The sequence below is a fragment of the Sorangium sp. So ce385 genome, from assembly GCF_051474135.1.
GTDB classification, from domain to species: domain Bacteria; phylum Myxococcota_A; class Polyangia; order Polyangiales; family Polyangiaceae; genus Sorangium; species Sorangium cellulosum_D.
In genome coordinates, this window is record NZ_CP150337.1 from 13,532,016 (window position 1) to 13,762,701 (window position 230,686).

Consider the following 230,686-nt stretch of genomic DNA (forward strand, 5'->3'; position numbering starts at 1 on the left):
CGGGGCTCGAGCGGATCGCCGAGCGGCTCAAGGCGCAGGACGAGGCGCTCGCCGCGGCGCAGCGCGCGCTCCGCGGCGCGGACACGGCCGAGGGGCGGATCGACGCGCTCCGCCGGCTCGTCGTGATCTACCGGGGCCGCCCGGACGAGCGCGCCGCCTACGAGGAGGCGCTCGTGGGGCTCGCGCGGGCGCTCCCGACCGACCGCGGCTGCCTCCTGGCGCTCGATCGGGTGAGCCGGCGGACCGGGGGCGGCGCCGCGCTCGACGCCCTGCTGCGCGCGCGGCTGGCCGAGGCGGCGCGGCCGCCGGAGGGCGACGGCGCGCGCTCCGTGAGGTCCGAGGCGATCCGCGCGTCCGCGCTGACGCGGGTCGAGCTGGTGCGCGCGCGGCTCCTCCTGTCGGCGATCGCCCGGCGGCAGGGCCAGGACGCCCGCGCGCTCGACGAGGTGTCGCCGCTGCTCGGCGAGGCGCCGGGGCACCGCGGCGCCGCCAGCGCCGCGCTCGTGCTGGCCACGCGGGCCGGGCGCCTGCGGGAGCGCGCCGACGCGATCGTGCAGCTCGCCGCGCCGGTCTGGCCGGCGCTGCGCGCGGTGCTGCTCGCGGTCGCGGCGGCGCTCTACGAGCGGGTGCGCGCCGCGCCGCTCGCGCGCGAGGTCGCGGTGCTCGCCTGCGAGGCCGATCCGTCGAGCACGCGCGCCGTCGCCACGCTCGCGTCGATCCTCACGGCGGAGCTCTCCGCCGCCGCCGAGGCGGGCGAGGCGCTCCCGTTCGAGGTCGATCGCGCGGTCGCCGCCGCGATCGAGCGCTCCATCACCACGGTGTTCCCGCGCGGCGCGCTCTGCGACGGCCTCGCGAGGGCGCTGGAGGCGCTGGGAGAGCTGCCGCTCGCGCTCGCGTGGACCCAGCGGTGGCTCGCGCTCCGGCCCGGGTCCCCCCACGCGACCACGGAGCTCATCCGCCGCGCCGCGGTCGCCGGCGACGCGGCCCGGCTCTCGGACGCGCTCGCGTGGATCCTGGCGCAGCCGAAGCCGCTCGGCGAGATGGCGGCCCCGCTGGCGAGCGCGCTGCACGCGCTCTACGACCTCGATCCCGAGCGCGGCACGGCGCTCGCGCGCCGATCGCTCGACGTCTTCGGCCCGCAGAACCCGCTCCTGCGCGAGCGGCTCTTGGAGCTCGCGCGCCGCGCCGGCGATCCGCACCTCGCCGTGACCGTGCTCGAGCGGTGGCTGGCCGTGGAGATCACGGCGTCGCACGCCACGGAGCTCATGTTCATGCTCGCCGACTGTCGCCTGGACGGCGGCGACCCCGACGGGGCGGCGCAGGAGCTCGCGCGCGCCGCCGCCACGGAGGCCGACCCCCAGGAGGTCCTCGCGCGGGTCCAGCGCATCGAAACATCGCCGCTCGGCAAGGGGCTGAGCTCCGACGGCGCCATCGCGCTGGCCGACGCGAAGGCCCGGGCGTTCACCGCGCAGGGCGCCGACGCCGCGGAGGAGGCGGCGGCCGCGTGGCGCGAGCTCGGGAGCCTGCTCTGGGACCTGGCGGAGGATCATCGCGGCGCCGAGGCCGCCTTCTTCCGGGCGAGCGAGATCGCGCCGAGCGGCGGGACCGAGCGCTACGCGCGCGACATGTGCGAGTTCGCGGGCGTCGAGGCCGCGATCGACGCGATCGTCGCCCGGGCCGCCGAGGCGCGGGGCGACGGGGGAGCGCAGCCCGCCGCGGAGGAGAGCAGGTGGTCGGGCGACGTCGGACCCGAGCGGCGCCGGCGCGCCAGCCTGCTGATCGAGGCCGCCAACCTCGCGCACGAGCACGGCTTGCCCGAGCGGGCGCTCGCCGCGGCGGCGAGCGCGATCGAGCTGGATCCGCTCCGCGCCGACGCCGTCGCGCTCGTCGAGAAGTCGGCGGACGCCGACGGCGGCGTCGCCGTCCTCGACAAGACCTACCGGCTGCTCGCCGACGCGGCCCTGGGCTGCTACGGCCGCCGCGCCGCCCATTACCGCGCCGCGCGGCAGCTGGAGCGGCGCGGCGCCTTCGAGCTCGCGCTCTCGCACGCCGTGGCCTGCTTCGAGGCGGTGCCCACCGAGGGCACCTCGTACGTGCTGCTCGCGCGGCTCGCCGAGCACGCCGGCGAGCCCGCGGAGGCCGTGCGCGCGCTCGAGCGGGTGGCGGCGACCGCCGATCCGGCGTCCCGCAACGCCTGGCTGAAGCGCGCCGCGGCCCTCACCGGCCGCACGGAGGAGGGCCTCCGGCTGCGCCTCGACATCCTGCTCCGCGCGATGGTCGTGCGCCCGGATCCGGCGATCGTCGAGGACGTGGGCGCGGCGATCCGCGACCTCGTCGCGTTCACCGGGCAGCCGGAGGTCGAGGCCATCCGCTTCGACCGCGCGGTCAAGGCCAGCATCGCGAAGCTCGAGGGCCCCGACGGGGCCCGCGCGGGGCTCGCGATGGCGCGCATCGCCGTCGAGGTCCTCGACGCGCCCGCGCTCGCGCTCGCCGCGATCGAGCGCGCGATGCTCGCCGACGGCGACGTCGACGAGTTCCAGACGCTGCTCGACATCGTCGGCCAGCTCGCCCGGCAGACCGAGCCGGCGTCGCACCTCATCGCGGCCGTGTACGCCGCCGCGATGAGGCCGCACTCGAGCGTCGGCCCCGGCCTGCTCAGGTGGGCGAGCAAGCTCGCGGGCGCGCTGAACGTGCCGCCGGTCGCGGCGGCGCTGCTCGTGGAGGCGGCGCGCCGCGCGCCCGAGGACGACGTGCTCGCCTACGAGGCGGAGGCGGCGGTCGAGGCCAGCGGCGACGAGGCGCTGAAGCGCTCTCTGGACGACGCCCTGCCGGTCGCGCGGCGCCTCGAGGCGCTGCTGCACCTCGCCGACAAGCACGAGCGCGAGGGCCAGCGCGCCGAGGCCATCGTCGCCCTCGAGCGGGCGCTCGCCGGCGGCCAGCTCCAGGGCGAGGCGCGCGCCGGGATCGTCGCCCAGCTGCGGCGGCTGTACGCGGCCGAGGGGCGCGGCGGCGATCTCGAGGCGCTCCTCCAGGCCGAGCTCTCGCGCGTGGACGTGACGGGCGCCGCTCGCCTCGAGATGACGCGCGAGCTCGCCGGCATCCTCGCCGAGGGCGGCGATCTCCACGGCGCGCTGGAGCTCCTCCTCGAGGCCGCGCAGAAGACCCCGTTCGACAAGGCGCACCTCGACGAGCTCATCCGGCTCGCCCGGCGCGGCGACGATCGCCGGCAGCTCTTCGACGTGCTCACGCGCCTCCAGGGCGCCGCTTCCAGCGACGAGGAGCGGCTGCTCGTGCTGCGCGAGCTCGCGCCGCTCGCCCAGGAGCTCGGCGATCGCGGCACCGCGGTGGCGCTCTACGAGGCGATCGCCCGGCTGGACGTCACCGACCTGCACGCCCTCGAGGTCGTCGAGCAGGACGCGAGCGATCGCGGCGATCACGCCGCCGTCGCCGCCCTGCTCGCGCGCCGCATCGAGGCGGCCCCGCTGCCGGACACGCGGCGGGCGCTGCGGCTCCGGCGCGCTGCCCTGCTCGAGCAGCGCCTCGGCCTCCTCGACGAGGCGTGCGCCGAGCTCGAGGCCCTGCTCGCGGCGTCGCCGGACGACGTGAGCGCGCTCCGGTTCCTCGCGGACATCTATGAGCGGCTCGGGACGCCGCTCCGCGCCGCCCCGCTCTGGTGCAGGCTGGGCGATCTCGCGACGACCACCGACGAGCGGGCCGAGTACAACCTCCGCGCGTGCAGCAGCTACCTCGGCGGCGGGGACGTCGAGTCCGCGAAGGACACCCTGGAGAGCGTCGCGCGCATCGCGCCGCGCGAGGCCGTGATCGAGCTCCGCGTCGAGATCGCCCGCCGGGAGGGCGACGGCCACGCGCTCGCCGCGGCGCTCGATCAGCTCGCCAGCGCGTCGCGCGACGCCCCCGAGCGGCGCGCGCAGCTGCTCGTCGAGGCGGCGCGCGCCACCTCGATGCTCGGCGACGACGCCACGGCCCTCGAGCGCGCTCGCCGCGCCGTGAAGCTCGCCCCGGACTCGCCCGACGCCGTCCTCGAGGCGCGCCGCATCGAGTATCGCCTGCGCGGGACCGGGACGCCGCGCGACGCGCAGGCCGCGGTCGAGGAGCTCGGCCGCATCGCGCCGCGCCTGCGCCCGGCGCACGTCGATCTGCACGCGTTTCTCCTGGCCGAGACGCTCGACGTCATCCAGGGCCACGGCGCGGGCATGCGCGAGCTGACCCGGCGCCACGCCGAGGTCGGCCCGAGCACGCTGGTCGCGCTCGGCATGGCGGAGCGCCTCGCGCTGAAGCGGAACTTCTCCGCCGCCCTCCCGCTGTTCGAGCGCGCGCTCGGCGGCGATCTCCAGGGCATGCGCGCGCGGGGCCGCGTCGCGCTCGCCGCCGCCGAGACCGCGCAGAACGCCGGCGAGCTCGAGACGGCGGCGCGCCTGCTCGAGGAGGCCGCGGCGGAGCCGGAGACGCGCGCGCTGGCGCTGCGGCGCCAGCTGGAGCTCACGGCTTCGCGGGGCGAGCCCGAGGCCGCCCGCAAGGCCCTCGAGGAGCTCGTCGCGCAGAGCTCGGGGATCGACCGGGCGCGCGCGCTGATGCAGCTCGCGCGCCTGCACGCGTCGAGCGATCCGGAGCGCGCGGCGCAGATCCTCGCGCAGGCCACGGTGCTGGCGGGCTCGGATCGCTCGCTCGGGTTGAAGATCGCCGAGCTGAACGCCGAGCTGGCCAGCGAGCGGGCGACCTTGCCGCCCGAGGAAGTGCCGCACGCCGGACCGGCCCGGGTCATCGTCACGGAGCCTGCCCCGGCGGCGCCCGAGGCGCAGCCCGGCGGCCCATCCCCGTCGGCCGGCGGCGCCGCGCCCGCGAGCAGCCGCGCGCCGGCGAGCGGCGTCGCGCCGGCGAGCAGCCGCGCGCCGTCGAGCGGCGTCGCGCCCGCGAGCAGCCGCGCGCCGGCGAGCGGCGCCGCGCCGGCGAGCAGCCGCGCGCCGGCGAGCGGCGCCGCGCCGGCGAGCAGCCGCGCGCCGTCGAGCGGCGTCGCGCCGGCGAGCAGCCGCGCGCCGGCGAGCGGCGCCGCGCCGGCTTCCGGCAATCCGAACATCGATCTGGTCGAGCTCAACGACCCGCTCGACGAGTCGCTGATCGCCGCCGACGCATCGCGGGCCAGCTCCCCCGCGCTGTCGGACGACGACCTGCTCGAGGGGCCCGCGGCCGTCCCGCCCGCGGGGGCGTCGCCCTCCGGCGTCGCGGCGGGCAACGTCGCGCGCAGCGGCGCCGCCTCGGGCCGCGCCGGCGCCGGCGCGCAGCACGCCTCGCCGCCGGTCTCCGCCCCGGCGTCGCTCCAGCCGCCCTCCTCCGCGACGCGGCTCCTCACCACGTGGCCGCCGTCCGCGGCCGAGAGCTTCGAGGAGGCCGCGCTCTTCCGCGAGCTCGCCGCCGGCTCGTACGAGGCGGGCGAGCGGCTCATGAAGAGCTTCGCCCCGCGCGACGATCGCTCGCGCGAGGCGCTGGCGGTCCGCCGGATGCAGGCCCACCTGCGGCTCGGCGATCGGGGCGCCCTCGAGCGCCTCCAGGCGGCCGCGGTCGCCGACAAGAACATGACCTACGCCCGCGCCATCGAGCACGTGCTGCGCGCCTTCGAGGGCGACGAGCCGTCCGACCGGCGCGGCGAGGGCGCCGTCCTGCCCCCGCTCCTCGCCGCGCAGCGCGACGCGCCGGAGCTCGTGAGCGCCCTGCTCTTCCGCGACCTGGAGTCTCCGGTCAACGAGGCGCTCGCGCTCGTCTGGGAGACCGGCCTCTACCGCCGCGACGCGGCCCAGTCCGGGCTCGTCGCCTCCGAGCGGGTCCAGCCGACCTCGCCGACCGTGCTCGGGGAGCTCTACGGCGCCGTGGCCGGCCACCTGGGTCTCCTGCGCACCGCGCTCTTCCACCAGCGCGCGCCGTCGCCTCCTCCGCCGTCGCCCGAGGGCCAGGTCGTCCGGGTCAACCCGCCGGCCGTGCTCCTGCGGGGCGAGATCCGCGAGGACAGCCCCGAGCTGCGCTACCTGCTCGGCGCTCACCTGGCCGGCGCCATGCCCGACTACGTCCTCGTGAACACCAGCACCGAGGACGAGCTCCGCACGCTCCTCTCCGCGATCGTCGCCGCCTTCGGCCCGCTGGAGGCGACCGCGCACAGCACGCGCGGCAACCCGGCCGTGGTGCGGCTGGAGCAGAACCTCTGGCAGCTCATCCCTCCGCGCGCCGAGCGCCGCCTCCGCGAGATCTGCGACAGCGCCAGCAAGATGACCTACGAGGCGGCCGTCAAGACGACCCGCACCGCGATGCGCCGCGCCGGCCTCTTCGCCGCGGGCAACCTCGCCACCGCGGTGCGCGCGACCATCAAGGAGCGCGGCCTGGAGCTCGCCGTCCCGCTCTCCCAGCCCGAGGGGCTCGCCGCCGCGTGCGCGGCGCACCCGGAGCTCGCCGATCTCGTACGCCTCGCGACGCGGATGGAGTACGCCGAAGCGCGATGGCAGCCCGGTACGGTGCCCTCACTCCGGCGGGTCGACACGGGCAGCTCGCGCTTTCGCGCTGGCACGTAGGCGTCGATGCAGCCGCCGCGCTGCCGCTTTCGACGACATGTCCTCCGCGCCCGCCCGCGCGCCCCGCGGCGCCGGCACCGCCCCTGTTGCACCCCGCCCATCCGAGGTCTCCCGTGTGCACGCCCACGCTTCACCCCGCTGCGACGTTTGCGGCCTGGTCACCTCGGTGCGTCTGTCTCAACGCGACAGCGCTGTCACAGCCTCGCCGCCCGTTGCGCGCCGCCCAGCGGCCAGGATGCACGCCGCGCGCTGCTCCGTCGAAGGCACGTACGGCGCGCGCGCCTCGCGCTGCCCGGAACGCCGGCGGCGCGTTGGCACGAACATCGCCTTCTCTTTCCAGCGTGATTTTTCCCTGCGCCTGCTCGGATGCGGACCCGTTCGGGCCGCGCGCGTTCCTCTCCTCGGCTCGGCGGCTTCCGGTCGCCAGCGTCCTTTCGGCGCCGCCGCGCGCCCCCACAGCCCCCACAACGCCGCGACGGCGCGCGCGCTGCGCCGAGCGCGCCGCGCTCTCGGCGAGGAGGGCGCCGTGAGCCCGCGACCCGCCGTGCGCGCCCTGCTGTTCGCCTGCCTGCCGGCCTCGGTGGCGTGCAGCATCCCCCTCGAGGCCTCGGATGCCGGCCCCACGAACGCCTGCGACCGGTCGGTCGAGTGTGGCCCGGGGGCGACCTGCGCGGAGGTCGACGGGCACCGCGCGTGCGTCTCGACCAGCGCGCACCTCGACGGGCTCCTCCTGGAGATCCGGCCGCGCGTCTCGCGCGAGGTGAGCGCGGAGGTCTCTCATCTCCTCGACCTCGACGCCGGCAGCAGCTTCCCTCCGGACGATGCCGGCGGGCAGGTGCATTCCCTCGATCTCAGGGTCCCCCCGCCCGCACGCGTCGACGTCACGTTGCGCCTCGGCGGGTCCTACTGCGGCGACCTCGCGCTCACGGGCGGGGACTTCCCGGTGAGGGCCGAGTTCCGGCGCATCGCGCCCCTGCTGGGCTTGCCCGCCCAGAGCTACGCGGCGGTCTCGGAGCCGAACGGCTCCGATGGCCACCGGTTCCGGCTCGCGATCCCCCCCGGGAGCTATCACCTCTACCTGGTGCCGCAGCCGGACAGCCGCTGCCCCGACGACCTCCCCCCGCCGATCTTCCTGCCGAACCAGCTGGTGCCCGAGCAGTGGACGCTCGGCATCAACGCCGAGGCTCCCGCCGTGCTTCAAGGCAGCCTGCAGGTGCCGGCGGGCTTGAGCGTCGACGGGTGGAAGCTCGACGTCGTCGACCCCCTGACCGGCAGCGTCATCTCGCAGGTCGGCGTCCTCGAGCAAGGCGAGCCCAGCCCGCCGGGGACCGTGGCGCGGGTCGAGTTCGGCGTGAAGTTCTTCTGGACCGACAGGGAGAAGAGCCAGAAGAGCCCGCTCATCCGGCTGCGGCCCAAGGACGGCGAGCCGCGCCCCACGGTCTACTGGGAGCTCGCCGCGATCGCGCTCCACGGGTCCACGGCGAACCTGACCCTCTCGCTGCTCCAGCTCGACGCGGCGGCGCGCCGCGTGGAGGGCCGGACGCTCGACGCGAAGGGCCACCCGGTGCTCTCCACCGTCCGCATCCAGAGCGCGAACATCGACCGTGCCCCGACCGCCGCCTACAAGCTGGACACCGAGACCGACGCGAGCGGCCTCTTCCGGGCCGACCTCCCGCCCGGCGAGTACGTCGTCTTCGCGCAGCCGATCAGCGACACCACCAAGGCGAGGGCCAGGCAGTCGCTCAGGTTCGCCGCCGGCGACGACTGCTACTGCGGCCAGTCGATCCTCATCCCGGAGGCCGGGACGCTGCGCGGCCGCGTCCAGGGGCCCACGGGCGAGCTGATGGACGGCGCGAGCGTTGTCGCGGTCCCCTCTCTCGGCGAGGTCACGAACTACCTCAACCAGGTGCTCAACCCGGCGTCGCCGCTGCCCCGGCAGGCGTCCGGGGTTCTGCGCAACGGCGCGTTCTCCATCGGCGCCGACCCCGGGGAGTTCGACTTCTCGGTCCGGCCGACGCCGGGCTCCGCCTACCCGTGGCTCGTGCGGCCGCGCCTGGTGGTCCCTCCGACCGACGCCGCGGTCGTCGACCTGGAGCTCGCCATGTCGTACCCGGCCGTGCTCCAGGGCATGGTCCGCGACGCGTCGGGCGACCGGCTCGGCGACGCCGCGGTCGTGGCCTGGCTGCCGGTCGAGTGGAAGACCGCGCAGGGGACGGTCACGGGGGTCATCCAGATCGGCGAGACCCGGTCGGAGCCCGACGGCTCCTACGTCCTGCCGCTCCCCCCATCGACGACCCGGTGAAGTCGGAGCGAAAAAGGGCGGTACCAGCTCAGCGCAGAGCGAGATAGGCTAGCGCCCGTGGCGCAGCCGACGCGCGGTGGGACATCGGAGCCTTCAACAGAGGATGGCCTGACCCTCGCGCCACCTCTGCGCGGCGAACCGGGGCAGCGTACCGAGGAGGAGCGCGCGAGCGCGTCCCTGCCGTCGGCGCAGGATCTCGCCGTCGCGCTGCACGAGGTCTCCAACGCGCTGACGGTGATCGTGGGCTGCATCGAGCGGGCCCAGGCCGATCGCGGCGCTGAGCTGAGCCGCGCGCTCGGCGTCGCCGTGTCGCGGGCGCGCGACGCCCGCCGCCTGATCCGGCGGGCGATCGGCGCGGACGCCGAGGGGCGTCCGGCCGGCGACGCCGAGGTCGCGTCGACGCCGCTGGGCGAGCCGACGCGGCTGCTCGCCGATGTCATCGACGACGCGGTGACCGGGCTCGAGCCCGAGGCGCGCCGCTCGTCGATCGCGCTCCGCGCCGAGATCGATCCCGACGTCGCGCGGGCGTGCGTGAGCAACGGCGCCGCGGTGGTGCAGATCTTGACGAACCTCTTGCTCAACGCGGTCGCGCTCTCGCCGCGCGGCTCTGCCGTGCGCGTGGATGCCCGGTTGGACGGCGCGGCGGTGATCGTCGGGGTGGCGGATCAGGGGCCTGGGGTGCCGCCGTCGCGCCGCGCGACGCTGCTGAGCTCCGGCGTGTCGACGCGTCCTGGCGGGGCGGGCATCGGCCTGCGCCACTCTGCGGCGCTGGCGAGCTCCGCGGGCGGCGCGCTCGCGCTCGTCCCCTCGGACGAGGGCGCCCGCTTCGAGCTGCGCTGGCCGATCGAGGGCTCCGCGCCCGCGCATGCGGGCGGCTCGCCCGGCGACGGCGGGGAGGCAGGGGAGGCGGAGGCCGGCGAGGGGGAAGCCGACGAGGCGCCGCCTGCGCCGCGCAGCATGACGTCGCCGCTCCCCGGGGCGGTCCTCGAGGGCGTGAGGATCCTGGTGGTCGAGGACGACGACGCGGTGGTGGATCTGCTCGACACGGCGCTCACGGCGCGCGGGGCGAGCATCGTCAGCGTGCAGAGCGCGGTGGAGCTCCCGGGCGCGCTCGCGTCCGGCCCGTTCCAGGCGGCGCTGCTCGACATCTCGCCGATCGCGCAGGATGTCCTCGGCACCGTCTCCGCCGTGCGCAGCGCCAACCCCGACGCGCGGCTCGTGGTGATGTCCGGCAGCGCGATCGCGGCGCCCCTCCCGGCGAACTCCGGGGTGTCGTGGGTGCGCAAGCCGTTCGAGATCCGCGAGATCGTCGAGGCGCTCGTCCGCTGACGGGAGCGGCGGCGCGGCGTCTGGAGATGCGGCGCGGGGCTCGCGCGGCGCTTCGTGGGGTAAGGGCGTCCTCCAGGTGCTGCTCCTGGTCGGCCGGCGCGGTTGCGTCCCGGCCGCGTGGCGCCTCAGCGGACGATCGGCCGAGGCCGCGCGGCCGCTACGCCGGCCAGAGCAGCCTGGGCGCCGCGCCGGCCGTGTGACGACTTCGAGAGGATTAGCTTGACTTCCCTGGCCAGCTGGGTAGGTTCCGTCCCGCGACCCACTCGCGAAGGTGGCGGAATTGGCAGACGCACTAGCTTGAGGTGCTAGCGGGTAACACCGTGGGGGTTCAAGTCCCCCCCTTCGCACTTGTAGTATGTTCCCGCATGTTTCCCTTGGCCTTTCGAGTACTTAGCTGAAGCATTCCCTTCAGCTCGTGTGCAGTACCAGCGCCGTCGTTTTTTACCTCAACCGGCCGGCGTTGGTTCCTGGAACGTTTGTGATCTCAACGGCTTGATTCAGCTCTGCTGAACGGCTGTTTGTGCCTACGCAAACGCACAGCGATGCACACGGGCTGCACACGCCCTCGGGTGAGTAAAGCCCCGGGAGCGTGCGACAAGACCAGCGCTTGTTTGTGGCGGATGTCAAGCGGATTCCGCGCGCCGCTCACGGCTGGGTGCCCGCGGGTTCAGTAGAGGCTCCCTGACCGATCGCGGGTGCGGCCTCGAGCTCCGCGTTTCGCCTGCTCAGAACGAGAGCGTCTCGACGTGCGGCACGCTTCGGCGATGCGCTGACAGCGCTCGTGCGGCGCGTTCAGCCCTCGACGGCGTCGCCGTGGTTGCAGGATCAGCCGCAGCACCGCCCGTCGAGCCGCCGCAGGACGCACCGGCTCGGCTCGCCTCAACCGGAGCGCCTCGGCTTCGTCATGCTCGCGGCTCGGGCGAGGCTGCTCGGCCGCGATGCACAGCTCGACGATCCTGCCCTCCGTTCTGACTGGTGACCGCCTGCACGCCGAAAACGCTGATGGCGCCCACGTCATGAGCAGGCCGCACCTTCAGGCGCGCGCGCCGTCTGGCGCGAAGACGGCAGGGCATCGCAGGCGCGTGCTCGTTCTTCGGGTTCACCGTCGTTCGCGGCACCCTGCGGACGGAGCGCTGATCGCATTCCGATATGCCGCGTCGATTTCTCACTAATTCGTCCGTTGCGACCTCTCTCTGTTAGTTTCCGCGTCATGTCGATCACCCCGCCGGATCCGCACTTCGTCGCGCGGTGGCTCTCTGAGACGTGGGCGGCGTGCGAGGTGTGGTGGCTGTCCGAGACGTGGCGGCTACCGGAGCTCATCGGCGTGGTCTCCGGGCTCGTGGCGTCTTGGCCAGCGATGCGGCGCCGAGTAGCCTCCTCAGGTCATGTCGATCACCCCGCCGGATCCTCATCGCGCTCTGAAGGCTCTCCGCGCGCTGCTCGCTGAAGTCGACGCCCTCCTCAAGACGACCCCTGACGCCGAGCTCCTCGCGGCGACGCGTGAAAAGCTGGCTGGTGCAGAGGCCGACCTGACGCGGTTCGTCGCTCAGAAGCAGGCATGATCGCCGCGCTGTACGCGCTGGCCTTCGTCGCTGCTGCCCTGGCGGTAGTTCTTGCCCGACGCAGCCCAGAGCACCGGCCGGTCGCTGTCTTCCTGATCCTCTCTCTCGCCTCGGACGTCGTTCGCAACCTGCTGATCACCTGGGTTCTTCGACCGGCGCGCGCCGCGCTCGGCGCTGCGCCGTTCACCGGCTGGGTGCGTGTCGCAGCCGACGTTGACGGCGCGCTCTTCGTCGCGTGGCGCGCCGGCATCGCTGCCCTCGCGGTGTGGATGTTCGCCCGGCGGCGGCCGTGGGGCGTCCTCGCCGCCTACGCGGCTGCGGTCGCGTTCATGGTCGCGACCTACCCGCGCGGCGCGGACTTGCGCCGCTTCTACCTCGCGACGGAGCTCGCTTCGCTCTGCGTCTCGCTCGGGTGCTTCCTTATCTGGCTAAGGTCTGACCGCAAGACAACGGTTCCCACCGTCTGCACGGGGGTGATCGTCGCGATCGAGCTCGCGTTTGTGACCGGAGGCCCCTACCGGGCCGACATCTTCACCGGCTGGATCAGCGCGCAGAACATGCTCGTGGTGCTCTACCTGGCGCTGATCGTCGTTCAGGGGGTGGCCATATGGCGGCCGTCGACGTCGCAGTAGCGCTCTGGCATCTCGTCTTCCTCGCGATCGCGATCGCCTACAAGAGGCACCGCGAGTTCGGCGCGCAGCGCATCCCGGTCGCCGAGCTCACCGCGTTGGTGCACCTGGTGCGGCGGCTCATCGCCAGGAGCCTCCGAGCCACGCGGGCAACGCGCGCGGACGTCGACGATCTCACCCAAGACGTGATGCTCGCTGCTTGGGAGGCCAGCGAGGAGGGCCGGTACCGGCCCGATCCCGAGGTCACAGGAATGGCCCCGCTGGAGCGCTGGGTGAGGAGGCTCGTCTACCACCGCGTCGATCACCACCTCAGGTCGGCGCGCCACCGTCGAGAGGAGCTCGCCGCCGAGGTGCCGGATGTTGAGCACGAGGCGCCCAACGCCGAGCGGACCATCGAGGCCGAGCAGAGGCGGCGTGCCGTGGTGGACGCTCTGCTGGAGATGCGCGACGTCGAGGGCGCCGCCGTCGTCATCGCACACGACATCCACGAGATCCCGATGGCAGATCTCGCGGAGCAGTACAACGTGCCGCTCAGCACGCTTTACAAGCTGCGCTCAGCTGCGCTCGTGGTGCTGGCGAAGACGGTACGCCAGCGTGACGGCTGAGCCGGCCGAGCACGCCGCGCGCGGTTCGACCGTCTACGCCTTCTGAGGGCGCTGCCGTCTCGGCGCCTTGGCCTGGGTCGTCGCAGCCTTCCGCGTCTTCCGCCGCTTCTTCTGCGGCTGCACTCGCACCCTCGCGTTGAATCGCGACGCCGCGCGGAGCACCCGGTCGAGCCTCTTCGGCGGGATCAACGCCTCGAACATCAGCCGCACCTTGACCGGATCCATCGGTCACCTCGTGCGGCGCGCCGCCGCGCGTGGCTTGCGCTTCGCGCGCACGGGCTTGGCCCTCGTCCGGAGGAGGCGGTTCAGGTCCCGCACCTGCTTTGCCAGCGCAGTTTCGGCGCTGCTCGGCCGGCAGATGTACGTCGGGGCTTGCGCCCGTGCGCCCCGCCGCCCGCGCTTCGGGGCCGCGGTGGCCTTCCGAGCGGCAGGGCGTCCCCTCGCCGGCTTGGACGTCTGCTTCGCGGCCGTGCGTGCCGTCTTCGCGCGGCTCTTCCTCGCCTTCGGTGTCGCACGTTCCTCGCTCTCCCGCTCGCGCGGAGCTTTCTCGACGGCCCCACGCCGCTTGGCCTTCTGCATGACTCGCTCCCTCTTCTTCGGTGTGGCGGCGGTTGCCTCGACGCGCGTCGCGCTGGTCCTCTGCGGCGCTCTCGGCCTCCCGAGAGGCCTCCGCCCGACAAGGACCAGCCCGCCGCCGTCGCCGCCGTGCATTCCGGCGGGCAGGCGCGGCGGCCCCGGAGGGCCCGGAGGCAGCCGCAGGGGTTCGGTGGTCGGGAGCTCCTCGCTCGACTCGGCCTCGACGACGATCGTGCGAGGGCGGCTGCCCTTGCCCTTCTTGCGGCGCTTCGCCGGCTTCCCCTCGACGCCGAACATCGGCAGCGGTTGCTGTTTCGCCATCGCTCCCTCCTCACCCGACCCCTTCGAACCACGGCCGCACGAGCGCGCCCCACACCTTCGGCGCGAGCTCGGTCGCGTGCGCCGCGTGCCCGAAGCGGGCCCCGTAGTCGAAGAGGTGCACCCCGCCGCCCCTCCACCCGCGGTCGGGCGCCGGTAGGCTCGCGAACGCGCCGACCTCCGGGATCACGTGGCCCCCGAGCTCTCGCGCGATCGCGGCGAGCGTCTGCGCCCCGGTGGGGTGGTGCTTGTTCGGGGCGCTGCTCGCCGTCGCCACGAAGAGCCGCCCGCCGCCGAGCGACTCCATCGCGTAGTCCACGAAGGAGCGGATCGGCGCTGCCCGGCCCTGCGCCTGGTCGGCCCATTCGGTGGTGTACGTCGCGTCGGCGAGCACCACGCCCGCGAGCTCTGCCCGATCGCGCGGGTCGGTGAGCACGCGCCTGACGATGTGCCCGCCCGCCGAGAACGCCGCGAGCACGAGCGGACCCGCCGGCAGCCGAAGCGCGCGGCGGAGACCCGGCAGGCGCCGGCCGTCGCCGTCGAGGTAGCTGTCCGCGATCTGGCTGCACGAGGGCGAGCCGTCGCCGGTGCAGGGCAGATGCACGACGGGCACCCCCGCGAGCTCGGCGCCCGTGACCTGGGTGCGCGAGACAGGCCCGACCCACACGACAGCGACGGGTCGCGGCTTGAGCGCCGCCGAGCTCGTGCGTCGGCTCGGCGCATGCTCGGCCGGCGCGCCCTGGCCTCGGCGCGACGCGATGACGGTGCCGACGACGCCCGCGCCGAAGGCGACCGCCCCGACCGCGATCCCGAGCCGGTTGCGTGCGAGGTGGTACGCGGTCTCAGGAGACGCGCCGAACGCTCTGAAGCGACGCGCCCACGTCTCGATCGCGCGCCCTTCGCGCGTCATGCGAGGCGGGGGAAGCGGTGCGAAGCGCGTCACCGCGGCCTCCGCTTCTGCCGCGTCGCCTCGGTCAGCCTGTGCACGCCGTAGAGGGCGAGCCCGCCCGCCGCGACTCCGGCGCCAAGCTGCACGCCCCGCGGCAGGCCCTTGAACATGCGCACCGCACCTTGCGCGAGCTCGGGCACGGTGTTCGCGCCGATCACCGAGGCCGGCAGGCCCGCGGCCGTCGCCGCACGGTCGATCACGGCGGCCACCTTGAGCGGCCCGGTTGCGTCCTCTGCGTCAGGGGCACGCACCTGCGGCCCGCCGCCCGCGTAGCCCTTCTCCCGCGCGTAGCTCTCGGCGACGTGGAGATCGGCCGACATCGCCGAGAGCGCTGACACGTCCTCGTCGCCGGCCTCCCACTTCGCCGAGAACTGGCGCCAGGCGTCGAGCTGCCGGCGGACGTTCGGGAGCTTGTCCCCCACGCCCCAGGCGATCAGCGCGTCCCAGCGCCGCCGGAGCTCGACATACGAGTCCTTCGCCTCTTGCGAGACGAACCACGCCCCGACGTGCTCATTCATCGGCTTCCCCCGTTCCGATGGGCTTCACCACGAGGGCCCGACCCTGGTCATCGAACTGGATCGTCGTGTTCTTGAGCTGGTCGCCGAACATGCGCCGGAAGAACCGGCCCGGTGCTTCGCGGAGCTCCTTCCGGAGCCCCACGAAGCTCGCCAGGATCAGCACGTTCCCCGCGACGCTGGTCACGAAGAGCACGCGCCACATCAACTCGATTGCGTTCATCTGAGCACCTCCACGAGCCACGGCGGCAGCGCGCCGCCGAGAAGCAGATCCGAGCCCTGTGCGAGCTCCTGCAGAAGGTCGATCGCTCTGCCGTCCCGCATCGCTTCGCGGTGCACCGGTGCCCAGAGCTGCGACCAGTCCTTGTGCGCGTCGTCGTGCGCGAGCCCTGGCGGCTGCCACACGCCGCCGTCCTCGCGCCGCAGGCCATAGCTCACCGCCTGCCGCTCTCTGATGCCCGGTTCGAGGATCCACTCGTTCCAGGGGCCATCGAGCAGGGCCGACGACTTCGGCCCGATGCGCCGCGACCATTCGCGCGCCTGCGCGTCGAGCGTCGGGTAGCGGCTGAGCAGCACCGGCGATCCCGGTACGCCGAGCGGTGCGAGCACGACCCGGCGCGCCGCCGCTCTCCAGCGTGCGTCGCAGAGCGGGCGCGTCGGCGGGAGGTAGTGCGAGATGCGGCAGAGCTCGAGCACCTCCCCGAACGCGACCGGCAGCCGCACCCCGCGCACGCTGAGCGCATCGGTCGCCACGCGGAGCCGGTACGGGCCGACGTCGAGCTCCGACCAGTACACGTTGTCGACCAGGCCGTCCTTCCACCCTTGCACGACGTCAGGGAGGGGAAGGGGACCCGGCGCGCCGGCGACCGCGGCGCTCGCGTCCGGCAGCGCCCAGGGGCGCTCATCACGCCGCGCGCTGGCGTGGATCGATACGTGGAGATGTCGCGTGTGGGGGTTCGTTCCGTCGTAGGAACGCCAGGCGCCACCCTGGATCGCGCGGTTCGCGATGCGCTTGTTCCAGATGACGTACGTGACGCGCGGGTCAGCGAGAAGCAGATGGGCCAGCGCGTCGAGGTCGGGACCGCGCTCCGGGTCGTGCGTCACGTCGAGCGCGTTGCCCTCGTTGTGGTCGCTCTTGCGCGCCTGGTGCGCGGCGTCGCCTAGAAGGCCGTCGCTGGCGCGGTTCCGACCGGGCCAGCGCTCGTTCAGCTGCCGCAGGAGCAGCCGCACTGCGGGCGCCACCTGGGCGGGCGGTGCGGCCTGCTGGACCGGCACGACGGAGGGCGCCGCGGGCGACGCGGCGGGCCGTGACGGCTGCGCCGCGGGCGCCGGGGCCTCGTCGACGACGCGCCCCGCGATCGTGACCCACCGGCCCCGGGCGCGCGCCTCGACCTGGTGGACGACGCGCTCCACGTCGGCCCAGGTAAAGTGCCCCTTCTTCTCCGGATCGAACGCAGGGTTCGCCGCGTAGACGTCTCCCTTCGTGCGCTTCCCGCCCGGCACCAGGGGTTCCTTGCTGTCCCGCTCCGCGATGCGCGCATCGAGCGGCAGGGCTGCGAGCGCGGGGAGGAAGTTCCGTTTGTAGAGGTCGAAGGCGGTCCAGGAGGGAGAGCGTCCCTGGAACCGGCCGAAGAAAGGGCGCACGAGCTCGCGGATCTGCCGCTCGGCGCTCCAGGCGCGCACGGCCCAGACCCGCTCCGCGCTGTCGAGCCCCGGCAGGCCCGCCCCTGTTGTCACCTGGATCAGGCCCCCGCGCGGCGTGCCCTTGGCCGAGCGCGGCGCGCTCGCGTCCCAGCCGCTCTCCAGCTCGATGACCGTCGCGATCGCCGCCGGGGATAGGCCGAGCTCGGCGGCCACCTCGACCAGCGCACGGCGTACGGCGGGCGTCGCGCTCACCAGCCCCGGGTAGGCCGGCGCGACCGGCCTGTCCTCGTCGCCCGTGTCGGCGGGCGAGGAGGCACCGAACGCTCGGCGCGCCCGGTGCCGCACGTACGCGAGGCCGGCCGGCAGCGCCGCCGTCGCGGCGTATCCGAGGCCGGCAAGGACCGTCAGCGGTTCCACAGCGCCCGCACCCGCGTGAAGAGCTCGCGCGCCCGGGGCGCCACCTCGCGAACGAAGCGGCCGACGTCCGAGACCAGCGCTGCGGCCTCCGGGTCGATGTGAACGGACGGGAAGCCCCCGCAGAAGGTGCCGGACGTCTCGGGCGCTTCCGGCGCTGCTGCTTCGGGCGCGCGGGCGCGTTCCTCGGCAGCCTTCCCCTTGCGCCCCTCCCTGGTCGTCTGCGGCTCGCGGGCGTCCGGCTCGCCTCGGGGCGTCTCCGCCTCACGGGGGGGCTCCCGGGGCTCGCTGCTCGCTCGGGGCTTGTTGACCGTCTCCACTGCGCCGCAGTTGGCGCAGACGCGGTGCCCGTTCGTGTACGTTTGCGGTCCGCTGCATGCAGTGCAGATCATGGGATCACCTTCCTTGGGTCGTGTCTCTCTCAAGCGTCATGAAGCAAGGCGCGTCTCAAAGCATCGTTCCGGACTGCCAGTATCCTTGGGCGTTTATGGTTGACTGGGGCGCGAGGCCGACGGGGTAGATCACGTTCGGCGTGAGGTCGTAATCGCCCACCCTGAGCTCGCCGGTCACCAGCCGAAACCGCGTCGTGAACGGCGGAAAGCGCGCTGCCTGGGGCTTCTCGTAAAAGTGGGTCAACCAGAAAGCTTGCGGCTCCGTCCACGCTCCGGATTCGTCCTCCGCTGACCAGACCTCGACCTCCCACCTGCCCGCTCCCCCCTTCAGGAAGAGGTCCCCGCCGGTGCGAAGGTAGTAGGCGCCGCAGTCGCTCCAGAGCTCGACGCGTGCTGAGGGCGCCGCCTTCGGCTCGACCGCCAGCGTGCCAGTGCGCGGCAAGACCCAGCGGCAGTGCAGCGCGAGCCCCTCGCCGTTGTAGGCGTCCCCTCGGTCGATCTTCAGCGCGCGCACCCAGACGCGCACGGGAGCGCACCACGAAGCCACGAACAGCGGTTTGTCGTTCCGCGCGGCGTTCTCGATGAGGATCGAGCTCATGGCTTCACCGGACCGTGCACGTTCCCGGGCAGCCGACACGCTCGGCGATGCCCTCCACGTCTTCGGCCCACCCCTCCAAGTCGAAGAGGCTGAAATCGTCGTCGATCTCTTCCTCTTCGCCTGCTGCCCGTGCGCGGCGTCGAGGAGCGCGCTCCGGCGCCGGTGCGGTTTCCTGGGGAGTCGCCTGGACGGGCGCAGCTGGCGGCGGAGCTGCGCCCGGGCGCGTGTCCTCCAGCGGTAGGCGGTAGTTGAGCTTCCGCAGCGCCACCGCCGCCGCGAGCAGCCGGGCGCGATCCGCGGGCGCAGGGTCCTTGGCGGCGGGGACCGCGAGCCGACGCCGGACGGCGCGCTGCACGTTCGGGTCGGGGCTCGTCAGGGCGGCGAGCGCCGCGTGCGCCTTGGCCTGCTCCGAGGCGCGCGGCGCTGCTTTCGCGGCCTGCTGCGCCGCTGCATGGACCGCGGTCGCGTCGCTTCGCTTCGGATCCTTGGGGTGAGGGCGCTTGGCTTTCTTCGCCGCCTTCTCGGCTTCTCCGACCGCCGTTGCGACGGCCCCCGTAGCGACCGCCACGCCAGCCCCCGCGGCGGGGGTCGCGACCGCGCCGACGACGACTGAGGCGACGGTTCCAACCGCGCGCACCACGTCGTCCCAGAAGCCGACGTCTTCGGCGTCCTCTGGGGCCGCAGGGCGCTCGGGCTCCGCGAGCTCGGCGGAGTCGCCGCTCTCCGTGCCCGCCACGGCGTTGCCGCCCTGCTCGGCGGCTGCGAGCTCGGCGACCGCCGCCCGGCGCAGCTCCTCCGCCGCGTCAGGCGGCAGCGTCGCCGACACCCGCTCGACCTCCGCGAGCACCTCTCGGCGGACAGCCTCCTGCTCGCTCGCTGCGAGGTCGGAGAGGGACACGTCAGCCTTGCGCAGGGCCAGGCGCGCGGCGTCACCTCGTCGGCCCGCAGCGCGACGCAGCGCCGCCTTCAGGCGCTCCGCAGCGGGCGGTCGGATCTGGGCACGTGCGGCGCCCTCGTACGCCTCCGGCGGGGGCTTCGGCATGCCGCCCGTCACGCTCGGATCGTCGATGTGGCCCGCATCGTCGATGAGGAAGACGTGAAAGCCGCGGCCGTTGGGAACGCGCACGCAGCCGACCCACCGTCCGCGATGCCCGCCGGCTGCGCGCGTGAGGCCGTCGCAGTCGTCTCCGCCCTTGTGCTGCACCTCCTCGGGCGAGGCGAAGAAATCGCCGCCCTGGTCGGGCACGTACCGGAGGCCCTTGAGCGGCACCTTGACCCCGCGGCGGATGTCCGCGCGGACGAGCGACGCGAGGACATCCGCGATGGCCTGAGGATCGCGGGGAATCGAGACGGTAGGGCGGATGCCTGTGGCCTTGCGGACCGCTTCCAGCTTGACGGCTTCGTCGGCCTCGCGGCGCGCCCTTTTCACAACGTCTCCCATCGAGGCGAAGGCTCCGACCTCGCCGCCATGCTCCGACGCTCCCCCGCTCACGTGGTCCAGCTGGGGAGCGGCGTCCTCCTCGTGCCAGTCGTCTTGCAACATCGCTCATGCCCTCCGTCTCGGCCCTTCGCGGTCGCCGCGCCCTCGCCCCCTCACTTGAACAGCTTGAAACGCGGCCGCGCCTTCGGCGCGAGGGATCGCCGGCGCTTCGCGGCGGAGAGCAGCTCACGCGTGAGCCCCCGGAAGTCGAGCTCTCCCACCCCAGGCAGGAAGATCCGGCCCGTGGAGCACTGCCGCTCGAAGTAGAGGAGCGTGATCCCGTAGAACGGCACCTGCGTTTCGGGGGGGCCGTCGAGGTAGATCGAGCACGTGAACTCGGTGTCGTCGCCGAACGACTTGCCGATCAACGAGGCGAGCGGCGTGTCCTTGGTGATGAGCTCCGTCCGGAACTGGGTGAGCGAGATGTCCTGCGGGTAGGCCTTCGCTCGGTCGTCGCTGAAGCCGAGCGAGCCGCCCACGATGCAGAAGCGCTGGGCGCAGTCCACCGGATCCGTGCGGACGCCGAAGAAGGTCATCGTCTTCGTGAACTTGAAGTTCGAGCCTTGCAGCGCGCCGTTGATGCGCGGCTTGAGCTCGTAGACCTGCCCTCCGACGCACGGCGTGCCCCTCGCCGTGGCGTAGAGCGTGACGGAGCTGTTCGGGCGCTGCTCCGCCGCAACGAGCTTTGTGGCACCGACGGTCGCGTAAGCCTTCTCCAGCGCAGCCATGGACTTGGCGATCTTTCGCGCGACGGCCTTCGCGTCCTCCCTGCTCATCCCCGAAGCCTTGCGCGCGATGTACGCGCCCACCTCGTCCTCGTCGCCCACGAGGAGCCCCTCGACGTCGTCGTCCTCCTCGTCGTCGAGCACCTCCGCGATGCCCTCCACCGCGTCGTCGAACCTCACCCCGATCGCCTCATACGTCTCTTCAAGGTCCCTGTCTCTCATGACACCTCTCCGAGGCCCGCGGCCCAGTCCAGCACCGCGAACCAGTCTTCGTTGCCCACGCGCGCCTGGATGCGCGCGCACAAATCCTCGTCGTCGAAGACCTTTTGCAGCGCCCGCTTCAGGGGCTGGATCTTCGGGTCTTCTGCGCCTCCTGGGAGCATCGCCACGACGCGCTGGAGCGGCACGCCGAGGAGCTTGTAGAGCTCCGTCTCGCGCGCGTTCGCGTTCTTGAGCCGCTCGATCGCGATCTCCTTCTGACCCTGCACGATCGCCAGGCTCGCGCTCGTCTCGGCTGCCTTGGTCAGGAGCTCGTTGGCCTTGCGCTGGTCGTCGTAGAGCTCCGCGATCCGCCTGTCGCGGTCCTTGATCGTCTCCTCGCGCGCCTGGATCGTCCGTTCCAGAGAGTCGATCTGCGAGCGCGCGTCTGCCGCGCCCCGGCTGTAAGCCGCCGCGAGCTCCGAGGCGAGCTGGTGGACGTCGATCGTCACCACCTGCTGGGTGACGACGGACGACGAGCCGGCGCGCGGCTTGCCGCTCACGCCGTGCCCTTCTTGGGATTCGCGGCCCGCTCCTCCGCCCGGCGGCGCTCGGTCTCGGCCTTGTGCTTCAGGCCGAGCGCCCGTCCCGCGTTCGCGCTGATGGCGTTCGTCGAGCCGATGAGCGCCGAGCGGCACAGGCCGCGCAGCGTCGGGTTGGCGTCGCCCGCGAGCAGCGCGCCCAGGCCGCTGACCGCGGCCGTCGCGACCTTCACCGTGTCGCCGTCGTTGTGCCGCGCGTCGGCGTAGGAGACGCCCGACGCGATGGCGTTGGTCAGCGGGACCTCGACGACGAGGGGCATCGCCTCGTTCGCTTGGGCGTCCTCGAGGGCGACGACCAGATCAGCCTTGGACGCGCTCGCCAGCGCCGCGTCCATGGGAAGCGCGAGAGTACCAGCCACGGGAAACCTCCTTCGTTCGAGCCGAGCTCGTTCGCAGGAGGCTTAGCGCGCTGGCGAGGCGCTCCCGGCGGTTCGTACTCTGAAGGGGACGTACTCTGATTCAGAGTACGTATGCGATGTGTGACGGTTTCCCGTGGAGATCCCGTGTGGTAGTGTTGGGGCTGCTTATGAAGGCTCGCCGAGACAAATCGTACTCTGAGGCCGTCGCGTGGCTCCGGTCCGATCCGCGGGTGCGCGCCCCCATCAGCCGCTCCCGGAGGAGCGACTTCCGCCGCATCGCCGCGCTGGGGGACACGTGGGGGGGCACGCTCGACGCGCTCGGTGCCCCGTACTACGTGGTGCGATGGGTCGCCGGTCCTGGGACGCGCGACGTCGAGGAGCGCGAGCGCCGGTACCGCTCGGCGTGCGACGCGCTGCGGCGGGAGGTTCCGTGGAGCTGGGCCGCGTGGCTCCGGCTTCAGTCCACGGGCCGACCTGTCCGGCCCGCCGCCACGCGGCCCCTTCTGAGATCGCTGTCGATGGCGCCTGTGCGGGACGTTGCGGGCCGCTGACCGCGCTAGCCGGTCTTGTCTTGACCCCCTGCGGGCTGACGCGGAAGACCGCGTGTTGCAACGCGCCTCTGTGCCACCCCGAGAGCGTCGGCCAGTCCTGCGCGCAGCCGCTCGAGCTCGTCAGCGGTAACGGTCAGTTCACCTAGTAGGTACCGAGCCGGGAACCGGAGCGTCGACAGCCGCCCTAGGAGCGAATGAATGTCTCGCATGTGGAGAAACGCCGAGCCGATTCGCTGGATGTCCTTGTGGTTTGCTCGGCCGCTTCCAATCTGCTTCATGAGCAGCAGCTCTGCCTTCGCCACGAGCTCAGCAGAGCTGTGCGCGTTATCAATAAACGCTCGAGTATGACCAGCAGCGTAGGCGGCGTCGGCGATAGCGAAGAACTCGCCTGCCGCGTCCACATGGGAACGAGCCGCCTTCTTCTGATAGCGAAAATCAAATGAGTAAATCCAACTCGTTTGCACCAGAATGGCCGTAAAATGTGCGAACTCAGCCTCGTCCTCGGGACTGAGTTCGACGGACCGGATCCGGGTGATATCGTCGATTATCACGGTCTCACCAGGGCTCGCTTGACCGCGCGCTAGCATCATGAGCCTAGCTCGTACCTCGCCGTTGAGGTGCACAAGCGGCTCTCGAGACGTTGCATCACCCCACAATATTTGGAATGCGCCGAGCTCAAACGGGCTCGCAAGAGAGCCACTCAGGAGGCGCCGCTCGATCTCTGGACGCACAAACATCTCAAACACCTGGGTCAGTGTGCGTTGTCTAGCCTCCCCGTCTGCCGCGTCTTGTGCCTCCATACGGTACTCCTTGTAGCAATGTGTCTCCGTCGCGCGATCCAGCTTGCACTATGGGGCGAACCGTTTAGCTCGGTTCGTGTTACTTGACCATGGCGGCGATCTCTTGCTCGTTCAATTCAACGACCTTTTTTGCGACCTGTTCGGCTTGGGACGCCATTCCTTCATCCAGGTACATGAGACGGCGACGACAGAGCTCGATTAGCTCCTGGTATGTCGTGGCTCGATAGTGATATCTGACGGGCGAAGACACAGCGAGCTCCGTTGCGCAGGGCATCCGCGGATGAAAACGCGTTCCAATCAACCACACGTTGGCGTGCCCGCCACCGCGATAGTGGAGAAATTTCGAGGCATCGTTTGTTGCTTGATTCTGCTGGTCGAGTCCTAAAGGCTGATCTGGACCTTTGAGCTCGACGAACAGGTATCGCATGTCTGATACCGCTGCTCCGTCCGCCGACGACAGCATGTTTCCTAACACGAAGAAAAAGTCCGGCCGTGTCGTTGCGTCTGTGTTTGTGGCATGAATTCCAAATACTTCTCGCAACGTCGTTAGTATCTGCCGATTGCTGCGAAAAGAGTGAAAGTCATCGGAGATGATCCATGGGTTGTTTGCCAAAATCTTGTGAATGGCGGACTCGTTGTAGGAGTCATCCGCGGTGACCTTGGCCAACTCATCTAACGCCTTGACCCTCTCCTTCACGACGGTCGATGTTATGACCACTTGCCGAAGCGTCCAACGACCGTCCCCACCTAAAATGGACGCCAGCGTGTCCACCGTGGCGTCGTCTGCCTCCTCGACTGCCTGAACGACTACCGCCAGATTGTTCACCCTCATCGATCTGGTGACAAACCTGGCGATGACTCGCTCGGCTCTTGTGTTGACTTCGGTGTCGCCGGCTGTCTTGGCTCGACTGACTAAGATCCGTCTCGCAGCGGCCTTCTGCTCGTCGTTAAGGCGCTCATAGTGTTTCTTTGCGATGGAATCACGCAACCAGTTATCGACTCGCTTCTGGAGATGGTCTTCAACCCCCTTCTCGACGATTTTTTCCAGTCGCTTCCCGAGCCATTCCTCCACTGCCTTGTACGAATTCGTAAGCGTCCACGCGCCTGTTCCAATGGTCGATTCGTCCTCCGGCTCGACCGATATCCGACCGACCAGCTTTTTGGTGAGAGTTCTCGTATCGCCGCGGTATCCCTTGTGTTCGACACCAAACAGGGATGGCCCGTGAACAGTCTGTCCGCGGTGATATATGACTATGCCTGGCGTCTTTATTGGCTGATGTGTTAGCCATATCGCGCCTGTCACAGAGCCGAACCCTGGTATCTCTTCGTCGATGATCTCGTCGATGCGCTGTGCGTGGTCCTGAGGGGTGAATGGGACGTCGTTTATGTGAATCGTGACGTCGCTCTGTTGTCCAAAATGGCGAAGCAGCACGTTCGCGATGGAGCGTTCAGTTGGGAGTGGTTCGTTCTGGAATAGGCCAAGTAGGGCGATCCGCGTTCCACGTTCGCTGGGATCGCAGGCCTCCGTTAGGACGTCGACCGCAACGTCGTTGTCGCTGGCCTCGCGAATTGCTTCCTCAGTGTACTTGAACGTGGAGTGTTCGCCGCGTGCCCACGTTTCGACTACTACTTCGTTCGCGACAACGAGCGCCGCAAATTTGCCCGTCCCGCGTCGTCCGTTGACGGTGCGCCCGTTTGGGCTCCTGTAGCCATCCGCTGAAATCTTATCTCTCCCTGTTGCGCAGTACTTTGTCTCGACGTCTTCGCGCGTCATGCCGTGGCCGTCGTCACGAACTTCGAACTCGCGTCTGTCGGCCTCCGGCAGATCTTTTCGAGGACACCTGATCCAGATGTTTCGGGCGTCTGCATCGTAAGCGTTTTTAATCAACTCAACGACGACATCTTCCCATCCCCTGAAGATGCTTTTGACGGTTGCTAGTACATGGCCGTGCGTCTTCCAGCGTACTGCTTGCTGGCGTCTAGACTTCATCCCGTCCTCCACTTCCTGCAAGTGATTGGTCATGCCGGCCTGTCCGCTGGCTCTCGACGTACTGGTGCCCATCGTACCCTGAGGAGCTTCGAGCGGTCCACCTCGGCACAGGGCCTCGGCGGGAACCGACGCGCACCCATCGCGCCTGACTTGACTTCGCTAGCACCCGGCTGATGCGCGCATCGGCATCGTTTCCTGCTGGCACCTGGTGCGCCGTTTCTCGTGCTCAGAGCGTCGGTGCTGCGGACCTGGCGGCACGTCGCGGGGGGGAGGGCGCCGATCCTCGACGGCGACTCCCGGGCTGCTCAGCACAAGCGGCGGTTTTACTGGGCGGAGGGTGAGCATCGACGCTCCCTTTCCAAGGGCGTGGTTAAGGCGAGCGGTTGCTCGCTGGATCCCGCGAGCGAGTCAGGTCGGCGCGCCGCGCGCGCTGCGCCGCCCGCTGGAGCCGCACGTCGACCGGAGCCTGTCGTGCGCGCTGTGCTCCGCTACGAGCCGCAGCCGACCACCTATCTCCGCGATGCCCTCCACCGCGTCGTCGGACCTCATCCCGATCGCCTCGTACGTCTCTGGGCGCCGGCCGAGGTACGCCTGCCGCTCCTCCTCGCGGTGCTCCCGCTTCTCCTCGTCCGCTCTGCGCTGGATCTCCGCTTCGTCCAGAGGCGCGATGCCCACGGCGTCGGCCGCGGTCTTCACCGATCGGACGCGGGGCGCGACGATCACCGACAACCCCTCCAGCGTTCGCCGATCGCGATGGCGCGTCGTAAGCGCCCGGCCAAGGGCATCGTGACGGTCCGAGCGGCGCCGGTTAGCTGTCCCCATCGCGAAGGAGGAAGCGATGGCGACGAGGGCGGAGTGGGCCGAGCGGGTGGAGCGATGGGAGCGGAGCGGGCTGAGCGCCGAGAAGTTCGCGCGGCGTGAGGGATACAAGCCGAAGCAGCTGTACTGGTGGCGCTGGAAGCTACGGACTGATGGGCCTCCGCAGCCCTCGCCGTCGTCGTTGACCGAAGCACCGAGCTTCCTGCCGGTCCACGTTGTGACCGACGCATCGCCCGTCGCGCCGGAGCCGATCGAGATCGCGCTGCCCAATGGGCGGGTGGTGCGGGTCCGGCCGGGCTTCGACCCCGCCACGCTCGAGCGCGTCCTGGCGCTCGCCGCCGAGGAGACGTCGTGCTGACGCTGCCGCCGTCGGTGCGGGTCTACGTGGCGGCTGAGCCGACCGACTTGCGGAAGAGCTTTGATGGGCTGTCGGTCCTGGTCGCTCAGCGCTTCGGAGCTGATCCGCTTTGCGGGCACCTGTTCGTGTTCAGGAATCGACGAGGTGACCAGGTGCGCGTGCTGTTCTGGGACCGCACTGGGTACGCCATCTTTGCCAAGAAACTCGCCCGCGGCCGGTTCCACCTCGCCCGCGACCTGCCCAAGGGCGCGACCCACGTCGAGGTCGAGGCGGCCGAGCTGGCACTGATGCTCGAGGGGCTCGACCTGTCCCAGGCCGTACGGCGCAAGCGCTGGAGACCCGGCGTGAGAAAGATCGACGCGTCGAAGCAAAGCTTGAGGGATGCGCGCGGGCTCGATATCCAGCGCGCCCCGTGACCCTTCCTCGGCAGTCCCAGGCAGCGCTCCCCGCCGATCTGGCGGATGTGCGACGTAAGCTCGAGCAGCTCGCGGCTGAGCAGCGCGTCCCTGAGCTCATCGAGCTGGTGCTCGGTCTTCTCATCCAGCTGCGCGACAAGAACACGGCGCTGTCGGCGAAGCTCGCGAGCGCGCTGCGCGAGCTGTACGGCCGCAAGAGCCAGAAGCTCTCCACCGAGCAGCTGATGCTGCTGTTCGGCGAGCTCGGGGCCGAGGCGCCGCAGGGGACAGCTGATCCTTCGCCCTCGCCACAACCAGGACAGGGGGTTGTGCCGCAACCTTCTGAGCCGCCGAAGCCGCCGCGAGGACGGGGCGGGCGCGCTCCGCTGCCCGCACACCTGCCGCGCGAAACGCGCGTTGTGCCCGTCCCCGAAGAGGAGCGGACGTGCCCGCAGTGCGGCGCGGAAAAGAAGTGCATCGGTCATCGGACGAGCGAGGTGCTCGAGTTTGTCCCAGCACAGTTCCGGGTCATCGAGGAGCAGAGGGAGAAGCTCGCGTGTCCGCGCTGCCCCGAGCAGGGCGTGACGACGGCGGACAGCGAGAAGGTGATGGATCGCGGACGCCCGGGGCCAGGGCTGCTCGCCAGCATCATCGTCGAGAAGTTCGAGGACTCGATGCCGCTGTACCGGCAGGCGCAGCAGTACGCTCGCTTCGGCGTGTCGCTCTCCCCGTCGACACTGGGAGACTGGTCGGCCTTCGCGCTCGACGTGCTCGCTCCCGTGGCCGAGAGGATCGAGGAGCGTGTGCTGGGCTCGTGCTACCTGCGCGCCGACGATACGGGGATGCGCGTGCTGGATCGGGATCATCCGGCGGGGGTCAAGCGAGGTCATATCTGGGCCTTCGTCGGAGCGGACCTCGTAGCATTCCTGTATGCGCCGGACTGGAGGGCGAAGCATCCAGCAGAGCTGCTGCAGAGCTTCACCGGCTACCTCCAGGGCGACGGCTACGCGGGCTACGGCGCGATGCTCCGTGGAGACGACCGCGGCGAGGCCATCGTGCCCGAAGAGCGCCGGCTCGGCTGCGGGATGCACATCCGCGCGAAGTTCGAGAAGGCAGCGAAGGGAGGCGACGCGCGAGCCGCGGTGGCGCTCTCGTACTTCAAGGCTATCTACCGCATCGAGGCGGCCTGCAAAGACGAGGCATTGTCCGCTGAGGCGCGTTGGACGCGCAGGCAAGAGCTGTCGCTCGCCCTCGTCGACGAGCTCTACCAGTGGGTTCACGAGCTGCATCTCGGGCTCGTGCCCGGCACGCCGCTGTACGTCGCAACTCAGTACGCCATCAACCAGGAGGCCGCGTGGCGGCGCTGCTTCACCGAAGGCCGTTTCGAGATTGATAACGGTGAGGTCGAGCGGCAGCTGAGGCGTGTCGCGCTCGGAAGAAAGAACTACTTATTCGCGGGCTCCGACAAGGGTGCTCAGCGCCTGGCCATCGGCTATACGATCTTCGGCTCGTGTCGGATGCACGGAGCCAACCCACTCGCCTGGGCGACGGACGTGATCGGCAGGTTGCAGGCGGGCTGGCCGCGCAAACGGCTCGACGAACTGCTGCCCGACGCGTGGGCGAGCTCGGCGCGCACTGCTCCGACCGCTGGCGACCCCGACGCGACCTGAACAGAACAACGCGTACCTCGTGGCGACGCGGGCGGTGGCCGCCTTGGCGGGCACCGTTCCAGGCCCGCCCGGGGCCGTGGGCCGACGCGGCCCCGCGTCCAGTCTCGTCGACCCTGACGAGCGCCGCAATGGGCCGCGCCCATGGCGATGGTCGGCCGGTTACGGCGCGTCCGCTCCTGTACCGCGCGCACGTCGCCCGTCGAAGCGAGGACCGCGGCGAGCTCCAGAGCGTCGCGAACGTGCGCCGCAAGCTGTACGTCACCCAGCGCTTCGCGTCTGGCAGGCCGGTAGCACGCAGGATCCAGGCTGCGTGTCAAGGGGTTTGTTGCGCCACCACATTCTTCGGACGATGTCAACTCATTGGACGCTTTGGACGGAGCGGCGGGGTCGGGCACGATCGTGAAGGGCAGCCGTGATCGTGCTTGCCGCTGAGCGCATCCGGCGGCCGGACTGCCCACCCCCTTGCCACTGCTTTGGCCGCAGGGCGAGCGGGCGGCGATCCCGCAGGCGGACCCTTGCGCGCGAGCAATGGCGAGTTACCTTCGCGTGCCCCAGCTACAGCTGGTCTGAAAAGGATGGAAACCATGGAAAGAATGATAATTGTTACGTTTGATCTGAAGACGGCGGACAAGGGAGACTACGACCGTGCATACGAGGTTCTCAGGAGCGCTGGTCTGCACCCAGTTTCCCCTGAAAAACAGCTGGATCTACCGCGGACGACCGTGATGGGCATGATCGATACGAACGCGTCCGCGGAGCTTGTCCGCGACGCTCTCTGGAAGGCCCTCGAGAATGCGGGATTAACGCCGTCCAGAATGCTGAGCGGCTTTTTAGATGGCTGGGGAGTCAAGGCGACGGTCGAATAGAGACCCCGGCTAGACCTGTCCTCAGTGCACGGGCCGCCCGACGCGGGCGCAGCGGTTTCCGAACGTCCCCTTCGTGACGCTTCGTCGCCTCACGAACGGGGTGTCTGCTGCTCGGCTCTCGGAGTTAGTCCCGCCGGAACAGGGGCCGACCGGCTACATCGATCCGAAGGTCCGTTCAGGGCGAGCGGTCACTGGCCGGACCTTCCAACGGAACCACGTCTGCACGCAGCGCGCGCTGCGCCGCGCGCTGGAGCCGCACATCAACGGGAGTCCTTCCGCGCGCACCCCGTTCCTTGGCGATGCGGCGCAGCTGCGCGCGCCCGTGCTCGGCCTTCACGCAGCCGCAGCTGACGACCTTCCCCGCGCGCAGATCACCGCCCGCGACCTCGATCGGTGCCCTGCCGCAGTCGCACTGGGCTCGGTAGAACGCCCGCCCGCCGCGGTTCTCGACCCGCTCCAGGATCACGAGCCGCCCGTAGCGTGGCTCGACCTCGGCCGCTCTTGACGGCAGCCGGCGCGTTCCCTTCGTGGATGGCTCGGCGTTGTCGCTGTTGAGCAGCGGTGCGGGAGCGGCTTGTCGCCGCGCGTAGCGCTCCTCCACCGTCTGCTCGTGGCGTTTCACCCACTTCGCCCACGCGGCGAGCGTACCGAGCCGAGCGCGCCGGCCGGCCGTCTTGCAAGCCGCGAGCTCTACGGGGCTCGGCGGCCTGCCGCAGCCGCGCAGCTTCGCCGCGTACGCGCGCCGGTACGCCCGGTCCGCGGCTTCGGAGACCTCGCGCGGACGCTCGCCAGGCCGGCCGGCCGCAACCCATCGCACGAACCACTTGGCGAAATCGGTCGGCCGCCGGCCGAGGTACGCCTGTCGCTCTTCCTCGCGCTGCTCGAGCTTCCTCTCGTCCTCGGCCCGCTGGATCGCTGCCTCGTCCAGCTGAGGTACGATGCCCCAGGAGTCCGTCGGCGGCCGCGGCACGATGCCCCATGGATCCGTCGCCGGTTCTGGCGCCTCTGGCTGCGACGTGGGCAGCTCCACCACGGCGAGCTCGGCAGGTAGCGGGACAGCACCGATTCCTGGCGGCGCCACGCCGCGCCCGAGGCGATGAAAGTAGCCCTCCAGCGTCCGGCGGTCGCGATGCCGCGTGCGTTCCTGCACCGCGCGCACGTCGCCCGTCGAGGCGAGCACCGCGGCGAGCTCCAGCGTCGCGAACGTGTGCCGCAAGCTGTGCGTCACCCAGCGCTCGGGATCGGGCAGTCCGGCCGCGCGCACGACGGCGCGGATCTCCCGCTCCGGATCGATGGCCTGCCCGTGGCTCCGCCAGTCCCCCGGACGCTTGCCCCACGCGGCCGGGAACACCGGGCCGTCGGGCCGATACCAGCCGCGCGCCCGTAGCTGCTCTCGTTGCTGGCGAAGCGCCCACACCGCGACCGGGTGCAGCTCCTGGGGCTTGTCGGCGTTGTCGTCTCCGTCGCGATGCTTCGGTGGTGTCAGGGGTCGCGTCCACGTGGGGTTCGCGAGGCGCCACCCGTCGATCGCCTGGTGCCGCACCCTCAGGATCACGCGGGTCCCGAGCACCGGGATCTCGCCGTCGAGGTTGTCGAAGTCGTCCCAGCCGAGCCCCGCGAGCTCGCCTTGCCGAAGGCCGGAGAGCGCTGCAACGAGTACGCGGTACGCGAGATCCGCGAATCCTCGGGAGGCTCGCGTTCTCGCGTCGCGCGCGGCGGCAGCGCGCACGAGCAGGAGGAGCTCGGTGGTCGATCGGCATGCCTCGCGCTCCGGCCCTTTGCCTCCGCCCCTCGGAGACCACTTGCCCCATGGCAGCGCCGCGAGCCGCTTGTTCCCGATCGCGCGGTTGAACGCCGCTTTCAGCAAATCGAAGACGTTCTTGATGGTCTTCGCCGCCAGCGGGCGCACCTCGCCGCGTCGGCGGACGCGGTGGGTGAGCATCCAGTCTTCCCACTGCCGCATCCGGTCCTCCGTGAGGTGCGCCGCGGCGCAGCCGTCGAAGTACGGCATCAGGTAGCGCCGCCAGTACCCCTTCGCCTTCGGCCCCCACCGCGGGCTGAGCGCGGAGACGTGCGACTCCCACGCCTTCTGCACCGTGAGCAGACCCTCAACGGCCGCCTGTGCCCTCTGCACGAGCTCCTCGTGCGAGATGAGCCCGAGCTTTGCGTCCTCAATCTGCTTCCGAATGAGCTCGATCCGAGTGAGCACCTCCCCAGGCGTCTTGCCCCTGATCCACTTCCGTTTCCCGTCGCGCGGGTCGGTGATCTGTCGTCCATACAGCTCGGGCCCAAGCCTTCTCACGTCCACGTAGACACCCCGCCTCGGCTTGCCGCGCGTGGAGACGGGGCGCGCGGGATGTCCTCGCGTCGCCATTGTGACCGCCCGTCTTACACGAAGTGCGTAAAACTTTTTCCACTCGCGAGCGCCAAATTGTTGCTTCACCAACCATTGTCAGGCACGCCAACCGCACACGCGGCAATGCACGCCGCCGCCGTACGTGAGCACCTCGCGCAGGCCGCACGCGCGGCACACGCGGAGCTCGGTCCCACACCCCGTGCACGTCGCGATCAGCTCTTCGAGCACCGCGAGCCCGGGGCCGCAGTGCGGGCAGCGCACCGCGATGCGCCGCACGACGTCAGCTCGAGGCGCTGCTTGCGTCTGCGGTGCCGTGCCCGTCAGCGCAGCGCGGTAGCGCTCGAGGTGCACCGCGCAGAGCCCGAGCGGGTTGAATCCCGCAGCGGGCACGTTGGGGCACGGAGGCATGCCGTTGCCGCACGAGCGCTCGGCGCGCGGCACGCCAAGCGCGGCGAGCACCCCGCGAGCACCGGCGGCCGTGATGCGCCTCCGGTCTGCGCGTTCCCCGGCCGGCTCGGGAGCTCCACCAGGTGATCGCCTCGCGCGATCGGCGGCGCTCATGACGGCCCTCCGCTACGGCAGGCGTCGCAGGAGACCACCGCGCGCCAGAGCGGCGACACGGCGCGGATCCCTGGTCCCACGATCTCGCCGCAGCGGGTGCGCGCCGCGCCGCTCTCGGCGACGTGGACCACGCCGCGTGCGTGGAGAGCACCCGTCCTCCACGCGTCGGCGCACGCGGGGCAGGTGACTTCGGTCGCCCACTGCACATCGACCGCCACGCCGCGGCCGAGCTCGGGCTCGAGCCGGCCGCAGCGCGTCCACGCCAGCTCGCCGGGCACGACCAGGTGCACGGCGACGAGCCCGCGGCCGCGCGCGAGCAGCCGGTTGACCCACGAGACGTGGGAGCCGATCAACACGGCAAGCTCCGCGGCCGTCCAGCGCAGCGGGTCCGCCAGGTGCACCGCGCGAAGCACGGCCGCTCGCGCAGCTACCGCGGCAGCCCCGCTCGCACCGAAGGCCTGCGCGAGCGGTAGCGATCCCGCGACGCGCGTCGCCCGATCGAGGAGCCCGTACCGTTCGAGCTCCTCGATCACCTTGTCGGCGGGCTTCATCGACGCCCCCGGTCAGCAACGGGAGCGGCCGGCCGTTCGTCGCAGGTCGGCCCGAGCTGACGTGCGACCTCGTCGAACGCGCAACGATGGACAACGCCGCCCCGCGGACGCGCGCGGCGCGTCCGCTCCATCCTCGCCTCGGCCATGTCACCCTCCGAACGACAGTCCGAGCTGCCCTGCGCGCGGCGGCGCCGCGCACCCCTCGCACTGCACGCCGCGCGACCACGCCGGGGCCGCAAGCGCCATGTCCGGTTCGATGGCGCGTCCGCATCGCGTCACGCCGGCCCTGTCCTCGACGTGGTACGTGCGCCGCGGAGCCGGCGCGTTGCGCGCTGAAGCGGCGATGCACGCGGGGCAGTTCACGTCATCGATCCAGCGTGCGGGCGCCGTCGCGTGCACCTCCACGTCCCCCGAGAGCCGTCCGCACCACGTCCAGACGCCATCGTCCGAGCGGTGCACGAGGATTTCGCGCTCCGTCTCGCGGTCGGCGGTGTTCATGCGCGCACCTCGCTCGGATACAGGTAGCGCTCAGCGTCCGCGTGCCGCTGCTCCATCGAGCGCGGCGCGTGCCGCACGTAGAGGGACAGCCACGCGTTCACGGCGCGCGCCCTGCTCGTCTCCGTCGGCTCGCCCTGACGGAGCGCGAGCACGGCGCCGGCGAGCTCGCCCATGGGCGCCGTCTCCGCGGAGACGCCCTCGATCCCGAGCTCGGCCGCGCTGCGGCGGAGCGTCGTCTCGACGATGGCGTTCATCGGGCCACCTCCGCGTCACGCTCCGACGTGCACCCCGTCGAGCAGGTCTCGCCGGGAGGCGCGCCGCAGGCTGGGCACCGCTCCGCGTCCTCCCACGGGTATGCGTCGTTCAGATCGGGCGCCGACGTCACCTGCCCGTCGACGCGCCCGCGCTCGCGCTCTCTCGCCGCGTCGTCGTCCGGCGGATCCACCGGCAGCACGGCGCACGCGTCCGCCTCGGCGGCGAACGGGTAGCGCCCGAGCTCGTGCAGCGCGACCGCGAGCGTCCATCGCCGCGCCGCTTCGTGGTGGCCCATCTCCACCGCGCCGCTCACGTCGGGCGCCGCCCCCGTCTGCTCCGCGAGCGCGAGCCACGCGTGCGCTCTCACCGCGGCCTCGAAGGCGAGCGTCACGTGGATGCGCGCCCCGCCGACGCGCGCCTCCAGCAGATCCGCGATCGCGCTCGCCGCGATCGCGACCGCTTGCGCGCCCGTGCGGCGCGCCTCCCACCGGAGGAGCTCGGCGTCGGCGTCCTCGAGCGGCCACCCCGGCGGCGCCCCTTGGACCCTCTCTATAAGGAGGCGCGTGTACCGGAAGTCCCGGAGGACCACCGGCGCGCCGTCGTTGGTCCCCGCCCCCTCCGTCGCCCCGACGACGGCCCCGAGGAGCGCGCCGAGCCGGAGAACGTCCGTTCCTGTGCGGGAAACGGCGTAGATGTAGAGCCATGTCAGTATGAGTCGGAGCGCCACCTCGGCCGACGCACCGCCCCGGAGCGCTGCGTCAACCGGTCCGCCATCGGCGGCCTCTGCACACGCTCGGCACACCTCTTCCCGTAAAGTCGGGATAGTGATACGATTCCGAGATGTTACGAGCAGGGTGCGACAAGTCCCCCCCTTCGCACTGTCTCTCTCTCTCTCTCGACGCATCGTTCTCCGATCCTTGTGCGCACCTGGCTGAGCGGATTCCCATCAGCTGGTGTGCAGTGCCAGCGGCGGCCCATCCTGGGTCGCAGGGGCCGCGCGGTGTTGGAGATCGCGTCTGAAGCTCGACGGCCTTCCCTGACACCGCGCTGCTGAGCGCTCGTCTGTGCCCAGCGCGACGCACGCGAGCTGCACCCGCCGTGGGGGAGGGGAGCTGTGGGCGCGTGCGACAGGACCAGAACGCCTGTTCTGGGCGGACGTCATGCGAGTGCGCGCGGGGCATGCGCGAGAGAGCGAGCTTGGGAGCGCTTCAGGGCTCCTCCGCTCGGGTGCCCCGACGTGTCGTCTCGGCTGCCCTGGCTCGGTCCGGTCGTGTTCGGCGTCTTCTTGCGATTGCCGAGGAGCGTCGGCAGCCATATCGCTCGCCGCAAACTCGCAGAGACCTCGCCGCGGGCCGCGATGCATCGGAGATGGGGTGCAGCTTGCGCGCGAGGGCCTCGACTTGTTGGCTGATCTCGGCGTCGACGACGAGTTCGCCACGGTCGATTTAGCCATCTCCGCCGATAATTCATGGCGCTCGAACGGAATGGCTTCACGGGAGCGGCGGCGCGCGGTGGATACGACGGACGCTTGACCGCCGCGCCACGACAGGGTGCTATGCGCGACACATGAAACGACGCCGCGCTGGGCAAGCCAGCACGGCGGCAACTTCCCTCGATGGCGCGACGTGAGCCACGCGTATGTGCATCCGCCGAGAATGCTTGTCGCAGGCCCAGATCACGCCGTCGTGCTTCGTGGCGCTATCGTTTCTTGCCGCGAGCCTGGCTGTCGCCGAGCCAAGCCGTGCCGACCCACCTCGGCTCGGCGAGGGTGAGCCTCCGGCGAGGGCGGAGGGCAAGCCCAGCATCGATGTCCAGGCGCTGATCCGCGTGGGAGACGTCGCCCGCAACCAGGGAAAATGGGAGCAGGCAGAAGAGGCCTATTACCTCGCGTACAAGCTCGGCGCAGGCGGCAGGGCTCGCTGCGAATGGGGAATGGCGCTGCTCGCCCTCCGGCGGCACGTCGACGCCGCGATGGCCATCGATAGATGCCTGGAGGATCCCGGGGCGGGAACCGCCGCGCAGCGGCGCCGTTACACGGACGGCCTCGAGAGAGCCCGGCGCGAGGTGGGCCAGATCGACTTCGACCTGAGCCATCCGGGCGCGCTGGTGACGATCGGCGGGGAGGTCCGGAGCAGGGACGCGTCGAAGTCCGGCTATACGTACGTCGAGCCCGGTACGCACATGATCAAGGCCACGCTCCCCGGCTTCCTCGACGCCGAGCAAACCGTCCAGGTGGAGAAGGGGAAGGCGATCAAGGTCGCGCTCCGGTTCGTCGAGAAGCCGAAGGCGGCCCCGGCGCCCGCGCGGGTCTCGACCCGGCCCGCGACCCCCAAGAAGGCCGTGGCCAGGCCCCCGCTCGCGCCGCCGGCCCAACCGGCTCCGCCCGGGCCGTTCGATGGAATGGCGGGCGCGCAGCGGCTCTGCGGGATCGGCGTGACCGCGCTCGGCCTCACGGGAGGTCTCGTCGCCTCGGTTCTCGCGGCGCAGTACGCCGAGGAGGCGGAGCGGCGCGCCGCGCGGCTCCTGCGGAACAACGGCAACAGCCGCTCGATCTGCGCATCGCCGTCGCCCGAGAACGCCCTGGCGTGCGCTGAGATCAACGATTTGTACGATGCGCACGAGGTGGGCCGGGACGTCGCGACGGGCTTCTTCATCGGCGCGGGCGTCGTCGCCGCCGCGACGGTCGGCTCGTTCATCTTCTATGGCATCGAGCGGCGCCGGCCGCCTGTGCGTGTGGTGCCGATGATCGCCGGCGATCAGGCCGGCGTGTCGGTCAACGGGGTGTGGTGAGGTGACTGCGATGCCGCGCTCCATCCAGCGCACGCGTTCGGCGCGCTCTGCCTTCGCGGAGGCCGTGGTCCTGATGCTGACTTCCTGCGCCTTCGGCGCCGGGTGCGCGGAGGTGCCCTGCGGGCCTCGCCTGCGCTGTGAGCCGCCGGCCGAGGAGGAGCTGCCCGACAAGGAACCGCCTTGTCCCGACGAACCCCAGGGGGGCCTCGTTGCGACGGACGAGTGCGGCGTCTTCGTCAGCTCGAGCCTTGGCCACGATCGGAAACGGGGGACGCGTGAAGCTCCCGTCAAGACGATCGCCAGGGCCATCGAGCTGCTGGCCCAGGAGCCCCAGAGGCGTCCGAGGGTGCATGCCTGTGCCGAACGTTTCTCCGAGGCCGTGCGCGTCCGCGGGACCCTGGAGATCTGGGGTGGGTTCGAGTGCGATCGGGGGTGGCGCCATGGTGGCGGAGAGAGCAACACCGTGATCGAGCCCGGGCCGAACGAAATCCCGCTCACGTTCGAAGCCGATGCCACGGCAAAGGTCTTCGATCTGGAGGCACGGGCGGCGCCGGCCACGACGCCGGGCGGCTCCTCGATCGCGGCGATCGTGCTGGAAGGCGCTGTGATCACCCTGCACCGCGGCCAGCTGGTCGCGGGCGATGGCGCGCGGGGCCGCGACGGTGCGCCTGGCGCTCCGAAGAACGAGCCGGCCGGGGCGGGGCGCCACGGACGGTTCGGGCAGGACGCGTGTACCGGCGACGTCGTGCCCGGCGGTGACCAGGTGGTGCAGACCGGCTGCGAGCTAGGGGACTCGATCGGCGGGCGAGGCGGGGATGGAACGGTCGATCACGGAGCGCCTGGCGGCGACGGGGAGCTGATACCGATCCCGAACCCCAGCGGCTTCGGCCTTGCTGGCCAAGGGGGCACCAGCACCGACGATTGCTTGAACGGACGCACCGGCGCGAATGGGCCCGACGGCGCGCACGGGTTGGGCGGGCGCGGCCTGGGCATCTTCGACGCGCGCGGCCTCTACTTCGGGGTGAGCGGCGGCGACGGCGGCGACGCGTTCCCCGGGCAGGGGGGCGGCGGTGGGGGCGGCACGCGGGCCGGCGCGATGTTCTGCGGCACCGCGCGCAAGGCCGGCGGCGCGGGCGGCGGCTCCGGCGGCTCGGGAGGCTGCGGCGGGCGCGGCGGGCGCGGCGGTGGCCATGGGGGCGCGAGCATCGGCCTCGTCATCCTCAACGCGCGCCTGGACCTTCACGGCACCAGGATCGAAGCCGCGCGCGGCGGCGACGGCGGCCATGGCGGCGTCTTCCAGATCGGCGGGGCGCCCGGGCTCGGAGCGCCTGGCGGGCAGGGCTTCGGCGGCTCGCCTTTCGGGTGCTCCGGCGGCGATGGCGGCAAAGGGGGCAATGGCGGGCACGGAGGCGGAGGGCAGGGCGGGCCCTCGATCGCCGTCGCCGTGGCAGGAGCCTCGCTCCCGGTGGTGATGGAGGCTGAGCTCAAGGCGGGAACGGGTGGCAAGGGCGGGCTTGGGGCGAATCCAAGTGTCGCTGGGTCCGCCGGCGACGATGGGCTGGTCATCGACGTGGCCGGCTTTCCACAGTGAGCCGAGGAGGAACGGATGCAGCGGTCGAAGCTCGTTGGAATCGCGATGGTCGCGCTCGCGGCGGTCTCCTGCGGCGACGACGCGGGCGATCACCCCCCGCTCCCCGTGGACGTCGCCGAGCTGCTCGCGCGAGCCGGGCACAGCAGGAACGATCACAGGTTGGCTTCGGGCCTCTGGGAGCGTGGTCTCCTGTGCAAGGACGACCTCTGGCTTCCCGAGGTCTACTGGCCGCCGCTCGGGCCGCCGCGGCTCGAGCACATCGTGTTCGTCGCATGGGACATGCCCGCTGGCACGCTCAGAGGCTGGGAACTCGTGCGGAGCGAGTCGGATCGCCGCTACTGGTCCGTGGCGCTATCCGCCGAGGAGGTGGGCTTCGGTTGCGAAGAGCGCTACACGACGAGCTTCTTCTTGCTGGCCAGCTGGCCGGACAACAACATCTCTCGAGCCATCGGCCTCGAGCGAGCCGATCAACTTGCGCTCCAGGACGACATTTTCTCTGATGACGCTGTGCTGGTCAACTACGATACCTTGATCGACGTCGAGAGGGCGAGCGTGCCGGTGCCGGACACGGCGACCTATTACCTGCAGAACCTGTTCACGGGCGCCACATTCACCATCGACGTTCCTACCGAGGGCGACGGTTCTCCGGATTATGTGACTCAGCTCGAGGTCGATTACGGCGAGCTCGGCCTCGGCGCGATGACCGATGTGGCGACCGGCGTGGTGTACAAGCGCGAGGGCGTGGAGCTGACGAACCATTGCCTCACCGTGAGGGACACGACGCTTCCGTAGCGCGCGGTACGCCAGGGTTCCTGGACGGGCGCGCCAGGGTTCCTGGACGGCATGCCTCGGTTCCTGGACGGCATGCCTCGGTTCCTGGACGGCATGCCTCGGTTCCTGGACGGCATGCCTCGGTTCCTGGACGGCATGCCTCGGTTCCTGGACGGCATGCCTCGGTTCCTGGACGGCATGCCTGCTGTGCTGCTCGCGTTCTCGCACCGAAACGAGACGCGGCGCTGAGCACCCGATCGAGCGTGTTCGGCGGGGTATGCGCACCCCTCGACGTATCCGCACCTCGATCGAATCCATCGCGCACGCCGAGCGGCACGCCCGCGCGCGACCCCTGCTTCATGCGCATCCACGTCCCCATCGCTCCAAGAATGCGCCGCAGGTCCCGCCTCTGCTTTGCCAGCACGACCCCGACGCCGCCCCGTCCGCAGCGGCAGATCGCTCCCCGCGCTCAGCCTGGCCCGCGCCCTCCTTGACGCTCGCCCCATCCTCCTCCACCCTCGCATTGGATGTCCCGCGTCCGGCGACCCCACCGTACCCGCAGCGCGATCCTTCGCTGGATCTGCGCCGCGCTCTCGGTGTTCCTCGTCGTCGGCCTCCTCGCTCAGGGACACACCCTCCAGGCGCTCGGCGTGGCGATCGCGTGCGAGCACCCGATGCTCGAGCCGTCGTCCTCCCAGGACGAGCTCGAGCCGTCGTCCTCCCATGGCGAGAAGGACGCGGCGCCGGACGGCTCGCACCACGACTGTCCGCCCAGCTGCAGCGACTGCGCATGTGGCCGCATCCCCATGACGCTGTCCCTCCAGGTGGTGCTCCCGTACATCCTCCTCGAGGCCTACGAGATCCCCGCATCGTCGCCGCCGGCCATGCCAGGGCGTTCCCCCTCCTGCCGCCTCGAACGGCCACCCCGACACGCGCGCGCTTGAGGCGCCCGCGTCAGGCATCGCATCCACGAGCACGGCCGCCGGCCTCCGGCGCGTGAGCGCCCCCGCGCCACGCCGCCACGGGCTCGGCCCCCTCGCGCGCTCCTGACCGGACTCAACCGCGGTTCTTCGCGCGAGCGCTCCACGCGCTCGAGGGCTGCCCGTCCATGCTTTGCTCCTGCGTGCGTCGTCCGTTCGTCGCTTCCTCGATTGCCCTTGGTCTCCTGCTGTCCCTGCTGCTCGCGCCCGCGGCCGTCCTCGCCGCGGAGCCGCCCCTCGGCCGCGCCCGCGTCGCCGACCTCGCCCGCGCGGCGCCGGGCGCGCGCGTGGCCACGGCAGAGGCCGGCGTCGCCCGCGCGGCGACCTCGGCAGCCGGCGTGCTCTCGCTCGAGAACCCGGTGCTCACCGGGATGGGCGGCGTCCGGCTCAACCCCGACGGAAGCAAGCCGGCGGCCGCTACGGCGTCCCTCGAGTGGCCGATCGAGCTCGGCGGCCAGCGAGGCGAGCGCGTCGCCGCGGCCAACGCCGAGCAGCGCGCCGCCGAGATCCGCGCCGAAGATGGCCGGCGCCGCGTCCTGCTCGCCGCCCTGCTCCAGCACGCCCTCGTGCTCCGCGACGAGCGCCAGGTACAGCTCGCCCGCGCGCGCGTCGCCCTCGCAGAGCGGCTCCACGCCGCGGCGGAGCGGCAGCGCAAGGCGGGCGAGGTGCCGGAGGTCGACGTCGCCCTGGCGCTGCTCCAGAAAGGGCGCGACGTCGCCGCCGCAAAGGCGGCGGAAGGCACGCGCGACGCCGACAAGGCCGCGCTCCTCGCCCTGCTCGGCCTCCGATCGCCGGGCGCGCAGGCCCTCCCGGTGGAGGGACCCCTCGTGCCTGCCGGCGAGCCGCCGCCGCTCGCGTCGATCCTCGGCGAGGTGGAGCGGCGCCCCGACGTCGGCGCCGCCGAGGCCTCGGTCGACGCCGCCCGCGCCAAGGCCGAGCGAGAGCGCGCGGCCGGGTGGCCGACCGTCAACGTCATCGCCCAGGTCGAGCGCGACGACGGCGCGAACATCGGCATGCTCGGCCTCGCGGTCCCGCTGCCGATCCTCAACGCCAACCGGGCCGGCGCCGCGACGGCCGCCGCCGAGATCGACGTCGCCCGGGCGCACGCCGACGCCGCGCGGGCCGGCGCCGTGGGCCAGGTCCAACAGCTCTACGCGCGCTACCGGGCGACGAAGGAGGCCCTCCAGGCCCTCGCGCCGACGGCCGCCCTCATGGAGCAGGCCGCCGCGATCTCGGCGCGCGGGTACGAGCTCGGCGAGAAGGACCTCGCGAGCGTGCTGCTGGTGCGCCGCGAGGTGATCGAGGCCGAGGCGGCGCTGCTCGAGGCCGAGCACGCCCACGCGGCGGCCAAGATCGAGCTCTTCGTCGCCGCGGGGAGGGCCCTCCGATGAGCGCCCCCCAGCGGAAGATCGAGCTCTCGCCGAAGGCGATCGCCGCGACCCTCGCCGCGGTGCTGGCGCTCCTCGTCGGGGCCGTCGCCCTCACCGTGCTCATCGAGCATCGACGCCACGGGCACGACCGCGAGGCCGGCCATGGCGAGCACGACGGGCACCGCCACGGCGAAGGCGAGCGAGGGCATGCCCACGGCGACGAGCACGGGCACGACGAGGGCAAGGACCACGCGCACGGCGACGACAAAGACCACGCGCACGGCGACGACAAGGGCCACGCGCACGGCGAAGACAAGGACCACGCGCACGGCGACGACGAGGAAGCGCACGCCCACGCCGGCGGCAGGCTCGAGCTCTCGCCCGCGATGCTCCAGAACGCCGGGCTGGAGATCCTCACCGCCGGACCGGGCAAGGTCGCGGCGACCGTCACGCTCCCCGGCGAGGTGGCGCTCAACGCGGAGGCCATCGCGCACGTCACCCCGCGGGTGCCCGGCACCGCGCGGGAGGTGAAGAAGCAGCTCGGCGACACCGTGAAGCGCGGCGAGGTGCTCGCCGTGCTCGACAGCCGCGAGCTGGCCGAGCTCCAGCGCGAGCTCCTCGCGGCCAAGGAGCGCCTCGACCTCGCCGAGGCGAGCTTCACGCGCCACGAGGCGCTCTGGAAGGAGCGCATCTCGGCCGAAAAGGAGTACCTCGCGGCCAAGCAGGCGGTCGCCGAGGCGCGGATCGAGCACCGGAGCGCCGCCCAGAAGCTCAGCGCCGCCGCAGGCGCCGGCGCGGCCAAGGGCAGCGGATACGCGCTGGTCGCCCCGATGGACGGCACCATCATCGAGAAGCACATCGCCATCGGCGAGGTCCTCAAGGAGGACACCCAGGTCTTCGTCATCGCCGACCTGTCCACCATCTGGGTCAACGTCACCGTCTACGCCAAGGACCTCAGCCGCGTGCAGGTCGGCCAGACGGCCTGGGTCAAGGCCGAGGGCATCGACCAGGTCGCGCGAGGCTCGGTGGCGTACCTCGGGCAGGTCGTCGACGAGCAGAACCGCTCCGCCGTGGCCCGCGTCGTCCTCCAGAGCCCCGGCGCCGCGTGGCGCCCCGGGCTCTTCGCGACCGCCGACATCGCCGTCGAGGAGGCGGCCGCGCCCGTCGTCGTCTCGGACGAGGCCCTCCAGCGGGTCGAGGGCAAGGAGGTCGTCTTCGTCGAGGAGGGCGGCGGCTTCGAGGCCCGCGCGGTGAAGGTCGGGCGCCGGGGCACGAGCGCGCCGGGGATCGGGGCCGAGGGCGCCGACGCGCAGCCCGGCGCTCAGGGCGCCGAGCCGCAGCGCGGCGCGGCCGTCGTCGAGATCCTGGCGGGGGTCGCCGCCGGCGAGCGCTACGTCGGCAAGAACAGCTTCATCCTCAAGGCGGAGCTCGGCAAGTCCGAAGCCGGCCACCAGCACTGAGGAGCGCGGCGACCCATGCTCACGTTGCTCTCGCGGCTCCTCTCGTTCTCGGTGCGCCACCGCTTCCTCGTCGTCGCCCTGACGATCGCGGTCGGCGCGCTCGGGGCCTACAACTTCACGCGCCTGCCCATCGACGCGGTCCCGGACATCACCAACGTCCAGGTGCAGATCAACACCTCGGTCAAGGCGCTCTCCCCCGTCGAGGTCGAGCGTCAGGTCACGTTCCCCATCGAGTGGGCCATGGGCGGGCTCCCGGGCGTCCAGCAGGTGCGCTCGCTCTCGCGCTACGGCCTCTCCCAGGTGACGGTGATCTTCGACGACGGCACCGACATCTACTGGGCGAGGCAGCTCGTGGCCGAGCGTCTCGGCGCCGCCAAGGAGAGCCTGCCGCCCGGGCTCGGCGAGCCGCAGCTCGGCCCCATCGCCACCGGCCTCGGCGAGATCTACATGTGGACGCTCGAGGCCGCGCCGGACGCCCGGCGGCCCGACGGCCAGCCGTACGATCTGACCGATCTGCGCACGATCCAGGACTGGATCGTGCGGCCCCAGATCCGGACGGTGCCCGGCGTCACCGAGGTCAACTCGATCGGCGGCCACGAGCGGCTCTACCAGGTCTCGCCGGACCCGGCGAAGCTCGTCGGCTACGGGCTCTCGTTCCGCGACGTGCTCGAGGCGCTCGCCCGCAACAACGCCAACGCGGGCGGCGGGTACATCGAGCACAAAGGCGAGCAGTACCTGGTCCGCGCCACGGGCCTCGTGCAGAGCGAGGAGGACATCCGGGGCATCATCGTCGGCAACCACGGCGAGGTGCCGATCCGCATCGAGGACGTGGCCGAGGTCGGCGTCGGCCGGGAGCTGCGCACGGGCGCCGCGACCGAGGACGGCGCGGAGGCGGTCATCGGCACGGCCATCATGCTCGTCGGGGAGAACGGCCGCGCCGTGTCCAGGCGCGTGGACGAGCAGATCAAGGCGGTCAACAAGTCGCTGCCCGAGGGCGTCACGGTCAAGACCGTCTACGACCGCACCTACCTCGTCGACGCCACCCTGAGCACCGTGCGGAACAGCCTGCTCGAGGGGGCCGCGCTGGTCGTCGTCGTGCTCTTCCTCCTGCTCGGCAACCTCCGGGCCGCGCTGATCGCCGCGCTCGCCATCCCGTTCTCGATGCTGATCGCCGTCACCGGCATGGTCGAGGGCAAGATCAGCGGCAACCTGATGAGCCTCGGCGCCATCGATTTCGGCCTCATCGTCGACGGCTCGGTGATCATCGTCGAGAACTGCGTGCGGCGCTTCGCCGAGGAGCAGCGCCGGCTCGGCCGCGCGCTCACCCGGGAAGAGCGGCTCGACCTCGCCTACGACGCGTCGCAGGAGGTCCGGCAGGCGACGATCTTCGGTGAGCTGATCATCGCCATCGTCTACCTGCCCATCCTCACGCTCACGGGCATCGAGGGGAAGATGTTCCGGCCCATGGCGCAGACCGTCGTCCTGGCGCTCGCGGGGGCGACGATCCTGTCGATGACGTTCGTCCCGGCGCTCGTCGCGCTGTTCCTCACGGGCAGGGTGTCGGAGAAGGAGAACTTCCTCTTCCGCCGGGCGATGAGCGCCTACGGCCGGGCGCTCGCCTGGGCGCTGTCCCACAGGCCGCTCGTCGTCGCCGCCGCCGGCGTCGTCCTCGTCGCCTCCGGCCTTGCCGCCGCGGGGCTCGGTCGCGAGTTCGCGCCCAAGCTGAGCGAGGGGGCGCTCGCGCTCCAGCCCGCGCGCATCCCCTCGATCAGCCTCACGACCAGCGTGGCGATGCAGGCCAAGCTCGAGCGCCTGCTCAAGGAGCGCTTCCCGGACGAGATCGAGCACGTCTTCGCCCGCACCGGCACGGCCGAGGTCGCGACCGATCCGATGGGCCCGAACGTCTCCGACACCTACCTGATGCTGAGGCCGCGGAGCGCCTGGAAGAAGGCGTCCACGCAGGAGGAGCTCGCCGAGGCGATCGAGGAGGCGATCCGGGAGCTGCCGGGGCAAAATTACGAGTTCAGCCAGCCGATCGAGCTCCGGTTCAACGAGCTCATCAGCGGCGTGCGGAGCGACGTCGCGGTCAAGGTCTTCGGCGACGACCTCGGCGTCATGCTCGAGCAGGCGAACAAGATCGGCGCGCTCCTGCGGGCGACGCCGGGCGCCGCCGACGTGAAGGTGGAGCAGGTCACGGGCCTGCCGGTGCTGACCATCGACGTGGATCGGCGCATGGTCGCCCGCTACGGGCTCAACGTCGCCGACGTGCAGGAGGTCGTCGAGGCCGCGATCGGCGGCGTGAGCGCCGGCGAGGTCTTCGAGGGCGACAAGCGCTTCGACCTCGTGCTGCGGCTCCCCGACGCCATCCGCCGCGACGTCGCGGCCCTCGAGCGGCTCCCGATCCCGCTCCGGGGCGCGCAGGAGCACGCGGCCGGGCCGAGCGGCCCGACCGTGGCCGCGGCGGCTCGGCCGCCCGACCGCGCGGCGTTCGTGCCGCTCGGCGCGGTGGCCGACCTCCGCCTGGAAGACGGCCCGAACCAGGTCAGCCGGGAGAGCGGCAAGCGCCGCGTCGTCGTCCAGTGCAACGTGCGCGGGCGCGACCTCGGCGGCTTCGTCGCCGACGCCGAGGAGCGGATCGACGCCGCGATCAAGCTCCCGCCGGGCTACTGGATGTCCTGGGGCGGCCAGTTCGAGAACATGCTCGCCGCCCAGCGGCGCCTCTCCGTCGTGGTCCCGCTGGCGCTCGGGCTGATCTTCGCCCTGCTCTTCCTCTCCGTCGGGACGCTCGGGAACGCCGCCCTGATCTTCACCGGCGTCCCGCTCGCGCTGACCGGCGGCATCTTCGCGCTGTGGGGCCGCGGGCTCCCGATCTCGATCTCGGCGGCCGTGGGCTTCATCGCGCTCTCCGGGGTCGCCGTGCTGAACGGGCTCGTGATGGTGACGTTCATCGAGAACCTGCAGCAGCGCGGCGAGGGGCTCGACGACGCCGTGCTCCACGGCTCGATCGCGCGGCTCCGCCCCGTGCTCATGACGGCGCTCGTCGCGGCGCTCGGCTTCGTCCCGATGGCGCTCGCCACCGGCACCGGCGCCGAGGTGCAGCGCCCGCTCGCGACGGTCGTCATCGGCGGGATCCTCTCCTCCACCACGCTCACGCTGCTCGTCCTGCCGGTCCTCTACCGGCTGACGCACCGCGAGGAAGCGCCCGCCGCCCGCGAAGCGCCGGAGGATCCCGGAGCGAGCTCAGCCGCTTGAGGGCATCGCGCCCGTCGCGCGGCGACGGGCGCTCAGCTCGCCAGCGGCAGCGAGAAGTGGATCGTCGTCCCGTGGCCCGGGGTGCTCTCGACGGCCACGGTCCCGTGGTGCGCCTCGATGATGCCGCGCGCGATGTACAGGCCGAGCCCCGCGCCGGTGCGCGACTCCTGCGCGGCCTTCCAGTAGCGGTCGAAGAGGTGCGGCTGGTGCTCGGGCGGGATGCCCGGGCCCGTGTCGGCCACGGAGAAGCGCGCGAGACCGGCGATCCGGCAGAGCGACACGCTCACGACGCCGCCCTTCGGCGTGAACTTCAGCGCGTTGCCGAGCAGGTTCGAGAACACCTGCAGCACGCGATCCCGGTCGGCGAGGACCTCCAGGCCCGCGTCGAGCGGCCCCTGCGTCACCCGGCAGCCCTTGGCCTCGGCGAGCGACGCGGCGGCCTCGAGCGCCTCGCGCACGAGCGCCCCGCCGCGCTCCACCCGCGGCGACACCACGAGCCGCCCCGCCTCGATGCGCGACGCGTCGAGCAGGTCCTCGATGAGCCGCGTCATGCGCTGGATCCCGCGGTCCATCCGGTCGACGAGCTGGACGGCGTCGTCCTCCTCGCCGTCCTTCCGCTGGAGCAGATCGCTCCGCAGGAGCGACGCCGTGATCGCGATCGTGTTGAGCGGGTTCCGGAGGTCGTGCGACACGATCGCCAGGAGGTCGTCCCGGGCGCGCGTCGCGGCCTGCGCCTCGTTGTAGAGCCGCGCGTTCTCGAGGGCGACGGACGCCGACTGCGCGAGCTGCGTGAGCAGCACCTCGTCGCTCTCGACGAACGGCCCGTCGCGCCGGTCGAGCAGCAGGATGCTCCCGATGCTCTGGCCGTCCCGGCCGCGCAGCGGCGCCGCGACGAGCGAGCGCGGGTGCAGCTCCGAAGGCGCGCGCGACAGCACGTCGGCGCACGTGGGATCGCCCGCGATCTCGTCGCCCGTCAGCCGGACGCTCGTGCTCCTCCGCTCGATGAGGCCGAACGCGACCTCGCGGATGCTGTCGCGATCCTCCCGCGCGGCGTACTCCTCGGACAGCGAGATGCCGGTCATCGACCGCTGCGCCACGCCCCGCGCGGCCAGCCGCGCGACCGCCACGTTCGCGTCGAGCAGCGCGCGCGCCTCGTCGGTGGTGCGCTGGATGAGCTCGTTCAGCGAGAGCGACCGGTGGATGCGCAGCGTCGCCTCGGTGAGCTGCGCGAGCTGGTTCGCGTGGCGCGAGAGCGCGCGGCGCGCCTCGTCCTCGCGGCGCTCCGCCTCGTGCAGCCGGAGCACGTAGCGCAGGCTCTGCACCAGCCGCTCGGGCGTCAGCAGGTTCTTCGGCACGTAGTCCGCCGCCCCCCGCTTCATCAGATCGACCGCCAGCGACTCGTCGCCCTGCCCGGTCAGCATGATGAACGGCGCCGTGAGCTTCGCCTTGCGCGCCGCCTCGATCACCGTGAGCCCGTCGCCCCCGGGCAGGTAGAAATCGAGCAGCACGCAGTCGATCTGCTGCTCGTACAGCACCGCGAGCGCCGAATCGACGGAATCGGCCTCCCTGATCTCGGCGTCGACGCGGCCGCTGCGCAGCGCGCGCAGGATCGCGATCCGATCGACCGTGTCGTCGTCGACGACGAGAAGACGAACCGACCTGTGGCTCAAGGCATCTCCACGAGCGTCCAGTACCGGTTCAGTGCCGTCATCAGCTCCACGAAGCTCATGAAAGTCACGGGCTTGAGCAGGTAGCCGGCGACGTTCAGGTCGTACGCGTCCACCTTGTCTCGATCGTCGTTCGAGGTGGTCAGCACGACGACAGGCGTCGCCCTCAGCGAGGCGTCGGACCGGAGCTCCCGCAGAAACTCGATGCCGTTCATCCTGGGCATATTCAGGTCCAGCAGGACGAGGCGCCGGTCCCTGGGCACCTGGCTGCCGCGCAGCAGATCGAGCCCCTCGACGCCATCACCCGCGACCCAGAGCGGGTTCGTGATCTTGCCCCTATCGAACGCCCTGCGGACGTTCATCACGTCGACGGTGTCGTCCTCTACCAGGATAATATTCAGGATTTTACCGTCCATCCTCGTCCTCGCTGAGGGCAAAACGCTGGCCCGTCGATAGCATACGAGAGCAACGCTGCACGTGGGCAGGGCGATGGCGGCGGAGCTGGAGGCCGGCTCACTCGTTTCCGGATCACGGAGACACCGCAACCGGCCTGCTTCGCGCGGCTGAAGTTAACGTGAGCCCGCGGCGCCGGGAAGAGGCGATCGGTGGCAAGGTAAGCCCGGGTGCCCCACGACGGCCGCCCGCGCCAAGCCGGTGCGCTCGCCCTCGCCGCGTCCGCGCTCGAGGCCCACGGTCGCCGCGCCGGGGCGCGGGGCGCGGCCCTCGGGGGCTACGGCCAGCTGCCGCGGTTGCCCGCGCGGCCGACGAGGTGCGCCACCGCCGTCACCAGGCTGTTCGGCTCGATGGGCTTGGCCAGGTGCATCTGGAAGCCGGCGGCGATCGCCTGGCGGCGGTCCTCCACGCGCGTGTACGCGGTGAGCGCGAGCGCCGGGATCCCGCTCGCCGGGACCTCGGCCCCCATCGCGCGCAGCCGCCGCATCATCGCGTAGCCGTCCTCGCCCGGCATGCCGATGTCGCTCACGAGCACGTCGAACTCGCCCGCGCGGAGCGCCTCGAGCGCCGCGCCGGCCGAGGCCGCCTCGCTCACCGTGGCGCCGGCGCGCCCGAAGATGATGCCGAGCAGCTCGCGCGCGTCGGTCTCGTCGTCCACCACGAGCACCCGGATGCCCTCGAGCAAGCGGCGCGCGGCGCCCTTCGGCGCGTCGCTGCTCCGGCGCTGCGGCGACGGCGGCGCCGAGTGCGGCTCGGCGCGGATCGGCAGCCGCACCCGGAAGCGCGCGCCCTTGCCCTCGCCGTCGCTCTCCGCGTTCACGGTGCCGCCTTGCGCCTCCGCCAGGTGCCGCACGATGGCCAGGCCGAGGCCGAGGCCCCCGTGCGCCCGGGTCATCCCGCCGTCCGCCTGCCGGAACCGCTCGAACAGGTACGGCAGGAAGCTCTTCGGGATCCCCTCGCCGTTGTCCTCCACCTCGACCTCGAGCATGGTTTCGACGCGCCGGGCGAAGGCCCGCACCTGCCCGCCCGAGGGCGTGAACTTCACGGCGTTCGTGAGCAGGTTCCACACGATCTGCTGGAGCCGATCGGCGTCGCCGAGGAAGATGCCCACGTCCTCGACGACCCACGCGTTGACCGTGACGCCCTTCGCCAGCGCCGCCGGGCGCACGAGATCGAGCGCCGCGGAGAGCACCTGCCGCACGTCGACCGGATCGGAGCGGAGCTGCAGCTTGCCCGCGATGATCGTCGAGGCGTCGAGCACGTCCTCGATGAGCTGCGACTGCGCCTTCGCGTTGCGCTCGATCGTGGAGAGCCCCCGCTCGAGCGACTCGGCGTCCACCTCGCCCGTCCGGAGGATCCGCGCCCAGCCCAGGATCGACTGGAGCGGCGTCCTGAGCTCGTGCGACACCGTCGCGAGGAACTCGTCCTTGAGCTTGTTCAGCTGCTCGGCGTGCAGGCGCGCCCGCTGCTCCTGCTCGAGGAGCTGGGCGCGCTCGTCCTCGGAGCGCTTCTGCTCGGTGATGTCGTGGAACGAGATGCCGACCCCGTCGCCCAGCGCGACCGCGATGGCGCGGAACGTCTGCGGCGCGCCGTCGTGCGCGCTGGAGAGCTCGACCCGGGCGGCCTCGCCGGCCTCGACGACCTTCGCGTACGTGTCGAAGGCGCTCGCGAGCGAGCTGCCCGGCATCTCCACGAGCAGCCGCTTGCCCTCGAGATCCTTGCCGCGGCCGCCGACGAGCGGCCCGGTGGCCGGGTTCACGTAGACCCACTCGAAATCGGCGATGGCCCCGGACGCGTCGCGCACGCTGCGCAGGATCATGAACCCGTCGGGCGACGCCTCCTGCACCGTGCGGAACCTCGCCTCGCTCGCGCGCAGCGCCTGCTCGATCGCCTTCCGCTCGGTGATGTCCGTCGCCGTGCAGGTGATGCCGACGATCTCGCCCGCGTCGTCGGCCAGCGGCTCGATCGAGATGTCGAGGTGCTGCGTGCGCCCGCCCGAGTGCAGGGCGATCTCGCGCCGCTGGCCGACCCCGCTGGAGAGCACCTCGCGCTTCACCCGGTCGAGCGCCCTCGCGGCGTCCGGGTCCTCCAGCACCTCCGCGTCGGTCTTCCCGAGCACCTCGCGCTCCGACTTGCCGAAGGCGTTGTGCATCCACGTGTAGCGGAGGTCCCGGTCCTGGTTGAACACCATGACCGGCGACCCGCGGAGCGCCTTGCGGAAGCGCTCCTCGTTCACGCGGAGCGCCTGCTCCGCGCGCAGGCGCTGGGCCACGCTCTGCTGGAGCTCGAGCGCGAGGCGCTCCGCCTTGCGGCGCGCGCCGATCTGCTCGGTCACCTCGAACGCCGTCACCATGACGCCCTCGACGGCGCCGCTCACGTCGTGGATCGGCTTGCACAGGACGTTGTAGAGCCGCTCCACGAGCTCCCCGGTCCAGTGCATGATCCGCACCGGGAGCTCGTTCGCCACGCTCGGCTTGCCGCTCGCCATGACGGCCTCGAGCTGCGCGTGCAGCGGCTGCCCGCGGAGCTCCGGGACGGCGTCGACGAGCGCCCTGCCGAGCAGACCGTCGCGGCCGACCATCTGGCAGAACATCGGGTTGGCGAGATCGAACACCAGCCCCTCGCCCTTGAGGAGGCAGATCGGCGCCGGCGCCTGGGCGAGCAGCGAGCCGCTCCTGCCCCGCTCGAGCTCGGTGCGCTTGCGCTCGGTCTCCAGCGCGGCCAGCTGGAGCCGGGTGTGCTCGCTGACCGCCTTGGCGATCCCCGCGTCCACGCGCTCGGAGAGCGCCTCGAGGTCGCTCAGGCTCGGCGTGATCCCCGCCTCGTGGAGCTCGCGGAGGATGGAGCGCCGGAGGACGCTGTACTCGCGGACCATCACGTCGAGGTCGAACCCGTTCTCCCAGCGCGCCTCGCCGTGCTCGCGCGCGGCCTCGTCGCTGCCGTGCGTGGGAGCGCCCTTCTCCAGGCTGGCGGCCACCTCGTCGAGGAAGGTCGGTAACGAGTTGATGATCAGCGGCTTCGGCATGTCTCGCGCCACCGAGCTTCGCCTGCGCAGCTCGCCGACGAACCGCTCGATGATGGCCTCGCGGCGGGTCCTGATGAGCGTGGAGAGCGGGGTCGTCATGATCGGGTCGTTCGCGGCGTCGGCGCCGTCCCGGCAGCCATCGCCGTCAGGGGCCCGGGCAGCGAGCGGGGAGCGGCCCGGGACGACCTGGGCCGCGGGTGGCGTCGAGCACGACATATTCGGCGAGCTTGCCGAGCGCCACAAGGCGCCCCGCCAGCGCAGCCCGCGCGGCGTCGGGTCGGCGACCGCCCCCTTCACGGGACAGCCGTCTGTCGTCCTCCGCCGAGGTCGCCCTCGACACGGGTGTTGAGCCGAGCTCGCCTTCCCTCGCGCGCGCACAGGCCCAGGCGCGGGCAAGCGCTGTGCCGAGCTCGGACGGCCGGTGTTCGCGGCGATGTGCGGCGCACGACGTCACGAACGAGACAATTTGCCGCAGCGCCTGCGTCCGCCCGGGCGGTGCGACCGCCGGTGAAGCGGGCTGTGGGGCGCCGGGAGGATCAACCGTCTTGATCGACACGCGGGTCAACATGGGACGTCGCGGCACGGCGGCTGCAACAACGCTGGTTCGAGACGCTGGAACACCAATTCACCCGATCAGGAGGTTATCATGCTCAGTTGGAGTGTTGCGTTCTTTATCGTCGCCATCATCGCCGCCATCTTCGGCTTCGGCGGCATCGCCGCGAGCGCCGCCTCGGTGGCGAAGCTGCTCTTCGTGATCTTTCTCGTCCTGGCGGTGGTCTCCCTCGCGTTCGGCCGCCGCGTCCGGGTCTGACGCCCTGCACGCTGCCCTCGAGCGCCGCGTGGGCTCCTGTCTCACACGAGCCCACGCGGCCCGTCGAGCCCGGCGCCCGCGCCCACCCGCCGCGCGCGTGCCCTCTCCTCCTCTCTCCTGCGAACCCCCCAACTCCATGCCTTCGTTTGCCGCGCACTCCAGCGCTGCGCACACGCCGTCCGCGCGGCGTGATGACGCGATGCGTTGTGGCTTGTCGCGCTTTGTGCCCGCGATGCCTGCTTGCACGTGCCTGGCGGCCACGATCGGGGCGATATGTCTCGCCGGGCCGGGCGGTCTCCGCGGTTCTGCGTGGCACGCCCGTCGCAATGACGGGTGGAGGAACCCATCCAGCACGCCGAGAGGAACGATCCCGGGCAGCTTCGATGGGGCTTTTCGCGTCGTGCCGGGCTCTCGCCCGGGCGCAAGGTCGGGCCAAGCGGCAGACCGGAGGAGATCATCATGCTGACCGTCCGTACATTCCTTCCTATCGCCATCGTCATGAGCGTCGTCGCGGGCTGCGAGTCCCCCACAGACGCGCAAGCCAAGGCCGAGCGCGCGCAGCGCGAGGCGGAGCAGAAGGCGGCGGAGGTCGCCACCGAGCTCGACAAGAAGGTCGCCGAGATCGACCAGCGGGCCGAGAAGGAGACCGACAACGCGCTCCGGGAGGCCGCGGAGAAGCTCAACAACGCTGCCCTGGAGGCCCAGGAAAAGACCGTGGAGGCCCAGGCGGAGCTCCTGAAGGCGCGCGATGACGTGCGCGCCTCCGCGACGCGCAAGGTCGAGGACCTCGAAAAGGACGTCGCCGAGCTCCGCGCCAAGGCCGAGAAGAAGCTGTCCAAGGCCGAGGTCGACAGGATGGTGAAGGACCTCCAGGACAAGTCGGAGGCGGTCCGCAGGAGCCTGCGCGACCTTGACGCGGCCACGAGCACGAACCTCGAACAAGTGAAGAAGGGCGTCGACCAGCGCGTGGAAGAGCTGGATCGCGCCATCCAGGAGGCGAGGCGGCGCGTCTGACGCGCCCCGCGGCCCTGCCCAGCAAGCTCGACAAGAGGAGGACACGATGGAGAACCAGAAGGCTCAGCAGCCCCAGTCGGCGGACATCGAAGGCGAGGGCAACCACACGGCCGATCGGCGCTACCGCGAGGGCGTGCAGAGGTCGGTGAAGGACGGCAAGATCGAGCAGCACGCGGAGGAGGCGGCCGAGGCGCTGGACGGCCCCGAAGGCGACGCGCTGCGCGAAGCCCAGGAGGCGACCCGGCGCGGTCGACCGAGCTGACCCGGCGAGCGTGCGATGATCCGCGAGCTCCGCTGCAAATCCTGCGGTCGCCGGTACATCTTCGTATCGACGGCGGCCACGCCCTGCCGGGCCTGCGGCTCGGCCCTCGAAGAGATGGAGCTCGAGCGCGGCGTCTACGAGCTCGCCTCGGACGCCGCGCCGAGCGCCGCCCCGCCGGAGCCGAAGGCCGCGGCGGACAAGATGGTCCCCGAGGATCTCGGCTACGGAGAGTCGCACGGCTACGGGCCCGGGCACGGCGGCCCGACCGGCCCCGGCGACGCGCCGGCGCCCACCCCGTGAGCCCACCGGCCCTCATCCCCCTGGCGATCCACGAGGGCCCCGGGCTCCACGGCTCGGGGCGCGGCATGCGGCGATGGCCGCCGGAGACGTCTCCGGTCGCCGCGGCCGCCGCCGTATGCCGTGCCCCGAGGCGCCGACTCCGGGCCAGCGCCCCGAGAGCACCGATCAGCTCGAGACGCCCGAGAATGAAGAGATTGGAACCACAGAGGCACAGAGGACACAGAGGGATGGAGAAGAGATTCCGAGCTCTCTCTTCTCTCTTCCTCTGTGTCCTCTGTGCCTCTGTGGTTCGTTTTCTCGGGGTTTCACCCCGTTCGGCCTCGTAGGCCATGGCCGGTCGACACGCGCGCAGGCCCTGGCAGCTCGAGTCGAGCGCCGGTGACCGCCTGGGCAATGAACGAGCGTTGAGGAGGAGGAGCGCGGCGGGAGGGCCGCCGCCGTCAGGCCGCCGTGGCGGTGCGCGCCGGCGCGTGGCTCTGGCCGTGGGAGCGGCGGGAATGGGCGATGAGCGCGTCGAACAGCTCCAGCATCTGCTGGCCCAGCCGCTCGTTCGCCTCCTCGCTCAGCTCCGCCTCGATCCGCGGCAAGAGCTCCCGCTCCTCCTCGTCGGCGTGGTGCATGACGAGCTCCCTCAGGGTGGATAGCCTGGCCCTGAAGCTCGGGTCCTCTGGCGCCGTGTTGACGACGCGCCGGATCTCGAACCGCGCGACCGTGTGCTCCTCGCAGGCCCCGCCGATGAGATCCGGCTCGATCGCGAGCAGCTCCGGGAAGAGCACCACCTGCTCGGCGAGCATGTGGGCGAGCAGGTGCTTCGTGAGCTCGTCCGTCACCCGCCGGACATCGCCGACGCCCGAGGCCGCCAGATCGAACAGCCTCTCGGCTTCGCGGTGCTGCCCCTTCAAGAGCTGTGTCGCTTTCATGCATTCTCCTCCCGGACACCGAACGGTGCGTGTTGTCGATGGACGTGAAACAGGGATCTTGTCGCCCTCGCGCCAGGGCCTTTCAGGCAGCGGCGGCGGCCGAGAGGTGCGCGAGGCCGCGCAGCGGCTCGCCCCTCGGGCCCTCGAGCGAGAAGGTGACGGCGCCGCTCCTGCCGATCAGCTCGCGCATCGTCAGCGACAGGCCCGCCAGCTCGCGGGCCGCAGGGGCCAGCGGGTCCGAGCCGGGGCAGAGCACGACGCGCCTCACGCCAGGGAGCGCGCCGAGCACGGCGCGCACGAGCGAGGACCGGACCATGAGCTTGTTCGCGGACGACGCCGCGACGAACACGGCCGTGCTCACCTCGCCGAGGAGCCGGAGCTTCTCCTGCAAGCGCGACTGGAACGTCGAAGCATGCTCGCTCGGCAGCTGAATCACCGTGTGGATGTCGCGCGTCCGGGTGCTCAGCCAGGCGGCGCACTCGGTCCAGGGCGCGCCGGGCTCAGCAATCAACAGGCACGTCTCCTCTCGACGCTCGCCCATCCGCCCCCTCTTCTTCATGGGGCATATTCAAGCAACTCTCGTGCCGAGTCGTCTTATTCCGGACGTGAGCATGTCCGGGGCGCCAGATGTGATCTGAGATGTGGAATTTCGCCTCTCGCCGCCAACTCGGACGGACTCGACAGATCGAGCGAGGTCGAGTGCTCAGGCCGACGCCGGCCGCCGCAGGATCGCGAAAAACGAAGCGCAAATCGCGCAATCTCGATCCGCGGACGGAGACGCATCGCAACAAACCGCGAATTCCCTGCTCTCCTCGAATGCTTGTTGTGGGATCGCTCGACTGCGGTCCTTCGCCGCGGGCCGGGCTGGTCCTGCCGATCGCCATGCTCGGCCGCTCGCCGGCGCGCCGCTCGCCAGCGCGCCGCGCGCCCGCGGGCCGCGCTCGAGCGCGACGCCGGCGCGCCTCGGCCTCGCGCGGACCGCCGAGGCCTGCGCTGAATCCACGCGGCACCAGACGCTTTTCTCGTGGCCGCGGCCGCCGCGAGGCGGCGCTCCCGGGGCGCCGCCTCCCGCCACCGCGCATGGGCGAGGCGCGCGACATGCATCACCGGACGACGTGCTGCCGACCTGTGGAAATCCAGGGAGCTGGTAACGCCATCCGGCGATGGCGCCGGAGAGCGCGGCCACATCTCGGGGGGCGCCTCGGTCGAGGAGGGGGCGCGTCGACGCCGTACCATGGGCCGCTGCCGGCATGGTTGAGGCAGGAAAGCCCACCTGTGGCGAAACGTCACGTTGAAGAATGTCGGAGATGAGCGAGCTGGGCTTGATGGCGCGGTGTCTCCGTGGCACGTTCCCTGCAACTGCAGGCAGCGGTCGACCTAGTGAGCTGCCGGGGAAGGACACGCGATGAGCGGCAGGATACTCGTCGTCGATGACGACGAAGCGACGTGCGATCTGGTCGAAGCCCTCCTCAAGAGGCAGGAATTCTCCGTGGCGGCGCGCACCTCCGCGAAGAGCGCGCTGGAGCTCGTGAGCGAGGACGACTTCGACGTCGTGTTGACCGACGTCGGCATGAGCGAGATGAGCGGCCTCGAGCTGTGCGAGCGCATCCTCGGCGCCCGGCCCGACATGCTCGTCATCGTCATGACGGCGCTCGGGAGCATGGAGACGGCGATCTCCGCGATGCGCGCCGGAGCGTTCGACTTCGTCACGAAGCCGCTCGACTCGAACCTCCTCGGCCTGACGGTCTCGCGCGCCGTCCAGCACCGGCGCCTCCGGTCCGAGGTGAAGCGCCTGCGTGAGGCGGCCCACGACGTCCAGCAGACCAAGGGCCTCGTCGGGCGCAGCCCCGCGATGAAGCGCGTCTACGACCTCATCGGGCGCGTCGCGCGCAGCGACGCCTCGGTGCTCGTGCACGGCGAGACCGGCACCGGCAAGGAGCTCATCGCGCGGGCGATCCACGAGGCCAGCGGCCGCCCCGGCCCCTTCGTCGCCGTCAACTGCGCCGCGGTGCCCCAGGCGCTCCTCGAGAGCGAGCTCTTCGGCCACGCGCGCGGCGCCTTCACCGACGCGAAGACCCAGCGCACCGGCCTGTTCCTGGAGGCGAGCGGCGGCACCATCTTCCTCGACGAGATCGGCGAGATGCCGCTCGAGGTCCAGCCGAAGCTGCTCCGCGCGCTCCAGGAGCGGAAGGTGCGGCCGGTCGGCTCGAACGCCGAGATCCCCTTCGACGCGCGCATCGTGACCGCGACGAACCGCGACCTCGAGACCGAGGTGTACGAGAAGCGGTTCCGCGAGGACCTCTACTACCGCGTCAACGTCGTGAAGATCGACCTGCCACCCCTGCGCGAGCGCGGGACCGACGTGCTCCACCTCGCGATGCACTTCCTCGAGAAGTTCTCGTCCAGGAGCGGCAAGGGCGTGCTCTCGCTCTCGACGGCGGCCGCGGAGAAGCTCACCGCCTACAACTGGCCGGGCAACGTGCGCGAGCTCGAGAACAGCATCGAGCGCGCCGTGGCCCTCGCGCGCTTCGAGCAGATCACGGTCGAGGATCTGCCCGAGAAGGTCCAGGCCTACCGGCCCGACCGCTTCGTCGTCGCCGTCGACGAGCCGGCCGAGATCATGACGATGGACGAGCTCGAGAAGCGCTACATCAAGCGCGTGCTCGCGCTCGTCGGCGGCAACAAGTCGCGCGCGGCCCAGATGCTGGGGTTCGACCGGCGCACGCTGTACCGCAAGCTGGAGCGTTACGGGGAGCAGGATGGCTCGGGCGGGGACGAAGGCCCAGACAAGGACAAGGCGGCCTCTTCGCCGGGATCGGCGAGCTCTGCGCTCAGCTGAGCTGAGATGAGGCGCGAGGTAAGGCGGAAGGAATGACGGAAAAGGCGCTCCCCGAGTCGGTCTACAAGCTGTTCGCCCGCACGGGGCACGACGTCCGAGGGCCGGCGGGCGTCGTGGCGGGCGCCCTCGACGAGCTCGAGCGCGCCCTCGGCGGCGAGACGACCGCTCGGAACGCGGCGTTCTTCACGATGGCGCGCCGGGGCGTGCGCCGCCTCCTGCGCCTCGCCGACCGCTACACCGCCGCCTCGGAGCTGTCGCGGCAGGTGGACGCCCCGGTGCAGTCGCTCGACCTCGAGCCGCTCGTGCGCCAGGCCGTCTCGGAGGCTTCGTTCGTCTACGGCAGGCGCCAGGTCACGGTGGCGCTCGACCTCGCGCCGCTGCGCGGCTTCGCGCACTCGTCGTCGATGACCGCGGCGCTGGCGGACGCGCTCATGCTCGCCCTGCGCGCCGCCCGCGCGCGGGTCACCGTCGAGCTCGCGGCCCACGGCGACAAGGCGCGGGTGGTGCTCACGAGCGACGCGGACACGACCTCGGTGGAGGAGCTCTTCGAGACGGCGCTCTCCCCGGAGGCGGACCCGCTCGACGAGGGCGCGCTGCCCGTCCGCGTCATCGACGGCGTGCTGAGGGCGCACGGCGGCACGGCGCGGGTCGAGCGCGTGGGCGCGGAGACGCGCATCACCTTGGAGTGGCCGCTGAACGAGGCGGATCGTAAGGTGGGCGCGCGATGAGCGAGGAGCTGCCGCAGGTCCTGGTCCTGGACGACGATGACGACACCGCGGCGCTGCTCGGCATGGCGCTCCGCCGCCGGGGCTTCCGCGTGGTCGTGGCGCGGTCGTGCGAGGAGGGGCGCGCGACGCTCGCCGAGCGCCCGATCGACGCCCTGGTGACCGACGTGTCGCTCCCGGACGGCAGCGGCCTGGAGCTCGTGGCGTCGCTCGAGAACAAGCCGCGCGCGCTCGTCGTGGTGAGCGGCTTCGGCAGCGACGACGACCGCGAGAAGAGCCGGGCGTCCGGCGCGCACGTGCACCTCGTCAAGCCGGTCGACGTGGCCCGGCTCGTGTCGACGCTCAACGAGCTGCTCGGGCGGCCGGGCTGAGCCGCCCGGCTCACTTGTCGACGGACGCGTAGAACGAGACGCCCCGCCGGTTCTCGTCGAGGCGCAGCGGGTGCTGCAGCGCCGGCAGCGCCCGCTGGGCGCAGTCGAGGCGCTCGCAGGTCCGGCACGTGACGCCGACCGGGACGGCCGCGCCGATGTTGTCGAGGTCGATCCCGTCGGCGTAGACGAGCTCGCGGGCGTAGCGGACGTCGCACCCCATGCCGATCGACTGCACCGTGTGGGGGACGTGGTAGCCGCCGCGGTCGCTGCGCACGGTGCGCGCGATGCAGAAGTAGACCGCGCCGTCGGGCATCTGCGAGAGCTGGATCCGGATCATGCCGGGCGTCATCAGGGCGGCGTGCACGTTCCAGCGAGGGCAGGCGCCGCTGAACCGCGCGAAGCGGATGCCGGAGCCGCTGAAGCGCTTCGAGATGTTGCCCGCGATGTCGATGCGGACCATGTGCATCGGCACCCCCTCGGCGCCGGGGCGGCGCAGCGTCGTCAGCCGGTGGCACACCTGCTCGAAGCTCGTGCCGAAGCGGTGCGCGAGGAGCTCGATGTCGTAGCGCTCGGCGCGCGCCGCCTCCAAAAACGGCTGGTACGGCATGAGGATCGCGGCGGCGAAGTAGTTGGCCAGCGCGACGCGCGCGAGCGCGCGGGACTCGGGGGTGGTGAGGTTCTCGTCGCGCAGGATGCGGTCGATGGCGGCCGACTGCGTGAGCAGCCCGAGCTGGTGCGCGAGCTGGAACCGGCGGCTCCGGGGCGGCAGCACCTCGGAGATGCTGAGCACGCGCCGCTCGGGATCGTAGCGCCGCATCGCCTGGCGCTCGTCCGCGACGCGCACGATGCGCACCTCGATGCCGCGCGTCGCGTGGAGGTACCGGACGAGGCCGCGGTAGACGTCGTCCGCGTCGAGCTCCGCCTCGCGCCAGAGCGCCTCGGCGCCGTCCTCGAGCTCCGGGAAGTGGTTCATCCGGCGCTGGATCAGGTCGCTTACCTCCTCCGACGGCAGGCGCGAGTTGTCGACCGCGACGAACCCGTCCCCCGCCAGCCGCTCTCCCAGCGTGTCCAGCGACTCGCGGGTCGTCGCGTACGTGCGGTAGAGCGTGAGCACCGCGCGCGCCACGTTCGGTGAGGTCGCGACGAGCTCGCGCAGATCCGCGTTCGTGAGCCCGTGGCTCTCGAAGATGGGATCGCCGAACACCTCGTGGAGATCGGCTGTCAGCCGGACGTCCTCTTCCGACGCGAAGTTCTGGAGATCGAGCTGGAATATCTGGGCGAGCCGGATGAGCAGCGGCGCGGTCAACGGACGCCGGTTGTTTTCTATCAAGTTCAGGTAGCTCGCCGAGACACCGAGGCGCTCCGCCAGGTCGACCTGCGTCATGTGCTCGCGGCGCCGGAGCGCACGGACTTTGGCGCCGAGTAGAGGTGCATCGGCCATGGGGACCCTCCCGAACGTAGCTGAACTTACTGAACCCACGTGTAGGTGAACCGCACCACCGTAGAAATTTACAATAGTTTACACGTTAACTGCCTGTAAAGGCCTTTCGTCGACATCGTTATCCGCCTGCATTTCAAAGCGAAGTTGACGCTGAAACCTCGTCGACAAACATAGTTACGTTGTAACGACGCGCAGCGTTGCAGGAGATGTGGATGAGCCAGAATCATGCGACCTCGAACCTGAGCCTGCTCGCTCCCCGCGTTGCGGGCGACGAGTCTGTCCTCACGCCAGAGGCCCTTCGCTTCCTCGCGAATCTCGGACGTAAGTTCGCTGACCGGGTTCCGGCCCTGCTCGAGCGGCGGCGCGCGGTGCAGGCGCGGCTCGACGCGGGCGAGCGGTTCGATTTCCTCCGGGAGACGCGCGACGTGCGCGCGGGGGACTGGACCGTGGCGCCGCTGCCCGAGGACCTGCTCGACCGGCGGGTGGAGATCACCGGGCCCGTCGATCCCAAGATGATCATCAATGCCTTGAACTCCGGCGCGAGCGTGTTCATGGCGGACTTCGAGGACGCCACCTCGCCGACGTGGAAGAACCTCATCGAGGGGCAGGCGGCGCTGCGGCTCGCAACGCGGCGCGAGCTCCGTTACGAGGATCCGGCCACGGGCAAGCGCTACGCCCTCGGCGACCGGCTCGCGACGCTGATCGTGCGCCCGCGCGGCTGGCACCTCTTGGAGAAGCACGTCGAGCTCGACGGGAAGCCGCTGCCGGGCGGGCTCTTCGATTTCGGCCTGTTCTTCTTCCACAACGCGCGTGAGCTCGTCCGCCGCGGCACCGGGCCTTACTTCTACCTGCCGAAGATGGAGAGTCATCTGGAGGCGCGCCTCTGGAACGACGTGTTCCTCTTCGCGCAGGAGGCGCTCGGCCTGCCCGCGGGCACGATCAAGGCCACGGTCCTCATCGAGACGCTGCCCGCGGCGTTCGAGATGGACGAGATCCTCTACGAGCTCCGCCAGCACTCGGCCGGGCTCAACTGCGGCCGTTGGGACTACATCTTCAGCTTCATCAAGAAGCTCCGGAACGACCCGACCTGCGTGATGCCGGACCGCTCGCAGGTGACGATGGAGCAGCACTTCCTGCGCTCGTACACCCAGCTGCTCGTGAAGACCTGCCACCGCCGCGGCGTGCACGCGATGGGCGGCATGGCGGCGCAGATCCCGATCAAGAGCGACCCCGAGGCGAACCGCGCGGCGCTCGAGAAGGTGCGCGCCGACAAGCTGCGCGAGGTGAAGGACGGACACGACGGCACCTGGGTCGCCCACCCGGGGCTCGTGCCGCTCGCCCGCGAGGTGTTCGACGCGCACATGCCCGCGGCGAACCAGATCGAGCGGAAGCGCGAGGACGTCCGCGTGGAGGCGGCCGACCTCCTGCGCGTGCCGCCGGGCGCGCGCACCGAGGCTGGCCTGCGGCACAACATCCGCGTCGGCATCCAATACCTCGAGGCGTGGATCAGCGGCCTCGGCTGCGTCCCGCTCTACAACCTGATGGAGGACGCGGCCACCGCGGAGATCTCGCGCACCCAGGTATGGCAGTGGATCCGCCACAAGGCGACGCTGGACGACGGCCAGCCGCTCACGGTGGAGCGCTTCCGCGCGGCGGTCGACGGCGAGATGGCCGCCCTGCGCGGCGCGCTCGGCGAGGCGCGCTTCGACGGCGGCCGCTTCGCCGACGCGCGCCAGCTCTTCGAGCGGCTCTCCGTCGGGGAGACCTTCGAGGAGTTCCTCACGCTGCCCGCTTACGAGCTCTTGATCTCGCGCGCCGGAGGCCAGGGCGCGTGACGCTCGGCCACCTCGTTTCGACATCGACACAGCGGCAGCTGCCGCCTGCAACCCCAACGCACTAGGAGCCCAGTCATGTCCGCTGCTTTCCCGCTCAATACGCCGATCTCCGCCGATTCCCTGCACGCGACGCCGAGCGACGTCGCCCCCGGCCGATGGAGCGGCGTCGTGCGCCCGTACTCGGAGGCCGACGTCGCGCGCCTCCGCGGCACCGTCCGTATCGACTACACCCTCGCCTCCCTCGGGGCCAAGCGGCTCTGGAACCTGATGCACAGCGAGCCCTACGTGGCGGCGCTCGGCGCGCTCACCGGCAACCAGGCGATGCAGCAGGTCCGGGCCGGGCTCAAGGCCATCTACCTGAGCGGCTGGCAGGTGGCGGCGGACAACAACGAGGCCGGGACGATGTACCCCGACCAGAGCCTGTATCCGGCCAACAGCGTCCCGACGCTCGTGCGGCGCATCAACCAGGCGCTCCTCCGCGCCGACCAGATCGAGACCGCCGAGGGCAAGTCGGGGCGCTACTGGCTCGCCCCCATCATGGCCGACGCCGAGGCCGGCTTCGGCGGGCCGCTGAACGCCTTCGAGCTCATGAAGGCCATGATCGAGGCCGGCGCCGCGGGCGTGCACTTCGAGGACCAGCTGGCGTCCGAGAAGAAGTGCGGGCACATGGGCGGCAAGGTCCTCGTCCCGACCAGCCAGTTCATCCGCACCCTCGTCGCCGCCCGCCTCGCCAGCGACGTCATGGGCGTGCCGACCGTCCTCGTCGCGCGCACCGACGCCGACAGCGCCAAGCTCATCACCTCGGACATCGACCCGCGCGACAAGCCGTTCATCCCCGGCGAGCGCACGCCCGAGGGCTTCTACGTGCTGAAGGGCGGCCTCGAGGCGGCCATCGCGCGCGGGCTCGCCTACGCGCCCTACGCCGACCTCGTCTGGTGCGAGACCTCGACGCCGGACCTCGACCAGGCGCGGCGCTTCGCGGAGGGGATCCACAAGCAGTTCCCGGGCAAGCTGCTCGCCTACAACTGCTCTCCTTCGTTCAACTGGAAGAAGCACCTCGACGACGCGACCATCGCGCGGTTCCAGCGCGAGCTCGGCGCGATGGGGTACAAGTTCCAGTTCGTCACCCTCGCCGGGTTCCACGCGCTCAACCACAGCATGTTCGAGCTCGCCAGGCAGTACCAGCGCCGCGGCATGTCCGCGTACTCCGAGCTCCAGCAGGCCGAGTTCGCCGGCGAGCAGTTCGGCTACAGCGCCACGCGCCACCAGCGCGAGGTCGGGACGGGCTACTTCGACGAGGTCGCCCAGGTGATCTCGGGCGGCGCGGCGTCCACGCTGGCCCTGCACGAGTCCACCGAGGCCGCCCAGTTCTGACCGCCCGCGCGGGCGCGCGCCGCTCCGCCGCGCACGCCCGCGCGTCGTCCACGCTGCCGCCGGACCGCTCTCCGCCCGCCGCGCCCGCCCCGAGGAGCGGGCGTCCGCGGCGGGAGCGGCCGCGCGGCGCCCTCTTCCACGGTGGTCCAGGGGGGGCCGTTCGAGTAGGCTCCGCTCGGGCGGCGGCGCCCGGCTGCGCCCGGCCGCGTCGCCCGAGCCGAGGTGAAAGACAGCTGTGACAACGCAGAGCCCCCGACCGAGCGACGCTGACAGCGGCGGCGCCGCGTCCAATTTCATCCGCAACATCATCGCCGAAGACCTCGCCGCAGGGAGGCACACGCGGGTCGTGACCCGGTTCCCGCCCGAGCCGAACGGCTATCTGCACATCGGACATGCGAAGTCGATCCTGCTCAATTTCGGGCTGGCGTCCGACTTCGGCGGCGTGTGCCACATGCGGTTCGACGACACGAACCCGGCGGCCGAGGACCTGGAGTACGTCGAGTCCATCCAGCGGGACGTCCGCTGGCTCGGCGGCGACTGGGGCGACAAGCTCTTCTTCGCGTCGGACTACTTCGAGCGGCTGTACGCGTTCGCGGTGGAGCTCATCCAGAAGGGCAAGGCGTACGTGTGCAGCCTGAGCGAGGCGGAGACCCGCGAGATGCGCGGCACCGTCACCGAGCCCGGGCGGGAGAGCCCCTACAGGAACAGGTCCGTCCAGGAGAACCTCGATCTGTTCGCGCGCATGCGAGCAGGGGAGTTCCCGGAGGGCGCGCACGTGCTCCGGGCCAAGATCGACATGGCCGCTGCCAACATGAAGATGCGGGATCCGCCGATCTACCGCATCAAGCGCGCGCGCCATTACCGGACGGGCGACGCCTGGTGCATCTACCCGCTGTACGATTTCGCGCACAGCCTCTCCGACGCGATCGAGGGGATCACCCACTCGATCTGCACGCTGGAGTTCGAGAACAACCGGGAGCTCTACGACTGGATCATCGAGAGCCTGGACGTCCCGTCCCGCCCCCGGCAGTACGAGTTCGCGCGGCTCAACCTGAACTACACGGTGATGAGCAAGCGCAAGCTGCTCGGGCTCGTGAAGGGCGGCCACGTGAAGGGCTGGGACGACCCGCGCATGCCCACCATCGCCGGCCTCCGGCGGCGCGGCGTGACGCCCGAGGCCATCCGCGCCTTCTGCGAGGAGATCGGCGTCGCCAAGACGAACAGCATGGTGGACATCGCGAAGTTCGAGTCGTGCGTCCGCGACGACCTGAACCTCCGCGCCCCGCGCGTGATGGCCGTGCTGCGCCCGCTCCGCGTCGTCCTCGAGAACTACCCCGAGGGGCAGGTGGAGCAGATCGACGCGCCCTACTGGCCCGACGACGTGCCGAAGCAGGGCTCCCGCAAGGTCCCCCTCTCGCGGGTGCTCTACATCGAGCGCGACGACTTCCTCGAGGACCCGCCCAAGAAATGGTTCCGGCTCGCGCCCGGGCAGCAGGTGCGGCTCCGCTACGCCGGGTTCATCACCTGTCGAGAGGTGGTGAAAGATCCGACCACAGGAGAGGTGGTGGAGCTCCGGTGCACCTACGATCACCCCACGAGCAGCGGTGAGGCGCCCGACGGCCGCAAGCCGAAGGGGACGCTGCACTGGGTCTCGGCGGCCCACGCGATCTCCGCGGAGGTCCGGCTCTACGACCGGCTGTTCGCGGTCGAGCGCCCCGACGCGGTCGACGAGGGGCGGGATTTCCTGGAGAACTTGAACCCTGGTTCGCTGGTCACCCTGACCGGATGCCGGGTGGAACCGAGCCTGTCCAGCGTGGAGCGGGGCAGCCATGTCCAGTTCGAGCGCCAGGGGTTCTTCTTCGTGGATCCGGTCGACTCCGCGCCCGGCGCGCCGGTGTTCAACCGCACCGTGGCGCTCAAGGACTCGTGGGCGAAGCTGGCCGGCGAGAAGCCCGCTCCGGCCGCGGCGCCCGAGAGCGCGGCCGCGAAGGCGCCGCCGCCCCGGCCGAAGGTCGAGCGCGCCACCGTGGAGGAGCGGCTCGCGCGGCTCGAGCCGGCCCGCGCCGACAAGGCCAGAAACCTCATCGAAACACGCGGGATCCCCGGCGACGACGCCGTCGTCCTGGCCGAGGACGACGGCCTCCTGCGGCTGTTCGAGGAGGCGGTGGCGGTCCACGACAACCCGAGGAGCGCCGCCAACTGGGTCATCCACTCGATCTCGCGCGAGCTCAGGGACAGGAAGACAGGCGACCTGCCCTTCTCAGGTGCGCAGCTCGGCGAGCTCCTCGCGCTGATCGATGATGGGACGATTTCGACGAAGATAGCAAAAGACGTCCTCGCTGAGATAATGCAGCGGGGCGGTAGCCCGCGGGCGATCGTCGAGCAGAGGGGGCTCCGGCAGGTGGCCGACGAGGGCGCGCTGGAGCGCATCGTCGACCAGATCATCGCCGGGCACCCCGGCGAGGTCTCGCGCTTCCGCGCGGGCAATACGAAGCTGATCGGGTTCTTCGTCGGTCAGGTCATGAAGGCCTCCGGCGGCAAAGCGAACCCCGACCTGGTCAATGCGCTGCTGACCAGGAAGCTGGCGTAACTCTCCCACCCACACGCTGCTTCGCTTCCCCCCTGCTCAGGGTGCGCGGGAGTGCTGCGCTCTGCGTTGCCCCGCGCCCGGCACCTGACTACGTGATGCGTGTCATGGCAGTGTGGAGAAACATGTCCCGCAAAATGTCTATAAAAAAATTGAATTTATGAGCGGCAGTGGTGTAGATGAAATTAGGACTATGGAATCTGCACGCCAATTCGCTCTCATCGTCTGCGTGGCGGTGTCGACCTCGCAGGCCGCTTGTATCGCGTCTACCGAGCTCGATGGCCTCGACGGCGAGGATGAGGTGGTGGCGGAGGTGCAGCAGGAGGTCGTGGTCTACAACGCGCTGACCCGCAACGCGCTGACCCGCAATGCGCTGACCCGCAACGCGCTGACCCGCAACGCGCTGACCCGCAACGCGCTGACCCGCAACGCCCTGATGGGCAATTCGCTCACCAGCGAGGCGCTCCGTGACCCCGAGTCGCGAGAGCTCCTCAGCTTCATCGTGAGCTGCGCTCTGCCGGAGGACGAGAAGATTACGGTCGAGGTCGACCGCCGCTCCTACACCTTCGTCGGGGAGCTCGGGCTCGCGGCCGAGTGGGGCCGGAGGAACGGCTCGTGTGGTGAAAAGTGCCAGGAGTGGGTGTCGGCCTGCCTGCTCTCCCGCGTCAACTACCTGGGCGAGCACGTGACGATCTCGCTCCGCGGCAAGAACGAGGCGCTCTCGTCCACGAGGAAGGAGCGCGACAAGTACGAGGCGCCGGAGGCGACCTACTACGGCAACGTCTTCCTGGAGAACCAGCGCCGCTTCGCCTGCCTCGCGCCCGGGGAGAGGTCGATCCCCCGCGTCTGCGGCCCCGACATCGACGACTGCGTGGTCGACGTTGTGGGCGATTGTGAGGACGTGTGCGACGGCCCGCGGCACGACGGCAGCTACACGGACTGCCGCGACCGGGAGCCGCTCATCGAGCTCCCGTGCGGGACCCGCATCTTTCCGCGCGGCACCGACAGCTACAAGGCCTCGGTGAGCGTCTTCCTCGAGTAGCATCGAGCAGCGTGGAGTCCGGGGCCGTCCTCGCGAGCCGATTCGTCGTCGAGCAGCAGGTTGCGGCCGGGGGGATGGGGACGGTCTACCGCGCGCACGATCGCCTCGACGCGCGCCACGTCGCCCTCAAGCTCCTGCACAGCCGCGAGGCCTTCGACGTCGAGCGCTTCGAGCGCGAGTCGCAGATCCTCGCCGAGCTGAGCCACCCCGGGATCGTGCGGTACGTCGCTCACGGCCGGACGGGCGCCGGGGACCACTACCTCGCCATGGAGTGGCTCGAGGGCGAGGACCTGGCGGCGTGCCTCGCGCGCCGGCAGCTCTCGCTCGCCGAGAGCCTCGCGGTGCTGCGCAGGACGGCGGACGCGCTCGCCTTCGCGCACTCGCGCGGGATCATCCACCGCGACGTCAAGCCGAGCAACATCTTCCTCGTCGCCGGCGACGTCGGTCAGCTCAAGCTCGTCGACTTCGGGATCGCGCGGCCCGACGGAGAGTCGCGGCGGCTCACCTACACCGGCGGGATCCTCGGGACGCCGGGGTACATCGCGCCCGAGCAGATCGAGAGCGGGAGCTCCCTCGACGCGCGCGCGGACGTGTTCTCGCTGGCGTGCGTGTTCTACGAGTGCATCGCGGGCCGCCCGGCCTTCGAGGGGGCGCACGTCATGGCCGCGCTCGCCAAGCTCCTGTTCCAGCAGACGCCCCGGCTGCGCGACGTCCGCGCGGACGTGCCGGAGCCGCTGGAGCAGCTCATCGACCGGATGATGGCGAAGGACCCCGTGGAGCGGCCGCGCGACTGCGGCGACGTCGGGGCGCAGCTCGCGCAGATGGCGGAGGCGCTCGACGCCTGGGCGACGCCGCGGCCCGCCACGCTGGCGTCGCCGCGCGACGCGACCATGCGCTCGGCGCGGCCCCCGGGCTTCCTCACGCGCAGCGAGCAGCGGCTCGTGTCGCTCGTGCTCGCCGGCGAGCCGGACGACGTCGAGATGAGCGTGGCGGCGGCCGGCGGCGTCCCGAGCGCCTCGGACGTCTCGAGCGTGCTGCAGGAGATCTCGAACGAGGGCCCGGGCTCCGCGGTGCCTCGCTCGGAGGTGCGGGCCGCGGTGGAGCCGTACGGCGCCCACATCACCGAGATCTCGCGCGGGTCGCTCATCGCGATCCTCGCCGGCGCCGGGAGCGCCGTGGACCGGGCGGAGCGGGCGGCGCGGTGCGCGCTCGCGCTGCGCGCGCGGTTCCCGGGCATCCCGCTCGCCGTCGCGACGGGGCGCGGGGTGTCGTCGGCGAAGCTCATCGAGGGCGACGTGATCGACCGGGGCGTGCGCGCGCTGCGGGCGGCGCAGGGCGGCGTCGTCCGGCTCGACGACGTGACCGCCAGCGTCGTCGGCGGCCGGCTCAAGGTGGACGTGGACGAGAAGGGGCCGTTCCTCGAGAGCGAGACGGCGGCCGACGAGAGCACCCCCGTCCTGCTCGGCAAGCCGAGCCTCTGGGTCGGCCGCAGCCGCGAGCTGTCCATGCTGGAGGGCGTGTTCTCCGGCTGCGTGAGCGAGTCGCTGGCGAGCGCGGTGCTGGTGATCGGCCCGGCCGGCGCCGGCAAGTCGCGGCTCCGCCTGGAGTTCCTGACCCGGGTGCGGCGCCAGTTCGGGACGGTGGAGATCCTCGCCGGCCGGGCCGAGTCGGTGGCCGCGGGGTCGCCGTTCGGCCTCATCGCGGACGCGATCCGCAAGTCGGCGGGGATGCGCGAGGGCGAGCCGGTGGAGTCCCGGCGGCGCAAGCTGAAGCGGAGGCTCGGGCGCCACCTGAGCGGCGACGCGCTGAACCGGGTCGCGGCGTTCCTGGGCGAGCTCACGCGGACGCCGTTCCCCGACGGCGAGACGAGCGGGCTGCGCGCGGCGCGCGAGAACGCGATGCTGATGGCCGACGCGACGCGCGCGGCGTGGGAGGACTGGCTCGCCGCCGAGTGCGCGGCGCAGCCGGTGCTGCTCGTGCTCGAGGACCTGCAGTGGGGCGATCCGGCGACCGTGCGCCTCATCGACCAGACGCTGCGGAACCTCCGGGATCTGCCGCTCATGCTGCTCGCGCTGGCCCGGCCCGAGGTCAGCAAGCAGTTCCCCGGCCTGTGGACGGATCGCGAGGTGCAGACGATCAAGCTCGGGCCGCTGCCCGCCAAGGCGAGCGAGCGGATGGTGCGCAGCGCCCTCGGCGAGGAGACGCCCGCCGAGATCGTGGCCCGGGTGGTGGAGCGGGCCGACGGCAACCCGTTCTACCTGGAGGAGCTCATCCGCGCGGTCGCGGACGGCAAGGGGGACGTGCTGCCCGACTCGGTGCTGGGCACGGTCGAGGCGCGGCTCGACGCCGAGGGGCACGAGGCGAAGCGGGTGCTGCGGGCGGCGAGCATCTTCGGCGATCGCTTCTCGAAGCTCGCGGTGGCGGCGCTGCTCGGCGGCGCCTCGCGCGTGAAGGAGACCGAGACGTGGCTCGACGCGCTGTCGGCGCGCGAGCTCATCGCGCCGGCCCAGACGCCGGGGTGGCTCATCCCGACCGACTACGTCTTCCGCCACGCGATCGTGCGCGAGGCCGCGTACGCGATGCTGACGGAGTCGGACCGCGCCCTCGGCCACAAGCTGGCCGGCGAGTGGCTCGAGCGGAGCGGGCACACCGACGCGATGGCGATGGCGGAGCACTTCCGGCTCGGCGGCGAGCCGGCGCGCGCGGTGAAGTGGTACCGGCGGGCCGCGGAGCAGGCGCTGGAGGCGAACGATCTCGCGAGCGCGCTCGCGCGCGCCGAGATGGGCGTCCGGTGCGGGGCGGCCGACGAGGAGCTCGGGCGGCTGCGGCTCGTGGAGGCCGAGATCAGCGTGTGGCAGCAGGAGACGGCGCTCGCCGTGCAGCGCGGCACCGAGGCGGCGAGCCTCGTCCGGATCGGCAGCTCGGCGTGGTTCCGCGCCATCGGGCAGGTGATCATCGCGGAGGGGAAGCTCGGTCATTTCGATCGGGTCGAGGCGTGGGCGACGCGGGTGGCCGAGTCGGCGGGCGCGACGAGCGCCCGGATCATGTGCCTGTGCGAGGGCGCGACGTTCCTGGTCTTCGGCGGCCGCTACGCGGCGGCCGACCGGCTGATCGAGATGCTCGACGCGGTCGCGAGCGAGCCCGCCGGGCTCGAGCCGCAGGCGGCGGGGCTCTACCAGCAGGCGCGCGCGTGCCGGGCGCAGACGAAGGGCGACACCGGGGCGGCGCTGAGCGGGCTCACGGCGGCGCTCGCGGCGTTCGAGCTGGCCGGCGATCGCCGGAACGCCTGCGCGGTGCGCGCGAACCTGGGCTTTTTGTACGGCGAGCTCGGCGATTTCGAGGTGGCCGAGTCGGCGCTCCGCACGGCGCTCGCGGCGGCGCAGCGCATGGGCCTCGACGACCTGGAGACGGCGGCGCTCCAGAACCTCGGCTACGTCATCGCCCACCTCGGGCAGCTGGAGGAGGCGAAGCTCCTCGAGCAGCGCGCGGCCGCGGCGTTCCAGCAGCAGGGCGACCGGCGGATGGAGGGCGTGACGCTGACGTACCTGGCGAAGATCCTGCTGCTCTCGGGCGACCCGGCGGGCGCCGAGCGCGAGGCCCGCGCCGCGGTCGAGGCGCTGACGGTGGTGCCGCCGCTGCGCGCCGCCGCGGTCGCGGTGCTCTCGCGCGCGCTGCTCGCGCAAGGCCGGAAGGACGAGGCGCTGCCGGCCGCGCGCGAGGCGTTCGCGCAGCTGGAGGAGGCGGGCTCGCTCGAGGAGGGCGAGTCGCTGGTGCGGCTCGCCTACGCCGAGGCGCTGGCCGCCGCCGGGGCCGAGCGGGAGGCGGCGGCGGCGCTCGCCGCCGCGCGCGAGCACCTGCTCAGCCGCGCGGAGAAGATCAGCGATCCGAGCTTCCGCGAGCGCTTCTTGACGTGCGTGCCCGACAACGCGAGGACGCTGGCGCTCGCCGGGTGACGGGTCAGGGGGCCTCGCCCCCGGCCGCGCGCAGCTCGGCGGGCGCGCCGGCGGGCTCGCGCCGCTCGCCGTCCCCGTCCGCCTGCGGGCTCGTCCGGGAGCTCAGGAGGCGGAGGGCCTCGCGGTAGCCGTCGACGGTCCCGACCTCGACGTACGCGTGGCCGGCGGGGACGCCGAGCGCCACGCCCCCGCGGGCGATGTACTCGTTGACGAGGGGGCCGATGTGCTCGTCGCGCCGGCTCCGCTCGCACCAGAGGTCGTAGAGCTCCTGGAGCACGGCGCCGGTCAGCTTGAAGGCGCCCCAGATCCAGCGCGACGCGGCGTCGTGGCGCCTCGCCTGGATCTCGACGACGCGCCCATGGCCGTCGGTGACGACGGCCTCGAAGCGCCCCGGGCGGTCGAACGGGAAGAGGAGGAACGAGAGCGTCTGAGCCATGAGCGCGGACAGCCCGTCTTCGGGGAACCAGAGCGCGTCCGGGAGGCCGACGAACACGAGATCGTCGGGCGCGATGAGCGGGAGCGCGCGGAAGACCGCGTCGCAGAGGCCAGCCGGACGCGGCTGGACGGCGTACGACAGGCTCGCTCGCCCGATGGCGGCGCCGTAGTACTCGAGGAGCTCCGACCTGCCTGGCGAGACGACGAAGCAGATCCGGGTCGCGCCGGCGCGCAGCATGCGCTCGACGAGGTGCTCGCTCGCGGCGCGGGGCTGCTCGGCGCCCTGCTCCAGCCGGCTGCCGATGGGGAGGAGCTCTCTCGAGAAGGCGAGCGGCTGAATCCGGGTCTCCCGGCCGGCAGCCGGGATGATCCCCCACACGGTGGCCTGTCGCCCTCTCACGCTCGCACCCCCGTCGAGAGCCGCTCGCCGCTCGGCGCGGCGGAGCGACGGTGAGGGGCGGCGCAGCGCGGGATCACGGGCGCGCCGCGCTCGAGATCGCGGCGCCGTCGCTTCGATGAAGCAATGTAGTCCATGTCGAGGAAATCACGTTCACGTCCGGCATTGACGCGCGCGGCGCGGTGAGCAGCGTGACATACGTTGTGCTGCGCGGGGGCGGCGCGGCGGCGCCCCACGGTGAGCGCGGGAGCGAGACCCCGCGGCGGCGAGGTGAGCTCACTGCCATGAAACGAGCGTATGCCGAGCTCCAGGTTGACCATCTTCGATGCTCGCTCCGGCGAGCGCGAGCGACGCCCGCTTGTGCTATTTTGTTCAACGAATTCGAACGTTTATGCGATCGTCGCGCCATCGAGACGCCGCTCGCCCGCGCGGCCTGTGCGGCGCCGCGTGAATCGATGACGGGCGCCGATGCGCCGCGCGTGTGAATCGGAGTTCAACATCGTACCTGCGACCCTCGAGATCAAGTCGAGCGCGAGACCCGCTTTGTCAAGCTGAGCCCGGATCGCGGCTATCGATTCGTGATGGACTCATGACATGTCAAGCCGATCGCGATCCATCCCTGTCAAGCCGGCGCGGGGCGCGCGCGGCGCGCGCTCGCTCGAGCGAGTGGCAATCGCCTCCGGATTGACGCCCTCACAAAGCGCGATCCCGGACAGGAAAGATGGCAGTCTCTACAGTGAATGCCCGAGAGGGCATCAGGCATGGACGTAGCGAGCGCTGGTGTAACGGCCCGCGTCAGGTTTCTGTCACGACGGCAGGCGACGACCCCGCGCGGGTGATCCCATGGAGCACATCGACCGCCGAGGTGCGCTCACGCGGGCAGTGTCGGACGATCCACGGCGGGCTCTGCGGCTTCGCGCTCGGCGATGGCGGCGGCGTGGCGGCGCAGCCGGTCGGCCATCACGTTCGGGATGCGCTCCGCGGCCAGGAGCGCGGCCGAGAGCGCGCGCCGCGCGGCGGCGAGGCGGCCGCGGCGCAGCGCGGTGACCGCGCGGATCTCGAGCACCTCGATGTGCTCCTGGCCGACCGAGCTCTGCGCCGAGCGCTCCACGAGCGCGTCCCACGCGGCGTCGCTCCCGTCCCGCGTCGCCAGGTCGATCATCGCGCAGAGCACCTCCTCCGAGGGGACCATCAGCGCGTCGACGCGCCCCTCGGCGCGCGCCTGCTCCTGCATCTCGCGCATCCGCTCGAACAGCGCGCGGGCCTCGGCCTGCTCGCCGCAATAGAAGAGGAAGCGCGTCTTGAGGAGCAGGGCGACCGGCCGGCACATCCCGCAGAAACGGTGCTGCTCGATCTCGAGCGCGCGCTCGATGTGCGGCTTCGCCGCCGCGAGGTCGTCCATGAGGTAGAGGTACTCGCCGAGGTTGTACTCGCCGATCCGCTCGAGCCCGCTCTGGCCGAGCTCGCGCGCGAGCGAGAGCACCCGCTCGAGGTCGGCGATCATCCGGGCCTTGTCGCCGCGGCACGCCCAGAGGAGCGCGCGGTTGTTCGTCACCGAGCCGAGGTGCAGCGTGTCGTGGTGCGCCTCGCAGAGCGCGATCGCCTGGCCGAGCGCCTCCTCGGCGTCGTCGAGGCGGCCGAGCCCCTGGAGGACGAAGCCGAGCATGAGCAGCGAGATGACCCGCGTCTCGTAGCCGTCCGCCCCGAGCGAGGCGGAGTCGGCCGCCGCCCGCTCGAGCGCGGCGGCCGCCTCCTCCTCCCGGCTGAAGCGGTGGAGCGAGCGCCCGACGCCGAGCGCGAGGCGCGCGGCGAGCGCCGGCGACAGCGCGAGCCCCTCGGCGAGCGCGCGCGCCTCCTCGACGCGCTCCTCGGAGCTCTTGAACTCGTCCATCCAGTCGAGCGCCGTGGCCTCGTCGAGGAGGATGTCGATCTGCGCCGGGACGTCGCCCCGCGCGCGCGCGATGGTCCGCGCGCTGGCGAAGTCGGCGAGCGCGTCGTGGTAGCGGCCGAGGCGGTAGCGCATGAGGCCGCGGCCCCGGTGCGCCGCCGCGCGGTCGGGGCGCGCGCGGGCCGGCGCGCCGGGCGCGTGGCCCCGCGGAGCCCCGCCGCTCGGGGCCGTCGGCTCGATCGGCTGCTCCAGCGCGCGGCTGTAGAACGACTCCGCGTCGAGGTAGGCGTGCCGGGCGCGCGCGCGCTCGGCCAGGGTGAGGTAGGCGGCCTCGGCGACCTCCCCGAGCCCCGCCTGGGCCGCGTGGTACGCGAACGGGAGCAGGCGCGCGTCCTTGAGGTGGGGCGCGTCGCGCTCGCCCTCCTCTTCGTCGGCGGCGTCGCGGTGCAGCTTGAAGGCCGCGAGGTGGACGCGCCGGCCGAGCGCCTCGGGCGCGCCGCGGGCCACCGCCTCGCGGACCAGCGCGTGGCGGAAGCCGATGCGGCCTCGGCGATCCTGGACGAGCAGGCCCGCGGCGAGCAGCCGCTTCAAGGCCACCTCGGCGTCGAGCGGGAGGTCGTCCGCCTCGCCGTGCTCGTCGAGCCGCTTCAGCACGCCGGCCACCTCGGCGACGGCGACGTCGGGGCCGAGGAGCGCGATGAGGCGCGCGTGCGCCTGCAGCGCGGGCGGCAGCGCGTCGATCTCGCCGAGCGCGAGCCAGTCGAGGAGCGGCATGTCCGGCAGACGATCGAGCTCGTCGGTGGCGAGGTACCAGGCGTCGCCCCGCGGGTGCCGGCGCACGATGCCCTCGCGCTTGAGGCCGCGCACGAGCTCGATGAGCAGGAGCGGGACGCCCTGCGCGCGCTCGACGAGGTGCGCGAGCGCGGGCTCGGGCACGTCCTCCGCGGGCAGGAGCAGCCGCCGGCAGAGGGCGATCGCGCTCTCGCGGTCGAGCGCCTCGAGGCGGTAGGTCTCGCGGCGCGCGGCGCGCTCGCCCCAGTCGGGGCGCGCGCTCTCGAAGCTCGGCCGGCCGAAGGCGCAGATGAAGAGCGGCGCCTGCGCCTCGGCGAGCGCCGCGTACTCGAGCGCGGCGAGCGCCGCGTCGTCGGCCGCGTGGGCGTCGTCGAGCACCACGAAGAGCGGCGTCCTCCGCGAGCGCCGGCGGAGCGCCTCGCCGGCCGCCACGGTGAGCGCGGCGCGGAGCGCGCCGGGCGCCGCGGAGAGCGCGCGCAGCTCCGGGTAGCGCTCCTCCGCGAGCGCGCCGTCGCTGATCCAGCCGAGGGCGAGCGCCACGGCGGCCCCGAGCCGCTCCTGCGCGGCGCCGAGGCGGCGCCGGAGCAGCTCGCTGCCGCCGTCGGCGGGCGGGGACGACGGCAGCGCGAGCGCCTGCTGGAGGATCTCCCGGACGACGCGGTCGGCCCCGCCGGCCACCGGCTCGCCGGTGCGGAGCTCGATCACCTCGGCGCGGCCGTCGATCTCGCGCAGCCGCTGCACGAGGGCGCCCGCGAGGCGGCTCTTGCCGTGGCCGGCCACGCCGATGACGCTGGCGATCGTGGGCGTCGCGTTCGCCGCGGCGTCGCGCGCGCCCGCGACGAGCGCGTCGAGGACGTCGTTCCGGCCGAAGAGCGGCTGGGAGCCGGTGTCGAACGCGGTGTCGGCGTCGGGCCGGGCGGAGGTCGGCCCGGACCGAACGGAGGACGGCCCCGGCGGGGGGAGGGAGTCGCCCGGGGGCTGCGAGCCGCCGTCGCCCAGCGCCTCCACGGCGGCCGGCGACAGGGTGAGCCCCGGGGGGCGGTCCGGCGCGAAGCGATCCTCCCGGTGGAAGAGCGGGCTCAGGAACCGCCGCGAGCCGTCGGGCCGCGGCTGGACGGACACGGACGCGAGGTCGAGCAGCCCGCGGGCGAGGACGCGCTGCTGCTCGAGCTCCCGGCCGGCGTGCATCGCGCGGCGCAGCGGGCTCGCGCCGTCCGCGTGGTCGAAGACGGCGACGAAGCGGCTGCCGGCGGCGTGCGCGAGCTCGCCGCCGAGCGCGCCGAGCCTCCGCTGGAGGGCCACGACGTCGAGCTCGGCCTCGAAGAAGAGCAGCGCGACCGCGCGCCGCTCGACGCGGCGGGCGCTCGGCGGCGGCTCCGTGGTGAGGCGCCGGAGGCGCGAGGGGCGGCGCTCCTGGGCGCGCTCGAAGGCCTCCAGGGCGGCGGCGAGCGCCGCGGCGGTCTCGAAGCGCTGGTTCCTGTCCTTGGCGAGGCACTGGAGCACGATCTCCTCGAGCGACCCCGAGATCGGCGCGATCGACGAGGGGCGCGGGGGACGGCGGCTCAGGTGATCCTGCCGCACCAGGGCGGGAGGGCCCCAGAACGGCGGTTTGCCGGTGAGGAGCTCGAACAGCACGACGCCGAGCGCATACACGTCCGCGCGCACGTCGATGTCGCCGTGACCGTCGCACTGCTCGGGCGCCATGTACTCGGCGGTGCCGGGCGCCTCGCTCTCGGCGGTGATGCGGAGCGACGGGTCGCGGTGCCCCGCCGCGAGGCCGAGATCGATGATGGTGGCGCGGTGCGCGCCGTCCCGGGCGCCGGCGGACGGCGGCGCGCAGGGCTGGATGAAGATGTTCTCGGGCTTGATGTCGCGGTGCACGTAGCCGCGCGCGTGCACCGCCTCGAGCGCCCGGAGCGCGGCGCGGACGAGGGAGCACGCCGCGCGCGCCGGCACCGGGCCGGCGACGCCGGAGGCGACCATGCGGTCGGCGAGCGTCGGGCCGTCGAGGTAATCCATGACGAAGTACGGCAGCCCGGAGGGGAGCTGACCGCACGCGTGGACGGCGGGCACGTGGGGCGGGCCGATGTCGTGGAGGGCCCGCATCTCCTCGACGAGGCGGACGCCGGCGTCGGGCCGGCCTTCGCGCGCGACCTTGATCGCCACGGTCGGACCGCCGCCCTCCGGCTCGGCCGCGAACACGGCCCCGAACCCGCCCGCGCCGGCGAGGCGGACGTCGCGGTAGCCCGCGATGCTGGGCGGCGGCGCCTCGCGGGGCCAGCCGGTGCTGGCGTCGTCCGCGCCGCTCGGGGCGCCGGGCTCCGGGCCGGCTTGCCGCAGCACCGGGCCGTGCTGCGGGCACCCGGGGTCGGCGCGCGCGACCCGCCTGCCGCATTCCCTGCACCGCGCGGCCAGCCCACGAGCGTGGGCGCCGCGTCCGTCTCGACGAACATCGGGCATGGGGGCCTCAGGGCAGGAACGTCGTAATCACCGCGGATGACGACTCGCCTCGATCGTTGGTGCAGCTCGGGCGATAGCCGCTGGCGGCGTGGAGCGGGGCGCACACGAGATCGCATGAGCCCACGATGTGAATGTTCGGGCATTCCCGGACGCCGCCCTCCGGGTCGGGGAGCCCCGTAGCGCAGTCCCTGCTGTGGACGCGCGAGCTCTCGGCGTTGGACGCGTTGTAGCAGGCATAGAAGCGGGGGGCGCTCGTGAACAGGTCGCCCCAGAACGCGCCCTCCTCCCTCGGAAAGGACGCGATCTCGCTCCGGTCCGGGTACCTGAGGGCCTGATGCGTCCCGCGCGACGAGATCATCACCGAGACGCCAGCCCGGTTTGCGCGCGAGGCCACGCAGGCCGAGACCCACTGCCTCCGGGAGGTGCTCAGCGGCTCGTCGCTCCAGCTCGGGGCGAGCCCGAGGTGCCCCCAGTAGACCTCGTCGTGCGGCTCGTCGAGCTCGTCGCGCCACGAGAAGCGGAGCGACTGCGACGGGCCGAGCGCGCAGCTGACAATGTATTGAAGGAGCTGCCTGGACATCGCGCCGAGCTCCCCTGGGTCGGTGATGGCGGAGAAGGCGGTCGGCGCCAGGCTGCTCCCCTCGAGTCTGTTCGGGGCGAGCGCGTTCGGGGCGAGCGCGTTCGGGTTGAGGGCGTTCGGGTTGAGGGCGTTCGGATTGAGGGCGTTGTGATTGCGGAGCGCACTTGAGGCTGCTTCGACCGACCCCGACTCCACCGAAAATCCGTCGCTGCCACCGCAGCCGGGCAATGCGACCAACAAAAGCGTGCGCAGGTACCGCGCGTGGATTCGCCCGTTCATCAGTTCCCTCCCCCGTTCCGCTAGCAGATGGAATAGGCTACCGTCGGGATAACGATGGATTTACTGTACCACCAGGTGAAGCGACGTGTAGCGACAACACGATCGTCACGTGCTGGGAAAAACGTCGCTCGGGTGAGCCCTTAGTCGTATCGGGGGGGTTATGACATTGGATGGGTTGGCGACGCGCGATAACGAGACGAGGGCATTTTCCCTAGAGGAGAGGTCGTTCTCTCGAGGAGAGCTCCCGTGCGGCGCGCGCGCGGGCAATTACAGTGTTGTGGCGCCCATCGCCCGGGGCGGATGTGGTGCTGTGTACGAGGCGAGACATCTCCAGACGGGCGCGCGTGTGGCGATGAAGGTGCTGCACGGGACGCTCGCCGCCTCGCCGAAGATGGTGAAGCGCTTCCTGCGCGAGATCGAGGTGGTGAGGCTGCTCAACCACCCTGGCATCGTCGACATTCATGACGCTGGCGAGCTCCCGGACGGCCGGCCGTTTTACGTGATGGAGCACCTCGACGGGCTGACGCTCGACGTGCTCCTCCGGCAGGAGGGGAGGCTCTCGCCGGAACAGGCGCTCGAGCTGCTCGAGCCGGTCTGTTCGGCGCTCGACGCGGCGCACGCCGCCGGCATCATTCACCGCGACGTGAAGGGCAGCAACATCTTCGTCTCGCGGGGCGTACCGCGCGCGGTCAAGCTCCTCGATTTCGGGATCGCCAAGCTGATGGAGCCCGAGGAGGGGGCGAGCGGCTTCACCACGGCGGGGAGGGCGCCAGGCACGCTCACGATCATGGCGCCCGAGCAGATCCTCGGCGGGCCCCTCGACGCGCGCGTCGACGTGTACGCGCTCGGCGTCCTGCTGCACCGGCTCCTCACGGGCAAGCTCCCGTTCTACTCGCCGGACGCGGCCGAGCTGCTCCGGCAGCACCTGGAGGAGCCGCCGCCGCGCCCGAGCCGGCGGACCCCGCTGCCGCCCGCGCTCGACGCGATCGTCCTGCGCTGCCTGGAGAAGCAGCCGGAGCACCGCTACCCGTCGGTGAAGAGCTTCCTCTGCGCGCTCCGCGAGGCCGTGGGCGAGCCGACGTCGGGGCGGAGCAGCACGCCGGAGCTCGAGGCGGACGCGGTCGCGGTGTACCTCGACCTGCGGCTGCGCACCGACGCCGACGATCTCGACGACGCGCTCGCCGAGGAGCTCGGCGTCGTGCTGGACCTCGCGGAGGAGCGCCTCCGCGACGCCGGGCTCACGCTGGTGTCGGTGACCGGCAGCGAGATCCTCGCCGTGCGCCTGCTCTCCTGCGACGCCGGCGAGGCGCTGCGGGAGCGGGCGGCGGTGATCGCGATCGCCGCCGCGCTGCACGAGGAGATCGCGCAGAGGAGCCGCCCGGACGCGCGCGTGCACCCGAACCTGTGCCTGCACGCCGGGCGGGTCGTGGTGCGCTGGATGCCCCACCCGGAGATCATCGGCGGCGACCTGGCGCGGGTCGGCGCGTGGGCGCCGGCCGAGCCCGTGCACGGGCTCTGCGCGACCGAGGAGGCGATCCGGGGAGTCGACGGACTCGAGCTCTCGGCCGGGCCGGGCCGCCTCGCGCTGATCGGAGAGCCCTCGGCGCAGTGCTCCTCGCCGGCGCCGACCTTGCGCAGCCGCGCGGTCTGAGGCGCTGGGGCGCGCGGCCCTCGCCGCCCGCCGCGCTACGCCCGCCGCCCTGCGTCCGAAGCTCGGCTTCCGCCGAGGTGCGATGTCAGGGAAGCGACGGGCGCGCGCTCGGCGTGGGCCCCCTGGCAGACTCGGGATCTCCCGGAGTCGATATGACGACGCAAAAACGATCGAGAGGCGATTGCCGCTCGACGATAGATGCCATTATAAAGGCGGCCCGCGGGTTGCTCGACCTCGCGTCCGCGCATCGCCGCTCCGGAAAGCTCTCATGTCCATGCGCCTCCAGCAAGCTATCCAGACCCTCCTCGATTCCGCCCCTCTCCTCCGCGACGCATCGAGCAGCGGCAACGTCCGGGTGCTCGCGTCGCTGCTCGGGCCAGCCTTTCGCGGCTTCGTCCAGCGGCGCGGCAAGGGCGTGGGCTCGACCGATATCTCGGTTGGATACGAGGCCAGCTTTAACTGGAGTTACGGGCGGGACGACCCAGACATGGCGAGGCTCTACCATCTGGCCAAGACGTCCCAGTGGAACGCGACGACCGACCTCGACTGGTCTCGCGACGTCGATTGGCTCGATCCGGCGATGCCGCTCTTGCCCGACAGCTGGATGCCGCCGTCCAAGCTGCCGATCTGGGGGAGGCTCTCGGAGCGGGAGCGGGCGGCGCAGCGCCACGGCCTCCTCTCCTGGATGCTGAGCCAGTTCCTGCACGGCGAGCAGGGCGCCCTGTTCGCGGCGTCGCAGGTCACCGAGTGTGTGCCCTCGCTCGACGCGAAGCTCTACGGGAGCACGCAGGTCGCCGACGAGGGGCGCCACGTGGAGGTGTTCCACGCCTACCTCACGCAGAAGCTGGAGAAGCTCTACGAGATCAACGACAACCTGTATGTCGTCATCGACGCGATCATGAGCGACGGCCGGTGGGACATGAAGTTCCTGGGCATGCAGATCATGATCGAGGGCCTCGCGCTCGGCGCGTTCAGCTCGATTCGACAGGTGACGAGCGAGCCGCTGCTCAAGGACGTCCTCCGGTCGGTGATCACCGACGAGGCGCGCCACGTGCATTATGGGGTCCTCGCGCTGACCAGGTTCTACCGCGAGGGCATAGGCGAGCGGGCGCGGAGGGAGCGGGAGGACTGGGCCTTCGAGCTGTCGCTGCTGCTCCGCAACCGGTTCTTGGCGCACGAGTTCTATGACGAGTTCTATGCCCACCGCATGACGCGGTGCGAGTGGGACAAGCTCATGCTCGAGAGCGACCTGATGGGGTTCTTCCGCCGGACGATGTTCAAGCGGATCGTGCCGAACCTGAAGCGGATCGGCCTGCTCTCCGGGCGGATCCGGCCGCGCTACGCCTCGATCGGGCTGCTCGAGTACGAGCACGGGCGGTCGGCCAGCGAGCTGACGGCCAAGGAGCTGCTCGACGACGCGTGAGGCCGCGGCGATCGAGGCGCGGCGGGGGCGGGGCGGGCGCCCGCGCCGGCCTCCGGGAGGCGGTCAGCAGGTGGCCCCGATGCAGGCCGCGACCTCGACGGCGCACTCCTCCTGGACGCACTCGAAGTCGCCGTTGCAGACGGGGAGCAGCGGGAGGGCGCACGTCATGACCTGATCGACGAAGAACTGGACGTCGGCGCAGCCCCGCGACACGCAGCTCGAGACGCACGCCAGGCTGAAGGCGGGGGGCGACTGCTCGAAATCGATGCACCGGGAGGCGCAGGTGATCACCTCCAGGCAGTCCGCGGGCTCGCACGCGCCGCAGTCCGCCGGACAGTTGGAGCACGTCTCGAAGCTCTCGCAGACGCCGTTCGGGCACACCGAGCACACGCCGCAGTCACGCTGGCACGACGCGCACGTCTCCGTCCCCGAGCAGGCGCCGTCGCCGCAGGAGGCGCAGGCGCCGCAGTCCGCGGGGCACGAGAAGCAGCTCTCGAGCCCGACGTTGCACACCCCGTTGCCGCAGGAGGCGCAGGCGCCGCAGTCGGGGGCGCACGAGGAGCAGTCCTCCGGCGCCGCGCAGAGGCCGTCGCCGCAGCCCGCGCACACGCCGCAGTCGGCCGGGCACGTGAGGCACGTGTCGGCGCCGCCGCACGCGCCGTCGCCGCAGCTGGGACACGGGCCGCAGTCGTTCGGACAGCTCGCGCACGACTCGCTCGCCTCGTCGCAGGCGCCGTCGCCGCAGCTCGGGCAGAGGCCGCAGTCCGAGGCGCAGTTGCCGCAGTTCTCGGGGGCGGCGCAGGCGCCGTCGCCGCACGCCCCGCAGACGCCGCAGTCGCTCGAGCAGCTCGCGCACGACTCGGCGCCGTCGCAGGCGCCGTCGCCGCACCCCTGGCAGAGGCCGCAGTCCGGGGCGCAGCTCCCGCAGTCCTCCGCGCCGTCGCAGACGCCGTCGCCGCACGCCGCCGAGGGCCAGCCGCCGGGCGGGCCGGGATCCTCCCACGCCTCGGTGCGGCCGCAGCCCGCCCCGAGCCCGGCCCCCGCGGCGGCGACGAGCGCCGACCAGGCGAGCGCGCGCGCGGAGAAGAAGAGGGCAGGGCGATGCCGCCCGGACCGCAGCAGGAAGCTCAGCCGGCTAGTGGTACCCATACGATCGGCCCCATGCGAGAGCGGGTTGTAAGGTGGCGCGGGAGCGGCCCGCGGTCCGCGGCTGCGCCGCGCTGAGCCGCCCGCCGACGGCGTGCGGACGGAACATACCTGGAGAGCGCCCACGCGATGGGGGCAAAGCACGGGCGCGCCGCGTTCCGCCGCGCGGTCGGGGCGACGGCGATGGGCGGCGAGCTGCTGGGCTCGGCGTCGCGGTCGGATGGGCGGGGGCGGAGCCGCGCGGCACGAGCCGCACAAAATGAAAGAGGGCGGCACCTCCGGAGAGGCGTCGCCCAAAGCGCTCCGCAGCGCGCGCTTCACGAAGGAAGCGACGCGCCGCGCAGAGGGCTCACTGCTTGGGGGCCTCGGCCGGGGGGTTCGCGGCCGCCGGGTCGGCCGGAGCCGAGGGGGCCGACTCCGGCGTCGCCGCGGGCGCCGTCTCCGTCGAGGCGGGGGCCGCCTCGGTCGACGCCGGGGCCGCCGACGGGTCGCTCGCGGCCGGGGCGCTGCCGCCGCAGGCAACGGCGAGGGACGAGACCGACACGGCGACGAGCGCAAGAACGAGCTTGTTCATGGGAATCCTCCGAAAAAAGAGGGCGGCGAGGCCACCCCCAACCAGCAGAACGTAGGAGCCGCAGTTCAAATCCGGCGGCCACCCACCCAGACGCCGCAGGGGGACAGAACGGCTCACAGTTTTTTCGATGAGCCGCCCGGGCCCCACCAGGCGTCTAGAAAACTGTGGGAGGCTCGGGGCTCTCCTGACGCTGCCCCGGACAGGAGACCGGGGCGCGGCGCGCCGCCTCGGCCCAGGGGCCGCTTCCCGCACGGCGTCTCGAACACCCAGGCTGCTCCTTTTCAGGTACACGAACCCATGGCTCTGAGACCTCAGCGAGGGCGCCTGCGCCTTGTCGAACCGGTCGTCCCGGCCGCCTCGGCCGCGGAGGCTCAGGCGGACGTGGGCGAGGCCGGCCCCGCCTTCGCCCCGGAGGAGCGCGGCCGGAGCGATGTCCGGCCCGGGGGCGCGCGCGCCGGGAATGCCGCGGACAGGCGGGGCGCCGTCGCGGGCGCGCCGGCGGAGCGGGGGGGAGGCCTTACGGAGCTGCCGGACGCGCAGCTCGTGGTGCTCGGCGCGCGCGGGGACGTGGGCGCGCTCGAGCAGCTCTACCGGCGGCACGCGGCCTTCGCCATCCACCTCGCGACGCGCATCGAGGGCTCGGCGCGCGACGTGGAGGACATCGTGCACGACGCGTTCCTCCGCGCCTTCGAGCGCCTCGGCGACCTCGTGGACCCGGCCGCCTTCCGCGCCTGGCTCGGCTCGATCGTCGTCCACAAGGTCCGCTCGCGGATGCGGCGCACGCGGCTGCTCGGGATGCTCGGGATGGGCAAGTCGAGCGAGCCGGTCGATCTCGACGCGCTCGCGAGCCCGGCCGCCTCTCCCCACGCGCGCGCGCAGATCGCGCAGATCTACGCCCTGCTCCAGACGCTGCCGGCCGACGACCGGATCGCGTGGATCCTCCGCTCGGTGGAGGGGCACGATCTCGAGACGGTCGCGCAGATGACCGACTGCTCGCTGGCCACGGTCAAGCGGCGGATTTCACGGGCGCAACACTTCCTCGACGGTCATTTTGTGGATCCAACCAACAGCGAGGCGTCATCATGAGCCGGCGAGGGCTACCCCGGATCGCACCGGCAGATCTGCGCGACCACGCGACCGAAGAGCGGATCGCGCGCGTCTGGGACCGCATCGAGCACGACCTCGCGGCGCGCGAGCCGTCGTCGCCGCGCCGGGCGGGCGTGGCCGCGATGCTCGCGGCGGCGGCGCTCTCGGCGTTCGCCAGCGGCCTGTGGCTCGGCAAGACGATCTGGAGCGAGGAGCAGGCCGCGCCGCCCACCGCCGTGGCGCCGACCGACGACGCGCCGCCGCTGGTCGACGTGTTCGCCGCGGGCTCGCGGGGGCGCACCTTCCAGCTGCCGGGCGGCGGGACGATCTCGCTCGAGGCGGGCACCACCGTCGAGGTCGAGCAGGCCGACGGCGGCGCGCTGACGCTCCGGCTCGTGCAGGGCGAGGCGTGGCTCGACACCGTGAGCGGGACGCGCACGGCGGCGCTCTCGATCGTGGCCGGCGAGGCCCGGCTCGCGGCGGCGGCGGGCAGCGTGCTGCGCGTGAGGCACAACGTCGACGACATCGACGTCAACGTCGCGAACGGGTCGGTCAAGCTCACGTCGCCGGCCGGCTCGCGGGAGCTCGGGCGCGGAGACGCCGAGGAGGGCGTGCCGATCCGGCAGCCCACGGCGGTGGTGGCGCCGCCGGAGGAGCCCCGGCGCGCCCGCGTGGCGTCGCTGCCGCGCTCGAGCGCGGAGGTGGCGCCCGTCGCGCCGCCGCCCGACGCGCCGGCGGCGGGGGCGCCGGCCGCCGCGCCCGACTGGCGCGCGCGGTACAACGCGGGCAACGTCGCCGAGGCGCTGCAGAGCCTGAAGCAGCAGAGCGGCGGCATCGACGGCGCCATCGCCTCCGCGAAGACGGCGCGGGAGCTGATGGACCTCAGCGATCTCCTGCGCGCGAAGGGCGGCGATCTCTCCGCGGCGATGCGCGCCTTCGCGCGCGTCGTCGAGAGCTTCCCGACCGACGCGTACGCGCCGATCGCGGCCTACAAGCTCGGCGACCTCTACGCCAGCATGGGCGATCAGGCGCAGGCGGCGAAGTATCTGGACCAGGCGCGCTCGCTGTCGCCCGAGGGCAACCTCGCGGAGGACTCGTTCTGCAAGCGCATCCGCACCGAGCTCGTCGCCGGGCGCAAGGACGAGGCCTCGCAGATGGCCAAGGAGTACGTGGCCAAGTACCCGGACGGCCGGTGCGAGGACGTCCAGCGGCTCGTCTCGGGCGACGCGGCGGCCGAGGAGGGCGAGGAGGAGGCCGCGCCGCCCCAGCCTCCGCCCGCCCCCGACGCCAGCCCCGCGCCGTGATCCGCGCGCGCCGGTCCCGGGGCGGCGCCCGGCGGCCCCGGCTCTCCGACCGACAGGCTTGACATCCCGCAACGGCTCTGCGCTTGCTTGGTGCGCCGGAGAACCGCTTAGGATGACCACCGCCGTCCGCACCAGCTCCCTCCCCGCTCGCAAGGACGTTCTGGCTCTCCCGTCGTGGAAGCTGGTGTTGCCGAGAGGCGGCTACGTCTCCTCGATGGAGGCGTTCACCACGGCGATGGGCCTCCCGGGGTTCTCGCTGCTCGACCTCGGCACGCTGGCCGGCGGCAAGGACGCGCACCGCCTCCTCGGGCTGCGGTACCTGATCGCCAACGGCGAGGTGTGGAGAGAGCACTTCGGCTGGCAGCGCGCGCTGGAGGCGGCGCTGCGCCGGGAGCTCCTCGGCGACGAGCGGGTGAAGGAGCTCCTGTCGGCGGCGGAGGGCCTCCTGTCGCGGATCCGGGAGGCGCGCGCGTCGATCACACCCGAGGACCGCGGCGGGTTCGCCCGGTACCTGGAGGGCGGGCTGCTCCGGGCGCTGAAGCGCCGCGATTTCGAGGAGGAGCGCTTCCTCAAGTTCCTGATCCTGGAGCAGGACGAGCCCTCGCTCCGCGATCAGGCGACGGAGTTCCTGCGCTCCCGGGCCGGAGAGCTCCAGCGGGACGACGCGCAGGTGCTGGATCTCCTCTACGCCGCCGTGCACCGGCTGGACAGCTACCCCGCCACGACGGTGAGCGCGGGCCAGCTCAAGTACATCCTGGTGGCGGACAAGGGCGAGATGGGCGTGCGGGCGACGCGCGAGGCGATCGCGCTCGGCAAGGTCCCCGTGGTCCTCTACAGCCTGAAGGACGACGACAACGCGCTGCAGGTGCGGATCGCGCGGGAGGGCGGCGGGTTCGCGGTGGGCCTCGAGGGGAGCTTCCGCGAGAGCTACGCGAACTACGTCCAGATCGCGGACAAGGTGAGGGCCGAGTTCGAGCGGCGCTTCGGGGACGACTGGGAAGAGGAGCTCTCGCGCGCGGGCCTCTACCCCGGGTACGGCCCGCTCGCGGAGAACGCCGCGGCGATACGGCACTTCCGCCAGAAGAACATCGTCTTCATCGGTCCGATGCAGGACGTCGTGGAGAACGCCGGCGACAAGCGGAAATTCCGCCTGATGGCCCAGGAGTTCGACGCGACGGCGGTGACGCCGGGCCTCGTCATCGACAGCGACGATCCCGACGAGATCCAGCGGACCATCGTGGAGACGCACGCCGCCGGGCGCTTCACCTTCCCGGGGCGCCTCAAGGCCGCGAACGGCGGCGGCGGGCGCGGGCAGGCGGTCATCCCGACCGCGGAGCAGGTGCCCCAGGCCATCCAGAAGGTCCTCGGCGAGATCAAGGCGTACAACTGGCAGCCGGGCGTGATGTTCGAGCAGAACATCCCGGAGACGATCCACCTGGAGGTGCAGGTGCTGCGGGATCGCTACGGCAACACGCGGCATTTCGGCATGCGCGACTGCAGCGAGCAGCGCGCCAGCCAGAAGATCCAGGAAGAGGCGCCGCCGGCCCTGCTCCGGCGGTACCCCGGCCTGGAGGAGCGGATCTGCGGGCTCGCCGTGCAGATCGCGGAGCGCGTGGGCTACGTGGGCGCGGGGACCGTGGAGCTGATGTTCAAGGACGGGAAGTTCTACTTCCTGGAGATGAACACGCGCATCCAGGTGGAGCACCCCGTCAGCGAGGAGAGCTACGCCATCAAGCGGAAGCGGGGCCGCGTCCCCGTCAACCTCGTCGCGTGGCAGATGCGCATCGCGGACGGGCAGGCCATCGACTTCGAGCAAGAGCATGTGGTGCAGACGCACTGCAGCCGCGAGTTCCGCATCAACGCGGAGAGCTGGAATCCGGATCTCAGAGACTCGCGGGACGGCGGGAAGGGGCTGTTCCTGCCGAACGCCGGCATCTTCGACCGCATCGCGCTCCCCGACGTCGCCGCGATCCGCGAGGCGCTCGAGGACAAGGGCCTCACCGATCTGAAGATCCGGTTCGACTGCGGCTTCGAGGCCGGGGACGTCCTGGTCAACAAGGACCCTACGTTCGGCAAGCTCATCGTCTCGGTGAGCAGCAAGGACCCGGACAAGGCCTATGAGCTCTTGCGGCTCGCGTCCCTCGAGGTGCTGAAGAAGATGAAGATCGAGGGGCGGCAGGTGCGCCCCGACGGGACGCCGATCGCGGGCTCGCCGTTCAAGACGAACCTCCAGGATCACGTGCGCATCCTGAAGCTGCCGCTGTTCAAGCGCCATTCGAGCTACGACGATCGAGGCCGCCACGTGAACTGGGTGGTGGCCGCGTTCCGCGAAGAGGCGTAGCCCGGGGAGGTCGCCGCGATCGGGCGGTGGGGGGCGTCGCGAGGAGATGGCGGCCAGTCCGATCCGGAAGCGCTGAAGCATCCAGCCGGTGGACCACCGTGCGCGGTGGGGCCCGGAGGCTCGGCGCGAGACACGACGCGACGAGAGCGCTGGCAGCGAAATATTACGAGCACGCGCGGTCGCCCTCGCTCGACGGTGGCGCCGCGGTGGTGTCGTCCGGCAACCGCGGCCCGGGTGAGGCGGTCGCGGTCGACAAGAAAGAGGCAATTCAGACCGCAACGGGGTATGTGGCCAAGTACCCCGATGGCCGGTGCGAGGATGCCCAGCGGATCATCTCCGGCGCGGACGCGGCCGCGGCGGGAGGGCCTCCGCCGCCTGCCCCCGGCGCGCGTCCCGCGCCGGGATCCGCTCGCGCGCGCCCTCGTCGCGCTCGTCCTGCTGCCGGGCTCCGCCGCCCCCGCCGCGGCGGCCGAGCCGCGGGCGTTCGTGGCGAGCAGCGGCTCCGCCCCTGCGCCGAGCGCGCCGCAGCTGCCCGCCGCGGCCGCGCCCATCGAGGTGCGCGTCGCGCTGTCGCGCGGCGCGGCGGAGGAGGTCTCGAGCGTCCGCGTGCGGCGCCTGCTCGAGATCGAGCTCCCGGACGGCGCCGCGCTCGCCGCCGAGCCGGTCGGCCCGCTCGGCGACCGCGTGGCGAGCGTGTGGGTCGACCGGCCCACCGCCGCCCGCCTCGAGATCCAGGTGCGCCTCGACGGCCGCGCGGTCGTGCGGCGGCAGATCGCCGTCTCCGGCCTCACCTCGGACGTCGCCGCGCGCCTCGTCGCGATCGCCGCCTCCGAGATGATCCTCGCCGAGATGCGCCGCGCGCGCGCCCCGCGGCGGCCGCCACCGCCGCGGCGCCCCACCCCGGACGAGGTCGAGCTCGCCTCGCGCGATCTCGACGCGCTGTCCGTCACGGCCGGACCTTACGCGGCGGTCGTCTCGGGCGGGCCGCACGTGCTCGGCGGCGCCGGCCTGACGCTCGGCTTGCGGCGCCTGCGGCTCACCGAGTCGCTGTTCGCCCGCCTGCTGGCCGCCCCGTCCGGCGGCGAGACGCTGCGCTGGCTCGAGGGCGGCCTCTCGGGCGACTACCGCTTCTGGCTCGCCGCCTCGTGGCGCCTGTCGATCGGCGCCGCCGCCTCGGTCGCCTCGGTCCGGCTGCCGGCCGCCGCTTCCGTCGACGGCATCGCGGGCGAGCGCGATACCTGGTCCGCCCGCGCCGGCCTCGGGCTCGGCGTGGAGACCCGGCTGGGCGGCCCCCTGTGGCTCGGGCTCACGCTGGACCCCGGGGTGGTGCTCCGGCCGGCGCCGTACGAGGCTGAAGGCGGCGCCGCGGGCGCCGTCGAGGGGGTCTGGCTGGGGGTCGGCCTGTCGCTCGCCGCGGAGCGGCGCGCCTCGCCGCCGCGGTGAGGAGAGGGGCGCGCTGCCCCGCGGCGGTGAGCAGAGGGGCGCGGCGCCGCGGCGGCGAGAGCCGCAGGCGCGCTGCCCCGCGGCGGTGAGGAGAGATGCGCGCCTCGCCGCCGCGGCGCCGCGCCGCCCGCGGGCGCGGATCCGCGGTATCGTGCTCGTCGATGGATGACGAGATCCTCGAGCAGCTGCGCGAGCGCTATGCGTCAGGGAACCTGATCGTCTTCGCGGGCGCGGGCGTGTCGGCCGCGGCGGGCATGCCGACCTGGAAGCAGCTCGCCGAGCGGCTGCGCGACCGCGCGCGGAGGAAGGGCGCCGACCCCGCGGTGGTCGACGAGATCCAGCAGTACATCGCCTCGAACCAGCTCATCAACGCGCTCTCCGCCGCGAAGCTCGCGCTCGGGCCCCAGGACTTCAACTGGACGGTCGACAAGGAGCTCGACGACACCGGCCGCGAGGTGCCCGAGGTGGCGCAGGCGATCGCCGCGCTCAAGCCGAAGCTCAAGGCGGTGCTCACCACCAACATCGACCGCTTCCTGGAGCGCGCGTTCCAGGGCGAGTGGCGCATGGTCGACCGGCCGACGGCCGACATCGCCATGGACAGGCGCTTCATCCTGAAGCTGCACGGCACGCTGCGCGCGTGGGACACCTGGGTGTTCTCGCGCGACCAGTACGACCGGGCGATGTTCGGCTCGCCGCTCCTGCAGGACGCGTTCGGCGCCCTCTACCGCACGCACTCCATCCTGTTCGTGGGCTTCGGCCTCGCCGACGACAACATCGACCAGACGCTCGCCCGCGTGCGCGCCCTCGCGGGCGGCCAGCCGCCCATGCACTTCGCGCTGCTCCCGAAGGGCGTGCCCCCGTTCCGCCGCCGGCTGCTCGAGGAATCGGGCATCCGGCTCATCGTCTACGAGAACCAGGCCGGCGATCACGCCGAGGTCGCGCAGACCCTCCTCGGCCTGGAGCCGGCCGCCGCGCCGGCGCAGCCGCCGCCGCCGCGCGTCGCGACGCCCGCGGCGGCGCCGCAGCCGGCGTCGAGCGCGCACCCGACCGCGGTCCCGCCGGCGAACACGCACCCCGCCAAGGCGCGGCCGGTGCGCGTCTTCTTCTCCTACGCGTCGCGCGACGAGGAGCTGCTCGCGCGCCTCGAGGCGCACGTGAGCCCGCTCAAGCGCGAGGGGCTGATCGCGCCGTGGCACAGCGGGAAGATCGGCGCGGGCGAGGACCTGGAGCGCGCGATCGGCGAGCAGCTCGAGGCGGCCGATCTGATCCTGCTGCTCGTGAGCGCGAGCTACCTCGCGTCCGAGCAGGGCGACGCGCAGGTGACGCGCGCCATGGAGCGCCGCGCCGCCGGGCAGGCCGCGGTCGTGCCGATCCTGCTCCGCCCCTGCGACTGGGAGACGACGCGCTTCGCCGAGCTCCAGGCGGTGCCGCGGGACAAGAAGCCCGTGACCAAGTGGTCCGACGAGGACGAGGCGTTCCTCCAGGTGGCGCGGGAGATCCGCGCGGTGGTGACGAAGCTGCGCGCGTCGTTCCGGTGAGCCCGGGCGCCCTCGCCCGGGCGGCGGCTCGGCCGCGGAGCGCGCGTATTCCGCACTCTTCCGCCTCCTCGCCTCGTGAGGGATTGCCGCGGCACGCGCCCGGGCGAGGCGGGCCGGGCGGCCTCGCCCGCCCGAGCTCTCGGGGTTTTCTCGGGCTCTTCTGAGCCTCTGGCCTTGCCGCGCTGCGGCCCGCGGCGGGCGCGGACGCACGTCGCGACGCGCATGCCGCTTGCTTGGCCCACGGGCCTGACCACGCGAACGAGCGGAGAGGTGGCCATCGTGAGCCCATTGCACAGAGAGCGGATGGTGACGGCGCGCGAGAGCAGCCAGCCCGAGGCGCGGATCGCGGACGAGGAGCCCCCGCCGGAGTCGCGCCGGCAACCGGCCGTCTACACGGCGTGCGGCGGACCTACCGGAGAGCCCTGGCCGGAGCGCTCGCCCGTGCTCACGCCGGAGGAGGCGCGCGAGCTGTCCGAGCGCTGGAGCGCGATCCAGGCGGGCTTCATCGAGGCGCCGCGCCTGTCGGTCGAGCAGGCCGACGCGCTCCTGGCCGAGGTGATCCAGCGGGTCGCGCAGAGCTTCCGCGAGGAGCGCGGCGAGCTGCAACGCCTGCTCGACGGAGCGCCCGGGCAGCCGGAGGCGTCGACGGAGGAGCTCCGGCTCGCCCTGCGCAGGTACAGGTCGCTGCTCGGGCGCCTGCTCGCGTTCTAGCGTTCCAGCGCCCCGCGGGCGGGGCGTCCAGGGCCGCGAGGGCGTGCGACCGGGGCGTGCGCGCCGCGCGACGTCGACGAGCGGCGCCCTGTAGCGGGGGCTCATCGCTTCTGGCATGGTCGCCGCCATGCTCGTCCGCAGTGCTCTCCCCTCGGTTCGACGCGGCCCGCAGCGCGAAGCAGGCCGCCCGCGCGGCGTCGCGCTCCGTCGCCGCGCGCCGGCGCTGCTCGGCGCCGCGCTCGCGCTGCTGCTCGGGTGCTCCGGCGCCGCGCAGGCCCCCGCCGCGCGGCCGGCGCGCGTCGTGAAGACGCCGCCCGCGCAGCCGAAGGCGCCGGAGGGGCCGCCGCTCCTGCCGGCCCAGGTGGTCGCGGAGCTCGAGGACGAGGACGCGACGCCCTACTTCGCCCGGCGCGGCGACGAGGCGCTCCTGCTCTACGCGGCGGGCGGCAGGTGGAGGACCCGCGTCATCGGCGCGGACGGCGCGCCGCGGGGGGACGTCGTCGACGCCGGGCCGGCCGCCGCCGACGTGCCCGTCGCCGCGCTCCGCGCCGGGCCGCAGGGCTACATCGCCGCGTGGATCGAGCAGATCGGGGGGAGCCGCGCGGTGCGCGCGCTCGCGCTCGACCCGGCCGGCAAGCCGGTCGCCCCGGCGAGCCTCGTCGCGCAGACGGCCGAGGAGATCACGTGGCTCGACGTGCTCCCGAACGCGAAGGGGGCGCTCGTGTTGTGGGAGATGCCGCGCGAGGACCGCGTGGACGTGGTCATGACCGTCCTCTCGCAGGACAAGGGCGCCGCGATCAAGCCGACGGCGCCCGCGTCGGTCGCGCGCGAGGCGCTCGGGTGGAACGCGGTCGCCACCGAGCGCGGCGCGGCGGTCGCCCTCGTGCTCCCGCCGGCCGCGCCGCCGCCCAGGGCCCAGGGCAAGGCCGCGCGCAAGGCGGACGCGGAGGACGCCGCCGAGGCCGCGAAGCTCGGCTCCGTCTCGCTCCTGGAGATCGACGCGGCCGGGAAGGTCTCGGCGCCGGTGGCCGTCAGCCCCGAGCCGACCGCGCAGATCGATCTCGAGATCGCCGAGGTCGGCGGGCGCTACCTGCTCACCTGGACCGACGAGCGGGACATCGACAGCGCCGTGTACCTCGCGGCGGCCGAGCCGGGCGGCAAGGTGGTCGTCGCGCCGCGGCAGGCGACGCCGCCGTCCGGCGAGCAGGCGCTCGTATCGCTCGTCGCGCCGCCCGCCGGGGCAGGCGGGCGGGCGCTGCTCGCGTGGGAGGACGTCTTGCGCCCCCGCGGCGGCGACGGCGGCGCGGAGGCCGGCGGGTCGGGGCGCCTCATCCACCTCGCGTCGGTCGGACCGGACGGCGCGCTCGGCGCGGAGCGGGCGGCGCTCGTCTTCAGCGCCAGCGGGCCGCCGGACCTCACGGCCGACGGCGACGGCTTCGCCGCGGTGACGCTCGCGCCGGCGACGCTCAAGGCCGCCCGCGACGCGGCGGCCGCGCCGCCGATCTGGCCGACGTTCGTGCGCTTCGGCCCGGACCTCTCGGTGCGGGCGGCGGAGCCGGTGCGCGCCGCGCCGTTCGCGGCGACGGGCGGCGTGCCGTACCTCGTGCGCGGGCTGAGCTGCCACAAGGGCGCGTGCGCGACGCTCGCGAGCGCGGCGGCCGGGGCCGGCGCGCAGCAGGGCGGCGCGCAGCAGGGCGGCGCGCAGCAGGGCGGCGCGCAGCAGGGCGGCGCGCAGCAGGGCGGCGCGCAGCAGGGCGGCGCGGCCAAGGCGGCGGGCGCGCGGGCGCCGCTCGCGCTCGTGTCGCTGCCATTGCGGGAGAGCGCGTGGCGCGCGCCCGCGTTCCGGGAGGACCGGGATCCGCCGCCGCGCGCGACCGCGGTGCGCGCGCTCGCCGAGGGCGACCCGCTCGCCAAGGTGGCGGCCGCCGAGCTCGACGGCGGCGCGGCGCTCGCGGCGTGGGTCACGTACTTCGTGGAGGGGGCGTCCGACGGCGCGCCCCGCGGGCAGGACCTGTCGGCGACGCTGGCGGTGCGCGCCGCGTCGCCTGGCGGCCTCGGCAAGCTGAACGTCCTCTCGCAGAAGGCGTCGTCGCTCGGCGGCGTCGCCATCGCGACGGCGCCGCCCGCCCCGGCCGATCCGAAGGGCAAGGGCGGCGCGGCGCAGGCCGAGAGCGTGATCGCGTGGGTCGCGCGCGAGCGGGGCGAGACGCAGGTCTACGTGACCAAGGTCGACGCGACCGGCGCGAAGATCGCGCAGAAGAAGCTCACCACGGCGCCGCGGAAGAAGCAGGGCGGCGCCGCGAGCGAGGCGTCCGACGTGGCGATCGCCTACGACGGCGCGGGCGGCTTCATCGTCGCGTGGGTCGACACGCGCGACGGCAACGCCGAGGTGTACGCGGCGCGGGTGGACCGCGCGCTGAACCGGACGGCGCCGGACCGGCGCATCACGAGCGCGCCGCTCGACGCGGCCGAGGTGCAGATCGCGGTGCGCGGCCAGGAGGCGTGGCTCGTCTGGTCGGACGCGCGGCCGGCGGGCGACGCGGCCGCGGCCGGCGCGGCGGGCGGCGAGGCGACCGGAGACGTGTTCTTCGCGCGGCTCGACGCGAAGACGCTGCAGCGGATCGGCGACGAGACGCGGCTCCACGCGTCGCCCGAGCACTCGCGCAGCCCGGTGCTCGCGCCGCACGAGGGCGGGGTCGTCGTCGGCTGGGTCGACGAGCCTGCAGGCGACGGCGCGGCCTCCGGCGGGGGCGCTGCGGCCGGCGGGGGCGCTGCGGCCGGCGGGGGCGCTGCGGCCGGCGGGGGCGCGGCCGGCGGGGCGGGCGGGCGCGCGCGGCTCGTGCGGCTCGACAACGGCGGCGCGGTGCAGGGCCCGCCGGTGACGATCGAGGGGCCGGACGGCGCCTCGGTGTCGTCGATCGCGCTCGCGTGCGACAAGGCCTGCCGCGGCGTGCTCGCGTCGGCGCCGGGGGACTCGGTGGCGCTGAGCGCCTTCACGCTGGCGCCTGGCGAGGCGGCGGCGCCGCCCCTGAAGCCGCTGGCGTGGCTGACGGGCAGCGCGTCGCGGGACGTATCACCGGCGCTCGCGGGGCGGTCCGGCGCGTCGCTGTTCTTTGCGGACGACGCGGTGAGCGGCTCGGGGCGCGTCCGGTGGATGACGATCGCATGGCCGTGAGCGGCGCGGGTCGGGCTCGCCCGGGGCGCGCTGCGCCGGCGCGCGCGGGCGCGCTCCTCTTGGGGGCGCTGGCCTCGGCGCTCGGCTGCCCCGGGCCGCCGGAGGTGCCGGCTTCGCCGACGCGCCGGCCGGCCGGCGCGGCGGTCCTGCCGGCCTGCAAGGGCGCCGGCTGCTCGCAGGCCGGGGCGCTGCTCGAGGCGGCGCGGGCGTTCAGCGACGTGCGGCACGACTACCTGCTCGACACCTCGAGCGCGATGGTGCCGGGCCGCGGGCTGTCGCGGAGCGCGGCGGGGGTGTTCTCGCCGGTCGGCGTCGCCTGCGCCCAGCCGAAGGCGGCGGCGCCTGCGCCGGCGGTCGCGGGCGCGCCGGCGGTCGCGGGCGCGCCGGCGGTCGCGGGCGCGACCGCCTCCGCGGCGGCGCCGGGCGCGCCCGCGCCTGGCGAGGGCGAGCGCGCGATCGACTTCCGCTACGTGGGCATCGCCGTCGACTCGGTCCTCGTCGGCGCCGACGTCGACTTGCCGGCGTACTTCAGCGCCGGCGGGACGCTCGACAAGCGCCGGCTGCGGCTGGTCGCGATGGCGCTTGTCGCGGACGAGGACCCGCAGTTCTTCGACCCGACCGAGAGCGTCGTGCCGGCGCCGGGCGGCGGCTGCGCCTGCGGTCGCGCGACGCACTTCATCGGGGCGGTGAAGCGCGGCGCGATGGTCGCCTACGAGACGGACGTGACCGCCGGCGAGGCGCACGGCACGGCGATCGGCCTGTTCAAGGCCCGGATCGAGGCGGGGGACCGCCGCGTCACGATGACCTCGGTCGGGGAGCTCGCCATCGAGGGCGTCGAGGGCGCGCCGGTGGCGGGCGCGAAGGGCGGCGGGCAGGCGTTCGGCGCGCTGCGCCTCGAGGTGAAGAAGGCGGTGCCGCTGGCGTACGCGATCTACCCGGTGGCGGACGTGTGCCGTTTCTCGCTCGCCGAGCCGGAGATCACGCCGCAGCCGGTCGATCTCGGCGTGGTGCCGTACGGCGCCACCGGGACGGCGCAGGCGCTGATCACGAACCGGGCGCAGGTCGACATCCGGGTGACGCACGGCGAGCGCACGGTCGAGGTACCCGCGCACGGGAGCGCGGAGCTCACGTTCTCGTGGGCGCCGGAGGGCGCGACGGCCGGCTGCGAGCGGCAGACGCGGCGCGACACGTTCATCGTGCAGCCCAAGGACGCGGCCTCCCCGGTGGTGCCGCGCGAGCGCGCGGTCGTGGTGCCGCTCCAGGTCACGACCGGGATGCCGACCTTCTCGAAGCACGAGCCGATCGCGACCGAGACCGGGCGGTCGCCGGATTATGGGCGGGCGAGCGTCGACTGGACGTGCCCGGCCGGCTACGTGGTGGAGCAGTGCGAGCCGCAGATGTCGAGCTGCCTGTCGTCGACGGGGAGCTGCAACGCGGAAGGCTACCGGCTGACGGCCGAGGCGACCGCGGACGGGCGCGGGTGCGCGTTCCGGTGCACGGGGCCGAGCTCCTCGATCTGGGGCGACCACGGGTGCGCCTACACAGCGGCGATGGTGTGCCGGCTGGGGTGCAAGTAGGGGCGGGAAGCGAGCGGCGCTGGTTCCTCAGGTGCGCCGGGCTCGGCCGGAGGTGGTGGAGGACGTCGCGGGAAGTGCTTGGGGCTTCACCGGAGGTGGTGGAGGACGTCGCGGGAAGTGCTTGGGGCTTCACCGGAGGTGGTGGAGGACGTCGCGGGAAGTGGCTGAGGCTTCACCGGAGGTGGTGGAGGACGTCGCGGGAAGTGGCTGAGGCTTCACCGGAGGTGGTGGAGGACATCGCGGGAACTGCCCGGGGCTTCACCGGCGGTGGTGGAGGACGTCGCGGGAAGTGCCTGGGGCTTCACCGGCGGTGGTGGAGGACGTCGCGGGAAGTGCCTGGGGCTTCACCGGCGGTGGTGATGAGCATTCCGGGGGAGGCCGCGTTGCTGCGGATCGTGCTCAGGACATCAGGAGGACACGCATGTCGTTGACATCCACGTCGCGCAGATTCGGTCGCGCCACGGCCGCCATCCTCTTCATCGGGCTGGCTTCGTGCCGGCCCGGAGGCACCAAGGCGTGCACGGAAGCCGCTTGCAGCGACCACCTCGAAATCCAGTTCGAGCCCGAGCTGGCCGCGACCGGTCGCTATCATTTCCTGATCGATCTGGACGGCGTGACGCGGCGCTGCGCTGCATCCCTGCCCAGCTCCGGCCGGCAGGAGATCATGGACGAGTGCAGCGTCCGTCAGGGGAACGGCTCCCTGGCGGCCGTCACGGTCTACGGCGTGCGACCGAAGGTGGTCGCTCTCCGCGTGGTGCGTGACCAGGTGGTCCTCATCGATACCCGCGTGGCGCCGTTCTATGACGTCGAACGGCCCAATGGTCCGGATTGCCCGCCCGAGTGCTCGGTAGCTCGTGTCACGGTGGCTATCAAAGAGCCGGCTCCGGGCGTCCAGCGATGACCAGGAGCCGGGCGACGGGCGGGGCTCGCGGCCGCAGCCGCCGCCATGCTCGGCTGCGCTGAAGCCGCAGGCTCCCGCGTCGACGACGTACCCGCGTCACCTGGCGTGTCGCTGTGGCAAACTGCCTCGCTGTCGCGGCCCGCGCGGCATGGCCTGTGGCCTGCAAGTGCTATATTTCTGCCATCCATGCCCGACAAGCTCGACATCGCCCGGGCCCTCCGCGAGATGGCCATGCTCCTCCAGATCAAGGGAGAGAACCCCTACCGCGCGCGCGCCTACGAGACGGGCGCCGAGGCCCTGGAGGAGCTCACGGACGATCTCGGCGAGCTCGTCCAGGCCAAGCGCCTGACCGAGCTCCGCGGTATCGGCGCGGCGCTCGCGGGCCAGATCGCCGAGCTCTACAAGACCGGGCGCTCCGAGCAGCTCGAGAAGCTCCGCGCCGAGCTGCCCCCCGGCGTCCTCGAGCTGTCTCAGGTGCCGGGGATGAGCCTCAAGCGGATCAAGGCGCTCCACGACGCGCTCGGCATCGGCAGCGTGGAGGAGCTCAAGAGGGCCTGTCTCACCGGAAAGGTCCGCGCCGTGAAGGGCTTCGGCGCGAAGACCGAGTCGAGCCTCCTCGAGGGCATCCACCGCTACGAGACGCGCGACGAGCGCATCCTCCTCGTGGACGCGCTCGAGCTCGCCGAGCCGCTCCTCGCCCACGTGCGCGGGTGCGAGGCCACCGAGCAGGCCGACCTCGCGGGTGCGATCCGGCGCTGGGAAGAGACGGTGGCCGACGTCGACGTCGTGGCCGCGGCCGACGACGCCGCGCAGGTGGTCGACTGGTTCGCCCGCTTCCCGCGCGTCGCCGAGGTCGAGGCGCGCGACGACGCGCGGTGCACGGTGCGGTTCTCGGGCGGCCTCCGGGGCGAGCTCCTCTGCGTGCCGCCCCGGTACTACGCCGCCGCGCTCCACCACAGGACCGGAGCGCCCGCGTACCTCTCGGCGCTCGGCGCGCTCGCGCGCGAGCTCGGGCTCACCCTCGACGAGCGAGGCCTCCTCCGGGGCAACAAACGCCTCTCCGCCAAGACGGAGGAAGATCTCTACCGGCACCTCGGCCTCCCGTACATCGCGCCCGAGCTCCGCGAGGGCGCCGAGGACATCGTCGCTGCCGCCGCGCGCGACGGCCGCGACGGCGAGCTCATCGAGGAGGGTGATATCCAGGGGATGGTGCACTGCCACACGGTGTACTCCGACGGCAAGAACACGATCGAGGAGATGGCCCTGGAGGCCGAGGCGATGGGGATGAAATACCTCACCATCACCGATCACTCGCCCGCCGCCCACTACGCGGGCGGCGTCGGCCTCGACCGGCTCAAGCAGCAATGGGACGAGATCGACCGCGTGCAGGAGCGCGTGCGCGTGAAGCTCCTCCGGGGCACCGAGTCCGATATCCTGGAGTCGGGCAAGCTCGATTATCCGGACGCGATCCTCGAGCAGTTCGACGTGATCATCGCGAGCATCCACTCGCGCATGAAGATGGACGCGGACCAGATGACGCGCAGGCTGGTGAGCGCCATGAAGGAGCCGGTCTTCAAGATCTGGGGGCACGCGCTCGGCCGGCTCATCCAGCGGCGCGAGCCGTTCGCGTGCCACGTCGAGGAGGTGCTCGACGCCGTGGCCGAGTCGAGGGCCGCCGTCGAGGTGAACGGAGACCCGTATCGCCTCGACATGGAGCCCCGGTGGATCAAGGAGGCGCGCAAGCGCGGTATCCGCTTCGTGATCTCGACGGACGCCCACTCGACGAACGCGCTCCACAACCTGCGCTTCGGCGTGGGGACCGCGCGGCGCGGCGGCCTCCGCCGGGGCGAGGTGCTGAACGCGCTCGGCCCGGCCGCGTTCAAGAAGGCCGTGCGGCCCGCCGCCTGACGCGCGACACGGGCGGCTCGGGGCCGAGCGCGACCCCCATGCCGACGCCGCGGCTGACGCCCGGGACGCGCGCCGCGATCGCTGGCAGCGGTCGATCGATGAGAAGCACTCTTTCCTTTGTCGCGGGATGCGCTCCGCCGCGCGCCACGCGATGGGCGCGCCACAAAGGACAATCCATCATAGCGGACCTTTGTCCGTTTTCCCAGGCTGCGCGCGTTGACGCGCGCGTCATCGCCACCTGCGCGCCGAGCACCTCGACAGACGGTGCGCGCCGTGTGACCGTTGAGCGGTCATGACGCCGATGCCGATCCCTCCGCCCGCCGAGAACATCGTCTCTCTCATCGGCCGCACCCCGATGATCCAGGTCACTCAGCTCGACACCGGCCCGTGCGAGCTCTTTCTCAAGATGGAGAGCCAGAACCCCGGCGGCAGCATCAAGGATCGCATCGGCCTGTCGATGATCGAGGCGGCCGAGCGCGCCGGGCAGCTCGGCGGCGATCGGCGGCACCTGGTCGAGGCGACGGCGGGCAACACGGGCCTCGGCCTCGCGCTCGTGGCGGCGCGGAAGGGCTACCGGCTGACGCTCGTCATCCCCGACAAGATGAGCCAGGAGAAGGTCTTTCACCTGAAGGCGCTCGGCGCGCAGGTGGTGATGACGCGCTCCGACGTCGAGAAGGGCCACCCGAGCTACTACCAGGACCTCGCGGCCCGCATCGCGCGCGAAGAGGGCGCCTTCTACGTGAACCAGTTCGAGAACCCCGCCAACGCGCTCGCGCACGAGACCGGGACCGGCCCGGAGATCGACGCGCAGCTCGATCGCCGGATCGACGCGATGGTGTGCGGCGTCGGCTCGGGCGGCACCATGACCGGGCTCTCGCGCTACTTCGCGGCGGCGCAGCCGCGCTGCGAGATGGTGCTCGCCGACCCGGAGGGCTCGGTGCTCGCGGGCTACGTCAAGACCGGCAACCTCGGCAAGGCGGGCTCCTGGCTCGTCGAGGGCATCGGCGAGGACTTCCTCCCCCCGATCCTCGACCTCTCCCGGGTCAAGCACGCGTACACCATCTCCGACCGAGAGAGCCTGGAGACGGCCCGGCTGCTCCTCTCCAAGACGGGCATCCTCGCCGGCTCGTCGTCGGGGACGCTCCTCGCGGCGGCGCTGCGCTACTGCCGCGAGCAGTCGTCGCCCAAGCGCGTCTGCACGCTCGTGTGCGACAGCGGCAACAAGTACCTGTCGAAGATGTACAACGATTTCTGGATGGCCGATCAGGGCTTCACGGACCGCGAGCCGACAGGCGACCTGCGGGACGTGATCACGCGCCGCCACGCCGACAGGGCCGTGGTCACGGTGCAGCGGACGGACGCGCTCCTGGTCGCCTATGCGCGGATGAAGCTCTACGACGTGTCGCAGCTCCCGGTCCTGGAGGACGGCAAGATCGTCGGCCTGGTGGACGAGTCGGACCTCCTCCTCGCCGCCGTCGACGACGTGTCGCGCTTCCGGCAGCCGGTGGAGACGGCGATGACGACGCGGCTCCGGACGGTGGACGTGCGGACGCCGATTCGGGATCTCCTCCCGATGTTCGACGCGGGGCTCGTGCCGATCGTGACCGACGGCGACGAGTTCGTCGGGCTCGTCACCCGCATCGATCTGCTCAACCACCTGCGACGCCGGGTGAAGCTGCACGAGGTCTGAGCCGGCCGAGGGCGCGCCGGTGCGCCTTGTGGCGGGCGCTGGCTCGTGGTGACATGTGCGCCATGCACAAGGCGCACGGAACGGGCGTGGTCGGCTTCCTTCAAGCGGGTGCCAGGGGGGCGGCGGCGTACGCGCTGGGCCCCGCGGCGCTCGCCCTCTCGGCGTGCGCGTCGGCCGCGGGGTCGCCGCCCGCCGCGGCGCCGCCGCCCGCGGCGCACGCGGGCGGGGAGGCGCCGTCGTCCGCGGCGCAGGCCGCGCCCGCGGCGCTCGACATCGCCACGGCGCGGGTGGTCGACCTGACGCACCCGATCACGCCGCAGATGCCGCTGTTCCCCGGCAACAAGCCCTATGCGTCGGAGACGCTCAGCACCGTCGAGAAGGATGCGTATTACTCCAGCCGGTTCTCGATGGACGAGCACGCGGGCACGCACGTGGACGCGCCGGCGCACTTCAAGTCCGGGGCGCCGACCGTCGAGCAGATCGCGCCGGAGCAGCTCGTGGGGCCGGCGGCGGTCGTGGACGTGACGGCGAAGGTCGCGGCGAGCCCCGACCATCAGGTCACCGTGGACGATCTCCGCGGCTGGGAGGCGCGGCACGGGGCGCTCGGCGCGAAGCACATCGTGCTGATCCGGACCGGGTGGGGGGCGCGCTGGTCCGATCCGGTGAAGTACCTGAACCAGGACACGAAGGGCGTGATGCACTTTCCCGGGGTCTCCGTGGAGGCGAGCCGTTATCTGCGCGAGCGCGGCGTGCGGTGCGTGGGTATCGACACGCTGTCGACCGATCCGGGGCCGAGCCAGACGTTCGAGCAGCACAAGGCGTTCCTCGGCGCGGGCGGCTACCACATCGAGAACCTCGCCAACCTGGAGCAGCTCCCCGAGGCCGGGGCGGTCGTGGTGGTCGCGCCGCTCCCGCTCGCGCGCGGCAGCGGGGCGCCGGCCCGGGTGCTGGCGCTGGTGCCGCCGGGGTCCGGGGGCCAGGGGAAGTAGGGTGTCGACGGCCCGAGCCGCCTGCCGTCGGGGGGGCCTCGAGGCACTCTAAGGAAGGAAGACGGTGATCACCCGCGTGGTCGCGTCCGGGCTGCCGGTGAGGTTGTTGACGCAGCTCGGGTAGTACATCCCGCGCACGTTGAGCGGCAGGCAGTAGCTGTCGCACGATCCGAGGATCCGGATCGTCCCGCATTCCTGGACGGCTCCGCTGGCGTCGAGGTGACCGGCAGCGCACTCTCGGGCCAGCGACCGCGCGTGGCCACGGTTGGCCGCGTTGTAGCAAGCATTCAGATAAGGAGAGGGGGCGAAGAGATTGCCCCAGAACGCGCCTTCCATTCGCGTGTAGATCGTGAGCTCGGGGGAGTCGGTCTTGTCGATGGCCGGGTGGCTGGCCCGCGAGGAGATCGTCACGGAGACGCCGTACCAGTTCGTCCGCGACGCGAGGCACGCCGAGATCCACTGCTGGTCGATCTGGCCGAGCGGCTTGTCGACCCAGCTCGGCACGAGGCCGATGAGCCCCCAGTACACCTCATGACGAACCGTGCCCGCGCCGTCGGTCCACGAGAAGCGGAACGACTGCGCGGGGGTGAGCGCACAGCCGACCACATAGCTGAGGAGCTGGCGCGACAGGTCGCCCGCCGCGCCCGGATCCTGGATCGCGCTCAGGGCCGCTGGGCTGAGGGCGCTGGGGCTCAGGGCGCCGAGGCTCAACGCGTTGGGGCTGAGCGCGTTCGGATTGAGCGCGTTCGGATTGAGCGCGTTGGGGTTGAGCGCATTGAGGTACTCAAGCTCATTAGGGGCAACTCCTACGAGCCCCTCCTCCTCTTCCTGGTCCGTGACGCAGGACACGAGAAACACGAGCGCCAGCGCTGCGAAATCAGCGGTGCTGATCCGGTACATAGTCGTCCCCCCCCCCCGGGTTCGTCCCTTCGCGGTCTCGTCGAAGGTCGCATTCTTTCTACCGGTGAATAGCCATCGATGTCCAGTGCTCAATAGAGCATCTGTGTAAAATTATTGAATCGATGATCGCGAGTCTGCTCTGTCCGGAGCGTGGAGGGCGAGCGCGAGGCTGTGTGTCGGGCCGAGCGCCGCCGCTCATCGCGCTTCGCCTCCGCTCGAGGGAAGCGAGCAAAGGGCGATTGATGATCGAAATCTCACAATCGATGAAGGCCTGACAGAACGAGGGCGAGAGGCCTGTGTGCCGCTGACATGCGCTGTGCGGCGGCGTGCGCGCTCATGACCGGTCGGCAGCGGCACGCGATAGCAAGGTTCCGACGGAAGGGCGGAGAGGGGAGATGCGGCGCAGGGAGCGGTCGCGAGGACGCGCGCCGGGCGCCTCGAGTCGAGCTCACCTCGTGCGGCTCGTGGGCGCAGCGAGCGCGACGGGGCGTCGGCGCGCTCGTTGCTCGGCGGCCGCCGAGCCATGTCGACGAGCACCGAAGGGACCCAGGGATACGACGTGATCATCGTCGGCGGAGGGCCGGCCGGCCTCAGCGCGGCGCTCATCCTGGGCCGGTGCCGGAGGCGCGTCCTCGTGTGCGACTCGGGGCGGTACCGAAACGACGCGGCGCTCGCGATGCACGGCTTCCTGTCGCGCGACGGCATCGCGCCGTCCGAGCTCAGGCGGCTGGGGCGCGAGCAGCTCGCGCCCTACGGCGTCGAGATCCGGGACGTGGCCGTCGCCGACGTCCGCCGCGACGCCAAGCGGTTCGAGGTGACGCTGGAGGGCGGCGAGCGCCTGCGCTGCCGCAAGCTGCTGCTCGCCACGGGGCTCGTCGACCGGCTGCCGGATCTCCCGGGCCTTCCCGCCATGTACGGAACGAGCGTGCACCACTGCCCCTACTGCGACGGCTGGGAAGCGCGCGATCAGCCGATAGGCGTCTACGGACAGGGCTGTACGGGGGTCGCGCTGGCCTTGAACATGAAGACGTGGAGCGATGATGTGATCCTGTTCACGGACGGTCCAGCGTCGCTGTCCAGGTCCGACGCGGCGCGGCTCGCGCGGCACGGGATCGGCGTGCGCGAGGAGCGGATCGCCCGGCTCGAGGGCCGGGACGGGAGGCTCGAGCGCATCGTGCTCGAGGACGGCAGGGCCGTGGAGCGGCGCTCCCTCTTCCTGAAGACGAAGCAGGAGCAGGGGTCGGAGCTGGCCAGGAAGCTCCGCTGCAAGGTGACCGAGGAGCGCGGCGTGGAGACGGCGGCCAAGCACGAGGAGACGACCTGCGAAGGCGTCTTCGTCGCCGGGGACGCGTCGAAGGACGTGCTGCTCGCCATCATGGCCGCCGCCGAGGGCGCCGACGCGGCGTTCGGGGTCAACTGCGCCCTGCAGGAGGAGGATCTCCTCTGATCGGCAGCCCTCAATCGCCGCGGCCGCCCGGGCCGCGGCCGCGGCCGGGGTGCCCCGGCCCGTGCGGCGGCGGGCCGGGACGCCGCCGCCGCTCCGCCTCGAACTCCTCGTAGCGCGTGAGCTGATCGGGCGTGAGCACGCTCTTCACGCGGGCGTCGGTGCGGTCGCGGAGGGCGTCGAGCCCGGGGCGGCACTCGGAGAGGAGCCGGTCCCGCTCGGCCTCGGCGTCGGCCAGGGTGGCGCGGAGCTCGCGCACCTGGCGGTCCGTGAGGTCGAGGTGGCGGCGCATCGCCCGGAGGCGGAACTGGGCGCGCGCCTCGGCCGGAGGACCCCGGAACGTGGCCTCGAGGTCGCGCAGGGCCATGCTGCGGCCGAGCGCCGCGCCGGCGACGCCGCCGAAGAGGAAGACGGCGGCGAGCACGGCCAGGGGCTTCCAGCGCGCAGGGGCGGCGGGCCGAGGCGCGGGGGGCGGGGGCGCGGGAGCGGAGGAGGACGGCGTCATTCGATCGCCTCGATGGCCTCCACGGAGGCCATGATCGCGCTGTCGACGTCGCGCTGCGTCTGCAGGAAGAAGAGGACGCTCGCGGCCGCCGCGAGGGCGGTGACGACGATGGCGGCGCGACCGGAGCGGACGATGCCGTCGGCCATCGCGGGCCGCGCGGGCCGCGGCGCGGACGTCGCGGCGCGGACGACGGCCTCGGTGAAGGCGGCGTCCGGCGCGAGATCGGCGGTCGCGGCCGCGATGCGGGCCAGCGGGTCGTCGGCCGCCGCGGCGGCGCGCAGCACGGCCTCGGTGAAGCGGTCGTCGGCGTCGAGGCGAGCGGTCGCGGCCGCGAGGCGCGCGAGCTCCCGATCGAGCTCGGTCCGGTCGTCGTCGCGGTCAGGCATGCGGCGCCTCCTCCTCGGTCCGTCGCGCGCGGAGCGCCGCGCGGGCGCGCACCAAACGTTGCTCGACGGCGCCCTCGGAGCAACCGAGCGCGGCCGCCGCCTCCTTCGCGGGCAGCCCCTCGACGGCGACGAGGACGAGCGCGGCGCGCTCCTGCGGCGGCAGCGCGGCGAGCAGGGCGTCGAGCTCGCGCAGCGCGACGCGCGCCTCGGCGGACACGAGGCCGTCGAAGCGCGGCTCGGCCTGCGCCCCGCGCGCCTCGCGCGGGGCGTCGCGGCGGCGCCGGAGGGCGTCGATGCAGGCGTTCGTCACGATGCGGTACAGCCAGGTCTCCACCTTCGATCTCCCGTCGTAGCGCCCTTCGCGCAGGGCGCGGTAGGCGTCGACGAACGCCTCCTGCAAGGCGTCCTCGGCCTCGGCGAGGTCGCCGACGAGGCGCGCGGCGAGGCGGTACATCGGCGCGCGCGTGTGCTCGACGATCTGCCGGAAGGCCGCGTCGTCGCCCCCGGCGACGCGCGCTGCGACGAGCCTCAGGTCGACGATCACGTGCCCCCGCGATTCTGCGCCCATCGCTCCGCGCGCGCCATCGGGACCGGCGCTCAGCGGCGCTCGAGGTCGCGTTCCCCGCCGCGCTCGCCGCGGAACGGGCCGCGCTCGGGCCTGCCCGCGGCCGGCCCCTGCTCGAGGCGGTCGGCGAGCGCGTTGCGCTGCGCCTCGTCGAGGACCGGGACGATCGCGGCCAGCGCGTCGATCATGCGGTCGAGGTGACCCCGCGGGCCCACCTTCGCGTCGGCGGCCGGCAGGAGCGCGCTCGCGTCGAAGCGATCGGCGGCGAACGCCTCGAGCCGCGCGCGCATCTCGGCGCGCTTCGCCTCGTGCTTCGCCTCGTGATCCGCGGGCCGCGCGCTCCTGTCGGCGTCGCTCGGCCGCATGCCCTCGAGGGCCTTCTCGATCTGCGCGCGCTGATCGTCGCGCAGGTCGAGCCCGTGGAGGAGGTGGCCCAGCGGCCCGCCCTTCATGCCCGGCCCGCCCTTCATGCCCGGCCCGCCCTTCATGCCCGGCCCGCCCATCCCGCCGCGCTCGCCGTCCGGGCCGCGGTGGTGCCGGCCGTCCCGCTCGCCGCGCGGGCCCATCGCGCCGCGCTCGTCCATCTTCGCGGCGATCGCGTCGACGAGCTGCCGGCGCTGCTCCTGGGTGAGCGTGGCGTGCAGCGTGCTCAGCGCCCCGGCGACGCGCGCGCGGCGCTCCTCGTCCGCGCGGCCGGCGTCGGGCAGCTTCGCCGCGATCGCCGCCCGATCGATCTTGCCCGCGCGCACGCCCTCGGCGAGCGCCGCGAAGGCGACCCCGTGCTTCGGGCGCGCCGGCGCGCCGTCGCGCAGGCCCTCGAGGGCGCCCTCGATCGTCGCCTGCTGCGCGTCGGACAGGTCGAGCTCGTGGAGCGCGGCGCGCAGGAGGTGCTCCGGGCCGCCGCGGTGCCCGCCGAAGCCCTTCCGATGGCCGGCGACCTCATCGTGGCGGCCGCCCCTCGACGGCCCCTGGGCGAGCGCCGCCGCGGCGGCCTCCTCGCTCGGCGACGTGTCGCTCTGGCCGGTCTCCGCGGTGCAACCGGACGCACCGACGAGCGCGCCGACGAGCGGCAAGATCCCACCAAGCCTCCACCAACGAGACTGCATCATGGACTCTTCTCCTGGGTCGCCCGCATCGTGCCGAGCGGGTCGTTCGTCCCTGGGACGCCGCCGGGCAGGGGCTCCCTACGGAGGTCCGCTTTTTTTGGAGGCGAGCCCGGCAGCCAGCCCGGCGCCCGCCGACGCGGGCCCGCGCGGCCTGGCCTCACCGCACGCTGGCGATCAGGTAGATGCGCGTCCCTTGCGGCGTGGAGACCTCGGCCTCGTCGCCCTCCGACAGGCCCAGCAGGGACGCGCCGAGCGGGCTCGTCGTGGCGAGGGTCTGCACCTCGACCCCCTCGAACTGCATGCGCTCACCGCCGCCGGCCGGCAGCAGGAAATAGAGCGCGCGCCGCTTCCCGCTCTCCAGCTCGACGAGCGCCGAGCTCTCGATGCGGGCGCCGGGGCCGAAGTCGCGCACCGCGCAGGCGCCGAGCTTCGCGAGCGCCTGCTCGAGCTGATGCACGCGCTCGCTGTGGCCCCGCGCCACGTACGACGCCTCGGTGGCGCGCATGTCCTTGTCGCCCTCGGCGCGGTTCTCCTCGTGGGTCGCCGCGCTCGCGGCGTCGCGCGCCCGCTCGGTCGAGCGCTCGAGCTCGCGGGCGAGCTGGTCCTTGAGGGCCGCGAGCAACGCGCGCTTGTCGATGGCCGGAGGCATGGACGGCCGACACCCTACCAGACCGGATCGCGGCGGTCACTCCGCTGTCAGCCAGGAGCGCTGCTCGAGACGGCGGCGGGCTGGCGCGCTCGGGAGGCGGGGCCGATCGCCGCGGCCAGCGAGGCGAGCGCGACGAGCTCGTTGCGGCTCATCTGCTTGGCCATCCGCCTCCCCATGAGGCGCATCGAGACGATGAGGATCAGGTAGATGACGACGACGCGCAGCAGGAGCTCGATCGCGAAGCTCCACGGCGTCTGGCCGCGCAGCATCCGCTCGAGATCGAAGATGCGGATCTCTTCAGGCTTCATCGCGCTTGCTCCGCCGCGTCTCACCCCAGAGCGCACCTGAGGCGGATTGCCTCAGCGACGATCGAGGAGCGGCTCGGCGCCCTCGTCGCCCGGCGGCTGCCCGCGAAGCGGCCCGCGGGGCGCGCCGGGTTGCCCTCGGGTGAGCGCGATGTCCCCGGTGTCGGTGATCGACCCGGCGAGCGGGAGATCGATGCCGAGGTGAGCGTAGAAGTGACGCCCGCGCACGGTGTTCCCACCGCGCTCGCGCCGGGCGAGCACATCGACCTTCGGGCCGACCTTCCCGGAGGAGCCGCGCTCGACGGCCGCCGAGAACGACAGAAGGCGACCGAGGACCGCCGAGCGACATCGAGGCGCTCCTTGCGGATCTGCAATGCAGGCCTCTTTGGTGGAGCAGAGTTGAAATCACGCGCTCCTTGCAGATGTGCAATCCATGAGCGCTGGCTGCAGACGCGCTTATCGTTCGCGTGAATCGAGTGTTTCAAAACGGTGAACAACCCCGTGAGCAACATCGGCCAGGAGCAGCCCGGAGCAGCCCGAAGCAACGGGCGCTCCTTTCGCGACCAGGCACCCACGCGATGACGATCGCGCGTGAGCTCAGGAATTCCTTTACCGAGTAGGGTCGGTGGTGTAGATTCCTAATCTGCCCACGCCGCTGCTCCGAGACGGAGTGCATCGGCACGAGGGCGCGAGGCCGCGGTGTCACCGTGAGACCTCGCTCTGGCGAGCGATCCGAGCGGCATGCGGGACATGACGCGAGGGCTCCCGTGATCGCTCGCCAGGCCGGCGTTCCATCCCTGTACGAGCACACAAGAGGAGTATCGTGAGCCTGAATGCCCAGGAGCGGCTGCGCGTGCTCGTCGTCGACGACGAGCAGAGGATGCTGGACAGCATCGCGGCGATCCTCTCCGACGACGTCGACGTCACGACCTGCGGGTCCGCCCACCGGGCGCTCGAGCTGCTGCACACAGGCCAGTTCCACGTGGTCTGCTCCGATTACAAGATGCCGGGGATGAACGGCGAAGAGCTCCTCAAGCGGGTCGCAAGCCTGCCGCTCTACACGAGCTGCCTGCTGATCACCGGCGCCGAGGAGTACATCCGCTCCAGCGAGGGCGGCCGCCACTACGTCATCCTCAAGCCGTTCGATCCCGCCCGGACCACCCGGATCGTCCTGGAGCTCGCGCGCCTCGCCAGCACGAGGCGGTCGGTCGACGCCCTCGCGGGCTCGTCGTCCACGCCGCGCGAGACCGTCGCGCCCCCCTCGCTGCGGAGCGCGCCGTCGCACAGGTCGCCGGAGACCCGCGACGCGCCGGAGTCTTCCCAGCGCGCCAGGGTGAGCTCGTACCCGCCCCCGTCCTCCCGCACGTCGATCTCCCTCGGCGGAGCGCGGCTCGTGGACGCCGGGCTCCCGGCCCGAACCCTCAAGTGACGGCCCGCCGCGGCGTGCACGGCGCCGAGGGGGCCGACGGAGGTGGCGCCCCGCGATGATGAGCCGAGATCCGCTCGGCGCGGCGGAGCAGCTCGCGACGGCCGAGGAGATCGTTGCGGCGATGCGCCACGACCTGCGCAACTGCTTCGGGACGATCCGCAACGCGGCGTTCTTCCTCAAGCGCAAGATCGCCCGGGAGCAGGCCTTCCACGACGATCCGCGGGTGGAGCAGTTCCTCCACGTCATCGACGAGGAGGCGATCGCGGCGAGCGCGCTCGTCGACGGCGTCACCGACGCGGGGCCGCACCTCCGGCGCAAGCCGGTGCGCGCGAGCGCCCTCGAGTGCGTCCGCCTGGCCGCGGCGTGCGCGCGCATCGCCGAGCCGGGGGTCCGCGTCGATCTCGACGCGGTGGACGGCGTGGTCGAGCTCGAGCCGGCCGAGCTGGCCGTGGCGGTGCGGTGCCTCGTGGAGAACGCGGCGGAGTCGATGCCCGGCGGCGGGGTGGTCGCGCTGCGCGGGCGCGTGGTCGGCGCGCGCTACCGCGTCGAGGTCAGCGACGCCGGGGCCGGCGTGCCCGAGGCGGAGCGCGAGGCGATCACGCGCCCGTTCTACACCACCAAGCCCGGCCGCCTCGGCCTCGGGCTCAACATCGCCGCGCGCGTGGCGCGCCGCTACTTCGGGACGCTCACCCTCGCCGGCGCCGCGCCCTGCGGCACGCGGGCCTGCATCGAGCTGCCCCTCGCGGCCACGACCGAGCCGCCGCCCGCCGGCCCCGTGGAGCCGCCGCCGTGACGGCGGCCGCGCCGGAGGCGCCGCGATGAGCATCCGCGCGTCGCTCGCCTTGATCTTCGCCGTGGCCGCGGCGGTCGTCCTGCTCGCCGCCGGCGCGCTCTACGTGACGTCCGGCCGGCTCTCGCTCCTCCAGCGGCGCTCCGAGCTGTCGTACGAGCAGCTCACCCGCCACATCACGCTCGCCAACCACGCCGGCCGCTACATGCGGGAGGCGGCGGAGATCTCCCTCGGCGGCGGCGACACCGAGGAGCTCCGCCACCTGACCGAGGTCGTCGCGCGGGACCTCGCCGCGGTGGAGGCGCTCGAGCGGGCGTGGGTCGCGGACCCGCGCCTCCGCGACGAGCCGGGCGAGGCGCAGGAAGAGGACGAGCGCTTGCGAAAGATGCGCGCGAGCCTCGCGACGATCGCCGGGGACGTGGGCGAGGTGACCCGCATGGCGAGCGGCGGGGAGCGGCTCGCCGCCCACCGGCGGTTCGTGGAGCGCCCCGAGGCCGAGTACGAGCGCGGCTTCTTGCCCCACATCGACGCGGCCATCCTCGACGCGCGGCGCGACGTCGCGCGGAACGCCGCCGCGGCGGGCCGCGAGAGCGCGCGGATCCGGATCGCCAGCGTCGCCTCGATGACGGCGGCGCTCGTGCTCCTCGTCGTGCTCCTCGGCGGGCTCCTGCGCGCGATGGCGCGGGGGTTCAGCGCGCTCGCCGAGTGCTCGCGGCGCATCGCCGGCGGCGACCTCGACTACCGCGTGCCCGACCTCGGAAAGCACGAGTTCGGGCGCATCGGCGCCGCGCTCCGCCACATGGCCGAGAGCCTGCGCGAGGCCCAGGAGTCGCGGCTGCGCGTCGAGCGGCTCGCCGCCATCGGCCAGCTCGCGGCGAGCGTCGGCCACGAGCTCCGCAACCCGCTCGGCGCCATCCGGAACGCGGCGTACTACCTCAAGAAGCGCCTCGCCGGCACCGAGCTCGGCGCCGACCCGCGCGTCGCCCAGTTCCTCGGCCTCATGGAGAAGGAGCTGCTCTCGTGCACCCGGATCATCGGCGATCTCCTGGACTTCGCGCGGGAGCGCCGGCTCTGCCGCTCCGCGTGCCCCCTCGCGCCCCTCGTCGACGACGCGATGTCGGTCGTCGAGGCGCCCGCGCACGTGCGCCTCGTGAACCAGGTGCCGGCCGCGCTGCCCGTGCCGAGCCTCGACAAGGACCAGTTCCGTCAGGTGCTCGTCAACCTGATCCAGAACGCGGCCGAGGCGATCCCGGCCGGGCGCGAGGGCCGCGTGGTCGCGTCTGCGCGGGTGTGCGACGGCGCGCTGGTCCTGACGGTGGAGGACGACGGGGCGGGGATCGAGAGAGAGCACCTCGCGAAGATCTTCGAGCCGCTCTTCAGCACGAAGCTGAAGGGGACGGGCCTCGGCCTCGCCATCACCGCCGGCATCATCCGGATGCACGGCGGCACGATCGGGGTGGAGAGCGCGCCCGGCGCAGGGACGACGTTCATCATCCGGCTGCCGCTCGCGGCGGCGCCGGAGGTACACTCGGCGCAGCCCGCGTGAGCGGGGAAGGGACAGCCGTCGATGGAAGCGACCAGGCGGGTGCTCGTGGTGGACGACGAAGAGGGGATGCGCGCCACCGTCGCCGCGAACCTCGAGCTCGAAGGGTACGACGTCGTCGAGGCGCGCGACGGCGCGCACGCCCTCGAGCTCGTGCGGCAGCAGCGCTTCGCGCTCGTGCTGACCGACGTGAAGATGCCCGGGCTCAACGGGGTCGAGACGTTCCGGGAGCTCCGGCGCATCCAGCCGGATCTCACGGTGGTGCTGATGACCGCGTTCGCGATCGAGCAGCTCATCGAGGAGGGCATCGGCGAGGGGGTGTACGCGGTCATCTACAAGCCGTTCTCGATGGATCACCTCATGCGGATCGTCGCGCGGGCGCTCGGGTCGCGCGGCGTGCTCGTGGTGGACGACCTCCCCGCCGTGGCGGAGTCGATCGTGGCGGGGCTCAACGCGGCGGGGCTGCGCGCCGAGGCCGTGTACGACGGGCAGACGGCGATCCAGCGCGCGCGCGACGAGGCGGTCGACGTGTGCGTGCTCGACCTGCTCATGCCGTCCCTGGACGGGATGAAGACGTACGAGCAGCTCCGGCGGATGAGCAGGCCGATCACGGTGATCGCGATGACCGGCCACGCGGCGCCGGAGCTGATCCACGCGTTCACGAGCCGGGGCGGGTACGCCTGCCTGCACAAGCCGTTCGGCGTGCGCGAGCTGATGCACACGATCGCGCGCGCCAGGAGCGATCCGGGGACGTGCTGAGGGTTGAGGGGGGTCGTATGCGCGGCGTGACGGTGTTGCTCGTGGACGACGACGCGTCGTCGCGGATGGTGCTCGCGACGCTGCTCGAGGACGAGGGCTTCCAGGTCGACCTGGCCGGCTCGTTCGCCGAGGCCGGCCGGATGCTCGCGGCGGAGGGCGCGGCGTACGATCTCGCGCTGCTCGATCAGAACCTCGGCGACGGCCGCGGCACCGACCTCCTGCCGGCGCTGCGGGCGCGCCTGCCGGCCGTGAAAGCGGTGCTGCTCAGCGGCAGCGGCGGCGACGACCTCGGCGGGGCGCCGCCGCCCGACGCGGTGCTCTCCAAGGGGATCGGCTTCCCGGAGCTGCTCGAGCGGCTCCGGCACCTCGTCGGCTGACGCCTCGGGCGCGCGGCTTATCGCGCTTCGGGCGCCTGCACGTCGCGGGGGTGGAGCGGGGCGGCCCCGGTCTCGGCGCAATCGCAGACCTGGCAGCCGTTCCGGTCGGTCACGCAGCGGGGTTCCAGGCCCGGGCACAGGGGGCGATACTCGGTCGGGCAGGTGCCCTTCGCGGCCGCCGAGCTCGACACCGTGGTCGCGGGGGACACCGCCGGGCACGGCGAGAAGCCGTGGTTGCACGCGTGGCCGCACCCGAGGGCGCCGCCGGCGGCGAGCGCGGCGAGCGCGGCGAGCAGCACGAGCAGCATGTCGGAGCGGACGGCGCGCGCCGTGACGCAGCGCCGCGCGGGGGCGGGCTTGAGGCGGCCCTCGCCGGGCGGGGCGGCGTCGCGCGGGCCGGCGAGCCGCTCCCGCTCCGATCGGGCCGGAGGGCGCGCCTCGGCGCCGGTCAGCGAGAGGTCGTCCAGCGCGCCTGCCTGTGCGTGTTTGATCCTAAGCATGATCGGCCCATTCCCTTGAAGCGTGGAGGCTCCGCGAGCCCGCAACCTTTCATGCTATGGGGGGCCGGCCTCGCTGGCAAGCAGGCTCATTTTTCCGTTCGTAGCACCGCCTGCGGCGCCGGACGCGCGGTGCGATGGCCGATGTAAGCGGACCTGGGAGCACCGCGGGGGCGGCTCCGAGCCCCAGTCCTCCAGCCTCAATCGCCGGAATTGCAGGCCTCACGCCCGGGTGGGTTGATAAAACGGGTGTCCGGGCACGTTGAGGTTCAGGAAGGTGATCTTCTCGCTGAGCCAGTGATCCCGCCGGGCGGCGTCGCCGCGCTCCTCGTGATAGCGCGCGAGCAGGTCGTAGCTCGACAGGGAGCCCAGGTCGTGATCGTGAAACGCCTTCCGGAACAGGTCCTCTGCGGCGCCCTGGCGTCCGTCGCCCGCCAGCGCGTCGGCGGCGCGGCAGAGCTCCGCGAAGCGCTCCTCCGTGAGCCTCGGCTTGTCCCGCAGCGCGTCCGGATGAAGGAGCTCCCTGGAGACGAGCTCCTCCAGCGTTCCGTTCATGTAGCAGTCGAGGATCAGGTGGATCCGGTCCTCGGAGCCGCGGTTGCAGGCGCCATGGCGCGTGTGGTGAGGAGACAGCTTCCAGAGAAACCCGCTCTTCATGTGGACCGAGCGCGAGGGCAGGACGATGACCGCGTCCGGGTTCGTCTTCAGGGGGACGTGGAGCCGCAGCCGGGGAACGCGGCTCAGGTTGTGAGCCCCGTAATCGGTGTGCTCCCACAGGAACGCTCCGGGATCGAGCCGCAGCAGCCTGACCCACATCAGCTCGAGGCCTGACCCCTCGACGAAGGCGCGGACCCGGGGCAACCGCGGGACGACCTCGGTGGGGACGGGCGCGCAGTCGGCGAGGTCGTTCTCCTGCGAGTCTCCGCTCGCGTTGTAGAGCGCGGCCGTCTTCCACCCGCCCGACTGATACCGCGAGTAGTTCTCGGTCCACGGGATGTCGGCGCGCGCGACGTCTTCGAGCATGCCGGCGACCACGTCGCGGGGGATCTCTCTGAGCTGGGACGTGTACTTCAGCATGAGGCCTCCATTCGGCGGCGCCCGGCGCGAGGGGGATGGCGGGCGGGTCATGCCCATCGACGTCGATGGGCCGGCCGCGGCGCGCGCGGCGGCGGTCGGGCTTGATCCCGGGCGTGCCCCCTGGTACTACTAAGGTAACTTAGTTGCAAATGAAATTTAGTATACGTAGAGCGGCGCCGGCGATCGCCGCCGCGCTGGCGCTCTCCTCGCCGCGGCATGCGCGGGCCGAGGCGCCCATGCGCCTGCCGGGGCTCGCGGGGCCCGTCGTGCTCGACGGCCTCGTCGACGAGGCCGCGTGGCGGGCGGTGGCCCCGGTGCCGGCTGTCGTCTACGAGCCGGTCTTCGGGGGCGCGCCGTCGCAGCGCACGGAGATCCGCGTCGCGCACGACGGCGGCCACCTGTACCTCGCGGCGCGGCTACGCGACACCGAGCCGGCGGAGGTGAGGGCGAGCTCGCTGTACCGAGATGAATACGCCGGCGACGACACGGTGGGCCTCATCGTCGACCCGTTCAACGACGACGCTACGGCGCTCTGGTTTTACACGATGCCGACCGGCGCGCGGGTGGACGGGACGGTCTCGTCCGACATGGCCTCTGGCGAGCCGGACTGGAGCTGGAACGGCCGCTGGGAGGCGGCGGCGCAGCGGACGAGCGACGGGTGGTCCGCGGAGATGCGCATTCCCTTCTCGACGCTCGGCTTCGAGAGCGACACAGGGAGCGTGAGGATGGGCCTGTCGGTCTATCGCTGGCTGGCGCGGCAGAGCGAGCGGCACGTCTGGCCACCCGTCCCGCCCAGGTGGCCGCGGGCCTACGCGAAGCCCTCCAAGCTGAGGGACGTCGCGCTCACGGGCGTGGCCTCGCGGCGCGCGCTGACCGTCACGCCCTACGTGCTCCTCGGCTACTCGGTCCGGAGCCCTCCCGAGGCCGAGCGCCAGCGCGGCCTGGACGAGGAGTCGGCCGCATACAGCGCGGGCGCGGACGCCAAGTACGGCGTCACCAGCAACCTGACGCTCGACGTCACCGTCAACACCGACTTTGCGCAGGTCGAGGCCGACGACGAGCAGATCAACCTGACCCGGTTTCCCCTCTTCTACCCCGAGAAGCGGCAGTTCTTCCTCGAGCGCGCCGGGATCTTCGACTTCGCGCTCTCGGGAGACGGCCGGCTGTTCCATAGCCGGCGCATCGGGCTCGCCGACGGCGAGCCGGTCGCGATCCTCGGCGGGGCGCGCCTCGCCGGGCGCGCCGGGCGGTGGGAGATCGGCGCGCTCGACCTCCAGACGGCCGAAAGCGGCGCGCTGCCGTCCGAGAACTTCGGCGTGCTCCGGCTGCGGCGCCAGCTCGACGATCCGCTCTCGAGCGTCGGCGGCATGCTGACGAGCCGGATCGGGCTCGACGGCCGCTACAATGTCGCTTACGGGGCCGACGGCATCATCCACGTCGTCGGGGACGAGTTCCTGAGGCTCACGTGGGCGCAGAGCCTGCAATCCCTGCGTTCAGCGCGGCCGGACGACGCGGAGCCGGCGCGCTGGCTGAACAGCGGCCGGGCGCTCTTGGCCTGGGAGCGCCGGCGCGCGGCGGGGCTCAGCTACCGCGCCGAGATCGGGTGGGCCGGCGAGGCCTTCGACCCCGGCGTCGGCTTCGAGCCCTACCAGGGGTACCGGTCGGCCGATCTCTCCGCCACGCAAGAGTGGCTGTTCGACGCTGGCACCCCCGTGCGCGCGGCTTGGCTCGGCGCGGAGGGCCAGGCCTTCCAGCGAAGCCGCGACGGCGTCTTGGAGGCGGCGGAGGCCAGCCCCTTCGTGGGGCTCACCTTCGCGAGCGGAGACGAGCTCGATCTGGTGAGCCGACACCGGCGCGAGGAGGTGCCGGAGCCGCTCGTGCTCGACGGCGGGATCGAGGTGCCCGTGGGCCGCTACGCCTTCCACCGGGCCGGCGCAGAGTTCACCATGCCCGACGGCCGCAGGCTGCGCTGCGGCGCGTCCATCGAGGCGGGCGGGTTCTATGACGGCTACAGCCTCTCCGCCTCGCTGAGCCCGTCGTGGAACCCGTCGCCCCACCTCGGCCTGGGCGGGGAGTACCGGTTCGACGCGATCCGCTTTCCAGACCGGGGCGCCTCGCTCGACGCGCACATCGCGCGGCTGCGCCTCCGGCTCGGGTTCGATATCCACGCCTCCCTGAGCGCCTTCCTTCAGTACAGCAGCCTCACCGAGCGCACGAGCATCAACGTGCGCCTGCGCCACCACATCCGCGAGGGCACCGACCTGTGGATCGTCTACGACGAGCGCCTCGGCAACGCGGCGGCGGCCCACGAGCGCGCGCTCCTGCTCAAGTACACGCACGCGATCGCGCGCTGAACCCGAGACCGTGGTCACGGGAGCCACCTGCATGCGCCGTGATCAGGAGGCGCCCGAGCCGCGAGAGGTACATGCAAACGAGTTGCATTTTCGTGAGACCCGTTGTAGATGGCGGTCGAGGAGAGGACAGGTGATCATCTCGGCAGCTTCTCCCATGGCGGCCTCCCCGGCCTCGATCACCCTGGCCGAGGCCGCCCGGGAGCTCGTGGAGGCGGGTCGATTCCTGAGCCTGCGCGACGCCGTGCCGGCCACGAGCGGCAATCTCTCGCGCCGGCTCGACGCGCGCACGGCGGCGATCACGCGCTCCGGTGTGGACAAGGGCGAGCTGACCGACGCCGATGTCCTGGTGGCGAACGTCCACGAGCCGCCGCCGGCGGGCTCCTCGGCGGAGACGCCGCTGCACCTCCATCTTTACCGCGAGCGCCCCGGGGTGGCCGCCGTGCTGCACACCCACTCGATCGTCAGCGCGCTCCTGTCCTCGCTGCGCGAGGCCGAGGGGGAAATCCCGCTGCGCGGCTTCGAGCTGCTCAAGGCGCTCGGCGACACACGCACCCACGAGACCACCGTCCTCGTGCCCATCTTTCCCAACGACCAGGACGTCCCGCGGCTCGCCGCGCGCGTGTCCGCGGAGCTGGCCCGTCGCCCGGAGGCGGTGGGCTACCTCATCGCGGGTCACGGGCTGTATGCCTGGGGCCGCTCCATGCGCGAGGCGCGCCGCCACACGGTGGCGCTGGAACACCTGCTCACCTACGAGCTCGAGAAGATGAGGTTGCGCCGATGAGCCATCTGACCATCTATCCTGACGATCAGCCGGGTACGCCGTCGGGCGTGTACACCGATATCGACGACATCCGTCGCGAGCTCGGCGCGGTCGGCGTCCGCTTCGAGCGCGTGGACGCGTCCATTCCGCTGCCGGACGGCGCCGGCCAGGACGAGGTGCTCGCGGCCTACCGCCACGTGGTGGAGGCCGAGCGCGCGGCGCACGGTTACGAGATCGTCGACGTGGTGCGCATGAAGCCGGACGCGCCGAACGCGGGAGAGGCGCGGAAGAAGTTCCTCTCCGAGCACACGCACGCCGAGGACGAGTCCCGCATCCTCGTGGAAGGCAGCGGCTGCTTCTACCTGCACGCCTGGCAGCAGGTGCTCCAGATCGTGTGCACGCGCGGCGATCTCATCAGCGTGCCGGCCGGGATGCGGCACTGGTTCGATATGGGACCCCGGCCGCTGTTCGCGGCCATCCGCTTCTTCGAGCGGCCGGAGGGCTGGGTGGGCGACTTCACCGGCAGCTCCATCGCGGACCTGTTCCCCAGGTACGCGCCGTGAGCGGGACGCGGGCGGCCGTCACGCCGCGGCCCATGGCCTCGCGTCAGCGACGCGCGCTGTCCGGCCGGGGGCTGCGGCCATGAAGGTCCTCGGCAAGGCCATGCGCTCCATCTGGGTCGAGGCCGACGGCTGGTCCGTCGGCGTCATCGACCAGACCCAGCTGCCGCACCGCTTCGCGACGGCGCGGCTGGCGACTGCGGACGACGCCGCGCGCGCGATCCGGAGCATGCTGGTGCGCGGGGCGCCCCTCATCGGCGCCACGGCCGCTTACGGGATGTGCCTTGCGCTGTGGCAGGATGCGTCGGACGGGGCGCTGGAGCGAGCGTACGCCCTCCTCGGCAGCGCGCGCCCCACGGCCGTGAACCTGCGCTGGGCGCTCGACGAGGTGCGGCGCGCGGTGGCGCCGCTGCCGCCGCCCGAGCGCGCGGCCGCCGCCTACCGGCGCGCGGCGGCGCTGTGCGAAGAGGATGTCGCCATCAACCGCGCCATCGGCGAGTGCGGGTTAGCGCTCCTCCAGGAGGCCTGGGCGCGCAGAGGGCGCGAGGGGCGCGTCAACGTGCTCACCCACTGCAATGCGGGGTGGCTGGCCACCGTGGATTGGGGCACGGCGCTCGCGCCCATCTACATGGCGCACGACGCGGGCATCCCCGTTCACGTCTGGGTGGACGAGACGCGACCGCGCAACCAGGGCGCCGGCCTCACCGCGTGGGAGCTGGGCCAGCACGGCGTGCCGCACACCGTCATCGCCGACAACGCGGGGGGCCACCTCATGCAGCATGGCCTTGTGGACCTGTGCATCGTGGGCACGGACCGCACGACGGCGCGCGGCGACGTGGCGAACAAGATCGGCACCTACCTCAAGGCGCTCGCGGCCAAGGACAACGGCGTGCCCTTCTATGTGGCGCTCCCGTCGCCCACCATCGACTGGGCCCTTCAGGACGGCGTGCGCGAGATCCCCATCGAGCAGCGCGACGGCGCGGAGCTCTGCGACGTGACCGGGCGGCTGCCGTCCGGCGAGCTCGCGACGGTGCGGATCACCCCGCCGGGGAGCCCGGCGGCCAACCACGCCTTCGACGTGACGCCCGCGCGGCTGGTCACGGCCCTCATCACCGAGCGCGGGGTGTGCGAGGCCTCGCCGGACGGGCTGCGATCGCTCTTCCCGAAGCGGGCGCAAGCGGGCGCCTGACGGCCGGGCGGGGCCTGCGCGGCGGGCCCCTCAGACCCGGCGCAGCCTCTCCGCCGCGCGCTCCAGCGTCTCATCCCGCTTGGCGAAGCAGAACCGCAGGACGGGCCCGGGCTCCACGCCGGAGAGGAACGGGGAGATGGGAATCGAGGCGACGCCGTGCTCGCGGATGAGGCGCAGCGCGAAATCGGCGTCTCGCTCGGCCGTGATCGCCGAATAATCGACCAGCTGGAAATACGTGCCCTCGCACGGCAGCGGGCGGAACCGCGAGCCCTCGATGAGCCGCAGGAAGAGATCCCGCTTCGCCTGGTAGAAGGCCGCGAGATCGGCGGCGAGCGGGTCGCGCGTCACGACCTCGGCATACGCGTGCTGGATGGCGGCGTTCACCGCGAAGGTCACGAACTGGTGCACCCGCTGGATCTCGGCCGAGAGCGCCTGCGGCGCCGCGCAATAGCCCACCTTCCAGCCGGTCGTGTGGTACGTCTTGCCGAAGGAGCTGATGACGACGGAGCGATCCGAGAGCTCCGGATACCGCGCGAGGCTCTCGTGCCGGCGCCCGTCGAAGAGGATGTGCTCGTACACCTCGTCGCCGACCACGAGGACGTCCCGCCCGTCCACGACCTTCGCGAGCTCGCGCATGTCGTCGGCCGACAGCGCCGTCCCGGTCGGGTTGTGCGGCGAGTTGATGACCAGGAGCCGCGTGCGCGGCGTGAGCGCGCGCCGGACCTCGTCCCAGTCGACGCGGTACTCCGGAAAACGGAGCGTGACGAACACGGGGGTTCCGCCGTTCAGCTGCACGGCCGGCGCGTACGAGTCGTAACAGGGCTGGAAGAGGATGACCTCGTCCCCGGGCCGGACGAACGCGGTGATCGTGCTGAAGATGCCCTCGGTCGCGCCCGAGGTGACCGTGATCTCGGTCGCCGGATCGTAGCGGCGACCATAGAGCCGCTCGATCTTCATCGCCAGCGCCTCGCGCAGGGCCAGCACGCCCTGCATGGGGGCATACTGGTTGTGGCCGGCGCGCATGTGCCGGGCCACCGCCTCGACGAGCTCCGGCGCGCAGTCGAAATCCGGGAAGCCCTGCGACAGGTTGATGGCGCCGTGCTCGTTCGCGAGGCGCGTCATCACCGTGAAGATGCTGACGCCGGTCGACGGCAGCTTCGAGGGGAGCAGGGGCGTGGTCATGGCGGGTTCCTCGGCCGGGTTTCGACAGGCCGGGACCTTAGCATGCGGCCGCCTCAGCCGGCGCTCCGGTCGTGCCCAGGCCGCTCGGCGATGATCACCGAGTTGATCACCTCGTCGTGCGGGTGGATCTCCAGGAGCGGATCGAACGGAGCCATCCCGTGGATGTCGACCTCGGGGTATAGGAGCGTGCGCAGGCGCTGCGAGCTGCGGACGAGCAGCAGCGCGCCCGGGCGCATGGCCCCGTGCAGGTGGCGGAGCAGGCGGCTCTTCTCGCGCCGGTTCATGCCGACGAGCGCGGCCAGGAACACGCAGTCGAACTCCGAGAGATCGGAGCAGGACAGGGCGTCGGCGCAGACGAACTCGAGCCTCTCCGACAGACCGAGCCGCCGCGCGAGCGCGCGGGCGACCTCGCACGCCTCCTCGTCGACGTCGATGTTGCTGACCGGGAGGCCGTAGCGCTCCGCGAGCAGGATCGAGGTGAAGGGGAGCGGGCCGGAGCCGATGAACAGCACGCGCCGCGGCAGCTCGTCGCGCACGCCGCGCAGGCTGGAGAGCTCGAGCCGGGTCAGCTTCTCGTAATTGAGGGCGTAGGGGAAGCTCCGGAGCTCGGCCGCCGGGTCGTCCGCGGCGGCGATGCGGCGCGCCCAGTGGCGCTCCAGCTCGAACTCGCCGCGCGAGCAGACGCGCCACAGGCCCTCGCGGATCGCGCTCACGTCCGGGTCGCCGAGCACCTCGTCGACCTCGCCGCGCGACCGGGACATGGAGATGCTCACGAGCTCGCTGAACAGGTGGTTCACGCGCTGGCTCGGCTCGAGGGAGCCCATGGTCGCGAGCTCCTGGTAGATGCGGTGGATGCGTGTCGAAAGCGAAGGTGTGGTGATCGTGTCCATGACGCCCTCGGTTCAGCGGAGCCGCTCGTCAGGGGCGGTGTGCCAGGGGAGCGCCGCGGTGCTCCCGTCGTACGCCGCCGGCAGGAGCCCGCGGAGCCGCGCGGCGGCGTCGTCGGGCCAGTGCGCCGGCACGTAGGGCATCCGCTCGTCGAGCCCCGTCCGGAGCGTGAAGCGGGCGCGGACGCACTCGGGGAGGTCGCGGCAGGCCGGGATGTACCAGAGGCTCAGCGCGGTGCGATCCTCATCGCTGTCGTTCGCGTGCGTGGCGTGGAGGAGGCGCACGTCGATGACGACCAGATCGCCGGCGTCGACCGGGAGCGAGACCTCGTCGGGATAGCTGTGGAAGGCGGGAGAGCTCGGATCCCGCATGCGCTCCAGATCCGGGATGCTGGCGTCGCGCAGGGACTCGTGGAGGGGGTGGCGCCGCCTGTGGCTGCCCGGGATGACGCGGAGACAGCCGTTGTGGCGCGTCGTGTCGACGAGGTAGTAAATGAAGATCAGCTCGTGCGGCTCCGGCTCGTACGCGAGCGGGTGATTCCAGGTGGTGCAGTCCTGGTGCCAGAAGGTCCGCGGCGTCCTCGGCAGCTTGTTGAAGACGATGCCGTGCTCGTAATACGGCTCGTCGAACCCGAGGCGGCGGAGCGCGGCGAGCGCCCGCGGGTGCCCGATGAGGTCGACGAACCCCGGCTCTTGCAGGAGATCGAACAGGCTGCCGATGGCGACGTGCTTCTCCTGGTACTCCCTCGCCTGCTGGGGCGCGAGGATCCGCCGCGCGAGCGCGCGGTAGCGGAGGACCTCGTCGCGGTCGAGCACGCCGGGGAACACGGTGTATCCGTCCGAGAGGAGGCGCGCCCGCTCCGTTCTCGCTGGCGCTGTATCCGGGGGAGGGCTCGCGATCGGCTCATCCATCACATCCATAAGGGCTCCCTTCTCAAGCAACGTGTCCCCTCCAGGCTCGGCCCCGCGATCGACCGGCGGCACGGAGCGCGGAGCCGGGGGGCAGAGAGGCATGGCGGGTGATCGGGCGCGAGCTCGCCGGGCGCTCCGTGTGCCCGTGAGGCCGGGCCCGGGCCGCCGCGCGACGCCGGAGATCGCTGCGCCCCAAGCGGGACCGACCTGCCGGCCGACCCGTCACCGCCGGCAGGTCCCTTATGTGTCGCGAGCAACCAAAAGTCAATTGCAAATGGATTGCGAATACTTGGACGGCGCTCGCCGGGGGCGCGGGCGAGCGAGATGAGGTTGAAACCGAGTTGCAGCGGGCGGCGCGGCGGTGCGTCCGATCTACGATTTTCCGGCCGCGATGCGCCTCGGATCAGGGGGCGCGCGACGGGGCGAGGTGCGGCGCCTGGCGCCGGAGGATGCCCTCGGCCGTGTACAGGCGGGAGAACAGGTTGCGCGTGGCGGGGTCCGGGTCCTCCCAGAGCCGCCTCAGGGCTCGCTGATCGATGAGGCCGGTGCCGCTCAGCACGCAGCCCGGCTCGAAGAGGATGGCTGCCCTCTCCAGGAACGGCCTCGAGAACCACATCTCCGCGGGGATGGGGAAGCCTTGTTTCTTTCGCGACGCGATGACCGGAGGAACGAGATCCGCGAGGGCCTGCTTGTAGATTCCCTTCTCGTGGCCGTCGAGCTGCTTCAGCTTGCTCTGGAAGGAGAAGGCGCTGCGGACGAGCCCGGTGCTCGCGAGGGGCGAGCGGGCCTCGACGCTGTGGCGCATGCTGATGAGATCCATCTGCCGGAACTCGTAGACGACGAGCCGGCCGTGGAAGTGAAGGAGCTGCACGGCCTGCAGCCCGTCGAGCGGCCAGTCGCGGTAGAGCGAGAGGATCTCGCGGTATTTGGCGGTCGTCAGCCGCGCGGCGTCGTGGTGGGGCATGAGCTGCCCGAGGTCGGCCGCCCCGCACCAGCGGAAGGCCGCGTCGTAGCGCTCGGCGAGATCGGAGAGGGGCACGTCCGCCATCGCCCGGCCGTAGGAGTAACCGTCGAAGATCTCGTCAGGCCCGCTCCCGGAGAAGATGACGCGCGCCTCGCGCCCGGCCTCCTCGAAGAGCCGGATGAGGCACGGCGCCTCCTGGGAGCCCAGCGGCTCGCCGGCGATGGCGATCCACCGGTCGAGGTAAGCGCAGTAATCGGTGTCCGACAGCGTGATCTCGGTGTGCTTCGCGGAGAGCTCCCGGGCCAGCGCTCTCGAGTAGGCGAACTCGTCGAAGACGCTGGCGCTCCGCGGGAGGAGCTGACCCGTCGGCCGGAAGCCGATCGAGAAGGTCCTCATCTCGAGGCCCGCCCGGCGCGCCGCCGCGAGCACGGCCGTGGAGTCGATCCCGCCGCTCAGCAAAAGCCCGTAGGGGACCTCGAGATCGAACGTCCTGCGGCAGCCGTCGACCACGGCCTCCTCGATCTCCTGCCGGATCGCGGGGACGTCCGTCCTCGAGAGGTCGCCGCGCGGGATCCTGTAGAAGCGCCCCGTCTCCTGCCGCTCCGGCGTCCTGGCGAGCCAGGTGCCGGACTCGAGCTTGCGGATCTGCCGGATGTGCGTCCCGCTGCCGAGGATGAAGCGGTGGGCGGTGAACTCCGCGAGGCCGTCGAGATCCCAGTCCTTCCTCCGGTAAGGATCCTTGATGAGCGGATCGATCTCCGAGGCGAAGACCAGGGCGTCGTCGTCTTCCCACAGATAGACGGTCTTCTGCCCGGTGGGGTCGCAGGCGATGAGGCCCGTCTGCGTCGCGCGGTCGAAGAGGGCGAAGGCGAACATGCCCTCGAGCTGCTCCAGGCAGGCGAGCCCCCAGGCCTCGTACGCCGCGAGGATGACCTCGGTGTCCGAGGCGGTCCTGAACGGGAAGCCCGACAGCCGCCCTCGCAGGTCGCAGTGGTTGTAGATCTCGCCGTTATAGACGATGGCGAGGCGCCCATCGATCGAGGTGAGCGGCATGTCCGCGCCCGGGTTTCCGGCGTCGGTGATGCGCAGCCGGTTGCTGCCGAGGAGCGCCCAGCTCGCGCACTGCAGGGCGCCCCGCGCGTCCGGCCCGCGGTGGTGCATCGCCTCGAGGAGCGAGGCCATCTCGTCGTGCTGCGCGGCCGCGATGGGACGCTTCTTGTTGAAGATGCCGGCGATGGAACACATCGAGCACTCTCCTTGGGGTGAGGGACGGCGGCCCGCCGGGGGGGGGGCGGGCGTCAGGCGGCGACGGGCTCTCGAGCGCGCGCCGGGAACGCCTGCGGCACGAGCCTCGGGAGCGCCAGCTGGAGATAGAGAGAGCGGGTCAGGCTGAACAGGAGGAAGGCCATCCAGAGCCCGTGGTTGCCCCAGCGGGTCGAGAAGGCGAGCCACGCGGCGAAGAAGACCACGGTGGCGGCGAGCAGCGAGTTGCGGACGGGGCCAGCGCGGGTCGCGCCCGTGAAGACGCACTCGAGGATCATGCTCCAGAAGATCGCGAGCGGGAACAGGACCATCCAGACGTAGTAGCGGCCCGTCGTCTGCACGATGGACTCCACCGGGGTGAACAGCCCGAGGATCGCCGGCTGCGCGGCGATGCACCCGAGGCTGATGGCCAGCGCGGACATCGCGGCCGTCCAGAACGAGAGCCGCAGCGTGTCGTGGAAGCGCCGCCGGGACTGCGCCCCGATCGCCTGGCCGGCGAGCATGCCCGCGGTGTTGCCGAGCCCGCCCAGCGCGCTGGAGATGACGATCTGCATGTGCATGAGGATCGCGTTGACGGCGAGGACCTCGGGGCCGAGGAGCGCGCTCTGGCGGGTGATCCAGCCGAAGACGCCGAGCAGGCAGGTGGTGCGCACCAGCACGTCGCCGTTCACCCGCCACATCCGGGTGATGGCGTGGAGATCGGCGAAGTCCCGCCATCGGAGATGGACGCCGCGCAGGTGGCCTCTCTGCCAGATCACGAGGAAGCCGACGAGGACCTTGCTCACCTCGGCCAGCACGGTGGCCCAGGCGACGCCGCTCACCCCGAGGCCGAGCACCTTGACGAAGGTGACGGTCAGGAGGAGGTTGAGGAGGTCCATCCCGACAGCGAGGAGCATGGCCCACCGCACCTCGGCCATGCCGATGAGCCAGCCGGCGACCACGTAGCCCATCAGCACCGCAGGCGCCCCCCAGATGCGCGCCTCGTAGTAGGTCGCCGCGTGGGACTCGACCGCTCCGTGGGCCCCCATCAGATCGAGCCCGGCGGCCTCCAGCGGGGACTTCAGCAGCAGAAAGACGCAGCCGACCAGCCCGGCGAAGACCAGCGGGCGAAACAGCTGCAAGGCCGCCTCGCGGCGGTCCTCGGCACCGCGCGCCTGGGCGGCGAAGCCGCTCGTGCTGGTCCGGAAGAAGCCGAGGAGCCAGTAGAGCGTGTTGAAGATCTGGCTGCCCACGGCGACTCCCCCCATCGTCGCCGCGTCGCCGAAATGCCCCATGACGGCGGTGTCGGTGGCGTTCATGATCGGCCCCGACAGCCCCGCGAGGGTCAGCGGAAGCGCGAGCCTCCAGTACGACCCGAAGCTCAAGGGCGGCTGGCCGGGCTCGGTTCGGTGCTGGGCCATCGGTCGAATCCTCGTCAGCGCTCGTCCAGCGTGAAGGAGAGGAGGTGGGTCAGGATCCTGTCGTAGGGAGAAGGCCAGGTCTTCCGTCTCAAGATCTCGAGCTTGAAGCCCCGCCGCAGGGCGTGCGCCACGATGCCCCGGAGGTCGCTCGCGTTGGACAGCACGGTGACGACCCTGCCGCCCGGCGCGAGCAGCTCCCGCGAGGCGATCTCGTCGAAGAAGCGGACCATGATGGCCGAGCCCGAGAAGTTCACGCGGGTGAGGTCGGGATCGTCCGAGCGGAGCGGGTTGGCGGGCGGGTTGAAGACGATCACGTCGGCGCGCTCGCCGCGCGGCAGCGCGGAGAAGAGATCCGAGACGAGGAAGCGATGCCGATCGGGGTCGCGCGGCCCCGTGTGCCGCTCGAAGCTCGCGAGGCTCGACGCGACGCTCGCTTCGTGGATATCCATCGCATGGATCTCCCGGGCGCCGCGCTGTCGCGCGAGCACGGGCTCGACGCCAGCCCCGCACCCCATCACGATGACCGAGGCGCCCCGCGTCTCGACGAGCCCGTCGTGGAGGGCGTCGAAGATCACCTCGCTCGTCCCGCCCGGCACGAGGACGCCGGGCGGGACCGCGAACTCGTGCCCGCGGTAGGCGTAGTCGCCCCCCGCGACCTTGGTGCCCCGGTTGACCCGCTCGATCTCCTCGGCGGGGAGCGTGGGCGGCAGCGAGAGATAGAGGGCCCTCTGCGGCTCGCCGAGCGCGGCGAGCTCGCCAGGGGTGAAGAGCAGACCGTCGATGTCGTCGATTCGCGGCGTTCGATCACCCATGGCTCACGTCTCCCGCGCATCGCTGTTGCGCGTCAGCAGCCCGTAGCGGCGACTCGGGGGCTCCTCGCCGGCGGCCGGCTGGACCGATCTCCGCCTCGCGGCGGCCGCCTCTTCCCGCGCCGGGGTCGCGTCGATGCGGCGGACGGCCCGCGGGAGCAGGACGCCGAGCAGCGCGAGCATGCCGAGGAGCCCCGCGAGCGCGGCGAGGTGCACCGGCTGCCCGGCGCCCGGGAAGCGGTGGCGCGGGACGGCGTCGATGTCGAACGCCGCGAGGCCCTTGTAGTTGAAAATGAGCGGATAAAAGTAGTGCTTCAGCTGCTCGTGGTAGGCGGCGATGCTGTCCCGGAAGGCGAGCTCCGTGGCCATGTCCGTGCCCGCCATCCGGTCGAGCAGGAGCTGAAGCGCGAGGGGCGGCAAGGCGAGCGCGGCCCGCTCGGTCCAGCGCTCCCGGCGCGCGAGGGCCCCGTGGTACGCCTCGACCTCCCGGGCGACGTGCGCGTCGCCCATCTCGTGCATGGCGTAATACCAGGGCCAGGAGAACCGGTCCTCGGGCACCGGGGTCCCGGCCCACTCGGGGCGCCGCGCGAAGAACGGATCGAGCGTGGCGCGCTTCGGCCGGTCCCAGCCGGCGTTCATCTCCTGGCGCTGCGCGAGCGTGAGCTCGACGCCGCCGCGGGCGGGAGAGGCCGTGAGGATCGCGAGGTTGACGAGCGCGGGCAGGAGGACGCAGAAGGCCATCCAGGCGCCCACGAGCGCGATGGCGTTCCACGCGGACGAGCGGCGCAGCGAGGCCACGAGGAACACGAGGACGAACCAGAGCGCGATGTACGCGAGCGAGGCGAGCGCGAAGGCGCCGGCGCGCGCGTCGAGCGGGAGGCCGAGCCAGGCGGCGGCGAAGGCGAACAGGGCGAGCGCGACGGCGGAGACCAGCGCGGCGCGCAGCCCGAGCCGGACGGCGAGCAGGCGCGACAGGCGCGTCGGCTGGGAGCAGACGAGCGCCTCGGTGCCGAGGTCGTCGTCGCGCGAGCGGACATCGTAGCTCACGCCGATGATGAACAGCGGGACGAGGAAGATGAGGACGAACCCGTAGTCGAAGCTGCCGGCGAGCTGCTTGAGCGGGTTGGCGATGTCCGTCTGGTAGAGCTGGGGCACGAGGCCGATGAAGCGCAGGTGCCGGCTGTAGGGGTGCACGTCGCGCAGCCCGGTCGACAGCGCCGTCCATTCGTTCGGCGGGTGCGCGATCGGCATCGCGAGGTAATAGAGGACGAGGCCGAGGTCGTCGTTCGGCGCGTGGGTCGTGCGGAGATAGCGCTCCTCGTCCCGGAGCGCGGGCTCGAGCGCCGCGATGACCTCGCGCTCGGCGGCCACGCGGGCCGCGCCGTCCACGATGGCGGCGGCGCCGGCCGCGAGCAGGAGGGCGGCGGTGACGAGGAGCACCCGCGCGCGGAGGAGCTGGCGGAGCTCGAGGCGGGCCCATGCGAGGAAGGGGCTCATGTCGCCTCTCCGTTGCGGCGGGTGAAGAGCGCGACGCCGAGCGAGAGCGCCGCCGCCCAGGCGAGCACGGCGAGGCCCGCGGGCGCGACGCGCGACAGCGCCCAGACGGCGGCAGGCCGCCTGTGCTCGAACGCGGAGAACTCGCCCCACTCGGCCCGATCGACCCGCTGCGCCTTGTCGTTGTGCCAGCGGATCTTGGTGGTGTGCAGGTGGTTCAGGTGCTGGATGAAGGCGTAGCGGTGCGCCTCGGCCTGCTGCTCGAAGTCGACGAGGTGGTGGGCGTCGGTGCCCGCGAGCCCCATCGAGAACGACCGGATCGCGAGCAGCGGCGTGAACAGGCCCGCCCGGAGCGCGAGCCCGTCCTGGGCGCGGTGCGCGTCGAACAGGCGCGTATAATAGTGATTGAACAGCTCGGTGGTGATCCGCTCCCCCTCGCGCATCACGATGCCTCCGTAGTTCACCGGGAGGTCCTCGACCCGCGCGGCGCCGTGCTCGGCGAGGGTGCGGCGCTGCAGCTCCTGGAAATGGGGGTTATTGGGATCGTGGCTGTCGCCGACGTCGCGGATGGCGCGCGCGAGGTCGAGCTCGACCTGGGCCCGCGAGGGCGTCGGGTGGAGGCGGCTCGCGGCCTGGGTGGCGAGCCGCGGCACGACGATCCAGAGCGCGACCCAGAGGCCGAGCAGCGTGAGGAGGGCGGCCTGCGCGCGGCGGTGGAAGGACGAGACGAGCACGCCGAGCGCCGCGCAGGCGACCAGATAGACGGCGTAGCCGCCCGCGAGGAGGGCGGCGCGCAGGAGCGTGTCCCCGGAGGCGTCGAGGACGCCTGTGAGCAGTGCGCCCGCGAACGCGAGCGCGAGGAGCGGCGCGAGCCACAGCGCGACGGCGAGCAGCGCCCCGAGGGCCTTGCCCGCGATGAGGACGCGCGCGGTGACGCCCTGCGAGATCGCGAGGGCCCAGGTGCCTGCCTCGCGCTCGCCGGCGACGCTGGCGAAGGTCATGCAGAAGAGGAGCAGCGGGAGCAGCGCCTGGAGGACGAAGGCGGCGCTCGGGGTCCCGAAGCGCGCGAGCTCGCTCGACTGCGCGGCCTCGCTGAAGCTCAGGGCGTTGCGCTGGTGCGGCTCGAGGAAGATGGATGTGCCGGCGAAGGACTCGAGCCCGGGATCGAAGAAGCCGAGCGGGCTCGGGGGGCGGAAGGCGAATGACCCGTAATGGGCGGCGCGGTGCGGGTGGCGGTCGGGCTGCTCGACCCACTGGCGGTGGACGAGCTCCTGGAGGGCGGCGCGCTGGCGAGCCTCGGCGGTGTGGCGCGCGGCCTCGAGCAGGAACGCCGCGACGAGGAGCGCCGCGACGAGCGCGGCGGCGACGCGGAAGGTGCGGTTGCGGAAAGCGCGGATCGCCTCGTGCCGCGCCGCTGTGAAGAGGGCTCTCATGCGCTGACTCCCTGAGGTCTCGTCGGACCGCGGCAGCGTCAGAAGGTCAAGGTGCCAGTCACGTACGCCGAGCGACCGTTGCCCGGGTTGTGCTGGGCCCCTACGGCGCCGAAGTCCTTGTACCAGATGGACGTGTCGTACGACCGGTCGAGCAGGTTGTTCACCTCGGCGCCGACCGAGAGGGCCTCGGTGACGTCGTAGGCCGCGCTCGCGTTGATGACGACGTAGTCGCCGACCTTCCGCGCGCCGTGCTCCTCGGTGAAGTTCTCCTTGTTCAGATAGTAATCGCCCTGCGCGTAGCAGAAGAGCGAGACGAGCAGATCCTGCACGGGGTGGAGGTCGATTCCCCCCTTGGCGCTGAAGCTCGGGACGTGGTTGAGCTCTTTGCCCTCGTTCGCGGCGAGCGCGGGCCCGGGCTCGACCTGCTCGGAGAGGGTGCGGCTGAACGCGCCCCACACCGAGAGGAAATCGAACGGCCGCAGCGTGAGCTCGACGTCGAAGCCGCGCCGCAGCGTCTCGCCGACGTTCTCGACGTCGCCGGAGCCGTCGCCCTTGTCCCGCACCTCGCCGCTCGCGCGCTGCTCCCAGTACGCGAGGTGGCTCGTGACCCACGGGAAGACGCTCGATCGATAGCCGACCTCCCAGCCGTCGTTGATCGACGGGGCGAGCGGCGTGCCCTGAACGGCATAGGCGCCTTTGCCCGTGCCGATCTGGAACGTGCGCCCGTAATTCGCGTAGAGGCTCTGCCCCTTGACGGGCGTGACCATGACGCTCGCCTTCGGCTGCCAGATGAAGCCGTAGTCGTTGAGGTCGACATCGATTATGCGTGCGTCCTCGCCCTCGGGCTGCTCGAGGAAGCTGCCGGCGCCGGCCAGGCGATCGGCCCGCAGCGCGGCGACGAGCCTGATCGGCTTGATCGGGGTCGCGCTCGCCTGCACGTAGGAGCCGACGGCGTGGAGGGCGAAGTCCTCGTCGCGGAACGCGGGGCCTTGCCGCTTTCGCTCGACCGTGGGGATGCGCTGGTATCGGCTGTCCTGGAGCTGGTAGTCGACCCCCCACTCGACGGTGAGGCCGAGCGCCCGGGGGTCGCGCGCGCGGTACGTGAGCACCGAGATCGCGCCGTACTGCCGGTCGTCCTCGACCCGGAGCTGCTGGTCGAGGTCGGGATCGAACTTCACCCACCGGTCCCGCAGGAACGCCTGCCCATAGCCCTTCAGCTGCCACGACAGGCCCGCGGCGAGCTCGTGATCCAGGTGGACGCTCGCGTGGAGGGTCGTCTGCCGGCCGCCGTCGGTCGCGGAGTGGGCGGGCGACGTCGTGGGGCGCAAACGCGCGTCGTCGCCGGACAGGTAGCCGGGGGCGTCGGCGTCGAGGAGCATGCCGCGCAGGATGAGCCCGACCCGGAGCTCCCTGGACGGCTCGTAAAACCACTTGGCCGAGCCGGCGACCCGGTCGGTCCTCGCGTGATCGCGGTAGCTGTCCGAGCCGCGGTAGCCGGCGAAGTAGGTCTGGCTCAGCGCGTCGCGCTCGGTCGCGACGAGCACCTGGGGCTCGACGGTCCAGAAGCTCCCGGCGAGGAGCCGGGCGATGCGCTCGTTCCCCGTCTTGCGGGTGACGACGTTGATGTTGCCAGCGACGTTGTTCAGCCCGTAGCGCGGGTCGTTCGTGCCCTTGACGACCTCCATCCGCTCGATCTCGAGCGGGAAGACGGCCTTCATGTCGGGGAGGCCGACGTGGTGGTTGCTGGGGATGCCGTCGATGAGGAGCTTCGTGTGGGCGACGTCGCCCTGCGTGTTGAAGCCGCGGAGCCCGATGTCGGCGTTGATGATGCCCTGGTTGAAGGACTCGATATAAACCGCCGGCACGCGCCGGAGCAGCTCGAGCGGCTCGGCCGCGCTCTGCTCCTGGATCTGCTCGCCGCCGAGGATGTCGACCGAGGCCACGACGTCGGCGCTGTCGAGCGGGCCGATCCGCTGGCCGACGACGACGACCTCCTCGCCGAGGGCGGGGGGCGCCTCGGGGGCCGCGGTGTCGAGGGCGCCTTCCGGCGGCGCCGCGCCTTCGGGGGGCGCCGCCGCGGCGGCGGGGGTCGCGAGCAGCGCGGCGAGCGCGGCGGCGAGGCCGGAGGTGCGCGCGCGCGGGGTCATGACAGGGCCTCGGGCGCGCGAGCGGCGGCGCCGCCGCTGCGCGGGGCGAGCGGGGGAGCCGCGTCGCCGGGAGGGTCGAAGTGCCGGCGGTACAGCGCGAGGACATCGGCCTCGGACATGCCGGCGGCGCCCGTGACCTCGACGAGCCGGCCGGCCTTCATGACGCCGATCCGATGCGCGATGCTCGCGACGGCGCCGAGGTCGTGGGTCACCATCAGCACGGCGGCGCCGCGGTCGCCCTCGCGCCGGATCGCGGCGCAGAGCTCGCGGACGGCGCCGGGATCCAGCCCGGAGGTCGGCTCGTCGAGGAGCAGGGCGCCGGCGCCCTTCGCCTGCGAGAGCGCGAGGACGACCTTCTGCCGCATGCCCTTCGAGTAGCCGCTCGCCGGGCGGTGCACGGCGCCCTCGGGCAGCCCGGCCGCGGTGAGCAGCCGCGAGAGCTCCGCGGAAGAGGGCACGCGCGCCCGCGACAGGCCGAGGAAATACGCGAGGTTCTCGCAGCCGGTGAGGTGCGGATAGAGCCGCACCTGCTCCGGGACGTAGGCGATCTGCCGCCGCGCCGCGATGGGGTCGGGCTCCACGTGGGTGGAGCCCACGTAGGCGGCGCCGGAGGACGGCCTGATGAAGCCGAGGAAGAGGCTCAGCGTGGTGGTCTTGCCCGCCCCGTTGGGGCCGAGGAGGCAAAACACCTCTCCGGCCGGGACCTCGAGATCGAGCGCGTCGAGCGCGGGGACGCCCCCGTAGGACTTCGAAAGCTTGTTCGCCGTAAGCATGGCAGGTCCGCCGGGGCGACCGCCGCCGGCGGCGCACGCTATGCGATCGGTCTAACTGAAAGTCAATTGCAAATGTGATGCATCTACATCCTGGTGGCGCATCGGCCGCGAGGCGTGCGCTCGGGAGGGCGCGGGCGCGCGAGGGGCGCAGCCGCTGCGCCCGGGTCGAGGAGGGGGTCAGCGCGAGCGTCGGGGCGCTCGCCGCGCGGGGAGGGGCGGCGGCGGTCCGCCGGGCCGGTGCATCCGTCCAGGTCCGCGCGTCTGGACCTCGAGGGCGCGGTATGGGACAGTGCGCCGGGCAAGATGGCGAAAGAGGAGCGGACGAAGAAGGTCTCCCCGCGCTCGAAGCCGGCGCCGCCAGCGACCGGCATCAGCGCCATCGCGGTCGAGGGGTACAAATCGCTGAGGCGGCGGACGGAGATCGAGATACGGCCGTTGACGCTCCTCGCCGGCGCCAACAGCTCTGGCAAGTCGAGCGTGATGCAGGCGCCGCTCCTGCTCAAGCAGACCCTCGAGACGCCCTACGATCCGGGCGCGCTCCTGCTCGACGGGCCGCATGTCCGGTTCACGGCCGCGGAGCAGCTGCTCTCGCGGAGCGGGAAGAGGCGCCTCGGCGACAGCTTCGCGGTCACCGTCGCGGTGAGCGGGGGAGCCGAGGTGACGTTGCATTTCAAACGGCAGGCGGGAATGGGGTTCGACCTCGTGGAGATGTCCTCGGCGCGGCCGGGCGAGCCGCCCGTCACGGTGCGGGCCGGAGCGTCTCGCAGCGAGATCCTCCGTTCCCTCCCTGGAGGCGGCAGCGAGAAGGCGACTGACGCGATGTTTCAAAGCATCGCTGTCGTTCGCGATCGTTGCTTTCTCCACGTCCGAGGCGAGGCAGAGCGCTGGGGGAACATGGTGGCAACGTTTGTGAGTCCACCGCCGTCGATAGCCACGGAGCTCCTGGGCGTCATTCACGTACCTGCGCTTCGCGGCAATCCGACGCGCACCTACAAGACATCGGCCGTGGGCGGCGCCTTTCCCGGCACATTCGAGCCCTACGTAGCCAGCATCGTTCATCACTGGCAGGCCACCAAAGATATCCGTCAAAAGCAGCTCGGAGCGACGCTCGAGAAGCTCGGGCTGACGTGGAAGGTCGAGACCGCGCGCGTCGACGACACGCAGGTCGAGCTGCGCGTCGGGCGGCTCCGTCGCGGCGGGCGCGGCGGAGCGCGGGACCTGGTCAGCATCGCCGACGTGGGCTTCGGGCTGTCGCAGTGTCTCCCCGTGATCGTGGCGCTCCTGGCCGCGCGCCCCGGCCAGCTCGTCTACCTCGAGGAGCCGGAGATCCACCTGCACCCGCGGGCGCAGGTCGCGCTCGCGCAGATCCTGGCGGAGGCCGCGAACCGCGGCGTGCGCGTCGTCGCGGAGACGCACAGCTCTCTCTTGCTGCTCGGCGTGCAGTCGCTCGTCGCCGAAGGGGCGCTCTCTCCCGATCGTGTGGCGCTCCACTGGTTCTCCCAGACCGAGGATGGCGACACCGAGGTCCGGAGCGCCGGCCTCGACGATGCCGGCGCGTTCGGCGACTGGCCCGAAGACTTCGACGAGGTTGCGCTCGCCGCCCAAAGTCGGTACCTGGACGCCGCCGAAGCGCGGATGGCCAGGCGCTGATGCGCGCGAAGACGTCCCGGCGCCTCGTCATCGATGCCTCGGTGGCCCGCGCGGCGGGCGGCGAGGGCGCGACCTACCCGCTGTCCAAGCATTGCCGCGATGCCCTGAGGACGGTGCTCGACGTTTGTCACCGGGCGGTGATGCCCCCAGCGATCCGCGAGGAGTGGAACAAGCACCAGTCGGTGTTCGCGAGCCAGTGGCGGGTCGCCATGGTCGCTCGCAAGAAGCTGATCCTGGAGGACACTCCGCCGGATCCCTCGTTGCGCGGGGAGATCGAGGCCGCCTCGTCGAGCGAGCCGGGGCGTGAGGCGATGCTGAAGGACGTCCACCTGGTCGAGGCGGCGCAGGCCTCCGATCGGACGATCCTCTCCCTGGACGACGCGGCCCGAGGCCTGTTCGCCGGCGCCTCGGGGCGGGTCCGTGCGCTCCGGACGATCGTGTGGGTCAACCCGGGGAGCGAGGGCGACCGCGCCCGGGCCTGGCTGGACGGCGGCGCTCCGCCCGAGGTCGCCTACCGGCTCCGCCCCGGCGCCCCGCGCGCGTGATACGGTGCCCGCCGCCGGCGCCCGGGGGGAGCGACGCCTCGCTCGCCTCCGCGCGCGGCAGACAGGGGGACACGTGCGGTTGAAGGACAAGATCGCGCTCATCACCGGGGCGAGCAGGGGAATCGGGAGGGCCAGCGCGCTCGCGCTGGGCCGCGAGGGGGCCGTCGTGGTCGGCGTGGCGCGCACCGCGGCGGACCTGTCGGCGCTCGAGCGGGAGCTCGGCGCCGCGGGCGGGCGCGGGCTCATGATCGAGGCCGACGTCACCCGCGCCGCCTCCGTGGCCGCGTGCGTGGAGCGGGCGATCCGCGAGCTCGGGCGGATCGACATCCTCGTCAACAACGCGGGCATCGGCGGCTACCGGCCGTTCCTCGAGTGGTCCGAGGAGGACTATGACCGCATCATGGCGACCAACATGAAGGGGACGTGGCTGTTCTGCCGCGAGGTCATCCCCCACATGCGCCGCCAGGGCGGCGGCCACATCATCAACGTCGCCAGCGTCGCCGGCCTGCAGGGGTATCCCAACGAGGCCATCTACTGCGCGTCCAAGTTCGCGCAGGTCGGCCTGACGCAGGCGCTCGACCGCGAGTTCTGGCAGGAGAACATCAAGGTGAGCGCCGTCTGCCCGGGCGGCGTCGAGACCCACTTCGCCCTCGGCGACGGGCGCACCGCGGGCTCGGAGCGCATGCAGGGCTTCTCCACCGCGGAGGACGTCGCCGAGGCCGTGGTGCTCGCCGCGCTGCCGCGCGACCGCTCGCGCATCGTGCAGATCGTGATGCGGCCCATGAACGAGGCCACGTAGCGCCGCCCGCCAGGAGTCCGGCCACGGAGGGCCGGGCTCCTGCGCCGCCGCGCGGCGGCTCCGCGCGGGCGGCGGCCGGTGGCGCCGGAGAGGTGACGAAGCAGGGATCGTGATCGAGGCCGGCGCGATGGCGCGGCGATCGATGCATCACGCGGATGAGCGCACGGCGCTCACCAGCGCCGCCGTGTCCCAGTAGAACGGCCTCAGCTCGATCACCTTTCCGTCGCGCAGCCTCCAGTACTCGGCCACCTTCGTCTCGAACTCCCTGTCGCTGCCCTTGAGCCCGAGCTTCAAGCGCAACATCACGATCACCTGGTCCCCGTCGGCGACCATGCCGTCCACCTCGACGTGGAAGGTGCGGACGCTCTCGAAGACCCTGGTGATCAGCCTGCGAAAGCCCTCGGGACCACGGTAGGTCCCCCCGTAGGGGAGGGACTCGGCCTCCTCGATCACGAGATCGGGATCCATGAACGAGAGCACCGTCTCGAAATCACCAGCCTTGCCCGCGTCATAGATCGACTGAATCACCTGCTGGTTGGTCAGCGTCATCGTCATCTCCTGGTGAGCGCCCCGACCGCACGGGAGCGCGGTAACCCTCGCAGCCGAAGCTTACGCCATCCAGGGGGATCTGTTGAAAACCTCTCGAACCGTCCACGAGCCCCGCGCCACCTCCCGGATCAGCCGCTGAGCCGGCACACGGCCCTGGATCGCTGCTGCGCTGGAGCTCGAGTCTGGATCACCTCGCCGGCGTCATCGATCCCGGCGCAGGTCCGGGGAGCTCAGGTGGCGGCTCGACGGCGGCGACGGCTTGGTCCCGGACACGATGTATCCGACGCTGCCGCCGGCGCTCGCGTACGTCTTCTGGGCGATCGCCTCCGCGTTGCTGCGGACGGCGGCCATCGCCGCCGCCCAGCAGGCCTCGAAATCGCGCTCCTCGCCGCCGCCGGCGAGGAAATAGCGATGCGTGTCGGCGCGGCTCCAGATCCAGAAGTCGCGCCGGGCGAAGTCGGAGATCTCCTCCACGGCCGCGCGCTGCTCCGCGGACGCATAGGGCGGCAGGACCGCGCTCGCCTTGTCGTTGAGATAGACCTGGATATCGATGAGACCGTGCCTGGCGAAGAGCTCGGGGACGAGCTCGCCCATCGAGTTGTTCCCTTCGCCGAGGGCCGCCTTGCCCCGCTCGCACAGGAGCTGGAAGCGAACGAGGGTGAGGGTCTGCTCCACCGGCGCCCGCAGCGCGGCCGCGTCGAGCAGGGCGCCGGCCAGGTTGTTCGGCTCGGCCGCGGCCACGAGCCCGCCCGGCCTCGCGACGCGGACCATCTCGGCGATCATCGCGCCCGGATCCGCGGCGTGGATCAGCACCGTCTGGCACGTCACGAGATCGAACGTGTCGGCCTCGAACGGCAGCCGCTCGGCGACCGCGACCTGATAGCGAAACCGCTCCGCCTCCCCGCGCGCCGTCGCGCGCTCGGCGGCCTTCTCGACCCAGACGGAATCGCGGTCTACGCCGGTGATGCGGGCCGCCCTGGGCAGAACGCCGCCGAGCACGCGGCCCCAGTGCCCGACGCCGCACCCGACGTCGAGCACCTCGCGCACGCGGCTCAGGCCCCAGCGCCGCGCCAGGAGCTCGACGTAGTCGCGATTCCACCAGCCGTCGCGCGTGTCGCCGAAGTACTCGGCCGAATGCGAGGGGTTACCGGAGAACTCATTTCCCATGACAGCGCACCTTGGTCGGGCCTCACGAGCAGCGGAGTCCAACGTATCTCCTCCGGTGCGCTCGCGGCAACTCGTGGCCGGCGGGACCCCGCGCGTTCGGCGGCGCGCGGGAGGGCGGGCGTCTCGACGCCGTCACAGGGACTCGAGGTAGGCGACGAGGGCGCGCCGATCCTCGGCGGACAGGTGGGCGGTGTGTCCCATGGAGCCGTCGACCCCCTGGAGCAGCGCGAGCAGCGTCGGGTAGCGGCCGTCGTGGTAGTACGGCGCGGACCTGCCGACGAAGCGCAGCGAGGGGGTTTCGAAGGCGCGCACGGCGTCGAAGCGGGTCGCGCTCCGCACGTCGTGGCGCGCGCCGTCGGTGGTCAGCTCGTCGCCCAGATGGCAGCTCGAGCAGCCCGCCTCGCGGGCGTGGAACAGCGCCTCGCCGCGCGCGGCGAGGGCGGCGCGCGCGCCGGCCGCGATGGCGCCTGCCCCCGCTGCGCCGGCCGGCGGCGGCGCCACGAGCGCGGCGCGCTCCTCGGCCGTGAGATCCGCCGCGCCGCCGGGCGGCTCCATCGCGCGGAGGTAGGCGAAGATCGCGTCGCGCTCGCCCGCGGTCAGCCCGGCGCCTCCGAGCCGCGACAAGGTCCGGGCGAAGTGGCCCTCCAGGTCCTTCTTGTCCCCCAACCACCCGTACGGCGCGGTGCCGACGAGCCGCCCCATCAGCATCGGCGTCTGGCGCGGGCCCTCGGGCGTCGACCACGTGAGCGCGTCGTCGCGGCCGTCGGGGTGGCAGCTCGCGCAGGCGCGCCCGTCGAACGCGATGCGCCGCCCGCCGGCCGCGTGAAAGAGCCGCTGGCCTTCCGCGCGCTGCTCGTCGAGGCGCGACGCGCGGGGCAGGACCACGACCGGCAGCTCGCCCGAGAGCTCCTTGCTGGGGGCGCTGATCACGGCCGACGCCGGGGCGCGGACGGCGGGCAGGATCGTCAGCTCGCCGTCGAACCGGGTGAAGACCACGGCGCGCCCGCGCGCGCCGTCGACGGCGATGGCGGTGGGCCCGAAGCCCACGCGGGCGCGGTAGAGCTCGCGATCCCGCACCGACCCGGGCGCGCCCGGCTGGCCGGGGATCGCGGCGCGGGCGTCGTAGGCGATCACCTCGTCGCGGCCGAGGCAGGCGACGAGCAAGACCTCCTCGGCGGGCGCGATCGCGGCCGCGCGCGGGAGCTGGCAGCCCTGGGTCCCGAGGTGGGTCGACACCGGCGGGACGTCCGCGCGCTCGCCCGCCGCGTCGACGACCGCGATGTGATGGATCACGGTCTGGGCGCGCGCGGCCCCGTAGCCGCCGCCGCTCGCCTCGCGCCCCGGGTCCACGAGCGCGATGGGCGCGAACACCGCGCCGCTCGCCGCGCGCGCCAGCGCGAAGCCCTGCGAGCCGCGTCGCTCTGCGCGCACCGGCGCGGGCGCGTCGGACGGCAGGAGGCCCTCCAGCCCGGGGGGCGCGCTCCGAGCCGCCCCGCTCGGCATGAGACGCGGAGCCGTGGGTTTCTTCCCAACGACGGCCCGACGGCGCCATTCCACGCCGTCGGTCGAGAGCTCCCGCGCCGCGGTCGGGGCGCCGCCGTCGCCGAGCGCCACGGCGCTGATGCGCCCGCCCACCGCGTGGGCGACGAGCGCGCGCCGGCCGTCGGCCGACGCGACGACCGCGGTGGGATCCCGCGCGAGCGGGAGCTCGCCGAGGCGCCGGAGGTCGGCGGTTGCGAAGCTGGTGAGCGCGGGCTCCCACCGGCTCGCCACGAGCAGGGTCGCGCGGTCCGGCGTCATCGCGAGCCCCACCGGCTCGCGCGCCACGGGCACGAGGCAGCGGCGCGCGAGCGGGGCGGCGGCGCCGGTCGGCTCGAGCACCTCGAGCAGGCCGCGATCGCGCAGCGAGGCGACGACGCGGCCGTCGCCCAGCACGATCACCTGGGCGGGCTGGCCCGCGAGCGGGGTGCGCGCGAGGGCGGCGCGGGCGCGAGCGGCTCCAGGTCCTCCTGCTTGAGCGCCTGGCCGGTCACGTCGATAGCCAGGACATCGACGACCTCGCCCTCCGCGTCGACCACATCGACCACGATATCGTATCTGGTCCAGTTTCGGATCTTCAGAAAACCGCCTGCGTACACCGCCTCGCCTTCGGATACGCGAACGCGCAAGGTCAGGTCGGCCGGCGTTTCAGGACTGGCGCCGTCAAGGACTCGGTAGTGCGCCAGAGAGAGCTGCTGCTCCAGCCCTCTGGCTGCCGAACCGTCCATCCAGCGCTCGTCGCCGACGACTGCGACGCTCAGATCTCGAGCCGCCTGTGGAGCCGACGCGGGTGGCAGCTCGTGATGGCACCCGGCGATTGGGCAGAGAATGCAGAGCAGGACCAGCACCATCCCGTAGGTCTGGGGCCTCATCCGAGCAGCAAGCGTTCGGATATCCATCCACATCACAGTTTATATTTCCTCCCAGTTTTAACGTACTTGAACGCGTGCGCAAAATCTACCGCTTATCGGCGCGCACTGCGCAAGCGCCCGGGGCGACGAGCCTGAGCGAGAGAGGCGAGTCCTGCTTCTGACCTACACCGGGTATGCCGGCAGACGTTCTGCGACGAGACGCGACAGCTGACGACTAGGACGCGCCGCCCCGCAGGCTGGCTGTGGAGTGGAGGCGGCCCCTTCGATGCGTGGGTGACCAGTGGGGGGACGGCGCCTGCTGCTCGGCATGCGGTAAGGGTCCGCGAAGGCCACCGCCCGGCCGCCGTGAGTCTTGCTACCGGCGCATGCCCGTTGAGCCCTCCGGTCCCGGCGGAAGGCCGAGACGCCGACCGATCGCGAAGTGGACGACACGGGCCGCGTCCTCATCGCCGAGGGCGACGGCACGGCTCAGGGTGCCGGCGAACGAGGCGACCACGGCGGGCCGAGCCGACGGGTCGGCTGGTGCGAGCTCTCCAAGCTCAAGCGTCGCCGGTTGGGCCCGGGTTGGCTCGATGCGCCCCTCGGAACGGCGCCCTTCAAGCGCTCCATGGGCGCGCATGGGCTCGCGCGCGGTGGAGCGCTTCATGTGCTCGCATGTGCTCCATGTGCCCGCATATGCTCCCATGCCGTCGAGCGCTCCACGCGCTCCCACGCGGTCGAACGCTCGCCGGGTCAACTCCCGGTTGACACTGTGTACTGCCGCGCGTGACGGCCCCGGGCGCACCGCTGGTTCCAGGACGCGTGGCTGCGCGTTCCTGGCGAAATCATCCAACGATATCGGATATCTGCTGTCTCCGCGGGCGCCCTCGCGTGTGGACCGCGCCTTGCTAGAAGCATCCTGTGACGAGCGAAGCGCACAGCTCCTCCGGACCGGGGGCGCTCGCGAGGCGCCGTCAGATCTTCAACTTACTTGGACAAAGGATTGGAACGATGAACCTTCGATCGACGTTCGCTCGTCATGTGCTGCTCGCCCTCGGCGCCGCCGGGATCGTCGCGACCGGCTGCCTATCGGAAGAGGAGGCCCTGCTGGAGATGGGCACCGTGGAGGGCGCGGCGAGCACCGCGCGGCTGGAGGGCGAGTCGCAGTCGTGGTCCACCTCGTCGGGGGACGGGATCGACGCGAGCTCGAGCTCCGTGCGGCTCAAGGCGAACGCCAGCGGCGACTACTTCCAGTTTTCGAAATCGGTGGCCGCGGGTGAGTACAAGGTCGTGGTTCGGTATGCCCAGCGGAACATCTACGGCAATTACCGGCTCGATCTGAACGGCTCCTCCGCGGGGAACCTCGACGGCTATTCCTCCTCGTCGAGCGACAGCTGGAAGACGGTGACGCTCGGCACGAGGAGCCTCTCGGGCAACGTCGCGTTCAAGCTGGTCTCCACCGGCAAGAGCTCCAGCGCGACGGACTACGATATCAAGATCGATTACATCGAGCTCGTGCCGACGGGCAGCAGCGGCACCGGCGGGAGCGGCGGCAGCGGAGGCAGCGGTTCGAGCAGCAGCAGCAGCTCGACGTCGAGCTCCTCCTCGAGCGGCGCGGGCGGGAGCGGCGGCAGCACCACGACCGGGAGCGGCGGGGTTGTGGACTCGACGATCGTCGTGAGATCCGGCCAGGTCTACGACGGCGGCGGCAAGCGGTTCATCGCCGGCAGCGCGCTCGGCGACGGCAGCCAGTCCGAGAGCCAGAAGCCGGTGTTCAAGCTGGAGGACGGCGCGGTGCTGAGGAACGTGGTCCTCGGCGCGCCGGCGGCCGACGGCATCCACACCTACGGGAACGTCACGCTGGAGAACATCGTCTGGGAGGACATCGGCGAGGACGCCCTCACCGTCAAGGCCTCCGGCACCGTCGTGCTCAACGGCGGCTCGGCCGTGAACGGCGAAGACAAGGTGTTCCAGATCAACGCGGCCAGCACCTTCCGGGTCTCGAACTTCCGGGCGTCCAACGCGGGCAAGTTCATCCGGCAGAACGGCGGCACCACGTTCAAGGTCGACGTCGTCATCGACGGTTGCGACATCTCCCACATGGATGAGGCCATCTTCAGGACGGACAGCAGCACCAGCACCGTCACCATGAAGAACACGCGGTACAGCGACATCGGCGACGCGCTGTTCATCGGCCTGTCGTCGTCCCGGATCACGACGTCGAACAACACCGAGTACTGACGCCCCCTCCCCAGCGTGCTCGACGCGCCCCCCTCAGGCGTGCGGCGCTATCGCGCGCGCTGCTCGCCTGCGTCTATCGCGCGCGCTGCTCGCCTGCGTGGAGACCGCGCAGCACGATCGAGAGCCCACCGAAGAACTCCTGGTCCGGCGGCACGCGCCGCGCGTCGCGGGCCGTCGCCGAGAGGAACGGGTAGTCCTCCTCGGAGAGCGCCGCCAGCTGCACCGTACCGGCGCCCGAGAGCGGCCCGAGGTGCTCGGCCTGGAGCGCGCCGATGACGTAGCTGATCAGGCTGCGAAAGGCGATGACCCGCTCCGCCCCGGCGAAACCCGCCTCGGTCAGCACCCCGAGCACCGCCTCGCCGAACCGGCGCACCCCCTCGGAGCTGTGCCGATGCGTCAGCATCAGCGGGATCACCGACGGATGCGCGCGCACCGCGTCGCGCACGCGCGCGACGAGGAGCGTCACCCGCTGCGTCCACGCGGCGCGCGCCGGCACCTCGACGTCGACGGCGCCGAGCACCAGGTCGACCACCAGCCGCTCGAGCTGCTCGCGGTCGCTCACGTACCGGTAAAGCGCCATCGTGCTCATCCCCAGCTCCCCGGCGACCGCGCGCATCGAGAGCGCCGCGAGCCCCTCACGGTCGATGACCGCGAGCGCGGCGGCGGCGATGCCTGGCTGAGAAAGCGAGCGAGGTCGGGGCATGACCTTGACAGCGTACATCCTACGCGTATGTTGGGTAAGTATACACCGTACGCCTACGGACCGCCGACGAGACGAGAGACGAGGCGCGTGCGGGAGGAGGGAAGGCTCCATGTCCGAGCGGTTGAAGCCCGGCGCCGTCGTCGCCGGTCGGGATCTCGTGAGCGTCACCGGCTCGCCCGTCCGCGTCCCGGATCCGGCGCGGCTGACGCACCTGCAGTTCCGGCGCTTCGCCGGCTGCCCTGTCTGCAACCTGCACCTGCGCTCCTTCGCGCGCCGCCACGGCGAGGTCACCGCCGCGGGCGTCGTCGAGGTGGCCTTGTTTCATTCGCCCGCCGACGAGCTGCGCGCGCACGTGGCCGACCTGCCGTTCGCGGTCGTCGCCGACCCGGACAAGCGGCTGTACGGCGAGTTCGGCGTCGAGTCCGCGCCCCGCGCGCTCCTGGATCCGCGGGCCTACTGGCCGATCCTCAGGGCGATCGCGGCGAGCCTGCCCGCGGTCCTGGCGCGGCGGCGGCCAGCCCCCTCGCGCGATCCGATCGGCGGCCGGCTCGGCCTGCCGGCCGATCTGCTGATCGCGAGCGACGGGCGGGTGCTCGCCGCGAAGTACGGCGAGCACGTCGACGATCAGTGGTCGGTCGACGAGCTCGTGGCCCTGGCGCGCGCGGAGCGGAGCCGCGGGAACTCGATGTGACCCGCGCGCGCCGTGCGACGCTGCGGGTCATGAGGTCACGAAAAAATTGCGCGTCAGGGCGGGCTCGCCGAGCCCTGCACCCATGCGACGTGTGACGCCAGGGACCAGCGTGCGCGCTCCTGCGAACGCCGGAGACCCTGGGCGCGACCGCCGCGCCGACCCCCAATACCCACATCCGAATCGACATGAGCGCGAGGAGAACCTCTCAACGATCTCCCACCTTCCGCCGCGCTCCAGGAGCGGGGCGGGCACCACCCGGGTTGACCGCGCCTCATAGCGATGGATCTGGCGCCCGCGCGCTATCAAATGGTATCACCGTCTCTCGGCTCGCTTGCCGCTAGGCTCGACCGTTCCAGCACCAAGGTATTCACGGGTGTCTCCTACCTGTTCGCACCTGGTGTCTCGACGGCGATCGGCGCTCGTCTCGATTGGCGCTCGGTTGTTCCCCCATCGCGAGAGGCTTGCGGAGGCGCGCCGGGAATCGCCACGTCTGGCCGTCTTGCAAGGAACCGATGGACAACAGGCTCGCCTCGCTCTCGTCGACGACGCTGCTGAACGGCACGCCCACGCCGATGGCGCTGCTCTCCGGCACGGGGGAGGTGATCGCCTGCAGCCCCGCCTGGGAGCAGCGCGTCGGCCCTCCCGGGCTGCTCCTCGAGCGCGTCCATGAGGGCGATCGCGGCGAGCTGTCGGCGCGGATGGCGGCCGCGCGCGCCGCCGCGGGCAGCACCTCCGCGACGGCGCGCCTCGTGGACGCCCGCGGCAAGGTCACGCCGATGCACTGGACCCTGTGGCGCGCCGACGACACGGCGCTCTGGGCCGCCGTGAAGCCCGATCGCGAGGTGTGGGAGACGCAGGCGCGCATCCTCGTCGACGTGTTCCAGACCATGGACGCGGTGATCTGGGCCTCCGACAAGGCGGGCATCCTCCAGGTCTCCGATGGCAACGGGCTCGCGCACTTCGGGATCAAGCCTGGCCAGATCGTCGGAATGAGCATGCGCGATCTCTACGGCGAGGGCTCGCAGGTCCTCGAGCTGTGCAGGCGCGTGCTCGCCGGCGAGACGATCCGCACGGACACCGTGGCCGACGGCGTGCACTGGATCGTGCACTACGCGCCCCACCGCGGCGACGACGGCGAGGTCGACGGCGTCCAGACGTTCGGTATCAACCTGGCCGACCACGTGACCCTCGCCGCGCAGGCGGAGCTGCTCCGCACGTGCATCGACAGCATGCCCATCATCATCTGGGCGTTCGACAAGGACGGCATCTGCATGGTGGCGCAGGGCGGCGCGCTCGCGCAGGTCGACGCCGTGGAGCGAAACGGCGTCGGCAAGCACATGGTCGAGCTCTGCGGCAGCTCGCCCGACGTGCGCGAGGCGTTCCAGCGCGCCCTCTCCGGGGAGATCGCGCACACCGAGCAGGTCCGGCAGGACAGGATCTGGCGGACCAGGTTCGTCCCGCAGAAGGACGTCCTCGGCGAGATCATCGGCGTCGGCGCCATCAGCGAGGATGTCACGCAGCAGCGCCGCGTCGAGCAGCAGCTGCGGGAGCAGCTGCGGCTCACCCAGCAACAGCAGGAGTCGATCGCGCGGCTGTCGAGCCCGATCATCGAGGTCTGGCAGGACGTGCTCATCGTCCCCTTGATCGGCGTGGTCGACGCCGATCGCGCGGCGATGGTGATGGAGTCGCTGCTCGCGGCCGTCGTGGAGCGGCAGGCGGCCTTCGCCGTCCTCGACCTCACCGGGCTCGATGCGGTCGACACGACCACGGCGCAGCACCTCATCAAGATCACGAACGGGCTCACGCTGCTCGGCTGCCGGGCCGTGGTCACCGGGATCCGGCCGCCGGTCGCGCAGACGATGGTCGGCCTCGGCTTCGATCTCTCGCAGGTATGCACGCTGCGCAGCCTGAAGGAGGCGCTCCGCTGGTGCATGAGCGAGGCGCGCCGCGGGTCGAGCGAGGCGCGCTTCGGTTCGGGCGCGGCGCGCCTTGGGCCGGGCGCGGCGCGGCGCGGCTGAGGCCCCGCGCCGCGCCGGTCGGGTCGCGCGCGCGGTGAGGCGCGCGCCGCCCGCTCACCCGGGGCTCGATGGATCCGCCGGATCCGTGCCGGCGTCGCGCTCGTCGCCGTCGCGGATGCCGTCGCCGTCGCGATCGACGCCGCACCGCGGGCCCGAGCCGGGCGGCATGCACGTGTACGTCACGCGATGCCCGGTGAGCACCGAGAACCAGCGCAGGCCGACGTCGCTGACCGGCGGGGCCGCGCTCCGATCCGTGGTGAACTGGCCACCTCCGGCGTAGAGCAGGCCGACCTCCTCCAGGAGGAACGGGACCTTCGCCACGAGGTCGCACTCCCCGGCGTCGGCGCGATCGACGAGCAGGTCGACGCGCGGCCAGGCCGCCGCCGCGTTGTGCGCGCCGAGCGTGACCTGCTGGCCGACGATCGGCGCGAGGTTCGTGTCGAACGCGAGCATGAACTCCACCGCTTGCCGGCGCAGGACCTCCCCGGAGGGGCCGAGCGGGAAGCCGTTCGGCGAGAACACGCTCTCCTCGAACCCGATCGCCTGGTGGAACCGGAAGAGCGTGTCCATCACGCCATCGTGCATGAACCCGAAGCCGCGGATCTGGTCGCCCATGAAGCCGTTGTCCCCCGGGTGGAAGAGGCTCGGGACCGCGGCCATGCCGAACATACCGACCTTCTGGTACAGGTTGCGCAGGTGGGGGTTCTTGAAGCTCTGGCCGTTCTCCTGTCCGATGCTCGAGCCGTCGGACCCGAAGAAACCGGGGAACGGCTCGCCGGCGGCGGCGTTCCCGTCGGGGTCCAGCGTGTGGCACGTCGCGCACGAGAACGTGCCGTCGCCGCCCTCGCGGACGAAGTGATCGCGCCCGGCCTGCTGATCGGGGGTGAGGGAGTTGTCGAGGTTCCGGATCGGGTTCGGCGGATACGTGAGCTGGAGGATGAAGTCGGTGAACGCCTCCATGTCCTCGTCCGCGATGGGCGCGTGCCGGCCGAGCAGGTTCGTGAATCCGGTCTGGAACTGCTTGAAGGCCGCGCGCTCGTCGAACGCCCCGCTGTCCGGCTGCGCCGTGGGCTCGTCGTTGCCGCCCGTGCGGTCGCCGCGCCAGTGCATCGGACCGTGGTTGGCCATCCCGCGCAGGCTCTGGGTCGTCATCGGCCCCTTCATGGGCTTCAGCGAGGTGTCGGCGGGGAACGGCGGGTTGATGCTCGTGAACGGCCCGGGGTTGAGCTGCGTGGTCCCGTCGGGGTTGCCGAGGTCCCAGGCGATGCTGTCGAGATCGCCGAAGACGTGGCAGCTCGCGCACGACGAGTCGCCGTGGCTCGACGAGAGGCGCGCGTCATGGAGGAACACCCGCCCGCGGACCACGCTCTCCGGCTCGGGGTTGTGGAGCGGGAGGTGCGCGAGCTCGGCGCGCGTGGCCGTGTCGACGATCGAGATGGAGTTGTCGAAGCGCGTGAGCACGTACAGCCGGCCGCGCGGCTGATCGAGCGCGAGCCCGCTCGGCCCGCCGCCCGTGACCTGGATCTGGCTCGCGAGGCTCGGCGTGAAGGTGTCGCTCTCCAGCTGGGCGGTGTCGAACACGCCGACCTTGCTCGACCCGAACGCGGCCACGTAGAGCTTCGCGCCGTCGCTGGTCACCGCCATGTCGACCGGCGTGGCCAGGCTCTTCTCGCTCTCCGCGTTGGGCACGGGGGCGCAGCACGTCGAGTAATCGATGTGCTTGTTCAGGTGGCGCGGCAGGGCGGAGCCGCCGCCGAGCACGGTGATCCGGCTCTCGTGCAGGTGCCCTCGGACGCTCGAGCCGGCGAAGATGCCCGGGCCCTCGAAGCGCTCGAGGTTGAACGCCTCGGTGTTGGAGACATAGACCTTTCCGTTCGCCGGGTTGACGACCATGTTGTAGAGGATGGTGCCCACGCCGGTGAAGTAGCCGGCGCTGCCGGGGCGCTGCTGCGGGGGCGTCGCCATGGCGTCGATGACGAAGACGTCCTTGTCCGGCAGCGAGAACATGACCTCGTCGTCCCAGGTGCGGCCCGCGATATCGACCCAGTGGTCGCCGTCGTGGCGGACGATGAGCGACGTCGACGGCTGCGGCTCGCCGAGGAAGTTGGTGAGCGGCGGCGGCAGCCCGCCGCCCTCCTCCACGAGCACGCGGTGCACGGCGGTGGTGCGGTTGCCGGTGTGGAAGCCCGCGGCGTACACCGAGGCCCCGTCCGGGCTGACCGCGAGCGCCCGCGGGGTGTCGGTGAAGAAGGTGAGGATCGAGAGGGGCGAGCCGCCGAGCGAGGCGTCGTTCACGACCGTGCCGGCGTCGAACACCCAGACGTCCGCGCGGCCGACCCCGGGCGTCGTCAGCTGCGGATCGAACGGCGCGTTCTGGCCGCGGTGGGCCGTGGTGATGAACGCGCGCGAGCGCCCGGGGCCCGCGAAGACGATGTCGCGCGGCTCGTCGCCGACGAGGAGGGTGCGCACGACGCGCGGACGCCACGGAAACGACACGTCGACGACGCTGACGCTGTCCGAGAGGTGATTGACGACCCACACCTCGTGGTCGCTGCGCGCGGCGACGGCGACGGGCTCGAGGCCCACGCTGACGGACGAGAGGTGGGAGAGGCCGCCCGAGGTGACGCGAAAGATCTCCAGGCGATTGTCGGGCGTATTGGCCGCGAGGAGCAGGGTGCGGTCGGGCGAGAGCGCGAGCGGCCTGACCTGGCCGCTCTCGAAGAGCGTATAGGACGGCGCAGCCTCCGCCTGGCCCCCGGCCACGAGGCCCGCGAAAGCGGCGGCGGTGACCAGCAGGGAACTGGGAGAGCGTGCATGACGATGTAGGCGCATCATGACCTCCTTGCGGGGTTAAGAACGGGATATCCCCTCAGGATAGAACCGCACGGCGGCGTTCCGGAATCAAGTGTTTCGTGCATTTGTCGATGCGCGCGGCCCCGCATTCGTTCGGTGTTGGTGTCGGTGTTGGTTCCGGTTCCGGAGCGGCACTTTTTTGGATCGGCGCATGCATTGCCCGAATGGCGGTGAGCACCCATTGCGGGGGCGCTCACGTCGCGCACGCCGGAGCGCCCACGCACCGCCGGCTCGCGCCGGGCGGCTCGAGGTGCGCCGGGCGGCTTCGAGCGCGCCGCTTGACGACGCGTAACAGATCGGTTACGCGTTTGTCCGATGGATGCGGTTGCCCAGGCGCTGGCGGATCCAATCCGGCGAGAAATCCTGCGGATGCTGCGCGGCCGCGCCGCCTCGGCCGGCGCCATCGCCGGCGCCTTTCCGGTCAGCCGCCCGGCGGTCAGCCGGCACCTGCGGGTCCTGCGCGAGGCGGGCCTCGTGCGCGACGTGCAGCGCGGCCGCGAGCGCGAGTACAGCCTCGATCTCGGCGCGCTCGCCGAGCTCGAGGCGTTCCTGCGAGAGCTGCGCGAGGAGAGCCCGTGGCACCGCCGTTTCGACGCGCTCGAGACCGAGGTGCACCGCGTCGGCCGGCAGCGGCGCATGGCCGCCGCGAATCCGTCCCACAACGAAACGAAGCGAAGGAAGGAGACAGCATGAGCCCCCGACCCAACGGCCGCGTCCGGAGCACGGCGACAGGCGCCGATCTCGTCATTCAACGAAGCTTTCGCGCCCCCATCGAGGACGTCTGGCAGAGCGTCACCGCGTCGGAGAGCACGGCGCGCTGGATCGGCCCGTGGGAGGGCGAGGCGGGCCCCGGCAAGACGGTGCGCCTCCAGATGGCGTTCGAGAAGGGCGCGCCGTGGTGCGACATGACGATCGACGCGTGCGAGCCGCCGCATCGCCTCGCGCTCTCGGCCAAGGACGATTACGGCGAGTGGCGGCTCGAGCTGTCGCTCGCGGCGAAGGGCGAGACCACCGAGCTCACCTTCATTCAGCACCTCACCGATCCCGCGCTCGCCGGCGATACCGGGCCGGGCTGGGAGTATTACCTCGACATGCTCGTCGCCTCGCGGCTCGGCGAGCCGCTGCCGAGCTTCGCCGACTATTACCCGTCGCAGCGCGATTATTACCTGGGCGACGCGCGCACGCAGGAATAGTCTTCCGCTGCGGGCGCGGGGCCGGTCGATGCCGGCATCCCCATCACGGCCCGCCCGGAAAGGACGCCCTGGATGACAGCTCCTCGAACCGTCTCGCTCGATGCGGCGGCGTCATCGGATGCCCCTTTGCTGGGAAACCTCCTCGAGCTGTACATTCACGACCTCAGCGACGTGTTCCCCGGCCTCGAGCTGGGGCCGGACGGGCGCTTCGGGTACGACAAGCTCCCTCTCTACTGGTCCGAGCCGGAGCGCCGGTTCGCCTTCATCGTTCGATGTGGCGGGCAGATCGCGGGCTTCGTCCTGGCGACGCGGGGCTCGCCGGCGGCAACGGACCCGGAGGTCCTCGATGTCGCCGAGTTCTTCGTCCTGCGTCGATACCGCCGTTCCGGCGTGGGTCGCCAGGCGGCCGTCCTGCTGTGGCAGCGACTTCCGGGCAAGTGGACCGTGCGCGTCTCCGAGGGGAACGCGGGGGCGCTCGCGTTCTGGCGCGGCGTCGTCGCGGGGCTCACGGGCGGCGCGCTGACAGAGGCGACGCGCCCCGGCCATCCGCATCCCTGGCGGGTGCTCTCGTTCGAGAGCGAGCCGCTCGCGCCGGCCGAGGCGCACCTCGGCCAGGATCCGTAGCGCACGGAGCTCGAGCGGCGACAGCGGCAGCGCCGTGGATCCTCGGGCGCCGCCGTGCGCGCGGAGGGCACACCCCCGCGCGCTGGGCTATCTTCGAGGGGATATGACCGCCGGCCAACAAGGCACGCCCAGAGGCCCCTCTCTGCGGATCGTCTGCGTGAACGACGTCTACTCGCTCGACAACCTCCCGCGCCTCGCGAGCCTCGTGAGGCATCACGCCGCCGGGCCGGCGGATCGCTTCATCGCCGTGCTGGCCGGCGACTTCCTCGCGCCGAGCCTCCTCTCGAGCCTCGATCACGGCAGGGGCATGGTCGACTGCATGAACGCGGTGCCGATCTCGCACACCATCTTCGGCAACCACGAGGCCGACATCGAGCTCCCGGAGCTCAGGGCGCGGGTGCAGGAGTTCCGGGGAACGTGGCTCAACACCAACATGCCCTCGTTCTCTCCGGCGCTGCCGACCCACGAGATCCTCGAGATCGCGAGCCCCGGCGGGCGCGCGGTCCGGGTCGGCCTCCTCGGCCTGCTCGTCCACGTCGAGGGCCTGTACCGGCGGGGCGCGTTCGGGGGATGCGCCATCGAGCCGGCCAACGAGGCGGCCGTCCGCTGGGCCGAACGGCTCGTCCGCGAGGAGGGCTGCGCCTGCGTGATCCCGATCACGCACCAGAGCCGCGACGCGGATCTCGCGCTCGCGCGGGCGCAGCGCGACCCGCCCTTTCCCGTGATCCTCGGCGGCCACGAGCACGAGGTGCTCATCGACGACGTGGACGGCTGCTGGGTGGTCAAGTCCGGCACCGACGCCGCGAGCGCGGCCGTCATCGACCTCGTGTGGCCGGCCGAGGCGCCGCCCGCCGGTGGGCCCGACCTGCCCGCGGTCACCGTCCGGCTCGAGGACGTCCGCGCCTATCCCGAGGATCCGGCGATGCGCGCGCGCGTGGACCGCCACATGCAGATCGTGCGCGACCTCGACGCGGCCACCCTCCTCCGGCTCCCCCCGGGGAGCGCGCTGTCGTCGATCGGCACGCGGACGCAGCAGACCTCGCTCGGGACGCTCCTCTGCTCGCGCATGCGGGACGCGCTCGAGGCGGACGGGTGCCTCTTCAACGGCGGCGGCATCCGCGGGGGCCGCGAGTACCGCGAGCGCTTCACCTACGGGGATCTCAAGGCCGAGGTGCCCTTCAGCAACGAGCTCGTGGTGGTCCGCCTCCCCGGCCGCGTCGTGCGCGAGGCCGTCGCCGCGTCGCGGTCGCGCGCCCCCGCCCAGCACGCCGGCTTCCTCCAGATCGACGACCGGATGGCGATCGACGACCGAGGCGTCCTGACCGCGATCGGCGGCCTGCCGCTGGTCGACGACCGCGCGTACCGGATCGCCCTCCCGCGGGCGCTCCTCGGCGGCATGGATGACATCGCCCCGCTGGTCCGCTTCGCCGAGGCGCACCCGGAGGAGGTGCCGCCGGCGGACACCGGGCGTGAGCCGAAGCTCGTCCTCGTCGAGTCGTTCGCCGTGGAGCTCTGGCGCCAGCTCGGGCCCTTCGACGCGATCGACGCCGACCGCGACGGCCGCGTGTCGGCCGAGGAGCTGAGGGCGGCCGTCTCGCGGGCGACCGCCGAGACGCCGTCCGAGGTGGTCGTCGGCGAGCTGCTGAAGGTGCTCGATCGGGACGGGGACAGGCTCGTGACGCGCGGCGAGGCCGGCGCGCGCGCCCCCGCGCCGGCCGCGGGGTCGCGCGGTCAATCCGACCAGTGATAGGTCTCCTCGGGCCTCCCGCCGAACGCGGCGCTCGGGGCGGTCCAGGTGCGGAACCGCCGCTCGCCGCGCACGTAGCCGCGGACCCCCTCCGCCGCGAAGAACGACGTCATCGCGCGCCGGAGCTTCGGGAACTCGTCGAGGAGGCCGGGCTGCACGGGCCACAGCGACTCCAGGGCGAACGCCATCGTGGCGTCGGCCAGCGTGTAGCGGCCGGGGAGGACCCAGTGCTCCGCGCTGGCGGCCGTGCGCGCGAAATAGCGCTCGAGCAGGTCGAGCTTCCGGCCCATCGCCGCCCGGTGCTCGGCGCGGATCTCGTGGAAGCGCGGATCGAAGCACGTCACGCCGAGGTCGCGCAGCATCTCGGTCGCGACCTCGGTCACCTCGTCGACGCGGGCGGCCTCCTCGAGCGTGCCGCCGTAGAGGCCGAGCTTGCGGGCCACGTAGCGGCTGATCGCCTGCGATTGGCAGAGGACGAACGCCCCGTCCTCCAGCACCGGCAGCTGCCCGAACGGCGTGATCGGCAAAAACCGCTGCTTGCCCTGCGGTCCCTGCCAGAGCTCGATCGGGATCGTCTCGAGCTCGTACCGCGCGCCCGCCAGCTCGAGCATCAGCCGCGCCGGCTCGATGAGCCCGCGTACCGGGAAGTAAGTCAGCTTCATCGACGTCCTTTCGGTGGTCCCCGTCGGGGTTCCCGGGGATCCCTACCGGCGGAGTGCTCGGACCTCCAACTTCTCGGGGGCGCCCTGGGTCACGGGCCTTTCGGCGCGCGCACCAGCGCTCCGGTCGCGGGCCCGCCGTCCCAGACGAGGCTGAAGTAGACGTGCGCGCCGTCGACGGCGATGCCCCACGGGGTGCTCAGGTTGCGCGCGTGCGTCGCGAGCCCGCTCCCGTCGAGCCGCGCGCTCTGCACCTGGCCGTCGACCTCGCGCGCGGTCGTCCAGAAGACGCGCGCGCCGTCGAAGGCGAGCTGCGCCGGCGGCTGCGGCAGATCCGAGACGACCCTGCGGAGGGGGGACCCGGGCGAGAAGGCGGCGATCCCCCGGCCCTCGATGAGCCAGAGCGCGTCGCCGCGCGCCTCGAGCGCCCGCGGCTGGGCCAGGTCGCCGTGCAGCTGCTCCGGCGTGCTCGGCGGCGCCGCGTCGCGGGCCACCCGGTAGATCGCGCCGCTCGCCGCGCCGGTACCCCTGGCGGTCACGTAGACGTGGCCGGCGTCGAGCGCCACGCCGTTCGCGAGGCCCGGGATGGCCGCGAGCATCACCTTCGCCGCGCCCGGCTCGGCGCCCGCCGGGCGCGCGAACAGCCCGCCGTCGTCGAACGCGGGCGGCGTCCCCGGCTCGACCCAGTAGAGCGCGCCCCCGTCCACCGCGATCGCCGTGACGCCGCGCGCGTCCGGCGCGAGCTCGGTCACCTCGCCGCCGGCCTTCGGGACGGCCGCGATGCCGCCGGCGTGCGCGAAGTACACCGCCGCGTCGTCGAGCGCGATGGGGCCGGGGAGCGCCAGCTCGGCGGCCAGCACCGTCGCGCTCCCGTCGGCCGGATCGAGCCGCAGGACGCTGCCGTCCGGCGCGTCGCCCGAGCCCTGGTTGCACCCGTAGATCCCGGACGCGTCGCTCCGGAGGAACGTCGGCATCGGGAGCTCGCCGGCGAGCACGGCGGCGTCGCAGGTGCCGTTCCAGCAGGCGTCGGCGCAGGTCACGCCGCAGGCCCCGCAGTGGCGCGGGTCCTCCGCGACGCGGGCCTCGCAGCCGTTCTCGGCGTCGCCGTCGCAGTCGGCCCGCCCGGCGTCGCACGCGAGGGCGCAGGCGCCCGCCGAGCACAGCGCCGCCGCGCCGTCGCCACCGGCGCAGCGCGCGCCGCACGCGCCGCAGCTCTCGACGCTCGTCATGAGCGCGGCCTCGCAGCCGTTCTCGGCGTCGCCGTCGCAGTCGGCGAAGCCCTCGGGGCAGAGGTCCCGCGGCGGCGCCGCGGGCCCGGACGGCGGCGGCTCGGCCGCGGGAGAGCAGGCGGAGAGCGCGAGCGCGCCGACGAGCGCGTGAAGAGATCGTGTTCGCATCGGCGCCTCCTCAGGGGTTCGGGTGGACGAGGGGCAGGAACGCCACGCACATCTCGTCGAGCGTCGACTCGCCGAGCAGGATGTCCTGCGGCGCGGGCAGGCGCTCCTCGATGAGCTGCGCGGCGAGCGCCGGGTTCTCGGTGGTGTTGTCGTACGTGCAGCGCAGCTCGATCACGTCGCCCGAACGCAGCCGGGGCAGGTCGTCGACGGGCGCGTCGTAGCTGTAGAGCCGCTGCCAGTTGTAGTCCCACGCGGGCGTCTGGACGAGGCAGGCGCGGTCGGCCTCGTCGCCCTCGGGGCCCGGGCGGAGCTGCTCGACCTTCATGTCGACGCCGGCGCGGTGCATGTGGACGCCGGCGCCGTAGATCGCGACCTCGGGGATCGGGAGGTCGATGGCGAACCGCATCCGCTCGACGTGCCCGCGGGCGCCGGCCGGGATCCGGAACTCGACGCTCCCGCGGTCGCCCGGCCCGGGCAGGAGCCCGTTGCCGTCCCGGAACGGGCCCTCCGCGTTGCCGAGCGGCACGTTCAGGAGCGCGCGGCTCGGCTTTTCGTCCGCGAGGCGGAGCGCGACCCGGGTCGCCTCGGGCGCGGGCGTCTTGCCGGGCTTCGGGTGGTAGTGGACCTGCATCACGAGGAGCGCGTTCGCCGGCACCGCGATGCCAACGTCCGGCGGCAGCTCGAGCGGCTGCGTGCCGGGCGCCCAGGCGCCGAGCAGCGCCGTCTCGGAGAGGCGCGCGTCGCCGAAGCACGGGTAGCTGCCGCGCTCGCCGCCGAGCGCCTCGCTCTCGCGGTTCGCGTCGATGAAGAGCAGCGCGTGGTGCACGACCTCGCGGTCGCCTGGCAGCACGTCGTAGCCCTGGACCCACGCCGGCGCGGTGAGCCCCGGATCGAGGACGAAGCAGCGGAAGCTGTCGGCCCCCTCCGCCGCCGCGAACGGCTCCCGCGGCGAGAGCTCGATGTCCGTGCGCGACAGGCCCGTCGCGACGGGCACGAAGGGCGCCGGCGCGTCCGCCGGGTCGCCCTCGGGCGCGCCGGCGTCGCTCCACGCGCGGAGCAGGGCGATCTCGTCGAGGGAGAGGTGCAGGTCGCCGCGGAACGGGCGAGGGGGCGCGCACTCGTCGGTCGGCAGGGCGCCCCACGGGGGCATCCGTCGCGCCTCGGTCTCCTCGGCGATGAGCGGCGCGAGCGCCCTCGCGTTCTCGTAGGAGGCGAGGCTCACCGGCGCGGTGCCGCCCTGCGCGTGGCAGCTCAGGCAGCTCTTCTGGAGCAGCGGCGCGATGTCCCTGTGGAAGGTCGGGCCGGCGGCGCTCGATGACGTCTCGGCGGAACATCCGAGGGCGAGCGCCGCGGCGGGGGCGAGGAAAGCAGCGTGAAAACGCATCATGCGCGGCGCTCAAGCAGACGGCGTGCCCGGAGCGATCGGCCGCCGCGGCCGGGCGGCGCGCGGGGCCGCGTGTCCGCGTCCGGACAGGTGTCCGCGGGGAGGCGGACAGGTGTCGTGCGCCCGCGGTCCGGCGCCGACGCGACGCGGGGCGAGCAAGACGCGCCCCGCGTCGCTTGCGGTGAGGCCTGCCCGGCGCGGCGCGGCTCAGAGGCCGAAGAGCTCCTGGAGGAAGACGCCGCCCTTTCCGGCCCCTGCGTGCGTGAAGAACAGGCGCCCCGCCTCGAAGCTGCCCCCCTCCGCGACCCACTCGGCCGCGTGCGCGCGCAGCCGGGCGACGGGGTGCGGGGGGAACGCGAACGGCGAGCGAGACCGGTAGACGAACGTGGCGTCATAGTCGACGGGATAGCTCGTGATCGTCAGGTAAAACCACCCCTTCCGCGCGAACACGAACGGCGACTCGGTATGACCGCTGTTGTTCATCGCGGTCTCCGGCCCGAGCGTGAGCGCCATGGCCGGCGGGCTCCAGTGGACGAGATCCAGCGACGTGCGGTAAGCGACGCCGCTCCGGCGCGATTCCCGCGACGCGCAGCGCGTATAATAAACCACCCACAGATCGCCGAGCCGGACGAGCATCGGATCGCGGGCGACGCAGATGTCCTCGAAGAGCGTCCCTCCGTGGCGGGTCCAGGTCATCCCGTCGCGCGAGCGCGCGATCCGGAAGCCGGAGCGGTCGGGGTCGGGCGTGCCCACGTGAAAGATCATCACCAGGCCGCCGTCGCGGTCCCGGACCACGTGCGGGGCCCAGATCCAGCGCTCGTCGGGGAGGGCACGGGTGGAGAAGCGCTCGGGCGCCAGCGCGAAGCTCGGCGAGGTCGCTTCGACCCAGCGCGCCGGCCCGGGCGCTGCCGCCGTCGCCAGGACGAACTCGGTCTCGGTGTCTGGCCGGTAGGGCTCGTGGTTGAAGATACCCGTGAGGAGCCAGCGGCCGTCGGAGAGCTGGACGATCGAATGATCGTTCACGTAGGACGGGGCCGCGCGGAGGGCGTTGGCGTCGAAGATCTTCCTCGCGGGGCCCTGCGTCAGCTGCGGCGCGGGGGGCCCGGAGAAGAACCGCAGCGTGTAGCCGCGCTCGCTCCACGGCGCGGGGGAGCTCCGCGCGTCGATCTCGAGGACCGGGCGCTGGTTTGCGCCGCACTGGCCGGGGAGCAGATCGATCCAGAGCGCGTCCTCCGCGAGCGGCCGGACCGGGTTCGCCTGCATCTCGTGGATCACGCCGACCTCCCGCCCGTCGAGCCGCACGCGCGCCGTCTGGGGGGCTTTCGCCGCGGAGTACGCGCGGAGGAGCAGGAGCCCGCGCGCCTCGGGCGGGCAGTCGACCTCGATGCGGGTGATCCCGCGGCCCTCGCGCGACCGGGAGACCCGCCGGAGCTCCGAGCGCTCGGCGTCGAAGGCCGCGCGCGCGCGGCGCCGCCTCCCTTCGAGGTGGACCTCCTTCTCGCCGATCTCCCGAGGATCCGAGAAGGCGTAGGCGAGGCCCAGCGAGCGCGCCCGCAGCGGCGTATAGGCGCCGGTCGGGCCGGCCTCGATGCCGAAGCGCAGGCCGGAGCGGCTCACGATGGGGTCGGCCACGTGCAGGCGGTACAAGGAATGGTCGAACAGGGCGTTCCGCCAGCGATTCTCGGGATGGATGACGATGAAGCGGAGCAGGCCGCTGAACGGGTTATGGTGCGCGCCCAGGAAATAGAAGCCGCCGTTGAAGTAATCCTCGGTGCCGGTCCCGATCTGCAGGGGGTACGACATCCTGTCGGTCCGGATCATCTCGTCCCCCTCGAGATAGGTCCGGTCGTTGGGCCGGCCGCCGCTGAGGTGCTCCAGGAGGGCGACGAGCTGGAGCGGCCCCTCGTCCTCGAAGAGGGGCATCGTCGTCTCGCGTCCGGGGGCCACCTGATCGCGATATTGCGCGAGGAGCCGCACGCCGCGGCGGGCGGGCGCGAGATCGACGGCCGCCTCGAGGCCCGCGATGGACGCACCGGGCGCGGCCCCGAGCGACAGCACCTCTCCCTCCGCGAGCGGAATGGGCAGGCGCGTCGCGAGCCTGCCGAACCCCGCGGCGTCGGGCGCCCGGGCGGCGTGCAGCGCGCTCCGGAACGTGGTCCACCCGCCGTCGGCCTCGGCGCCCGTGCTGGCCAGGCCGAAGAAGAACGACGCGGGCACCGGCGGCTGCTCACCGATCCTCACGTCCAGGTCTTTCAGGCTCCCCGCGGGGATCCGGAGATCGAGGCCCGATACCGTCGCTGGGCCGATCGCCAGGACGAGCGGCGCGCCGGGGCTCGGGGCCTGCCGGTGCGTCGGGGCGGGCAGGGTGGCGGTCCAGTCCTCGGTCATGAACCCCGCGAGCTCCTCGGGCGTCGGGCCCGACGCGGCGCCGGGGCCCTCGCGGTAGGTGACCTGGTAATAGATGGGGACGCCGCGGAAGCGGACCTTGGCCTCGCTGGACCAGGCGAAAGGGACGTAGCTGGTGAATGCGCCCGAGCTCGCGTCGACGCCGAGCACCAGCGGCGGCTTCCAGGGGCCGCGGCCCTCGAAGAAGTCGTGGGGTGAGCCGCGGAAGGCCGTGCGCCCGTCGATCTCGATCCAGATCTCCTGGTCCGGCTTGTCGAGCTCCGCGCGTGGGGCGGTCATCCATATCCGCGTGATTCTCCCCTCGCCGCGGGCATGGAACAGGACCCGGTGCTCCCCCTCCTGCGCGACGCCGGCGCGATATCCATCGTTGTTGCCGCCCGCGGGGTCGTGGGTGGTCACGCTCCGGGATATCCACCCGGGGTGAAAGGAGAGCAGATCCTCCAGCACCGGAGCGATGGACGCGGCGCCCGGCGTGACGGCGAGGGCCCCGCCGAGGAGATGGCGGCCCGCGCGGGAGACGAGGGTGTCCAGGCGTGCGCCCGCGGCGCGCGCGATGTGCTGCCCGAGATTCATGAGCACAACCTAAGGGGGAGAGTCGCGCCGGGGGAGCGGGCTCGGCACCTCGCTTGCATTAACGCGAGGCGAAACCAGGCGCGACGCTCCGGGCGCGCATTCAAGGAGTGATTCATGCGCACCCGTGGCGGCCCGCGCCTCCTCGAAGGAACATGCCGCATCGCGCCTTCTGCGCGCTGGCGCGGCCTGCTGCTCGCGCTCCTTTCCATCCCGCCGCTCGCGGGCGCGGGCGGCGCGCCGGCAGGCCCCGTGGAGCAACGCGACCTTCCGGGAATCTCCGCCAGGGCGCGCGGGCAGCTCGATCGCGCGGCCTACGCCGAGCGGCTCCGCGCGATGTGGCTCGGCGAGTGCATCGCCAACTGGACGGGGCTGACGACGGAGGGCGTGCGCATCGAGCGCCCCTTCTTCACCGACGCAGACTGGGGGACACCCCAGGGCCGCGATGGGGCGCGGATCGACTTCGTGCTGCTCGACCCCTGCCCGGCCGATGACGACACCGATATCGAATATGTCTACTTGCACCTCATGACCGAGGCGCGGACGCTCTTCCTGTCTCCCGAGGCGATCCGGGACGGGTGGCGAGCGCACATCAACGATTTCATCTGGGTCTCCAACCGGAGGGCGCGCGACCTCCTGGAGCGAGGCGTGCTGCCCCCCAGGACGAGCCACCCGGCGCTCAACCCGGACGCGCTCCACATCGACGCGCAGCTCACCACGGAGATCTTCGGCGCCCTCGCGCCCGGCATGCCGGAGCTCGCGCTGCGGATGGCCGACCTCCCCATCCGGACCACGGCGCGCGGTCACGCCGCGCACGCCGCGCAATTCTATGTCCTCCTCTTCTCGCTCGCGTCGACCGTCGATCCGGAGAAGCCGCGGCGCGAGGAGATCGTGCGCATCGTCCGCGAGGCCAGGAGCTACCTGCCGGATGCGTCGAAGGCCGCCGATGTCATCGATTTCGTGCTCTCGGCGTATCTATCGGCGGACGATCCGGAGGATTGGGAGAGCGTCCGCGACGCCATCGCGCATCGCTATCAGGAGCAGGCACGGGCGCACGGCTTCGTCTATCGAGGGTTCACGGAGTCCGCGATCAACCTGGCGACCGGGACGATGGCCCTCCTGTTCGGCGGGGGGAGCTTCCGGCGCACCGTCCAGATCGGCACCCTGTCCGGGTGGGACTCCGACAACGGCACGGCGACGATGGGCGCGCTCGTGGCGCTCATCGGCGGCATGGAGGAGCTGCACCGCGCCTTCCCGGGGGCGCGGCTCGCCGAGCGTTATCGTATCCACCGCACGCGCCCGACCCTGCCGGACCGGCTGCCGGACGACCGCGAGGCCGAGGACACCTTCACGGCGATGGCGCGGAGGATGGTCGCGCTGGTGGATCTCGCGGCGCAGGCTCACAGCCCGCGGCCGCGCGGGCCCCGCGCGCGCGGCGCACCCGATCGACGGCCACCGCGGCCACGATGATCGCGCCCGTCGCGATCTCCTGCACCCAGCTCGGCAGCCCGAGGTGGACGCCGCCGGTCCGGATGACCGTGATGAGCAGCGCGCCGATCACGCTCCCGGCGACGCTCCCCTCGCCGCCCGAGAGCGGCGCGCCGCCGATGACGACCGCCGCGATGACCTCGAGCTCGAGGCCCACCGAGTCGGTCGGGTCGCCCACCGTCAGCGTCGAGAACTCCATCACGCCCGCGACGCCGGCGAGGAGGCTCGACAGGGTGTACACCGCGATCTTCACGCGCCCCGTGTCGATGCCGCACAGCCGCGCCGCGGCCTCGTTGCTGCCGACCGCGAACACGTGGCGCCCGAAGCGCGTGAAGGTGAGGACGGCGAAGACGAGGAGCGCGAGCGCCGCGGTCATCCACAGCCCGGGCGCGGCGAGGTCGGCCGAGAGCAGCGCGTCGAGGCCGCGCGGATCGGCGTCGATCTTCTGCTCGGACGCGAGCCCCTTCGCGGCGCCGCGGAGCGCGCTCATCGTGCCCAGCGTCACGACGAAGGGCGTCATCCGCGCCCGCCCCACGAGCGTCCCGGAGACGACGCCGGCGAGGCCCGCCGCCGCCGTGGCGGCGAGCGCCGCGGGCAGCGGCGGCACCCCCGCGCGCAGGAGCGTCGCGAGGACGACCGTCGTGAACGCGACGAGCGAGCCCGTGGAGAGGTCGATCCCGCCGGTCGCGATGACCAGGGTCATGCCGAGGGCGCAGATGCCGACCACCACCGTCTGCCGCGCCATCGTGAGCAGGTTCTGGCTGCGCAGGAAGGTGTCGGGCGTGAGCGCCGCGAAGAGCGCGTAGACGAGCAGCAGGGCGACGAGCGGACCGAGCCAGGGCGGGCGCTTCTTCACGAGGAGGCCTCCAGGAGGAGCGACGCCGCGGTCCACGACGCCGCGGGCCGCGGCGGCTCGAGGGTCCCCCGGCGGAGGACCGCGATGCGGTCGCACGTCGTCACGAGCTCGTCGAGCTGGCTCGACACGAGCACGATGGCCTTGCCGGCGCGCGCGAGCTCGCGGAGCAGCGAGAGCACCTGCGCCTTGCTCGCGACGTCGATGCCGCGCGTCGGCTCGTCGACGAGGAGCACGTCGACATCCTCGCGGAGCAGGCGCGCGAGCTGGACCTTCTGCTGGTTGCCGCCCGAGAGCTCGCCGGCGCGCTGATCCGGCCCCGCCGCGCGGATCGCGAGCGCCTCGATCCAGCGCGCCGCCTCCGGGAGGAGCGCCCTCGGCGCGGCGACGAGGGGCGCGCGCGGCGAGAGCCAGACGTTCTCGGCGATCGAGCGGCCGAGCATCAGCCCCTCCCCGCCGCGATCTTCGCTGAGGAGGCCGACCCCGCGGGGAGCGCGCAGCGCGACCGTGCCGGCCTGCTTCGGGTCGAGCCCCGCGAGGATGCGGAGGAGCTCGGTCCGGCCCGAGCCGACGAGGCCGGCGATCCCGAGGATCTCCCCCCGGCGCAGGGTCAGCGACGCGCGCCTCGGCCGCTTCACGCCGGAGACGTCCCTGACCTCGAGCACCACCTCGCCGCCGCCCGGCGGCGCCGCCTCGGACGCCGCGCGCTCGCGGGCGTCCTCGAGCGCGCGGCCGAGCATCTCGTGGACGATCTGCGCCGGCTCGGTCTCGCGCGGATCGCCTTCCCCGGCGACGCGGCCGTCGCGGAGCACCGTGTAGCGGTCCGCGTGCGCGCGCACGTCCGAGAGGAAGTGCGTCACGAGCAGCACCGCGAGGCCGGCGTCCCGCAGGGCGCGGACGCGGTCGAACAGGCGCGCGGCGTCCGCGTGGCCGAGGCTCGAGGTCGGCTCGTCGAGGACGAGCAGCCGCGCCGCGAGCCGCCCGCCCTCGCGGAGGCCGCCTTGCGCGAGCGCCCGCGCGATCTCGACGAGCTGCTGATCGGCGACGCCGAGCTCCCCGGCCGGCGCGTCGAGCGGCACGCGGTCCGGGCCGTCGGCGACGAGCGCGATCGCTTCCCGGGCGATGGCGCGGGCGCGCGCGCGGTCGCGGATCCCGGGTCGCGCGCGGGCGGCCGGCTCGATCCCGAGCACCACGTTGTCCGCGACCGAGAGGTGGGGGCAGAGCGTCCGCTCCTGCGGGACGAGGACGACGCCCGCGCGGCGCGCGCCTTCGGCCGAGGCCGGCGCGTACGGCGCCCCCCCGAGCCGCAGCGAGCCCGCGTCGGCGCGCTCCACGCCGAGCAGGATGCGGGTCAGCGTGCTCTTGCCCGCGCCGTTCTCGCCGAGGAGCGCGTGGACGCTCGCGGGCGCGATGTGCAGGGAGACGCCGCGAAGCACCGCATTGTTACCGAACGCCTTGGCGAGGCCGGTCACCTCGAGGAGGGGCGTGCGCGCTGCCACCACGAGCCGCTCACTCCCCGAGCCACCGGGCGAGGTCGGGCCTCACGATGTCCTGCACCGCCGGGTCGTCGAGGTCCTGCTTCGTGACGACGCGCGCGCCCGTGTCGATGCGCTTCTCGATCGGCTCGCCGCGGAGGTGCGCCGCCATCGTCTTGACCGCGACGTACCCCATGTAGAACGGGTTCTGCACGACGAGCGCCTCGATGTCGCCCTCGCGCAGGGCGCCGAGGAGCTTCTCCGACGCGTCGAAGCCGACGAATTTCACCTTGTCGGCGGCGCCCGTCTTGCGGAGCGCCTGCAGCATCCCGAAGGTCGTCGACTCGTTCGGCGTGAACACCCCCGCGATCGCCCCGTCCGCGGCCTTGTGCGCGAGGAGCAGGCTCTCGCTCTTGTTGAACGCCGTCTCGGTGGTGGCGCCGCCGTACTGGTTCTCGCTCGCGAGCGTGATGTCGGGCATCGCGCGCAGCGCGTCGAGGAAGCCCTGCTCGCGGCCCTGCGTGCTCGCCGAGCCCTCCTGGTAGCGGAGCACGAGGACGTTGCCCTTCCCGCCGATCGCCTTGGCGAGGTGCTCTCCCGCGAGCTTGCCGGCGCCGTGGTTGTCGGTCGCGACGAAGCTCACGTGCTCGTCGCCGGCGAGGTCGGAGTCGAACACGACCACCGGGATCTTCGCCTGCGCCGCCGCGCGCACCGGCGACCTCAGCGCCGCGCCGTTCAGCGGCGCGAGCACGATGCCGGACACGCCCTGCGCGACGAAGCTCGAGACCACATCGATTTGCCCCTTGAGGTCGTCTTCCCTGAGCGGCCCCTTCCATACGATGTCGACGTCGAGCTCTCGCGACGCCTTCACCGCGCCCGCGTGCACGCTCTTCCAGAACTCGTGCGTCGTCCCCTTCGGCACGACGGCGATGCGGAGGCGCGCGCCGCTCTTGGGCGCTGCGCCTGCGTCCGTCGACGTCGTATCTTGCGAGGTCTTCGAACATGCAGTGAGAGCGGTGATCGCGAAAACGCACGCGAGGAACCTGGCGTTCATCGGTGCGAGAGGATAGTCGACAGATCGCAGGCGCGCTCGCGCTGGAGATCACGTTGGCGATATGAAACTGGCCGCAGGAGCTTCGTCCAATGATGCGGCCGGCCGGTGAGAAATGAAGGCGGTTCGAGGGAACGCGCTTCGTGCTCAAGAGAATCCCGACCTCGTCGAGGAGGTGGGCCGTAGCCGGACTGTCTGAGCTAGAAGCACCCGGGCACATCCGGTTGCGTGAGGAGTGGACGAGAGGCGGCTGCCAGCGCGTCGACGCGGGGCAGATCGCGCGCGAGGCCCGGAGATCACCGGCAGGGCCACCGGCCGCCGTCGAGGTCGAGCGGCATCTCCATGCTGTTGAAGTTCCACGCGTTCGTCTGCTCGCAGAAGAGCGACCTGTCGGTCATGTGCCCCGAGAACGGATCGTCGTACTCCACGTGGAACACGGCCTTGCCGTTCGCCACGAAGGTATCGACGAGGATCTCGCACTCCTCGAACTCGAAGCACTGCTCGTTCAGCGTCCAGTCGAAGTACGGCCACAGGTCCTCGGCCTGGTCGATGTCGCCCTTGAGCCCGACGGACATGCCCATCCCGTGCGCGAGCTCCGCGATGAACCGGTTGTAGGCGATCTGGTCCTCGTAGGTGAGCGGGAACCCGGATTCATTGGCGTACCCGTCGACCTCGTCGGGCTCGATGGCGTCGAAGCCCTTGTCCTTGCAGGTCTGGAACCGGGCCTGCATGATCGGCCCGAGGACGTCGATCTGCCGGATATCGAGCCAGAACGAGCCCTCCCAGTGGTAGTCCGGTTCGCCTTTGACCGACTCCGGGAAGTCGCCGGCGTCCGACCGATAGTCCTCGAACGCGCCGACGTCGACATAGCAGATCACCTTGGCGCCCCTCGCGTGGAGCGCGGCGACCGTCTCTGCCGGCGTGAACTCCCAGTCGAGGTCGTAGACCACGGGAGGCGGCAGATCGAGCGGCGCGCCGGTGGGATCGACGAGGCCCATGTCCTTGGGGTCGTCGAGGTCCAGGGGGTGGTCGATCATCCAGTGCCACGGCGTGTCGAGCGCCGGGATCCAGAGGTCGGGGCCCCCGCCGGCGGCTGACGTCGAGGAGGTGGCCGCCGGGGCTGGCGAGCTCGCGCCGCCGCGCGCGTCTCCGCCCTCGCCGCCTGGTCCGCCAGGGTCTGCGCCGGCGTCGCCGCATGCGACGTGCATTGCCGCAAGGATGGGAATCAACCACGGGGCCACCGCAGGCCACGATCGATGCATGATGGCGCTCCTCTCATCGCTCCGGAGCTCGATCGCTCCGGGGTGTGCGCCTCGACGCCCACCCGGCATCGTGATGCCTCGCTCCTGGAGCTTCACCCAGGTGGCGCAGCGAGGGAACCACAGAAAGCGCAGCGAGCCGGACAAGCAAGAAGGACGGCTCACGCTGATCGCCGCGGTCTGCTGGAACGGGCGATGGATCCAGGTGGTGAAACGAGATGGAGTCGATCCCGAGCTCGGCCGCGGTCCACGGCACGCTGGCGAGCCGCGTCGTTCACGCGCTGGCGCGGACGGGCTCGCGGCGGCTCCGCGGCAGGGGCCGGGCCGCGAGGGGACCGGCTCCGGCTAGCACCGCGGGTCCGACATCCCGCCAGCAACACCGGTCGATGGCGAGCGTTCTACGCGGCCGCGCTCCCGCGGCGGCCTGCGCCGTTTCCCCCTTCGGTGAGCTTCGCTTCGTGCTTCGCGATCCACTTGCGGAGCCGCTGCGAGAGCGGCGACCGTCCGTTTTCGTAGTTGGCGACCGAGCTGCGCGCGAGGCCGAGCTTGCCGCCGAGCTCGGCCTGCGAGAGCCCGAGCTTCTCGCGAAGCTCCTTCAGCGACGTCGAGCCCGTCGCCGCCTGCTCGCGCGCCGGTGCGCTCGGCGTCGGTGCGCTCGGCGTCGGTGCGCTCGGCGCGCGAGGCGGCGCGACCTCGATCGCACGCACCTCCCGCCGTGTGCGCTCGGCCGCCACCGGCGGCGGCTCGGCACGGGCGCCTTCCGACGCGGCGCGTCGTGCCACGGTGGCCCGGACGCTCGTCGCGCTCCCCGCGAGCTCCCCGCCGCAGAACGGGCAGTGGTCGAACACGAGGAGCTTGCCCGAGTCGGTGCGGAATTCGATGCCCTGGATCGACGCCGGGAGCCCCTTCGCGCGGCGCTCCTCGCTCGACCACCCGTAAACGACCGTGAGCCCCGGCCCCTCGAGGTTGACCGGCAGATCGGCTTGACTCATCCGAAGGCAGACCGTCCTGCCATCGCGTGTGCACTGTCGTCCGATGATGGGCATTGTCATCTCCTCGCTTCGAAGGGGGGGCGAGCGCGGGCCTACCCGGTCGAACTTTGCGCAGTACTGTTCACCTGTCAAGTTGGAGATGAACCGAGTGCATCCGGCGGCGCCTGGGCCAGGGTTTCGGCGCATCGGCGAGGTCTCGGCGAGGCTCGCCGCGGGGCGGACCGTGACCGGCGGGGAGGTGTGTCGGTGCAGGCGGGCACTTGGCCGCCGTCCGCCGCTCGCCCACCCAACCCTCGCGCGTTCGGGCGGGCCGGCGGACGTCGCGTAGCTTCCGGGCTCCGTGGCTACCAGGGCGGCATCGGCCGACCGTCGGGGCCGGTAGCCCGCCATCGTGTGGTCTCTCGTCGAGAGCGATGGAAAGGAGCACGGTATGGCACACGCAGTCTCCAAAGATGCCATCGCCGAGCAGGCCAGAGGGGTTCGTCTCCGCGGGGCAATCCCCCCAGGGATCTGCCTCGCGAGCGAAGAGAATTTTAACGCAAAGTCGCAAAGTCGCAAAGTCGCAAAGGCGCAAAAAGACACATAATAAATTTTCTTTTGCGCCTTTGCGCCTTTGCGTTGAAATCTCTCGCCGGATCCTGGCCGGACTCCTGGTGGGTGGAACCAGGCCAGCAGGCGCGAGCCGGAGTGCTGGGTATTCCGAGGTGCGCCGCGGCGCGTCGAACCGCCGGTCGGCACAGCAGGAAAACGACGCCGTCCCGTGCGGTTCGAGCGAAGGACGACCGAGGGCGCCGGCATCCACAGGACAGCCGAGCAGCGACGCAGTGCCCAGCTGGACCTCCAGGGGCGAGCCCGCCGGCGGCCATTCTTCTCATCGAGGCGCTCCGCGCCTCGCGCAGGGGGAATGACGCCGCGGGCGGCTTCATTTCGGGGCACCGAATCGACTCGGAATCCTAGGGAGACGCGGGCTCATCCGCGGACAGCCGCGGCACGCGAGCCGCCGTCGGCGCGCACCGTTCCGCGCTGCACGCGCGGCGAAAGGAGCATCATGGTCGTTGTTGGTATGCGAAGCGCAAAAGCCCTCCTCGCGGTGGCGACGGCCACGAGCGCCATCCTCGGGTGCTCGAGCCCCCCTGCTGCTGCCCTGGGACAGGATCCGGATGGGGTCGAGGCGTCGGACATGCCGCTGGCCGGCGATGAGCCGGTGTCCGAGGCGGACGCGAAGCTCCTCATCGAAGGCGTCGCGGCAGCCTATGCCCCTGAAGCGCAGGCCCACGGGGCGCAGCTCACCGTGCGCGTCACGGGCTCGTTGACGCGCATCGAGTTCGCCGCGGACCGCACCTGGAGCATCCTCGTGGGGTCCGACCTCTTTCGTCCCGGCCTCACGCGCGACCTCGCGACGTTCATCGGCTGCCACGAGGTGGGCCACGCGCTCGGCGGCTTCCCGTTCAAGGACGGCCCGCCGCAGCGCACCCAGGTCGAGGGGCTCGAGCAAGGCCAGTTCGGCACGGTGAGCGCCTCCGAGGGCCAGTCCGACTACTTCGCATCGAAGGACTGCCTGCCCCGGATGTGGGGCGATGACATCGACGCGAACAGCGCGTACCGGACGCGGGTGTCGGCGGCGACCAAGGCCCGCTGCGACGGCGTCTGGGCCGGCGACGCGGAGCGCGATCTCTGCTACCGCATCGCGGCGGTCGCCAACGACTTCGGGGTCTGGCTCGGCGGGGCGCAGGCGTCGACCGACACGCCCTCGACGAGGGTCGTGACGGGCACCAACGTCAACAACATGGGAGATCAGTGCCGCGTGGACACCATCTTCGCCGGCGCCCTGTGCCAGGTGCGAAACCCTGGCACCGACATCCCCGGCCTGGTCCCGCCGTACGCGCGCCTGGTCGAGATCGATCCCACGGTGGAGGCGGACGCCGCGTACGCCGCCTGCGCGGAAGGGCCCGGCGCACGTCCGCTCTGCTGGTTCCGGCCGAACTCCACGCCCTACGATTGCTCGTTCATGCCCGAGGTCGGCGACTGCGTCGTCACCGAGGAAGGCGTGTCCGCCACGCGGTTCTGTTCGCCGCGGAGGGGGATCGAGATCTTTCCGTGCTCTGACGGCACGAGCTGCGAGCTGGACGAGGACGGCTTCCCGGTCTGCGAGCTGGAGACGAACTGAGGCAGCGCGCCGCTCGACGCCGCCCCCTGAGCCAGATACCCGCCCTCGTTTTGCCGGTCTCGGGGCGGTGTGCAGCCACCAGCGCTGGACGGGCGCGTCGCGCTCCGTGCCTCCTGTAAAGTTTCCGTGTTGTAATCGCGCGCTTCCGGTATGGGCCTGGCCGGTATTGACGCGGAATCGGAGTGAGCCCAGCGTCGCGGAATGCGGATGCCGTGGTGGATGGGGGTGCTCGCCTCGGTTGCGCTCGCGCCGGCTTGCGGGGGTCGGATCGAGCGCCACATCGAAGAACCGCCGGCGGACGGAGGCGAGGTCGGATCGACGACAGGAACTGGCGGTGCTGGGGGCGCCGGCGGTGCTGGAGGCGCCGGCGGTGCCGGGGGCGACGGCGGCCCGGCGAACGCCGTGGCGGCCTCCAGCTCAGGCGGCGGAACCTCGTCGACAGGCATGCCAAGCGAGCCGGACGCGGGCGCGGGGGGCGCCGAGCCGGGGTGCGATCCGCGCGTGTACAGCGGCTCTTTGAGCGTCACTCACCAGGACGATCTCGAGGAGCTGCGCGGCGTAACCGTGCTCGATGGCACGCTCACCATCGGCGGCGACGTCTCCGACCTGTCCCCGCTCGAGTGTCTGAGGACCATCAAGGGGAAGCTCCAGATCATGGACACCACGAGGTTGTCCAGCCTGGAGGGTCTCGGCGCCCTTTCCTACGTTGGGCTCCAGCTGCAGGTGATACGGAACTCCTCGCTGCTCAGCCTCAGCGGGCTTCAGAGCCTGCGAGAGGCCGTGGCCGTCCTGATCACCGAGAACCCGCTCCTCGAGAGCGTCGCCGGCGTCGGGGTGAGAGCAGCCGAGTGGCGCGTGGTCGACAACGATGCCCTCGAGTCCTTGTCAGGCCTCGACGACGTCGAGGAAGGGGTATTCTGGATCGAGGGCAACGACCGGCTCGCGACGCTGGACGGGCTGCGCGGCCTGCGCCGGGGGTGGCTCAACCTTGTCGACAACGACGCGCTGACCAGCCTCGAGGGCCTCGGCGCCGAGGGCCTCGAGGAGCTCCTCATCTCCGGGAACGACGGGCTCGTCAGCTTGAGGGGCCTCGAGCGGCTCACGGCCGTCAAGAAGCTCACCTTGCGGGAGAATCGGCAGCTGGGCTCGCTGCGCGGCCTCGACGGCCTCGTCTCCGCGGGCGTCATCGGCATCTCGTCGAACGAGCGGCTCGTGGACCTGACCGGGCTCGATGCGCTCGAGACCACCGACGCCCTCGTGGTCAGCGGCAATTCAGCGATGAACAGCCTGGACGGCGCGCCCTCGCTCCGCGGCGTCCTGCGAGCCACCGTCGACTCGAATCCCGAGCTGGTGAGCGCCAACGCTTTCGCGCACCTTCGCTCGGACCTGGACCGCGCGCCGTCGCTTTCCTTCTCGAACAACCCCAAGCTCACCACCATCGACCTCGGCGACGTGACACGGCTGGCCGAGGTGTCCATCACCCGCTGCGGCTCCCTCTCGGACCTGTCCGCGTTCGCCGGCATCACGGAGATGTCGACTCTCGTCCTGGGAGAGAACTCCGGGCTCGTGAGCCTCACGGGGCTCGAGCTGGTCTCGGAGCTCGATGGGCTCCAGATCATCGACAACCCTCGGCTCACGAGCCTCGCGGGCCTGCATGGCCTCGTCTCCACGCGTCGCATCGCCATCTACTCGAACGAGCGGCTCGTGGACCTGACCGGGCTCGATGCGCTCGAGACCACCGACGTCCTCGTCGTCAGCGGCAATTCGGCGATGAATAGCCTGGACGGCGTGCCCTCGCTCCGCGATGTCGTCCAGGAAGCCGTGGTCGAAGCGAACCCCGAGCTGGTGAGCGCCAACGCCTTCGCGCACCTTCGCTCGGACGTGGACCACGCGCCGTCGCTGTACTTCTCGAACAACCCCAGGCTCGCCACCATCGATCTCGGCGACACAACACGGCTGGGGCAGCTGTCCATCACCGGCTGCGGCGCCCTCGCGGACCTGTCCGGGTTCGCCGGCGTTGCTGAAATGTCAGCTCTCTCCGTGGCCGAGAACTCCGGGCTCGTGAGCCTCACGGGGCTCGAGCAGGTCTCGGAGCTCGATCGGCTGGAGATCTACGACAATCCTCGGCTCACGAGCCTCGTGGGCCTGAGCGGCCTCCGCAACGCGCGAAACGGGCTCGATATCTCCAAGAACACCGCGCTCACCAGCCTCGACGGGCTCGGCTCGCTCGGCGCGGGCGACGGCGCGATCCAAACGGTGACGCTCGCCGACAACCCGGCGCTCGTCGACATCGATGCTCTGCGCGGCCTGGTTCGCGTGGGCCAGTTCACCCTCCGAGACAATGACGCCTTGGTCGGGCTGACCGGGCTCGAGGACCTGACCACGATCGATCGTCTCAACGTCGAGGGGAACGGGTCGCTCGAGACGCTCCGCGACCTGGGAGCTCGATCGATCAATGGTACGATGGAGATCCGGGACAACGAGAGCTTGCCGAGCTGCGAGGTCGAGGCGCTCCTGGAGCGCCTCGACTGGCCGCCTCTCATGGTGTTCGAGGAGAACAACGGCACAGGCACCTGCCCGCCCTGAGTCGGGGAAGCGCCTGACGCGCCAGCTCACCCGTGATAGCCATGCCGGCATGACCGTCCGTTGCGCCGAGCGCTTCGCCGTCCGGGGCCGCCAGGGGCGCGCGCTCTTCCCTCCGGGAGCGTGGGTGTTTCCGGCAGACCTCGAGGCCGCCCAGGAGCTCCACGCCGCGCTGCAGGCGACATTCCGCGAGCGGCACGCGGTCACGCCGGCCGAGATCGAAGGCCAGGTGCCCCGCGCGTTTGCCTTCGACGACCTGCTCGGGTTCCTCGCGCGGCGGCGGCCGGCGTTCGACCGCGCGCTCGCCGGCATGCGCTCGCCCATCGCGGCGTCGCGGATCGCGACGCTCGCCGCGGCCCTCGGGCTCTCGCGCGACGAGGTGACGGCGGCGCTGCGCGCCCGCGCGACAGGCGCCGATCTCGTCGAGGGGTCGACCGTCGTCGACAACTCGCTCTCGCTCGCAGCGCAGCGCGTGGATGTCTTGCGCGAGCTCGCCGCGGACGACGCCGTCCTCGATCGCGAGCTCGAGCTGGGGCGCCTCGTCGCGCAGCCCTCGTGGACGCCACAGGTCGATTGGAGCGAGCTCGTGCCCGACGCCGTGGAGGCGGCCTCCTGTGTCGATCCTGCGTCCGGCGCCGTCGAGGTCGATGTCGACATCGCGCACCTGGTGCTGCTCGCGGCCCAGTGCTGCGTCGACCCGACAGCCCATGCGGTGCGCGGCGACCACGACGGGCTCGTGTGGATGTCGCTTGCCGAGCTCGACGGCGATGCGCCGGCCCCGGAGCGCGCCCCTGGCTCGATCCTGGTGCGACCCTCGGTCGCTGCCGAGGAGGTCGAGCGCCTCGAGTTCGCGGCCGTCCCCGCGGCGCTGCGGGCGATCGCGCCGGGGGGCGCCCTGCTCGCGGTGACGCTCGTGGAGGACGAGGCGTAGCGTCGCAGCGTGCCTGGGCGGCAAAACCGGCGCGATCAGGCGGTGACGCCGCCGTCGATGTTCAGGTTGGCGCCGTTGACGAAGGCGCCCTCGGGGCCGGCCAGGTACGCCACCATGCTGGCGACCTCGTCGCCTTGTCCGTAGCGCTGGATGGGGATCTGGCTTTTCAGCCCGGCGGCGAGCGGGCCGTCGGCCGGGTTCATGTCGGTGTCCACGGGGCCAGGCTGGACGTTGTTGACCGTGATGCCGCGTGGACCGAGATCCCGGGCCCAGCCGCGTGTGAGGCCGGCGACCGCCGCCTTTGTCGCGCCGTAGACCGACATCCCGGCCATGAGCGCCACGTCGCCGGAGATGCTCCCGATGTTGATGATGCGCCCGCCCTCGCCCATGTGGCGGACAGCCTCCTGCGCCGCGACGAAGAGGCCTCGGACGTTCACCGCCATGAGGCGATCGAACTTCTCCAGCGAGAACTGATCGATGGGCGCCATGGCGGCGATGCCTGCGTTGTTCACCAGCACGTCGAGCCGGCCCAGGGCCTTCACCGTCTGGGCGACGGCGCCCTTCACCGCCTCGGCGTCGCCGCTGTCCGCCCGCAGGGCGATCGCCTTGCCGCCCGCCGCCTCGATGGCGCGCACCACCTCCTCCGCCTTCGCGGGCGACGCGGCATAGGTGATGGCCACCGCGGCGCCCTCGCGCGCCAATCGCTTGGCGATCGCCGCCCCGATACCCCGCGAACCCCCGGTGACCAGCGCAACCTTGCCCTTCAACGTACCCATCGCAGCTTCTCCCTTTTTTTTGGAACGATCGTTCCTTAAAAAGAAGCTAAGTAGGTTGTTGCAGTCCGTCAAGCGATTTTTGGAACGACCGTTATGAAAAAAGCGACGGGGGCACTCCAGCGGGGACGAGGGCGGCCGCGCTGCTTCGATCAGGACACGGCGCTGGAGCGAGCGATGGTCCTGTTCTGGGAGCGAGGGTACGAGGGGGCGTCGCTCGACGAGCTGAGCGCGGCGATGGGCATCAGCCCGTCGAGCCTCTACGCGACGTTCGGGGGCAAGGAGCAGCTGTTCCGGGCGGCGGTCGACCGGTACCTCGCCGGGCAGGGCGGGTACATGAGCCGCATCTTCGCCGAGGAGCCGACGGCCCGGGGCGCGGTGCAGCGGCTGCTCGAGACGGCGGCCGACGAGCTCACCCGGCCCGATCATCCGCCCGGGTGCATGGTCGCGCTGGCCGGGACCCAGTGCTCCCCCGGCGCCCAGCCCGTCCAGGGCTTGCTGCGGGGGCACCGAGAGGCCTCGCAGTGCGGGCTCAAGGCGCGGATCCAGCGAGCCATCGAGGACGGCGAGCTCGCCCCCGACACGGACGCCGCCGCGCTGGCCACGTTCTACGCGACCGTCTTGCTGGGGATGTCGGTCCTGGCGCGGGACGGCGCATCGCGGGAGAGCCTCCGCGCGGCCGTCGAGGTCGCGGTGCGGGCATGGCCCGGCGCGCCGCGCCGCCCGTAGGCTGCCCTCGACGACGGCGGTCTCGAGCGAGCTCTCCCACCGTGCCCTGGCTGCGATCTCCCGAGCTCCTCAGGCCTGAGCGCCGGGCCGAGGGGGCGACGAGGCGGACATGCTGCGGATGACGAACGTCACCAAGGTCTACCGGCGGGGCCTCATCGAGACCCACGCGCTCTCCGGGTTCACGCTCCACGTCGCGCGCGGCGAGTTCCTCAGCGTGATGGGCCCCTCCGGCTCCGGAAAGACGACGTTCCTCAACGTCGCCGGGCTGCTCGACCCGCTCGACGGGGGCGAGTACCTCCTCGACGGCGAGCCGATGCAGGGGCTCTCCGACGCGCGCGCGAGCGCCGTCCGGAACCGGAAGATCGGCTTCGTGTTCCAGAGCTTCCAGCTCATCGCCGACCTCGACGTGTGCGACAACGTGGAGGTGCCGCTGCGGGTCCGTGGCCTTCCCGCGCGCGCGCGCCGGGAGCGGGCCCTGCGCGCGCTCGCGGACGTCGGCATGGGCGCCCGGCTCCGCCACCGGCCCAGCGAGCTCTCGGGCGGCCAGCAGCAGCGCGTCGCCATCGCCCGCGCGCTCGTCGGCGAGCCCGCGCTCCTCCTGGCCGACGAGCCCACCGGCGACCTCGACTCCCGCTCGGCGCGGCAGATCCTCGACCTCCTCGAGCGCATCCACGAAGGCGGCACCACGATCGTCATGACGACCCACGATCCGGAGCTCGCCGCGCGGGCGCGCCGCCAGGTGCACGTGCTCGACGGGAAGCTGATCGATCCGTGGGCGCCGGCGCCCGCCGCGCTCGCGCACGGCGCCGGGAGCCGCGCGTGAGCGCCGGCGATGCGCTCCGGCTGGCGCTCCGGAGCCTCCGCCGGCAGCCGGGCCACACCGCGATCCTGCTGCTCGCGTTCACCCTCGGCCTCGCGGCGTGGACGGCGTCGCGCGCGGTCCTCCACGGGCGCGCGTCCGACCCGTTCGCCGCCGCGCGCGGGATCTACGTCGTGTCGATCCGGCGGGAGGGCGGCGCGCTCGTGGACCCGAGGGGGATCGACACGCCGAGCTACCGCGACCGCGTCCTCCTCGAGAGCCGCCACCCCGCGCGCGCGTCGGATCTCTTCGCCGCCATGACGGCCGGGAGCGCGGGCGACGGCCCGCTCGCGCCGGTCCAGGTCGTCTTCTGCACCCGCGATCTCCTCGGGATGATGGGCGCTCCGGTCCGGAGCGGCGCGCTCTGGTCGACGGCGGAGGGCGCCGGGCAGGAGCGCCCCGTCGTGCTCTCGGAGGCGGCCGAGCGCGCGCTGTTCCCCGGAGCGAGCGGGGTCGGCCGCGCGCTGCGGCTGTTCGGCGCGCCGTTCCGGGTGGCCGGCGTCGTCGCGGTCCCGGCCCCGCCCGGCGCGCGCGCCCCGCGCGTCCCCCTCGTCTTCGCGCCGAGCGCCGCCGGCGTGGCGCTCGGCGTCCGGCCGCTCCTGCTCCGCGAGACCGAGGACCCGGGCGGCGGCTTCGACGCGCTCGCGGCCTCCGACAACGGCTGGCCCGATCTCCTCGTCGAGCTCCCCGACGAGCCCCGCCGGGCCGCGTTCCAGGCCGAGCTCGACGCCCACGTCGAGCGCGAGCGCGCGCGGGGACGGCGCGTCCTCGGGGCCGAGCTCGTACCGCGCGAGCGCCTGCACGCGCTCCGCGCCGACGACCCCGGCGCGACCCTGTTCGCCCTGCTCGCCGACGTGGTCCTCGGCGCCTGCACGCTCAACGTCGCGCGGCTGCTCGAGGGGAAGCTCCGCGCGAGGCGCGCCGAGATCGCCGTCTACCGCGCGTTCGGCGCGACCTCCCGCGGCGTGTTCCTCGAGCTCCTGCTCGAGGTCGCGCTCGTCGCCGCGATCGGCGCCGCGCTCGCCCTCGGCGTGGCCGCGGCGGCGCTGGCGCTCGTCAACCGCGTCATCCACCTGCGGCCGGTCGATTACCACCTCGACGCGCGCACCGCGGCCGCGGCGCTCGCGGCCGCGATGGCCGCCGGCCTCCTCGCCGGCGCGTACCCGGCCTACCGCGCGGCGAGGACGCCCCCGGCCGAAGGGCTCCGGCGCTCGTGATCGGCCCCCTCGTCCGGGCGCTCGCCCGCCGGAAGACCCCCGCGCTCCTGACGGTGCTCGAGACCGCCTTCGGCTTCGCCGTGGCCGTGCACGCCTCGGGGCTCGCCCTCCACTACGCCCACGCCGCGTCCGTGCCGCGCGGCATCGAGACGCGGTCGCTGCTCCTCGCCGTGACCCACCGCGACGGCCCGAGCCTCGCGTCGCGCGCCGAGCACGCGGCGGCGGTCCGCCGCGACGTCGAGGCGCTCGCGCGCGTCGCGGGCGTCCGCGGCGCCGCGGAGGCGACCTACGCGCCGTTCAACCGGACGCACCGCGAGCGCGTCGAGGCGCTCTCCCCGGGCGGCCCGCGCGCGCTCGCCTGGATGCTCGACGATCGCGGCGGCGTCGCCGAGGTCCTCGGCCTCGCCCCGCTCGAGGGGCGCCTGCTCACCCCGGAAGACGCCGCGCCCGCGGCGGCCGGCGACGCCGCGCCCGCGGCGGCCGGCGACGCCGCGCCCGCGGCCGCGACGCCCGCGGTCGTCACGCGGGCGCTCGCGGCGCGCCTCTTCCCGGACGGCCGCGCGCTCGGGCAGGTCGTGCGCCGGAGCGCCCGGCAGAGGCCGCTCGTCATCGTCGGCGTCGTGCCCTCGTTCCGCGCCGCCCTCGGGCCGGACCCCGACGCCGAGAGCGCCCTCATCGCGGCCGACGCGCCCTGGCTCGGCGGCACGCTGACCTACCTCGTCCGGCTCGCCCCGGGCCCCGACGACGGCGCCGCGGCGCGGGTGCGCGAGGCCCTCGAGCGCGCCGACCCGCGCCGCGTCGCGCTCGTGCGCAGGCTCGACGAGGGCGTCGATCTCGACACCGGCACGAACCGCGGCGCCGGCGGGCTCGCCCTCACCCTCATCGGCTTGATGCTCGCCGTCGTGTTCCTCGGCCGCGTCGGCATGGCCTCGCTGCTCGTGGCCGAGCGCCGCCAGGCCATCGGCATCCGCCGCGCCCTGGGCGCCACCCGCGGCGACGTCGCGCGCCTCGTGCTCGCCGAGAACGCGCTGCTCACCACCGCCGGCCTCGCCGCCGGCGCCGTCGCCCTCGCGGCGCTCCGGGCCGCGGCGCGCGCCGCCGCCCCCGAGCTCGAGGTGCCCCTCGACCCGCTCGCCGTCGGCCTCGTCGCCGCGGCCCTCTGGCTCGCCGGCATGGCCGCGGCGCTCCTGCCCGCGCGCCGCGCGAGCGCCGTCTCGCCCGCGGAGGCGTCGCGCTCATGACGCCGCGCCACCCCGGCGATCGACCCCGCGCGCCAGGGCCGCCGCTCCGCGTGCCGCTCCAGGTCCGCCACGCCCTCGTCCTGGCCGTGAGCGCCGCCGCGGCGTGCGCCGGGAGCCTCGCCGCCGCGCGGTCGCAGGCGCCCCTCATCGTGGCCGCCCTCGCGGGGCTCGGGCTCGCGCTGGCCGCCGGCGCGCTCGCCTCCCGCGCCCTGCTCGGCCGCGCCATCGGCCGGATCCGCGCGGTGACCGACGGCCTCTCGAGCTTCGCCGAGGCCGACTACACGATGCGCGTCCGGCAGGGGCGCCGGGACGAGATCGGCGACCTCGTCGAGCGCCACAACCGCCTCGGCGACGCGCTGCGCGCGCAGCGCGACGACCTCTACCAGAAGGAGCTCCTGCTCGAGACGGCGCTCGACGCCGCGCCGGTCGCGATGGTGCTCCACGACGCGGCGGGCCGGGTCGTGTACGGCAACGGCGCCGCGCGCGCGTTCTTCGCCGGGGGCGAGCGCGTCGGCCAGCGGACGCTCTCCTCGCTGCTCGCGGGCGAGCCCGAGGAGCTCCGCGCCGCGATCGCCTCGGGCCGGGACGCGCTCGTGTCGGTCGAGCGCAACGGCGAGCTCGAGACGCTCTACGTCGCCCGCCGCGCGTTCCGCCTGAACACCCAGGCGCACGTCCTCGTCTCGGTCCGGTCGCTCACGCGCGAGATCTCGCGCCGGGAGGCGGAGCTCTACCGCAACGCCATCCGGCTGATCAGCCACGAGCTCAACAACTCTCTCGCGCCGATCTCGTCGCTCCTCCACTCGGGCCGCCTCCTGCTCGATCGCCCGGACCAGCGCGACCGCCTCGGCGTCGTCTTCGACACCATCGAGGAGCGGAGCGCGCACCTCGCCCGCTTCCTCGCCGCGTACGCCGAGCTCGCGCGGTTGCCGCCGCCCGCCCCGGAGCGCGTCGCGTGGCGACCGTTCCTCGAGCGGCTGCGCGGGCTCGCGCCGTTCACGCTCCGCGGCGCGCCGGACGAGCCCGGCTTCTTCGACCCGGCGCAGATCCAGCAGCTGCTCCTGAACCTGCTCAAGAACGCCGCCGAGGCAGGCAGCCCGCCGGACCATATCGAGGTCTCGGTGCGGCGCCTGCCGACCGGCGAGCTCGCGCTCACGGTGGCCGACCGCGGGGAGGGGCTCGCCGACGAGGCGCTCGGCAAGGCGCTCCTGCCGCTGTACTCGACAAAGCAGCAGGGCCGCGGGCTCGGCCTCGCGCTCTGCCGCGAGATCGCGATCGCGCACGGCGGCGCGCTCGCGCTCCGGCGCCGCGACGGGGGAGGGGCCGAGGTCGAGTGCCGCCTGCCGCCGCCGCCGGACGAGCGCGCTACTTGAGCTTGCGCTCGATCTGGATCCCGAGCCGGTCCATGCGCCGGTAGAGCCCCTGCCGGCTCAGCCCGAGCGACGCGGCGGCCTTGGCGACGACGCCCCGCGCCTCGACGAGCGCGCGCTCGATCTCGGCGCGCTCGGAGGCGTGGGCCGGAGCGCCGGCCGGCGGCGCGGCCGAGGGCGCGCCGCCCGGCGCCAGCGGGGCGCGCGCCGCGGCGTCGAGCCCGAGGTCGTGCGGCTCGATCGTCTCGCCCTTGCGCACGAGCGCGGCGCGCGTGAGCCGGTTCTCGAGCTCGCGGACGTTGCCCGGCCAGTCGTGCTCGGCGAGCGCGTGGCGCGCCCGCGGGCCGAGCGTCACGCGCTCCCCGGCGCCCGCGCCGCGCGCGATCCGGTGCTCGAGCAGGTGGAGCGCGATCGGCACGATGTCCTCGGGGCGATCGCGCAGCGCGGGCAGCGCGAGCTCGATGACGTTGAGCCGGAAGTAGAGGTCCTCGCGGAACGACCCCTCGGCGATCGCGCGCGGGAGATCGCGGTTCGTCGCGCTGAGCACGCGCACGTCGGCCTTGCGGGTGACGCTGCTCCCGAGCCGCTGGTACTCGCCGGTCTGGAGGACGCGCAGCAGCTTCTTCTGGCCGTTCAGCGAGAGCGTGCCGATCTCGTCGAGGAACAGGGTGCCGCCGTCGGCCTCCTCGAAGCGGCCGACGCGGAGGCGCGTGGCGCCGGTGAACGCGCCCGCCTCGGCGCCGAACAGCTCCGCCTCGACGAGCTCGTCGGGCAGCGCCCCGGCGTTCACCTTGACGAACGGCCGATCTCGCCGCCGCGAGTTGGCCTGGACGAGGGTGGCGAGGAGCTCCTTGCCGGTGCCGTTCGGCCCGGTGATGAGCACGGGCACGTCCGCGGGCGCGACCTTGACCGCGAGGCTCACGACCTCGTGCATCGCGTCGCTCACGTACACGAGGCCGGCCAGGTCGTGGCGCTCGGCGAGCTTGTGCCGCGCGCGCCCGCGCTGGGCCAGGAGGCGCGCGTTCTCCTGCTCGAGCGAGCGCAGCCGCGCGAGGTTGCTCACCGTGGCGACGAGCTTCTGGTCGTCCCACGGCTTCGGCACGTAATCGCTCGCCCCGGCCTTGATCAGCTCGACCGCGCCCGCGATCGACGTGAACGCGGTCATGGCCACGACGGGCAGCTCGGGGTCGACGGCCTTGATCCGGCGGAGCAGGGCCATCCCTTCCTCGCCCGACGTGGCGCTCTGCCGGAAGTTCATGTCCTGGACCACGGCGCCGAGCTCGTCCCCGAGCACCGCCGCGATCGCCTCGTCGGGCGTGGACGCGACGCGGACCTCGAGCCCGTGCAGCTCGAACAGCGTCGTCAGCGCAATGCAGACGGCGGGCTGATCGTCGATGACGAGGATCTTCGGCACCCGGGCCGGCGGCTACATCCCGTAGGGGTATTTGGCCAGGTTGATGGCGCCGCTCGCGCGGACCTGCTGCAGGGCCTTGCCGTACTGGAGGAGGAGGCCCAGCGCGTACTGGAGCCGCTCGCGGATGCGCTCGTCGTCGGGCGACTTCGGCGTCGCCGGATCGTTGAGGAGCTCGCGGACGTTGCGCACGATCACGTGATCCGGGATGTAGCAGAGGTAGGAGTTCTTGTAGCTGCTCATGCGCAGCTCGGCGATCGGGTAGGCGCCGCCCGGGCCCGCGGAGACCCCGACGATGAGCGCGGGCTTGTGCGCGAGCTCGCCCTTGGTGCAGAAGAGGAAGAAGTTCTTCAGCCCCGCGGGGACCATGCCGTGCCACTCCGGCGCCACGATCACGAAGGCGTCCGACGCGCGGAGCTCGGCGGAGATGGGCGACCAGAGGCGCTCCCATTTCTCCGAGGGCTTCCAGGCCTCCGGGTCCCAGAGCGGAAGCGGGTTGTCGGCGAGATCGAGCTGGTAGGTGGAGGAGACGTCCGGCGACGACGACAGCTGTTGCTGCACGTAGCGGGCGACCTTCCCCGATTCGGAGCCATTGCGGTGACTACCTGAGATGACAGCGAGCTTCATAGGGTTTGCGCGCGGCGGTCGAGGCGCCGCGGGGCGCTCCTTGCAATCGGTGAATCGAGGCGCGCGATGCTACCCCGCGCTCGCGCGGCCCGTCGAGGGCCTCGACGGCGCGGTTCCGGCGTCGCGCGGCGCCCGCGAGCGCCGCGGAGGTCGCGGGCGACCTCGCGGCGCGGGCGATCCACCCGCTCGGCGGAGCGGGTGGATCGCCCGCGCCGCCCTGGCCCGGACGGCGCCCCGTGGAGGTGAGAAGACCGGGAGATCATTGAGCTTTCTCCCTCGCTATCCCGCGCCCGGCGCGGCGCCGACCCGCGCTGTCGACAGGCGCTGAGTCGAGGGGCGCGGTCGCTGGCGAGAGGCGACTCCGGTCCACGGAGGGCCGCGTCCATGGCGCTTCTGCGACGCGCCGGGCCGGCTCGTTTCGTCACTGTCAGGAGCGCCCCGTTGGTCTACGATGGCCGCGACGCGCGCGCCGGGCCGCCGGCCCGCTGGCCGGCAATCCGGCGGGGCGTCGCCGGGGGAGGGCGGGTGACGGGGACTCGAGAAGAGCGGAAAGACGCGGAGAATGCCTCGTTATCCGGGGCAGAGAGCTCCGGCGACGGCGCCCTTCGACGCGAGCTCGACCGGGCACCCGCGGCGCTGTTGAGCGAGCGTGATCTCCACCTCGCGCTCGAGCTGGCCGGCGTGGCGGTCGCCACGGGCGAGCCGTCGACGGCGCGGATCCTCGCCGTCAGCCGGGCGTTCTGCGCGCTGACGGGCTACTCCGAGGCGGAGCTCCTGGAGCGCACCTTCATCGATCTCACGCACCCCGACGACCGCGCGCGGGATCTCGCCGTTTTCCACCGGGTCGCCCACGGCCCGGAGCGCGAGTGGCGCAGCGAGAAGCGGTTCGTCCGGAAGGACGGCGGCGTCCGCTGGGTGGTCGTGCGCGGCGCGGTGTTCCGGGACGAGCGCGGCAAGGCGGTGCGGGCGGTCGGCGTGGTCGAGGACATCACCGACCGCAAGCAGGCGGACGAGGCGCTGCGCCGCAGCGAGGAGCGCTTCCGCGCGGCCCAGGAGCTCTCGCTCGACGCGTTCATCGTGCTGCGCCCGGTGCGCGACGAGGCGGGCCGGATCGCCGATTTCCTCTTCGATTTCGCGAACCCGGCCGCCGGCCGGCTCCTCCGCGTGCCCGTCTCGGCGCTCGTCGGCCGGCGGCTCCTCGACCTGATGCCCGACCAGCGGACGGAGCTCTTCCCGCTCTACGTGCGCGTGGTCGAGACCGGCGAGGCGCACGACAAGGAGATCGCGTACACGGCCCGCGGGCACCGCGTGTGGGTCCGCAACATGGCGGTGAAGGTCGGCGACGGCGTGGCGGTCTCCTTCAACGACATCACCGCGCGCAAGCAGGCCGAGCAGGCGCTCCTCGACGGCGACCGCCGCAAGGACGAGTTCCTCGCGATGCTGGCGCACGAGCTCCGGAACCCGCTCTCGGCCATCCAGTTCGCGCTCCGCATCTCGCAGATGCCCACGGTGCCCGAGCCGCGGCGGGCGTGGGCGCAGGCGGTCATGCAGCGGCAGCTCGGCCAGCTCGGCCGCATGGTCGACGATCTGCTCGACGTCTCGCGGATCACCCGCGGCAAGATCACGCTGAAGCAGGAGCCGCTCGATCTCGGCCACGTCGTCTACCAGGCGGTGGCGGCGGCCGCGCCGCTGATCGACGCCTCGAAGCACGAGCTCGCGCTCGACGTGGGCCCGCGGCCGCTGCCGGTGTTCGGCGACACCGCGCGCCTGGAGCAGGTGATCGTCAACCTGCTCACGAACGCCGCGAAGTACACCCGCGAGGGCGGGCGGATCTGGCTCTCGGCGCGCCAGGAGGGGTCGGAGATCGTCGTCCGGGTGAAGGACACGGGGTACGGCATCCCGGAGGAGATGCTGCCGCGCATCTTCGACCTGTTCGAGCAGGCGCACCCGACGCTCGGCCGCGCGCGCGGCGGCCTCGGCATCGGGCTCACGCTGGTGAAGCGGCTCGTCGAGATGCACAGCGGCTCGGTGGCGGCGGCGAGCGAGGGCGAGGGCCGCGGCAGCGAGTTCACGGTGCGCCTGCCGGCCGTGGAGCCGCCGGCCGAGGCCGAGGGCGCGGCCGGGCCGGTCTCGGGCACGCTCGCGCGCCGGATCCTCGTCGTGGACGACAACCGCGACCACGCGCACGCCCTCGTCCTCCTCCTGGAGCAGGCGGGCCACGTGACCGCGCTGGCCCACGACGGGCCCTCGGCGCTGGAGGCGGCGCGCTCGTTCGCGCCCGAGGTGGTGCTGCTCGACATCGGCCTGCCGGCGATGGACGGCTACGAGGTCGCCCGGAGGATGCGGGGCGAGGTGGGCGCCGGCGCGCTGCGGATCGTCGCGTTCACGGGGTACGGCCAGCAGGACGACGTGCGCCGGTCCAGGGAGGCGGGGTGCGACGCCCACCTGGTCAAGCCGATCGCCCCCGAGGTGCTGTTCGCGCACATCGCGGGCGGCGAGCGGTAGCGCGCTCGGGCGGGGCCGAGCGCGCCGGGGCGGTCAGGACGCCGCGCGCACGGCGGCGGGCTCGACGAGCCCCAGCGCGACCATGTCGTCCAGGTACTTGTGGATGAGCCGCTCGCTGACGTGCGGCAGGGTCGCGAGATCGCCCGCCCCGCCGCGCGCCGCGAGCTGCCGCAGCCGGGCGAGGAGGCGCTCCGCGTCGAACACCTCTCCGTCGGCGCGCGCCGGGCGCTCCCACGCGTCGAGGATGGGCAGCGGCGAGTGGCGCTTGAGCGGCTCGCTCAGCTGCATCAGCCGGTCGCGGAACGCCGCGTACCACGCAGCATAGTCGTCGACGCGCTCCACCGGGTAACCCGCCGATCGGACCCACGAGACGATGACGTCGAGCGAGATGCCGTCCTCCCAATGGGGGTTCACGACATGATAGGTCGCGCGGCTCGCCCTCTCCCCCTCATCGCCCGTGGAGGGCCGTCGATCGGCGGCGACGGCGGCGATGCTCCGCGCCACGGCGTCCACGGGCAGGCCGTCGTAGTGGCCGTCGCGGTGCGGGCGGCCGCCCTCGTAAAACGATCTCGGGGCGAGGCCCGTGTACACGACGCCGCACAGGAGCCTCGTGAAGAAATCGGGGACGTTGATCTGGGAGCGATACAGGCTGTGCGCCATGATGCCGCTCGGGCGGTAGACGTTGACGGGCAGGCCGAGCGCGTCGTGGGCGTCCTGCAGCAGCACCTCGCTCGCCCACTTGCTCGTCGCGTACCCGACGGCGTAACCGGCGCCGAGCGCGCGCTCCGGCCAGAGCTCCCGGATGTCCTCGTCCTCGCGGATGGGGCCGCTCCGGTCGAGGCCGCCGACCGCGGCGATGGTCGACACGTAGTTCATCGACTTGACCCGGTGCGCGAGCGAGAGGCGGATCGCCTCCACCGTGCCGAGGACGTTGGGCTCGAAGAGCTGCGGATAGCTCAGGGCGTGGTTCACCAGGGCGCCGTTGTGCACAACGCAGTCGACCTCCACGCAGAGGTGCGCGTAGAGGTCGTCCGCCAGGCCGAACCTCGGCTCCACGAGGTCGCCGGCGAGCACGACCAGCCGGCCGTGCGCCGACAGCGCGTCGAACCTCTCCAGGAGCGCGGGATCGGACTCGTAGGTCGCGCGGAGCCGATCGAAGGCGAGCGCGTCGTCCGGCGAGCGCACGACGCAGTACAGCCGGCCCTCCTCGGGCAGCCGCTCGAGGAGCTCCAGCGCGAGGAACCGGCCGAGGAACCCGTTGGCGCCGGTCAGGAGCGCCACCCTGGCCTGCGCCGGCAGGGCGGCGGCCGGCGTCGCGCGCCTCGCGGCCGCGAGCTCGTCCGGCCCGAGGAACCGGTCGATCCGCAGATCCGCGGCCCGGACGGCCTCCGCGCCGGCGCCGTGCACCTCGTCGAAGCGCGCGGCGCGGCGGGGGGCTTCGCCCGCCAGGGCGTGCTCCAGGTGATCGGCGATCGCGCTGACGCTGCTCGTCGGGTTGAGCACGAGCCCCACGGGCACGGCCACGCCGGAGATCTCCTCGATGAGGCGGCTCAGGCGGACGGCGCTGAGCGAGTCTCCGCCGAGCTGCGCGAAGCTCCGCGCGCTCCGCGGCTCGACGCCGGAGAGCCCGAGCGTGGCTTCCAGGGCCTTCTTCACCACCAGCGCGGCGGACGCCGGCGTCGCCCCGCCCCCCTCGCGGAGGTTGCGGAGCTCCTGGAGCTGGGTGCGCTCGATCGTCGCGTAGAGCTCCTCGAGGCGGGCGCCGTACCTGGCCTTGAGCCGGGCGCGCGCCGGTTTCTGCGTCTCCGTGAGCAGGCCGCTCGCCCGGGTGAACGGGGCCGGCTCGATCAAGAAGTCGCGCGGGATCTCGTAGCCGCGGAGCTGGTTCTCCCGGGCGATGCGGTCGATCTCCGCGCGGAGCAGCTGCCGGACGGCCTCGCCGTCGGGCTTCACGTCGCGCTGCCGCAGGTGGGCCGAGATCTCGCGCATCTCGGGGACGACGACGGCCAGGAGGTACGAGCGGACGCTGTTGCCGTAGAGGAAGATCTGCTGGAGGAAGGGGCTGCCCGCGCTGTAGAGGACCTCGAGCCGCGAGGTGGCGACGAACTCTCCTTGCGACAGCTTGAGCACGTTCCGCGCGCGATCGATCCAGACGACGGTGTCGGGCCCGCGCTGCTCGACGATATCGCCTGTGTTCATGAGCCCTTCTTCGTCGAAGAGCGCCCTCGTGGCCTGCTCGTTCTTGTAATAGCCGGGCACCATGAGGCGCGATCGGATGTGCAGCTCGCCGCGCGGATACGGCCGATCCGCGGCGGAGTAGCCGAGCTCCGGGACGTCGACAAGCTTGAACTCGGTCACGAACTCCCGATCCATCCGGCCATCGGACGTGAGCGAGGAGGCCTCCGTGGAGCCGTACCCCTCGAAGACGGGCACGTCGAAGCAGCGCTTCAGGAACGAGAGGACCTCTGGCGGCGTCGGCGCCGACCCGATGGCCGCGAGGAGCAGCCGGTCGCCGAGCAGCGACCCGCGCATCTCCGCCATGATCTCGCGCTCGATCCGCCGTCGGGCGGCGTCGTCGCCGCCGGCGCCCTGCGCTCGGGCGCGCCTCAGGAGCTCGGCCTGGAACTGCTGGTGAATCAGCTCCGCGATGCGCGGCACCAGGAACAGCGTGGTCGGCCTGGCCAGGCGGAGGTCCTCGAACAGAGTGGACATGTCGCTCTTCAGCACGAAGTGCGTGATCCCGCCGCGCATGAGGGAGCGGCCGACCTGGCTGCGCCCGATGAAGTGGTTCATCGGGCTGTAGTTGAGGCCCACGAGCGGCAAGAGGTCCAGGCGCGGGTCTTGGCTCCTGGTGAACGCGATCTGCCAGTACCGGCGCCAGAGGCTCTCGGGGATCATCGCGCCCTTCGGCGTTCCGGTGCTCCCGGACGTGTACATGAGGGTCATCAGCGGATCGGGCTCGCCCCGCTGCGCGGGCAGGACCTTCGGCAAGATGCCCTGCTGCCGGCCGAGCCGCTCCACCTCGTGCATGGCCCGCACGGAGAGGCGGCGGCCCCTCGCCTCCAGCGGTCGCAGGGCTCGCCTTACGCGCTCGAGCTCGTTATGCCCGCAGCGATCCCCTTCCAGCAGATCCATGACGACGACGCTCCGCACGGAGGGGCACCGCGGCAGGATGTCCTCGATCCGCGCGAGCTGGCCCACGCTGCAAACGACGCAGGCGAGCTCGGCCTCGGTGACGATGAGCTCCAGGTCGGCGGGGGGCAGATCGGTTTGCAGCGGCACCGAGACGGCGGAGAGATACATGCAGGCGAGGCCGGCCACGACCCAGTCGGTGCTGCCGAAGCCCGAGATGCCCACGAAATCGCCCGTGTTCGCGAGCTTTTCGTGCCGGAGGCCGCTGGCGAACGCCTCGACGCGGGACCACAGGTCCGCGTAGCTGACGGCGCGGAACTCCGGCAGATAGCGCGGCGTGCTGCCGCCGTCGGCCGCCGTCGCCGCGGCGTCGAGCGGACGGTGGCCGATGCAGGGGCGCTCCGCGTAGAGCTCGAAGGCCGTCGCCACGGACTCGATCGTGGAGTTACAGCTCCGGATCTTCTCCAGCGCCGCCGGGGAGGGCAGCGCCCGCCGGAGCTCCTCGTCCGTCTGCACGAGCCGGGAGCATCGCTCCAGCGATCTCGTGAGGAGCAGCTCGTTCGAATCGTCGTTTTGGGTGATCTCCGATTCTTGAGGATCGCGGGTATCGCTCGACGGGTCCATGCGCCCGCACGTTGAGCGGAGCGCGGCCCCGGGCAAGCCTCGGTCGGACATGGGCCCGTCGCGCCGCGGCGAGCCAGGCGGCGGTCGCCCGAGCGCCTGCCTAGACGTATCGCTGCTGCGGGATCTTCTCGGCCTGGGGGGCGGTGCTCGCGTTCCCCGGTCCGCCGGCGAGGGGCGATGTGTCGAGCTGCGCCAGGAGGTCTGCCGGGCCGTCGTACACGGTGATGGCGCCCGCGAGGGCGCTGTCGGTCCAGCCGCCCGAGCGGAAGCCGATCGTGCGCAGCCCGGCCCGCGCGGCCGCCTCGACGTCGTAGGGCGTGTCGCCGATCATCACGACCTCGCCGTGCGGCAGCTTCAGGTGGTCGAGCGCCGCCTGCACGATGTCCGGATCCGGCTTGGACTGCTCGGCGTCGCTCGACGACGTGGCGCTCTCGATGACCCCCTCGGCGCCGGTGAGCTTGAGGAGCTCGCGAAGCTTCTCCTTCTGGGCCGAGCTCGCGATGACGATCCTGAGGCCGCGCCGGTGGAGCTCCTCGAGCAGCTCCTTCGTGCCGGGGAAGGCGCGGAGCTCGGGCAGCAGCTGCTTCATGAAGATCTCCGAGCAGCGCCCGCTGATCCTCTTCCCCTCGGGGCTCTCGATGGAGATCCCGGTCACCTCGGGGAGGAGCTTGTCGCCGCCCATCCCGATGAGCCGCCGCACCTCCTCGAACCGGACCTTGTGCCCGAACTCCTCCAGCGCATCGACCCAGGCGCGGGCGTGCGCGTCGTTGCTGTCGATCAACGTGCCGTCGACGTCGAAGATTACGCCGCGAATGGCTGCCATGACCGGGGTCCTCTCCTGGTTCTGTCGCTTTCCCTGCGTGTGATTCCGCTGCTTCGAGCTGGTCTGTCCGGCGGCGGCGCGCGAGGGCGGCTCGGCGCCGTGGCCGTCCCCTCAATCCCCCTTCTCGTAGGACCGGATGGACAGCATGTAGGCGATGATCGCGTCCACGTCCGCGTCGGAGATCTCCTTCTCCGAGAAGGAGGGCATCGCGCCGAGCCCGCTCCGGATCTGGAGCCGGATGGCCGCCGCGGGCGCCGGCTTGTTGTTGAGCCCTGGGCCGAGCCCTCCGGCTCCGCCCGGATGGCACTGGTTGCATTGCTTCATGAAGACCACCTCGCCGCGCCGCTCGGGCGGCTCGTCGAGCGGGGGCGGCCCGAGGATCGGCTCGCTCCTGCGGGAGGAGCCGCACCCGGCGGCGAGCCCGAGCGACGTGACGAGGAGACCGCAAACGACAGCGCGCAGGACCATGATCGCCTCCTCCTCAGCCTGCGGCCGCCGCGCGGGTGATGCGGAACAGCGCGCCCGTGCCCTGCTTCGGTTTGGCGCCCTGCTCATCCATGAGCATGACGCCGAAATCGACGACGTAGAGCGACTTCCCCGCGCGATCGAAGCGCACGGTGATGGGCCGCTCCAGGCCGCCTGTCTTGAGCCGCGACGCCGGGCCGTTGTCCTTGCCGCGGTTGACGGCGAAATCGCGGATGACGCCGGTCTTGAGGTCGACCCGGACGACCTTGAAGCCGACGGGGTGCAGGACCTTGCCGACGTCCGGCGCCTGATCGCCGAACTGCGCGACGAACGCGTCGCCGACGAAGCCGAACGACGGGTCGCGCGAGATGTCGATGCCGTTCGACGAGCTGTGCACGGCGAAGAGCGCGACCGGCTGCGGCGGCGGGTTCGGCAGCGTCTCGAGGAGGGCGGGGGGCGCCTGCCCGCCGGGCGGGGCATAGCGATCTTGCGCGACGGGGCGGCCGTCGGCGAAATCGGGCCAGCCATACCAGGTGCCCGGCGTGACGGCCCAGAGGTAATCCGCGTTGCCCCACACCGGGCGGCTGCCGCGCTCGTCATAGCCGTTGTCCGTGACGAACAGCTTGCCGTCCGGCGAGAACGCGAGCCCGAAGGGGTTGCGGAACCCCCAGGCGACGAGGTTGAGCGTGCCCCCGCGGGCGGGCACGCGCATGACGGCGCCGCTGCACGGCACCTTCCCGGGGATGACCTGTCCTTTCTGCGTCTGGGTGCCGAACCGGACGAAGGCGCCGGTCGTGGCCTTGTCGTCCTCGTCCTTCGTGAGCGGGTTCGGCGAGGTGAGCGCGGCGCCGGTGAGCGTCACGTCCTTGCAGGGGACGTCGTGGAACTCGGGGTGTCGCTTGAGCCACCCGAACTTGTAGTTGTCCTCGCCGACGACACCGGAGTTCGTGGCGGTGCCCTGACCGAAGTAGATGAAGCCGTCGGGGCCGACGACGGGCCCGTTCGTGTGGTGATCTCCGAAGCTCGGGAGCCCTGCGACGAGGGTTTGTTTCTCGCCGCCGGGGGTGATCCGGAGGATCCGGCCGCCCTCGGTCACGCCGCCCTCCGAGACGATGAACGCGCCGTCGGCCCAGGCGACGCCGGTCCACGGCGGGTTCTTCCCGGTCGCGACGACGGTGGTGCGGCCGCCCGGATCGACCCGGAGGAGCCTCGGCGTGGTGAACACCTCGCCATAGGAGTACCCGGACTCGGTCACGTAGACCTGCCCGGCGTCGTCGAACGCGACGCCGGTCGGGAAGGTGAGGCCCGTGGCGACCACCTCGATGACGTATCCGGCGGGCACCTCGATGTCCGCGGTGCGGATCGACCGGGCGGGGGGCGGCGGCGTCGTCTCGCCGCCGCCCGAGGAGGCGCGTGCGCTGAAGCAGCCGGGCGCCGCCGCGAGCGCGGCGAGCCCAAACAAGAAGAGCGTCGGTGTCAGGCGAGGGCGCGGCGGTGGACGGCTCGTGGCTGGGGTGTTCAAGCGTTCTCCTGTGGGTCGGTGCGAGCGAGGGGCGGCGGCCGGCGGCCGCGTTCCCGGACCGTGCTGCCAAGAAGTCGCAGGACTCCGGGCGCGCGTCGAGCAATGCATATGCCGAGCGCGGTGGGCGCAGCGCGGGCGCGCGCCGCGACCGGCGCCGCCGTGGCGACCTGGCAAGGATGTGGCAGATCGCCACGCGGCAGGCCGGCGATCGCCGCGGGGAGCGGGCGACCCTGATTTCTGCGTCGACAGGCGCGTCCGGATCTGGTGGAACGGGGAGGCATGAGACGGGCAGCGGGGAGCGCACGCGCTGCTGCGCTGGCTCGGCGGAGGGCGGTATGGCGAGCTGGGATCCTGCTCAGTACCTGAAGTTCGAGGACCAGAGGGCGCGTCCGGCGGTCGATTTGCTGGGGCGGGTCGACGTCACCGTCCCGGGCGACATCGTCGACCTTGGCTGCGGGGCGGGCAACATCACGCGTCTCGTGGCGCAGCGCTTCCCGGACCGCGGGGTCCTCGGGGTCGACAGCTCGCCGGAGATGCTGGCGAAGGCGCGCGCCGTGCTGCCGGGGGCGCGGTTCGTCGAGGGCGACATCGCGCGCTTCGCGCCGCCCGCGCCGCCGGCGCTGATCTTCAGCAACGCCGCGCTTCACTGGCTGGACGACCATGCGGCGCTGTTTCCGGCGCTCCTCGGGCGGCTGGCGCGCGGCGGCGTGCTGGCGGTGCAGATGCCGCGGAACCACGGCGCGCCGTCGCACGCGGCGATGGTGGAGGTGAGCCGGATGCCGCGCTTCCGCGACAAGCTGGCGAAGCTGGTGCGGGAGAGCCCGGTCGCGGCGCCTGCGGCGTACTACGGCGTGCTTGCGCCGCACGCGGCGCGGATCGACCTCTGGGAGACGGAGTATCTGCACATCCTCGAGGGCGAGAACCCGGTCGTTGAGTGGACCCTGGGGACGGCGCTGCGGCCGCTGCTCGCGGCGCTCGATGGCGAGGGCGAGCGGGCCGAGTTCCTGGAGGCGTACGGGACGCGGGTGGCCGCGGCGTATCCGAAGGCGGCGGACGGGAAGACGCCGTTTCCGTTCCGGAGGTTGTTCCTCGTCGCGACGGCGCGGTGAGCGGCTGGGACACGGCGCGGTGAGCGCCTGGCCGCGTCGGAGCGGCGCAGACGCGCCGGAGTCGGCGCGGCTGCGGCGCTGGATCAGCGCGTGTACTCGATGGCGCCGACGCCCTCGGCCTGGGGGAGGACGGTCACGAGCGCCTGCGCCCCGAAGGAGCTGGACGACAGCGAGGAGCGGACGGCGACGAGCCATGTCTGGTCGCTCTGGCGCGCGACGAGGATGACGCACCGCTCGCCCTGAGGCGAGCCCGCGCGCGCCTCGGCCTCCGGGACGACGCGCGCCTCGGAAGCGGCGCAGCCCTGGATGTCGAACTTGCGGTGCGAGAGCGCGGTGAGCGCCGCGTCCGCCGCCTTCGTGGCGCCCTCGTCGGCGGCCGGTGCGGCGGGGGCCGGCGCGGGGGCGCAGCCGGAGGAGAGCGCTGCGAGGAGGGGGAGCCAGCGGGAGATCGTGGGTGTCACGGCGATGTCGTATCGCGGCGGCGGGTCCGGGGGAAGCGCTGAGCTCCGGGGAGAGCCGCTGGGGCGGTGGGGCGAGCGAGAGGCGAGAGGTCGCCGAAGCTCGTCCGCTGTTTGGGGGGAGGTGTTGACACGGAACGAATCTGCGGTGCCGAACCGTCGCGATCCGTCGCTTCCTCCGGGATTTGGGGGGCACCAGGCCGCTGATCGCACCCGTTTGGAAGGCATCGACCCAACCCGGGCCCAACGAATAGGCGTTTGCGGGACTGCGCCTGAGCAGCAGCGGCGGCGAGGTTCCGGCGCAGTCCCGCAAACGCCTATTCGTTGAACGCGAGCCGTCCCGCAACCGAACTCTGTCCCAACGGGATCGCCATCGCGGGCGGCAGCTTCGCGCGGCGAGAGAGCTTCAGGTCAGGTCCGCGACGTAGAACCCGTCCCGCTCAGGGCGCCGAAAGAGCCACCAGCGGGCCGCGCCGAATCCGGAGTCTTCGTTCGCCTGCGGCTCACTTCGCCTCCGAAGGAGGGATTTGGGCGGGCGCTCACCGGTCCCGGGGGACCGGATCGTCCTTCACCAGAACGCCGTGCAGCCTATCATGCCGCCACCGGTACAGCGTCCCGGCGCAGACGCCCACGTCAGACGGTCCGGACGGTGCCGCCGTCGATGATGAACTCGGCGCCGTGGATCGCGGCGGCGCGATCCGAGGCCAAGTAGGCAATGAGATCGGCAACCTCTTCGGGCTCGGCTGCACGCCCGATCGGGATACCGCCCAGAGCACCGAGGACTACTTGCCGCGCCTCCTCGACCGTGCCACCATTGGCGGCCTGCAGACGCTTCAGCATGTCGACCGACGACTCGGTCATGATCCAGCCGGGGGAGACGGCGTTGACCCGCACGCCCTTCGGCCCCAGCTCTTTGGAGATCGACTTGCTGTAGGTCCTGAGCGCGGCCTTTGCGGCGGCGTAGGCAGTGGTCGATTCGGGAAGCGGCAGGATGGATTGGATAGAGGTGATATGCACAATCGCGCCGGCACCCCGTTCCATCATCTGCGGAGCCAAGAGGCGATCAAGGCGGACCGTGGCCATGAGGTTCAGGCTCAGTTCGGCGAGCCAGTGATCGTCCGTCAGCGCGAGAAAGCCGCCGCCCGGCGAGGCCGAGCCACCGATCACGTGGGCGAGGATGTCGACGCCGCCCATACGCTCGAGCGCCGCCTTGGCCAGGGTCTCGCCGCCTTCGGCCGTCGTCAGATCCGCGCGGACGAACTCGACGCCGTCGATGGGCTCCAGGGTTCCGCGGGCTGCGGTGATAACCCGGGCGCCCCCGGCCAGGAAGCGGTCGACGGTGGCGCGGCCCAGACCCTTGCTGCCGCCGCTCACGAGCACACGTTTTCCAGCGAACTCCGCGGGATCAGCTTTGATGTTCATATCGTGATCTCCAGTGCTTTGATAGCGTCGTTTTCGAGCGTGAAGCGATAGGTGAAGCGGATCGGGCTGCCCTTGAAGTCGCCATGGGCAGGACCTTCGACCACGACCTGACCGTCCTCGTGGCGAACGGCATCCGGCGTGAAGATCGCCTTGACGGCGATCACCTCGTCTTCAAACAAGGTTCGCAGCTCGGCGTGGCCCTCGTGACGTTTTCCGTTGTCCGAGAGGACCGCATCGGCGGCAAAAGGCTTCAGCATGCCGTCCACATCGAGTTGTGCGTTTGCCTCGACATAGGCGGCTATGGGTTTGGGGAGTGCGGGCGTCATGAGTGTTCTCCTCTGCGTTGTTCGCTTCGGAGACACTAGCCTCGCCAAACAAAAAAGAGAACGCGCGGAATCGTGCATGCTATAGGTAGCCAGGCTAAACAATGCGTGACGACCTATCCGGGCTTCGGGCCCTCCTATGCGTGGCCGAAAAGCGGAGCTTCCGTGCGGCGGCCGCCGAGCTGGGGGTGACGCCATCTGCCGTTAGTCAGATCGTTCGCGCCCTCGAAGAGCGCGTCGGTGTGCGCCTGCTTCAACGAACCACACGCAACGTCGGTTTGACCGAGGCCGGTGAGCACTTCATCGGGCAGCTCAGGCCTGCATTCGACGGCATCGACGCCGCGTTCGAGTCGCTCATGGCCATGAACGGACGCCCATCGGGTCTGTTGCGCCTGACGATGCTCCGAACCGGCTACAACGACGTCATCAAGCCGAAGCTCGCGGCCTTTCTCGCCGCGTACCCCGACATCCGAATCGACATCTGTCTCCAGGAGGCGCTGTCGAACATCGTAGTCGAAGGCTTCGACGCGGGGATTCGCCTCGGCCACAGCCTCGATCGCGAGATGATCGCTGTTCGCGTTAGCCCGGACCAGCGCCTCGTGGTCGTCGGCTCACGGGACTACTTCGCGCGCCGGGGCAAGCCCACGCATCCGCGCGAGCTTCACGGGCACGAGTGCATTGGTCTGCGCATGTCGACGGGCGCAGTCGCCCGGTGGAAGTTCGTCGAGGGCGACAAGGAGTTCGAGCTGGTCGTCGACGGCCGCGTCGTGACCAACGATGGATCGGTATTGGTAGACGCCGCCGTCGAGGGCGTCGGACTCGCCTACGTCTTCGAAGACATGGTGAGCGGGCTCGTGTCCGAGAAGCGACTCGTGCGGGTGCTCGATGGGTATTGCCCGCACATCCCGGGCTATTTTCTCTACTACCCGAGCCGGCTGAACCTCGCCCCCAAGCTCGAGGTGCTGATCGACTTTCTAAAGATAGGTACAAGGCGCGGCAAAAAGTACGCGTGACGGGGACCGTCGCGGCAAGGCGCGACCCGCATCCATCTCCTTGGCATGCACCACGACGACGGCCGGAACGGCCGTGCGATCAGCGGTTACATGTACCTTCTTCATCATCTTCGCTCGGCCGTTGCCCACCCATTCAGCTTAACGCGGGATGGTGTGTTGGGCGGCCTCGCACAGTGGAGTAACCATGGGCATAGCTGGGCAGGCAGCGAGGCCCCGAGAATTCTCGCTGGACGCCTGGACGAGGCGGCGCAAAGCTCCCGTTGACGCCACCGGCGGCAGCGGCAGCAAACGATCCAGCTCCTCGTCGAACAAGATGCGCACTCAACGGACCATCAGAAACTGCACCGTTCGCATTGACGCTCCGTGCCCCAAGATCTGGGACGAGCTTCACGCTACGGATTCGGCCAACGTGCGCCACTGCACGGCCTGCGAACGCTACGTGTACTTCTGTAACTCGGTCGAAGAGACGCTCGAGCACGCGAGGGCCGGCCACTGCATCGCGCGGGAGGAGCCACATCCATCCGAGCTCCCCCGCGTGCTCATGGGTCGGGCGACGGTGACCCAGACAGTCACGAGCGAGCAAGAGCGCGCGCAAGAACTGGCAGAGCGCGAGCGCGGGATCGACATCTTGCTCAAGGGGCGTCTCGAAGCTGCTTCCCGACCCTGTCCAGACTGCGGGTATCCCGTTCCGAACTTCCGAAAGAGCTGCTACGTCTGCGGGCTGGAAATCGGTCGCGCGTAGAGCTGTCGTTGCGGAGGGCGGCTCGCGCGCCCGTGACCGGCAGGAGGCTACGCCCGGAGCGCCGCCAAAGGCCCCGGCGCTCACCCTCCCTCGGGCGGCACCTCCGGCTCCTCCTTCGCCTCCAGCGCCGCCTGCAGCGCCGCGAGCCCCTTCTTCAGCGACGCCATCTGCTTCTCGCCCAGCTTCCGCGTGAGCTCCTCCTCCAGCTCCATGAGCACCCCGAGCCCGTGGAGCAGCGCCTTCAGCCCGTGCGGCGTGAAGCGCACCCGCTTGGCCCGCCGGTCGTCCGGATCGGGCGTCCGCTCCACGACGCCCATCGCCTCGAGCTCCTCCACGAGCTGACCCACCGCCTGCTTCGTCACCCGGGCGCGCTCGGCCAGGTCCGTCAGCCGCGTGCCCTCGAGATCGATGTACGGCATGAGCGCGGTGTGCGCCCGGCGCACCCCAGGCGCCCCGCGCCGCGCGATGCGCGCCACCGCCCGCTCGTCGAGCAGCCGCGCCGAGCGCAAAAGGAGCTGCCCGAGGCTCGCGCGCTTGCGCCGATCGAGCTCGGCGAGATCGCTGGGATCGAGGTCGTGCTTGGCCATGATGGTAAAGCTGCTTGACTAAATGGTCAAGCAGCTTTACCAATTGGAGCATGCTGCGACAACTCGATCAAGCCCTCTGGGTTGCGGAAGACACGTTGAAGCTGCCAGCCATGCATTTCCCGGTGCGGTCTCCGGTCGTGCGGCTCGGGGACGGCGGGCTGCTCCTCTTCTCGCCGCTGCCGGGCGTGGAGCAGGTGGCGGGCGAGATCCGGGCGCTCGGGGAGGTGCGGGCGATCGTGGCGCCGAACCTGTTCCACCACCTCGGCCTCGCGCCGGCGGCGCGGGCGTTCCCGGGGGCGCGGCTGTTCGGCCCCCGGCGGCTCCGCGAGAAGCGCCCCGACGTGGCGTTCACGGACGAGCTCGGCGACGCGCCGGACCCGCTGTGGTCGGCGGAGCTCGACCAGGTGACGGTCGGCGGGATGCCCAAGGTCGACGAGGTGGCCTTCTTCCACCGGCCGAGCAAGACCCTCTTTCTCTGGGATCTCTGCTTTCACATCACGCACAGCGCGCACTTCCCGACGCGCCTCTTCATGCGCCTGAACGGGGCGTACGGGCGGTTCGGTCCGTCGCGCTTCGCGCGCTCGATGATGCGCGATCGCGCGGCGGTGGGCGCGGCGGTGAAGCGGATGCTCGCGTGGGCGCCGGAGCGCATCGTGGTGGCGCACGGCGACGTGATCGAGCGCGGCGGGAGAGCCGCGCTGGAGAGCGCGTTCGAGCGGGTGCTGTGAGCGCCGCGCCAGGCGGCGATCACGCCACCCCGACGCGCCCTTCCCGCCGCAGGTGATCGAGCCGGTGGGCGAGCTGCGCGGTCTCGAGCCACTGGCGGAAGGCCGGGTTCTTGGCCACGTAGGCGGCGAAGGCGGCGTTCGTGAACGACTGCGGGTCGCACCCACGCGCGGCGGCGATGGCGGCGGCTTGCTCCAGGAGGCGCACGGCATCGGACCAGGAGGTCTCGACGGTCTTCTCGCTCCCGGACGGAGCTCCCTCGCCGCCCTCGGCGGTGGCGACGGGGTTGTTCTCGACTTCAAGGCGATCGACAGCGCGCATGGCGTGACTTCCTTTCCGGTTCCTTTCCGATGATCCGCCTGGGCCCACGCGCGAGAGGAGGGCCGGGATCACGCGATGAGGTAAGCCCGCGAGCCGGAGATGCAAGGGCACGGGGCGCCGGCCCGGCGCCGGCGCGAGGGGAGCCGCCTACTCGACCACCCGGACCGTGGCGTCGAGCAGGTTGACGCCGCTCGGGGCGTCCCACGCCGCGCCGCTCGAGAGCTGGATCGCGTAGCGCGGGTCGTCGCGAAGGCGCTCGGACCCGTCCGGGAGCCACAGGCCGAGCTGGTAGTCGCCCGGGGGGAGATCGGCGGGGAGCTGCGCCTCGAGGCAAAGCTCGCTCTCCTCGCCCGGCGCCCAGCGGCGCGGGTCGGCGTCGACCTGGACGACGCGCCGCGCTTCGCCCTGCTGGAGCACGAGGTAGACCGGGCGCGGATTGTACGCCCGGGCATACCCATCGTTGAACAGGCGCAGCCGCAGCGACAGCGGCTGTCCGCGACCGACCTGCTCGGGCGACGCGTGCCCCAACACCACGAAGCGGTATCCGAGGCGGCAGGCGATCGTCTCGAAGCAGCCCTCGGACCGCCAGCCGTCGATCACGTCGGTGTGGTAGTCCGTGTTGATGAAGCTCCAGTGGTGCAGCGAGAGCTCGTCGAGCGCCGAGCGGCACTGGCTGCGCGGCGGATTGGGGGCGCACGTCTCGCCGCCGACGGGCGTGAACGCGGAGTCCGCGATGGCATAGTCCTTCTCGCCGGGGAGCTGGTAGGTGCCGACGTCGTCGTCGCTCGCGAGGAAGCAGTCGTTGAGGTGGCCGACGCGCGAGAGCGGCGATCCGGAGAACGCCGTCTCCTCGGTCAGCGGGCCGCCGTACGCCTCGCGCTTGTGCGAGGGGCGGCGCGCGAGGGTCATCCGGTCGCTCGGCAGCGCCGCGAGCAGCGCGTCGAAGATCTGCTCGCGGCTTTCGGGGCTGGTGAGGTCGTTGGTCGAGGAGTGCCACTCTCCCCAGGCGCCGACGAAGCCGGGGTGCAGCACGGCGATGACGTCGGCGTTCTGCTCGAGCACGGGCTTGAGCTGGTCGATGTGGGACAGCACGCGGTCGAGCGGCGCGTCCGGCGCGGTGCCCGTGTCCGCATAGTAGAAGCGGGGGAGCACCTTCAGCCCAGCCGAGCGCACGGCGGCGAAGCTCGCGTTGAGCTGGTCGATGAGGTCCTGGTCGATGTCCCGCGTGCGGTAGTCGTCGATGAGCACCTTGCCGTAGATCAGCGTGTAACCCTCGCCCCGGAGATGCGAGAGCGAGCCGAGGCTCCGGAGATCCGTGAAGCGGAAGAGGCCGCGCTCGGGGTTGAGAACGCCGCTGCACGCGGCGTCCCCGGAGGGATCCGCGCCCGCGGCGAACAGCTTCGGCGAATAGGAGCGCTCCACGGTGGCGCCGCTCAGCCCGCAGGCGCCGGGCGGATCGCCCGCGCCGCCGCTGCCGTCGCTGCCGCCGGCGCCGCTGCTGTTGCCGTCGCCGCCGGTGCTGCCGGGGCCGCCGCTCTCGCTGCTGCCGGTGCTGCCAGGGCCGCCATCGCCGCCGCCCGCGTCGCTCACGCCGGAGGTCAGCGCGCCCATCGGGCTGCCGTCGCCGGCGCCTGGACCGCACGCCGTCGCGAGCGCCAGGGAAAAGCAGGCGACGCTCCCCCCGCGAAGGAGGCGCGACAAGACGTGACTCGATGACCGGATGCTGGGGTGGCGCATGAAGCGATCTCCTCTCCTCGTGAAGAATGAAGCTGGCTCAGCCGACCTCGCGGGCGCGCTGTCCGTCGCGCGCTGCTCGTTGCACGGTCGAGGCCAGCGGAGCCGCTCGGCGAAATGCGAGGCAGGGGAGGTGAGGAGCTGCGCAAGGATCGTACACTCGCGCACGAAGCGGACAGCGAGCGGGGCCTGTCTACGCCCCAGCCGCCGCGCGGGACACCTCGGCGATCGCCCCGAGCAGCGCGTCGTTCTGCTCGGGCGTGCCCACCGTGATCCGCAGCTTGTCGTGGAGGCGCGGCGCGTCCCAGTAGCGCACGAAGATCGCCCGGTCGTAGAGCGCCCTGTACAACGCCTGCGCCGACAGCCCCCCTGCCGGCGGCGCCGCCAGCACGAAGTTGGTCTGGCTCGGCGCCACCGTGAACCCCCGCTCGCGCAGCGCCGCCGTGAGCCGGGCGCGCTCCGCGATCACCCGCTCCCAGCTCTTCTTCGCCTCGTCCCGCGCGGACAGCGCCGCGGTCGCCGCGGCCTGCGCGAGGATATCCGTGTTGTAGCTGTCGCGCGCCTTGTCGAGCGTCTCGATGAGCCGCGGGTGCCCGAGCCCGTACCCGAACCGGAGCCCCGCGAGCGAGTACCCCTTGCTCAGGGTCCGCAGGAGCAGCACGTTGTCGAGCCCCCGCGCCGGATCGAGCAGCGGGATCGCGTCGGCCTCGGCGAAATCGACGTACGCCTCGTCGATCAGGACTACGCCGCGGAACGCCCGCGCGATGCGCTCGAGCTTGTCGAGCGGCTCGCGCCGCCCCGACGGCGCGTGCGGGTTGACGAGGAGCGCGAGCCGGCAGCCGCGGTCGTTCAGGCGGCTCGCGAAATCCTCCGGGACCGACCAGTCCTCCTCGAGGGGGACCTGGGTGATCGTCGTGCCGTGGATCTCGGCGAGCACGTCGTAGAGCGAGTAGGTCGGGTACGTCTCGCCGAGGCCGAGGCCGCCGGGCTCGCAGAACACCGTCACCGCCATGCGCAGCAGCTCGTCGCCGCCGTTCGTGGCGATCACCTGCTCGGGCGACAGGCCGTGGAGCCTCGCCGCGGCCTCGCGGAACTGCTGCGCGCGGGGGGGCGGGTACCGGCGGAGCTGATCGGCCGAGACGTCGCGGATCGCCTCCAGCACCGCGCTCGGCGGCGGGTACGGGTTCTCGTTGGTGTTCAGCTTGACCACGTCGGCCCGCTGCGGCTGCTCGCCGGGCGTGTAGGGCGTGAGGCGGTGGATGTTGTCGCGTTCGTACGGCATGGGGATGGCCGTCCTCTCGCCCACCGCCCCGCCGGAGACAAGCGCCTCGTCGGGCGCGGCGCGCGGCCGCTCGATCCCGGCGTGCGCGCGCGCGCCGACCTGGACGGCGCTGCCCGGGCGCTCGTCGCCGCGGACGCGCGCCCGCGCCGGTCGCGCCGGTCGCGTCGGTCGCGTCGGTCGCGCGGATCGGACTAAGATGCGCCGCATGACGACGACGCCCGAGCCCGAAGCCTTCCTGGTCCTCTCCTGCCTCGGCCCTGACCGAACGGGCCTCGTCGCGGAGGTGACCCACTACCTGACCGAGCGCGGCGCCAACGTGGAGGACAGCCGCATGGCGGTGCTCGGCGGCGAGTTCGGCATCCTCCTGCTCGCGTCGGGCCCCCCGGGCGCGATCGAGGCGGTGGAGCGCGACACCGGGTCGCTCACGCGGGCGACGGGGCTCACGGTGCAGAGCCGCAGGACCAAGAGCCCCGAGTCGCACCGGCGCGCGGCGACCATCCCCTGCGTCATCTCCGTCGACGCGCTCGATCACGAGGGGATCGTCCGCGCCGTGTCGCGCGCGCTCCACGGCGCGGGCGTCAACATCGTCTCGCTCGAGACCTCGGCCTACGAGGCGCCCGTGACCGGCTCGCAGCTCTTCCGGATGGAGGCCCACGTGGACGTCCCCGTCGGGGTGTCGCTCGCCCAGCTCCGCAAGGCGATGGACGCCGTGGCGGAGTCCGAGAACCTCGACATCGAGGTCCGCTCGCTCATCAAGGGCTGACGCGGCCCCGCGAGAACCGGTATCTTCATCGGCCATGCCCTTCAGCAATCTGAGCTCCCCCCGCAAGGTGCACGGCCTCGACGCGGAGATCCGCGGCGCCGCGTTCCTCGCGAGCCCCGGCCTGGTCGCGATGGTCTCGACCGACCCCGTGCGCCTCGGCGTCTGCCCGATCGGCGGCGCCGGCGCGAAGACGACGAACCTGTCGCTCTCCTCGGCGCACGACGTGGCGCTGCTCTCGAAGGACGTAGCCGTGGTGCGGAGCGACGACGCGGTCTGGGCGCTGCTCGGCATCACGCACGGCCCGAAGCTCGATCAGGTCGGGCGGGACGCGCGGCAGCTCGCGACGCGCCCGTCCGGCGAGACGGCGCTCTTGCTGGGCTGGGACGGCAGCGCGACGGAGCTCAAGCTCGACAAGACCGAGGTGAACGGCCGCACGTTCGCGGTGCGCGGCGCGGCGCGGGCGTTCGACCTGACCGAGACCGAGACGCACGCGGTGATGGACGGCGCCGGGGAGGGGGGCGAGCTCCGCGTGCATCCCGGCGCGACGCCCGAGCCGGGCCCGACGCTGCGCGCCTCGCTGCCGCGCGCGGCCCAGAACCTCGACCGGGTGCGCGGCGGCCCGAAGCTGACGGCGGTGTACAAGCGCGGCGCGAGCGCGGTCTGCGCGGTCGTGCGGTCGTCGGGCAAGCTCGCGGCGAAGGTGCTCGCCTTCAGCGACCCGGTCGCGGACGTGGCGGTCCTCGAGTCGAGCCTGTTCGCCTGCTTCGCCGACGGCCGCGTCGCGCTGTTCGACGGCGCCGCCATCGAGGCCGCCACCGGCGCGCCGCTCGCGCCGACGGCCACCGTCGCGCTCGGCGCTCGCGGCGAGCCGGCCGTGCTGGTGGCCGCCGGCAAGGGGTCGCCGACGCTGTGGGTGGGCACGAGCGCCGGGGAGATCTGGAGCCTCGCGGTCGTGCGCAAGCAGGGCGGCTGAGGGGCGGCCTCCTCCGGCGCCCGGGGGGCGTCACGATGCGCTGCTGGAATCAAGATACCGATGTGTCCGGCGCTGCGTCTGCTGGCATCCAACGTTCGCGGACGATCTTTCTCTATAAGAACCCGCTTCCGGTTGTGCCCTTCGCACGACGCCACTGTCATCGTTCGGGCCAAGGCTTAAGAGAAGATATTTGAACCACAGAGGCACAGAGGACACAGAGGACACAGAGGAGAGAGAAAGAAAAGAACTCTTCTCCTCTCTCTTCTTCTCTGTGCCCTCTGTGCCTCTGTGGTTTGTCTTGCTTGAGACAACCCAGGTTTCATCGCTCCCGGGGGCCATCGGCAGAGCACAGAGCGACGCACCGCGTGGGCTCGAACCGCGCGCCGCCCTCACGCCGCCTTCGCCCCGATCCGCCCCTCGACCACGGCGTCCGGATCGACCGCGTCGAGCGTCGTCACGACCCGATCCGCCCCCGCGGCGGCCAGCAGCGCGTCGTCGGCGAGCCGCGCCACGCCGAGCGCGGTCATCCCGGCCGCCTTGGCGGCCTGCACCCCGGCGGGGGCGTCCTCGACGACGAGGCAGCGCGCCGGGGGCACGCCGAGCGCGCGCGCGGCGGCCAGGAACAGGTCCGGCGCCGGCTTGCCGTGCGCCACCGCGACGCCGCAGAGGTCGGCGTCGAACAGGTCGAGCAGCGTCGTGCCGGACGCGACGGCCGGGCGGCGGATGCGCTGCTGCTCGGCGAAGGCGTCGGCGCGGATCCTCTGGAGGAGCTGGCCCGCGTTCCTGGACGACGACGCCGCCGCGATCGGCACGCCGCGCGCCTTGAGCCCCAGGATCAGCCGCATCGCGTCAGGGAAGACGACGAACTCCCCCGCCTCGATCTTCCGGAGCAGGACCTCCTGCTTGCGCTCGGCGTAGCGCCGCGCGCGCTCGGCGGCGTCGGGCACGCCGAAGTAGTCGAGCGCCGCGCGCGCGCCGCTCTCGCGCGCCTTGCCGGCGACCTCGCTCTGGTAGACGGCCGTCGTGAACCGCTCGGGCGCGTAGCGCGTCTCGGGCGCGATCGCGCGCCACTCGGTCGCCATCAGCGCCTCCAGCGCCTCGCGCCAGGCGCGCTCGTGCGGCGAGTCGACCACCACCCCGTCGACGTCGAAGAGGACCCCTTCGAAACGCATGCCGCCGACATGGCGCCGGCGCGCGGTACCGGGAGCCCCGAGGGCACCCTGGCGATGCGATGCGCCGCCGTCCGCCCGCGCCGGCTGCCCGCAACGCCTGCCGCGGCGCTCGCCCGCGCCTGCCGCGGCGCTCGCCCGCGCCCGCCCGCCTCCCGCCGCTGCGCCGGGGGTGCTACGGTCGAAGCTCGTGCCGCCCGTCCGCACCGGAGCCAACCCCCACGCGACGCGCCTTCCGCGCGCGCTCGTCGTCCGCGATCCGGAGCCCGAGGAGCTCCGCGCGACCATCGACTGGTCGGACTGGTACCTCGACGACGCGGACGGCATCGGCGCGTGGGGCGAGCACGACGAGATCGCCCGCCTGCTCCTGTCCTCGATCGCGCAGCTCGCGCGCGAGCGCGGCTGGACCGACCACCACGCCGGCTCGGACCGGTTCTTCGCGTGGGTGCGCGAGGAGCCGCTCGTGCGCGTCTCGCCCGACGTCTACCTCCTCGATCACCGGCCCGCGCCGCCGCTCCCCAAGCAGTGGCAGACCTGGCTGCCCGGCCACCGCCCGCCGCGCTTCGCGCTCGAGATCGTCGCGAGCGACTGGCAGAAGGCCTACGAGGACATCCCGCTCAAGTACTGCCAGCTCGGCTGTCCCGAGCTCGCGATCTTCGACCCGCTGGCCGCCGCGCAGCGGCCGCCCGCCGGCAGGGTGGCGCTCCAGGCCTACCGGCGCGACCCCGACGGCGCGTACGTGCGCGTGCACGCCGGCGCCGGCCCCGCGTGGAGCCCCGCGCTCGACAGCTGGCTCTGCGTCGTGGGCAGCGGGGCCGACGCGCGGCTCCGGCTCGCGCGCCCGGGCGGCAAGGGCGAGCTCGTGCCCACCCAGGAAGAGGTCGCGGCGACCGAGGCGCGCGCCAGGGAGGCCGCCGAGGCGCGGGTGCGCGAGCTCGAGGCGCGGGTGCGCGAGCTGGAGCAGCTGGAGCCGCGATAACGCACGTCGCGCGGGGCGCAGCGCCGCAGCGCAGGACAGGAGCGCCGCGCCGGTCGACCGCGCCGTCTTGGCCGTGTTTGGGCCGCGCCGGTTCCACCGCGCCGCGTTCGGCGGTAGGCTCGCGGCATGTGTCGAAACATCCGTCCTCTATTCAACTTCGAGCCGCCGGCGACGGAGGAAGAGATCCGGGCGGCCGCCCTGCAATACGTGCGCAAGGTGAGCGGGACCCGCAGCCCGAGCGGGAAGAACGTCGCCTGTTTCGAGCGAGCCGTCGACGACATCGCCGCCATCACGCGCCAGCTCGTCGAGTCGCTGGAGACCACGGCGCCGCCCAAGAACAAGGAAGTCGAGGCCGCGAAGGCCCGCCTCCGCAACGCGCGCCGCTTCGGCACCTGACGCGCCGGTCTGCTCCTCTCGGGCAGCGGCGGCAGGCAGGCGGCCGCGCAGGGCAGGCCGCCGAGCCTGGCTCCTGCACTGCTGTTACCTTACGTTCGTGCTCATGGGCGACGCCGCCGCCACCCAGCGCATGAGCGCTGCAGCGTATCTCGAGTGGGAGCGCGGGCAGGTCGCTAAGCACGAGTATCGCCTCGGCGAGGTCCGCTCGAGGGCGGGCGGCAGCCCGCGGCACAACTTCCTCTCGAACGCCGTGGGGGCGGAGCTCCGCGCGGCCGTTCGCGGCAGGCCGTGCCATGTCCTGTCACCGGACCAGCGGATCTCCGCGAAGCAGGGGGAGCGCTACGTCTACGCGGATGCCGTCGTCGCGTGCGGCGGTGTGCGGATGGAGCCGGGCACCAGCGACGTGCTCGCGAACCCGAGCGTCGCCGTCGAGGTCCTGTCGCCCAGCACCGAGGCGTATGACCGCGGCGAGAAGTGGGCAGCGTATCAGCGCATCCCGTCCCTCACCGATTACCTGCTCGTCTCGCAGACCTCGGTGCGCGTCGAGCACTTCCGGCGCGAGGCCGACGGCTCCTGGCGCTACCTCGTGATCGAGGCGGGAGGCGCGATCTCGCTCGCGATCGGCGCCGCCGTTCCGGTCGACGCCATCTACGAGGGCGCCTTCGAACTCGACGCCGGCTGAAGGGGCGCGCTCGGCGCCGCCGGCACACCGAAGGGCCGAAGGCGCGCTGCGGCGCGCGGCTCACGACCGCGCAGCGCGGGGCGAGCCCCCGTAGACGAGCCGGCCGCCCGTCTTCGACAGCGCGTAGGCGAACCCGAGCTCGAGGGTCGAGCGGGTGACGACGCCCCCGAGGTCCAGCCCCTGCTCCACCATCAGCCGCGCGGCCGCCGGCGCGATGCCGACGAGCACGACCTCGGCCCCGAGCAGCCCCGCCGCCCGCGCCGCCGTCATGAGGTGATCCGCCGCCGCGGCGTCCACCGCCGCCATCCCCGTCACGTCGATCAGCACCACGCGCGCGTGCCGCTCGGAGATCTCCCGCAGCATCGACTCGAGGAAGCGGCCCGAGCGCTGGCGGTCCATCGCCCCGACGACGGGCATCACCAGGATCTGGCGCGCGACGGGGACGACCGGGCTGGAGAGCTCATGGATGGTGCCGAGCAGCGCCGCCTGCTGCCGGTTCGCCTGCTCGAGCTCCTGGGTCCGCTCGGTGATGCGGCGGAGGAGCTGCGCGTTCTCGAGCGCCACCGCCAGCGTGTCGGCGATGCGCTCGATCAGCCCGAGGTCCTCGGGCGAGCACGCCGCGCGGCGCTCGCTGTCGAGCACCAGGACGCCGAGCGCGACCCCCCGGGCGAGCAGCGGGACGCCGACCCGCGTGCGGCTGCCCTTCCGGCGCGCCTCGACGATATCCGGCCAGAGGTCGTGCTCGCCCGCCAGCGTGTCGATGACGACCGACCGGCCGGCGCTCAGCACCCGGCCGACCAGCGACGCCCGCTCGAGCCGGGCGCGCCCCTCGACGAGCCCCTGCTCGTCGGCATCCAGGCTGATGACGAGGAGCTCGCGCGAGCGGTCCACCGCCGCGCCCCCGCGCCTCCGGTTCGCGGACTTGCGGCTCGTCTCCAGGGTCAGGTGCTCCGACAGCGGACGAGACCAGGGCGTGGACTCGAGGGTCACGAGGTCCACGCCGGTGTCAATGAAGCGCGGAAGGCGCCGATCCTCGACCTGCCCCGGCGCCGGGAGCTCGGCCAGCGCCGCCTCCGCCCCCCTCGACACCATGTCGTGGAGCAGCTCGACGGCGCGATAGCCCATGTCGTGCTCGCGCTGGACCACGGCCGCATGGATGATGCCCTCCCGGAGCATCGCGATCGTCTCGGGGATCAGATCGAACGACACGATCTTGAGATCTCCCGCCCTCCCCAGGGCCCTCGCGGCCATGCCCCACGCCGGGCCGTTCTCGGCGCAGGCGCCGAAGGCGCCGGACAGCCCTCCTTCGCGCAAGGCGTCCAGGGCGAGCTGCATCGCCGCGGAAGTATCGTAGTGGCTCTCCAGCGGAGATCGCATCGAGATGGCCTTCCCGGCGGCCGCCGCGCCGAACCCCGCGACCCGATCGCGGCCGTTCATGGCGCGGAGCGAGGAGACCTGCGCGCCCACGACCCCGCCGTCCGGGAGGAGCCGCGCCATCGTCTCTCCGGCGAGCCGGCCGGCCGCCACGTTGTCGGTGCCGACGTAGGCCAGCGCCCTGCTGCCGTCGGCCGGCGGCGTATCGAACGTGATCACCGGAATCCCGGCCTCCGCCGCTCGCCGGATCGCCGGCTCGAGGCCCGCGGCGTCGCCCGGCGCCACGGCGACGCCGCTCACCCCGCGGCGCACGCCCTCGTCGATGAGCGCGCTCTGGCCGGCCTCGCCGGCGGCGCTGGCGCACCGGTACGTCACGTCGACGCCGAGCGCGCGCCCCGCGACGAGCGCGCCCTCCCGCAGGTTGTTCCAGTAGGCCACCGGCGCGCGCCGCGGCGCCCGGTAGACGCGGAGCTCCGCGCCGCGCTCGCTCGCGGGCCAGGCCCCGCAGGCGTCGTCCTCCACCAGGGCGAGCTCCACCGCGCTCCACTGCGGCCGCAGCTGCACGCTCTTGATACCGCTCGAGATGATCTCCACGAGCTCCTGGGGGCTGGCCTGCGAGGCCACCGCGTTCAGCACCTCCTCGAGCACGCGGTTCTCGTGGGCCGACCGCGCCTTGTCGTCGAAGAGCTCGCGCCGCTCCAGCGCCGCCCCGGCGCTGCCGGCCAGGGCCATCAGCCGGGCCCTGCGCTCGTCCCCCAGCGGCTCCGCGGCCGGCTGCTCGACGGCGAGCGCGCCGACCGGCCGCCCGCGCATGCACACCGGCGCGAGGACCACGACCGCGTCCGCGGGCAGCCAGTCGAGCGCGACCGCGCCCGGCAGGTGCTCTCGGTACCACGCGGCCGCCGCCACCGCGCGCGCGCCCTCGCCCGGGTCGAGCCGAGAGACCGCGCTGGCCGGCCCCGCGTCCGACGGGATCGGCAGCCGGCCCGAGAGCAGGCTCTCGAGGCCCACGGCGGCCCGGTAGATCAGGCGATCTCCCTCTCGGATCAGCAGGCTGCCGCGCCGCGTTCCAGGCAGGCTGTCTGTGGCGTCCTGTACGATGCGATGCAGCGCTGCGAAGAGGTCCAGACCGGTGATCATGCGTGTTCGACCTACACCCCACCGGCGGAGCGCGGCGCGGGGATCGTGCCAGCAGGCGCGATCGGCCGGTCCGTTGTCAAGCCATCCATCCGGCTCCGCCCCGTCATGCGCTCGAGCTCGCGTCTCCCCGCGACGGAGCGCCGTCCGGCGCGGCGGGCGTCGAGCGCTTCGCGCTATCGCTCGAGGCCGCCCGGCAGCGCGAAGCGGGCTCGTCCGAGGCGGCGCGCTGCGCGGCGGCGGCCGACGACCGCGGTGCGATAGCAACGGACAGCCGCGCTCCGGCACCGGAGAACTCATGCGATGTTCTATTCCTCAGCTCCTCCTCGTCCTCCCCGTGCTCGTCGCGATCCCCGCCGAGGCGGCGCCTCCGCCCTGCGCCACGATCCGCCGGGGCCGCCCCGGGGACGTCGAGGACGCCGCCGTTCCCCCTCGCGGGCCGCGCCGCGACGTGGACGGCGCGGTCCCGAGCCACGGCGCTCCCCCGACGCCGCCGTGCCGCGCGGAGGACGCGGCGCCCGCGCGCCGCGAGGCGCCGCGCCCGCCCGCGAGCTACGTGTGCCACGGCTCGTGTCCCGGCGCCGCCCACCTCTTCAGCGGGCGATTCGGCGATCCGCGCGAGCAGATCGGGTATTCGGTCGCCGCCGACGGCGCGGGGAACATCGTCCTCGCGGGCTCGGCCGCGGGCACGGTCGATTTCGGCGGCGGGCCGGTCTCCGCCTCGGGGGCGTTCCTCGCGAAGCTCGACGCCGCCGGGGGCCTCCTCTGGAGCCGCGCCTTCGACTCCCCGTCATCGTTCGCCTCTGCCGTCGCCGTCGACGCGCACGGCAGCATCCTGCTCGCGGGCGGCTTCCGCGATCCCATCGATCTCGGCGGCGGCCCGCTGACGAACGCCCTCGATGGACTCCAGATCTCGTTCGTGGCCAAATTCGACGCCAGCGGCAACCACCTCTGGAGCCGAGCCGCGTCCGGCGACGAGCGCCACTCCCCGCGCGCCATCGCCGCGGACGGCGCCGGCAACGTCCTCGTCTCGGGCTCGTTCGAGGGCTCCCTCGACTTCACCGGCGGAGCGGCGCCGCTCGTCAGCACAGGAGGCCTGTTCGACGAGGATGTCTTCGTGTCGAAGCTCGACGCCTCCGGCGACCACCTCTGGAGCAAGGCGTTCGGCACGGTGGAGCTCGATCGCGGCGAGGGCCTCGCGGTCGACGGCGCGGGCAACGTCGTCCTCGCGGGCTTCTCCCTGGGCGGCGGCCTCGACTTCGGCGGCCGGCCGCTCCCGAGCGCCGGGAGCTCCGACATCTTCGTCGCCAAGCTCGATCCGGACGGCCATCATGTCTGGAGCCGGAGCTATGGAGATCCCGGCAGCCAGAACGCCTCCGCCGTCGCGGTGGATCCGTGGGGCAACGTCCTCGTGACCGGGGGCTTCGCCGGCAGCGTCGATTTCGGCGGCGGACCGCGCCGCAGCGCGGGCGACAACGACGCGTTCGTCCTGAAGCTCGACCCGAGGGGCCGTCACGTCTGGAGCCGCCGCCTCGGCGGCGCGCTCCGGCAGGACGGCACGGCGATCGCCGCCGACGCCGACGGCAACGTGGCGGTCGGCGGGTTCTTCCGCGGCGCGCTCGAGCTCGCGTGCGGGCGGCTCGAGAGCGCGGGGGAGGAGGATATCTTCCTCGTCGAGCTCGACGCCGCCGGCCGCGCGCTGTGGGGCGATCGCTTCGGCGACGCGCAGGGCCAGACGCCCACGGACGTCGCGTTCGACCCGAGCGGGGACGTCCTCCTCACCGGCTACTTCGACGGCGCCCTCGACTTCGGCGGCGGGCCGCTCGCGGGGCAGGGCGGCCGCGACGCGTTCCTCGCGAAGCTCGGGCGCTGATCGGGCGGGCTGCGCCCCACCCGCCGAGCTCGGCGCGCGGCGCCGCTGCGACCTGCAGAGTCGTCCGCCGCCTTGCGGCGCTGCGCGAGGCGCCGATCCGTGCCAGGATCCGGGCCGGATCGGCCCATGGGAAACAACCTGGAGCGGGTCGTCGGGGTGCTCAACGGGCTCCTCGGCGATCACCTGAAGCGGACCAGCAACGGCCTCGCGACCGCGATGCAGCTCGTCCGCGACGGACGCGGCCTGCCGCTTGCCAGGGCATTCTCCGCGGCCGCCGCTGCTCGCGCCACACCCCGTGTCGTCGTGCTCGTGCACGGGCTGATGAGCACCGAGGAGATCTGGACGATGCCGGACGGCGAGACGTACGGATCGCGTCTTGCTCGCGACCTCGGGTACACGCCGTTTTACGTGCGGTACAACAGCGGCCTCCGCGTCTCCGAGAACGGCGAAGCCCTGGATGTCCTCCTCGAGCAGCTCGTCTGCGCCTATCCGGTCGCCGTGGAGGAGCTGGTCCTCATCGGCCACAGCATGGGCGGCCTCGTCGCGCGCAGCGCCGCGCATGCGGCGAGCGACAAGGCTCGAAGGTGGCTGCCCCTCGCCAAGCGGGCCTTCTACCTCGGCACACCGCACCTCGGCGCCCCGCTGGAGCGCTTTGGCAACGCTGTCACGTGGGCGCTCGCGAGCATCGGCAATCCGTACACGACGCTCATCGCCGATATCGTCAACCTCCGCAGCGGCGGGATGAAGGACCTGGGCTACGCCAACCTCCGCCGCGAGGACTGGGAGGGCGCCGACGCCGACGCCCTGCTCCAGAATCGCCGCCATCCCGTGCCCTTGCTCCCCCACATTCGCCATCACCTCATCGCCGGCGCGCTCACGGCCGACCCGAGGCTCTCCCTCTTGTTCGGCGACGCGATGGTCTCGCTGAGGAGCGCCACGGGCCGGGCGGTCGCCGAGGACCGGTGCTCGCCCTTCCCTCAAGCGCACGCGCGGATCATGCCGTCGCTCGGACACCTGCGCCTGGCCCACGACCCGGACGTCTACGCGCAGATCCGCGCGTGGTGCGAGGAGGCGGTGTGATGGAGCGGTGGCGCGGCTTGAAGGATCTCGTGCAGGAGGCGGTCGAGCACGGCTCGCGGGCCGTGGAGCGCCTGCAGAAGCACGCGGCGAAGCTGCCTTTCGATCTGCTGGAGCAGATTCCCCCGATCCAGGCGCCCGTGAGGGGCATTCGGGTCATCCACGACACGACGCTGTCCGGCGTTCACGGGACGATCCGCCTCGTCAACCGCGCCGTGGGGGCCACGGTGGATGTGGTCCTCTCTCTCTTGGAGCAGGAGGCACGGCCGGCGGAAACGCCGGACCGCAGCGCGGGCGCCGCGCCGGACGCGCCCTCCGGCGGCCCGGACGACGAGGCGCCCTGAGCTCGGGCGCTGCCCGCCGCGCGCGGCTCCGCCGGCGCCGAACGATGCGCTGAGGCTCAGCGCGCCATGGTGAAGAAGTTGAGCTTGTTGCCGTCGCGATCGCGGAAGTATCCGCCGTAGGAGCCCGCATCACTCCCCGGCGCCCGGCGCGCCCGTGCGCTTCCACAGCGCGCGGCGCGCGGGCAGGGTCGCGCGCCACCGCGCGCGCAGCGCGCTCGGCTTCTCGCCGTGGCGCTCCTTCAGGAACGTGGCGCCGACCACGCGATCGGTGCGAAAGGAGCGGAAGTCCTGGCGAACCTCGCACCACGCCACGAGGAGGCGCGTCGACTCGCGATACCCCACCACGACGGGCCACACGACGCGCTCGCTCTCGCGGCCCGCCTCGTCGCGGTAGCGGAGCGCGATCTTCGTGCCGGCGCGGATCGACGCGCGCACCTCGGCCAGGTCGAGCCCGTCGGGGACCTGGTCCAGCGCGGGGGGCGTGCCCGTCGTCGGCTCGAGCACGAGCGGGCGCAGCCGCTCGGGGACCGTCGCGGCGATCTTCGCGATGAGGTCCTGCGCCGCCCTCCGCAGGGCGGCGTCCCCGCGGCCGGCGACCCACTGCGCGCCGAGGACCGCGACCTCGATCTCGTCGGGCGTGAGCATCAGCGGCGGCATGTCGAAGCCGCGCTCGAGCACGTAGCCGGTGCCGGCCTCGCCCCGGATCGGGACGCGCTGGGCGAGGAGATCCGCGACGTCGCGGTACACGGTCCGCTTCGACGTCTCGAGCTCCTCGGCGAGCGCCGCCGCGGTGACCGGCGCCCGCTGCCGGCGCAGGATCTGAAGGATCTGGAACAATCGGTCGGCGCGCCGCACGAGGATGCTGACACCAGGTTGTCAGCAGGGCGAGGCTACATCAAGCGCGGTCCACGGCGGACCCAAGCTCCCGGAGGTTCTCATGATCACGCTCTATGGCTTCGGCCCCACGTTCGGCTTGCCGGAGGCCAGCCCCTATGTGACGAAGACCGAGGTCCAGCTCAAGCTCCTCGGCCTGCCCTACAGGAAGGAGCGCGCGCGGCCCGACCTGTCGCCGAAGGGGCAGCTCCCCTTCATCGACGACGACGGCGCGCGCGTCGCCGACTCGCACTTCATCCGTGAGCACCTTGAGCGGAAGTACGGCAAGGACCTCGACGCCGGCCTCGACGCGCGGCAGCGCGCGGAGGCGTGGGCCATCGAGCGCATGCTCGAGAACCACTTCGTCGCGACCTCGGGGTACGCGCGCTGGCTCATCCCGGAGAACTTCGAGAAGGGCCCGGCGCACTTCGTCGACGGCGCGCCGGAGGAGCTGCGCCCGAAGCTGCGCGAGGAGCTCCTCGGGCGCGTCCGCGAGAACTATCGCGCGCTCGGCATCGCGCGGCACTCGGACGAGGAGATCGTCGCGCTCGGCGTGCGCTCCCTGACCGCGCTCTCGACGCTGCTCGGGGACAGGCCGTACCTGTTCGGCGGGCGCCCGGTGGGCGTCGACGCGACGGCCTTCGCGGCGCTGGCCGGCATCCTCACGCCCTTCTTCGAATCGCCGCTCAGGCGCAGGGCCGAGGGCTTCGCGAACCTCGTCGCGTACACCGCCCGGCTCATGCGGGAGTTCTACCCGGATCACCCGTGGGAGGCGCCCCGGCAGGGGGCCTGAGCGCCGCGACGCCGCCGCGGCGCCCCCGCTCGAGGGGCGGGGCGCCGCGGCCTGCGCTCCGCGGCGCGGGGCTACTCCTCGCCGCGGGGAGCCGGCGTCGGCGCGGGCTCGGCCGGCGTGGGCTGGGCGACGTCACCGCCGCCGCAGGCGGACCCCCACGAGGTCGGGGCGGGCAGGGGCAGCGACGCCACCGGCGTCGCGAGGTCGTCGAGCGCGTTCACGAGCACGCCGCCGTACGAGATCGAGTAAACGTAGTCCTCGATGAACACGCCGCGCTTCACGTCGGCGCCGCCGTAGTAGTAGCACCCCGACGTCGCGCTGAAGAAGCCGCTGTGGTCGACCGCGCCGAGGTGGCTGAACCCTTCGGCGATATCGACGTTGAAGAGCTCCAGCGTGCTCGCGACCGCGCCCGTCTCCCGGTCGTAGCTCACGACCGGGAAGGCGAGCACGTCGCGCTCACCGTAGTACGTGAACGCCTTGTGGTTGTACTCGGCCTCGGACGACGTGTAGTCCCCCTCGAGCGACTTCTTGTGCAGGAGCTTCGGCTCCGACGGGTCCGTGACGTCGAAGATCTGCAGCGCCAGGCCGGTCACGACGCCGCTCTCGTCGCCGTCCCTGCCGATCGCCAGGAGGTGCCCGTCGTCGAGCGGGTGCATGTACTCGCTGAAGCCGGGGATCTTGAGCTCGCCTGCGACGGAGGGCGACTCGGGGTCGGAGAGATCGAGCACGAACAGCGGGTCGACCCGGAGGAACGTCACCACGTAGCCGCGATCCCCGATGAACCGGGTCGAGCGGATCTGCTCGCCCGGGGCGAGGTCCGTGATGGCGCCGATGCGCGAAAGCTCGGCCCCTTGCGCCTCGAGGACGAACACGCCGTTGCGGGTCGTCCACCGCTCAGTCCCGGGCACCATGGCGGTCGTCGAGACGCGGAGCTTGCCGTTGTGCTCGTCGAGCGAGAACTGGTTGAGGATGTGGCCGGGCACCGAGCCCGACGCGACGTACCGGGGCTGGCTCGGGTCGGCGACCAGATCGAACTTGTGCAGGTACGTGACGTCCGTGCTCGCGTTCACCGCGCTGGGCGCCGTCGGCGCCTGCCAGCTGCGCGCGGCGACATAGAGGGCGTCGTGGCTCGAATACACGGTGTCGGTCGCGCCGATGATCGAGGTCGACGCCGGCACCTCGTCGAGGTCGGCGAGGTCGATCGACTCGATCTGCGTCAGGCCGTACGACGTCGTGCCCGCCTCGGGGACGTAGAAGTCCGCGCAGCTCGCGCCGAGCTCGGTGACCGTCTCGCCCTCCTTCTCGAAGCGGTACGGCAGCCACGCCGACAGCGACGAGCCCTCGATGATCGCCGTGTTCTCGGCGCGGAGCTGCTCGAACGCCGCGGTCCACGCCTCGGCGGTCTCGGGGAAGGCGGTCAGGTCGGTGGGCCAGTAGTTGAGCGCGGGGCCGTGGGCGCCGCCGGACAGCACCGTGCGGACGTCCTCGCCCGCGCGCCGCGACGAGGCGTAGCCGCCCTCGAAGTAGAGCTCCCTGGCCACGCTGGGCGCGCCGCCCGCGAGGCTCAGGACGGTGAGCTTCGTGAGCGGGGCGTAGACGTCGGGCGGCGGGGGCGCGTCGGTCACCGGCTCATCGGGGGACGGGGCGCCGTCCGGCGGCGTGGGCTCGGTGTCGCCGTCCGGCAGGGGCTCCGCGGGCTTGTCGGCGCCGTCCGGCGGCGGGTCGGCGCCTCCCGGGTTGGACGGCGTGTCGGACCCCTCCGGGGGGACCGGCGCATCGTCCTGATCCGGCCCGCTGGACGGCGCGCTGCCCGGCGCGCTGCCCGGCGCGCCGGCGGGCGCGCCGGCGCCTCCGGGCAGGGCGATGCCGATGTCGATCCTGTAGTCGTAGTACCCCGGCCGCGGCTCGACGCCCGCCTTCTCGTAGATCGAGGCCCCGTTGACCGACGAGTAGATGACGACCTTGTCGTCTGCCACGAACATCTCGATCGGGCTGCCCTCGATCGCGAGCGAGCTGCCCACCGCGAGCGACGACGCCGGCCACGCGGTCAGCGTGTAGAAGCTCTGGTCGTGCAGGATGTAGAGGTTGTTCCCGTCGGTCTTGACGATGTCGGCCTCATCGACGCCGGCGACCTGGGTGTTCGTGTCCGAGTGGGCCGGGGCATCGCTCTCGCCGCCCGACGCCGCGTCCTCGGGGCTGCCGGCCACGGGCGGTGTCGGGGCAGGTACGCCGGTGGGGTCCGCCGCCCCCCCGGGCACGGCGACGCCGGGGCCGCCGAAGCCGACGCCGCGCCCGTCGCCGATCGCCGCGTAGCTCGCGATCATGGCGTCGATCTGGGCGTTCATCTTGGCGAGCGCGTCCTGCTTCAGCAGCGCTTCGAGGTCGTCGCACGACTGAGCCCGGTGGAGCGCCGCGCGCTGCGACGCGCTCTCGTCGGGTCCGGGTGACGAGGACTCCGTGACGCATCCGACGGCGAGGAGGCCTGTTGCTAGGAGAAGCCAGAGAGAGGAATGGGCGCGGTGGGTTCGCATGGTGCCCGCCGGCGTCGCAAGGCCCGCGCCACCCGCCCGCTCGCTCGGTTCGCCGCGAAACGCGGCGGTTCGCGCGCGCGCACGCCCCGCCGCGCGGCGCGAGGCACGACATGCATGCACTGGCGGGGGCCGCCTGGCACACGTGTGCCATGGATGGGTGATGGGACTGGCTATTTCCGCCAACACGCGATGAGATGGAGGTCTATGGGGCCCGGACGGACGCGCCGTGTCGGGGGCACGCGTCCGAGGGCGGCGGGGCTCGCTCTCCAGTCCGGGCCGCCTGCGCGCGGCGTCAGAGGGGAACGGGCGCGGGGGGGATCTTGAACACGTCCCATGCGGGCGTGTGGTTGCTCGTGTTCGTGGTCTGGTTCCAGAGATAGATCGACGGGTACGTGGTCACCGTCGTGCCCTCCACGACGACGCCGGTCACGTAGAGCTGCGACGCCTTCTTCTGCGGGTCCTTCTGGAGGGTGTAGCCGTCGCGGGACGACGAGAAGATGACCCAGTAATAGGTCTTGCCGTCGACGGTCGTGGCCTCCGGCGACCACCTGGGCCAGCTGTTGTGGATTCCCGGGCTCGTGACGCCGACGCAGGCCGGCGGATCGTTGGCCGCGAGGCGCGTCGCCGCGCCGCCGGCCGCGGGGACCACGTGGATGTCGGACGCGGGGTTATAGTACATCTCCCCCGGGCTCGGCGTCCGGTTGAACGCGATCAGCCGGTCGTCGGGCGAGAAGGCCGGGTAATACTCGTTGAACGCCGGCTCCGCGGCGCCCTGCAGCGGCGTCGCCGCGCCGCCCTGCCGGTCGTTGTAGGGCACCGTGTAGAGATCGCCTGCCCCCGCGGCGATCCGCCCGTCCTTGCCGGCGTCGGTGGACACGTAAACGATGGTGTTGCCGTCGTGGCTCCAGTCCGGCATCAGCGCTCCGCGCGTGTCGCCCTCGCGCGCGATGAAGCCGTACGCGGTCCCCTCCGCGGCCGCCATCTCTTCCTTGACCAGGTTGGGGTTGGCGTCGAGCGGGTAGGTCGGCACCGGCGACTCCAGGTCGAACCACGCGAGGCGCGCGTTCGGCATGGCGCTGTACGACTGGCCGTCCCAGACCGTGCCGCGATCCCGGCCATAGGAGGTGACGACGATCCGGTCTCCCGGGGAGAAATGCGCTGCCGACATCTTGGGCGCGCCGAGCCAGGACTGGCTCATCGCCTCCGAGCCGCCCGGCGTGACGTACGAGGGGACCTCGCCCACCGAGTCCTTCTGCACGGAGGCGATGGCGAGCCCCCACGGCCAGTGATCCGTGAAGATGACGGACTCGCCGTCGGGCGTCGACGTGTGGCACCCGATGCACCTCACCGCGCCGTCGTTCCGGAGGCCGCCGTTCTCGGTCCTGCGGCCGCCCTGCTGCACCTGCTCGACCTTGAGCGCGTCGACGACGCCCTCCTCGCCCACGCCGAACCCGGCCAGCCACGCGTCCGCCGGCCCTTCGCCGATCGCCGCCCAGTACACCATGCTGCCGCCGGCCGGGGCCGGCGCGATGGTGATCGGCCCGGAGGTGCCGAGGAGCGGCGCGCCCGGCGCGCTCGTCGACACCGAGCGGATCGTGATGGTGATCGGCTCGTTCCGGACATGCGACGCCAGCTTCTCCCACATGTCCTTGGGCATCTTCCATTCTCGGTTCGTCGTGTAGACGACCAGGTCGTTCTTCTCCCGGTCGGCGTGCACGCGGATCTCGAACAGGTCCTGCCCCTCGGGCGCGGTCCACCGGAACCTCGGCCGCAGCCAGTTGTTCGGGAAGAGCGCCCCGATCTCCGGCTCGGCGAGGCACGGCCCGCCCGGCGCGCCGCTGCCCGCTGCGCCGAACAGCTCGGGCGCGTTGGCCGGCGGCGGCGTCCCGGCGTCGTCGAGCACCGGGGCCGCGGGGAAGTCCTCGCAGACCTCGCAGGGAGGCGGCTCGACGGGGCCGCCGCTGCCCACGTCGAAGATGTTCCCCGTGCCCGCGCCGAACTCCTCCGGCGCCCCGCCCGAGCCGCCGGCGCCCTGGCCCTGCTGCGGGGAGCCCCCCGGGCTCGCCGAGCAGGCGACCACGAAGGCAGCGCCGATGAAGGCAGCGCCGACAAATCGAGTCCCGATCCGATGTTGCAAGGTTCTCATTCAGGTTCCTCCGTGCGCGCGCTCAGGGCTCGATTCGCCGGACCACCACGCGGATCGGCGCGCCCGAATCCGGGCAGACGCGCTGAGTGCGTGGTCGCCGTGGCGCTGCTGTTTCGTCGCGCCGGACACTCCGGCGGCGGCCAACCGCAGATCGCGAGATCGCTCGGCGCGACGCGCCGCCCTTCCCGACGTGCAAGATGTAAAGAAAGCTCTTGTCAGGTAGGAAGACATGGAACCTTTGCCCCTGTCAAGCGAGTCGCAGGTACATGTCGCCTGAAGGGGGCGCGCAGCGGGCGCTCAGAGGGTGCTCAGCGGCGGGCGCTCGGCGGCGGCCCATGTCGCCCGACGAGGCGCTCGGCGGAGGACGCCGCGGGTCCTGAGGCGTCCGCATCCGACGATGCCGGCGCGCCGCTGCGTTCCCGCGGGACGTGCCGGAGTGCTAGTTTCCCCGCGTGGCCTCGCCGAACCGCATCGGGTACCCGCTCAGCCCCCGGCGGCCGCCCCGCGCGCTCGTGCTCCGCGATCTGTCGCCCGAGGAGGCCGGCGCCGCGATCGACTGGTCCGGCTGGTACCTGCCCGATGATGCGGAGCGTCACGGCAAGGCCGAGCGGTCCGGGATCGTTCGCCTGCTGCTCTCGGTGCTCGCGCAGCTCGCGCGCGAGCGCGGCTGGGTCGACTGGTACGCCGGCGCCGACCACGCCTTCGCCTGGGTGCGGGCCGAGCCGCTGGTGCGCGTCCTGCCCGATCTCTACGTCCTCGATCACCGCCCGTTGCCGCCGCTGCCGCGGCAGTGGCAGACGTGGCTGCCGGGCCATCGCCCGCCGCGGTTCGCGCTGGAGATCGTCACGGGCGACTGGCGCCGGGCGTACGAGGTCGCGCCGGCCAAGTACTGGCAGCTCGGCTGCCCCGAGCTCCTGCTCTTCGATCCCGAGGCGGCCTCGGCCCGCGCGCCGCTCTCCGAGGAGCGCGTGCCGCTCCAGCTCTACCGCCGCGATCCGGACGGCACCTACCTGCGCGTCCACGCCGGCGCCGATCCCCTCTGGATCGAGGCGTTCGACGCGCACGTCGTCGTGCTGAAGGACGGCCCGCACCCGACGTTGCGCGTCGCGCGGACCTCGCGCGCGACCGATCTCGTGCCCGCCGAGGAGGAGGCCCTCCGCGCCGAGGGCGAGGCGCGCGCGCAGGAGCAGCGCGCCCGCGTCGCCGAGCAGCGCGCCCGCGCCGCCGCCGAGGCGCGCGTGCGCGAGCTCGAGGCGCGCGTGCGCGACCTGGAAGCCCGGGTCGCGCGCCGCTGAGCGCGCTCGCCGGCGCGCGAGGGACGCGAGGCGCGCGCTACGCCGGCCGCAAGATCTGCCGCACCGAGTCCACGTCCGCGACCCGGTGCAGCACCGGCTGGAGGCCGGCGCCCGGGGCCTCGCCGAAGGCGCCGCTCGCCGCGACGGCGCGGGCGCGGGGGCCGTCGAGCACGAGGAACACGTCGCGGAGGCCGCCGGCGCCCGGCGCGTCGATCACGTCGACGATGCGCGAGCGATCGAGGTGCAGCTCCTCGTCGCCCCGCTGGATGAGCACGCGCCGGTCGGTGATGAGGTACCGCGTCCGCGCCGCGAGCCGCGCGGGGCGCACCACCGACACGTAGAGCATCGCCGCGCCCGCGGCGACGAGCAGCACGATCGTGAGCGAGAGCGAGGCGACGAGCGCCACGAACGACACGCTCTCCGGATCCATGCCCGCCGCGGTCACGATGCGGATGCTGCGCACGGCGTGCACCGCCGTGACCACGGCGAAGCCGCCGAGGAGCACGCCGAGCAGCACCGAGCCGACCCCGCGCAGGCCGTTCGGGAGCCACTTGTGCCAGCCGTCGGCCGGGTGCGCCGACCAGAGCACCCGCTCGCCCTCGTCGAGGCGCTGCGAGAGCAGCCGGTGACCGTCGCCCGCGGGCGCCGACGGGACGACGCCCCGCAGGATCGCCCAGACGCGATCCGGGGCCACGACGCCGGTCAGCACGATCGACAGGCGCCGCCTGAGCGCGCCCGTGGGCACCGCCCTCACCAGCTCGAGGTCGCCCACGCCGGGGTGCTTCGGGTGCCAGTGGATGCGCGCGTAGCTGATCGACCGCCGCTCGATGGAGCGCCGGAGCTTCCCGCGCTGCACCACGATGTGCCGGTCGGTGAGCAGGTACTCGAGCTCCGAGCGCCACCAGCGCGGCAGGTAGCTGAACGCCACCGCGAGGCTCGCCATCCAGGCCGCGAAGGCGAGCAGCTGGGTCGGCGACGCGCCGAGCGCCTTGCTCACGACGATGGCGGACGCCGTGCTGATCGCGGAGGTCACGCCGCAGACCGCCGCGCCCACGACGTAGAGGAGCGGCGTCGCGACGACCTTGGGGCGTCCGGACCAGAGCACGGGCTCATTGAACACCGAGTCGCGCATCTCGACGGATCTCCGTTCGGGGTGAGCTGGCCGGCGCCGCCCCCGCGCGCGAGGGCGACCACGGTAAGGTGAACCTGCCGGGCGGGGTCGTAAAGGGGCGTCCTCGCATCCCGCCGCGGCGCGACGCGCGTCCGCTGCGGCGCGATCGGCGCGCGACCGGAGGCGACGTGCAGGAGCTCCCGGAAGCGCCTGCGGGGGCGGCCGGAGCGCGGCGCGATCGCGACGGAGCGCCGCCCGGCCGGGCGCCTCGGCTCAGCGCCGCTGCGGCGCCGCGGGCGCCGGCTTGCGCAGGCGCTTCATCGTCTGCTCCCGCTCGCGATCGCACTGCGCGCGCCGCGCCTTGGCCAGCGCCACCCAGTGGTCGTTCCCGGGGGCGCGCGCGATGTACGACTCCCACGCAGCCACGGCCTGCAGGTAGGCCTCCGCGCGCGCGGCGCCGAGCTCGGCGCTCCGCGCCGCGGCCCAGTGGCCGAGCGCGGCGTACCAGGCGTCGTCGTACGGCGGCACGTAGAACCAGCCGGCGCCGTTGATCTGCTGGTCGTTCCGGTCGTAGGTCCTCGCGAGCCGGATGTGCTCGATGGCGCCCTCCAGGTCGCCCGACCGGTCGAGCGCCACGGCGAGCCCCCAGAGCGTGGTCACGCCGTAGCGGAACATGTCGAGCGACCCGAGCGTCGAGAGCGCCGCGCGGTAGCCCTCGACCGCGGAGGTGATGTCGCCGAGCGCCATGTGCGCCTCGGCCTGGTTGGCCAGCAAGAGCGCCCGCGACGCGGCGTGCGGCTCGAGCGCGAGCGCCGCGTCGTACGCCTTGATCTCCTCCGTGTACCTGCCGAGCCGCGCATAGCAGACCGCGAGCGCGTGCCACGCGTCGGCCCGGGAGGGCGCCGGCGGGTGGGCGCGCAAGAGCCCCTCGAGCGTCACGACCGCGCCCTCCACGTCGCCGAGGTGCTCCAGGATGTCGGCGTAGCGCAGCCGCACCGAAGGATCGCGCGAGGTCGGCGCGCCGGCGCGCTCGTACAGCGTGCGCGCCTCGCGCAGCCAGAGCGGGCCGATCTCCTCGACCCGATCGAGGAGCGGCGAGCGCCGGAGCCGGTCGTACCGGGCGAGGAGCGCGTCGGCCTGGGAGATGAGCGCCGCGTGCTCGTCGGCCGCCGGATCCAGCGCGCGGGACCAGACGGTCGGTGCCGCGCGGAGGGGCGCCGCCGCGAGCGCGAGCGCGAGGAGCGCCGCGAGGCCGGGCAGGCGAGGCCGCCAAGGCGAGCGAGGCCGCCGGGCCAGGCGCGGCTCCTGGCTCATCGCGCGCCCCCTGCGCCCGGCGCGGGCGCCGCGCCGCGGTCCTGCGGGGCGCGCCCGGCCGCTCCCGTCGCCGCGGCGCGTGCGGGCCGATGACCCCCGCCGCCGCCTCTCCGGAGCGCGTCGAGGCGCGCGCGCGCCGCCGCGGCCCACGGCCCCTGGCCGCCGGCGCCCGACAGGTACGCCTCCCAGCGCGCGATCGCCGCCGCCGTCATGGTCCGCTCCAGCGCGAGCGCCTCGAGGGCGAGCCGGTCCTCCGGAACCGCAAGGTAGTCGAGGGTGCGCAGGCGCGCCGCCGCGCTGGCGAGATCGTCGGCGGCGTGCTCGCGGGCGGCCGCGCCGGCGTGCTGGTCGGCCGCGCGCGCCCGCGCCGCCGCCTCGGCGCGGTGGTCGGCAGCGCGGGCGCGGGAGGCCTCCGCGCGGACGCGCGCGGCCGCCTGGGCGCGGGGGTCGCCCCCGGCGCCCGCGTCGGCCGCCTCGCCGTCGAGCGCGGCGTCGGCCTGGGCCTTGTCGCCGGCGCGGTCCAGCGCGAGCGCGAGCGACAGCGTGACGTCGCGGGCGAGCTGCGTCTGCGCGCGCAGGCGCGCCTCGCGCAGGTAGGCGATCGCCTCGTCGAGGTCGCCGCGGGCGCCCTCCGCGGCCGCGCCGGAGGGCGGCTTCGCGGCCGCGCCGGCGGCGGCCATGGACAGGTGCGCCGCCTCGAGCAGCACGAGCGCGCGCTGATCGGCGGTGCCGAGCAGGTCGATGCGGGGGACGAGCGCGCGGTAGATCGCGATCGCCTCGTCGCGCTTGCCGGTGCGGGCGAGCGACCGGGCGAGATCGTGCATCGTGTGCGGGTCCTCGACGCTGCGCGGGTCGATGCCCCGCGCGCGATCGAAGGCGCGCCCCGCCTCCTCGGGGGAGCCGAGGGCGAGGGCGGCGCGGGCGAGCAGGACGTGCGGCGCGGCGTGCCCCGGGAGGAGCTGGTCGGCGAGGCGCGCCGCCTCGCGCGCCGCCTCCGGGTTGCTGCCGAGCTGCGCCTGGCCTCGCGCGAGCAGGTCGCAGTAGCGCGGGAGCTCCGGCGCGCGCGCGCGCTCCCAGACCGTGGGCCCCCGCGCGATGGCCCGGCTGGACCGCGCCGAGCACTCGGGCGGCCGCCCCGCCGCCGCCGCCGCCGCGACGAGCTCGCTGCCCGCCTGACCGGCGTGGGCGGTGAGCGGGAAGGCGAGCGGGAAGGCGAGCAGGGCCGTAAGCAACAGCGGGCCGGGGTGCACGGCCGGAGTGTACCAGCGACGCGCCCCGGAGGCCCACGTCGGGCCGGCGGCGGCGGGCTGCGATCCGGTTGATCGGGCGGGCGATGGTCCGTTATGGTGCCCGAGGTGACAGCGCCGACGGGGGGCGTTCGCGGGTCGTGCTTCGCTGGACTCCGCAGCCTTGGAGCCTCGTGAGGCCAGAGGAGGATCGACATCATGGGCGAGGTGATTCGCAAGGATGCGCCGGCGGACGACATCATCGGTGACGTGCGCGCGACGCTCCAGAGCGCTTCTGCGAAGGGGGGGTCCCTCCGGGAGCTCGCCGAGCAGCGGCTCGTGCCCGTGCTGACGCTCTTCGACGGGGTGGAGGCCCAGCGCAACGCCGCGCGGTCGGAGGCGGAGCCGCTGCTCGCCAAGGTGGAGGCCGAGTCCGCGCGCGCCGACGACGCGCTCGGCAAGGTCGCCGACGACGTCTGGAACGCCGTGGGCCGCCCGTCCGCGGATCCTGCGCTGTCGATCCTGTTCCCCGGCGGCGCGGCGTATTTCGCCGACTACGAGGACGGCGACATCACGGGGCAGCCGGATCGGCTGGAGGTGCTCGCGCAGCTGCTCGGCTCGGGGATCCACCCCAAGCTCAGCCTGGACAAGGCGCAGGCGGCGGCGGCCGAGGTGAAGTCGGCGGCCGCGGCGCTGCGCTCGACGGTCGAGGCGACCCGGCTCCCGCTCGAGCGGCTGAGCGTGCTCGATCGCATCCGCGCCGCGGTGGCGAAGAGCGCGCACATCGAGCTCGTGCACCTGAAGCGCCTCTACAAGGCCGCCGGCTTCACCGAGGCGGAGATCCACGGCGTCATCCCGGATCGCGGCCGCGCGCGGCGCCGGCTGTAGGGCGCCGCGCCCGTCTCGTCGACGGATCGGCGGCCCGGTCGGCGCCGCAGCTCGTCAGTCGGCGTCCGGCGCGGGCGAGCGCAGCGCCGGCGCCCTAGGCCGGCTCACGGGCGATCGCCGGGAGAAGGGGGATACGGGCTGGGCGTGCCGGAGCCGAGCGACGTGCTGCGCCCGTAGCCGCCGTAGGGCGGGTAGGCCGGCATGTAAGGCCCGTTGGAGCCGTAGTAGACGGGGCCGTAGTACGGCGCGCCGTTGCCGTAATAGGGCGCGCCGTTGCCGTCATAGGGCGCGCCGTTGCCGTAATAGGGCGCGCCGTTGCCGTAATAGGGCGTGCCGTTGCCGTAATAGGGCGTGCCGTTGCCGTAATAGGGCGTGCCGTTGCCGTAGTCGTAGTACGGCGAGCGCGGCGGATTGCCGTTCTCCGAGACGTACGGGGTGCCGATGAGCGAGGTGAGCGACGTGGCGAACGAGAGGTGCCGCGACGTGGCCTCCCGGATGCTGGGGACGAGGTGAGAGATCCCCGGGTGCAGCTCGGGTCCGACGACGACGAGCTGCTCCTTGATATGGGCGAGGAACTCCTGGTGCCGGGCGATCTGGAGGTTGACGTACGTCCAGTCGAAGCTGCGACCGCTGAGCCCTTCGAGCGTCTGTTGATCCGACGCGCCCTGCTCGACCAGCGCCCGGCTGACCTGGTTGTCGTCCGGCGTCACGCCGGCCTGCCCGAGCGCGGCCCGGAGCTGCTGGTTCGCGACGGTGTGGTGATTGAGCAGCTCCTGGGCGAGCTCGATGACGTACGCGTCCGTCGCGCGGGTCATGGCGAGCTGCGCCTCGGCGATCTGGATCGTATCGAAGGCGTCGATCACCGAGGCGAGCTCCGGGACCGAGAGCGTGAAGGCCAGCGATGCGGATTCGACCGCCTCTTCCGCGCTGTCCTGGTCCGCCGCTGCGAGGCCGTCGTCTCCCGCAGCGACGGAGCAGGCGCTGGCCCCCACGAGCGCCAGGGCTGCGATCCATGCAAAACGAAGAGAGTTGATTCGAAACTTCATACTTCCCCCCATGTCAATGACGGAAGCGGCGCCGGCGCCGGAGCGCTTGGCGGTGATGCCTGGCCCGCCCCGTCACGTATCTTGAACTGCGCTGGGGATATGCAAGCGCGAGATCGTCAAATCGATGATGCTCACGAGCGCACAGGATCGGTTGAATCGTCGGCGTCGCGCGACGCACCGGCGCGCGGGTGCCACCTCTCGCCGTGGCTGAACGGACGAGGGCGCTGCCCGGGCGGCGGCGCCCGCGTGGTCACGGGAGGTCGCGAGGGGCAGGGGAGCGGCGTTGTCGGGTGATCGGCGAGGTGCCATGTCCAGCCGCGGCGGAGGCGGCGGGACGGATATCGATGCTTTCCTGGAGGAGGCCCGCGCGCGGGCCGCGTGCTCTCGGCGAACGGCGCGCGAACGGCGCGCGAACGGCGCGTCAGTCCGCGGTCTTGGCCGGTTTGCGGGCCACGACGCCGACGGTGCCGTAGTAGATGCCCCACGCCGCGGGGTCGGCCGCGAACCTGGCGTATCCGGCGAGATCCTCCGCGCTGATCCGCCCGGTCGCGAGGTACTTGTCCTGGAGCTGGGTGGCGGAGAGGCTCATGATCTCGGACAGCGGGTGGCCGCCCGGGCACAGCGGCACCTCGTTCTCGACGGCCTCGATGGCGAGCCCTCGCGACGCGAGGATCGCGGGCAGGCGCAGGCCCAGCCCCGGGTCCTTGCCCTCGGCCTGGAACATCGCGAGGATCGACTGATTCACCCGATCGAAGGCCTCGATATCCGGGCCGGACGCGCCCCTGGCCGCGGTGAAGTCGGGCTCCTCGAGCACGAGGCGCCCGCCGGGCTTCAGCGCCGCGAGCATGGCGTCGAGGAGATCCTGGAAATGGGCGTTGTGGATGAGCACGTAGCGGGCGTGCACCAGATCGAAGCGCGCCGCGTGAAAGTCGAGCTGGCGGATGTCGCCTTCGATGATCCGGACGCCCGGCAGCTGAGAAGCATCCATGAACCCGACATCGAGGTCGACCGCGACCACCTCGCCTTCCTGGCCGACGCGCTCTGCCATCCAGCAGGCGATGGACCCGGCGCCGGCCCCCACCTCGAGGCAGCTCCAGCCGGGACCCATCCCGGACGCCTTGAGCAGGCGCCAGCTGGCGGGGTCGAAGAACCCCTCGATCCGCCGCAGGCGCTCCAGCTCTCGCGCGCGCTCCGAACCCGCAAACGTGTAGCTGTCCTCGGCCATAGGGATGGACATAATAGCCCATTCCGCTGGGGAAGAAGCGAACTTCTCCTCGCCCGGCCCTCTGCCGATCGGTGGAGTGACGTACACGGGAGCTGTTCGGCCCAGGCTGGACAGCCGCGCTCGTCGCGGCGGTATGTCCAGGCGTGAGCTTTCGCGATCCGAGGTGAACCGCGGGAGGTGGTCGGCGCGACGTACCCGTACGCCCGGTGCATACACGGCGGCCATCGGGGCCGCGGCTCTGAGGACGGTATTCCCCGGTACGACGGTGGGCCCCCCGGAGGAGGTGTTCGCCGGGCGGCCCGGATCCCGGCCTCCCTCACGTCACGTGAGCGCCCGGCGCAGCGCGAGCACCGCCAGCCCGCCCACCCCGAGCGTGGCCGCGGTGCTCAGGAACTTCCTTGCCGTGGAAGGCGCCGGCAGGAACGCCGTGGCGCTGAGCGCCGCGAGCGGGGGCGACGTGCGCGCCGGCGCCGACTCGGCGGCCAGCGGCGACGCCGCGGCGTGGATCGGCGCGGTCTCGGCGAACAGATCGAGCATCTCGCGCACGAAGGCGGGCAGATCCTGCGGCCCGCGGCTCGACAGCCAGTTGCCGTCGCGCACCGCCTCCTCGTCGCGCCAGACGCCGCCCGCGTGCACGATGTCGTCGCGGATCCCGGGCCAGGACGCGAGCTGCCGCCCGCTCACGAGCTCCGCCGACGCGAGCACCCAGGGCCCGTGGCAGATCGTCGCGATCGGCTTCCGGGCGTCGTCGAACGCGCGCACGAACCGGCGCGCGTCCTCGCTCTGGCGCAGGAGATCCGGGTTGATGAACCCTCCCGGCAGGAGCAAGCCGTCGTACTCGGCCGGGTCCGCCTCGCCGACCGTCCGGTCCACGCGCACCCTCGCGCCGGGCTCGTGGAGGTTCATCCCGCGGATCTTGCCGTGACGCAGCGAGACGACGTCCACCGTCGCGCCCGCGGCGCGGAGCGCCTTCATCGGCACGGTCAGCTCGATCTGCTCGAACCCGTCCGCCACGAGCGCCGCGATCCGCTTCCCTGCAAGCTTCTTTCGTTCCTTCATGCTGCCTCAACGGTTGTCGGGTGGGTTTCATGGCAACAGGCGCGCCAGGACGTGCCTGTTCCTGCTGCCCTGTTGGTCGTTCGGAGACATGTCCCCTCCGACGCACCTAGAGCCGGCGCCCGGCTCCGCAACCGAGGCCAGCGCAGATCTCGTGGGGTCCGCGGGCCCAGCTGTCCGTGTCGCCCGCGGCCGACGATGAGGGTGTGTCGTTTTGCGACACGCGGCCCATGGCGCAGGGCGGGGGCGCGCCGTCACCTCGACGGGAGCAGCCTCGGGCGGAGCCACAGGAGGCCCAGCACGGCGGGCGCGAGGGCGGAGAGGCCGACGACCACCGCGCGCAGGAGCCGCTTCTTGCCGCGCGGCTTCCATCCGCCGCTCACGGTGGCCCCTTCCGGCAACGGCGTGAACAGGTTGCCGTTCGTCGCGTACGCGATGCGGTCGTGCTTCAGGTGCAGCCGGTCGACGCTCCGCGCGAGCAGGCGCTCGGCGAGGCCCGGCGCCACGAGCGACAGCAAGGACAGCTGCCGGGCCGCGCTGCCCACGAACACCTCGCGCCGCGGTGTCCGCGCCAGACGAACGATGGCGCGCGCCACGCGCTCCGGCGGGTACACCGGGGGCATGGCCTTCGGCGTGCGCCCCGTGTAGTTGCCCGCGTGCTGGAAGAACGGCGTGTCGATGGTCGCGGGCAGGACGGTGGAGACGTGGATGTCGCGGGCCCGGAGCACCTGGAGCTCCTGCCTCAGGCTCTGGGACAGGCCGCGGATCGCGTGCTTCGAGGCGACGTAGGCGCTGACGTAAGGCTCGGACAGCCGCGACACCATCGAGCCGACGTTGATGAGCACGCCGCTGCCCTGCCGCCGGAACTGGGCCAGGGCGGCGCGGGCGCCGTGAATGTAGCCGAACAGGTTGGTCTCGATGACGCGCCGGTAGGGCTCGGAGGGCGTCTGTTCGAACAGGCCGAAGAGCGTCACCGCCGCGTTGTTGATCCACACGTCGATCCGGCCGAAGGCCTCGGTGGTGCGCCGCGCGATCTCCAGGACGGCGGCCTCGTTCGTCACGTCGGCGGGCACGACGAGCGCCTTGCCGCCGGCCTGCTCGCACTCGGCGGCGAGGTCGCGCAGCGGCTGCTCCCGCCTGGCAGCGAGCGTCACCGCGGCCCCGCGCCTGGCGAACTCCAGCGCCGTTGCGCGGCCGATGCCGCTCGATGCGCCCGTGATCACGACGATCGTATTCCGGAACTTGTCGCGCATGCCTCACCCCCTCTTCTGCGCCCACGCGGCGTGGCACGTATGCCCACGCCGCGTTGCGAGCGGCCGCGCGCGGGCGCGGCGTGCTCCGCGGTCACAGGTGGTCCTGGCCCCATGCAAGCGCTGGGCGAGCCGTGTCGAGCCGTGAGGGTGCTTGGGCCGCGCGCATCGACGCGCCCGCCTGCGCGGTTGCGTGCGCGGTCGCGTGTGGTCGAGCGCGCACGCGAGCGCCGGCCGGCGTCAGGAGGCCAGTCTGCGCCGCGAGCGCGCAGCGGTGCTCGATCGGGCGCGGCCCGATGCGCCGTTCCGGCTGCGTCTCGATCCCGGCGGCTGGATGCGGCTCCAGCATGTCGGGGGTGGGACGCTACGCCGCAGGGCCCTCGGGGGGCCTCGTGCGCATGGACGCGTCCGCATCGCCGGCGGCTCGGCACGGGCCGCAAACGCAGACGACCTGGGGGACACATCATGCGAAGCATGTTTCTGGTAGTGGTGGCCGCGCTGCCGCTCATGGCCTGCGGGGGCAGCCAGGGGCGCGGACAACAGACCTCGCCGGGGGCCGGGCACACCGGCGGAGAGACCCCCGGCGGCGCCGAAGGAATGGGATCTCCCGAGAGCGGGACGCCCGGCATGGGGACGACGCCTGGAGGGGATATGGGATCTCCGGGAGGAGGCGCCCACGGCGGGGCAGGCACGCAGGGCGGCACGCACGAGTGGGGCAGCGGCACCGGAACGCCGGGCGGCGGGACGCCGGGCGGAGCCGGCGGGACGACGGGCGGGACGCCGGGCGGAGCCGGCGGGACGCCGGGCGGGACGCCGGGCGGAGCCGGCGGGACGACGGGCGGCTCGGGCACCCACGGGGGCGGCTCTCTCACGCCGCCGAGCGGCGGTACCGGCACGCCGGGCGGCAGCGGCACCCACGGCGGCAGCGGAACCCACGGCGGCAGCGGCACCCAGGGCGGCGGCACCCGTACACCGGGCAGCGGCACCCAGGGCGGCAGCGGCACCCAGGGAGGCAGCGGCACCCAGGGCGGTACGCGCACGCCGGGCGGCGGATGACCTCGGTGAGCCGGCGCGTCCGCTAGGCCGCACGCCGCGACCCCTGTCCCGGACCGAGACGGCGTAGCGCGCTGCTCTGCGAATGGGCTCGCGCCGCACGAGGGTCGCGCCGCGATCGCGACGGCCGAGATCGCGTCGGCGGGCACGCCCTTCTCCTCCCCGACCAGCTCCACATCCTGCCATGCCGCTGCTGGCCGCCCGGTCAGGATGCTTTCATGTCGCAGAGCCTGGCGCAGCGCATGCTGCGCTACCTTCCAGGGTCGGCCTCGCGCCTGGCTGCCGACGACGTACGACCCTTGGTGCGCGCGCTGGCACGCTGGCACGCTGACACGCTGGCACCGCTGGCACGTGCGTCCGTGAACTGTTGCCGCAGTACGGCAACTGCCTGAGCGATTGCCCGAACGGATGACGATCCAGCGCGTCGACGCCGGGCGAGCAAGGGTACGCAGGCTGGTACGTGGGTTGCTCCGGTGCGTGCGCTGGGTGCTCTCAGGCCGCTCGCGTGCACGTCGCACGTCGACGCGGCTGACCACGCGAGCGTGGGGCGCAAAGCGAGGCCGGCGCGCGCCTTTCTCGATCCTGCTTGTGACGCACGCAGTCCGGACCGAGGACATTGGGCTGCTGGTAACGGCGAGGAGATTCGTATGGTTCGTATCCGGAAGATCGTGGGTCTGTTTGGGTTGGCCGTGCTCTGCGCGGCGCTTCCGTCGTTCGCGACCGACATCAAGGACTACGCTGGCGTCAACTGCATGGCGGCGGGGAGCAGCAATAGCTACAGTCTGGTAAGCAACTACTTCCTGAATACCACGAGCGCCCTCGGTATCCGCGCCGTTTGCCCTGTGGTTCGCGATCGCGTCTCGGCCAGCAACGGTCCCACGGCCACGGTGCGGGTGCACGACCCCACCTCCGCCGACCGCGTCGCGTGTAATTTCATGTCCATGAGCGGGGACGGCACGAGCCTCCACGTGACGTTCGAAGACACCACGAACGCTCAGACGGGAGACGTCACGCTGTCGCTCGGCGCGCTCACGAGCGGCACGGCCGCCCGGGACCACTACTTCATCACCTGTCTCCTACCTCAGAATGGCCGCATCTATTCGTACCGGGTCGTCGAGAACGACCAGACGGACTGAGGTGCGATCATGCGCGCGGGTGCGGTGGTACTTGCGGCGGCGCTCTCGGGCGTCGCGGTCCTGGGCGGCCTGGCCCTCGTGAGAGGAACCGAGCGCCCGAAACGAGCAGAGCTCGCTCCGGGCGCGGATCCAGGGGACGCGAGCCTCGAGCGGAAGATCGCGCAGCTCGAGCAGGAGGTGCGGGCGCTGAAGCGGGAACGTCGCCTGGCCGTGGTTCCGGGTCGAGCGGCCGATCGACCCGAGCAGGCCGGCGCCTCCGAGGCCGAGGGCGCGGCGCCCGAGCCCATCTCCGCTGCGGAGGAGGCGGCGCGCATCGAGGCGCACTACGAAGGGCTCGACGCCGCCTTCCGGGCGGAGACACGGGACGACGCCTGGGCGCGCGACACGGAGTCGGCGATCCTGACGCTCGCGCGCGAGCCTCGGTTCGAGGCGTTCTCGGTGAGGCGCGCGGACTGCGCCGCGACGCTCTGCAAGCTGGAGGTGACGGCCAGCGCCGCCGACGCGGAGGTCCCGGTGGAAGAGCTCTTCCACGCGGTTCCGCGGGACCGCATCGGCGGGGCCGCCGTGCGGCGCGTCGGCGAGCCGGTGGGCAATCGCGTCGTCGCGTACTTCGTCCGCAAGGGCCACGGCCTGCCCGTGACCGAGTAGCTCGGCCTGGTGGTGGCAAGCGCATGAGCCCTGGATCGCGTCCTTTCACGCTCGGTCGAGCCGTCGTGCGCGCCCTGCTCGTCGCGGCCGTCGTCGCCGCGATGTGGGCTTATTTCTTCATGTGGAGGACGGTGAGCATCCGCAGCCACGCGGCGGACAAGACGCTCGTCGTGTGGCTGGAGATGGATGGCTCCGCGTCCAGGCAGCTGGTGCTCGATGCCGGCGTCCGCGGCTCCACGTTCGTCTGGGGGCGCCCGTCGCGCGATACGTCGCTCGGCGTGTTCGCGCTGCAGAGCGGCGGGTCGAGCCCGATCGGCTCCTGCGGTCATCAGGGTCGGTGGTCGCCAGCGTCGGACTATATCGTCATCGTGACAGAGCCGGAGGAAGGGGAGCTGATCGCGTGGTGCGAGCGCGCCTCCACGCTGGACGCGGTGCTCTCCGTCTGGTGAGAGGCCGAGAGCCCGCGTCGTCGGGGACCCGCTGCGTCGTTCGCCGGGCGACGAGCGGTGGTCTCGTCCGGTCGAGGTTCCTAGGGGCCAGCCATTGAAGGCGACATCACGAGCTCCGATACGATAGCGACCGACCCATCATGCGCGCTCTGGCACGCGGGCACGCGGGCACGCTGGCACGCGGGCACGCGGGCACGTGCACTCGTGAACTTTTGCCGTGATGGCGGTGATGTGCTGCGCGTGTGACAGGGGCGATAGGCGATCGAGCATCAGCAATCCCCGAGCAGGGAAGGGGCGCCGGCTGGTACGTGGATTGCTCGGCCGCGCGCCGGATGTTCTCAGGGCGCTCGTGTGCGGCTCGCGCGTCAACGCGGCTAGGCGTGATTGACCGCGGCGACCGCGGGCGCGAGGCGAGGCCGGCGCGTGCATGTCGCATTCCTGTAGCGCACGCGCTCGGACCGCGGAGGTGCAATGATATCTGAAGTAACGGCTAGATCGCTCGCGAGACGACCTCGGCGAGCATCCCTTCGAGCGCTCGAGATCTTCGAGCCGCCGAGCAGGTACCGGCGAAGATATCTCCTTCTTACGAGCGCCGTCCTGATGAGCGCCATCGCGTCCGGCGCCGGCTGCAGCTCGCGCTCTCCGGAAGAGGGGCTTCACGGCACCGCGAAGCTCGCCGCGGGCTCCGAGGACCCGACCTGCGTGACGATCCAGCGCGGGACGGCCGGCGCGGTGGAGGACGCCACCATCTGGGAGACCTTCCCGACCTGGAGCGATTCGACCGTGCTCCTCCGCACGGGCACCCTGGCCGGGTTCGGCGTGCGGCACGCCGTCCTCCGCTTCGATCTCTCTCCGGTGCCCGCCGGGGCGAACGTCGTCTCGGCGACGCTGCGGCTCGAGCAGATCTTCCGGGACACCACGAGCTCGAGCACCATCAACATCCACCGGATCCTCTCGCCGTGGACCGAGTCGACGGTGACCTGGCAGAGCCTGGGGAACGGGAGCGATTTCGACCCGGCGATCGCGGCGTCGCTCCAGTCGCTGCCCGGCGTCGGGATCCGCTCGGCCGACCTGACCTCGCTCACCGCGGCGTGGCTCGCCGGCACCGTCCCGAACCACGGCGTGCTCCTGGAGGAGGCGCCGGTCCTCACCACCAGCTTCCCGAGCAGCGAGGAGCCGACGGTCAGCCGGCGGCCGAGCCTCGAGGTCTGTTACACGACCGAGTCGACCTGCACCGGTACGCTCGACGACGGCGACGCGTGCACGACCGATACGTGCGATCCGGTGCTGGGTATTGTGCATACGCCCATCTCGACCGACGACAGCGATCCGGCCACGATCGACACGTGCGATCCGGCGACCGGCGCAGTGACGCACGTGGCCTGTCCGGCGCTGGACCCGACCGTGGCCACGCGGCTGATCGACGCCGTGGCCTGCATCCACCAGGGGCCGAGCGCGCCGCAGACGGGCGTGACCGCGACGATCGACCCGGTCTCCGTGGCGGTCGTCAAGGGCAAGGTCGCGACGCGGGCGGGCGCGCCGATCTCGGGCGTGAAGGTGAGCGTGCTGCACCACGAGGCGGGGAGCGCGGCGAGCTACGGGCAGGTCCTCACGCGCGCGGACGGGGCCTTCGAGCTGGTCGTGCGCGGCGGGCAGCCGCTCACGATGAAGTACGAGAAGGCCGGCTACCTGCCGGTGCAGCGGCTGGTTGGAACGCAGTGGCAGCAGTGGTCGAAGGCGCCTGACGTGGTGCTGATCGAGAGCGACCCCGTGGTGACGCCCGTCGCGCTCGGAAGTACGACGGCGGTGCAGGCGGCCCGCGGGAGCGTGCAGTCGGACGAGAGCGGCGCGCGTCAGGCGACGTTGCTCTTCCCCCCGGGCACGACGGGAACGATGACCGTGCCGGACCCGAGCGGCCCGCCCGGGGCGACGATGACCGTGGCCCTGCCGGCCGAGGTGCACGTGCGCGCGACCGAGTACACCGTCGGCCCGAACGGGCCCGAGGCGATGCCGGGCACCCTGCCGCCGACCAGCGGATATACGTATGCCGTGGAGCTCGGGCTCGACGAGGCGGTCGCCGCGGGGGCCACGAAGGTCGAGTTCAACCAGCCGATCCCGTTCTATGTCGAGAACTTCCTGGACTTCCCGGTCGGGATGGCCGTGCCGCTCGGCTATTACGACGCGCGAAAAGGGGCGTGGGTCCCTGCGGACGATGGGCGCGTCATCGAGATCCTCGACGTGAGCGGCGGGACCGCCTCGGTGGACATCGATGGCGACGGCGTGGCCGACGACGCGGGCGAGCTCTCTGCGCTCGGGATCACCGCGGAGGAGCGGCAAGAGCTGGCCACCTTGTACGCGGCGGGGACGGCTCTCTGGCGAGTCCAGGTGGCGCACTTTACCCCGTGGGATTGCAACTGGCCGTACGGCTCGCCAGGCGATCCCGAGCCGGAGCCGCCGCCTGATCCGGGCGGAGGCGACGGCGACGGCGACGGCGGAGGCGGCGGCGACGGCGACGGCGACGGCGGTCCGGGGAGCCCCCCCGACGACCCGTGCAAGAAACCCGGCTCGATCATCGAGTGCGAGAGCCAGATCCTGGGGGAGCGCCTGCCCGTCAGCGGCACGCCCTTCAACCTGCATTACCAGAGCGATCGAACCATCGGGCGCAAGGAGAATTATCGCCTCGACATTCCGGTGACGAACTCGACCGTGGACCCGCGGCTCAAGCGGATCGAGCTCCAGATCGACGTCGCCGGAAGGACCTTTTCGCCGACCATCACCTGCCCCTGCGATCCCGACGAGAAATATACCTTCGACTGGGACGGCAGGGACGCGTTCGGGCGCCTGCTCGCGGGAAAGCAGCCGGTGGTGGTCGAGACCCGGCACGTCTATGACGGACTTTACATGGTGCCCAATGGCGGCCCGGGAGCGTCAGGATCGTCCTTCGGCAGACCGTCGGGCACGAGGATCCTCGGGAGCCGGACGCGGCAGGAGACCGCTCTGGCGCGCCGCTGGGAAGGCCTCATCGGGGCGAGCTGGAACAACGGCTCTGCGGCGCTCGGCGGCATGAGCGTCGACGTTCACCATGCCTTCGACACCCTCGGATCCATTCTCTACCTGGGCGACGGATCGCGGCGCGACAGCCGCAACATCGGGTCGGTGTTGGAGCGCATCGCCGGCGAGATCCCTCGCAGCGCGACCCCGGCCGCAGCCGCCGATGGCCTCAGCGTCGCGGCGGCCTACATCGGCCGGCCTTCGGGGCTCGCGCTCGGGTCGGACGGGACCATCTATTATTCCGACCAGATGAACTACCGGGTCCGGAAGATATCTCCGGACGGGATCGTCACCACCGTCGCCGGCGTCAACGGCGTGAGCGGCTACAATGGCGACAACCGCGCTGCCACGACGGCGAGGCTGAACAATCCAGGCGCCATCGCGCTCGCGCCGGACGGCAGCCTCTACA

Annotated in this window: 186 protein-coding genes, 1 tRNA gene and 2 pseudogenes (2 of these 189 only partly in view); 97 read left to right on the top strand and 92 right to left on the bottom strand. The window is 72.4% G+C overall.

Annotation, left to right across the window (positions count from 1 at the left end):
- The 7 genes from WME83_RS49500 to WME83_RS49530 form a co-directional block, all read left to right on the top strand.
- Positions 1-6,575, top strand: the 3' portion of a protein-coding gene (locus WME83_RS49500) for a hypothetical protein (RefSeq protein WP_437316687.1). 1,237 nt of this gene lie to the left of the window's left edge; 6,575 of the gene's 7,812 nt are visible here — the last part of the coding sequence; its start codon lies off the left edge, out of view; it ends in the stop codon at positions 6,573-6,575.
- Between the two features lie 526 nt (positions 6,576-7,101).
- A complete protein-coding gene (locus tag WME83_RS49505) occupies positions 7,102-8,877 on the top strand; it encodes a carboxypeptidase-like regulatory domain-containing protein (RefSeq protein ID WP_437316688.1) in 1,776 nt (591 codons plus the stop codon).
- A 57-nt stretch (positions 8,878-8,934) separates the two neighbouring features.
- Positions 8,935-10,206, top strand: coding sequence for an ATP-binding protein (locus WME83_RS49510; RefSeq protein WP_437316689.1), 1,272 nt, complete (start codon positions 8,935-8,937; stop codon positions 10,204-10,206).
- A gap of 265 nt (positions 10,207-10,471) precedes the next feature.
- Positions 10,472-10,553, top strand: a tRNA-Leu gene (locus tag WME83_RS49515).
- A 1,038-nt stretch (positions 10,554-11,591) separates the two neighbouring features.
- Complete coding sequence (locus tag WME83_RS49520) at positions 11,592-11,768, top strand: hypothetical protein (RefSeq protein ID WP_437316690.1); 177 nt, start codon at positions 11,592-11,594, stop codon at positions 11,766-11,768.
- A complete protein-coding gene (locus WME83_RS49525; RefSeq protein ID WP_437316691.1) occupies positions 11,765-12,400 on the top strand; it encodes a hypothetical protein in 636 nt (211 codons plus the stop codon). The genes WME83_RS49520 and WME83_RS49525 overlap by 4 nt, the downstream gene beginning before the upstream one ends.
- Complete coding sequence (locus WME83_RS49530) at positions 12,376-13,002, top strand: RNA polymerase sigma factor (protein ID WP_437316692.1); 627 nt, start codon at positions 12,376-12,378, stop codon at positions 13,000-13,002. Before WME83_RS49525 ends, WME83_RS49530 begins: the two co-directional genes overlap by 25 nt.
- A 33-nt stretch (positions 13,003-13,035) precedes the next feature.
- Here the strand turns inward: WME83_RS49530 and WME83_RS49535 are convergent, their stop codons facing one another.
- The 11 genes from WME83_RS49535 to WME83_RS49585 all read right to left on the bottom strand — a co-directional run bounded on the left by WME83_RS49535 (position 13,036) and on the right by WME83_RS49585 (position 21,772).
- Positions 13,036-13,227: a hypothetical protein gene (locus WME83_RS49535; protein ID WP_437316693.1), complete on the bottom strand. Its 192-nt coding sequence runs from the start codon at positions 13,225-13,227 to the stop codon at positions 13,036-13,038.
- A gap of 682 nt (positions 13,228-13,909) precedes the next feature.
- Positions 13,910-14,806, bottom strand: coding sequence for a hypothetical protein (locus WME83_RS49540; protein WP_437316694.1), 897 nt, complete (start codon positions 14,804-14,806; stop codon positions 13,910-13,912).
- Between the two features lie 29 nt (positions 14,807-14,835).
- On the bottom strand, positions 14,836-15,363 hold the full coding sequence (locus tag WME83_RS49545) for a hypothetical protein (RefSeq protein ID WP_437316695.1): 528 nt from the start codon (positions 15,361-15,363) through the stop codon (positions 14,836-14,838).
- Entirely contained in the window at positions 15,356-15,583 is a 228-nt protein-coding gene (locus WME83_RS49550; RefSeq protein ID WP_437316696.1) for a hypothetical protein, read from the bottom strand. The genes WME83_RS49545 and WME83_RS49550 overlap by 8 nt, the downstream gene beginning before the upstream one ends.
- A complete protein-coding gene (locus WME83_RS49555) occupies positions 15,580-17,421 on the bottom strand; it encodes a hypothetical protein (RefSeq protein WP_437316697.1) in 1,842 nt (613 codons plus the stop codon). The genes WME83_RS49550 and WME83_RS49555 overlap by 4 nt, the downstream gene beginning before the upstream one ends.
- Positions 17,409-17,810 (bottom strand): hypothetical protein, encoded by a 402-nt coding sequence (locus tag WME83_RS49560; protein ID WP_437316698.1) that lies wholly within the window; start codon positions 17,808-17,810, stop codon positions 17,409-17,411. Before WME83_RS49560 ends, WME83_RS49555 begins: the two co-directional genes overlap by 13 nt.
- A gap of 55 nt (positions 17,811-17,865) precedes the next feature.
- On the bottom strand, positions 17,866-18,408 hold the full coding sequence (locus WME83_RS49565; RefSeq protein WP_437316699.1) for a hypothetical protein: 543 nt from the start codon (positions 18,406-18,408) through the stop codon (positions 17,866-17,868).
- Positions 18,409-18,412: 4 nt separating this feature from the next.
- A complete protein-coding gene (locus tag WME83_RS49570) occupies positions 18,413-19,837 on the bottom strand; it encodes a hypothetical protein (protein ID WP_437316700.1) in 1,425 nt (474 codons plus the stop codon).
- A gap of 164 nt (positions 19,838-20,001) precedes the next feature.
- A complete protein-coding gene (locus WME83_RS49575) occupies positions 20,002-20,835 on the bottom strand; it encodes a hypothetical protein (protein WP_437316701.1) in 834 nt (277 codons plus the stop codon).
- Positions 20,832-21,374 (bottom strand): hypothetical protein, encoded by a 543-nt coding sequence (locus tag WME83_RS49580; protein WP_437316702.1) that lies wholly within the window; start codon positions 21,372-21,374, stop codon positions 20,832-20,834. The genes WME83_RS49575 and WME83_RS49580 overlap by 4 nt, the downstream gene beginning before the upstream one ends.
- Positions 21,371-21,772: a hypothetical protein gene (locus tag WME83_RS49585; RefSeq protein ID WP_437316703.1), complete on the bottom strand. Its 402-nt coding sequence runs from the start codon at positions 21,770-21,772 to the stop codon at positions 21,371-21,373. Before WME83_RS49585 ends, WME83_RS49580 begins: the two co-directional genes overlap by 4 nt.
- Before the next feature lie 167 nt (positions 21,773-21,939).
- Here WME83_RS49585 and WME83_RS49590 point away from each other — a divergent pair, with 167 nt between their 5' ends.
- Entirely contained in the window at positions 21,940-22,323 is a 384-nt protein-coding gene (locus tag WME83_RS49590) for a hypothetical protein (protein ID WP_437316704.1), read from the top strand.
- A 5-nt stretch (positions 22,324-22,328) separates the two neighbouring features.
- On the opposite strand, the gene WME83_RS49595 is transcribed toward WME83_RS49590, so the two are convergent.
- The 3 genes from WME83_RS49595 to WME83_RS49605 all read right to left on the bottom strand — a co-directional run bounded on the left by WME83_RS49595 (position 22,329) and on the right by WME83_RS49605 (position 25,836).
- Positions 22,329-22,913, bottom strand: a complete 585-nt coding sequence (locus WME83_RS49595; protein ID WP_437316705.1) for a hypothetical protein — start codon at positions 22,911-22,913, stop codon at positions 22,329-22,331.
- A 289-nt stretch (positions 22,914-23,202) separates the two neighbouring features.
- Positions 23,203-25,146: an ATP-binding protein gene (locus WME83_RS49600; protein WP_437316706.1), complete on the bottom strand. Its 1,944-nt coding sequence runs from the start codon at positions 25,144-25,146 to the stop codon at positions 23,203-23,205.
- A gap of 375 nt (positions 25,147-25,521) precedes the next feature.
- Positions 25,522-25,836, bottom strand: coding sequence for a hypothetical protein (locus WME83_RS49605; protein ID WP_437316707.1), 315 nt, complete (start codon positions 25,834-25,836; stop codon positions 25,522-25,524).
- 115 nt (positions 25,837-25,951) lie between these two features.
- Here WME83_RS49605 and tnpA point away from each other — a divergent pair, with 115 nt between their 5' ends.
- The 4 genes from tnpA to WME83_RS49625 all read left to right on the top strand — a co-directional run bounded on the left by tnpA (position 25,952) and on the right by WME83_RS49625 (position 29,221).
- Positions 25,952-26,290 (top strand): IS66 family insertion sequence element accessory protein TnpA, encoded by a 339-nt coding sequence (gene tnpA / locus WME83_RS49610; RefSeq protein WP_437314548.1) that lies wholly within the window; start codon positions 25,952-25,954, stop codon positions 26,288-26,290.
- Complete coding sequence (gene tnpB, locus WME83_RS49615; RefSeq protein WP_437314547.1) at positions 26,284-26,706, top strand: IS66 family insertion sequence element accessory protein TnpB; 423 nt, start codon at positions 26,284-26,286, stop codon at positions 26,704-26,706. Before tnpA ends, tnpB begins: the two co-directional genes overlap by 7 nt.
- A complete protein-coding gene (gene tnpC, locus WME83_RS49620) occupies positions 26,703-28,355 on the top strand; it encodes an IS66 family transposase (RefSeq protein WP_437314546.1) in 1,653 nt (550 codons plus the stop codon). The genes tnpB and tnpC overlap by 4 nt, the downstream gene beginning before the upstream one ends.
- 584 nt (positions 28,356-28,939) lie before the next feature.
- Positions 28,940-29,221 carry a hypothetical protein gene (locus tag WME83_RS49625; RefSeq protein ID WP_437316708.1) on the top strand — a complete coding sequence of 94 codons (282 nt, stop codon included), beginning with the start codon at positions 28,940-28,942 and terminating at the stop codon, positions 29,219-29,221.
- A gap of 175 nt (positions 29,222-29,396) precedes the next feature.
- Here the strand turns inward: WME83_RS49625 and WME83_RS49630 are convergent, their stop codons facing one another.
- The 6 genes from WME83_RS49630 to WME83_RS49655 all read right to left on the bottom strand — a co-directional run bounded on the left by WME83_RS49630 (position 29,397) and on the right by WME83_RS49655 (position 34,169).
- Entirely contained in the window at positions 29,397-31,664 is a 2,268-nt protein-coding gene (locus WME83_RS49630) for a tyrosine-type recombinase/integrase (protein ID WP_437316709.1), read from the bottom strand.
- A 9-nt stretch (positions 31,665-31,673) separates the two neighbouring features.
- Positions 31,674-32,036, bottom strand: a complete 363-nt coding sequence (locus WME83_RS49635) for a hypothetical protein (protein ID WP_437316710.1) — start codon at positions 32,034-32,036, stop codon at positions 31,674-31,676.
- A 98-nt stretch (positions 32,037-32,134) separates the two neighbouring features.
- On the bottom strand, positions 32,135-32,689 hold the full coding sequence (locus WME83_RS49640) for a hypothetical protein (protein ID WP_437316711.1): 555 nt from the start codon (positions 32,687-32,689) through the stop codon (positions 32,135-32,137).
- Positions 32,690-32,836: 147 nt separating this feature from the next.
- Positions 32,837-33,187: a hypothetical protein gene (locus tag WME83_RS49645; RefSeq protein ID WP_437316712.1), complete on the bottom strand. Its 351-nt coding sequence runs from the start codon at positions 33,185-33,187 to the stop codon at positions 32,837-32,839.
- On the bottom strand, positions 33,184-33,441 hold the full coding sequence (locus WME83_RS49650; protein ID WP_437316713.1) for a hypothetical protein: 258 nt from the start codon (positions 33,439-33,441) through the stop codon (positions 33,184-33,186). The genes WME83_RS49645 and WME83_RS49650 overlap by 4 nt, the downstream gene beginning before the upstream one ends.
- Entirely contained in the window at positions 33,438-34,169 is a 732-nt protein-coding gene (locus WME83_RS49655) for a hypothetical protein (RefSeq protein ID WP_437316714.1), read from the bottom strand. Before WME83_RS49655 ends, WME83_RS49650 begins: the two co-directional genes overlap by 4 nt.
- 646 nt (positions 34,170-34,815) lie before the next feature.
- On the opposite strand from WME83_RS49655, the gene WME83_RS49660 reads away from it, so the two are divergent.
- From WME83_RS49660 to WME83_RS49700, 9 genes are all read left to right on the top strand, one after another.
- Positions 34,816-34,974, top strand: coding sequence for a hypothetical protein (locus tag WME83_RS49660; protein WP_437316715.1), 159 nt, complete (start codon positions 34,816-34,818; stop codon positions 34,972-34,974).
- A gap of 127 nt (positions 34,975-35,101) precedes the next feature.
- Complete coding sequence (locus tag WME83_RS49665) at positions 35,102-36,232, top strand: PEGA domain-containing protein (RefSeq protein ID WP_437316716.1); 1,131 nt, start codon at positions 35,102-35,104, stop codon at positions 36,230-36,232.
- A gap of 379 nt (positions 36,233-36,611) precedes the next feature.
- Positions 36,612-37,823, top strand: a complete 1,212-nt coding sequence (locus tag WME83_RS49670) for a hypothetical protein (RefSeq protein ID WP_437316717.1) — start codon at positions 36,612-36,614, stop codon at positions 37,821-37,823.
- Between the two features lie 15 nt (positions 37,824-37,838).
- Complete coding sequence (locus tag WME83_RS49675; protein ID WP_437316718.1) at positions 37,839-38,615, top strand: hypothetical protein; 777 nt, start codon at positions 37,839-37,841, stop codon at positions 38,613-38,615.
- 51 nt (positions 38,616-38,666) lie between these two features.
- The gene (locus tag WME83_RS49680) at positions 38,667-38,843 is read left to right on the top strand and encodes a hypothetical protein (RefSeq protein WP_437316719.1); all 177 of its coding nucleotides are present in this window, start codon (positions 38,667-38,669) and stop codon (positions 38,841-38,843) included.
- 278 nt (positions 38,844-39,121) lie between these two features.
- The gene (locus WME83_RS49685; RefSeq protein WP_437316720.1) at positions 39,122-39,538 is read left to right on the top strand and encodes a hypothetical protein; all 417 of its coding nucleotides are present in this window, start codon (positions 39,122-39,124) and stop codon (positions 39,536-39,538) included.
- 179 nt (positions 39,539-39,717) lie between these two features.
- Positions 39,718-40,965, top strand: a complete 1,248-nt coding sequence (locus WME83_RS49690) for a TolC family protein (protein WP_437316721.1) — start codon at positions 39,718-39,720, stop codon at positions 40,963-40,965.
- Positions 40,962-42,404 carry an efflux RND transporter periplasmic adaptor subunit gene (locus WME83_RS49695; protein WP_437316722.1) on the top strand — a complete coding sequence of 481 codons (1,443 nt, stop codon included), beginning with the start codon at positions 40,962-40,964 and terminating at the stop codon, positions 42,402-42,404. The genes WME83_RS49690 and WME83_RS49695 overlap by 4 nt, the downstream gene beginning before the upstream one ends.
- A gap of 15 nt (positions 42,405-42,419) precedes the next feature.
- Positions 42,420-45,656, top strand: a complete 3,237-nt coding sequence (locus WME83_RS49700; RefSeq protein ID WP_437316723.1) for an efflux RND transporter permease subunit — start codon at positions 42,420-42,422, stop codon at positions 45,654-45,656.
- 32 nt (positions 45,657-45,688) lie between these two features.
- Here WME83_RS49700 and WME83_RS49705 read toward each other — a convergent pair whose 3' ends face one another.
- From WME83_RS49705 to WME83_RS49715, 3 genes are all read right to left on the bottom strand, one after another.
- The gene (locus WME83_RS49705; protein WP_437316724.1) at positions 45,689-47,326 is read right to left on the bottom strand and encodes an ATP-binding protein; all 1,638 of its coding nucleotides are present in this window, start codon (positions 47,324-47,326) and stop codon (positions 45,689-45,691) included.
- Complete coding sequence (locus WME83_RS49710) at positions 47,323-47,739, bottom strand: response regulator (protein WP_437316725.1); 417 nt, start codon at positions 47,737-47,739, stop codon at positions 47,323-47,325. The genes WME83_RS49705 and WME83_RS49710 overlap by 4 nt, the downstream gene beginning before the upstream one ends.
- A gap of 314 nt (positions 47,740-48,053) precedes the next feature.
- On the bottom strand, positions 48,054-50,900 hold the full coding sequence (locus WME83_RS49715; protein ID WP_437316726.1) for a PAS domain-containing hybrid sensor histidine kinase/response regulator: 2,847 nt from the start codon (positions 50,898-50,900) through the stop codon (positions 48,054-48,056).
- A 547-nt stretch (positions 50,901-51,447) separates the two neighbouring features.
- Between WME83_RS49715 and WME83_RS49720 the strand changes: the two genes are divergently transcribed.
- From WME83_RS49720 to WME83_RS49735, 4 genes are all read left to right on the top strand, one after another.
- A complete protein-coding gene (locus tag WME83_RS49720; protein WP_437316727.1) occupies positions 51,448-51,612 on the top strand; it encodes a DUF1328 domain-containing protein in 165 nt (54 codons plus the stop codon).
- A 459-nt stretch (positions 51,613-52,071) separates the two neighbouring features.
- Complete coding sequence (locus tag WME83_RS49725; RefSeq protein WP_437316728.1) at positions 52,072-52,626, top strand: hypothetical protein; 555 nt, start codon at positions 52,072-52,074, stop codon at positions 52,624-52,626.
- Between the two features lie 46 nt (positions 52,627-52,672).
- Positions 52,673-52,888, top strand: coding sequence for a hypothetical protein (locus WME83_RS49730; RefSeq protein WP_437316729.1), 216 nt, complete (start codon positions 52,673-52,675; stop codon positions 52,886-52,888).
- Between the two features lie 15 nt (positions 52,889-52,903).
- Positions 52,904-53,188: a hypothetical protein gene (locus tag WME83_RS49735; RefSeq protein WP_437316730.1), complete on the top strand. Its 285-nt coding sequence runs from the start codon at positions 52,904-52,906 to the stop codon at positions 53,186-53,188.
- A gap of 440 nt (positions 53,189-53,628) precedes the next feature.
- On the opposite strand, the gene WME83_RS49740 is transcribed toward WME83_RS49735, so the two are convergent.
- Together WME83_RS49740 and WME83_RS49745 are read right to left on the bottom strand one after the other, a co-directional pair.
- A complete protein-coding gene (locus WME83_RS49740) occupies positions 53,629-54,108 on the bottom strand; it encodes a hemerythrin domain-containing protein (protein WP_437316731.1) in 480 nt (159 codons plus the stop codon).
- Between the two features lie 82 nt (positions 54,109-54,190).
- The gene (locus WME83_RS49745) at positions 54,191-54,667 is read right to left on the bottom strand and encodes a hypothetical protein (RefSeq protein WP_437316732.1); all 477 of its coding nucleotides are present in this window, start codon (positions 54,665-54,667) and stop codon (positions 54,191-54,193) included.
- Positions 54,668-55,513: 846 nt separating this feature from the next.
- Here WME83_RS49745 and WME83_RS49750 point away from each other — a divergent pair.
- Genes WME83_RS49750 through WME83_RS49760 form a run of 3 tightly spaced genes read left to right on the top strand, consistent with a single transcriptional unit; the run spans position 55,514 to position 58,043 of the window.
- The gene (locus WME83_RS49750) at positions 55,514-56,947 is read left to right on the top strand and encodes a sigma-54-dependent transcriptional regulator (RefSeq protein ID WP_020741839.1); all 1,434 of its coding nucleotides are present in this window, start codon (positions 55,514-55,516) and stop codon (positions 56,945-56,947) included.
- Between the two features lie 32 nt (positions 56,948-56,979).
- On the top strand, positions 56,980-57,675 hold the full coding sequence (locus WME83_RS49755; protein ID WP_437316733.1) for a histidine kinase: 696 nt from the start codon (positions 56,980-56,982) through the stop codon (positions 57,673-57,675).
- Positions 57,672-58,043: a response regulator gene (locus WME83_RS49760; RefSeq protein ID WP_437316734.1), complete on the top strand. Its 372-nt coding sequence runs from the start codon at positions 57,672-57,674 to the stop codon at positions 58,041-58,043. Before WME83_RS49755 ends, WME83_RS49760 begins: the two co-directional genes overlap by 4 nt.
- A gap of 10 nt (positions 58,044-58,053) precedes the next feature.
- Here WME83_RS49760 and WME83_RS49765 read toward each other — a convergent pair whose 3' ends face one another.
- Positions 58,054-59,484, bottom strand: a complete 1,431-nt coding sequence (locus WME83_RS49765; RefSeq protein WP_437316735.1) for a helix-turn-helix domain-containing protein — start codon at positions 59,482-59,484, stop codon at positions 58,054-58,056.
- Positions 59,485-59,696: 212 nt separating this feature from the next.
- Between WME83_RS49765 and aceB the strand changes: the two genes are divergently transcribed.
- The 5 genes from aceB (at position 59,697) to WME83_RS49790 (ending at position 70,275) form a co-directional block, all read left to right on the top strand.
- Positions 59,697-61,319, top strand: a complete 1,623-nt coding sequence (gene aceB, locus WME83_RS49770; protein ID WP_437316736.1) for a malate synthase A — start codon at positions 59,697-59,699, stop codon at positions 61,317-61,319.
- A gap of 75 nt (positions 61,320-61,394) precedes the next feature.
- The gene (aceA, locus tag WME83_RS49775; protein WP_437316737.1) at positions 61,395-62,693 is read left to right on the top strand and encodes an isocitrate lyase; all 1,299 of its coding nucleotides are present in this window, start codon (positions 61,395-61,397) and stop codon (positions 62,691-62,693) included.
- A gap of 235 nt (positions 62,694-62,928) precedes the next feature.
- Positions 62,929-65,283, top strand: a complete 2,355-nt coding sequence (locus WME83_RS49780; RefSeq protein ID WP_437316738.1) for a glutamine--tRNA ligase/YqeY domain fusion protein — start codon at positions 62,929-62,931, stop codon at positions 65,281-65,283.
- Positions 65,284-65,473: 190 nt separating this feature from the next.
- Positions 65,474-66,322 (top strand): hypothetical protein, encoded by an 849-nt coding sequence (locus WME83_RS49785; RefSeq protein ID WP_437316739.1) that lies wholly within the window; start codon positions 65,474-65,476, stop codon positions 66,320-66,322.
- An 11-nt stretch (positions 66,323-66,333) separates the two neighbouring features.
- A complete protein-coding gene (locus WME83_RS49790; RefSeq protein ID WP_437316740.1) occupies positions 66,334-70,275 on the top strand; it encodes a protein kinase domain-containing protein in 3,942 nt (1,313 codons plus the stop codon).
- Between the two features lie 4 nt (positions 70,276-70,279).
- Here the strand turns inward: WME83_RS49790 and WME83_RS49795 are convergent, their stop codons facing one another.
- Positions 70,280-71,089: a sugar phosphate nucleotidyltransferase gene (locus WME83_RS49795; RefSeq protein ID WP_437322135.1), complete on the bottom strand. Its 810-nt coding sequence runs from the start codon at positions 71,087-71,089 to the stop codon at positions 70,280-70,282.
- Between the two features lie 302 nt (positions 71,090-71,391).
- Between WME83_RS49795 and WME83_RS49800 the strand changes: the two genes are divergently transcribed.
- Positions 71,392-71,592, top strand: a complete 201-nt coding sequence (locus WME83_RS49800; protein WP_437316741.1) for a hypothetical protein — start codon at positions 71,392-71,394, stop codon at positions 71,590-71,592.
- Between the two features lie 386 nt (positions 71,593-71,978).
- On the opposite strand, the gene WME83_RS49805 is transcribed toward WME83_RS49800, so the two are convergent.
- Together WME83_RS49805 and WME83_RS49810 are read right to left on the bottom strand one after the other, a co-directional pair.
- Positions 71,979-76,130, bottom strand: a complete 4,152-nt coding sequence (locus tag WME83_RS49805) for a serine/threonine-protein kinase (protein ID WP_437316742.1) — start codon at positions 76,128-76,130, stop codon at positions 71,979-71,981.
- Between the two features lie 124 nt (positions 76,131-76,254).
- Complete coding sequence (locus WME83_RS49810) at positions 76,255-77,106, bottom strand: hypothetical protein (RefSeq protein WP_437316743.1); 852 nt, start codon at positions 77,104-77,106, stop codon at positions 76,255-76,257.
- Positions 77,107-77,266: 160 nt separating this feature from the next.
- Here WME83_RS49810 and WME83_RS49815 point away from each other — a divergent pair, with 160 nt between their 5' ends.
- Positions 77,267-78,757, top strand: a complete 1,491-nt coding sequence (locus WME83_RS49815) for a serine/threonine-protein kinase (protein ID WP_437316744.1) — start codon at positions 77,267-77,269, stop codon at positions 78,755-78,757.
- Between the two features lie 268 nt (positions 78,758-79,025).
- Entirely contained in the window at positions 79,026-80,180 is a 1,155-nt protein-coding gene (locus WME83_RS49820) for a ferritin-like domain-containing protein (RefSeq protein ID WP_437316745.1), read from the top strand.
- 63 nt (positions 80,181-80,243) lie between these two features.
- Here the strand turns inward: WME83_RS49820 and WME83_RS49825 are convergent, their stop codons facing one another.
- Together WME83_RS49825 and WME83_RS49830 are read right to left on the bottom strand one after the other, a co-directional pair.
- Positions 80,244-81,329 carry a hypothetical protein gene (locus tag WME83_RS49825; protein ID WP_437316746.1) on the bottom strand — a complete coding sequence of 362 codons (1,086 nt, stop codon included), beginning with the start codon at positions 81,327-81,329 and terminating at the stop codon, positions 80,244-80,246.
- Positions 81,330-81,675: 346 nt separating this feature from the next.
- Positions 81,676-81,900: a hypothetical protein gene (locus WME83_RS49830; RefSeq protein ID WP_437316747.1), complete on the bottom strand. Its 225-nt coding sequence runs from the start codon at positions 81,898-81,900 to the stop codon at positions 81,676-81,678.
- A gap of 297 nt (positions 81,901-82,197) precedes the next feature.
- Here WME83_RS49830 and WME83_RS49835 point away from each other — a divergent pair, with 297 nt between their 5' ends.
- The 12 genes from WME83_RS49835 to WME83_RS49890 all read left to right on the top strand — a co-directional run bounded on the left by WME83_RS49835 (position 82,198) and on the right by WME83_RS49890 (position 100,563).
- Positions 82,198-82,986 (top strand): RNA polymerase sigma factor, encoded by a 789-nt coding sequence (locus WME83_RS49835; protein WP_437316748.1) that lies wholly within the window; start codon positions 82,198-82,200, stop codon positions 82,984-82,986.
- Positions 82,983-84,290 carry a tetratricopeptide repeat protein gene (locus WME83_RS49840; RefSeq protein ID WP_437316749.1) on the top strand — a complete coding sequence of 436 codons (1,308 nt, stop codon included), beginning with the start codon at positions 82,983-82,985 and terminating at the stop codon, positions 84,288-84,290. The genes WME83_RS49835 and WME83_RS49840 overlap by 4 nt, the downstream gene beginning before the upstream one ends.
- Positions 84,291-84,402: 112 nt before the next feature.
- Positions 84,403-86,631, top strand: coding sequence for a biotin carboxylase N-terminal domain-containing protein (locus tag WME83_RS49845; RefSeq protein ID WP_437316750.1), 2,229 nt, complete (start codon positions 84,403-84,405; stop codon positions 86,629-86,631).
- Positions 86,632-86,949: 318 nt separating this feature from the next.
- Complete coding sequence (locus tag WME83_RS49850) at positions 86,950-88,074, top strand: hypothetical protein (RefSeq protein WP_437316751.1); 1,125 nt, start codon at positions 86,950-86,952, stop codon at positions 88,072-88,074.
- Between the two features lie 161 nt (positions 88,075-88,235).
- Entirely contained in the window at positions 88,236-89,612 is a 1,377-nt protein-coding gene (locus WME83_RS49855; RefSeq protein WP_437316752.1) for an SIR2 family protein, read from the top strand.
- Positions 89,613-89,891: 279 nt separating this feature from the next.
- Positions 89,892-90,323 (top strand): hypothetical protein, encoded by a 432-nt coding sequence (locus tag WME83_RS49860; RefSeq protein ID WP_437316753.1) that lies wholly within the window; start codon positions 89,892-89,894, stop codon positions 90,321-90,323.
- 115 nt (positions 90,324-90,438) lie between these two features.
- The gene (locus tag WME83_RS49865; RefSeq protein ID WP_437316754.1) at positions 90,439-93,498 is read left to right on the top strand and encodes a hypothetical protein; all 3,060 of its coding nucleotides are present in this window, start codon (positions 90,439-90,441) and stop codon (positions 93,496-93,498) included.
- Complete coding sequence (locus WME83_RS49870) at positions 93,474-95,075, top strand: hypothetical protein (protein WP_437316755.1); 1,602 nt, start codon at positions 93,474-93,476, stop codon at positions 95,073-95,075. The genes WME83_RS49865 and WME83_RS49870 overlap by 25 nt, the downstream gene beginning before the upstream one ends.
- Before the next feature lie 421 nt (positions 95,076-95,496).
- Complete coding sequence (locus WME83_RS49875; RefSeq protein ID WP_437316756.1) at positions 95,497-95,976, top strand: hypothetical protein; 480 nt, start codon at positions 95,497-95,499, stop codon at positions 95,974-95,976.
- Between the two features lie 186 nt (positions 95,977-96,162).
- Positions 96,163-97,884 carry a helix-hairpin-helix domain-containing protein gene (locus WME83_RS49880; protein WP_437316757.1) on the top strand — a complete coding sequence of 574 codons (1,722 nt, stop codon included), beginning with the start codon at positions 96,163-96,165 and terminating at the stop codon, positions 97,882-97,884.
- Positions 97,885-98,176: 292 nt separating this feature from the next.
- Entirely contained in the window at positions 98,177-99,574 is a 1,398-nt protein-coding gene (locus tag WME83_RS49885; RefSeq protein ID WP_437316758.1) for a pyridoxal-phosphate dependent enzyme, read from the top strand.
- Between the two features lie 62 nt (positions 99,575-99,636).
- Complete coding sequence (locus WME83_RS49890; RefSeq protein ID WP_437316759.1) at positions 99,637-100,563, top strand: cyclase family protein; 927 nt, start codon at positions 99,637-99,639, stop codon at positions 100,561-100,563.
- A gap of 48 nt (positions 100,564-100,611) precedes the next feature.
- Here the strand turns inward: WME83_RS49890 and WME83_RS49895 are convergent, their stop codons facing one another.
- A complete protein-coding gene (locus tag WME83_RS49895; protein ID WP_437316760.1) occupies positions 100,612-101,463 on the bottom strand; it encodes a hypothetical protein in 852 nt (283 codons plus the stop codon).
- A 523-nt stretch (positions 101,464-101,986) separates the two neighbouring features.
- Here WME83_RS49895 and WME83_RS49900 point away from each other — a divergent pair.
- Positions 101,987-102,910, top strand: coding sequence for an NAD(P)/FAD-dependent oxidoreductase (locus WME83_RS49900; RefSeq protein WP_437316761.1), 924 nt, complete (start codon positions 101,987-101,989; stop codon positions 102,908-102,910).
- 10 nt (positions 102,911-102,920) lie between these two features.
- On the opposite strand, the gene WME83_RS49905 is transcribed toward WME83_RS49900, so the two are convergent.
- The 7 genes from WME83_RS49905 to WME83_RS49935 form a co-directional block, all read right to left on the bottom strand.
- Complete coding sequence (locus WME83_RS49905; protein WP_437316762.1) at positions 102,921-103,412, bottom strand: hypothetical protein; 492 nt, start codon at positions 103,410-103,412, stop codon at positions 102,921-102,923.
- Positions 103,409-103,798, bottom strand: coding sequence for a hypothetical protein (locus WME83_RS49910; protein WP_437316763.1), 390 nt, complete (start codon positions 103,796-103,798; stop codon positions 103,409-103,411). Before WME83_RS49910 ends, WME83_RS49905 begins: the two co-directional genes overlap by 4 nt.
- Positions 103,791-104,366, bottom strand: coding sequence for an RNA polymerase sigma factor (locus WME83_RS49915; RefSeq protein WP_437316764.1), 576 nt, complete (start codon positions 104,364-104,366; stop codon positions 103,791-103,793). The genes WME83_RS49910 and WME83_RS49915 overlap by 8 nt, the downstream gene beginning before the upstream one ends.
- Before the next feature lie 29 nt (positions 104,367-104,395).
- Positions 104,396-105,472, bottom strand: coding sequence for a Spy/CpxP family protein refolding chaperone (locus tag WME83_RS49920; RefSeq protein WP_437316765.1), 1,077 nt, complete (start codon positions 105,470-105,472; stop codon positions 104,396-104,398).
- Positions 105,473-105,626: 154 nt separating this feature from the next.
- Entirely contained in the window at positions 105,627-106,118 is a 492-nt protein-coding gene (locus WME83_RS49925) for a GreA/GreB family elongation factor (protein ID WP_437316766.1), read from the bottom strand.
- A gap of 47 nt (positions 106,119-106,165) precedes the next feature.
- The gene (locus WME83_RS49930) at positions 106,166-106,426 is read right to left on the bottom strand and encodes a hypothetical protein (protein WP_437316767.1); all 261 of its coding nucleotides are present in this window, start codon (positions 106,424-106,426) and stop codon (positions 106,166-106,168) included.
- A 51-nt stretch (positions 106,427-106,477) separates the two neighbouring features.
- Positions 106,478-106,651, bottom strand: a complete 174-nt coding sequence (locus tag WME83_RS49935) for a hypothetical protein (protein ID WP_437316768.1) — start codon at positions 106,649-106,651, stop codon at positions 106,478-106,480.
- Between the two features lie 595 nt (positions 106,652-107,246).
- Between WME83_RS49935 and WME83_RS49940 the strand changes: the two genes are divergently transcribed.
- From WME83_RS49940 to WME83_RS49960, 5 genes are read left to right on the top strand one after another with little or no spacing between them, the layout of a single operon-like run.
- Positions 107,247-107,852: a response regulator gene (locus tag WME83_RS49940; protein WP_437316769.1), complete on the top strand. Its 606-nt coding sequence runs from the start codon at positions 107,247-107,249 to the stop codon at positions 107,850-107,852.
- A 55-nt stretch (positions 107,853-107,907) separates the two neighbouring features.
- Positions 107,908-108,645, top strand: a complete 738-nt coding sequence (locus WME83_RS49945) for a sensor histidine kinase (protein ID WP_437316770.1) — start codon at positions 107,908-107,910, stop codon at positions 108,643-108,645.
- Positions 108,646-108,670: 25 nt separating this feature from the next.
- A complete protein-coding gene (locus WME83_RS49950; RefSeq protein ID WP_437316771.1) occupies positions 108,671-110,188 on the top strand; it encodes a sensor histidine kinase in 1,518 nt (505 codons plus the stop codon).
- Positions 110,189-110,209: 21 nt separating this feature from the next.
- Positions 110,210-110,944 carry a response regulator gene (locus WME83_RS49955; protein ID WP_437316772.1) on the top strand — a complete coding sequence of 245 codons (735 nt, stop codon included), beginning with the start codon at positions 110,210-110,212 and terminating at the stop codon, positions 110,942-110,944.
- A 17-nt stretch (positions 110,945-110,961) separates the two neighbouring features.
- Positions 110,962-111,321, top strand: coding sequence for a response regulator (locus WME83_RS49960; protein WP_437316773.1), 360 nt, complete (start codon positions 110,962-110,964; stop codon positions 111,319-111,321).
- A gap of 17 nt (positions 111,322-111,338) precedes the next feature.
- On the opposite strand, the gene WME83_RS49965 is transcribed toward WME83_RS49960, so the two are convergent.
- Both WME83_RS49965 and WME83_RS49970 read right to left on the bottom strand, forming a co-directional pair.
- Positions 111,339-111,821, bottom strand: a complete 483-nt coding sequence (locus tag WME83_RS49965; RefSeq protein WP_437316774.1) for a hypothetical protein — start codon at positions 111,819-111,821, stop codon at positions 111,339-111,341.
- 219 nt (positions 111,822-112,040) lie between these two features.
- On the bottom strand, positions 112,041-112,895 hold the full coding sequence (locus tag WME83_RS49970) for an aspartyl/asparaginyl beta-hydroxylase domain-containing protein (RefSeq protein WP_437316775.1): 855 nt from the start codon (positions 112,893-112,895) through the stop codon (positions 112,041-112,043).
- 149 nt (positions 112,896-113,044) lie between these two features.
- Between WME83_RS49970 and WME83_RS49975 the strand changes: the two genes are divergently transcribed.
- From WME83_RS49975 to mtnA, 4 genes are all read left to right on the top strand, one after another.
- Positions 113,045-115,249: a DUF5916 domain-containing protein gene (locus WME83_RS49975; RefSeq protein ID WP_437316776.1), complete on the top strand. Its 2,205-nt coding sequence runs from the start codon at positions 113,045-113,047 to the stop codon at positions 115,247-115,249.
- A 154-nt stretch (positions 115,250-115,403) separates the two neighbouring features.
- Positions 115,404-116,030 carry a methylthioribulose 1-phosphate dehydratase gene (locus WME83_RS49980; RefSeq protein WP_437322136.1) on the top strand — a complete coding sequence of 209 codons (627 nt, stop codon included), beginning with the start codon at positions 115,404-115,406 and terminating at the stop codon, positions 116,028-116,030.
- Positions 116,027-116,572: a 1,2-dihydroxy-3-keto-5-methylthiopentene dioxygenase gene (locus WME83_RS49985; protein ID WP_437316777.1), complete on the top strand. Its 546-nt coding sequence runs from the start codon at positions 116,027-116,029 to the stop codon at positions 116,570-116,572. The genes WME83_RS49980 and WME83_RS49985 overlap by 4 nt, the downstream gene beginning before the upstream one ends.
- 79 nt (positions 116,573-116,651) lie before the next feature.
- Entirely contained in the window at positions 116,652-117,758 is a 1,107-nt protein-coding gene (gene mtnA / locus WME83_RS49990; RefSeq protein ID WP_437316778.1) for an S-methyl-5-thioribose-1-phosphate isomerase, read from the top strand.
- A gap of 30 nt (positions 117,759-117,788) precedes the next feature.
- Here the strand turns inward: mtnA and WME83_RS49995 are convergent, their stop codons facing one another.
- From WME83_RS49995 to WME83_RS50040, 10 genes are all read right to left on the bottom strand, one after another.
- Positions 117,789-118,940 carry a methionine aminotransferase gene (locus WME83_RS49995; RefSeq protein WP_437316779.1) on the bottom strand — a complete coding sequence of 384 codons (1,152 nt, stop codon included), beginning with the start codon at positions 118,938-118,940 and terminating at the stop codon, positions 117,789-117,791.
- A 53-nt stretch (positions 118,941-118,993) separates the two neighbouring features.
- Positions 118,994-119,830, bottom strand: a complete 837-nt coding sequence (locus WME83_RS50000) for a nicotianamine synthase family protein (RefSeq protein WP_437316780.1) — start codon at positions 119,828-119,830, stop codon at positions 118,994-118,996.
- Positions 119,831-119,842: 12 nt separating this feature from the next.
- Complete coding sequence (locus WME83_RS50005) at positions 119,843-120,748, bottom strand: phytanoyl-CoA dioxygenase family protein (protein ID WP_437316781.1); 906 nt, start codon at positions 120,746-120,748, stop codon at positions 119,843-119,845.
- 394 nt (positions 120,749-121,142) lie between these two features.
- Positions 121,143-122,948, bottom strand: coding sequence for an asparagine synthase (glutamine-hydrolyzing) (asnB, locus tag WME83_RS50010; RefSeq protein WP_437316782.1), 1,806 nt, complete (start codon positions 122,946-122,948; stop codon positions 121,143-121,145).
- A gap of 53 nt (positions 122,949-123,001) precedes the next feature.
- A complete protein-coding gene (locus WME83_RS50015; RefSeq protein ID WP_437316783.1) occupies positions 123,002-124,366 on the bottom strand; it encodes an MATE family efflux transporter in 1,365 nt (454 codons plus the stop codon).
- Between the two features lie 14 nt (positions 124,367-124,380).
- Entirely contained in the window at positions 124,381-125,178 is a 798-nt protein-coding gene (locus WME83_RS50020; RefSeq protein ID WP_437316784.1) for a methyltransferase, read from the bottom strand.
- A 3-nt stretch (positions 125,179-125,181) separates the two neighbouring features.
- Positions 125,182-126,672: a DUF3526 domain-containing protein gene (locus tag WME83_RS50025; RefSeq protein ID WP_437316785.1), complete on the bottom strand. Its 1,491-nt coding sequence runs from the start codon at positions 126,670-126,672 to the stop codon at positions 125,182-125,184.
- Positions 126,669-128,102 carry a DUF3526 domain-containing protein gene (locus tag WME83_RS50030; RefSeq protein ID WP_437316786.1) on the bottom strand — a complete coding sequence of 478 codons (1,434 nt, stop codon included), beginning with the start codon at positions 128,100-128,102 and terminating at the stop codon, positions 126,669-126,671. Before WME83_RS50030 ends, WME83_RS50025 begins: the two co-directional genes overlap by 4 nt.
- A 38-nt stretch (positions 128,103-128,140) precedes the next feature.
- Positions 128,141-130,249 carry a TonB-dependent receptor gene (locus WME83_RS50035; RefSeq protein ID WP_437316787.1) on the bottom strand — a complete coding sequence of 703 codons (2,109 nt, stop codon included), beginning with the start codon at positions 130,247-130,249 and terminating at the stop codon, positions 128,141-128,143.
- Positions 130,246-131,022 (bottom strand): ABC transporter ATP-binding protein, encoded by a 777-nt coding sequence (locus tag WME83_RS50040; RefSeq protein WP_437316788.1) that lies wholly within the window; start codon positions 131,020-131,022, stop codon positions 130,246-130,248. Before WME83_RS50040 ends, WME83_RS50035 begins: the two co-directional genes overlap by 4 nt.
- 303 nt (positions 131,023-131,325) lie before the next feature.
- On the opposite strand from WME83_RS50040, the gene WME83_RS50045 reads away from it, so the two are divergent.
- The 3 genes from WME83_RS50045 to WME83_RS50055 all read left to right on the top strand — a co-directional run bounded on the left by WME83_RS50045 (position 131,326) and on the right by WME83_RS50055 (position 134,016).
- On the top strand, positions 131,326-132,672 hold the full coding sequence (locus WME83_RS50045; RefSeq protein ID WP_437316789.1) for an AAA family ATPase: 1,347 nt from the start codon (positions 131,326-131,328) through the stop codon (positions 132,670-132,672).
- Positions 132,672-133,217 carry a hypothetical protein gene (locus WME83_RS50050; protein ID WP_437316790.1) on the top strand — a complete coding sequence of 182 codons (546 nt, stop codon included), beginning with the start codon at positions 132,672-132,674 and terminating at the stop codon, positions 133,215-133,217. The genes WME83_RS50045 and WME83_RS50050 overlap by 1 nt, the downstream gene beginning before the upstream one ends.
- A gap of 73 nt (positions 133,218-133,290) precedes the next feature.
- Entirely contained in the window at positions 133,291-134,016 is a 726-nt protein-coding gene (locus WME83_RS50055) for an SDR family oxidoreductase (RefSeq protein WP_020741903.1), read from the top strand.
- A gap of 147 nt (positions 134,017-134,163) precedes the next feature.
- Here WME83_RS50055 and WME83_RS50060 read toward each other — a convergent pair whose 3' ends face one another.
- From WME83_RS50060 to WME83_RS50075, 4 genes are all read right to left on the bottom strand, one after another.
- Positions 134,164-134,565 (bottom strand): nuclear transport factor 2 family protein, encoded by a 402-nt coding sequence (locus WME83_RS50060; RefSeq protein ID WP_437316791.1) that lies wholly within the window; start codon positions 134,563-134,565, stop codon positions 134,164-134,166.
- A gap of 201 nt (positions 134,566-134,766) precedes the next feature.
- A complete protein-coding gene (locus tag WME83_RS50065; protein ID WP_437316792.1) occupies positions 134,767-135,732 on the bottom strand; it encodes a class I SAM-dependent methyltransferase in 966 nt (321 codons plus the stop codon).
- Between the two features lie 132 nt (positions 135,733-135,864).
- Positions 135,865-137,673 carry a cytochrome C peroxidase gene (locus WME83_RS50070; protein WP_437316793.1) on the bottom strand — a complete coding sequence of 603 codons (1,809 nt, stop codon included), beginning with the start codon at positions 137,671-137,673 and terminating at the stop codon, positions 135,865-135,867.
- The gene (locus WME83_RS50075) at positions 137,670-138,176 is read right to left on the bottom strand and encodes a hypothetical protein (RefSeq protein ID WP_437316794.1); all 507 of its coding nucleotides are present in this window, start codon (positions 138,174-138,176) and stop codon (positions 137,670-137,672) included. The genes WME83_RS50070 and WME83_RS50075 overlap by 4 nt, the downstream gene beginning before the upstream one ends.
- A gap of 1,578 nt (positions 138,177-139,754) precedes the next feature.
- Here WME83_RS50075 and WME83_RS50080 point away from each other — a divergent pair.
- Positions 139,755-140,363: pseudogene (locus WME83_RS50080) on the top strand (pectate lyase); the annotation flags it as partial.
- A 73-nt stretch (positions 140,364-140,436) separates the two neighbouring features.
- Here the strand turns inward: WME83_RS50080 and WME83_RS50085 are convergent.
- The gene (locus WME83_RS50085; RefSeq protein WP_437316795.1) at positions 140,437-141,066 is read right to left on the bottom strand and encodes a TetR/AcrR family transcriptional regulator; all 630 of its coding nucleotides are present in this window, start codon (positions 141,064-141,066) and stop codon (positions 140,437-140,439) included.
- 109 nt (positions 141,067-141,175) lie between these two features.
- Here WME83_RS50085 and WME83_RS50090 point away from each other — a divergent pair, with 109 nt between their 5' ends.
- Positions 141,176-141,757, top strand: a complete 582-nt coding sequence (locus WME83_RS50090) for a peroxiredoxin-like family protein (protein WP_437316796.1) — start codon at positions 141,176-141,178, stop codon at positions 141,755-141,757.
- 512 nt (positions 141,758-142,269) lie between these two features.
- The gene (locus tag WME83_RS50095) at positions 142,270-143,775 is read left to right on the top strand and encodes a PAS domain-containing protein (protein WP_437316797.1); all 1,506 of its coding nucleotides are present in this window, start codon (positions 142,270-142,272) and stop codon (positions 143,773-143,775) included.
- 54 nt (positions 143,776-143,829) lie between these two features.
- Here WME83_RS50095 and WME83_RS50100 read toward each other — a convergent pair whose 3' ends face one another.
- On the bottom strand, positions 143,830-146,607 hold the full coding sequence (locus WME83_RS50100) for a hypothetical protein (RefSeq protein ID WP_437322137.1): 2,778 nt from the start codon (positions 146,605-146,607) through the stop codon (positions 143,830-143,832).
- Positions 146,608-146,943: 336 nt separating this feature from the next.
- On the opposite strand from WME83_RS50100, the gene WME83_RS50105 reads away from it, so the two are divergent.
- The 4 genes from WME83_RS50105 (at position 146,944) to WME83_RS50120 (ending at position 150,192) form a co-directional block, all read left to right on the top strand.
- A complete protein-coding gene (locus WME83_RS50105) occupies positions 146,944-147,321 on the top strand; it encodes an ArsR/SmtB family transcription factor (protein WP_437316798.1) in 378 nt (125 codons plus the stop codon).
- Positions 147,318-147,821, top strand: a complete 504-nt coding sequence (locus tag WME83_RS50110; protein WP_437316799.1) for an SRPBCC family protein — start codon at positions 147,318-147,320, stop codon at positions 147,819-147,821. The genes WME83_RS50105 and WME83_RS50110 overlap by 4 nt, the downstream gene beginning before the upstream one ends.
- A gap of 126 nt (positions 147,822-147,947) precedes the next feature.
- The gene (locus tag WME83_RS50115) at positions 147,948-148,445 is read left to right on the top strand and encodes a GNAT family N-acetyltransferase (RefSeq protein ID WP_437316800.1); all 498 of its coding nucleotides are present in this window, start codon (positions 147,948-147,950) and stop codon (positions 148,443-148,445) included.
- A gap of 103 nt (positions 148,446-148,548) precedes the next feature.
- Positions 148,549-150,192, top strand: a complete 1,644-nt coding sequence (locus WME83_RS50120; RefSeq protein ID WP_437316801.1) for a 5'-nucleotidase C-terminal domain-containing protein — start codon at positions 148,549-148,551, stop codon at positions 150,190-150,192.
- Here the strand turns inward: WME83_RS50120 and WME83_RS50125 are convergent.
- The 4 genes from WME83_RS50125 to WME83_RS50140 form a co-directional block, all read right to left on the bottom strand.
- On the bottom strand, positions 150,177-150,854 hold the full coding sequence (locus tag WME83_RS50125; RefSeq protein WP_437316802.1) for a glutathione S-transferase family protein: 678 nt from the start codon (positions 150,852-150,854) through the stop codon (positions 150,177-150,179). The two genes, WME83_RS50120 and WME83_RS50125, sit on opposite strands and share 16 nt — an antisense overlap.
- 89 nt (positions 150,855-150,943) lie before the next feature.
- A complete protein-coding gene (locus tag WME83_RS50130) occupies positions 150,944-152,248 on the bottom strand; it encodes a hypothetical protein (RefSeq protein ID WP_437316803.1) in 1,305 nt (434 codons plus the stop codon).
- A 10-nt stretch (positions 152,249-152,258) separates the two neighbouring features.
- A complete protein-coding gene (locus WME83_RS50135; protein WP_437316804.1) occupies positions 152,259-153,635 on the bottom strand; it encodes a hypothetical protein in 1,377 nt (458 codons plus the stop codon).
- Positions 153,636-153,839: 204 nt separating this feature from the next.
- The gene (locus WME83_RS50140) at positions 153,840-156,611 is read right to left on the bottom strand and encodes a DUF2961 domain-containing protein (RefSeq protein ID WP_437316805.1); all 2,772 of its coding nucleotides are present in this window, start codon (positions 156,609-156,611) and stop codon (positions 153,840-153,842) included.
- Positions 156,612-156,725: 114 nt separating this feature from the next.
- On the opposite strand from WME83_RS50140, the gene WME83_RS50145 reads away from it, so the two are divergent.
- Positions 156,726-158,078: an ADP-ribosylglycohydrolase family protein gene (locus tag WME83_RS50145; protein WP_437316806.1), complete on the top strand. Its 1,353-nt coding sequence runs from the start codon at positions 156,726-156,728 to the stop codon at positions 158,076-158,078.
- Positions 158,079-158,124: 46 nt separating this feature from the next.
- Here WME83_RS50145 and WME83_RS50150 read toward each other — a convergent pair.
- The 5 genes and pseudogenes from WME83_RS50150 to WME83_RS50170 form a co-directional block, all read right to left on the bottom strand.
- Positions 158,125-158,841, bottom strand: a pseudogene (locus WME83_RS50150) (ABC transporter permease); the annotation flags it as partial.
- A gap of 107 nt (positions 158,842-158,948) precedes the next feature.
- A complete protein-coding gene (locus tag WME83_RS50155) occupies positions 158,949-160,451 on the bottom strand; it encodes a sugar ABC transporter ATP-binding protein (RefSeq protein WP_437316807.1) in 1,503 nt (500 codons plus the stop codon).
- 7 nt (positions 160,452-160,458) lie between these two features.
- Positions 160,459-161,346, bottom strand: a complete 888-nt coding sequence (locus WME83_RS50160; protein ID WP_437316808.1) for an ABC transporter substrate-binding protein — start codon at positions 161,344-161,346, stop codon at positions 160,459-160,461.
- Positions 161,347-161,771: 425 nt separating this feature from the next.
- Positions 161,772-162,737 carry an endo alpha-1,4 polygalactosaminidase gene (locus tag WME83_RS50165; RefSeq protein ID WP_437316809.1) on the bottom strand — a complete coding sequence of 322 codons (966 nt, stop codon included), beginning with the start codon at positions 162,735-162,737 and terminating at the stop codon, positions 161,772-161,774.
- Positions 162,738-163,132: 395 nt separating this feature from the next.
- A complete protein-coding gene (locus WME83_RS50170; protein ID WP_437316810.1) occupies positions 163,133-163,726 on the bottom strand; it encodes a helix-turn-helix domain-containing protein in 594 nt (197 codons plus the stop codon).
- Positions 163,727-164,789: 1,063 nt separating this feature from the next.
- On the opposite strand from WME83_RS50170, the gene WME83_RS50175 reads away from it, so the two are divergent.
- From WME83_RS50175 to WME83_RS50185, 3 genes are all read left to right on the top strand, one after another.
- Positions 164,790-165,893, top strand: a complete 1,104-nt coding sequence (locus WME83_RS50175; RefSeq protein ID WP_437316811.1) for a hypothetical protein — start codon at positions 164,790-164,792, stop codon at positions 165,891-165,893.
- Between the two features lie 516 nt (positions 165,894-166,409).
- Complete coding sequence (locus WME83_RS50180; RefSeq protein ID WP_437316812.1) at positions 166,410-168,479, top strand: leucine-rich repeat domain-containing protein; 2,070 nt, start codon at positions 166,410-166,412, stop codon at positions 168,477-168,479.
- Positions 168,480-168,528: 49 nt separating this feature from the next.
- Positions 168,529-169,407, top strand: coding sequence for a hypothetical protein (locus WME83_RS50185; RefSeq protein WP_437316813.1), 879 nt, complete (start codon positions 168,529-168,531; stop codon positions 169,405-169,407).
- A 35-nt stretch (positions 169,408-169,442) separates the two neighbouring features.
- Here the strand turns inward: WME83_RS50185 and WME83_RS50190 are convergent, their stop codons facing one another.
- Positions 169,443-170,183 carry a 3-oxoacyl-ACP reductase family protein gene (locus tag WME83_RS50190; RefSeq protein WP_437322138.1) on the bottom strand — a complete coding sequence of 247 codons (741 nt, stop codon included), beginning with the start codon at positions 170,181-170,183 and terminating at the stop codon, positions 169,443-169,445.
- 93 nt (positions 170,184-170,276) lie between these two features.
- Between WME83_RS50190 and WME83_RS50195 the strand changes: the two genes are divergently transcribed.
- From WME83_RS50195 to WME83_RS50215, 5 genes are all read left to right on the top strand, one after another.
- Positions 170,277-170,909 carry a TetR/AcrR family transcriptional regulator gene (locus WME83_RS50195; RefSeq protein WP_437316814.1) on the top strand — a complete coding sequence of 211 codons (633 nt, stop codon included), beginning with the start codon at positions 170,277-170,279 and terminating at the stop codon, positions 170,907-170,909.
- A 109-nt stretch (positions 170,910-171,018) separates the two neighbouring features.
- Entirely contained in the window at positions 171,019-171,732 is a 714-nt protein-coding gene (locus WME83_RS50200; protein ID WP_437316815.1) for an ABC transporter ATP-binding protein, read from the top strand.
- Positions 171,729-172,985 (top strand): ABC transporter permease, encoded by a 1,257-nt coding sequence (locus tag WME83_RS50205; RefSeq protein WP_437316816.1) that lies wholly within the window; start codon positions 171,729-171,731, stop codon positions 172,983-172,985. Before WME83_RS50200 ends, WME83_RS50205 begins: the two co-directional genes overlap by 4 nt.
- Entirely contained in the window at positions 172,982-174,226 is a 1,245-nt protein-coding gene (locus tag WME83_RS50210) for an FtsX-like permease family protein (RefSeq protein WP_437316817.1), read from the top strand. Before WME83_RS50205 ends, WME83_RS50210 begins: the two co-directional genes overlap by 4 nt.
- On the top strand, positions 174,223-175,596 hold the full coding sequence (locus tag WME83_RS50215) for a sensor histidine kinase (protein ID WP_437316818.1): 1,374 nt from the start codon (positions 174,223-174,225) through the stop codon (positions 175,594-175,596). Before WME83_RS50210 ends, WME83_RS50215 begins: the two co-directional genes overlap by 4 nt.
- Here WME83_RS50215 and WME83_RS50220 read toward each other — a convergent pair.
- Together WME83_RS50220 and WME83_RS50225 are read right to left on the bottom strand one after the other, a co-directional pair.
- Positions 175,589-177,007, bottom strand: a complete 1,419-nt coding sequence (locus WME83_RS50220) for a sigma-54-dependent transcriptional regulator (RefSeq protein ID WP_437316819.1) — start codon at positions 177,005-177,007, stop codon at positions 175,589-175,591. The two genes, WME83_RS50215 and WME83_RS50220, sit on opposite strands and share 8 nt — an antisense overlap.
- Positions 177,008-177,019: 12 nt before the next feature.
- Positions 177,020-177,631, bottom strand: coding sequence for an NADPH-dependent FMN reductase (locus WME83_RS50225; protein WP_437316820.1), 612 nt, complete (start codon positions 177,629-177,631; stop codon positions 177,020-177,022).
- A 639-nt stretch (positions 177,632-178,270) separates the two neighbouring features.
- Between WME83_RS50225 and WME83_RS50230 the strand changes: the two genes are divergently transcribed.
- On the top strand, positions 178,271-180,136 hold the full coding sequence (locus WME83_RS50230) for a hybrid sensor histidine kinase/response regulator (protein ID WP_437316821.1): 1,866 nt from the start codon (positions 178,271-178,273) through the stop codon (positions 180,134-180,136).
- A gap of 33 nt (positions 180,137-180,169) precedes the next feature.
- On the opposite strand, the gene WME83_RS50235 is transcribed toward WME83_RS50230, so the two are convergent.
- The 4 genes from WME83_RS50235 to WME83_RS50250 form a co-directional block, all read right to left on the bottom strand.
- On the bottom strand, positions 180,170-183,892 hold the full coding sequence (locus WME83_RS50235) for a thioester reductase domain-containing protein (protein ID WP_437316822.1): 3,723 nt from the start codon (positions 183,890-183,892) through the stop codon (positions 180,170-180,172).
- Positions 183,893-183,992: 100 nt separating this feature from the next.
- Positions 183,993-184,715, bottom strand: coding sequence for an HAD family hydrolase (locus WME83_RS50240; RefSeq protein WP_437316823.1), 723 nt, complete (start codon positions 184,713-184,715; stop codon positions 183,993-183,995).
- Positions 184,716-184,826: 111 nt separating this feature from the next.
- Positions 184,827-185,183, bottom strand: coding sequence for a c-type cytochrome (locus tag WME83_RS50245; RefSeq protein ID WP_437316824.1), 357 nt, complete (start codon positions 185,181-185,183; stop codon positions 184,827-184,829).
- Positions 185,184-185,196: 13 nt separating this feature from the next.
- On the bottom strand, positions 185,197-186,702 hold the full coding sequence (locus WME83_RS50250; protein ID WP_437316825.1) for a PQQ-dependent sugar dehydrogenase: 1,506 nt from the start codon (positions 186,700-186,702) through the stop codon (positions 185,197-185,199).
- 335 nt (positions 186,703-187,037) lie between these two features.
- Here WME83_RS50250 and WME83_RS50255 point away from each other — a divergent pair, with 335 nt between their 5' ends.
- Positions 187,038-187,811, top strand: a complete 774-nt coding sequence (locus tag WME83_RS50255; RefSeq protein WP_437316826.1) for a methyltransferase domain-containing protein — start codon at positions 187,038-187,040, stop codon at positions 187,809-187,811.
- 83 nt (positions 187,812-187,894) lie between these two features.
- Here the strand turns inward: WME83_RS50255 and WME83_RS50260 are convergent, their stop codons facing one another.
- The 3 genes from WME83_RS50260 to WME83_RS50270 form a co-directional block, all read right to left on the bottom strand.
- Positions 187,895-188,272 carry a hypothetical protein gene (locus WME83_RS50260; RefSeq protein ID WP_437316827.1) on the bottom strand — a complete coding sequence of 126 codons (378 nt, stop codon included), beginning with the start codon at positions 188,270-188,272 and terminating at the stop codon, positions 187,895-187,897.
- A 630-nt stretch (positions 188,273-188,902) separates the two neighbouring features.
- The gene (locus tag WME83_RS50265) at positions 188,903-189,691 is read right to left on the bottom strand and encodes an SDR family oxidoreductase (RefSeq protein ID WP_437316828.1); all 789 of its coding nucleotides are present in this window, start codon (positions 189,689-189,691) and stop codon (positions 188,903-188,905) included.
- Positions 189,688-190,017 (bottom strand): nuclear transport factor 2 family protein, encoded by a 330-nt coding sequence (locus tag WME83_RS50270; protein WP_136917866.1) that lies wholly within the window; start codon positions 190,015-190,017, stop codon positions 189,688-189,690. Before WME83_RS50270 ends, WME83_RS50265 begins: the two co-directional genes overlap by 4 nt.
- A gap of 101 nt (positions 190,018-190,118) precedes the next feature.
- On the opposite strand from WME83_RS50270, the gene WME83_RS50275 reads away from it, so the two are divergent.
- The gene (locus WME83_RS50275; protein WP_437316829.1) at positions 190,119-191,027 is read left to right on the top strand and encodes a LysR family transcriptional regulator; all 909 of its coding nucleotides are present in this window, start codon (positions 190,119-190,121) and stop codon (positions 191,025-191,027) included.
- An 822-nt stretch (positions 191,028-191,849) separates the two neighbouring features.
- Here WME83_RS50275 and WME83_RS50280 read toward each other — a convergent pair.
- Positions 191,850-192,356, bottom strand: coding sequence for a MarR family winged helix-turn-helix transcriptional regulator (locus WME83_RS50280; protein WP_437316830.1), 507 nt, complete (start codon positions 192,354-192,356; stop codon positions 191,850-191,852).
- A gap of 50 nt (positions 192,357-192,406) precedes the next feature.
- Between WME83_RS50280 and WME83_RS50285 the strand changes: the two genes are divergently transcribed.
- Entirely contained in the window at positions 192,407-193,084 is a 678-nt protein-coding gene (locus tag WME83_RS50285; RefSeq protein ID WP_437316831.1) for a DUF4336 domain-containing protein, read from the top strand.
- Between the two features lie 19 nt (positions 193,085-193,103).
- On the opposite strand, the gene WME83_RS50290 is transcribed toward WME83_RS50285, so the two are convergent.
- From WME83_RS50290 to hisC, 3 genes are all read right to left on the bottom strand, one after another.
- Positions 193,104-193,403 (bottom strand): hypothetical protein, encoded by a 300-nt coding sequence (locus WME83_RS50290; RefSeq protein WP_437316832.1) that lies wholly within the window; start codon positions 193,401-193,403, stop codon positions 193,104-193,106.
- A gap of 147 nt (positions 193,404-193,550) precedes the next feature.
- Positions 193,551-195,104, bottom strand: coding sequence for a DUF4832 domain-containing protein (locus tag WME83_RS50295; protein WP_437316833.1), 1,554 nt, complete (start codon positions 195,102-195,104; stop codon positions 193,551-193,553).
- A gap of 226 nt (positions 195,105-195,330) precedes the next feature.
- Positions 195,331-196,419, bottom strand: coding sequence for a histidinol-phosphate transaminase (gene hisC / locus WME83_RS50300; protein WP_437316834.1), 1,089 nt, complete (start codon positions 196,417-196,419; stop codon positions 195,331-195,333).
- Between the two features lie 205 nt (positions 196,420-196,624).
- Between hisC and WME83_RS50305 the strand changes: the two genes are divergently transcribed.
- Positions 196,625-197,182 carry a glycine cleavage system protein R gene (locus tag WME83_RS50305; protein WP_437316835.1) on the top strand — a complete coding sequence of 186 codons (558 nt, stop codon included), beginning with the start codon at positions 196,625-196,627 and terminating at the stop codon, positions 197,180-197,182.
- Positions 197,183-197,216: 34 nt separating this feature from the next.
- Positions 197,217-198,155, top strand: a complete 939-nt coding sequence (locus tag WME83_RS50310; RefSeq protein ID WP_437316836.1) for a hypothetical protein — start codon at positions 197,217-197,219, stop codon at positions 198,153-198,155.
- Between the two features lie 389 nt (positions 198,156-198,544).
- On the opposite strand, the gene WME83_RS50315 is transcribed toward WME83_RS50310, so the two are convergent.
- Positions 198,545-199,327 (bottom strand): HAD family hydrolase, encoded by a 783-nt coding sequence (locus WME83_RS50315; RefSeq protein WP_437316837.1) that lies wholly within the window; start codon positions 199,325-199,327, stop codon positions 198,545-198,547.
- Between the two features lie 169 nt (positions 199,328-199,496).
- On the opposite strand from WME83_RS50315, the gene WME83_RS50320 reads away from it, so the two are divergent.
- The 3 genes from WME83_RS50320 (at position 199,497) to WME83_RS50330 (ending at position 201,381) form a co-directional block, all read left to right on the top strand.
- Positions 199,497-200,303: a Uma2 family endonuclease gene (locus tag WME83_RS50320; protein ID WP_437316838.1), complete on the top strand. Its 807-nt coding sequence runs from the start codon at positions 199,497-199,499 to the stop codon at positions 200,301-200,303.
- Positions 200,304-200,429: 126 nt separating this feature from the next.
- Complete coding sequence (locus tag WME83_RS50325) at positions 200,430-200,699, top strand: DUF2277 domain-containing protein (RefSeq protein WP_437316839.1); 270 nt, start codon at positions 200,430-200,432, stop codon at positions 200,697-200,699.
- Positions 200,700-200,802: 103 nt separating this feature from the next.
- Entirely contained in the window at positions 200,803-201,381 is a 579-nt protein-coding gene (locus WME83_RS50330) for a Uma2 family endonuclease (protein ID WP_437316840.1), read from the top strand.
- 60 nt (positions 201,382-201,441) lie between these two features.
- Here the strand turns inward: WME83_RS50330 and WME83_RS50335 are convergent, their stop codons facing one another.
- A complete protein-coding gene (locus WME83_RS50335) occupies positions 201,442-203,895 on the bottom strand; it encodes a substrate-binding domain-containing protein (RefSeq protein ID WP_437316841.1) in 2,454 nt (817 codons plus the stop codon).
- 295 nt (positions 203,896-204,190) lie between these two features.
- Between WME83_RS50335 and WME83_RS50340 the strand changes: the two genes are divergently transcribed.
- The 3 genes from WME83_RS50340 (at position 204,191) to WME83_RS50350 (ending at position 207,186) form a co-directional block, all read left to right on the top strand.
- Positions 204,191-205,765, top strand: a complete 1,575-nt coding sequence (locus WME83_RS50340; RefSeq protein WP_437316842.1) for a hypothetical protein — start codon at positions 204,191-204,193, stop codon at positions 205,763-205,765.
- A gap of 126 nt (positions 205,766-205,891) precedes the next feature.
- Positions 205,892-206,845: a lipase family alpha/beta hydrolase gene (locus WME83_RS50345; protein WP_437316843.1), complete on the top strand. Its 954-nt coding sequence runs from the start codon at positions 205,892-205,894 to the stop codon at positions 206,843-206,845.
- The gene (locus WME83_RS50350; protein WP_437316844.1) at positions 206,845-207,186 is read left to right on the top strand and encodes a hypothetical protein; all 342 of its coding nucleotides are present in this window, start codon (positions 206,845-206,847) and stop codon (positions 207,184-207,186) included. The genes WME83_RS50345 and WME83_RS50350 overlap by 1 nt, the downstream gene beginning before the upstream one ends.
- A 129-nt stretch (positions 207,187-207,315) precedes the next feature.
- On the opposite strand, the gene WME83_RS50355 is transcribed toward WME83_RS50350, so the two are convergent.
- Positions 207,316-208,041: a helix-turn-helix transcriptional regulator gene (locus WME83_RS50355; RefSeq protein ID WP_437316845.1), complete on the bottom strand. Its 726-nt coding sequence runs from the start codon at positions 208,039-208,041 to the stop codon at positions 207,316-207,318.
- 82 nt (positions 208,042-208,123) lie between these two features.
- Here WME83_RS50355 and WME83_RS50360 point away from each other — a divergent pair, with 82 nt between their 5' ends.
- On the top strand, positions 208,124-208,852 hold the full coding sequence (locus WME83_RS50360) for a glutathione S-transferase family protein (RefSeq protein ID WP_437316846.1): 729 nt from the start codon (positions 208,124-208,126) through the stop codon (positions 208,850-208,852).
- Positions 208,853-208,923: 71 nt separating this feature from the next.
- Here the strand turns inward: WME83_RS50360 and WME83_RS50365 are convergent, their stop codons facing one another.
- Both WME83_RS50365 and WME83_RS50370 read right to left on the bottom strand, forming a co-directional pair.
- Complete coding sequence (locus WME83_RS50365) at positions 208,924-211,383, bottom strand: beta-propeller domain-containing protein (RefSeq protein ID WP_437316847.1); 2,460 nt, start codon at positions 211,381-211,383, stop codon at positions 208,924-208,926.
- A 292-nt stretch (positions 211,384-211,675) separates the two neighbouring features.
- On the bottom strand, positions 211,676-213,529 hold the full coding sequence (locus WME83_RS50370) for a hypothetical protein (RefSeq protein WP_437316848.1): 1,854 nt from the start codon (positions 213,527-213,529) through the stop codon (positions 211,676-211,678).
- Positions 213,530-213,981: 452 nt separating this feature from the next.
- On the opposite strand from WME83_RS50370, the gene WME83_RS50375 reads away from it, so the two are divergent.
- Entirely contained in the window at positions 213,982-214,824 is an 843-nt protein-coding gene (locus WME83_RS50375) for a Uma2 family endonuclease (RefSeq protein WP_437316849.1), read from the top strand.
- Between the two features lie 37 nt (positions 214,825-214,861).
- Here the strand turns inward: WME83_RS50375 and WME83_RS50380 are convergent, their stop codons facing one another.
- From WME83_RS50380 to WME83_RS50390, 3 genes are all read right to left on the bottom strand, one after another.
- Complete coding sequence (locus WME83_RS50380) at positions 214,862-215,956, bottom strand: hypothetical protein (protein WP_437316850.1); 1,095 nt, start codon at positions 215,954-215,956, stop codon at positions 214,862-214,864.
- Positions 215,957-216,208: 252 nt separating this feature from the next.
- Positions 216,209-217,249 carry a tetratricopeptide repeat protein gene (locus WME83_RS50385; protein WP_437316851.1) on the bottom strand — a complete coding sequence of 347 codons (1,041 nt, stop codon included), beginning with the start codon at positions 217,247-217,249 and terminating at the stop codon, positions 216,209-216,211.
- Positions 217,246-218,499 (bottom strand): hypothetical protein, encoded by a 1,254-nt coding sequence (locus WME83_RS50390; RefSeq protein ID WP_437316852.1) that lies wholly within the window; start codon positions 218,497-218,499, stop codon positions 217,246-217,248. Before WME83_RS50390 ends, WME83_RS50385 begins: the two co-directional genes overlap by 4 nt.
- 195 nt (positions 218,500-218,694) lie before the next feature.
- On the opposite strand from WME83_RS50390, the gene WME83_RS50395 reads away from it, so the two are divergent.
- The gene (locus WME83_RS50395; protein ID WP_020741980.1) at positions 218,695-219,363 is read left to right on the top strand and encodes a hypothetical protein; all 669 of its coding nucleotides are present in this window, start codon (positions 218,695-218,697) and stop codon (positions 219,361-219,363) included.
- A gap of 104 nt (positions 219,364-219,467) precedes the next feature.
- On the opposite strand, the gene WME83_RS50400 is transcribed toward WME83_RS50395, so the two are convergent.
- The 4 genes from WME83_RS50400 to WME83_RS50415 all read right to left on the bottom strand — a co-directional run bounded on the left by WME83_RS50400 (position 219,468) and on the right by WME83_RS50415 (position 223,943).
- Complete coding sequence (locus WME83_RS50400; RefSeq protein ID WP_437316853.1) at positions 219,468-220,409, bottom strand: DUF4142 domain-containing protein; 942 nt, start codon at positions 220,407-220,409, stop codon at positions 219,468-219,470.
- 421 nt (positions 220,410-220,830) lie between these two features.
- Positions 220,831-221,646 (bottom strand): class I SAM-dependent methyltransferase, encoded by an 816-nt coding sequence (locus WME83_RS50405; protein ID WP_437316854.1) that lies wholly within the window; start codon positions 221,644-221,646, stop codon positions 220,831-220,833.
- 309 nt (positions 221,647-221,955) lie between these two features.
- Positions 221,956-222,693: a type 1 glutamine amidotransferase domain-containing protein gene (locus WME83_RS50410; protein WP_437316855.1), complete on the bottom strand. Its 738-nt coding sequence runs from the start codon at positions 222,691-222,693 to the stop codon at positions 221,956-221,958.
- Between the two features lie 251 nt (positions 222,694-222,944).
- Complete coding sequence (locus WME83_RS50415; protein WP_437316856.1) at positions 222,945-223,943, bottom strand: SDR family oxidoreductase; 999 nt, start codon at positions 223,941-223,943, stop codon at positions 222,945-222,947.
- A gap of 471 nt (positions 223,944-224,414) precedes the next feature.
- Here WME83_RS50415 and WME83_RS50420 point away from each other — a divergent pair, with 471 nt between their 5' ends.
- The 5 genes from WME83_RS50420 to WME83_RS50440 form a co-directional block, all read left to right on the top strand.
- Positions 224,415-224,996, top strand: a complete 582-nt coding sequence (locus tag WME83_RS50420; protein ID WP_437316857.1) for a hypothetical protein — start codon at positions 224,415-224,417, stop codon at positions 224,994-224,996.
- 644 nt (positions 224,997-225,640) lie between these two features.
- Complete coding sequence (locus WME83_RS50425; protein WP_437316858.1) at positions 225,641-226,129, top strand: hypothetical protein; 489 nt, start codon at positions 225,641-225,643, stop codon at positions 226,127-226,129.
- Between the two features lie 9 nt (positions 226,130-226,138).
- Positions 226,139-226,777 carry a hypothetical protein gene (locus WME83_RS50430; protein ID WP_437316859.1) on the top strand — a complete coding sequence of 213 codons (639 nt, stop codon included), beginning with the start codon at positions 226,139-226,141 and terminating at the stop codon, positions 226,775-226,777.
- 23 nt (positions 226,778-226,800) lie between these two features.
- Positions 226,801-227,226, top strand: a complete 426-nt coding sequence (locus WME83_RS50435; RefSeq protein WP_437316860.1) for a hypothetical protein — start codon at positions 226,801-226,803, stop codon at positions 227,224-227,226.
- Positions 227,227-227,826: 600 nt separating this feature from the next.
- Positions 227,827-230,686, top strand: the beginning of a protein-coding gene (locus WME83_RS50440; protein ID WP_437316861.1) for a DNRLRE domain-containing protein. The gene runs 3,803 nt beyond the window's last position; the window shows 2,860 of its 6,663 coding nt (coding positions 1-2,860); its start codon is at positions 227,827-227,829; the stop codon falls past the right edge of the window.

Bases quoted from the DNA above. Each gene is read 5' to 3' on its own strand.
- WME83_RS49520 (WP_437316690.1), top strand. From the start codon at position 11,592: ATGTCGATCACCCCGCCGGATCCTCATCGCGCTCTGAAGGCTCTCCGC.
- WME83_RS49525 (WP_437316691.1), top strand. From the start codon at position 11,765: ATGATCGCCGCGCTGTACGCGCTGGCCTTCGTCGCTGCTGCCCTGGCG.
- WME83_RS49530 (WP_437316692.1), top strand. From the start codon at position 12,376: ATGGCGGCCGTCGACGTCGCAGTAGCGCTCTGGCATCTCGTCTTCCTC.
- WME83_RS49535 (WP_437316693.1), bottom strand. From the start codon at position 13,227: ATGGATCCGGTCAAGGTGCGGCTGATGTTCGAGGCGTTGATCCCGCCG.
- WME83_RS49540 (WP_437316694.1), bottom strand. From the start codon at position 14,806: ATGACGCGCGAAGGGCGCGCGATCGAGACGTGGGCGCGTCGCTTCAGA.
- WME83_RS49545 (WP_437316695.1), bottom strand. From the start codon at position 15,363: ATGAATGAGCACGTCGGGGCGTGGTTCGTCTCGCAAGAGGCGAAGGAC.
- WME83_RS49550 (WP_437316696.1), bottom strand. From the start codon at position 15,583: ATGAACGCAATCGAGTTGATGTGGCGCGTGCTCTTCGTGACCAGCGTC.
- WME83_RS49560 (WP_437316698.1), bottom strand. From the start codon at position 17,810: ATGATCTGCACTGCATGCAGCGGACCGCAAACGTACACGAACGGGCAC.
- WME83_RS49565 (WP_437316699.1), bottom strand. From the start codon at position 18,408: ATGAGCTCGATCCTCATCGAGAACGCCGCGCGGAACGACAAACCGCTG.
- WME83_RS49575 (WP_437316701.1), bottom strand. From the start codon at position 20,835: ATGAGAGACAGGGACCTTGAAGAGACGTATGAGGCGATCGGGGTGAGG.
- WME83_RS49590 (WP_437316704.1), top strand. From the start codon at position 21,940: ATGAAGGCTCGCCGAGACAAATCGTACTCTGAGGCCGTCGCGTGGCTC.
- WME83_RS49595 (WP_437316705.1), bottom strand. From the start codon at position 22,913: ATGATGCTAGCGCGCGGTCAAGCGAGCCCTGGTGAGACCGTGATAATC.
- WME83_RS49600 (WP_437316706.1), bottom strand. From the start codon at position 25,146: ATGACCAATCACTTGCAGGAAGTGGAGGACGGGATGAAGTCTAGACGC.
- tnpA (WP_437314548.1), top strand. From the start codon at position 25,952: ATGGCGACGAGGGCGGAGTGGGCCGAGCGGGTGGAGCGATGGGAGCGG.
- WME83_RS49625 (WP_437316708.1), top strand. From the start codon at position 28,940: ATGGAAAGAATGATAATTGTTACGTTTGATCTGAAGACGGCGGACAAG.
- WME83_RS49640 (WP_437316711.1), bottom strand. From the start codon at position 32,689: ATGAAGCCCGCCGACAAGGTGATCGAGGAGCTCGAACGGTACGGGCTC.
- WME83_RS49645 (WP_437316712.1), bottom strand. From the start codon at position 33,187: ATGAACACCGCCGACCGCGAGACGGAGCGCGAAATCCTCGTGCACCGC.
- WME83_RS49650 (WP_437316713.1), bottom strand. From the start codon at position 33,441: ATGAACGCCATCGTCGAGACGACGCTCCGCCGCAGCGCGGCCGAGCTC.
- WME83_RS49675 (WP_437316718.1), top strand. From the start codon at position 37,839: ATGCAGCGGTCGAAGCTCGTTGGAATCGCGATGGTCGCGCTCGCGGCG.
- WME83_RS49680 (WP_437316719.1), top strand. From the start codon at position 38,667: ATGCCTCGGTTCCTGGACGGCATGCCTCGGTTCCTGGACGGCATGCCT.
- WME83_RS49685 (WP_437316720.1), top strand. From the start codon at position 39,122: ATGTCCCGCGTCCGGCGACCCCACCGTACCCGCAGCGCGATCCTTCGC.
- WME83_RS49695 (WP_437316722.1), top strand. From the start codon at position 40,962: ATGAGCGCCCCCCAGCGGAAGATCGAGCTCTCGCCGAAGGCGATCGCC.
- WME83_RS49700 (WP_437316723.1), top strand. From the start codon at position 42,420: ATGCTCACGTTGCTCTCGCGGCTCCTCTCGTTCTCGGTGCGCCACCGC.
- WME83_RS49710 (WP_437316725.1), bottom strand. From the start codon at position 47,739: ATGGACGGTAAAATCCTGAATATTATCCTGGTAGAGGACGACACCGTC.
- WME83_RS49715 (WP_437316726.1), bottom strand. From the start codon at position 50,900: ATGACGACCCCGCTCTCCACGCTCATCAGGACCCGCCGCGAGGCCATC.
- WME83_RS49720 (WP_437316727.1), top strand. From the start codon at position 51,448: ATGCTCAGTTGGAGTGTTGCGTTCTTTATCGTCGCCATCATCGCCGCC.
- WME83_RS49725 (WP_437316728.1), top strand. From the start codon at position 52,072: ATGCTGACCGTCCGTACATTCCTTCCTATCGCCATCGTCATGAGCGTC.
- WME83_RS49730 (WP_437316729.1), top strand. From the start codon at position 52,673: ATGGAGAACCAGAAGGCTCAGCAGCCCCAGTCGGCGGACATCGAAGGC.
- WME83_RS49735 (WP_437316730.1), top strand. From the start codon at position 52,904: ATGATCCGCGAGCTCCGCTGCAAATCCTGCGGTCGCCGGTACATCTTC.
- WME83_RS49740 (WP_437316731.1), bottom strand. From the start codon at position 54,108: ATGAAAGCGACACAGCTCTTGAAGGGGCAGCACCGCGAAGCCGAGAGG.
- WME83_RS49745 (WP_437316732.1), bottom strand. From the start codon at position 54,667: ATGAAGAAGAGGGGGCGGATGGGCGAGCGTCGAGAGGAGACGTGCCTG.
- WME83_RS49750 (WP_020741839.1), top strand. From the start codon at position 55,514: ATGAGCGGCAGGATACTCGTCGTCGATGACGACGAAGCGACGTGCGAT.
- WME83_RS49755 (WP_437316733.1), top strand. From the start codon at position 56,980: ATGACGGAAAAGGCGCTCCCCGAGTCGGTCTACAAGCTGTTCGCCCGC.
- WME83_RS49760 (WP_437316734.1), top strand. From the start codon at position 57,672: ATGAGCGAGGAGCTGCCGCAGGTCCTGGTCCTGGACGACGATGACGAC.
- WME83_RS49765 (WP_437316735.1), bottom strand. From the start codon at position 59,484: ATGGCCGATGCACCTCTACTCGGCGCCAAAGTCCGTGCGCTCCGGCGC.
- aceB (WP_437316736.1), top strand. From the start codon at position 59,697: ATGAGCCAGAATCATGCGACCTCGAACCTGAGCCTGCTCGCTCCCCGC.
- aceA (WP_437316737.1), top strand. From the start codon at position 61,395: ATGTCCGCTGCTTTCCCGCTCAATACGCCGATCTCCGCCGATTCCCTG.
- WME83_RS49785 (WP_437316739.1), top strand. From the start codon at position 65,474: ATGGAATCTGCACGCCAATTCGCTCTCATCGTCTGCGTGGCGGTGTCG.
- WME83_RS49800 (WP_437316741.1), top strand. From the start codon at position 71,392: ATGAAACGAGCGTATGCCGAGCTCCAGGTTGACCATCTTCGATGCTCG.
- WME83_RS49810 (WP_437316743.1), bottom strand. From the start codon at position 77,106: ATGAACGGGCGAATCCACGCGCGGTACCTGCGCACGCTTTTGTTGGTC.
- WME83_RS49815 (WP_437316744.1), top strand. From the start codon at position 77,267: ATGACATTGGATGGGTTGGCGACGCGCGATAACGAGACGAGGGCATTT.
- WME83_RS49820 (WP_437316745.1), top strand. From the start codon at position 79,026: ATGTCCATGCGCCTCCAGCAAGCTATCCAGACCCTCCTCGATTCCGCC.
- WME83_RS49825 (WP_437316746.1), bottom strand. From the start codon at position 81,329: ATGGGTACCACTAGCCGGCTGAGCTTCCTGCTGCGGTCCGGGCGGCAT.
- WME83_RS49830 (WP_437316747.1), bottom strand. From the start codon at position 81,900: ATGAACAAGCTCGTTCTTGCGCTCGTCGCCGTGTCGGTCTCGTCCCTC.
- WME83_RS49835 (WP_437316748.1), top strand. From the start codon at position 82,198: ATGGCTCTGAGACCTCAGCGAGGGCGCCTGCGCCTTGTCGAACCGGTC.
- WME83_RS49840 (WP_437316749.1), top strand. From the start codon at position 82,983: ATGAGCCGGCGAGGGCTACCCCGGATCGCACCGGCAGATCTGCGCGAC.
- WME83_RS49845 (WP_437316750.1), top strand. From the start codon at position 84,403: ATGACCACCGCCGTCCGCACCAGCTCCCTCCCCGCTCGCAAGGACGTT.
- WME83_RS49850 (WP_437316751.1), top strand. From the start codon at position 86,950: ATGCCCAGCGGATCATCTCCGGCGCGGACGCGGCCGCGGCGGGAGGGC.
- WME83_RS49855 (WP_437316752.1), top strand. From the start codon at position 88,236: ATGGATGACGAGATCCTCGAGCAGCTGCGCGAGCGCTATGCGTCAGGG.
- WME83_RS49865 (WP_437316754.1), top strand. From the start codon at position 90,439: ATGGTCGCCGCCATGCTCGTCCGCAGTGCTCTCCCCTCGGTTCGACGC.
- WME83_RS49875 (WP_437316756.1), top strand. From the start codon at position 95,497: ATGTCGTTGACATCCACGTCGCGCAGATTCGGTCGCGCCACGGCCGCC.
- WME83_RS49880 (WP_437316757.1), top strand. From the start codon at position 96,163: ATGCCCGACAAGCTCGACATCGCCCGGGCCCTCCGCGAGATGGCCATG.
- WME83_RS49885 (WP_437316758.1), top strand. From the start codon at position 98,177: ATGACGCCGATGCCGATCCCTCCGCCCGCCGAGAACATCGTCTCTCTC.
- WME83_RS49890 (WP_437316759.1), top strand. From the start codon at position 99,637: ATGCACAAGGCGCACGGAACGGGCGTGGTCGGCTTCCTTCAAGCGGGT.
- WME83_RS49895 (WP_437316760.1), bottom strand. From the start codon at position 101,463: ATGTACCGGATCAGCACCGCTGATTTCGCAGCGCTGGCGCTCGTGTTT.
- WME83_RS49900 (WP_437316761.1), top strand. From the start codon at position 101,987: ATGTCGACGAGCACCGAAGGGACCCAGGGATACGACGTGATCATCGTC.
- WME83_RS49905 (WP_437316762.1), bottom strand. From the start codon at position 103,412: ATGACGCCGTCCTCCTCCGCTCCCGCGCCCCCGCCCCCCGCGCCTCGG.
- WME83_RS49910 (WP_437316763.1), bottom strand. From the start codon at position 103,798: ATGCCTGACCGCGACGACGACCGGACCGAGCTCGATCGGGAGCTCGCG.
- WME83_RS49915 (WP_437316764.1), bottom strand. From the start codon at position 104,366: ATGGGCGCAGAATCGCGGGGGCACGTGATCGTCGACCTGAGGCTCGTC.
- WME83_RS49920 (WP_437316765.1), bottom strand. From the start codon at position 105,472: ATGATGCAGTCTCGTTGGTGGAGGCTTGGTGGGATCTTGCCGCTCGTC.
- WME83_RS49925 (WP_437316766.1), bottom strand. From the start codon at position 106,118: ATGCCTCCGGCCATCGACAAGCGCGCGTTGCTCGCGGCCCTCAAGGAC.
- WME83_RS49930 (WP_437316767.1), bottom strand. From the start codon at position 106,426: ATGAAGCCTGAAGAGATCCGCATCTTCGATCTCGAGCGGATGCTGCGC.
- WME83_RS49945 (WP_437316770.1), top strand. From the start codon at position 107,908: ATGATGAGCCGAGATCCGCTCGGCGCGGCGGAGCAGCTCGCGACGGCC.
- WME83_RS49950 (WP_437316771.1), top strand. From the start codon at position 108,671: ATGAGCATCCGCGCGTCGCTCGCCTTGATCTTCGCCGTGGCCGCGGCG.
- WME83_RS49955 (WP_437316772.1), top strand. From the start codon at position 110,210: ATGGAAGCGACCAGGCGGGTGCTCGTGGTGGACGACGAAGAGGGGATG.
- WME83_RS49960 (WP_437316773.1), top strand. From the start codon at position 110,962: ATGCGCGGCGTGACGGTGTTGCTCGTGGACGACGACGCGTCGTCGCGG.
- WME83_RS49965 (WP_437316774.1), bottom strand. From the start codon at position 111,821: ATGCTTAGGATCAAACACGCACAGGCAGGCGCGCTGGACGACCTCTCG.
- WME83_RS49970 (WP_437316775.1), bottom strand. From the start codon at position 112,895: ATGCTGAAGTACACGTCCCAGCTCAGAGAGATCCCCCGCGACGTGGTC.
- WME83_RS49975 (WP_437316776.1), top strand. From the start codon at position 113,045: ATGAAATTTAGTATACGTAGAGCGGCGCCGGCGATCGCCGCCGCGCTG.
- WME83_RS49980 (WP_437322136.1), top strand. From the start codon at position 115,404: ATGGCGGCCTCCCCGGCCTCGATCACCCTGGCCGAGGCCGCCCGGGAG.
- WME83_RS49985 (WP_437316777.1), top strand. From the start codon at position 116,027: ATGAGCCATCTGACCATCTATCCTGACGATCAGCCGGGTACGCCGTCG.
- mtnA (WP_437316778.1), top strand. From the start codon at position 116,652: ATGAAGGTCCTCGGCAAGGCCATGCGCTCCATCTGGGTCGAGGCCGAC.
- WME83_RS49995 (WP_437316779.1), bottom strand. From the start codon at position 118,940: ATGACCACGCCCCTGCTCCCCTCGAAGCTGCCGTCGACCGGCGTCAGC.
- WME83_RS50000 (WP_437316780.1), bottom strand. From the start codon at position 119,830: ATGGACACGATCACCACACCTTCGCTTTCGACACGCATCCACCGCATC.
- WME83_RS50005 (WP_437316781.1), bottom strand. From the start codon at position 120,748: ATGGATGTGATGGATGAGCCGATCGCGAGCCCTCCCCCGGATACAGCG.
- asnB (WP_437316782.1), bottom strand. From the start codon at position 122,948: ATGTGTTCCATCGCCGGCATCTTCAACAAGAAGCGTCCCATCGCGGCC.
- WME83_RS50015 (WP_437316783.1), bottom strand. From the start codon at position 124,366: ATGGCCCAGCACCGAACCGAGCCCGGCCAGCCGCCCTTGAGCTTCGGG.
- WME83_RS50020 (WP_437316784.1), bottom strand. From the start codon at position 125,178: ATGGGTGATCGAACGCCGCGAATCGACGACATCGACGGTCTGCTCTTC.
- WME83_RS50025 (WP_437316785.1), bottom strand. From the start codon at position 126,672: ATGAGCCCCTTCCTCGCATGGGCCCGCCTCGAGCTCCGCCAGCTCCTC.
- WME83_RS50030 (WP_437316786.1), bottom strand. From the start codon at position 128,102: ATGAGAGCCCTCTTCACAGCGGCGCGGCACGAGGCGATCCGCGCTTTC.
- WME83_RS50035 (WP_437316787.1), bottom strand. From the start codon at position 130,249: ATGACCCCGCGCGCGCGCACCTCCGGCCTCGCCGCCGCGCTCGCCGCG.
- WME83_RS50040 (WP_437316788.1), bottom strand. From the start codon at position 131,022: ATGCTTACGGCGAACAAGCTTTCGAAGTCCTACGGGGGCGTCCCCGCG.
- WME83_RS50045 (WP_437316789.1), top strand. From the start codon at position 131,326: ATGGCGAAAGAGGAGCGGACGAAGAAGGTCTCCCCGCGCTCGAAGCCG.
- WME83_RS50050 (WP_437316790.1), top strand. From the start codon at position 132,672: ATGCGCGCGAAGACGTCCCGGCGCCTCGTCATCGATGCCTCGGTGGCC.
- WME83_RS50060 (WP_437316791.1), bottom strand. From the start codon at position 134,565: ATGACGCTGACCAACCAGCAGGTGATTCAGTCGATCTATGACGCGGGC.
- WME83_RS50065 (WP_437316792.1), bottom strand. From the start codon at position 135,732: ATGGGAAATGAGTTCTCCGGTAACCCCTCGCATTCGGCCGAGTACTTC.
- WME83_RS50075 (WP_437316794.1), bottom strand. From the start codon at position 138,176: ATGTGGATGGATATCCGAACGCTTGCTGCTCGGATGAGGCCCCAGACC.
- WME83_RS50085 (WP_437316795.1), bottom strand. From the start codon at position 141,066: ATGCCCCGACCTCGCTCGCTTTCTCAGCCAGGCATCGCCGCCGCCGCG.
- WME83_RS50090 (WP_437316796.1), top strand. From the start codon at position 141,176: ATGTCCGAGCGGTTGAAGCCCGGCGCCGTCGTCGCCGGTCGGGATCTC.
- WME83_RS50095 (WP_437316797.1), top strand. From the start codon at position 142,270: ATGGACAACAGGCTCGCCTCGCTCTCGTCGACGACGCTGCTGAACGGC.
- WME83_RS50100 (WP_437322137.1), bottom strand. From the start codon at position 146,607: ATGCGCCTACATCGTCATGCACGCTCTCCCAGTTCCCTGCTGGTCACC.
- WME83_RS50105 (WP_437316798.1), top strand. From the start codon at position 146,944: ATGGATGCGGTTGCCCAGGCGCTGGCGGATCCAATCCGGCGAGAAATC.
- WME83_RS50110 (WP_437316799.1), top strand. From the start codon at position 147,318: ATGAGCCCCCGACCCAACGGCCGCGTCCGGAGCACGGCGACAGGCGCC.
- WME83_RS50120 (WP_437316801.1), top strand. From the start codon at position 148,549: ATGACCGCCGGCCAACAAGGCACGCCCAGAGGCCCCTCTCTGCGGATC.
- WME83_RS50125 (WP_437316802.1), bottom strand. From the start codon at position 150,854: ATGAAGCTGACTTACTTCCCGGTACGCGGGCTCATCGAGCCGGCGCGG.
- WME83_RS50130 (WP_437316803.1), bottom strand. From the start codon at position 152,248: ATGCGAACACGATCTCTTCACGCGCTCGTCGGCGCGCTCGCGCTCTCC.
- WME83_RS50135 (WP_437316804.1), bottom strand. From the start codon at position 153,635: ATGATGCGTTTTCACGCTGCTTTCCTCGCCCCCGCCGCGGCGCTCGCC.
- WME83_RS50140 (WP_437316805.1), bottom strand. From the start codon at position 156,611: ATGAATCTCGGGCAGCACATCGCGCGCGCCGCGGGCGCACGCCTGGAC.
- WME83_RS50145 (WP_437316806.1), top strand. From the start codon at position 156,726: ATGCGCACCCGTGGCGGCCCGCGCCTCCTCGAAGGAACATGCCGCATC.
- WME83_RS50165 (WP_437316809.1), bottom strand. From the start codon at position 162,737: ATGCATCGATCGTGGCCTGCGGTGGCCCCGTGGTTGATTCCCATCCTT.
- WME83_RS50170 (WP_437316810.1), bottom strand. From the start codon at position 163,726: ATGAGTCAAGCCGATCTGCCGGTCAACCTCGAGGGGCCGGGGCTCACG.
- WME83_RS50175 (WP_437316811.1), top strand. From the start codon at position 164,790: ATGCGAAGCGCAAAAGCCCTCCTCGCGGTGGCGACGGCCACGAGCGCC.
- WME83_RS50185 (WP_437316813.1), top strand. From the start codon at position 168,529: ATGACCGTCCGTTGCGCCGAGCGCTTCGCCGTCCGGGGCCGCCAGGGG.
- WME83_RS50190 (WP_437322138.1), bottom strand. From the start codon at position 170,183: ATGGGTACGTTGAAGGGCAAGGTTGCGCTGGTCACCGGGGGTTCGCGG.
- WME83_RS50195 (WP_437316814.1), top strand. From the start codon at position 170,277: ATGAAAAAAGCGACGGGGGCACTCCAGCGGGGACGAGGGCGGCCGCGC.
- WME83_RS50200 (WP_437316815.1), top strand. From the start codon at position 171,019: ATGCTGCGGATGACGAACGTCACCAAGGTCTACCGGCGGGGCCTCATC.
- WME83_RS50215 (WP_437316818.1), top strand. From the start codon at position 174,223: ATGACGCCGCGCCACCCCGGCGATCGACCCCGCGCGCCAGGGCCGCCG.
- WME83_RS50225 (WP_437316820.1), bottom strand. From the start codon at position 177,631: ATGAAGCTCGCTGTCATCTCAGGTAGTCACCGCAATGGCTCCGAATCG.
- WME83_RS50235 (WP_437316822.1), bottom strand. From the start codon at position 183,892: ATGGACCCGTCGAGCGATACCCGCGATCCTCAAGAATCGGAGATCACC.
- WME83_RS50240 (WP_437316823.1), bottom strand. From the start codon at position 184,715: ATGGCAGCCATTCGCGGCGTAATCTTCGACGTCGACGGCACGTTGATC.
- WME83_RS50245 (WP_437316824.1), bottom strand. From the start codon at position 185,183: ATGGTCCTGCGCGCTGTCGTTTGCGGTCTCCTCGTCACGTCGCTCGGG.
- WME83_RS50255 (WP_437316826.1), top strand. From the start codon at position 187,038: ATGGCGAGCTGGGATCCTGCTCAGTACCTGAAGTTCGAGGACCAGAGG.
- WME83_RS50265 (WP_437316828.1), bottom strand. From the start codon at position 189,691: ATGAACATCAAAGCTGATCCCGCGGAGTTCGCTGGAAAACGTGTGCTC.
- WME83_RS50270 (WP_136917866.1), bottom strand. From the start codon at position 190,017: ATGACGCCCGCACTCCCCAAACCCATAGCCGCCTATGTCGAGGCAAAC.
- WME83_RS50275 (WP_437316829.1), top strand. From the start codon at position 190,119: ATGCGTGACGACCTATCCGGGCTTCGGGCCCTCCTATGCGTGGCCGAA.
- WME83_RS50280 (WP_437316830.1), bottom strand. From the start codon at position 192,356: ATGGCCAAGCACGACCTCGATCCCAGCGATCTCGCCGAGCTCGATCGG.
- WME83_RS50285 (WP_437316831.1), top strand. From the start codon at position 192,407: ATGCTGCGACAACTCGATCAAGCCCTCTGGGTTGCGGAAGACACGTTG.
- WME83_RS50290 (WP_437316832.1), bottom strand. From the start codon at position 193,403: ATGCGCGCTGTCGATCGCCTTGAAGTCGAGAACAACCCCGTCGCCACC.
- hisC (WP_437316834.1), bottom strand. From the start codon at position 196,419: ATGCCGTACGAACGCGACAACATCCACCGCCTCACGCCCTACACGCCC.
- WME83_RS50305 (WP_437316835.1), top strand. From the start codon at position 196,625: ATGACGACGACGCCCGAGCCCGAAGCCTTCCTGGTCCTCTCCTGCCTC.
- WME83_RS50310 (WP_437316836.1), top strand. From the start codon at position 197,217: ATGCCCTTCAGCAATCTGAGCTCCCCCCGCAAGGTGCACGGCCTCGAC.
- WME83_RS50315 (WP_437316837.1), bottom strand. From the start codon at position 199,327: ATGCGTTTCGAAGGGGTCCTCTTCGACGTCGACGGGGTGGTGGTCGAC.
- WME83_RS50325 (WP_437316839.1), top strand. From the start codon at position 200,430: ATGTGTCGAAACATCCGTCCTCTATTCAACTTCGAGCCGCCGGCGACG.
- WME83_RS50330 (WP_437316840.1), top strand. From the start codon at position 200,803: ATGGGCGACGCCGCCGCCACCCAGCGCATGAGCGCTGCAGCGTATCTC.
- WME83_RS50335 (WP_437316841.1), bottom strand. From the start codon at position 203,895: ATGATCACCGGTCTGGACCTCTTCGCAGCGCTGCATCGCATCGTACAG.
- WME83_RS50340 (WP_437316842.1), top strand. From the start codon at position 204,191: ATGCGATGTTCTATTCCTCAGCTCCTCCTCGTCCTCCCCGTGCTCGTC.
- WME83_RS50345 (WP_437316843.1), top strand. From the start codon at position 205,892: ATGGGAAACAACCTGGAGCGGGTCGTCGGGGTGCTCAACGGGCTCCTC.
- WME83_RS50350 (WP_437316844.1), top strand. From the start codon at position 206,845: ATGGAGCGGTGGCGCGGCTTGAAGGATCTCGTGCAGGAGGCGGTCGAG.
- WME83_RS50360 (WP_437316846.1), top strand. From the start codon at position 208,124: ATGATCACGCTCTATGGCTTCGGCCCCACGTTCGGCTTGCCGGAGGCC.
- WME83_RS50365 (WP_437316847.1), bottom strand. From the start codon at position 211,383: ATGCGAACCCACCGCGCCCATTCCTCTCTCTGGCTTCTCCTAGCAACA.
- WME83_RS50370 (WP_437316848.1), bottom strand. From the start codon at position 213,529: ATGAGAACCTTGCAACATCGGATCGGGACTCGATTTGTCGGCGCTGCC.
- WME83_RS50380 (WP_437316850.1), bottom strand. From the start codon at position 215,956: ATGCGCGACTCGGTGTTCAATGAGCCCGTGCTCTGGTCCGGACGCCCC.
- WME83_RS50385 (WP_437316851.1), bottom strand. From the start codon at position 217,249: ATGAGCCAGGAGCCGCGCCTGGCCCGGCGGCCTCGCTCGCCTTGGCGG.
- WME83_RS50395 (WP_020741980.1), top strand. From the start codon at position 218,695: ATGGGCGAGGTGATTCGCAAGGATGCGCCGGCGGACGACATCATCGGT.
- WME83_RS50400 (WP_437316853.1), bottom strand. From the start codon at position 220,409: ATGAAGTTTCGAATCAACTCTCTTCGTTTTGCATGGATCGCAGCCCTG.
- WME83_RS50405 (WP_437316854.1), bottom strand. From the start codon at position 221,646: ATGTCCATCCCTATGGCCGAGGACAGCTACACGTTTGCGGGTTCGGAG.
- WME83_RS50410 (WP_437316855.1), bottom strand. From the start codon at position 222,693: ATGAAGGAACGAAAGAAGCTTGCAGGGAAGCGGATCGCGGCGCTCGTG.
- WME83_RS50415 (WP_437316856.1), bottom strand. From the start codon at position 223,943: ATGCGCGACAAGTTCCGGAATACGATCGTCGTGATCACGGGCGCATCG.
- WME83_RS50420 (WP_437316857.1), top strand. From the start codon at position 224,415: ATGTTTCTGGTAGTGGTGGCCGCGCTGCCGCTCATGGCCTGCGGGGGC.
- WME83_RS50425 (WP_437316858.1), top strand. From the start codon at position 225,641: ATGGTTCGTATCCGGAAGATCGTGGGTCTGTTTGGGTTGGCCGTGCTC.
- WME83_RS50430 (WP_437316859.1), top strand. From the start codon at position 226,139: ATGCGCGCGGGTGCGGTGGTACTTGCGGCGGCGCTCTCGGGCGTCGCG.
- WME83_RS50435 (WP_437316860.1), top strand. From the start codon at position 226,801: ATGAGCCCTGGATCGCGTCCTTTCACGCTCGGTCGAGCCGTCGTGCGC.